202 protein-coding genes, 2 tRNA genes and 1 riboswitch (2 of these 205 running past the window's edge) are annotated in these 226,053 nt (G+C 68.0%); of the genes, 90 read left to right on the top strand and 114 right to left on the bottom strand.

The features are described from left to right. The 4 genes in view from FB547_RS08910 to FB547_RS08895 are tightly spaced (at most 10 nt apart) and all read right to left on the bottom strand, a layout consistent with a single transcriptional unit that may run on beyond the window. A protein-coding gene (locus FB547_RS08910) for a S49 family peptidase (protein ID WP_145741424.1) crosses the window boundary here: on the bottom strand, positions 1–1,039 show its 5' portion. Its footprint begins 5 nt before the window's first position; the window shows 1,039 of its 1,044 coding nt (coding positions 1–1,039); it begins with the start codon at positions 1,037–1,039; the stop codon falls past the left edge of the window. A 2-nt stretch (positions 1,040–1,041) separates the two neighbouring features. Continuing rightward, the gene (locus FB547_RS08905; RefSeq protein ID WP_145741423.1) at positions 1,042–1,413 is read right to left on the bottom strand and encodes a Rieske (2Fe-2S) protein; all 372 of its coding nucleotides are present in this window, start codon (positions 1,411–1,413) and stop codon (positions 1,042–1,044) included. A 10-nt stretch (positions 1,414–1,423) separates the two neighbouring features. Beyond that, entirely contained in the window at positions 1,424–2,095 is a 672-nt protein-coding gene (locus FB547_RS08900; protein ID WP_145741421.1) for an HAD family hydrolase, read from the bottom strand. Next, the gene (locus tag FB547_RS08895; RefSeq protein WP_145741419.1) at positions 2,088–3,200 is read right to left on the bottom strand and encodes an RluA family pseudouridine synthase; all 1,113 of its coding nucleotides are present in this window, start codon (positions 3,198–3,200) and stop codon (positions 2,088–2,090) included. Before FB547_RS08895 ends, FB547_RS08900 begins: the two co-directional genes overlap by 8 nt. Before the next feature lie 559 nt (positions 3,201–3,759). Here FB547_RS08895 and FB547_RS08890 point away from each other — a divergent pair. Next, positions 3,760–6,990, top strand: coding sequence for an Rne/Rng family ribonuclease (locus tag FB547_RS08890; RefSeq protein ID WP_145741417.1), 3,231 nt, complete (start codon positions 3,760–3,762; stop codon positions 6,988–6,990). Between the two features lie 111 nt (positions 6,991–7,101). On the opposite strand, the gene FB547_RS08885 is transcribed toward FB547_RS08890, so the two are convergent. The 4 genes from FB547_RS08885 to hemC form a co-directional block, all read right to left on the bottom strand. Then, positions 7,102–8,385 (bottom strand): heme biosynthesis HemY N-terminal domain-containing protein, encoded by a 1,284-nt coding sequence (locus FB547_RS08885; RefSeq protein ID WP_145741415.1) that lies wholly within the window; start codon positions 8,383–8,385, stop codon positions 7,102–7,104. 87 nt (positions 8,386–8,472) lie between these two features. Beyond that, a complete protein-coding gene (locus tag FB547_RS08880) occupies positions 8,473–9,564 on the bottom strand; it encodes a uroporphyrinogen-III C-methyltransferase (protein WP_145741413.1) in 1,092 nt (363 codons plus the stop codon). Continuing rightward, entirely contained in the window at positions 9,561–10,334 is a 774-nt protein-coding gene (locus FB547_RS08875) for a uroporphyrinogen-III synthase (RefSeq protein WP_145741411.1), read from the bottom strand. The genes FB547_RS08880 and FB547_RS08875 overlap by 4 nt, the downstream gene beginning before the upstream one ends. Before the next feature lie 17 nt (positions 10,335–10,351). Beyond that, the gene (gene hemC, locus FB547_RS08870) at positions 10,352–11,278 is read right to left on the bottom strand and encodes a hydroxymethylbilane synthase (protein ID WP_145741410.1); all 927 of its coding nucleotides are present in this window, start codon (positions 11,276–11,278) and stop codon (positions 10,352–10,354) included. Positions 11,279–11,361: 83 nt separating this feature from the next. Between hemC and ppc the strand changes: the two genes are divergently transcribed. The 5 genes from ppc to FB547_RS08845 all read left to right on the top strand — a co-directional run bounded on the left by ppc (position 11,362) and on the right by FB547_RS08845 (position 24,867). After that, the gene (gene ppc, locus FB547_RS08865; protein ID WP_145741408.1) at positions 11,362–14,205 is read left to right on the top strand and encodes a phosphoenolpyruvate carboxylase; all 2,844 of its coding nucleotides are present in this window, start codon (positions 11,362–11,364) and stop codon (positions 14,203–14,205) included. A gap of 183 nt (positions 14,206–14,388) precedes the next feature. Then, positions 14,389–14,607, top strand: coding sequence for a hypothetical protein (locus tag FB547_RS08860; protein WP_145741406.1), 219 nt, complete (start codon positions 14,389–14,391; stop codon positions 14,605–14,607). 94 nt (positions 14,608–14,701) lie between these two features. After that, complete coding sequence (locus FB547_RS08855) at positions 14,702–22,891, top strand: GH36-type glycosyl hydrolase domain-containing protein (RefSeq protein ID WP_145741404.1); 8,190 nt, start codon at positions 14,702–14,704, stop codon at positions 22,889–22,891. A 30-nt stretch (positions 22,892–22,921) separates the two neighbouring features. Continuing rightward, on the top strand, positions 22,922–23,461 hold the full coding sequence (locus tag FB547_RS08850) for a hypothetical protein (protein ID WP_145741402.1): 540 nt from the start codon (positions 22,922–22,924) through the stop codon (positions 23,459–23,461). Between the two features lie 167 nt (positions 23,462–23,628). Continuing rightward, entirely contained in the window at positions 23,629–24,867 is a 1,239-nt protein-coding gene (locus tag FB547_RS08845) for an MFS transporter (RefSeq protein WP_145741400.1), read from the top strand. Here FB547_RS08845 and FB547_RS08840 read toward each other — a convergent pair. Continuing rightward, positions 24,848–25,792: a LysR family transcriptional regulator gene (locus FB547_RS08840; RefSeq protein ID WP_145741398.1), complete on the bottom strand. Its 945-nt coding sequence runs from the start codon at positions 25,790–25,792 to the stop codon at positions 24,848–24,850. The two genes, FB547_RS08845 and FB547_RS08840, sit on opposite strands and share 20 nt — an antisense overlap. A gap of 49 nt (positions 25,793–25,841) precedes the next feature. Between FB547_RS08840 and FB547_RS08835 the strand changes: the two genes are divergently transcribed. Together FB547_RS08835 and FB547_RS08830 are read left to right on the top strand one after the other, a co-directional pair. Next, a complete protein-coding gene (locus tag FB547_RS08835) occupies positions 25,842–26,366 on the top strand; it encodes a GNAT family N-acetyltransferase (protein WP_145741396.1) in 525 nt (174 codons plus the stop codon). Next, positions 26,353–27,606 carry an MFS transporter gene (locus tag FB547_RS08830; RefSeq protein WP_145741394.1) on the top strand — a complete coding sequence of 418 codons (1,254 nt, stop codon included), beginning with the start codon at positions 26,353–26,355 and terminating at the stop codon, positions 27,604–27,606. Before FB547_RS08835 ends, FB547_RS08830 begins: the two co-directional genes overlap by 14 nt. 4 nt (positions 27,607–27,610) lie before the next feature. On the opposite strand, the gene FB547_RS08825 is transcribed toward FB547_RS08830, so the two are convergent. The 3 genes from FB547_RS08825 to FB547_RS08815 are packed head-to-tail and all read right to left on the bottom strand — an operon-like array spanning position 27,611 to position 30,677. Beyond that, on the bottom strand, positions 27,611–28,864 hold the full coding sequence (locus tag FB547_RS08825; RefSeq protein WP_145741392.1) for an AI-2E family transporter: 1,254 nt from the start codon (positions 28,862–28,864) through the stop codon (positions 27,611–27,613). Next, positions 28,861–29,607, bottom strand: coding sequence for a LytR/AlgR family response regulator transcription factor (locus FB547_RS08820; RefSeq protein WP_145741390.1), 747 nt, complete (start codon positions 29,605–29,607; stop codon positions 28,861–28,863). The genes FB547_RS08825 and FB547_RS08820 overlap by 4 nt, the downstream gene beginning before the upstream one ends. Continuing rightward, entirely contained in the window at positions 29,604–30,677 is a 1,074-nt protein-coding gene (locus tag FB547_RS08815) for a sensor histidine kinase (RefSeq protein WP_410000797.1), read from the bottom strand. The genes FB547_RS08820 and FB547_RS08815 overlap by 4 nt, the downstream gene beginning before the upstream one ends. 49 nt (positions 30,678–30,726) lie before the next feature. On the opposite strand from FB547_RS08815, the gene argH reads away from it, so the two are divergent. Next, entirely contained in the window at positions 30,727–32,124 is a 1,398-nt protein-coding gene (gene argH / locus FB547_RS08810) for an argininosuccinate lyase (protein WP_145741388.1), read from the top strand. Between the two features lie 131 nt (positions 32,125–32,255). Then, positions 32,256–33,734 (top strand): rhomboid family protein, encoded by a 1,479-nt coding sequence (locus FB547_RS08805; protein WP_145741386.1) that lies wholly within the window; start codon positions 32,256–32,258, stop codon positions 33,732–33,734. 13 nt (positions 33,735–33,747) lie between these two features. Here the strand turns inward: FB547_RS08805 and FB547_RS08800 are convergent, their stop codons facing one another. Together FB547_RS08800 and FB547_RS08795 are read right to left on the bottom strand one after the other, a co-directional pair. Beyond that, complete coding sequence (locus FB547_RS08800) at positions 33,748–35,049, bottom strand: tetratricopeptide repeat protein (protein WP_145741384.1); 1,302 nt, start codon at positions 35,047–35,049, stop codon at positions 33,748–33,750. 17 nt (positions 35,050–35,066) lie between these two features. Then, positions 35,067–35,603 carry a hypothetical protein gene (locus FB547_RS08795; protein WP_145741382.1) on the bottom strand — a complete coding sequence of 179 codons (537 nt, stop codon included), beginning with the start codon at positions 35,601–35,603 and terminating at the stop codon, positions 35,067–35,069. A 182-nt stretch (positions 35,604–35,785) separates the two neighbouring features. Between FB547_RS08795 and FB547_RS08790 the strand changes: the two genes are divergently transcribed. Next, positions 35,786–36,571, top strand: coding sequence for an SGNH/GDSL hydrolase family protein (locus FB547_RS08790; protein WP_145742008.1), 786 nt, complete (start codon positions 35,786–35,788; stop codon positions 36,569–36,571). A 19-nt stretch (positions 36,572–36,590) separates the two neighbouring features. On the opposite strand, the gene opgC is transcribed toward FB547_RS08790, so the two are convergent. Continuing rightward, positions 36,591–37,733, bottom strand: coding sequence for an OpgC domain-containing protein (opgC, locus tag FB547_RS08785; protein WP_145741380.1), 1,143 nt, complete (start codon positions 37,731–37,733; stop codon positions 36,591–36,593). 152 nt (positions 37,734–37,885) lie between these two features. Here opgC and FB547_RS08780 point away from each other — a divergent pair, with 152 nt between their 5' ends. Continuing rightward, positions 37,886–43,915: an alpha-2-macroglobulin family protein gene (locus FB547_RS08780; RefSeq protein ID WP_145741378.1), complete on the top strand. Its 6,030-nt coding sequence runs from the start codon at positions 37,886–37,888 to the stop codon at positions 43,913–43,915. Between the two features lie 19 nt (positions 43,916–43,934). Here FB547_RS08780 and FB547_RS08775 read toward each other — a convergent pair whose 3' ends face one another. The 4 genes from FB547_RS08775 to FB547_RS33280 all read right to left on the bottom strand — a co-directional run bounded on the left by FB547_RS08775 (position 43,935) and on the right by FB547_RS33280 (position 45,781). After that, positions 43,935–44,456, bottom strand: a complete 522-nt coding sequence (locus tag FB547_RS08775) for an O-acetyl-ADP-ribose deacetylase (protein WP_145741376.1) — start codon at positions 44,454–44,456, stop codon at positions 43,935–43,937. A gap of 90 nt (positions 44,457–44,546) precedes the next feature. Continuing rightward, positions 44,547–44,795 (bottom strand): DUF3297 family protein, encoded by a 249-nt coding sequence (locus FB547_RS08770; RefSeq protein ID WP_062362845.1) that lies wholly within the window; start codon positions 44,793–44,795, stop codon positions 44,547–44,549. Positions 44,796–44,838: 43 nt separating this feature from the next. Further along, positions 44,839–45,288, bottom strand: coding sequence for a ribonuclease HI family protein (locus FB547_RS08765; protein WP_145741375.1), 450 nt, complete (start codon positions 45,286–45,288; stop codon positions 44,839–44,841). Positions 45,289–45,301: 13 nt separating this feature from the next. Next, complete coding sequence (locus tag FB547_RS33280; RefSeq protein ID WP_186454131.1) at positions 45,302–45,781, bottom strand: DUF4124 domain-containing protein; 480 nt, start codon at positions 45,779–45,781, stop codon at positions 45,302–45,304. A gap of 199 nt (positions 45,782–45,980) precedes the next feature. On the opposite strand from FB547_RS33280, the gene mnmH reads away from it, so the two are divergent. Genes mnmH through FB547_RS08735 form a run of 5 tightly spaced genes read left to right on the top strand, consistent with a single transcriptional unit; the run spans position 45,981 to position 48,964 of the window. Then, positions 45,981–47,054, top strand: coding sequence for a tRNA 2-selenouridine(34) synthase MnmH (mnmH, locus tag FB547_RS08755; RefSeq protein ID WP_145741371.1), 1,074 nt, complete (start codon positions 45,981–45,983; stop codon positions 47,052–47,054). Positions 47,055–47,089: 35 nt separating this feature from the next. After that, positions 47,090–47,515, top strand: a complete 426-nt coding sequence (locus tag FB547_RS08750) for a GNAT family N-acetyltransferase (RefSeq protein ID WP_145741369.1) — start codon at positions 47,090–47,092, stop codon at positions 47,513–47,515. After that, positions 47,512–48,006: a GNAT family N-acetyltransferase gene (locus tag FB547_RS08745; protein WP_145741367.1), complete on the top strand. Its 495-nt coding sequence runs from the start codon at positions 47,512–47,514 to the stop codon at positions 48,004–48,006. Before FB547_RS08750 ends, FB547_RS08745 begins: the two co-directional genes overlap by 4 nt. Positions 48,007–48,039: 33 nt before the next feature. Continuing rightward, a complete protein-coding gene (locus tag FB547_RS08740) occupies positions 48,040–48,309 on the top strand; it encodes a DUF2277 domain-containing protein (protein WP_018903218.1) in 270 nt (89 codons plus the stop codon). A gap of 28 nt (positions 48,310–48,337) precedes the next feature. Then, positions 48,338–48,964, top strand: a complete 627-nt coding sequence (locus tag FB547_RS08735) for a LysE family translocator (protein WP_145741364.1) — start codon at positions 48,338–48,340, stop codon at positions 48,962–48,964. An 18-nt stretch (positions 48,965–48,982) separates the two neighbouring features. On the opposite strand, the gene FB547_RS08730 is transcribed toward FB547_RS08735, so the two are convergent. Beyond that, on the bottom strand, positions 48,983–49,192 hold the full coding sequence (locus tag FB547_RS08730; RefSeq protein WP_145741362.1) for a hypothetical protein: 210 nt from the start codon (positions 49,190–49,192) through the stop codon (positions 48,983–48,985). Between the two features lie 263 nt (positions 49,193–49,455). On the opposite strand from FB547_RS08730, the gene pbpC reads away from it, so the two are divergent. From pbpC to FB547_RS08715, 3 genes are all read left to right on the top strand, one after another. After that, positions 49,456–51,711 (top strand): penicillin-binding protein 1C, encoded by a 2,256-nt coding sequence (gene pbpC / locus FB547_RS08725; RefSeq protein ID WP_145741360.1) that lies wholly within the window; start codon positions 49,456–49,458, stop codon positions 51,709–51,711. Positions 51,712–51,823: 112 nt separating this feature from the next. Then, positions 51,824–52,513: a FadR/GntR family transcriptional regulator gene (locus tag FB547_RS08720; protein ID WP_145741358.1), complete on the top strand. Its 690-nt coding sequence runs from the start codon at positions 51,824–51,826 to the stop codon at positions 52,511–52,513. A 61-nt stretch (positions 52,514–52,574) separates the two neighbouring features. Further along, positions 52,575–53,855: a CynX/NimT family MFS transporter gene (locus FB547_RS08715; RefSeq protein WP_145741356.1), complete on the top strand. Its 1,281-nt coding sequence runs from the start codon at positions 52,575–52,577 to the stop codon at positions 53,853–53,855. Between the two features lie 25 nt (positions 53,856–53,880). On the opposite strand, the gene FB547_RS08710 is transcribed toward FB547_RS08715, so the two are convergent. The 7 genes from FB547_RS08710 to FB547_RS08680 all read right to left on the bottom strand — a co-directional run bounded on the left by FB547_RS08710 (position 53,881) and on the right by FB547_RS08680 (position 62,970). Then, entirely contained in the window at positions 53,881–55,065 is a 1,185-nt protein-coding gene (locus tag FB547_RS08710) for a M20 aminoacylase family protein (protein WP_145741355.1), read from the bottom strand. Between the two features lie 46 nt (positions 55,066–55,111). Beyond that, positions 55,112–56,614, bottom strand: a complete 1,503-nt coding sequence (locus FB547_RS08705) for a M81 family metallopeptidase (RefSeq protein ID WP_145741353.1) — start codon at positions 56,612–56,614, stop codon at positions 55,112–55,114. A gap of 37 nt (positions 56,615–56,651) precedes the next feature. Continuing rightward, positions 56,652–58,268: a dipeptide ABC transporter ATP-binding protein gene (locus FB547_RS08700; RefSeq protein ID WP_186454130.1), complete on the bottom strand. Its 1,617-nt coding sequence runs from the start codon at positions 58,266–58,268 to the stop codon at positions 56,652–56,654. A 2-nt stretch (positions 58,269–58,270) separates the two neighbouring features. Beyond that, positions 58,271–59,218 carry an ABC transporter permease gene (locus FB547_RS08695; protein ID WP_186454129.1) on the bottom strand — a complete coding sequence of 316 codons (948 nt, stop codon included), beginning with the start codon at positions 59,216–59,218 and terminating at the stop codon, positions 58,271–58,273. 18 nt (positions 59,219–59,236) lie between these two features. After that, the gene (locus tag FB547_RS08690) at positions 59,237–60,178 is read right to left on the bottom strand and encodes an ABC transporter permease (protein ID WP_145741352.1); all 942 of its coding nucleotides are present in this window, start codon (positions 60,176–60,178) and stop codon (positions 59,237–59,239) included. A 21-nt stretch (positions 60,179–60,199) separates the two neighbouring features. Continuing rightward, positions 60,200–61,786, bottom strand: a complete 1,587-nt coding sequence (locus FB547_RS08685) for an ABC transporter substrate-binding protein (RefSeq protein WP_145741351.1) — start codon at positions 61,784–61,786, stop codon at positions 60,200–60,202. Between the two features lie 123 nt (positions 61,787–61,909). Continuing rightward, positions 61,910–62,040, bottom strand: a riboswitch (glycine riboswitch). A 141-nt stretch (positions 62,041–62,181) separates the two neighbouring features. After that, positions 62,182–62,970, bottom strand: coding sequence for a hypothetical protein (locus FB547_RS08680; protein WP_145741350.1), 789 nt, complete (start codon positions 62,968–62,970; stop codon positions 62,182–62,184). 112 nt (positions 62,971–63,082) lie between these two features. Here FB547_RS08680 and FB547_RS08675 point away from each other — a divergent pair, with 112 nt between their 5' ends. Then, on the top strand, positions 63,083–63,673 hold the full coding sequence (locus FB547_RS08675; RefSeq protein ID WP_145741348.1) for an NADPH-dependent FMN reductase: 591 nt from the start codon (positions 63,083–63,085) through the stop codon (positions 63,671–63,673). 6 nt (positions 63,674–63,679) lie between these two features. Here the strand turns inward: FB547_RS08675 and FB547_RS08670 are convergent, their stop codons facing one another. Continuing rightward, entirely contained in the window at positions 63,680–64,813 is a 1,134-nt protein-coding gene (locus tag FB547_RS08670) for a pyridoxal phosphate-dependent aminotransferase (protein WP_145741347.1), read from the bottom strand. A 134-nt stretch (positions 64,814–64,947) separates the two neighbouring features. Between FB547_RS08670 and FB547_RS08665 the strand changes: the two genes are divergently transcribed. Beyond that, positions 64,948–66,399, top strand: a complete 1,452-nt coding sequence (locus tag FB547_RS08665; RefSeq protein WP_145741346.1) for a PLP-dependent aminotransferase family protein — start codon at positions 64,948–64,950, stop codon at positions 66,397–66,399. A gap of 148 nt (positions 66,400–66,547) precedes the next feature. Then, positions 66,548–67,300 carry an SDR family oxidoreductase gene (locus tag FB547_RS08660; RefSeq protein ID WP_145741345.1) on the top strand — a complete coding sequence of 251 codons (753 nt, stop codon included), beginning with the start codon at positions 66,548–66,550 and terminating at the stop codon, positions 67,298–67,300. A gap of 9 nt (positions 67,301–67,309) precedes the next feature. Here FB547_RS08660 and cynS read toward each other — a convergent pair whose 3' ends face one another. The 7 genes from cynS to FB547_RS08625 form a co-directional block, all read right to left on the bottom strand. Next, complete coding sequence (gene cynS / locus FB547_RS08655) at positions 67,310–67,753, bottom strand: cyanase (RefSeq protein ID WP_145741344.1); 444 nt, start codon at positions 67,751–67,753, stop codon at positions 67,310–67,312. A 46-nt stretch (positions 67,754–67,799) separates the two neighbouring features. Then, entirely contained in the window at positions 67,800–68,627 is an 828-nt protein-coding gene (locus FB547_RS08650) for an ABC transporter ATP-binding protein (protein WP_145741342.1), read from the bottom strand. Positions 68,628–68,649: 22 nt separating this feature from the next. Next, a complete protein-coding gene (gene ntrB / locus FB547_RS08645) occupies positions 68,650–69,519 on the bottom strand; it encodes a nitrate ABC transporter permease (protein WP_145741340.1) in 870 nt (289 codons plus the stop codon). A gap of 3 nt (positions 69,520–69,522) precedes the next feature. Beyond that, positions 69,523–70,878 (bottom strand): CmpA/NrtA family ABC transporter substrate-binding protein, encoded by a 1,356-nt coding sequence (locus FB547_RS08640; RefSeq protein ID WP_145741338.1) that lies wholly within the window; start codon positions 70,876–70,878, stop codon positions 69,523–69,525. 149 nt (positions 70,879–71,027) lie between these two features. Beyond that, positions 71,028–71,696 (bottom strand): response regulator transcription factor, encoded by a 669-nt coding sequence (locus FB547_RS08635; RefSeq protein WP_145741336.1) that lies wholly within the window; start codon positions 71,694–71,696, stop codon positions 71,028–71,030. Positions 71,697–72,076: 380 nt separating this feature from the next. After that, positions 72,077–73,264: a PAS domain-containing sensor histidine kinase gene (locus tag FB547_RS08630; RefSeq protein WP_145741334.1), complete on the bottom strand. Its 1,188-nt coding sequence runs from the start codon at positions 73,262–73,264 to the stop codon at positions 72,077–72,079. A 76-nt stretch (positions 73,265–73,340) separates the two neighbouring features. Beyond that, positions 73,341–73,763, bottom strand: a complete 423-nt coding sequence (locus tag FB547_RS08625; RefSeq protein WP_145741332.1) for a DUF1348 family protein — start codon at positions 73,761–73,763, stop codon at positions 73,341–73,343. A 93-nt stretch (positions 73,764–73,856) separates the two neighbouring features. On the opposite strand from FB547_RS08625, the gene FB547_RS08620 reads away from it, so the two are divergent. From FB547_RS08620 to FB547_RS08605, 4 genes are all read left to right on the top strand, one after another. Then, positions 73,857–74,447, top strand: coding sequence for a TetR/AcrR family transcriptional regulator (locus FB547_RS08620; protein ID WP_145741330.1), 591 nt, complete (start codon positions 73,857–73,859; stop codon positions 74,445–74,447). A gap of 22 nt (positions 74,448–74,469) precedes the next feature. Then, positions 74,470–75,354: a LysR substrate-binding domain-containing protein gene (locus tag FB547_RS08615; protein WP_145741328.1), complete on the top strand. Its 885-nt coding sequence runs from the start codon at positions 74,470–74,472 to the stop codon at positions 75,352–75,354. A 144-nt stretch (positions 75,355–75,498) separates the two neighbouring features. Beyond that, positions 75,499–76,656, top strand: coding sequence for an alpha-hydroxy acid oxidase (locus FB547_RS08610; RefSeq protein ID WP_145741325.1), 1,158 nt, complete (start codon positions 75,499–75,501; stop codon positions 76,654–76,656). Between the two features lie 106 nt (positions 76,657–76,762). Then, positions 76,763–78,103, top strand: a complete 1,341-nt coding sequence (locus FB547_RS08605; protein ID WP_145741323.1) for an MFS family transporter — start codon at positions 76,763–76,765, stop codon at positions 78,101–78,103. A gap of 24 nt (positions 78,104–78,127) precedes the next feature. Here FB547_RS08605 and FB547_RS08600 read toward each other — a convergent pair whose 3' ends face one another. The 3 genes from FB547_RS08600 to FB547_RS08590 are packed head-to-tail and all read right to left on the bottom strand — an operon-like array spanning position 78,128 to position 83,220. Then, positions 78,128–79,102, bottom strand: a complete 975-nt coding sequence (locus FB547_RS08600) for a tripartite tricarboxylate transporter substrate-binding protein (RefSeq protein WP_145741321.1) — start codon at positions 79,100–79,102, stop codon at positions 78,128–78,130. A 27-nt stretch (positions 79,103–79,129) separates the two neighbouring features. Then, positions 79,130–80,482: a hypothetical protein gene (locus FB547_RS08595; RefSeq protein WP_145741319.1), complete on the bottom strand. Its 1,353-nt coding sequence runs from the start codon at positions 80,480–80,482 to the stop codon at positions 79,130–79,132. Then, on the bottom strand, positions 80,482–83,220 hold the full coding sequence (locus FB547_RS08590) for a tannase/feruloyl esterase family alpha/beta hydrolase (RefSeq protein WP_145741317.1): 2,739 nt from the start codon (positions 83,218–83,220) through the stop codon (positions 80,482–80,484). Before FB547_RS08590 ends, FB547_RS08595 begins: the two co-directional genes overlap by 1 nt. Before the next feature lie 120 nt (positions 83,221–83,340). Between FB547_RS08590 and FB547_RS08585 the strand changes: the two genes are divergently transcribed. Then, positions 83,341–84,261 (top strand): LysR substrate-binding domain-containing protein, encoded by a 921-nt coding sequence (locus FB547_RS08585; protein ID WP_145741316.1) that lies wholly within the window; start codon positions 83,341–83,343, stop codon positions 84,259–84,261. Beyond that, the gene (locus tag FB547_RS08580) at positions 84,258–85,262 is read left to right on the top strand and encodes a Bug family tripartite tricarboxylate transporter substrate binding protein (protein ID WP_145741314.1); all 1,005 of its coding nucleotides are present in this window, start codon (positions 84,258–84,260) and stop codon (positions 85,260–85,262) included. Before FB547_RS08585 ends, FB547_RS08580 begins: the two co-directional genes overlap by 4 nt. A gap of 11 nt (positions 85,263–85,273) precedes the next feature. Here FB547_RS08580 and FB547_RS08575 read toward each other — a convergent pair whose 3' ends face one another. Next, on the bottom strand, positions 85,274–85,837 hold the full coding sequence (locus FB547_RS08575) for a putative glycolipid-binding domain-containing protein (RefSeq protein ID WP_145741313.1): 564 nt from the start codon (positions 85,835–85,837) through the stop codon (positions 85,274–85,276). A 125-nt stretch (positions 85,838–85,962) separates the two neighbouring features. Here FB547_RS08575 and FB547_RS08570 point away from each other — a divergent pair, with 125 nt between their 5' ends. Beyond that, positions 85,963–86,583, top strand: a complete 621-nt coding sequence (locus FB547_RS08570; RefSeq protein WP_145741311.1) for a hypothetical protein — start codon at positions 85,963–85,965, stop codon at positions 86,581–86,583. 21 nt (positions 86,584–86,604) lie between these two features. Here FB547_RS08570 and FB547_RS08565 read toward each other — a convergent pair whose 3' ends face one another. Continuing rightward, positions 86,605–87,444 (bottom strand): RNase A-like domain-containing protein, encoded by an 840-nt coding sequence (locus FB547_RS08565; protein WP_145741309.1) that lies wholly within the window; start codon positions 87,442–87,444, stop codon positions 86,605–86,607. 119 nt (positions 87,445–87,563) lie between these two features. On the opposite strand from FB547_RS08565, the gene dinB reads away from it, so the two are divergent. Both dinB and FB547_RS08555 read left to right on the top strand, forming a co-directional pair. Beyond that, positions 87,564–88,814, top strand: coding sequence for a DNA polymerase IV (gene dinB / locus FB547_RS08560; protein WP_145741307.1), 1,251 nt, complete (start codon positions 87,564–87,566; stop codon positions 88,812–88,814). 13 nt (positions 88,815–88,827) lie between these two features. After that, positions 88,828–89,508 carry a TIGR02117 family protein gene (locus FB547_RS08555; protein ID WP_145741305.1) on the top strand — a complete coding sequence of 227 codons (681 nt, stop codon included), beginning with the start codon at positions 88,828–88,830 and terminating at the stop codon, positions 89,506–89,508. 6 nt (positions 89,509–89,514) lie between these two features. On the opposite strand, the gene FB547_RS08550 is transcribed toward FB547_RS08555, so the two are convergent. Continuing rightward, positions 89,515–90,579, bottom strand: a complete 1,065-nt coding sequence (locus FB547_RS08550; protein ID WP_145741303.1) for a purine-nucleoside phosphorylase — start codon at positions 90,577–90,579, stop codon at positions 89,515–89,517. 122 nt (positions 90,580–90,701) lie between these two features. Here FB547_RS08550 and FB547_RS08545 point away from each other — a divergent pair, with 122 nt between their 5' ends. Next, positions 90,702–91,943, top strand: a complete 1,242-nt coding sequence (locus FB547_RS08545) for a DNA topoisomerase IB (protein ID WP_145741301.1) — start codon at positions 90,702–90,704, stop codon at positions 91,941–91,943. Here FB547_RS08545 and FB547_RS08540 read toward each other — a convergent pair. The 5 genes from FB547_RS08540 to FB547_RS08520 form a co-directional block, all read right to left on the bottom strand. After that, entirely contained in the window at positions 91,889–92,566 is a 678-nt protein-coding gene (locus tag FB547_RS08540; RefSeq protein ID WP_145741299.1) for a hypothetical protein, read from the bottom strand. The genes FB547_RS08545 and FB547_RS08540 overlap by 55 nt on opposite strands. A 181-nt stretch (positions 92,567–92,747) precedes the next feature. Then, positions 92,748–92,927, bottom strand: a complete 180-nt coding sequence (locus FB547_RS08535) for a DUF3606 domain-containing protein (protein WP_145741297.1) — start codon at positions 92,925–92,927, stop codon at positions 92,748–92,750. 136 nt (positions 92,928–93,063) lie between these two features. After that, positions 93,064–94,575, bottom strand: coding sequence for a class I adenylate-forming enzyme family protein (locus FB547_RS08530; protein WP_145741296.1), 1,512 nt, complete (start codon positions 94,573–94,575; stop codon positions 93,064–93,066). A 3-nt stretch (positions 94,576–94,578) separates the two neighbouring features. Further along, a complete protein-coding gene (locus tag FB547_RS08525; protein ID WP_145741294.1) occupies positions 94,579–95,565 on the bottom strand; it encodes a Bug family tripartite tricarboxylate transporter substrate binding protein in 987 nt (328 codons plus the stop codon). Positions 95,566–95,609: 44 nt separating this feature from the next. Continuing rightward, positions 95,610–97,937 carry an acyl-CoA dehydrogenase gene (locus FB547_RS08520; protein WP_145741292.1) on the bottom strand — a complete coding sequence of 776 codons (2,328 nt, stop codon included), beginning with the start codon at positions 97,935–97,937 and terminating at the stop codon, positions 95,610–95,612. Between the two features lie 106 nt (positions 97,938–98,043). Between FB547_RS08520 and FB547_RS08515 the strand changes: the two genes are divergently transcribed. From FB547_RS08515 to FB547_RS08505, 3 genes are read left to right on the top strand one after another with little or no spacing between them, the layout of a single operon-like run. Beyond that, positions 98,044–98,832 carry a citryl-CoA lyase gene (locus tag FB547_RS08515; RefSeq protein WP_145741290.1) on the top strand — a complete coding sequence of 263 codons (789 nt, stop codon included), beginning with the start codon at positions 98,044–98,046 and terminating at the stop codon, positions 98,830–98,832. A gap of 5 nt (positions 98,833–98,837) precedes the next feature. After that, positions 98,838–100,001 (top strand): acyl-CoA dehydrogenase family protein, encoded by a 1,164-nt coding sequence (locus tag FB547_RS08510; protein WP_145741289.1) that lies wholly within the window; start codon positions 98,838–98,840, stop codon positions 99,999–100,001. A 9-nt stretch (positions 100,002–100,010) separates the two neighbouring features. Beyond that, a complete protein-coding gene (locus tag FB547_RS08505) occupies positions 100,011–101,372 on the top strand; it encodes an MmgE/PrpD family protein (RefSeq protein WP_145741287.1) in 1,362 nt (453 codons plus the stop codon). A 6-nt stretch (positions 101,373–101,378) separates the two neighbouring features. Here FB547_RS08505 and FB547_RS08500 read toward each other — a convergent pair whose 3' ends face one another. The 10 genes from FB547_RS08500 to yaaA all read right to left on the bottom strand — a co-directional run bounded on the left by FB547_RS08500 (position 101,379) and on the right by yaaA (position 110,807). Continuing rightward, the gene (locus FB547_RS08500; RefSeq protein WP_145741285.1) at positions 101,379–102,086 is read right to left on the bottom strand and encodes an aspartate/glutamate racemase family protein; all 708 of its coding nucleotides are present in this window, start codon (positions 102,084–102,086) and stop codon (positions 101,379–101,381) included. Then, a complete protein-coding gene (locus FB547_RS08495) occupies positions 102,087–103,094 on the bottom strand; it encodes a Bug family tripartite tricarboxylate transporter substrate binding protein (protein ID WP_225613327.1) in 1,008 nt (335 codons plus the stop codon). Between the two features lie 136 nt (positions 103,095–103,230). Continuing rightward, complete coding sequence (locus FB547_RS08490) at positions 103,231–104,385, bottom strand: mandelate racemase/muconate lactonizing enzyme family protein (RefSeq protein WP_145741284.1); 1,155 nt, start codon at positions 104,383–104,385, stop codon at positions 103,231–103,233. Between the two features lie 111 nt (positions 104,386–104,496). After that, entirely contained in the window at positions 104,497–105,384 is an 888-nt protein-coding gene (locus FB547_RS08485; RefSeq protein WP_145741282.1) for a LysR family transcriptional regulator, read from the bottom strand. 16 nt (positions 105,385–105,400) lie between these two features. Further along, positions 105,401–106,291: a LysR substrate-binding domain-containing protein gene (locus FB547_RS08480; protein WP_145741281.1), complete on the bottom strand. Its 891-nt coding sequence runs from the start codon at positions 106,289–106,291 to the stop codon at positions 105,401–105,403. 87 nt (positions 106,292–106,378) lie between these two features. Next, the gene (locus FB547_RS08475) at positions 106,379–107,284 is read right to left on the bottom strand and encodes an SDR family NAD(P)-dependent oxidoreductase (RefSeq protein ID WP_145741279.1); all 906 of its coding nucleotides are present in this window, start codon (positions 107,282–107,284) and stop codon (positions 106,379–106,381) included. A 114-nt stretch (positions 107,285–107,398) separates the two neighbouring features. Continuing rightward, on the bottom strand, positions 107,399–108,277 hold the full coding sequence (gene queF, locus FB547_RS08470) for an NADPH-dependent 7-cyano-7-deazaguanine reductase QueF (RefSeq protein WP_145741277.1): 879 nt from the start codon (positions 108,275–108,277) through the stop codon (positions 107,399–107,401). After that, positions 108,274–109,173: an alpha/beta fold hydrolase gene (locus FB547_RS08465; RefSeq protein WP_145741276.1), complete on the bottom strand. Its 900-nt coding sequence runs from the start codon at positions 109,171–109,173 to the stop codon at positions 108,274–108,276. The genes queF and FB547_RS08465 overlap by 4 nt, the downstream gene beginning before the upstream one ends. 10 nt (positions 109,174–109,183) lie before the next feature. Then, on the bottom strand, positions 109,184–110,023 hold the full coding sequence (locus tag FB547_RS08460; protein WP_145741274.1) for a 2OG-Fe(II) oxygenase: 840 nt from the start codon (positions 110,021–110,023) through the stop codon (positions 109,184–109,186). 1 nt (position 110,024) lies between these two features. Then, positions 110,025–110,807, bottom strand: a complete 783-nt coding sequence (yaaA, locus tag FB547_RS08455; protein WP_145741273.1) for a peroxide stress protein YaaA — start codon at positions 110,805–110,807, stop codon at positions 110,025–110,027. Between the two features lie 107 nt (positions 110,808–110,914). On the opposite strand from yaaA, the gene FB547_RS08450 reads away from it, so the two are divergent. Further along, positions 110,915–113,794, top strand: coding sequence for a valine--tRNA ligase (locus FB547_RS08450; RefSeq protein WP_145741271.1), 2,880 nt, complete (start codon positions 110,915–110,917; stop codon positions 113,792–113,794). A gap of 109 nt (positions 113,795–113,903) precedes the next feature. Next, complete coding sequence (galU, locus tag FB547_RS08445; RefSeq protein WP_145741270.1) at positions 113,904–114,794, top strand: UTP--glucose-1-phosphate uridylyltransferase GalU; 891 nt, start codon at positions 113,904–113,906, stop codon at positions 114,792–114,794. Positions 114,795–114,834: 40 nt separating this feature from the next. Here the strand turns inward: galU and FB547_RS08440 are convergent, their stop codons facing one another. The 3 genes from FB547_RS08440 to cysM are packed head-to-tail and all read right to left on the bottom strand — an operon-like array spanning position 114,835 to position 116,541. Next, on the bottom strand, positions 114,835–115,062 hold the full coding sequence (locus tag FB547_RS08440; protein ID WP_145741268.1) for a sulfurtransferase TusA family protein: 228 nt from the start codon (positions 115,060–115,062) through the stop codon (positions 114,835–114,837). Further along, positions 115,052–115,630: an NUDIX hydrolase gene (locus FB547_RS08435; RefSeq protein WP_145741266.1), complete on the bottom strand. Its 579-nt coding sequence runs from the start codon at positions 115,628–115,630 to the stop codon at positions 115,052–115,054. The genes FB547_RS08440 and FB547_RS08435 overlap by 11 nt, the downstream gene beginning before the upstream one ends. 8 nt (positions 115,631–115,638) lie before the next feature. Further along, complete coding sequence (gene cysM / locus FB547_RS08430) at positions 115,639–116,541, bottom strand: cysteine synthase CysM (RefSeq protein ID WP_145741265.1); 903 nt, start codon at positions 116,539–116,541, stop codon at positions 115,639–115,641. Between the two features lie 129 nt (positions 116,542–116,670). Here cysM and FB547_RS08425 point away from each other — a divergent pair. Together FB547_RS08425 and FB547_RS08420 are read left to right on the top strand one after the other, a co-directional pair. Further along, positions 116,671–116,755, top strand: a tRNA-Leu gene (locus FB547_RS08425). Positions 116,756–117,139: 384 nt separating this feature from the next. Then, complete coding sequence (locus FB547_RS08420; RefSeq protein WP_145741263.1) at positions 117,140–117,592, top strand: hypothetical protein; 453 nt, start codon at positions 117,140–117,142, stop codon at positions 117,590–117,592. Between the two features lie 17 nt (positions 117,593–117,609). Here the strand turns inward: FB547_RS08420 and FB547_RS08415 are convergent, their stop codons facing one another. Further along, positions 117,610–118,548: an SDR family oxidoreductase gene (locus tag FB547_RS08415; RefSeq protein WP_145741261.1), complete on the bottom strand. Its 939-nt coding sequence runs from the start codon at positions 118,546–118,548 to the stop codon at positions 117,610–117,612. A gap of 53 nt (positions 118,549–118,601) precedes the next feature. Between FB547_RS08415 and FB547_RS08410 the strand changes: the two genes are divergently transcribed. After that, positions 118,602–119,666 (top strand): CDP-6-deoxy-delta-3,4-glucoseen reductase, encoded by a 1,065-nt coding sequence (locus FB547_RS08410; protein ID WP_145741260.1) that lies wholly within the window; start codon positions 118,602–118,604, stop codon positions 119,664–119,666. Between the two features lie 32 nt (positions 119,667–119,698). Next, complete coding sequence (locus FB547_RS08405) at positions 119,699–120,673, top strand: Bug family tripartite tricarboxylate transporter substrate binding protein (protein ID WP_145741258.1); 975 nt, start codon at positions 119,699–119,701, stop codon at positions 120,671–120,673. A gap of 9 nt (positions 120,674–120,682) precedes the next feature. Here FB547_RS08405 and FB547_RS08400 read toward each other — a convergent pair whose 3' ends face one another. The 8 genes from FB547_RS08400 to FB547_RS08365 form a co-directional block, all read right to left on the bottom strand. Continuing rightward, positions 120,683–121,468, bottom strand: coding sequence for an ABC transporter ATP-binding protein (locus tag FB547_RS08400; RefSeq protein ID WP_145742000.1), 786 nt, complete (start codon positions 121,466–121,468; stop codon positions 120,683–120,685). Positions 121,469–121,484: 16 nt separating this feature from the next. Then, the gene (locus FB547_RS08395) at positions 121,485–122,258 is read right to left on the bottom strand and encodes an ABC transporter ATP-binding protein (protein WP_124957304.1); all 774 of its coding nucleotides are present in this window, start codon (positions 122,256–122,258) and stop codon (positions 121,485–121,487) included. Positions 122,259–122,277: 19 nt separating this feature from the next. Next, entirely contained in the window at positions 122,278–123,474 is a 1,197-nt protein-coding gene (locus FB547_RS08390) for an ABC transporter permease subunit (protein ID WP_145741256.1), read from the bottom strand. 13 nt (positions 123,475–123,487) lie between these two features. Further along, positions 123,488–124,417 (bottom strand): branched-chain amino acid ABC transporter permease, encoded by a 930-nt coding sequence (locus tag FB547_RS08385; RefSeq protein WP_145741254.1) that lies wholly within the window; start codon positions 124,415–124,417, stop codon positions 123,488–123,490. A gap of 239 nt (positions 124,418–124,656) precedes the next feature. Continuing rightward, positions 124,657–125,949: a replication-associated recombination protein A gene (locus FB547_RS08380; RefSeq protein ID WP_145741252.1), complete on the bottom strand. Its 1,293-nt coding sequence runs from the start codon at positions 125,947–125,949 to the stop codon at positions 124,657–124,659. A 23-nt stretch (positions 125,950–125,972) separates the two neighbouring features. Beyond that, positions 125,973–126,605, bottom strand: a complete 633-nt coding sequence (gene lolA / locus FB547_RS08375; protein ID WP_145741250.1) for an outer membrane lipoprotein chaperone LolA — start codon at positions 126,603–126,605, stop codon at positions 125,973–125,975. A 153-nt stretch (positions 126,606–126,758) separates the two neighbouring features. Continuing rightward, positions 126,759–129,158 carry a DNA translocase FtsK gene (locus tag FB547_RS08370; RefSeq protein WP_145741248.1) on the bottom strand — a complete coding sequence of 800 codons (2,400 nt, stop codon included), beginning with the start codon at positions 129,156–129,158 and terminating at the stop codon, positions 126,759–126,761. Between the two features lie 94 nt (positions 129,159–129,252). After that, positions 129,253–129,927 (bottom strand): Crp/Fnr family transcriptional regulator, encoded by a 675-nt coding sequence (locus tag FB547_RS08365; RefSeq protein WP_018903175.1) that lies wholly within the window; start codon positions 129,925–129,927, stop codon positions 129,253–129,255. A gap of 182 nt (positions 129,928–130,109) precedes the next feature. Here FB547_RS08365 and trxB point away from each other — a divergent pair, with 182 nt between their 5' ends. From trxB to rpmG, 3 genes are all read left to right on the top strand, one after another. After that, complete coding sequence (gene trxB, locus FB547_RS08360; RefSeq protein WP_012746430.1) at positions 130,110–131,069, top strand: thioredoxin-disulfide reductase; 960 nt, start codon at positions 130,110–130,112, stop codon at positions 131,067–131,069. A 180-nt stretch (positions 131,070–131,249) separates the two neighbouring features. Next, positions 131,250–131,483: a 50S ribosomal protein L28 gene (gene rpmB, locus FB547_RS08355; protein ID WP_007830293.1), complete on the top strand. Its 234-nt coding sequence runs from the start codon at positions 131,250–131,252 to the stop codon at positions 131,481–131,483. A gap of 11 nt (positions 131,484–131,494) precedes the next feature. Then, entirely contained in the window at positions 131,495–131,668 is a 174-nt protein-coding gene (gene rpmG / locus FB547_RS08350) for a 50S ribosomal protein L33 (RefSeq protein WP_007830291.1), read from the top strand. A 144-nt stretch (positions 131,669–131,812) separates the two neighbouring features. Here the strand turns inward: rpmG and FB547_RS08345 are convergent, their stop codons facing one another. The 3 genes from FB547_RS08345 to FB547_RS08335 all read right to left on the bottom strand — a co-directional run bounded on the left by FB547_RS08345 (position 131,813) and on the right by FB547_RS08335 (position 136,314). Next, a complete protein-coding gene (locus tag FB547_RS08345) occupies positions 131,813–133,027 on the bottom strand; it encodes a fatty acid desaturase (protein WP_145741246.1) in 1,215 nt (404 codons plus the stop codon). A gap of 133 nt (positions 133,028–133,160) precedes the next feature. Beyond that, positions 133,161–134,432: an RsmB/NOP family class I SAM-dependent RNA methyltransferase gene (locus FB547_RS08340; protein ID WP_145741244.1), complete on the bottom strand. Its 1,272-nt coding sequence runs from the start codon at positions 134,430–134,432 to the stop codon at positions 133,161–133,163. A gap of 28 nt (positions 134,433–134,460) precedes the next feature. Next, the gene (locus FB547_RS08335) at positions 134,461–136,314 is read right to left on the bottom strand and encodes a M48 family metalloprotease (protein ID WP_145741242.1); all 1,854 of its coding nucleotides are present in this window, start codon (positions 136,312–136,314) and stop codon (positions 134,461–134,463) included. Positions 136,315–136,361: 47 nt separating this feature from the next. Here FB547_RS08335 and FB547_RS08330 point away from each other — a divergent pair, with 47 nt between their 5' ends. After that, entirely contained in the window at positions 136,362–136,610 is a 249-nt protein-coding gene (locus tag FB547_RS08330) for a DUF1653 domain-containing protein (RefSeq protein ID WP_145741241.1), read from the top strand. Positions 136,611–136,635: 25 nt separating this feature from the next. Here FB547_RS08330 and FB547_RS08325 read toward each other — a convergent pair whose 3' ends face one another. After that, positions 136,636–136,956 (bottom strand): I78 family peptidase inhibitor, encoded by a 321-nt coding sequence (locus FB547_RS08325; RefSeq protein ID WP_145741239.1) that lies wholly within the window; start codon positions 136,954–136,956, stop codon positions 136,636–136,638. Between the two features lie 35 nt (positions 136,957–136,991). Continuing rightward, positions 136,992–137,588: a phosphoribosylglycinamide formyltransferase gene (purN, locus tag FB547_RS08320; protein WP_145741238.1), complete on the bottom strand. Its 597-nt coding sequence runs from the start codon at positions 137,586–137,588 to the stop codon at positions 136,992–136,994. A gap of 138 nt (positions 137,589–137,726) precedes the next feature. Between purN and FB547_RS08315 the strand changes: the two genes are divergently transcribed. The 4 genes from FB547_RS08315 to FB547_RS08300 all read left to right on the top strand — a co-directional run bounded on the left by FB547_RS08315 (position 137,727) and on the right by FB547_RS08300 (position 142,284). After that, positions 137,727–138,908: an acyl-CoA dehydrogenase family protein gene (locus FB547_RS08315; RefSeq protein ID WP_145741236.1), complete on the top strand. Its 1,182-nt coding sequence runs from the start codon at positions 137,727–137,729 to the stop codon at positions 138,906–138,908. A gap of 12 nt (positions 138,909–138,920) precedes the next feature. After that, the gene (locus FB547_RS08310) at positions 138,921–140,036 is read left to right on the top strand and encodes an acyl-CoA dehydrogenase family protein (protein WP_145741235.1); all 1,116 of its coding nucleotides are present in this window, start codon (positions 138,921–138,923) and stop codon (positions 140,034–140,036) included. Positions 140,037–140,120: 84 nt separating this feature from the next. Continuing rightward, positions 140,121–141,473, top strand: coding sequence for an alpha/beta fold hydrolase (locus FB547_RS08305; RefSeq protein WP_145741233.1), 1,353 nt, complete (start codon positions 140,121–140,123; stop codon positions 141,471–141,473). Positions 141,474–141,495: 22 nt separating this feature from the next. Further along, a complete protein-coding gene (locus FB547_RS08300; RefSeq protein WP_145741232.1) occupies positions 141,496–142,284 on the top strand; it encodes an enoyl-CoA hydratase in 789 nt (262 codons plus the stop codon). Here FB547_RS08300 and FB547_RS08295 read toward each other — a convergent pair. Beyond that, positions 142,281–142,841: an HNH endonuclease gene (locus FB547_RS08295; protein ID WP_012746419.1), complete on the bottom strand. Its 561-nt coding sequence runs from the start codon at positions 142,839–142,841 to the stop codon at positions 142,281–142,283. The genes FB547_RS08300 and FB547_RS08295 overlap by 4 nt on opposite strands. Positions 142,842–143,007: 166 nt before the next feature. Here FB547_RS08295 and FB547_RS08290 point away from each other — a divergent pair, with 166 nt between their 5' ends. The 10 genes from FB547_RS08290 (at position 143,008) to FB547_RS08245 (ending at position 155,062) form a co-directional block, all read left to right on the top strand. Then, on the top strand, positions 143,008–144,045 hold the full coding sequence (locus FB547_RS08290) for a bifunctional riboflavin kinase/FAD synthetase (protein WP_145741230.1): 1,038 nt from the start codon (positions 143,008–143,010) through the stop codon (positions 144,043–144,045). A gap of 122 nt (positions 144,046–144,167) precedes the next feature. Then, the gene (gene ileS / locus FB547_RS08285; RefSeq protein ID WP_145741228.1) at positions 144,168–147,017 is read left to right on the top strand and encodes an isoleucine--tRNA ligase; all 2,850 of its coding nucleotides are present in this window, start codon (positions 144,168–144,170) and stop codon (positions 147,015–147,017) included. Further along, positions 147,017–147,529: a signal peptidase II gene (lspA, locus tag FB547_RS08280; protein ID WP_145741227.1), complete on the top strand. Its 513-nt coding sequence runs from the start codon at positions 147,017–147,019 to the stop codon at positions 147,527–147,529. The genes ileS and lspA overlap by 1 nt, the downstream gene beginning before the upstream one ends. 172 nt (positions 147,530–147,701) lie before the next feature. Further along, the gene (locus tag FB547_RS08275; RefSeq protein ID WP_145741225.1) at positions 147,702–148,712 is read left to right on the top strand and encodes a LacI family DNA-binding transcriptional regulator; all 1,011 of its coding nucleotides are present in this window, start codon (positions 147,702–147,704) and stop codon (positions 148,710–148,712) included. 44 nt (positions 148,713–148,756) lie between these two features. Beyond that, complete coding sequence (locus FB547_RS08270; protein ID WP_370878937.1) at positions 148,757–149,773, top strand: ABC transporter substrate-binding protein; 1,017 nt, start codon at positions 148,757–148,759, stop codon at positions 149,771–149,773. Between the two features lie 13 nt (positions 149,774–149,786). Next, on the top strand, positions 149,787–150,614 hold the full coding sequence (locus tag FB547_RS08265) for an ABC transporter permease (protein ID WP_145741223.1): 828 nt from the start codon (positions 149,787–149,789) through the stop codon (positions 150,612–150,614). 16 nt (positions 150,615–150,630) lie between these two features. Next, complete coding sequence (locus FB547_RS08260; RefSeq protein WP_021005985.1) at positions 150,631–151,431, top strand: ABC transporter permease; 801 nt, start codon at positions 150,631–150,633, stop codon at positions 151,429–151,431. After that, complete coding sequence (locus tag FB547_RS08255) at positions 151,421–152,482, top strand: ABC transporter ATP-binding protein (protein ID WP_145741221.1); 1,062 nt, start codon at positions 151,421–151,423, stop codon at positions 152,480–152,482. Before FB547_RS08260 ends, FB547_RS08255 begins: the two co-directional genes overlap by 11 nt. Then, positions 152,479–153,336, top strand: coding sequence for a phosphodiesterase (locus tag FB547_RS08250; protein ID WP_145741219.1), 858 nt, complete (start codon positions 152,479–152,481; stop codon positions 153,334–153,336). Before FB547_RS08255 ends, FB547_RS08250 begins: the two co-directional genes overlap by 4 nt. Before the next feature lie 64 nt (positions 153,337–153,400). After that, on the top strand, positions 153,401–155,062 hold the full coding sequence (locus FB547_RS08245; protein WP_145741218.1) for a Na/Pi cotransporter family protein: 1,662 nt from the start codon (positions 153,401–153,403) through the stop codon (positions 155,060–155,062). Between the two features lie 15 nt (positions 155,063–155,077). Here FB547_RS08245 and FB547_RS08240 read toward each other — a convergent pair whose 3' ends face one another. Then, a complete protein-coding gene (locus FB547_RS08240) occupies positions 155,078–155,488 on the bottom strand; it encodes a response regulator (RefSeq protein ID WP_145741216.1) in 411 nt (136 codons plus the stop codon). Between the two features lie 122 nt (positions 155,489–155,610). Then, entirely contained in the window at positions 155,611–156,594 is a 984-nt protein-coding gene (locus FB547_RS08235; RefSeq protein ID WP_145741215.1) for a quinone oxidoreductase family protein, read from the bottom strand. Between the two features lie 101 nt (positions 156,595–156,695). On the opposite strand from FB547_RS08235, the gene FB547_RS08230 reads away from it, so the two are divergent. After that, a complete protein-coding gene (locus FB547_RS08230; RefSeq protein ID WP_145741214.1) occupies positions 156,696–157,604 on the top strand; it encodes a DMT family transporter in 909 nt (302 codons plus the stop codon). Between the two features lie 37 nt (positions 157,605–157,641). Here the strand turns inward: FB547_RS08230 and FB547_RS08225 are convergent, their stop codons facing one another. Genes FB547_RS08225 through FB547_RS08210 form a run of 4 tightly spaced genes read right to left on the bottom strand, consistent with a single transcriptional unit; the run spans position 157,642 to position 162,035 of the window. Continuing rightward, positions 157,642–158,436 carry an SDR family oxidoreductase gene (locus FB547_RS08225; protein ID WP_145741212.1) on the bottom strand — a complete coding sequence of 265 codons (795 nt, stop codon included), beginning with the start codon at positions 158,434–158,436 and terminating at the stop codon, positions 157,642–157,644. Positions 158,437–158,462: 26 nt separating this feature from the next. After that, positions 158,463–159,413, bottom strand: a complete 951-nt coding sequence (locus FB547_RS08220; protein WP_145741210.1) for a DMT family transporter — start codon at positions 159,411–159,413, stop codon at positions 158,463–158,465. 21 nt (positions 159,414–159,434) lie between these two features. Beyond that, entirely contained in the window at positions 159,435–161,048 is a 1,614-nt protein-coding gene (locus tag FB547_RS08215; RefSeq protein ID WP_145741208.1) for a gamma-glutamyltransferase family protein, read from the bottom strand. Positions 161,049–161,060: 12 nt separating this feature from the next. Next, positions 161,061–162,035 (bottom strand): Bug family tripartite tricarboxylate transporter substrate binding protein, encoded by a 975-nt coding sequence (locus FB547_RS08210; protein WP_145741206.1) that lies wholly within the window; start codon positions 162,033–162,035, stop codon positions 161,061–161,063. Between the two features lie 97 nt (positions 162,036–162,132). Between FB547_RS08210 and FB547_RS08205 the strand changes: the two genes are divergently transcribed. Next, the gene (locus tag FB547_RS08205) at positions 162,133–163,062 is read left to right on the top strand and encodes a LysR family transcriptional regulator (RefSeq protein ID WP_145741204.1); all 930 of its coding nucleotides are present in this window, start codon (positions 162,133–162,135) and stop codon (positions 163,060–163,062) included. Positions 163,063–163,113: 51 nt separating this feature from the next. Here the strand turns inward: FB547_RS08205 and FB547_RS08200 are convergent, their stop codons facing one another. From FB547_RS08200 to FB547_RS08170, 7 genes are all read right to left on the bottom strand, one after another. Next, complete coding sequence (locus FB547_RS08200) at positions 163,114–164,628, bottom strand: tripartite tricarboxylate transporter permease (protein ID WP_145741202.1); 1,515 nt, start codon at positions 164,626–164,628, stop codon at positions 163,114–163,116. A gap of 15 nt (positions 164,629–164,643) precedes the next feature. After that, complete coding sequence (locus FB547_RS08195) at positions 164,644–165,132, bottom strand: tripartite tricarboxylate transporter TctB family protein (RefSeq protein ID WP_145741200.1); 489 nt, start codon at positions 165,130–165,132, stop codon at positions 164,644–164,646. A 117-nt stretch (positions 165,133–165,249) separates the two neighbouring features. Beyond that, positions 165,250–167,037 (bottom strand): GspE/PulE family protein, encoded by a 1,788-nt coding sequence (locus tag FB547_RS08190; protein ID WP_145741198.1) that lies wholly within the window; start codon positions 167,035–167,037, stop codon positions 165,250–165,252. Beyond that, the gene (locus FB547_RS08185; protein WP_145741197.1) at positions 167,034–167,816 is read right to left on the bottom strand and encodes a spermidine synthase; all 783 of its coding nucleotides are present in this window, start codon (positions 167,814–167,816) and stop codon (positions 167,034–167,036) included. Before FB547_RS08185 ends, FB547_RS08190 begins: the two co-directional genes overlap by 4 nt. Next, positions 167,816–168,343: a DNA-deoxyinosine glycosylase gene (locus FB547_RS08180; RefSeq protein WP_145741195.1), complete on the bottom strand. Its 528-nt coding sequence runs from the start codon at positions 168,341–168,343 to the stop codon at positions 167,816–167,818. Before FB547_RS08180 ends, FB547_RS08185 begins: the two co-directional genes overlap by 1 nt. A gap of 78 nt (positions 168,344–168,421) precedes the next feature. Continuing rightward, positions 168,422–168,835: a hypothetical protein gene (locus FB547_RS08175; protein WP_145741193.1), complete on the bottom strand. Its 414-nt coding sequence runs from the start codon at positions 168,833–168,835 to the stop codon at positions 168,422–168,424. Positions 168,836–168,968: 133 nt separating this feature from the next. Further along, a complete protein-coding gene (locus tag FB547_RS08170) occupies positions 168,969–169,829 on the bottom strand; it encodes a TatD family hydrolase (RefSeq protein WP_145741191.1) in 861 nt (286 codons plus the stop codon). A gap of 91 nt (positions 169,830–169,920) precedes the next feature. On the opposite strand from FB547_RS08170, the gene FB547_RS08165 reads away from it, so the two are divergent. The 4 genes from FB547_RS08165 (at position 169,921) to FB547_RS08150 (ending at position 174,108) form a co-directional block, all read left to right on the top strand. Beyond that, positions 169,921–170,913 carry a S1C family serine protease gene (locus FB547_RS08165; RefSeq protein WP_145741189.1) on the top strand — a complete coding sequence of 331 codons (993 nt, stop codon included), beginning with the start codon at positions 169,921–169,923 and terminating at the stop codon, positions 170,911–170,913. A gap of 48 nt (positions 170,914–170,961) precedes the next feature. Next, positions 170,962–171,975: an AAA family ATPase gene (locus tag FB547_RS08160; RefSeq protein WP_145741187.1), complete on the top strand. Its 1,014-nt coding sequence runs from the start codon at positions 170,962–170,964 to the stop codon at positions 171,973–171,975. A gap of 109 nt (positions 171,976–172,084) precedes the next feature. Next, complete coding sequence (locus FB547_RS08155; protein ID WP_145741185.1) at positions 172,085–173,074, top strand: DUF58 domain-containing protein; 990 nt, start codon at positions 172,085–172,087, stop codon at positions 173,072–173,074. After that, positions 173,071–174,108 carry a VWA domain-containing protein gene (locus FB547_RS08150; RefSeq protein WP_025569678.1) on the top strand — a complete coding sequence of 346 codons (1,038 nt, stop codon included), beginning with the start codon at positions 173,071–173,073 and terminating at the stop codon, positions 174,106–174,108. Before FB547_RS08155 ends, FB547_RS08150 begins: the two co-directional genes overlap by 4 nt. Here the strand turns inward: FB547_RS08150 and FB547_RS08145 are convergent. Both FB547_RS08145 and FB547_RS08140 read right to left on the bottom strand, forming a co-directional pair. Next, positions 174,092–174,733, bottom strand: a complete 642-nt coding sequence (locus FB547_RS08145; RefSeq protein ID WP_025569679.1) for a TetR/AcrR family transcriptional regulator — start codon at positions 174,731–174,733, stop codon at positions 174,092–174,094. The genes FB547_RS08150 and FB547_RS08145 overlap by 17 nt on opposite strands. 59 nt (positions 174,734–174,792) lie before the next feature. Beyond that, entirely contained in the window at positions 174,793–175,395 is a 603-nt protein-coding gene (locus tag FB547_RS08140) for a phenylacetic acid degradation protein PaaY (protein WP_145741183.1), read from the bottom strand. A 152-nt stretch (positions 175,396–175,547) separates the two neighbouring features. Between FB547_RS08140 and FB547_RS08135 the strand changes: the two genes are divergently transcribed. From FB547_RS08135 to FB547_RS08060, 16 genes are all read left to right on the top strand, one after another. Then, complete coding sequence (locus FB547_RS08135; RefSeq protein ID WP_145741181.1) at positions 175,548–176,351, top strand: enoyl-CoA hydratase-related protein; 804 nt, start codon at positions 175,548–175,550, stop codon at positions 176,349–176,351. A gap of 3 nt (positions 176,352–176,354) precedes the next feature. After that, positions 176,355–176,798, top strand: coding sequence for a hydroxyphenylacetyl-CoA thioesterase PaaI (gene paaI, locus FB547_RS08130; RefSeq protein ID WP_145741179.1), 444 nt, complete (start codon positions 176,355–176,357; stop codon positions 176,796–176,798). Positions 176,799–176,812: 14 nt separating this feature from the next. Next, on the top strand, positions 176,813–178,129 hold the full coding sequence (paaK, locus tag FB547_RS08125) for a phenylacetate--CoA ligase PaaK (protein WP_145741177.1): 1,317 nt from the start codon (positions 176,813–176,815) through the stop codon (positions 178,127–178,129). 37 nt (positions 178,130–178,166) lie between these two features. Further along, entirely contained in the window at positions 178,167–179,177 is a 1,011-nt protein-coding gene (gene paaA, locus FB547_RS08120) for a 1,2-phenylacetyl-CoA epoxidase subunit PaaA (protein WP_145741175.1), read from the top strand. Then, a complete protein-coding gene (paaB, locus tag FB547_RS08115; protein ID WP_025569821.1) occupies positions 179,174–179,470 on the top strand; it encodes a 1,2-phenylacetyl-CoA epoxidase subunit PaaB in 297 nt (98 codons plus the stop codon). The genes paaA and paaB overlap by 4 nt, the downstream gene beginning before the upstream one ends. Positions 179,471–179,480: 10 nt before the next feature. Next, on the top strand, positions 179,481–180,260 hold the full coding sequence (gene paaC / locus FB547_RS08110; RefSeq protein WP_145741173.1) for a 1,2-phenylacetyl-CoA epoxidase subunit PaaC: 780 nt from the start codon (positions 179,481–179,483) through the stop codon (positions 180,258–180,260). Continuing rightward, the gene (gene paaD / locus FB547_RS08105) at positions 180,254–180,787 is read left to right on the top strand and encodes a 1,2-phenylacetyl-CoA epoxidase subunit PaaD (RefSeq protein ID WP_145741171.1); all 534 of its coding nucleotides are present in this window, start codon (positions 180,254–180,256) and stop codon (positions 180,785–180,787) included. The genes paaC and paaD overlap by 7 nt, the downstream gene beginning before the upstream one ends. Before the next feature lie 3 nt (positions 180,788–180,790). Further along, positions 180,791–181,885, top strand: coding sequence for a 1,2-phenylacetyl-CoA epoxidase subunit PaaE (gene paaE, locus FB547_RS08100; RefSeq protein ID WP_145741169.1), 1,095 nt, complete (start codon positions 180,791–180,793; stop codon positions 181,883–181,885). A gap of 37 nt (positions 181,886–181,922) precedes the next feature. Continuing rightward, a complete protein-coding gene (locus tag FB547_RS08095; RefSeq protein WP_145741167.1) occupies positions 181,923–183,071 on the top strand; it encodes an ABC transporter substrate-binding protein in 1,149 nt (382 codons plus the stop codon). A gap of 140 nt (positions 183,072–183,211) precedes the next feature. Beyond that, entirely contained in the window at positions 183,212–184,240 is a 1,029-nt protein-coding gene (locus tag FB547_RS08090; protein ID WP_145741165.1) for a branched-chain amino acid ABC transporter permease, read from the top strand. Beyond that, a complete protein-coding gene (locus tag FB547_RS08085; protein ID WP_145741163.1) occupies positions 184,237–186,135 on the top strand; it encodes an ABC transporter permease subunit in 1,899 nt (632 codons plus the stop codon). The genes FB547_RS08090 and FB547_RS08085 overlap by 4 nt, the downstream gene beginning before the upstream one ends. After that, positions 186,132–186,863: an ABC transporter ATP-binding protein gene (locus tag FB547_RS08080; protein WP_145741161.1), complete on the top strand. Its 732-nt coding sequence runs from the start codon at positions 186,132–186,134 to the stop codon at positions 186,861–186,863. The genes FB547_RS08085 and FB547_RS08080 overlap by 4 nt, the downstream gene beginning before the upstream one ends. Positions 186,864–187,005: 142 nt before the next feature. Beyond that, positions 187,006–189,060 carry a phenylacetic acid degradation bifunctional protein PaaZ gene (paaZ, locus tag FB547_RS08075; RefSeq protein ID WP_145741159.1) on the top strand — a complete coding sequence of 685 codons (2,055 nt, stop codon included), beginning with the start codon at positions 187,006–187,008 and terminating at the stop codon, positions 189,058–189,060. Next, on the top strand, positions 189,060–189,818 hold the full coding sequence (locus tag FB547_RS08070) for an SDR family NAD(P)-dependent oxidoreductase (protein ID WP_145741157.1): 759 nt from the start codon (positions 189,060–189,062) through the stop codon (positions 189,816–189,818). Before paaZ ends, FB547_RS08070 begins: the two co-directional genes overlap by 1 nt. Before the next feature lie 30 nt (positions 189,819–189,848). Next, the gene (locus FB547_RS08065; RefSeq protein WP_145741155.1) at positions 189,849–190,409 is read left to right on the top strand and encodes a methyltransferase family protein; all 561 of its coding nucleotides are present in this window, start codon (positions 189,849–189,851) and stop codon (positions 190,407–190,409) included. A gap of 6 nt (positions 190,410–190,415) precedes the next feature. Next, on the top strand, positions 190,416–191,219 hold the full coding sequence (locus FB547_RS08060) for a CPBP family intramembrane glutamic endopeptidase (RefSeq protein WP_145741153.1): 804 nt from the start codon (positions 190,416–190,418) through the stop codon (positions 191,217–191,219). A 27-nt stretch (positions 191,220–191,246) separates the two neighbouring features. Here the strand turns inward: FB547_RS08060 and FB547_RS08055 are convergent, their stop codons facing one another. From FB547_RS08055 to FB547_RS08015, 9 genes are all read right to left on the bottom strand, one after another. Next, positions 191,247–191,855: a flavin reductase family protein gene (locus FB547_RS08055; RefSeq protein ID WP_145741151.1), complete on the bottom strand. Its 609-nt coding sequence runs from the start codon at positions 191,853–191,855 to the stop codon at positions 191,247–191,249. A gap of 36 nt (positions 191,856–191,891) precedes the next feature. Beyond that, a complete protein-coding gene (locus FB547_RS08050; protein ID WP_145741149.1) occupies positions 191,892–193,367 on the bottom strand; it encodes an N-acyl-D-amino-acid deacylase family protein in 1,476 nt (491 codons plus the stop codon). Then, entirely contained in the window at positions 193,364–194,275 is a 912-nt protein-coding gene (locus FB547_RS08045; protein WP_145741147.1) for a MurR/RpiR family transcriptional regulator, read from the bottom strand. Before FB547_RS08045 ends, FB547_RS08050 begins: the two co-directional genes overlap by 4 nt. Positions 194,276–194,285: 10 nt before the next feature. Continuing rightward, positions 194,286–195,596, bottom strand: coding sequence for an amino acid deaminase (locus FB547_RS08040; RefSeq protein ID WP_186454140.1), 1,311 nt, complete (start codon positions 195,594–195,596; stop codon positions 194,286–194,288). Positions 195,597–195,598: 2 nt separating this feature from the next. Next, complete coding sequence (locus FB547_RS08035) at positions 195,599–196,576, bottom strand: ABC transporter ATP-binding protein (RefSeq protein WP_145741143.1); 978 nt, start codon at positions 196,574–196,576, stop codon at positions 195,599–195,601. A 148-nt stretch (positions 196,577–196,724) separates the two neighbouring features. Further along, positions 196,725–197,759, bottom strand: a complete 1,035-nt coding sequence (locus FB547_RS08030; protein ID WP_145741141.1) for an ABC transporter ATP-binding protein — start codon at positions 197,757–197,759, stop codon at positions 196,725–196,727. Continuing rightward, positions 197,759–198,598 carry an ABC transporter permease gene (locus tag FB547_RS08025; RefSeq protein WP_145741139.1) on the bottom strand — a complete coding sequence of 280 codons (840 nt, stop codon included), beginning with the start codon at positions 198,596–198,598 and terminating at the stop codon, positions 197,759–197,761. The genes FB547_RS08030 and FB547_RS08025 overlap by 1 nt, the downstream gene beginning before the upstream one ends. 4 nt (positions 198,599–198,602) lie before the next feature. After that, complete coding sequence (locus FB547_RS08020) at positions 198,603–199,544, bottom strand: ABC transporter permease (protein WP_124957374.1); 942 nt, start codon at positions 199,542–199,544, stop codon at positions 198,603–198,605. 21 nt (positions 199,545–199,565) lie between these two features. Continuing rightward, positions 199,566–201,140 (bottom strand): ABC transporter substrate-binding protein, encoded by a 1,575-nt coding sequence (locus FB547_RS08015; protein ID WP_145741138.1) that lies wholly within the window; start codon positions 201,138–201,140, stop codon positions 199,566–199,568. A 183-nt stretch (positions 201,141–201,323) separates the two neighbouring features. Between FB547_RS08015 and FB547_RS08010 the strand changes: the two genes are divergently transcribed. Then, on the top strand, positions 201,324–201,713 hold the full coding sequence (locus FB547_RS08010) for a RidA family protein (protein ID WP_145741136.1): 390 nt from the start codon (positions 201,324–201,326) through the stop codon (positions 201,711–201,713). Here FB547_RS08010 and FB547_RS08005 read toward each other — a convergent pair whose 3' ends face one another. The 3 genes from FB547_RS08005 to FB547_RS07995 form a co-directional block, all read right to left on the bottom strand. After that, entirely contained in the window at positions 201,714–202,310 is a 597-nt protein-coding gene (locus FB547_RS08005; protein WP_124957377.1) for an ATP-dependent Clp protease proteolytic subunit, read from the bottom strand. 94 nt (positions 202,311–202,404) lie between these two features. Then, the gene (gene lolD, locus FB547_RS08000) at positions 202,405–203,112 is read right to left on the bottom strand and encodes a lipoprotein-releasing ABC transporter ATP-binding protein LolD (protein WP_145741135.1); all 708 of its coding nucleotides are present in this window, start codon (positions 203,110–203,112) and stop codon (positions 202,405–202,407) included. Continuing rightward, positions 203,105–204,361 carry a lipoprotein-releasing ABC transporter permease subunit gene (locus FB547_RS07995; protein WP_021005926.1) on the bottom strand — a complete coding sequence of 419 codons (1,257 nt, stop codon included), beginning with the start codon at positions 204,359–204,361 and terminating at the stop codon, positions 203,105–203,107. The genes lolD and FB547_RS07995 overlap by 8 nt, the downstream gene beginning before the upstream one ends. Before the next feature lie 74 nt (positions 204,362–204,435). On the opposite strand from FB547_RS07995, the gene FB547_RS07990 reads away from it, so the two are divergent. The 3 genes from FB547_RS07990 (at position 204,436) to FB547_RS07980 (ending at position 208,260) form a co-directional block, all read left to right on the top strand. Beyond that, positions 204,436–205,404, top strand: coding sequence for a hypothetical protein (locus FB547_RS07990; RefSeq protein ID WP_145741133.1), 969 nt, complete (start codon positions 204,436–204,438; stop codon positions 205,402–205,404). Further along, complete coding sequence (recJ, locus tag FB547_RS07985; RefSeq protein ID WP_145741131.1) at positions 205,401–207,122, top strand: single-stranded-DNA-specific exonuclease RecJ; 1,722 nt, start codon at positions 205,401–205,403, stop codon at positions 207,120–207,122. Before FB547_RS07990 ends, recJ begins: the two co-directional genes overlap by 4 nt. A gap of 124 nt (positions 207,123–207,246) precedes the next feature. Further along, a complete protein-coding gene (locus FB547_RS07980; protein WP_145741129.1) occupies positions 207,247–208,260 on the top strand; it encodes an SDR family oxidoreductase in 1,014 nt (337 codons plus the stop codon). On the opposite strand, the gene FB547_RS07975 is transcribed toward FB547_RS07980, so the two are convergent. After that, on the bottom strand, positions 208,235–209,023 hold the full coding sequence (locus FB547_RS07975; RefSeq protein ID WP_145741127.1) for a YoaK family protein: 789 nt from the start codon (positions 209,021–209,023) through the stop codon (positions 208,235–208,237). The genes FB547_RS07980 and FB547_RS07975 overlap by 26 nt on opposite strands. A 160-nt stretch (positions 209,024–209,183) precedes the next feature. Here FB547_RS07975 and FB547_RS07970 point away from each other — a divergent pair, with 160 nt between their 5' ends. Continuing rightward, positions 209,184–209,585 (top strand): YXWGXW repeat-containing protein, encoded by a 402-nt coding sequence (locus FB547_RS07970; RefSeq protein ID WP_145741125.1) that lies wholly within the window; start codon positions 209,184–209,186, stop codon positions 209,583–209,585. A gap of 86 nt (positions 209,586–209,671) precedes the next feature. On the opposite strand, the gene FB547_RS07965 is transcribed toward FB547_RS07970, so the two are convergent. From FB547_RS07965 to petA, 6 genes are all read right to left on the bottom strand, one after another. Further along, positions 209,672–209,747, bottom strand: a tRNA-Thr gene (locus FB547_RS07965). Between the two features lie 80 nt (positions 209,748–209,827). After that, positions 209,828–210,421: a ClpXP protease specificity-enhancing factor gene (locus FB547_RS07960; protein ID WP_145741123.1), complete on the bottom strand. Its 594-nt coding sequence runs from the start codon at positions 210,419–210,421 to the stop codon at positions 209,828–209,830. A 30-nt stretch (positions 210,422–210,451) separates the two neighbouring features. After that, positions 210,452–211,063 (bottom strand): glutathione S-transferase N-terminal domain-containing protein, encoded by a 612-nt coding sequence (locus FB547_RS07955; protein WP_012746352.1) that lies wholly within the window; start codon positions 211,061–211,063, stop codon positions 210,452–210,454. Between the two features lie 95 nt (positions 211,064–211,158). After that, positions 211,159–211,932: a cytochrome c1 gene (locus FB547_RS07950; RefSeq protein ID WP_021005919.1), complete on the bottom strand. Its 774-nt coding sequence runs from the start codon at positions 211,930–211,932 to the stop codon at positions 211,159–211,161. 29 nt (positions 211,933–211,961) lie between these two features. Further along, positions 211,962–213,398 (bottom strand): cytochrome b, encoded by a 1,437-nt coding sequence (locus tag FB547_RS07945; protein ID WP_145741122.1) that lies wholly within the window; start codon positions 213,396–213,398, stop codon positions 211,962–211,964. Between the two features lie 14 nt (positions 213,399–213,412). Continuing rightward, on the bottom strand, positions 213,413–214,030 hold the full coding sequence (gene petA / locus FB547_RS07940; RefSeq protein WP_145741120.1) for a ubiquinol-cytochrome c reductase iron-sulfur subunit: 618 nt from the start codon (positions 214,028–214,030) through the stop codon (positions 213,413–213,415). A 283-nt stretch (positions 214,031–214,313) separates the two neighbouring features. Between petA and FB547_RS07935 the strand changes: the two genes are divergently transcribed. The 3 genes from FB547_RS07935 (at position 214,314) to FB547_RS07925 (ending at position 218,448) form a co-directional block, all read left to right on the top strand. Continuing rightward, complete coding sequence (locus tag FB547_RS07935) at positions 214,314–214,607, top strand: hypothetical protein (RefSeq protein WP_145741118.1); 294 nt, start codon at positions 214,314–214,316, stop codon at positions 214,605–214,607. A 134-nt stretch (positions 214,608–214,741) separates the two neighbouring features. Beyond that, positions 214,742–215,362, top strand: a complete 621-nt coding sequence (locus tag FB547_RS07930; protein ID WP_186454128.1) for a YjbF family lipoprotein — start codon at positions 214,742–214,744, stop codon at positions 215,360–215,362. Continuing rightward, entirely contained in the window at positions 215,359–218,448 is a 3,090-nt protein-coding gene (locus tag FB547_RS07925) for a YjbH domain-containing protein (protein WP_145741108.1), read from the top strand. Before FB547_RS07930 ends, FB547_RS07925 begins: the two co-directional genes overlap by 4 nt. A gap of 148 nt (positions 218,449–218,596) precedes the next feature. Here the strand turns inward: FB547_RS07925 and FB547_RS07920 are convergent, their stop codons facing one another. From FB547_RS07920 to FB547_RS07895, 6 genes are all read right to left on the bottom strand, one after another. After that, positions 218,597–219,826: a lipopolysaccharide biosynthesis protein gene (locus FB547_RS07920; RefSeq protein ID WP_145741106.1), complete on the bottom strand. Its 1,230-nt coding sequence runs from the start codon at positions 219,824–219,826 to the stop codon at positions 218,597–218,599. 16 nt (positions 219,827–219,842) lie between these two features. Further along, complete coding sequence (locus tag FB547_RS07915) at positions 219,843–221,120, bottom strand: hypothetical protein (protein ID WP_225612778.1); 1,278 nt, start codon at positions 221,118–221,120, stop codon at positions 219,843–219,845. Continuing rightward, positions 221,120–222,187 (bottom strand): glycosyltransferase family 4 protein, encoded by a 1,068-nt coding sequence (locus tag FB547_RS07910; protein ID WP_145741102.1) that lies wholly within the window; start codon positions 222,185–222,187, stop codon positions 221,120–221,122. Before FB547_RS07910 ends, FB547_RS07915 begins: the two co-directional genes overlap by 1 nt. An 11-nt stretch (positions 222,188–222,198) precedes the next feature. Continuing rightward, on the bottom strand, positions 222,199–223,347 hold the full coding sequence (locus tag FB547_RS07905) for a polysaccharide pyruvyl transferase family protein (RefSeq protein WP_145741100.1): 1,149 nt from the start codon (positions 223,345–223,347) through the stop codon (positions 222,199–222,201). A gap of 39 nt (positions 223,348–223,386) precedes the next feature. After that, a complete protein-coding gene (locus FB547_RS07900; RefSeq protein WP_145741098.1) occupies positions 223,387–224,100 on the bottom strand; it encodes a sugar transferase in 714 nt (237 codons plus the stop codon). Positions 224,101–224,442: 342 nt separating this feature from the next. After that, positions 224,443–226,053: the 3' portion of a polysaccharide biosynthesis tyrosine autokinase gene (locus FB547_RS07895; RefSeq protein ID WP_145741096.1), read on the bottom strand. 642 nt of this gene lie beyond the right edge of the window; the window shows 1,611 of its 2,253 coding nt (coding positions 643–2,253); its start codon lies beyond the right edge, outside the window; its stop codon occupies positions 224,443–224,445.

Below are 226,053 nucleotides of genomic sequence, written 5' to 3'. Positions count from 1 at the left end.
GCAGCGCCGGCGTGGCGGACTGCAGCGAGCGGACGGTGGCCGCGCCCATGGCGGCGCCGAATTTCTTCGCAAGTTTCTCGGCCACGTTGTCGCGCCGGGTGTAGTCGGTGACCTCTTCGGCCTTGATGACTTCGCGCGCTACGAAGTCGACATTGCCCAGCTGGTCGGCCAAGCCGAATTCGACGGCCTGTTCGCCGCTCCAGAAGAGGCCGCTGAAAAGCCCCGGGGTGTCGAGCTTGAGCCGGTCGCCGCGCCCGCTTTTCACCACGTTGATGAACTGCGCGTGGATCTGGTTCAGCATGGCCTGGGCATGGGCGCGCTGCGCGTCGCTCATCGGGCTGAACGGGTCGAGGAAGCCCTTGTTCTCGCCGGCCGTCAGCAACCGGCGCTCGACGCCGACCTTTTCCATCACGCCGGTGAAGCCGAAGCCGTCCATCAGCACGCCGATGCTGCCGACGATGCTGGCCTTGTCGACGAAGATCTTGTCGGTGGCGGCCGCGATGTAGTACGCGGCCGAGGCGCAGGTTTCCTCGACCACCGCGTAGATCGGCTTCTTGTGCTTGGCCTTCAGGCGCTTGATCTCGTCGCTGATGATGCCCGCCTGCACGGGGCTTCCGCCGGGCGAATTGATGAGCAGCACGATGCCCTTGGCGCCCTCGTCCTCGAAGGCCGTCTTCATGGCCGCCACCACGAATTCCGCGCTGGCGTCGCCGCCGTTGGCGATCTCGCCCTTGATCTCGACCACCGCCGTGTGGGCCGTGGTCTTGGCGGCGCTCGGCGCGTTGCGCGACATCGCGAGCCAAACCAGGAAGATGAAGAAGGCGAGCCACGACAGGCGCGTGAAGGTCTTCCAGCGGCGCGCCGCCTTCTGCTCGTTGAGCGAAGCGAAGGCGAGCTTCTCGAGCGTTGCGCGCTCCCATCCGGGACGCTGCGTGGGGTCTTTGGCCATGTTTCTCGGCGCGCCCTGCGAGGACGCAATGGGGGTGGCCGGCTCAAAAGGATCAAAACCTTCGGGTTCCGTGCGGTTCGGGTCGGTCATTGTCAAAAAATCAGGGGATGGAGGTTCCAGGCAGTATGCCAGTGCACCACGCCGTCACGTTCGCTGAGGGCGATCTTCACGAGCCCGCCGCGGCATGGGCCGCCGGCGCATTCGCCGGTGTCCGGCCGGTAGACCGCACCGTGGGTGGCGCAGAGCAGCCACTGGCCGCTGTCGTCGAAGAAGCGGTCGGGCTGGAAATCCAGCTCCATGGCCACGTGGCTGCATCGGTTGAGGTAGGCATGCGGCTGCCCTTCGAAGCGCACAGCGAAGGCCCGGCAGGTCTCGCCGCCATAGACCACATCGAAAGGGACGGCCCGGCCGCCTTCGACCAGCTCCGCGGCATTGCACAGGGGAATGCGCTGTTCTTCGCTCATGCCGCGATTTTCAGGCGTTGTCCAGAAGCCATGCCTCCAGGCTGGCCACCGAGTGGGCGACGAACAGCGGCTTCAGTTCGTCGAAGCTCTCGGGCTCGTGCGCGCCATAGCTCACGCCCACGCTCGCGCAGCCGGCATTGAGCGCCAGCTGCAGGTCGTGCGTGGTGTCGCCGATCATCAGGGTGCGCTCGGGCGGCACCTCGAGCTCCTCCATGAGTTCGAGCAGCATGCGCGGGTGCGGCTTGCCGAAGGTTTCGTCGGCGGTGCGCGAGGCGTCGAAGCGGTCGCGCAGCGCGACCGACTTCAGCGCCTCGTTCAAGCCGCGACGCGACTTGCCCGTGGCCACGGCGAGCTTGTGGCCGCGCGCGCGCAGGGCGTCGATCATCTGCAGCACGCCGTCGAACAGCACGAGGTCGTCCTGGTGCTGCAGGTAGTGGTAGCGGTAGCGCGCACCGAGCTCGGCGTATTTTTCCTTCGGCACATCGGGCGCGGCGCGCGCCAGGGCCTCGGCCAGGCCCAGGCCGATCACCCATGCGGCGTCGTTCTCGCTCGGCTTGGCGCCGCCGACGTCGATCACGGCCGCCTGGATGCAGCGCACGATGAGCCGCGTGGAGTCGTAGAGCGTGCCGTCCCAATCGAAGGCGATCAGGTCGAAGCGCAGGGGTCTGGAGGAATCAGTCATTGGCCGTGGGAGTGGGATGTTGGGCAAGCGCTTCGATCGCCTGGGGCGGCATCAACGCTTGCAGCTCGGGCGGCAGGCCGGCCTGCAGCGCCACGCGCTCGCCCGTGGCGGGGTGGGTGAACTGCAGTCGCCAGGCATGCAGGAACATGCGCTTGAGGCCGAGCTTTTGCAACACGCGCTGGCGCTCGAAGTTGCCGTATTTGTCGTCGCCCGCGATGGCATGGCCGGCCGATGCAAGGTGCACGCGGATCTGGTGGGTACGGCCGGTCTTGATGGTGACCGCCAGCAGCGACAGCGGCGCGGCATCGCCCGGCAGCGTGAGCCGCGCGAGCACGCGCACCAGCGTCACGGCCCGCATGGCATCGGGATGGTCCTTGGCGACCACCCGCACGCGGCGTTCGCCGGCGCCCGCGCCGTCGCCCGGCAGCAGGTACTTGGCGAGCGGCGCATCGAGCACCTTCTTGTTGGCAGGCCAGGCGCCCTCGACCAGCGCGAGGTAGGTCTTGCCGGTCTCGCGTTCGCGGAACTGGTCTTGCAGCGCCACGAGCGCGCTGCGCTTCTTGGCCACCAGCAGGATGCCCGAGGTCTCGCGGTCGAGCCGGTGCACCAGTTCGAGGAACTTGGCGCCCGGGCGCGCCGTCCGCAGCTGCTCGATCACGCCAAAGCTCACGCCGCTGCCGCCGTGCACGGCCACGCCGGCGGGCTTGTCGATGGCCAGCACCGCGTCGTCCTCCAGCAGCACCGGGAATTCGCGCGCCGGCGCGGGCGGCGCAGCGCCCTCTTCGGCCCGCGGTGATATCCGTATGGGAGGCAGCCGCAGCACGTCGCCGGCTTCGATGCGGGTCTCGGCCTGCACCCGCCCCTTGTTGATGCGCACCTCGCCCGACCGGATGATCCGGTAGACATGCGTCTTGGGCACGCCCTTCAGGTGGCGGAACAGGAAGTTGTCGAGCCGCTGGCCCGCGGATTCCGCATCGACGGTGATGAACCTGATGGCCGCATGCGGCGCGCCGGCGTCCGCCGCAGCCTTTGGGACTGCGGGATCTGGAACTGCGGGATTTGGAGCGGCCGCGGGGCTTCGCTTCGCACCTATAATGTTTTTCACCAGCGCGGTCGTGTAAGTGCTTGATTAGACAGAAGTTTAGATCACTGCAGTCAAACGCCCAGGACCATGCTGCGAGGTCGATGCCGCTTTGGCGCCGAACCTGCAAACCCCGCGCAATTGCGCAAAGTGGCAGGCGTGGCGCCCAAGTCAAGCCGACACCCACGAAACACCGATACGGAATACCCAGCCTGCAGCTTCCAAGCTGCCGGCGGATCGAAGCGAGTCCCTTGTGTTGATGCTGCTGATTCAAATGTGCCTGCGCTGGCCCACCTGGCTTCTGCCAGCGGCCTCAGGCATTGAGTCATCCGCACCGCGCGCCACCATTGCGCAACCAGCTATCAATAAGATAGCTGCTCAACACCGAACCTGGCTCGCGCCCATCCACGCGCCCCCACCCCGGTTGTCTTCCTGAGCTGACGCTCAAGAGGCCTGTCCGCGCTCGGCGCGGCAGCGACAACATCCGGGGCCAAGCGGCAATTCCCCTCGTTTCGCGGGCGTCGTCCGTGCATCGTTGGCCCGTCATGGGCCGGTAGAACGATACATATAAGGACAACGCATCATGAAGCGGATGCTGATCAATGCCACGCAGGCCGAAGAACGCCGCCTGGCCATCGTCGACGGGCAAAAGCTCCTCGACTACGAAATCGAGATCGAAGGGCGCGAACAGCGCAAGGGCAACATCTACAAGGCCGTCGTGACGCGCGTCGAGCCTTCGCTCGAAGCCTGTTTCGTCGACTACGGCGAAGACCGCCACGGCTTCCTGCCGTTCAAGGAAATCTCCAAGCAATACTTCGCCGAAGGCGTTTCCGCCAACCAGGCGCGCATCCAGGACGTCATCAAGGAAGGCCAGGAGCTGGTCGTCCAGGTCGAGAAGGAAGAGCGCGGCAACAAGGGCGCGGCCCTCACCACCTTCATCTCGCTGGCCGGCCGCTACGTGGTGCTGATGCCCAACAACCCGCGCGGCGGCGGCGTGAGCCGGCGCATCGAGGGCGACGACCGCGCCGAACTCAAGGAGGCGATGGATCAGCTCGAGTACCCCAAGGGCATGAGCATCATCGCGCGCACCGCCGGCATCGGCCGCTCGGCGCCCGAACTCCAGTGGGACCTGAACTACCTGCTCAAGCTCTGGAGCGCCATCGACGGCGCGGCCAAGGGCGGCAAGGGCGCCTTCCTGATCTACCAGGAATCCTCGCTCGTCATCCGCGCCATCCGTGATTACTTCAATCACGACATCGGCGACATCCTGATCGACACCGACGACATCTACGAGCAGGCGCAGCAGTTCATGGCGCACGTCATGCCCGAGCATGCCGCCCGCGTGAAGCGCTACCGCGACGACGCGGCGCTGTTCAGCCGCTTCCAGATCGAGCACCAGATCGAATCCGCCTATGCGCGCACCGTGCAGTTGCCCTCGGGCGGCGCCATCGTGATCGACCACACCGAGGCGCTGGTCTCGGTCGACGTGAACTCGGCGCGCGCCATCAAGGGCGGCGACATCGAGGAAACCGCCACGCGCACCAACCTCGAAGCCGCCGACGAAGTGGCCCGCCAGATGCGCCTGCGCGACCTGGGCGGCCTGATCGTCATCGACTTCATCGACATGGACGAGTCGAAGAACCGCCGCGAAGTCGAAAGCCGCCTGCGCGACGCGCTGCGGCAAGACCGCGCCCGCGTGCAGTTCGGCTCGATCAGCAAGTTCGGCCTGATGGAAATGAGCCGCCAGCGCCTGAAGCCGGCGCTCAGCGAAGGCTCGTCGATCCCCTGCCCGCGCTGCGGCGGCTCGGGCCACATCCGCGACACCGAATCGAGCGCGCTGCAGATCCTGCGCATCATCCAGGAAGAGTGCCTGAAGGACAACACGGCTGCCGTGCACGTGCAGGTGCCGGTCGAAGTGGCCTCGTTCCTGCTGAACGAAAAGCGCCCCGAGATCGCCAAGATCGAACTCAAGCAGCGCGTCACCGTGCTGATGGTGCCGAACAAGACGCTCGAAACGCCGAACTACAAGCTCGAGCGCCTGAAGCACGACGATCCGCGCCTGGACCACATCGAAGCCAGCTACAAGATGGCCGACGAGATCGAGGACCCGACCTCGGTCACGCGCCGCTCGCAGGAGCCCACCAACAAGCAGACGCCGGTCATCAAGGGCGTTCTGCCCGATGCGCCCGCGCCCGTGGTGCCGCCCCGGCCCGAACCGGCGCGTGCCCCGGCCGCCGTGGCCCCGGCACCGGTTGCGCCCCCCGTCGCAAGCGCACCGGCACCGGCCGAGACCGGCTTCTTCGCCCGCATCAAGAGCTGGTTCGGCGGCACGCCGGCACCGGCGCCCGCGCCGGCCGTGATCCCGGTCGAGCCTCCGAAGCCCACGCGCCGTGATGGCGGCCGCCCGGGCCGCGACGGCGAAGCGCGCGGCGCCCGCGATGGCGAACAGCGCCGCGGTGGCCGCGGCGGCGAAGGCCGCGGTGAAAACGGCAGCCGCTCCGGTGGCCGCGACGGCGAACGCCGCGGTGGCCGCGGAGGCGAGCGCCGTGAAGGACGCGGCAGCGAGATCCGCAGCGAAGCCGCCCAGCCGCGCGAACCCCGCGAACAACGCGAGCCGCGCGAGCTCCGCGAACCTCGCGAGCCCCGTGAAGCACGCGGCCCGCGCGACGGCGAACAGCGCCGCGGTGGCCGCGGCGAGCGCCGCGAAGGCGAAGGCCGCGAGGCACGGCCGGCATCGGCCGAACTGATCGACGGCAACCTCGAAGCCCAGCAACCGGTATCGGGCGCACCCGCTGGCGATGAAGGCAATGCGCCGGCAGAACGCGCGCCGCGCGCACGCGGCGAACGCCGGGAACGCGGTGAACGTGGCGAGCGGGCCGAGCGGGCCGAGCGCGGCGAGCGCGGCGAGCGCAATGGCAACGATGCACCGCGCGACGCATCCGGCGGCGACAACGTCGCCCCGCAGGACGGCGCGCAAGCCGAACGTGCGCCGCGCGGCGGCCGCGAAGAACGCGCACCGCGAGGCGAGCGCAACGACGGCCGCCGCGAGCGCCGCAGCGAAGGCCAGCCGCGTTTCGCCAACGGCGAGGCCCCCGCCAATCTCGACGAAGCGGACATCCGCATTGCCGAAGCCGCCGAAATGGCACCGGCCAATGAAGGCGAAGCCGGTACCGGCGAGCAGCAGACACCGCGCCGCGAAGGCGAAGAGCGCCGCGGCCGTTCGCGCGACCGCTACGGCCGGGATCGCCGCGAGCGCGGTCCGCGCGACGACAGCGAAACCGGCGTGGCCGGCGCATCGGCCGACAGCGCGGAGGCCGGCGAAGCACCGGCACGCCAGCCGGCCCAGCCGCTCGCAACGGCCGAACGCACCGCAGTGCCCGAAGCAGAAGCACGCGAACCGGCACCGCGGAGCTACTTCGATCGCCCGGCCGCAGCAGCTCCTGCCGCTCCCGCAACTCCCGCGGTCGCGGTCGCTGCAGCCGCGGCGGCGCCTGTCGCCGTCGAGAGCAGCAGCAAGCCCGCAGCCAATGGCCGTGCACTGCCGAAGGTGCAACCCTTCGAGCTGCCGCTGACCGAACTCGCGCAGATCGCCGAGAGCTCGGGCCTGCAATGGGTGAACTCGGACGCCGAGCGCATTGCACAGGCCCGCGCAGCGATCGCGGCTGAGCCGAAGCCGGTGCATGTGCCGCGCGAGCGCCCGCCCGCGATCGTGCTCGACGATGGTCCGCTGGTGCTGGTTGAAACCCGCCGCGAGCTCGGTGCGATGACGCTGCCCTTCGAAAAGGCGCCTTCCGATGCGCAAGGCGTGAACTGAAGAAGCCCGGGCCCGAGGGCTCGGGGACAATGAAGAACGGCGCCACATCGGCGCCGTTTTTTTTGGGGAATGCAAGAGCGGCAAGCGCCGCAGCGCGGGACCGATTGCCGGTCAGACCTTCTCGGTCTGCGCCGCGCGCTTCCAGGCCGCTGCGGCCTGCTCTTCGTCGCCGCGCGTTTCGGCCAGTTCGGCCAGTGCCAGCCAGGCGCGCCGGTAAAGCTCCGTGTCCTGCAGGCCCAGGCCGGCCTGCATCAGCAGTTGCTGGGCCTTGCCCCAGAGCTGGCGCTTCATGCAGGCCATGCCCGCGAGGTACTGCAGGTTGGGGTCGCGCGGGTTGTTGCGCTGCGCCGTTTCGATGCGGGCCAGCCAGTCGGCATCCACCGAATCGAGCCCCGCCTCGAGCGCGCGCGCCATCTTGACGCGCAGCATATCGCCCAGGCCCCGGGGCTGCGACACCATGCGCTCCCAAGCCGGCAGCAGCCAGCCGCGCGCCAGCGACAGATCGCCGCGCAGCGCCACCATGCGTTGGGCGGCGTGAATCGCGACCTCGGGCATTTCACGCTCGGCGTCGTCGAGCTCGGCCCAGGCGCGAAGCAGCTGTGCCGGGTCATGCGCACCCGACAGCAGCTCGGTGGCGAGGCCGCGCACGATGCTCTGCGCTGCGCCCTCGGAAAAGGCCCGGTGCTTGGCCAGCAGGCGCGCCGTTTCCAGTGCTTCGAGCGTGCGCCCATCCTGGCGCGCAGCCTTCAGGCGGATGCGCAGCGCGAGCGTGCGCCGCTGCACGCCTTGGGGAAGCTCCTCGAGCCGAGCCAGGGCGCCCGCGGGATCGCGGTCTTCGAGCGCCCAGCGCGCCGCGCGCAGCTGCACGCCTTCGCGCGTTTCGGGACTGGCCAGCACGATGCGGTCGACGCTTTCGTTGAGCGCCTGCTGCAGGTGCGCGTCGCGCGCGGCCCGGTCCTGCAGGGCCTGAGCGCTCTCGGCAGCCAGCAGGTGCGACAGCACGCGGACCTGCTGGGCCTGCGGCAGGCTCGCGCCGAGCGCGGCCAGCGTTTTTTCCTGCACCAGCGCGGCTTGCGCGGCCTTGCGCGCGCGCGAGAAGCGGCCCGAGAGCAACTGCACCATGGCATCGAGCAGGGCCGAGTGCAGCATGCGTTCCTTTTGCTGCAGCCGCCATTGGCGCGCCTGGGTCGGAAGCGAGAACAGCGCCGCCAGGCCGCGCAATGCAAGATGGAGCAGCACGAACGCGGCCAGCAGGATGACCAGCACCAGGTTCAGCGACAGGTCGACGCGCCAGGGTGGCCAGAACACGGTGATCGTGCCCTGGTTGTTGCCCGCGAACAGCGCCACCGCCGCCGCAACGGCGAACAGCGCGAGGAGCCACAGTGCGGCTCTCACGTCAGGCCCCTCGCCGGGCCGCCCCAAGGGAGGCCTGCGCCCCCTTTGGGCAGCAAATACACGAAGTGATGAGCGTGGGGGCTCATGTCAGCGCCCCGCTGCCGCCGTGGCCAGCGCCGACAGCGTGTCGTCGATGCGCGGGGGTTCGGAGGTCTTCACGAGCGCCTGCAGCTGCTGCAGCTGCGTCGCGGCGGCCTGCGTGCGCCGCGATGCGGGATCGAAATAGCGGTTCAGCGATGCGGCCACCGTGGCGAGTTCGCTGCGCGCGGCGTCCACCTGCCGAGACAGCAGCGAGAGCCGCGCATTGAGCAGCTTGAGCTTGAGGTTCTCGCGCAGGAAATAGGTCTGGTCGGGTGCCAGCAGCACCGCCTCGGGACGTTCGATGCGCCCGACCCGCACCAGCGACCGCGCTTCGGCGCGCACCGTCAGCAGCAGTTTTTCCCACCAGGCCGCATCGGCCGGAATGGGCTCGGGCTGCCAGGCATTGAGGCCCGAGCCGCGCATGGCCACGGCGTTGAGCGGCGGCAGGTCGTCCACGCTGCGCATCAGCTCGTCGAGCTTTTGCAGCGCTTCGCCGCTGTCGGCGCTGGCGCTGCTGCGCAGGCGGTCGGCGTCGCGCTGCATGGCGCGCTGCAGCGGCGCCAGCCGGGGCTGCGCGGCGCGCGCGATGCGCAGGTCGCCGGACTTGAGGGCGGCCAGCAGGGGCTCCACGCTGCCCGTGACCTGCGCCTGCTGCAGCGCCAGGCGCACGGCCGATTCGATGTCGACCACCAGGTTCTCGTCGCGCGAGCGCGAGAGGCTTTGCATCAGTTCTTCGAGCTGCGAGCGCTGCAGTGCGACCTCGGCAACCCGGGTTTCGGTGAGCGCAGCGCGGGCTGCGGTCTCGCGTACCGTGTCGATGGCCTGGCGCGCGAGCGTGCGCGCCTCGAGCGACTGGGCCAGCGCATCGGCGCTCTGGCGCGCCAGCTGCTCCTGCATGCCGCTGACCTTCTGCCACAGGGAGATGGCCGTCACCAGGGCCGCCAGCGCCACGATGGCCAGCAGGCCGAAGCCGATGCGCGAGAGCATCGTTGCGGCGGCCGCCTGCGACTCCGGCGACTGCGCCATCGCCAGCGTGGCGGGCACCGGCGCGGCGGAAGATGGGGGGGAGAAGTCGTCGGACGGGGACGCGGCACTCATGTGAAGGATTCTATCGACGCGACCAGGGCTTCCCGCAGCGGCGGGCACACGCGCACCGAACCGAATCCCGCGGCCCGCGCGGCTTCGCCGATGCGCGCATGGGTCGCCACCGCAACGGCCGCATGCCAGTCGGTGCCCGGCATGGCATCGCACAGGTTGGCAATGGCCTCCGAGCTGCTGAACAGCCAGACCGCGCGCCCCGCGGCGCCATCGAGCGCCAGCGCACGCGCCGCGTCGTCGAAGGATGGCGGCAGGCGCCGGTAGGCGACCACGGTGTCGCGCAGCCCCTGGGCGGCGTCGATCTCGTGGGCGAGCCAGTCGCGTCCGCTCGGGTGGCCGGCCGCATCGCCGCCGCGCACGATCAGCACGCGCACACCCTGGCCGACCTGCCCTTTCACGCGCTCCCACAGGGCCTCGGAATCGAAGCGGGCGGCGTCGGAAGGCGGTGCGTCGATGGCGCCTTGCGGCACGCCGGCACGCAAGAGTGCGCGTGCCGTGCCGGGCCCCGTGGCCCAGAAGCGCGGGCCGGTTGCGCGTTGCCCTTCTTCCGCATGCAGGAAGAAATGCTCGACCGCGGTGGCGCTCACGAACATCAGCGCCGCGTAGTCCGCAAGCCGCTTCCACGCTGCGCGCAGCGGCTCCACGTCGATGGCGGGCTCGATGGCGATCAGCGGCAGCACCGCGGCATCCAGCCCCGCGGCCCGGAACTCGTCCGCCCATTGCGCGGCCTCGCGCGCCGGCCGCGTGACGATGACGGGCTTGGCAGCCATCGTTGTTTGAAAAATCTTCAGTGCGCGCCGGCGTCGCGCAGCAGCGAGGCGGCGCGTTCGCCGAGCGCGCCGGCCTGCGCGAAGTCGGCGGCCGGGGCTTGCGCGTGAACCCGCACCAGCGCGGCATTGCCCTCGGGGTCGCCCCAGGCCGCATCGATGCGCAGCGCTCCATCGGCCTGCCAGCGCGCATGGGCTGCCAGCGGCATGGAACAGCTGCCGCCCATCGACCGGCTCACCGCGCGCTCGGCGGCGGTGGCCAGCCAATCGCGCGGATGCGCCAGCGTGGCCAGCAGCGCGATCAGCTCGGTGCGGTCGGCCCGCACCTCGATGCCGAGCGCGCCCTGCCCCGCAGCCGGCAGCATGGTGTCGGGATCGAACGCGACCCGGATGCGGTGTTCGAGCCCGAGCCGCTTGAGCCCGGCCGCCGCGAGCACGATGGCGTCGTACTGGCCTTCGTCGAGCTTGCGCAGGCGGGTGTCGAGGTTGCCGCGCAGCGGCTCGATGCGAAGGTCGGGCCGCAGGGCGCGCAGCAGCACCACGCGCCGCAGGCTGGAGGTGCCGACGACGGCGCCCTGCGGCAGCTCGTCGAGCGAGGCATGGCGCGGCGACACCAGCGCATCGCGCGGGTCTTCGCGCTCCAGCACGCAGGCCAGCACGAAACCCTCGGGCAGGTCCATCGGCACGTCTTTCAGCGAATGCACCGCGATGTCGGCGCGGCCTTCCTCGAGCGCGAGTTCGAGCTCCTTCACGAACAGGCCCTTGCCGCCCACCTTGCTGAGCGACTTGTCGAGGATCTGGTCGCCGCGCGTGGTCATGCCCAGCAGGCTGACCGCGTGGCCTCTTTCCTGCAGCAGCGCCTGCACGTGCTCGGCCTGCCACAGGGCGAGCCGGCTTTCGCGCGTGGCGATCACGATATTGCTCAAGGCCGCTCCCAAAAAGTACATGTTGAAGACCTCCGGAATGCTAGCATGTTGCGCCGCAACAACGCAGGCGGCGCATTCTTTTCTAGACCAGGAAAAACATCGAAATGAAAGCCAGCAAGACTCCTGCGCCGCCCAGGCGCCGGCAAGCCGAAGACCAGCCGCTGATCGACGACATCCGGCTCCTGGGCCGCATCCTCGGCGACGTGATCCGCGAACAGGAGGGCGAGGAAAGTTATGCGCTGGTCGAGAAGATCCGCACGCTGTCGGTGGCTTTCCGCCGCGATGCCGACCAGGCGGCCGACCGCGCGCTCAAGAACCTGCTCAAGGGCCTGAGCGCGGCCGAGACGGTGCGCGTGATCCGCGCCTTCACCTATTTCAGCCACCTGGCCAACCTGGCCGAAGACCGCCACCAAATCCGCCGCCGCACCGAGGCCGAGCGCGCCGGCGAAAACGCCGACGGCGATCTGCAGACCGCGCTCGCGCGTATCCGCAAGGCCGGCGTCAAGCCCGACGAAGTGGTGGCCTCGCTGGCACGCAGCTATGTCTCGCCGGTGCTCACCGCGCATCCGACCGAGGTGCAGCGCAAGAGCATCCTCGATGCCGAGCGCGCCATTGCGCAGCTGCTCACCACGCGCGACGAGATCAAGCTGCGCCAGAGCGCCTACGCCGGCGCCAAGGACGCGCTCACGCCGCTCGAGTTTGCCGAGAACGAAACGCAGATGCGCATCCGCGTCACGCAGATCTGGCAGACGCGGCTGCTGCGCTTTTCCAAGCTCACCGTGGCCGACGAGATCGAGAATGCGCTGAGCTACTACGAAGCCACCTTCCTGCGCGAGATTCCGCGCGTCTATGCCGACCTCGAAAAGGCGCTGGGCCAGGGCGGTGTGGTGCCTTCGGTCGCGCCTTTCCTGCGCATGGGCCAGTGGATCGGCGGCGACCGCGACGGCAATCCCAACGTGACGGCCGAAACGCTCGAATACGCGCTGCGCCGCCAGGCCGAGCTGGCGCTGCGCCACTATCTCACCGAAGTGCACTACCTGGGCGGCGAGCTCTCGCTGTCCGCCACGCTGGTGGACGTGTCGGTCGAGATGCAGGCGCTGGCCGAGCGCTCGCCCGACACCAGCGAGCACCGCAAGGATGAGCCCTACCGGCGCGCGCTCACCGGCGTGTATGCGCGGCTGGCGGCCACGCTGCGCGAGCTCACCGGCGGCGAAGCCGCGCGCCACGCCGTGCCGCCGCAAAACCCCTACACGAAGGCCGAGGAATTCCTGGCCGACCTGCACACGGTGGAAGAGTCGCTCGTCGAGAAGCACGGCAGCGTGCTGGCGGCGCCGCGCCTGCGGCCGCTGATCCGCGCGGTCGAGGTGTTCGGCTTCCACCTGGCCACGGTCGACCTGCGCCAGAGCTCGGACAAGCACGAGGCCGTGATCGCCGAGCTGCTGGCCACCGCGCGCATCGAGCCCGCCTATGCCTCGCTGGCCGAGGAGGCCAAGCAGACGCTGCTGCTCAAGCTGCTCGACGACGCGCGCCCGCTGCGCGTGCCCGATGCCGAATATTCGCCGCTCGCGCAGAGCGAGCTCGCGATCTTCGCGGCAGCGCGCACCGCGCGTGCGCGCTACGGTGCGGCCGCCATCCGCCACTACATCATCAGCCACACCGAGACGGTGAGCGACCTGCTCGAGGCGCTGCTGCTGCAAAAGGAAGTGGGCCTGCTGCGCGGCAAGATGGACGGCAACGCCACCTGCGACCTGATCGTGGTGCCGCTGTTCGAAACCATCGAGGACCTGCGCAATGCCGCCCCCATCGTGCGTGCCTTCTATGCGCTGCCGAACATCCAGGCGCTGATCGAGCGCTCGGGCGCCGAGCAGGACGTGATGCTCGGCTACAGCGACAGCAACAAGGACGGCGGCATCTTCACGAGCAACTGGGAGCTCTACCGCGCAGGCATTGCGCTGGTCGCACTGTTCGACGAGCTCAACAAGAAAAAGGCCCATCCGATTCGCCTGCGCATGTTCCATGGCCGCGGCGGCACGGTGGGACGCGGCGGCGGACCGAGCTACCAGGCGATCCTCGCGCAGCCGCCCGGCACGGTGCGCGGCCAGATCCGCCTCACCGAACAGGGCGAGGTGATCGGCTCGAAGTACGCCAACCGCGAGATCGGCCGGCGCAATCTCGAGACGCTGGTGGCCGCCACGCTCGAAGCCACGCTGCTGCCGCAGGCCAAGTCGGCGCCCGCCACCTTCCTGTCGGCGGCCGGGGAGCTGTCGGCCGCGAGCATGTCGGCCTACCGCAAGCTGGTCTACGAAACCCCGGGCTTCGGCGACTACTTCTTCGGCTCCACGCCGATCCGCGAGATTGCCGAGCTCAACATCGGCTCGCGTCCCGCCTCGCGCAACCCGAGCCACAAGATCGACGACCTGCGCGCCGTGCCGTGGAGCTTCAGCTGGGGCCAGTGCCGGCTCACCATTCCCGGCTGGTTCGGTTTCGGCTCGGGCGTGGAGCAGTTCCTGGCCTCGGCCCCAACGCCGGCCGCGCGCAAGGAGCGCACCGCGCTGCTGCGCCGCATGTATGCGCAGTGGCCGTTCTTTCGCACGCTGCTCTCCAACATGGACATGGTGCTGGCCAAGAGCGACCTTGCGCTGGCGTCGCGCTATGCCGAACTGGTGACCGACCGCAAGCTGCGCCAGAAGGTGTTCTCGATGATCGATACCGAGTGGCACCGCACTTCCGACGCGCTCACGCTCATCACCGGCGCCAAGCAGAGGCTCGAAGGCAACGCCGAGATGCAGCGCTCGGTGCGCCACCGTTTTCCGTACATCGATCCGCTGCATCACCTGCAGGTCGAGCTGATGCGCCGCTACCGCGCGGGCGAAGGCGGCGAGCGGCTGCAGCGCGGCATCCACATCTCGATCAACGGGGTGGCGGCCGGCCTGCGCAACACGGGTTGAGCAGATCTCCGGATCGATCGAGCAAGCCAGGAAAGGGCGTTTTGTGCGCCCTTTCCTACGCAAGGAACGCGGGATAGCAACCCGTAAGGTCAATTAAGAGAGTAGGGTCGGGGGACGTTCAAAGTTTCTCGCTATCTCTCGCAATCGCGCGGCAGCTCGAGTCGTATTCAGGAGCCCGTTGCAATGTCTACCCCGCAGTCGCTGACTCATTCGCAGATCGATTTCGTCCATCACGATTTCGAAGCGCTGGCCTCTCACATGCGCCATTGCGCACGCGCCCACGGGCGATGGTTCTCGGTGCGAAGCCACATGCAGCGGGTGCGCGCGCTCGCTGCGGGCCGGATCGTCACGATGGCTTTCGTTGCGGTCGCTTTCGGTATCGGGCTGTTCGCCGTCGCTTGAGGGTGGCAGACCCTGAAGCGACACGGGCTGCAATTTCCCCCGAGAGGGGGCAAATAGTCGGCCCCCTCCTCGAACTCCAGACAAAGGCGGCGCCATGAGCGCCGCCTTTGTCGTTGACCGGCTCGCAGATCTCAGTGCGTACGCGCGCGCGCTGCTCCTTGCGCCCCACGACCCGGTGGCGCTGCCGATCCGCGCCGAGCTCTTCGGAGCCCAGCGCTTCGAACAGCACGGCCACAGCCTGGCCCGGGCCCAGGTGGTCGAACTCGACCCGCGCCGCGCGCGCGAGGGAGCGCCCTTTTTCCCGCGCGTGGACGAAAACCTCGAATCGCTGCGCAATGCTTTCGACTACATCGCACTGATCTCGCAGAGCGGGCGCTATGTATCTCCCGCAGCCGAATGGCTGCTCGACAACTTCCACCTTGTGGAGGCGCAGCTCCAGCAGATCCACGACGGCGTGCCGCGCAGCTACTACGCGCGGCTGCCCAAGCTCGCCACGCCGCCGCTCGCGGGCCTGCCGCGCGTCTACGGCATTGCCTGGGCCTACGTGGCCCATACCGACAGCGTGCTCAACAAGACGCTGTTCACCGCCTTTCTGAACGCCTACCAGGACATCGACGAGCTCACGCTCGGCGAACTCTGGGCGCTGCCCACCACCCTGCGCGTGGTGCTGCTCGAAAACCTGCGCCGCGTGGCCGAGAGCATTGCGGAGAACAAGGTGGCGCGCGAAATAGCGCACGCGGTCTGGGACGCGGCACCGCATCTGTCGACGCAGGACCTCGACACGTTGTACCGCGCATTGCAAAGCCACAACCTGCAGGATGCGTACCTCACGCAGCTCTGGCAGCGCCTGCCGGTGGAGCACGGAGAGAACACGCCGGCGCTGGTGCGCTGGACCGAGCAGCACTGCCCCAACGGGCCGGCGCTGATCGGCGAGGCGCAGAACGCGCAGGCCGCGGCCAACCTCACGGTCGGCAACATCATCACCACGCTGCGCATGATCGGGCAGGTCGAGTGGAGCGGCCTGATCGAACCCGTCAGCCGCTCGCTGCGCGCGCTGCACGAGCTGCCCAGCTTCGCCGATGAAAGCGAGCTCACGCGCCAGCAGATCACGCATGCGATGGAGCGGATCGCGCGCGACTGCGGCCGATCCGAACGCGAAGTGGCCCAGGCCGTGGTGCGGCTCGCGGCCGCTGCGCCGGCCGGCCGTGACAGCGCCGGCACCGATCGCGCCGACAGCACCGCCGGCTACCACCTGTTCGGCCAAGGGCGCGATGCGCTGGTCGCGGCGCTGCAGTCCGATGCGCCGGCGGGCCGTGCCGGCCGGCCGGCGAGGGCCCGGCGGCTGCATGGCCGCCGCGGCTGGCGCCTGCTCGCCTATGTGCTGTCCATCGTCCTGGGCACGGTGTGGCTGCTCGCGACCGTCGCGCACGGCCTGCCTCCGCCGCGCGGCTGGACCGCCATCGCAGCGATGGCACTGCTCGCATGGCCGCTTTCGGAGGCGTTGATCGCCCTGGCGCAGCGCATCGTGGCCGAGTCGGTGCGGGTGCAGGCATTGCCTCGCCTCGACTTCGCGGCCGGCATTCCCGAACGGCATCGCACGCTGGTCGTCATTCCCACGCTGCTGAGCTCACCCGCGAACACCGCGCAGCTCGCGCACCGGCTCGAACTGCACTGGCTCGCCAATCGTGAGGCGCACGCCCAGTTCGCGCTGCTGACCGACTGGGCCGATGCCCCGCAAGCCTCGCTGCCGGAAGACGCGCCGCTGCTCGACGATGCCGTTGCGCGCATCGCCGCGCTCAACGCCAGATATCCGGCGCCCGCCGGCGCGGCCCCGCGCTTCCTGCTGCTGCACCGGCCGCGCAGCTGGAGCGGTACCGAAGAACGCTGGATGGGCTGGGAGCGCAAGCGCGGCAAGCTCGAAATGCTGATGCGCCTGCTGGCAAGCGGCGACGCCAGCGGCTTCCTGCCGCTTGCGCCGGGCCAGCAGCTGGCCCCGGGACGAACGCCCTATGTGCTGACCCTCGACAGCGACACGGGCCTGCCGCCGGGCGCGCTGCGCGACCTGGTGTCGATCGCCGCCCATCCGCTCAATGCCCCCGAGATCGACGCACAAGGGCGGCGCGTGGTCGCGGGCTTCGGCATCCTCCAGCCGCGCATCGTGACGCCGTTTCCGATGCGCAGCGAGCGCTCCTTCTTCCACTGGATGTTTGCCGGGCAGTGCGGGCTCGACCCCTACGGCAGCGGCGCATCCGACATCTACCAGGACGTGTTCGGCAGCGGCTCCTTCACCGGCAAGGGCCTGCTGAACGTGCGCGCGGTGCATGCCGCACTCGACGGGCGCCTGCCCGAAGGCGCGGTGCTGAGCCATGACCTGCTCGAAGGCACGGTCGCGCGCTGCGCGATGGTGAGCGACGTGGTGCTGATCGAGGACCACCCGCACCACTCCGGCGTGGCCGCATCGCGCGTGCACCGCTGGGTGCGCGGCGACTGGCAGCTGCTGCCACTGCTGTGGCGCGCCAGGCACTTCGGCATCGATGCGCTCGGGCTCTGGAAGATGGGCGACAACCTGCGCCGCTCGCTGGTGGTGCCCGCCTCCTTCGCGCTGCTGGTGCTCGTGGTCTTCACGCAGGCCATGCCGCTCGGATGGGCGCTGGCCGCGGTCGCCGCGGCGCTCATGCTCGGACCGCTGCTCGGCGCCCTGGCGGGACTGGTGCCGACGCGCCGCGCCATCGAGCTGCGCCACTTCTTCGACGTCGGTGCGGTGGAACTGCTGCGGGCCATGGCCGGCGCAGCCTGGCAGTTCGTGCAGCTGGCGGCACAGGCGCGCCTGCTGCTCGATGCGATGTTCCTGGCGACATGGCGGCTGACCGTCAGCCGCAGGCACCTGCTTCAATGGACCACGACCGCCCAGGCCCAGGCCCAGTCCAGCCAGCAGCTGTTGCCCTTCCTGCGCAACGCGGCCCTCAGCAGCGCGCTCTGCCTGGCGCTGGCCGTGGTGGCGGCGTGCTGGAGCGCCTACCCGGTGGCCGGGCCGCTGTTGTTCCTGACCTGGGCGCTGGCGCCGTTCGCGGCGTGGTGGAGCAGTCGCGTCGATGCGCAGGTGCCCGATCCTTTGAGCGCCGAACAACGCGGCTACCTGGAGAAACTGGCGCACGACACCTGGCGCTTCTTCGAGCACGTGGTCGGCCCGCAAGACAACCACCTGCCGCCCGACAACCTGCAGCTCGAGCCGCGGCCGACCATCGCCCACCGCACCTCGCCGACCAACATCGGCATGTACCTGCTGGCCACCTGCTGCGCGCGCGAGTTCCGCTGGATCGACACCGCGGCGCTGCTCGCGCGCATCACGGCCACGCTCGACACCGTGGACCGCATGCAGAAGCACCAGGGCCATCTCTTCAACTGGTACGACACGCAGACGCTTCAGTTGCTGCCGCCCGCCTACGTATCCAGCGTGGACAGCGGCAACCTCGCGGGCCACCTGGTGGCCGTGGCCCAGGCCTGCCGCGCCTTTGCTGCCGAGGGCTGCCAGCGCCACGAGGAACCCGCGCTGGAGGCGCTGGCTCAGCGCTGCGATGCGCTGCACGCCGGCATGGATTTCAGCGGCCTCTACGACCCCAAGCGGCACCTGTTCCACATCGGCCTGCGTGTCGAGGAGAACGTGCTCGATGCCAGCTACTACGACCTGCTGGCCTCCGAGTCGCGCTTGTTGAGCTTCCTGGCGATTGCGAAGGGGGATGTACCTCGCCGCCACTGGATGGCGCTGGGCCGGCCGTTCCTGCTGGTGGGTTTCCAGCCCGGCCTCAAGTCGTGGTCCGGTTCGATGTTCGAGTACCTGATGCCCGCGCTCGTGATGCCGGAGCCTGCCGACGGCCTGCTGCAGGTGGCCAACGCCGCGGCCATCGCCGAGCAGCAGGCCTTCGGCCGTTCGCTGGGCCTGCCATGGGGCATTTCGGAATCGGCCTACTTCGCGCAGGACCACTCGCTGGCCTATCAGTATTCGCCGTTCGGTGTGCCACGCCTCGCGCTGCGCCGCACGCCGCCCACCGACCGCGTGGTGGCGCCCTACGCGAGCGCCATGGCCGCCGTGCTCGAACCGGCCGCGGCGGTGGCCAACCTGGAGCTGCTCGAATCGCTCGGCGCGCGCGGGGAATTCGGCTTTCACGACGCGGTGGATTTCACCACCTCGCGCCAGGCCGAGGGACAGGACTTCACCGTGGTGCGCAACTTCATGGCGCACCATCAGGGCATGTCTCTGGTGGCGCTGTGCCATGTGCTGCGTACCGAGGCGCCGCGCCGCTGGTTCGGCAGTGCCGCGCTGGTGCAAGCGCACGAATCGCTGCTGCACGAGCGCACGCCGCGGCAGATCATCGGCAGCGCCGATCCGCGTACGCCGCCCGAGCCCAGCCTGAGCGAACTTGCGCCCCTGTTCCAGCCCCGCGCGGTGGACCCGACGGCGTCCCGCTTCCAGCCCACCCACCTGCTGTCGAACGGGCGCTACACGGTGGCCCTGCGCGCCAACGGCGCGGGCGTCAGCCGGTGGCACGCATTCAACGTGACCCGCTGGCGCGACGATCCGCTGCGCGACAGCCACGGGACCTTCTTCTACCTGCGCGATACCAAAAAAGATGGAGGCCGGCAGGAGCCCGTTTCGCTCACGGCCCTGCCCGCGCCCGGCGCCGGCTGGACCTACCGCACCCGCTTCCTCGCCGAGCAGGTGCAGTTCGATGCGGCCGGCGACGGCCTGCAAGCGCGCACCACGGTGCTGATCAGCCCGGAGGACGACACCGAGCTGCGCAACATCACGCTGCACAACAGCGGCGGAGAGACCCGCACGCTCGAACTCGTCTCCTACTTCGAGCCGGTGCTGTCGAATCCCAAGGCCGACGAGGCGCATCCGGCCTTCGCCAACCTGTTCGTCGAGTCGCGCTGGGAACCCGCATGGCGTGCGCTGCTGATGGCGCGCAAGCCGCGCCTGCACGGCGACCCGGTGGTGGCCGCCGCGCACTTCCTTGCCTCGGTCGATGCCCATGTGCTTTCCATCGACTGCATGACCGACCGGCGCGCCTTCATCGGCCGCAACCGCTCGCTCGCGAACCCCGCGCTCGATGCGCAGCCGCTGGCGGCCGACGGCACGCCGGTGAACGGGCTCGATCCCATCGCATGCCTGCGCGTGCGCCTGTCGATCGCGCCGGGGGCCACCGCGCGGCTGAGCTTCGCCACCGCCGCCGACGCAAGCATCGAGGCGCTGATGCCCAGCATCGACCGCTACCTGGAGCCGATGCACGTCGAACGCGCCACGCGCATGGCTGCCACGCTGGCGCAGGTGCGGCTGCGCGACTTGAGCATCGCACCCGCGCAGACCTTTGCGCTGCAGGACCTGACGACCATCCTCACCTACACCACGCCGCGCGTGATGAAGGACCGCGGACTGGTCGACCTGCGGCAGATCTGGCGCTTCGGCATCTCGGGCGACAAGCCCATCGTGCTGGTCGCGATCCATTCGATGGACGGCATGGGGCTCATCAACGCATTGCTGCGTGCGCAGCCGTGGTGGGGCTTCGGCGGCGTGGCCTGCGACCTGGTGGTGCTCAACGGCGAGCCGAACTCCTACCTGATGCCGCTGCAGCGCGAGATCGAGGCGCTGCGCCTGCGCGTTGCGCACCAGACGCAGAACAGCTTTCCACGCAACGACACGGCAGGCTTCTACCTGCTGCGCGACCACGAGGTGGCGGCCTCGGAGAAGGCGGCGCTTTCGAAGCTGGCGCGCGTGGTGTTCACCGCCGACGGGCGCCCCCTCGAGACGCAGGTGGCGGCTCTGCACGAGGCGCGGGTCGATGCCGGCACGGACGCCGAGGCCCAGGCCGCATCGTCGCGTGCCGCGTTGCTGGTCCGGCCCGCGGCGACACCGTCCACGACAGCGCCTGCTGGAAGCTTCGATGCCGACAGCGGCGAGTTCCGCTTCGAGGTCGGCGCCGGCCACCGCACGCCGCGCCCCTGGATCAACGTGATCGCCAACGCCGGCTTCGGCTTCCAGGTGTCCGAATGGGGCACCGGCTTCACCTGGGCCGGCAACAGCCGCATGCACCAGCTCACGCCATGGTCGAACGATCCGGTGCAGGATCCGGCCTTCGAACACTACCTGCTGCAGGACCTCGCCTCGGGCGTGCTGTTGCCGCTCACGCCGGCGGGCCAGGGTGCGGGCGATGGCGGCGAAGTGCGGCATCGCGTGCGGCATGGCCAGGGCTACACGGTCTTCGAGGGCCGGCAGCGGGAGCTCGCCATCAAGACCACCTTCTTCGCGGACCGGGACGACGCCGTCAAGCTGGTGCATGTGCGCGTGCACAACCAGGGCTCCGGCCAGCGGCGCCTGCGCGCGCTCGGCATGGCCGAGTGGCAGCTCGGCGCCGCGCGCGGAGACCGGCGCACCGTTCATTGCTGGAAGCCCGAAGACCAGCCTGCGGTGTTCGGCCAGCAGCGTGAATCGAGCACGGGCTTTGGCGGCAGCACGGCTTTCCTGCTGCTGGCAGGTTTGCCGGGTGCCACGCAATGGACCTGCGACCGCAACGAGTTCTTCGCGGGGCGCGGCATCGTCGAAGTGCCCGACACGCTGGCGCGCCGGGCCGGCAGCGGGCTCGATGCCTGCGCGGCGGTCGGCGGCGAACTGGTCGTCGGCGCCGGCCAGAGCGTCGGCTTCACCTTCGTGCTGGGCCACGCCGACGACGCCGATGCGGCGCTCGCCCTCGCCCGCCGCTGGCGCGAACGCGATGTGCCCGAAGCGCTGGCGCAGGTGCGCGGCTTCTGGGACGAGCTGCTGGGCCGCCTGCAGGTGCGCACGCCCGACCCGCTGTTCGATGCCATGGCCAACCGCTGGCTCGTCTACCAGACGCTGGCCTGCCGGCTCTGGTCGAAGGCCGGCTTCTACCAGGCCGGAGGCGCCTTCGGATTTCGCGACCAGCTGCAGGATGCGATGGCCTTCGCGCTCACCGATCCTTCGCGGCTGCGCGAGCAGATCATCGTCAACGCGGCGCGCCAGTTCCCCGAGGGCGACGTGCAGCACTGGTGGCACATGCCCGGCGGCGCCGGCGTGCGCACGCATTTTTCGGACGACCTGCTGTGGCTGCCCTTTGCGACGGCGCACTACGTCGAGGTGAGCGGCGATGCCGCGCTGCTCGACCACGTGGTCGGATTCATCGAAGGCCCCGCGATTCCCGCGGGCGCCGAGGACGCCTACTACGCGCCGCAGCACAGCGGCCGCACGGCCACGGTGTTCGAGCACGGCGCGCTGACCATCGACCGCAGCCTGAAGACCGGCGTGCACGGCCTGCCGCTGATGGGCACCGGCGACTGGAACGACGGCATGAACCGGGTCGGCCATGAAGGCCGCGGCGAATCGGTCTGGCTGGCATGGTTCCTGTGCAGCGTGGTCGAGCAATACGCGCCGATCGCCCAGGCGCGCGGCGAGCACGCCAGGGCCGCGCGCTGGAACGAGGCGCGGCGAGGCTGGATCGCCGCGCTGCACGATGCCGGCTGGGACGGCGCCTGGTTCCGCCGCGCCTTCTTCGACAACAGCGCGCCGCTCGGTTCGTCGGCCAATGACGAGTGCCGCATCGACCTGATCGCGCAAGCGTGGTCAGTGCTCTCGGGCGCATCGGACGACGCCCGCACCGGCCCGGCGATGGCCGCCGTCAAGACGCATCTGCACGACGGGCCGGCCGGCCTGCTGCGCCTGCTGGCGCCGCCCTTCGCCCACTCGGCCAACAATCCGGGCTACATCCAGGCCTACCCGCCCGGCGTGCGCGAGAACGGCGGGCAGTATTCGCACGGCGCGGTGTGGGCGCTGATGGCGCAGGCAATCCAGGGCGACCATGAAGCGGCATGGCGCAGCTTCGAGGGCCTGAGCCCCGCGCACCGCGCGATGCATCCCGAGCGCGGACCCGCCTACGAACTGGAGCCCTACGTGATGGCCGGCGACATCTACAGCGCCGCGCCGTATGTCGGGCGCGGCGGCTGGAGCTGGTACACCGGCTCGGCCGCATGGCTGCACCGCGCCGCCGTCGAAACGCTGCTGGGCCTGCGCGTGAAGGGCCGCATGCTCGCGCTGACGCCGCGCGTACCCGCGCACTGGCCGGGGTTCGAGATTGCGCTGCGGCTCGGGCAGCGGCGTCTGACGCTGCAATGGGGAACGCCCGATGCCGCCGGAACGCCCACGCACCATGCCGCCATCGGCGAATGGATCGACTGGCAGGCGCTGCCGGCGGATGCGGTGCTGCGGGTGAGTTAAGGTCCGCGGGCCGATTCCATTTCCCTGTCCATGACCACCATCCAGTCCCGCCGCAAGCTCATCGTCTTCATCCTGCTGTGCGTGGCGGTCGCGGGCGCGATCGTGCGGCACTACGCCGAGCGCGGCACGACCACGCGCGACATCGGCACGCTGCTGATGGTGCTGTGGGTGCCGATCATCGGCAACGTCATTGCCTGGCTCATCGGCAAGCTGCCGCGTCGCGCGCCGCCGGCCGAGCCCGCGACCTTCGATGCGACGCGCGCGTTCGCGCCCCACTTCCTGGCCGAGCTCACGCTGCGCCCGCCGGCGCTGCCTTCGCACGACGTACCGCTGGCCGCGGGCGAATACCGCTGCGCGCTGGTGGTCGGCAGCGAAGGCTTCTCCGCGCGCTGGTTCGTGCCGCAGGGAGAAGTGCTCGCAAGGGGAAAGCCGCATGCGCTCGACATCGAGCTTCTGTCGCCGGAAACCGCAGCGGCGCGGTTTCCCGCAGGTGCGGCCTTTCGCGTGCTGGTGGGCGATTCGTTCATTGCCGATGGGCGGGTGCTGGAGCTTCGCGCATCGCACGTCTAGCGGAACCGGGAAGGCGGCGAACGGCAAAAGGGTCGATTGTTCTCCGCCGGGAAACTGACTACTGCCGGCAGGCCCCTTTGTCGCGGACCCGTCCGCTCCGACACTGGGCAGCCTTTCGCAACAACGTGTCGGTATGCGCTTGCCGACGCGGCCCAGGACCTCTTCCCATGACGAATTCACCCAGCAGCAACCCCTGCATCGATGATCTTGCGCCCGAACCCGCCAGGACCGCCCGCTCCGCCTGGCTTGCGGTCGGCTCGATCGCCGTCGGCACCTTTGCCATGGTCTCGACCGAGTTCATGCCCATCGGCCTTTTGACCGACATCGCCCGCGGGCTGAACGTGTCCGACGGCACGGCCGGCCTGATGATCACCATGCCCGGCGTGCTGGCCGCCTTTGCCGGCCCCGCGCTGATCGTGGCCTCGGGCCGGCTCGACCGGCGCACCGTGCTGATCGCGCTCACCACCCTGCTGATCGCCTCGAACCTGCTGGCCGCCTTTGCGCCCAACTTCGCGACCATGCTGGTCGCACGCCTGATGCTCGGCCTGTGCGTGGGCGGCTTCTGGACCTTCGCGCCGGCCGCCGCCACGCAGCTGGTGCCGGACGCCTCCAAGGCGCGCGCCATGTCGCTGGTGCTGGCGGGCGTGTCCGCCGCCACCGTGCTCGGCGTGCCTGCCGGCTCGTTCCTGGGCACGCAGTTCGGCTGGCGCGCCTCGTTCGCCGCGCCCGGCGCGCTCGCAGCCGCGGTGCTGCTGGTGCAGCTGTGGCTGCTGCCCGCGATACCGCCGGTGCGCGCCATCGGTGCGCGCGACCTGCTCACGCCGCTGACGCGCCGCATGGCGCAGGTCGGGCTGCTCGCGGTGCTGTTCTTCATTGCCGGCCACTTCGCGGCCTACACCTACCTGAAGCCGCTGCTGCAGCAGGTGTTCGGGCTCGCGCCCAACTCGGTCTCGACACTGCTGCTGGTCTATGGCGCGGTGGGCTTCGTCGGCACCTTCCTCGGCGGCAGCCTGGTGGCGCGCAGCGTGCGCGGCACCACCCTGCTGGCGGCGCTGATGCTGGCCACGGCACTCTTGCTTTCGACCGTGATCGGCTCCGGCTTCGTGCCCGGCGCGGTGGTGGTCGTGATCTGGGGCGTGGCCTTCGGCCTGATCCCTGTCGCGCTCACGGGCTGGATGATGGAGGCCGTGCCCGACGCTCCCGAAGCCGGCCAGGCCCTGCTCGTGAGCGGCTTCCAGGTGGCGATCGCTTCCGGCGCGCTGATCGGCGGCGTGACGGTCGACAACCACGGCATCTCCAGCGCGATGGTGCTCAGCGGCGTGCTGGTGCTGATTGCGGCGCTCATCGTCGGCACGCTGGGCCGGGCGCGCGGCGGCGCCGCGCTGGCTACTTCTTCGGCCGAGTAGCAGCGCGGCCGGCCTCTGCGCCCGCCGCCAGGATCGCATCGAGCACCACGCGCAGGGCCTTGTTGACCGGCTTGTCGCGCCGGATCACCACGGCGAGCGTGCGGTGCATGCGGGGGTCCAGCCGGCTGATCTTCAGGCCGGGGTGCGCGCCGCGGCCCGTCATCGCCATGCGCGGCACGATGCCGTAGCCCAGCCCCGCAGCCACCATTTCCTTCATGGCCTCGACGCTGCCCAGCTCCATGACAGGCTGCGGCTGCAGGCCTTCGGCCGCGAACCAGCGGTCGACCAGCTTGCGCGTGTTGGCCGCGGGCTCGAACAGCACCAGCGGCAGCGCAGCCAGATCGGCGGGCGCCACGCGCGCCTTCAGCGGCGCGAGATCGCTGCGACCGATGGCGATGAACTCGTCGTCGAGCACCGGCACGACGCTCAGTGACCGGCCCGCGGCCGGCAGCGTCACCAGCGCAAGGTCGCTGCTGTTCTCCTCCACCTTGCGGACATGGTCGTCGGTGTTGCCGGTGCTCACCACGATGCCGAGCGCCGGAAACTGTTCGCGCAGGCTGCGCAGCACGGCCGGCAAGAAATACAGGCAGGCGGTGGCGCCGGTGCCCAGCCGCACGCGGCCCGTGATGCCGCTCGCGTGGTCCGCCAGCGCGTCGATGGCGTTCTCCACCGCGGTCTCGATGTGGTGGCTGTGCCGCAGCAGCTCCGCGCCGGCCGGCGTGGCCCTGGCGCGCTTGCCGACGCGCTCGACCAGGCGCACCGCGAGCCTGCGCTCCAGCTGGCGGATCTGCAGGCTCACCGCAGGCTGCGTGAGGCCGAGCCGGTCGGCCGCGGCCGAGAAGCTGCCAGTTTCGATCACCAGGCCGAAAGACCGGAGCTGATCGAGGTTCAGTGTCTTGTCCAAAGTATTTCTTATGCCTTGCATCAGTAAGCGAAGCTTCACTTATCGTCAGTGCAGCGTCAAGATCCGCGCCATGCCTCCGCCAACCCAAGCACTCGCTGCCATTGAAATCCTCGACGCCGGGGCGCACCACATGCCATCGGTACAGGCCATCTACAGCCGCTACGTGCTGCACGACCTGTGCTCCTTCGAGGAAGAGGTGCCCAGCGTCGAAGAGATGCAGGCGCGCCGCGCCGGCGTGCTTGCGCGCGGCCTCCCCTACCTTGTTGCGGTGAAGGACGGCGAGGTGGCCGGCTACGCCTATGCGAGCCCCTACCGCAGCCGCTCCGCCTACCGCTACACGGTCGAAGACTCGATCTATGTCGCAGAGGGCATGCAGGGCCATGGCATCGGCCGCGCGCTGCTCCAGGAGCTGATCCGGCGCTGCACCGGCAGCGGCTTCGCGCAGATGGTGGCGGTGATCGGCAACAGTGCCAACGCGGGCTCGCAGCGCGTGCACCTGGGCCTGGGCTTCGAAACGGTGGGCGTGCTGCGCAACGTGGGGTTCAAGTTCGGGCAGTGGGTCGACACCGTGCTCATGCAACGTGCGCTGCGCTGAACCGGCCCCCGCTCGCGGATGGCTCGCGCTGCTGTGCGCGAGCCGGCTGCTGCAGGCCATGGTGGTCACAGCCTATTCCGGGGTGCTGCCTTTCATGATGGCCGACTGGCGCATGACAGCCGCGCAGGCCGGCTCGATCCAGAGCGCATGGCACGTCGGCTACATGAGCTCGCTGTTTGCCGTGGGCCTGCTGGCCGACCGCTACGGCCCGCACCGCGTCTTCTTCATCGGCAGCGCGGTCAGCGCATGCTCGGCACTGACTTTTGCCGCCTTCGCGCACGACCATCTTTCGGCGCTGCTGCTCTACGGCCTGGCCGGGCTGTGCGCGGGCGCCTCGTACACGCCGGGCCTGCAGCTGCTCGCGCGCAACGCCGAGCCCGCCGTGCGCGGCCGGGCGATGGGGCTCTTCCTTGGGTCGGCGTCGATGGGCTACGCCTTGTCGCTGGCGGTGGTGGCGGCCTTCAGCCATGCCCTGCACTGGCGGTTCGGCCTGCTGGCGGCGGCGGGCTGCACCTTCGCGGGTGCGCTGCTGACGGTGCCGGCACTGCGGCGCATGCGGCCGCCCGCACCGCCTGCCGGCACGGGAACGCCGCGCGAAGGCACCTGGCATGCGCTGGCCGAGACGGTGCGCGACAAGCCCGCCATGGCCGGCAACTGGGCCTATGCCTTCCACTGCTGGGAGCTGATGGCCCTGTGGGCCTGGCTGCCGGCCTACCTGGTCGCCTCGGCCGGCGGTGCCGCGCCATGGCAGGGCGCGGGCATTGCGCTGGCGGCGCTCGCGCACCTGGTGAGCGTGTTCGGCAGCATCGGGGGCGGTGCCGCGTCCGACCGCTTCGGCCGCGCACGCATCATGATGGCCGCCACGCTCATGAGCCTGTGCATGTCCTTCGCGTTCGGCTGGATGTGGACCTGGCCGCTGTGGCTGCTGGCCGCGATGGCCGCCATCTACAACCTGCTCGCGATCGCGGACTCTTCCGTCTATTCGACCGCGCTGGCCGACGTGGTGGCGCCGCACCGGCTGGGCGTGGCGTACTCGGTGCGCTCGGTGATGGGCTTCGGCGCCGGCGCGCTGAGTCCGTGGGTGTTCGGCCTTGCGCTGGACTGGGGGCAGACGCGCTTCGGCCTCGGCAGCACGTACAGCTGGGTGGCGGCATGGAGTTCGGTCGGACTCGGCGCGCTGCTGGGGCCGTGGATGATCGTGCGCTTCGGCCGGCTGGAGCGCGGCCGGCGTGCCGGATGAGCCCCTACTCCCCGAGCAGCTCCCCGATCGGCTGCAGATCCTCGACCCGGTCGCAGATCGACTTGATCACCATGGTGATCGGAATGCCCAGCAGCAGCCCCCACACGCCCCAGAGCCAGCCCCAGAAGATCACGCCCACGAAAACGGCCACCGGATTCATGCGGCTGGTGCGGCTGGTGAGCCAGGGCATCAGCAGGTTGCCGACCAGCGTGTGGATGGCGAGCGACACGCCGCCCACCAGGACGCCCATCTCCAGGCTGTTGAACTGCAGGAAGGCCACCAGCCCCGCGGCCACCATCACGATCACCGAGCCGACGTAGGGAATGAGGTTGGTCACGCCCGCGATGATTCCCCACACGGCCGCGTTCTCCACCCCGATGGCCCAGAAGGCGAGGCCGGTCGTCACACCCACCAGCGCGCTGATGAGGATCTGCACCAGCAGGTAGCGCTCGATGTTGCGGGTGATGTCGTCGAGCACATGAACGGTGACCTTCTTCTTCTGCAGGCTCGGGCCGGTGATCTTGATCAGCTTGCGCCGGAAGGTGTCTCCCGAGCACAGTGCGAAGTAGGTCAGGAAGGCGACCAGCGTGAGCTGCCCGATCGCCTCGAGCAGGCCGACGGTGCCGCTCAGCAGGTAGTCGCGCACGTTGAAGGACGGCCGCTCGATCACGACGCGCGCGACGCCCTTGCGGGCCGCGACGCGCGCGGAGTTTTCCTCGGCCGCCTTCTCGAGCTGCGCGGCCGCCTGCTGCACGCTGTCGAGCGGCGTGGCGCTGGCGCCCCTGCTCCTGCGCATGGCCTGCCCCAGTTTCTGGGCCGCGACGGGCAGCGATTCGGCCAGTTGCGTGGCATTGCCCGAAAGCGAGTAGCCGGTCCAGCCCAGGCCGCCGAACAGGCCGACGAGAATCAGCGCCGCAGCGATCCAGCGCGGCAGACGCAGGCGGTGCAGCTGCTCGACCAGCGGCGACAGCGCGTAGGTCAGCATCAGGCTCAGCATCAGCGGGATGAACACGGCCTGGCCCCATCGCAGCGCGAAAACGCTGCCCAGCACGGCGAGCACCACCAGCGAGGCGCTGCGCACGTCGACCGGCATGTGCAGCAGCAGGCGCTCGGGCTCCGCCGCCAGTTCCGGCGGCACCGCTTCGGGCGGGGACTCCAGCACGGGCTCCGGCGGCACCTCGGGCGGCGCGTCCGCGGGCGGTGGCGTGGGCTGCGGCGTTGCCGGTGTCTCTCCGGCCGTTTTCTTGTCGTCGGTCATCGCGCTTCCTTCAGCACTTCGCGCACTGCAGCCAATTGTCGCCGCGACACCGCGACCGGTTCGGGAATCGCGTCGAGCCGCAGGGCCCAGCCTTCGGCGTCTTCCCCGTCATCGTATTTCTCGAGCGCGCGGATGGCCGAGCGCGCCACCAGCGCATTGCGGTGCACGCGCAGGAAGCGCGTGGGATAGCGCTCCTCGAATTCGTTCAGCGAGCCGTCCAGGATGTGGCTGCGGGTGGCGGTGCGCACCGTGAGGTACTTGTATTCGGACTTCAGGTAGAGCACCTCCGACAGCGGCACCCGCTCGGCACGGCCGCGGTCCTGGATGAGCACGCTTTCCTGCAGCGCGTCGGCCTGCAGCGCGCGCCGCTCCTTCAGGAAGCGCTCGGCCTTCTGCAGCGCCTGCTGAAGGCGCTCGGCGCGCACCGGCTTGGTCAGGTAGTCGACCGCATCGAGGTCGAAGGCCGTCACGGCATGGGCCGCATGGGCCGTGACGAACACCACGGCCGGCGCATCGGCCCGCCCGCGCAGGGCGCGCGCCACCTCGATGCCGTCGATGCCGGGCATGTGGACGTCGAGCAGCACCAGGTCCAGCGCCATGCCCGCGAGATGCTGCTGCGCCTCGGCGCCCTGGGCGGCCTCGGCCACCACCTCGGCGGCGGGCGAGCCGCAGTCGCGCAGCAGCGTGCGCAGGCGCGAGCGGGCCAGGGCTTCGTCGTCAACGATCAAGGTCTTGAGGGTCATGATTCGGCGGGAATGGCAATGCGCACGCGGTAGTTCTTCTGGTCCATGCCGGCGCTGAACTGCATCTGCATGTCGTGCAGGAGCCGCAGCCGGTCACGCACGTTGGCCAAGGCGATGCCATGGCCGCGCGGCAGGGGCTCGTCGGCCCAGCGCAGCGGCGGCAGGCTGTTGACGACCTCGATCACCACCACGCTGCCGCGGCGTTCGGTGCGGATGCGCAGCTTGGCGCCCTCGGGGCTGGGCTCCACGCCGTGCTTGATGGCATTTTCGACCAACGGCTGCAGCAGCAGCGGCGGCAGCCTGGCGCTGCTGGCCGCGGCATCGAGGTCCCAGCGGATGCGCAACCGGTCGCCGAAGCGCACCTGCTCGATGGCCAGGTAGCGCTCGGCCAGCGCAATCTCGTCGGCCAGCGTGCCCGATTCGCCCGGATCGGCCAGCGCCTGGCGGAACAGCTCGGCCAGGTCTTCGAGCATGGTCTCGGCCTTGGCGGGTTCTTCCCGCACCAGCGCAATGGCGCTGTTGAGCGTGTTGAACAAGAAGTGGGGGCGGATGCGCGACTGCAGTTCCTCCAGCCGGGCCGTCATGGCGGCTGGCGTCCGGCCGCGCGCGCGCAGCACCATCGCCGCCATCACCATGCCCGCAATGAACGCGCCCGCCACCGCGCTCGCGAGCCACGGCGCCGTGCCCAGCACGCCGGTCAGCCGCAAGAGGCCGCAACCGTAGAGCGAGGAAACGGCGCCCAGCGCGGCACCGGCCGCGTACTGCGCCTGTCGCGGCAGGCGGCCCAGCGGCTTCTTGAGCCCGCAGGCCGCCACCAGCCACAGCAGCGTCGCAGGCAGCGCGCCGCCCGTGACGGTGGCGGTCTGCACCAGCCATTCCCCAGGGGAGGACGACACGAACAGCGTCGCGGTCGCCACCAGCGCCTCCACGAACAGCACCGCGCGCAGCACCACCCCGATCTGGCAGGCGTCGAACAGCCCCGGGCTGCCGCGCACGGGCAAACGCCCTCTTTCCGGCGGGGCCGCAGGCGTGGAGGTGGAGGTGGCCGATAAAATCGACGGGTTGCGCATTACAGATACATTGGGTAACCAACCCATTATTGCCTCTAGCACGGCTCCCATGACTCAAAACCAACTCGACAAGAAATCCGAAGCCTGGTCGGCCCTGTTCTCCGAACCCATGAGCGACCTCGTGAAGCGCTACACCGCGAGCGTGTTCTTCGACAAGCGCCTGTGGCAGGCCGACATCGAGGGTTCCCTGGCGCATGCCGGCATGCTGGCCGCGCAGGGCATCATCGGCAAGCAGGACCACGCCGAGATCGAGCGTGGGATGGCGCAGATCCGCGCTGAAATCGAATCGGGCGCCTTCGAGTGGAAACTCGACCTGGAAGACGTGCACCTGAACATCGAGGCCCGGCTGACCCAGCTCGTGGGCGACGCCGGCAAGCGCCTGCACACCGGCCGCAGCCGCAACGACCAGGTCGCCACCGACGTGCGCCTGTGGCTGCGCGGCGAAATCGACCTGATTGCCGAGCTGCTGGTGGCGCTGCAGCTTTCGCTGGTGGACATCGCCGAGAAGAACGTCGAGGTCATCCTGCCCGGCTTCACGCACCTGCAGGTGGCGCAGCCGGTGAGCTTTGGCCACCACATGCTGGCCTACGTCGAAATGTTCAGCCGCGATGCCGAGCGCCTGCAAGACGTGCGCAAGCGCGTCAACCGGCTGCCGCTGGGCGCCGCTGCGCTGGCCGGCACCAGCTATCCGCTCGACCGCGAACTGGTCGCCAAAACGCTGAACATGGACGGCGTGTGCCAGAACAGCCTGGACGCCGTGAGCGACCGCGACTTTGCCATCGAGTTCACCGCGGCCGCGAGCCTGTGCATGGTGCACATCAGCCGCATGAGCGAGGAGCTCATTCTCTGGATGAGCCAGAACTTCGGCTTCATCCAGATTGCCGACCGCTTCACGACCGGCTCTTCGATCATGCCGCAGAAGAAGAACCCCGACGTGCCCGAGCTGGCCCGCGGCAAGACCGGCCGCGTGGTCGGCCACCTGATGGCGCTCATCACGCTCATGAAGGGCCAGCCGCTGGCCTACAACAAGGACAACCAGGAAGACAAGGAGCCGCTGTTCGACACCGTCGACACGCTCAAGGACACGCTGCGCATCTTCGCCGAGATGATCGGCGGCATCACCGTGAAGCCCGAGGCCATGGAAGCCGCCGCCCTGCGCGGCTACGCCACCGCCACCGACCTGGCCGACTACCTCGTGAAAAAGGGCCTGCCCTTCCGCGATGCGCACGAAACCGTGGCCCATGCGGTGAAGGCCGCCACCTCGCACAAGGTCGACCTCGCGGAACTGCCTCTGGCCGTGCTGCAGCAGTTCAACCCGAAGATCGAGAAGGACGTCTACGACGTGCTGAGCCTGCGCGGCTCGCTCAACGCGCGCAACATCCTCGGCGGCACCGCGCCGGCGCAAGTGAAGGCGCAGATTGCGCGCCATCGCGCAAGATTGGGATGACCCCCCGAAGCGCCTGCGGCGCCTCTCCCCACCGGGGGGCGCACCCTGCGGCCCGGCAAAGCCGGTTCCGCGGGTGCACTGGCATGGCCTGCTCCGCGGCCGTTCGAACCAACTGACATTCAAGGCCGCATTTGTTCTACGCCATCCCGCTCGAGAACCGACCGAGCTGGCGCAATCCGCCGTGGATGACGGTGCTGCTGATCCTCGTGAACATGATCGTGTTCTGGGGGCCGCAGCGCAGCGAGGAAAAGGCCGACGAGCGCGCGGCCCACTACTACGTGAACAGCGTGCTGCCCGAGCTGGAGCTGCCGCCTTTCGTGGAGTGGCTAGAAAAGACGGACCCCCAGCGCGGCAAGCCGGCGCGGCGCATGCTGCCGCACGAGGAAGCCCATCCGCAGCTGCTGGACGCTCTGCAGAACGACAGCAAGTTCCTGCACAAGCTGCAGGCCGACGAGGTCATCACGCCCGCGAACCCGCGCTACGCCGAATGGAAGCGCGACCGCCGGCAGTACGAGGCGATGCGGCCTGTGCCGTTCACCACGCGCTGGGCGCAGGACTACACCAAGGACGCGGAGTTCAAGCCCTGGACGTGGGTCACCGCCGCCTTCCTGCACGGCAGCACCGGCCACCTGCTGGGCAACATGCTGTTCCTCTTCCTGTTCGGCTTTTCGGTCGAGCTGGCGCTGGGCCGCGGCACCTACCTGGGCTTCTACATCCTGGGCGCAGCAGGTGCCTCGATGCTGGCCGGCTGGGCCTACGCAGGCAAGGGCAGCTACGGCCTGGGCGCCTCGGGCGCGGTGTCGGCGCTGATGGGCATGTACGCGGTGATGTACCGGCTGCGGCGCATCCGGTTCTTCTACCAGCTGTTCTTCTATTTCAACTACGTCACGGCGCCAGCGCTGCTGCTGCTGCCGGCCTGGATTGCCAACGAGCTGCTGCAGCACGCGGTGGGCGGCCAGGGCATCGCCTACATGGCGCACCTGGGCGGACTCTTGACCGGCGCGGCCCTGATGGCCAGCGCCATGGCGCTCAACAAGGTGAAGACGCCGGAGGCCGTGGTCTCGGAACAATCGAACGGCGATGAGGAATTCAACCGCCACGTGGCCGCGGCACGCCGGCTGGGCGCCGCCATGAAGTTCGAGGCGGCCACAGCCGAATGGCGCGCCGCCGCCGCCCTGCGCCCCGGCGACGCCGACACGCTGCGCGCCTGGTTCAACACCGCGCGGCTGCAGCCCGCGAGCGAAGATTTCCACCAGGCTGCGCGCCGCATCTTCCGCCTGCCCGCCACCGACCCCGACACCCTGGCGCTGCAGCACGCCAGCTACACCACCTACCTCGACCAGGCCAAGCCGGGCGCGCGCCTCAAGCCCGACGACATGGCCCGCCTGGCGCGCCGCTTCACGCGCGTGCGCCAGTTCCAGGATGCCGACAAGCTGTGCCGCGTGCTGCTGAAGACCGCGCCCGACCATCCGGAGCTGGCCGACACGCTGTCGGTCTGCGCCAACGGCCTGCTGCACGCCGGCGAGCGCGACATGGCTGTCAGCTGGCTGCCGCACCTGCTGCGGATCGCGCCCAACGACATGGTGACGCGCGCCCTCGAGCGCGCCTGACTGCGGCTGAAGATCAGGCCGCGGGCCGCAGCAGCCAGCGCACTTCCTGCGTCTGCTCGCTGTCCGGAAAGCGCGATTCGAGCGTGGCCAGGATCGGTTGCGCCATGTCGGCGCGGCCAAGCCCCTGCACCAGCACCCGGGCCGCCAGTTCGTAGGCCTGCGGAATGGCCGCATGGCCGCGAAAGCGCCGGTCGAAGCCCGACAGCAGCGCGAGCGCCGCGTGCGCGTCGCCATTGCGCCATTCGGCCCTGGCCAGCGTCATCACCGCGGGGGCGTCGTCGAGCACGAAGCTCTTGTCCTTTTCGCGGCAGGCCTTGAAGACCTTGAGCGCCTCGGACGCCAGGTCGCGCCGCAGCAGCAGCGGAATGAAGCGCCGCGCCTGGTCGAGCAGCGTGGACGCCTTGTCGGGCGCGAGCAGCAGCACGCGGTGGTAGCAGCGCTGCGCCGCCAGGTCGTCGGCCGGTGCCACGCGCTGTGCCTCGTAGGCGATGCCAAGTGCGCCGGCCACGTCGCCGTCGGTGATCAGCTGCGCCACTTCGGCATCGGTGCGCTGCGCGGCGATCTGCTCGGGCGTGCGGCGGTCCACCGGCGCGCCGTCGTCCACGCCGCCGCCGGGCAGGAGGTCGATGCCGAAGGCGTCGTGGTGCTGGTACATCACGTAGCCCAGCAGGCTCGACATCACCCAGCCGAAGTAGATGAAGGCGAAATTGGCGATCGGCAGCACGATCAGGCCGTCGATCATCGGCAGCAGCATGCCGATGGCGATCTGCGCGCCCGCGCTCAGCAGGAACAGGAAGAAGCACAGCAGCGCATAGGGCCAGCCGATGATGCGCATCGCATCCATCACGTGGCCGGGGTTCATGGCCTGGAAGAAGCTGCCCGACTGCACCAGCACGATCATCGCGGCCGGAAAGGTGAACGACACCACGAACACCGCGACGGTGCCCAGCACCGGTTGGTACCAGGCCAGCCAGCCGACCAGGGCGCCCTGCACCACCGAAATGGCGAACAGCTTCCAGGGCAGGTTGACCCAGTCTTCATTCAGCTCGCGCGGAAAATCGGCCGAGCGCCAGATGCCGCGCGAACCGAGCGCGGTGACCTTGAAGCCGTAGCGGCTGGCCGCCAACACGATGCCCAACTCGATCACGACCAGCGACAGGCCGGGATGCAGAAAAGGAATGGCCTCGAACAGCAGGCTGCAGAACGCGAGCGCCAGGCCATACATCAACGGCCGCAGCTGGAGCGGAAACGCGAAGAAGCTGTTGAGGCGGTGCCAGAAAGGCGGCGGGGGCGGAAGCGATTCCTTGATGAGCATGATGGCGCGGCCTGCGGCTACTTGAAGAAATCGCTCTGGCTCATGGCGCCGCGCCCGCCCAGGCGCACCACCGTGACGTCGTCGCCGCGCACGAGCCGCATCTGGCCCAGTTCGCGCTCCAGACGCTGCGTGAAGCTGCTCTTGAACTGCATGGCCGCCTCGCCCATCTTGAGCACGCTGGTGCCTTCGACGGTGGCGCTCTTGCGGTCGCTCGCCACTTCGATGCTGTCGATGTGGTACTCGTATTCGATGGTGAGGATGCCGCCCATGCGCTCACCCACCGACTCGAACATCTTGAAGGTCTTGCGCGCGGCCTCGCAGGCCTGCTCGCGGTCGCTGGTGGTCTCCTGCGTGCGGCCCATCATGATCGTCTTGCTCTGGATCACGGCCTTCTTGCTGAGCTGCTTGCACAGCTTCTCCGCGTCACGCGAGTAGATGGCGTGCGCCTCGTTCTCGTAGTACTTGCGCACCATGGCCTCGTCGAGCTTGCGCCCGCCGATGAAAAAGTACCACGCGCCCACGCAGAGCGCGACAACGATCGCAATTTGCTTCATTCCCCGCCCGCACGCCGTGCGCCCCGCTCCGATTTTTCGAGGCAGTATACGTTGCGGAATGTTTCTTGAGGGCGCTTCGGGCGGGTCCGGACGGCGTGGCGCAGCCGCATCCGGGCTGGCGCTTCATGCCCCACAATCCGCGGATACGATCCGATCAGCGTTCTGCCTTTCCGATGCCTTCGATGAAAACCGCGCTGGCCGCCGCGCTGCTGCTGACAACCGCACTCGCCTCCCAGGCCCAGAACCACAACGCCGTCCTGCCCTACGAGTCGCTGGACAGCACGGCGGCCGATGCGGCCGCCTCCTCCGAATACCTCGCGGCCAAGGCGCGCTGGCACAACGAGCTGGCCGCCTTCTTCCGGGCCGACCAGCAGCAGTTCCCGGCGCCCGGCGGCGTGGTGTTCGTGGGCAGTTCCACCGTGCGCATGTGGAAGAACCTGGGCCAGGATTTCCGCCAGGTGCCCGGCGCCATCGTCAACCGCGGCTTCGGCGGCTCGACCCTGGCCGACTGCAGCCTGTTCGCGCGCGACCTGGTGGTGCGCTACAGGCCGCGGCAGGTGCTGGTGTATGCCGGCGACAACGACCTGGCCGAAGGCCGCACGCCGCTGCAGGTGCTCGAGAGCTTTGCGCGCTTTGCCAACGCGGTGCGCGCCGAGCTGCCCAATACGCGCATCAGCTTCATCTCGATCAAGCCGAGCCCCTCGCGCGAACACCTGATGCCGAAGATCCGCGAAACCAACAACGTGATCTCGGCCTACCTCAACCGGCTGCCCGACAGTGAATACATCGACATCTTCACGCCCATGCTCGGCGCCGATGGCCGCCCGCGGCCGGAATTGTTCAGGAACGACCGGCTGCACATGACCGACGAAGGCTACCGGCTCTGGCAGTCGGTCATTGCGGGGCACTTGCCGGGGGCCGTGGCGGCACCCGTGCCGGTCGCGGCGCCGGCGTCTGCCCTGCCCTGAGCGGCGCTCCCGGCCGGCCTCAAGCCCGCGCGGCCTCCGCCGGCACGTCTTCCGCCGGCGGCGGCAGGTCGGCCCCGCGCGTGAAGCGCGCCACCGCGTACATGCCCGCGAACACCGTGAGCAGCAGCAGGCCGTCGCCCCACCAGGGCCGCGCGGTCTGGCTGTCGCCGTAGAAGGCCAGCACCAGCAGCACCGCCACCAGGTGCGCGCAGAATACCGGCAGCGAGGCCGCACCCATGGCCTCGAGCCAGTGCAGGCGCGGAATCCGGCGCATGAGCCCGGGCCCGAAGCGCACCGCCAGGATGCCCAGCGCCACCAGGTTCACGAGGCGCAGCGGCCCGAGCTGCCACTTGTCGAACAGCAGGTTCAGTTCCACGTCGCCGCCGAACGGCGCCTGGCCGTTGATGCCGTGGTGGCGCCACCAGAAGCCGTAGAGCGCAATGGCCAGCGCGGGCATCCACAGCCAGGCTGGAAAGCGCAGCGGCCGCGCGCCGGGGAGGTTGCGGCTGGCGCCGAGGCACAGGCCCGCAAACCACAGGAACTGCCAGGCGTAGCTGTTGAAGGCGCCCATCTCGTGGAACGGAACCGGCAGGCCGAGGTAGTGCACCGCCAGCCCGTAGATCCATTCGCTCAGGTCGAACTGCGCGAGCGCCCACAGGGTGACGCTGGCGGCCATCACCAGCGTCCAGCCGTGGCGCATCGCAAAGGCCAGCACCCACGGGCTCATCAGCATGAAGAAGATGTACATCGGCAGGATGTCGAGCAGCGCGGGCTCGTAGATCAGCAGCAGCCCGAACAGGAACCCGTCGCGCGGCTCGGCCAAGTAGTAGGACACCAGGTTCTTCACCGCCGGCTGGTCGATGTGCAGCCCGAGCGCCGCAATGACGGTGAACAGGAACAGCAGGATCGCCGCCTGGCACAGGTACACCTTGAGCACGCGCCGCCAGAAGGCCTGGCGCATCGGGTCGACGCCGCGCACATAGCCGATGCGGCTGTAGACCAGCCCGGCCACGAAGGCCGACAGCAGCACGAAGCCTTCGGCGGCCGAGACGAAGCCGAAGGGCTGGCCCAGCGGGTCGGTCAGGCGGGTGGGCAGATGGGTGACGGTCATCAGCACGAGCATCAGCCCGCGCAAGGCGTCTATTTCCCAGTAGCGTTTCATCGGTCGGCGGCGAGGTCTTGGTGGCGGTCCGCGCGGCGCACGCACGACAGGGCCGATTGTATGAAGAGCGGCCGAGGCATATGACGTCCGGCACTGCCGGAGCGACATTCAAATCGGCTACGCTGCGCGCTGCTTTCAGGTGGAGAAAAAAATTGAAAAGAACCATTCCAGCGCTGCTTCTGGCCGGCAGCGCATTGTTCGCCGTCCCGGCGCTCGCCCTCCAGATCACCAGCCTGACGCCGCAGGGCGAGGTGGCGCGCGTGCGCCAGGTGGTCGCCAAGTTCGACCAACCCGCCGTCAACTTCGGCGATCCGAAGGCGCCCGCGCCGCTTGCCGTGAGCTGCACCGACGCGCAGGCCGGCAAGGGCACCGGCCGCTGGACCGATGCGAAGGCCTGGGTCTGGGATTTCGAGAACGACCTGCCGCCCGGCGTGCGCTGCACCGTCACCCGGATTCCCGGCTTCAAGTCCGGTTCGGGCGGCGAGCTGACCGGGCCGGAGCGCTACCAATTCAATAGCGGCGGACCGTTCGTGCGCAACTTCATGCCCGGCAGCTATGGCCGGATCGACGAGCAGCAGATGTTCGTGCTCGAGCTCAACGGCGCCGCCACCGTGGAGAGCGTGCGCCAGAACGTCTGGTGCGCGGCCGACGGCATCGGCGAGCGCATTCCCGTGCGGCTGCTCGAAGGCGAGCAGCGCACCGGGCTCTTGAAGGCCTTCGGCCGCGAGAAGGAAGCCGCCAAGGACCCGCTGCGCTTCATTGCACTGCAATGCAACCGCACGCTCACGCCGGGCAGCAAGGTGCAGATCGTCTACGGCAAGGGCGTGGCCACCCCCTCGGGCGTGGCCAACAACGTGGAGCGCCGCCTGAGCTTCCAGGTGCGCGAACCCTTTGCGGTGTCCTTCAGCTGCGAGCGCGAGAACGCCCAGGCCGCCTGCCTGCCGCTGCGGCCGATGCAGCTGCAGTTCAACGCGCCGGTCACGCGCAAGATGGCTGGGCAGATCCAGCTCAAGGGCGGCGGCAAGTCGATCGCCGCCACGCTCGAGAACGACGGCGGCACGCCCAGCGAAGACGACGTGGTCAGCGCCGCGAGCTTCAGCCCGCCATTCGCCGAAGACACCAAGTTCACCATCGAACTGCCCGCCAAGTTCGAAGACGCCTCGGGCCGGCCGCTGGCTTCGCCCGGCAGTTTTCCGCTGAAGGTGGCCACCGGCGCGATGCCGCCGCTGGCCAAGTTCGCGGCCTCGCCCTTCGGCGTGGTCGAGCGGCTGGCCGAACCCGGCACGCCGGCCATGATGCCGGTGACCGTGCGGCGCGTGGAGCCCGCGCTGATGGTGCAGGCGCTGACGCCCGGCAAGGTCAGCGACATGAACCCGAAGACCGACGCCGAGATCATCGCGTGGTTCCGCAAGGTGCGCCGCTACGACGAATACACCGTGAGCCGCGAACAGGCGCGCAAGGACGTGAAGGGCGCACTGCCCGCCGTCATCGAGACCGGCGAACGCACGCGTGTGCAAAGCCGCATGCTGTCCCTGCTCGCGGGCCAGCCGGGCGTGAAGGCGCTCGACATGCCCAAGGCCGAGAGCGGCGATCCGCGCCCGTTCGAGGTCATCGGCATTCCGCTGACGCCGGGCTTCCACGTGCTCGAGATCGCTTCGCAAAAACTCGGCGATGCGCTGCTCGACGAGCGCTACGGCGCCAGCCGCACGATGTACGTGCGCACCACCGCGCTGGCCACCAACCTGGCGGTGCACTTCAAGCTCGGCCGCGAGAACTCGATGGCCTGGGTCACCACGCTCGACAAGGGCAAAGTGGTGCCGAACGCCGAGGTGCGCGTGTCCGACTGCCGCGGCGTTGCCGTCGCATCGGGCACCACCGACGCCAACGGCATCGTCACGCTGGCAGGCATCGCGCCCGACGCGCCCAACTGCAACGGGCCGGACGAATACAACGCGGGTGCCTGGTTCGTCAGCGCCCGCGCCAAGGACGACAAGGGCGTAGAGGACCTGGCCTTCACCTGGAGCGACTGGCAGCGCGGCATCGAGCCCTGGCGCTTCAACGTGCCCACCAGCCTGCAGGCCGAGCCCGACCGCGTGGCCCACACCATCTTCGACCGTACCCTGCTGCGCGCCGGCGAAACGGTGTCGATGAAGCACCTGATCCGCACCCAGACCAGCAAGGGCTTCGGCCTGCCCGAGAACCGGCCCGACACGCTGGTCATCACCCATACCGGCAGCGGCCAACGCTTCACGCAGCCGCTGGCCTGGCGCAAGACGCCGACCGGCGGCCTGAGCGCGGAGAATACCTTTGCCATTCCGCCGGCCGCCAAGCTCGGCCTGTACGAAGTGATGCTGCGCAGCGGCAAGGGCAAGGACGCCAACAGCGGCGACTCCGAAGAAGAAGGCGACGACGGCGGCTACGGCCGCAGCTTCTCCACCGGCCAGTTCCGCGTAGAAGAATTCCGCCTGCCCGTGCTCGAGGGCCGCATCGCCCCCGCCGACAAGAAGCCGCTGGTGAGCGTGGCCTCGGTGCCCACCGACGTGCAGATCAACTACGTGGCCGGCGGCGGCGCCGCCAACCTGCCGGTGCGCGTGTCGGCGATGGTGCGCGGCAAGAGCCTGAGCTTTGCCGACCACGAGGCCTTCAGCTTCACCCCGCCGCGCGCGCAGGCCGAGAGCTCGCAAGCGCCCGCCGCGGCGGCCGCCGACACCGCAGGCGCCGAGGAAGACATCAACAGCGCCAGCGACACCCGCGTGATCGCCGACAAGCTGCCGCTCACGCTCAACAAGGACGGCGCCGGCAAGGTCACGATCGACAAGGTGCCCAAGGTCAAGGCCGCGCGCGAGCTGCTGCTGGAAGCCACCTATGCCGACCCGAACGGCGAGGTTCAGACCATCCGCAGCACGCAGACGCTGTGGCCCGCCTCGGTGATTGCCGGCATCAAGACCGAAGGCTGGGTCTCGACCAGCCAGAAGCTCAAGTACCAGGCGCTCGCGCTCGACCTCTCGGGCAAGCCGCAGGCCGGCGTCACGCTCAACGTGCGCGCCGTCGCGCGCATCACCACCACCAGCCGCAAGCGCATGGTGGGCGGCTTCTACACCTACGACAACAAGACCGAGACCAAGGACATCGGCACCGTCTGCAGCGGCAAGAGCGATGCGCGCGGCCTGCTGCTGTGCGAGTCCGAGCTCAAGGAAGCCGGCGAGGTCGAGCTGGTGGCCAGCGCCACCGACAGCGAAGGCCGCGACAGCCGCGCCGCCAGCTCGGTGTACGTGACCAAGCAGGGCGAACTCTGGTTCGGCGGCGAGGACAACGACCGCATCGACGTGCTGCCCGAGAAGAAGAGCTACCAGCCCGGCGAGGTTGCCAAGTTCCAGGTGAGGAGCCCCTTCCGCTTTGCCACCGCGCTGGTGTCGGTGGAACGCGAGGGCATCATCGAGACCCATGTGGTGCAGCTCGACGGCAAGGACCCGACCGTGAGCCTGCAGGTCAAGCCCGAATGGGGGCCAAATGCCTACGTGAGCGTGCTCGCGCTGCGCGGGCGGCTGCGCGAAGTGCCGTGGTACAGCTTCTTCACCTGGGGCTTCAAGGCACCGCGCGAGTGGTGGACCGCGTTCTGGTACGAAGGCAAGGAATACGTCGCGCCCACCGCGATGGTCGACCTCAGCAAGCCCGCCTACCGCCTGGGCATGGCCGAGATCCGCGTCGGCACGCGCGCACACCAGATCGACGTGACCGTCACCAGCGACAAGCCCAGCTACCCGGTGCGCAGCAAGGCGCAGATCACCATCTCCGCCAAGCTGCCCGACGGCAGGCCCGCGGCCGGCGCCGAAGTGGCGCTGGCCGCGGTCGACCAGGCGCTGTTGGAGCTGATGCCCAACGACAGCTGGAACCTGCTCAACGCGATGCTGCAGCGGCGCAGCTGGGGCGTCTCCACCTCGACCGCGCAGATGGAGATCGTCGGCCGGCGCCACTACGGGCGCAAGGCCGTGCCCGCGGGTGGCGGCGGCGGCAAGGGCCAGACGCGCGAGCTGCTCGACACCCTGCTGCTGTGGAACCCGAAAGTGGTGCTCGACGCCAACGGCCAGGCCGTGGTGACGGTGCCGCTCAACGACGCGCTCACCACCTTCAGGATCGTGGCCGTGGCCGATTCGGGCACCAGCCTGTTCGGCACCGGCCAGGCCAGCATCCAGGCCACGCAGGACCTGCAGATCATCAGCGGGCTGCCGCCGCTGGTGCGCGAGGACGACCAGTTCCGCGCCCAGATCACCTTGCGCAACACCACGCAGAAGCCGATGAAGGTGGAGGCCGCGCCGCGCGCCACGCTGCTCACGCTCGAGCCGCAGACGGTGGACATCCCGGCCGGCGAGGCGCGCGAAGTGGCCTGGACCGTGACCGCGCCCGCGCAGCTCGCGCAGACGCGCGCCGAAGCCATCCTGTGGGAGATCGAGGCCAAGGACACCCTCGGCGGCGCACGCGATGCGCTCAAGGTGCGCCAGCGCATCATTCCTTCAGTGCCGCTCACGGTGCAGCAGGCCACGCTGGTGCAGCTCGACGGGCCATTCACCATCGACGTGGCACCGCCTGCCGATGCCCTGCCCGGCCGCGGCGGCCTGAAGCTCGCGTTGCAGCCCAGGCTGGCCGAGGGCCTGCCGGGCGTGCGCGACTGGTTCGCCAACTACCCGTTCATCTGCCTCGAGCAGAAGACCAGCAAGTCGGTCGGCCTGCGCGACGCGAAGATGTGGCAGGGCGTGCTGGCCCAGCTGCCGACCTACCTCGACAGCGACGGCCTGGCCAGCTACTTTCCGCCGCGCGATGGCGAATCGAACCACGGCAGCGACATCCTCACCTCGTACCTGCTGGCGGCCACCCACGAGGCGGCGGCGCTGAACCCCGCCTTCGCGCTGCCCGACGCGGCGCGCGCACCGATGGAGTCGGGCCTCATCGCCTTCGTCGAGGGCCGCATCCAGCGCGAGTTCTGGAGCCCGCGCAAGGACCTGGACGTGCGCAAGCTCGCCGCGCTCGAGGCGCTGTCGCGCTACGGCACGGCCAAGGGCAGCATGCTCGGCAGCATCACCATCGCGCCCAACCAGTGGCCCACCAGCGCCGTGATCGACTGGCTCAACATCTTGAAGCGCGTGCCGGACGTGCCGCAGCGCCAGCAGCGGCTCGATGAAGCCAGCAACGTGCTCAAGGCGCGCCTGTCCTACCAAGGCACCAAGCTGGTCTTCAGCACCGAGCAGGACGACTACTGGTGGTGGCTCATGACCAACGGCGACGTCAACACCGCGCGCCTTCTGCTCAGCGTGATGGACGATCCGGCCTGGAAGGACGACATCGGAAAACTCGCCAACGGCTTCATCGGCCGCCAGCAGAACGGCGCCTGGCACACCACCACCGCCAACCTGTGGGGCGGACTGGCGCTCGAGAAGTTCTCCAAGGTGTTCGAAAGCACGCCGGTGGCCGGCGTCACGGCCGCCACGCTCGGCGCCGTGAAGGCGCAGGTCGACTGGCGCAGCGTCGAGCGCGTGAAGACCACCGACGCGGCCGGTGCGCCCAACCAGAGCACCTTCTTCGGCGCACCCGCATCGCCGGGCAACCTGAAGAACAACAACATGTTCCTGCCCTGGGCCGCTTCGCCTTCCGGCGCGCCGGTGCGCGACACGCTGCTGGTCACCCAGCAAGGCAGCGGCAAGCCCTGGCTCACGATGCAGTCGATTGCCGCGGTGCAGTTGAAGGCGCCGTTTGCTGCCGGCTACGCCATCAAGAAGACCATCACGCCGGTCGAGCAGGCCACCGCGGGCAAGTACACGCGCGGCGACGTGCTGCGCGTGGCCATCGAGGTGAACGCCAGCGCCGACATGACCTGGGTCGTGGTGAGCGACCCGATCCCGGGCGGCGCCACCATCCTGGGCACGGGCCTGGGCCGCGACTCTCAGATCGCCACGCAGGGCGAGCGCAAGTCGGGCGCCGGCTGGCTGGCCTTCGAGGAACGCAGCTTCGAGGCCTTCCGCAGCTACTACGAGTACCTGCCCAAGGGCGTCGTGAAGATCGAATACACCGTGCGCCTCAACAACGTGGGCGACTTCGCACTGCCGCCGAGCCGCGTCGAAGCCATGTACGCGCCCGAGATGTTCGGCGAGACGCCGAATGCGCGCGTGAAGGTGGAGGCGGCGAAGTAAGGCGCGGCGGGGTCGGTCCCTATTCCGCCCCCGCTGCCGCAAGCGCTGCTTCGTACACCGCAAGGTCCGCGTCCGAGAAGCAGCAGAACGTCGCTTCCTGCACGCTGGCACTCGCAGCCAGCGCCGATCGGACCGTGGCCACCGCGATGGGTGCCGCGCGTTCGATCGGGTAACCGTAGATGCCCGTGCTGATCGAGGGAAACGCGATGCTGCGAACGCCGTGCTGCCCGGCGATTTCCATCGACTTCCGGTAGCACGAGGCCAGCAGTTCCGGCTCGCCGCTCGCACCGCCGCGCCAGACCGGCCCGACGGTGTGAATGACGAAGCGGGCCGGCAGCCGGTAGCCCTTGGTCAACTTGGCATCGCCCGTCTTGCAGCCCGAGAGCAGCCGGCACTCGTGCAGGAACTCGGGCCCCGCGGCGCGGTGGATGGCGCCATCGACGCCGCCTCCGCCAAGCAGCGATGAATTGGCCGCGTTGACGATGGCATCGACCTGCAGCGTGGTGATGTCGCCGCGCACAGCGCGAAGAGCTTTCTGCATGGCTTGATCTGCGTCGAATGGAATGGTTGGCAGGTTACTCCCGGCGCCAGGCCCATGTCGAATGCCCGGCCGCTCGCGCGGTGGGTTCTGTTACCGGTAGAACGCCTCGACCCTGCCCTTCAGCTTGAGCAGCAGCGGCTTGCCCTTGCGGTCCACGGTCTTGCCCGCGGGCACCTTGATCCAGCCTTCGCTGATGCAGTATTCCTCCACGTCGAGGCGTTCCTTGTCGTTGAAGCGGATGCCGATGTCGTGCTCGAAGACAGCCGCCACGTGGTGGGGGCTGCGCGGGTCGGTGGACAGGTGGTCGGGAAGAGGGGGGAGAGAATTGGCTTCGGTCATGACGCGGATGATATGGCCTCTGTCCCGGGCCTCCTGGCCGCAGCTAGCGCCGCTTCTTCTTCCTCGCCGTCCGGGCCGCCGGCTTGGGCGCAAAGCCCAGCGAGGCGCGCGCGAGCGCGTCGGCCTCGTGATTGCGATGCCGCGGCACCCAGCGCAGGCTCGCCTCCTCGAACGAGCCGAGCAGTGCGCGGGCGTCGTCGAACAAACCGGCCATGCGCGCGATCGGCCGGGCGCCGGGCGTGCCGAGCTGCTCGACGAGGATGCTGTTGTCGGTATAGGCCCGCACCGCGGTCGCGCCCCTGGCCTTGAGGTCCTCGAGCGCGAGGGTCAGCGCCCTGAGTTCGGCTTCGTTGTTGCAGCCCGTCGCATGGCTCGCCAGCGACAGGGTGTGGCGGGTGCCGTCGGGCTCGGTGATGACCGCGCCGGCGCCCATGCGGCCGGGGTTCGGCATCGCGCTGCCGTCGCAGTACACGGTCCAGTGGGAAAGTTGCATCGGTCCCGTCGATTCAGCAGTTGTTGCGCTTGATGCCCGCGAGGTTCTGGCACGGCCGCTGGCCGGGAGGCGGCCCCGGATCCTGCGGGCGCGGAGGCCGTGGCGGGCGAACAATCGGACGGCCGGGGTCGTAGTACGGATCCGGCCCCCAGGTATAGACCGGCGGCGACTCGGGCGCGGGGCGCTGCGGCTCGTCCACGTTGCGCGGAATGATGGCCGGGCCCTGCGGCGCGTTGCTGATCGGGGGCGGCGGTGGTGGCGGCGGCGCATATGCCGGCCGGCGCGCTTCTTCGGGGGAAGCGGGCGGGGTCACCGTCAGCGGTTCGGTGAGGGGCACCTGGCGCGAGAGCCGGCTGCCGGCGGGGCATGGGCCGTCGGTGTAGACGATGCCTCCGCTCGCATCGGTGCAGCGCACCACCTCGGCCGCCTGCGCGCCCATGGCTGCGGCCGCCGCGCCCAAAAAGACCGGAATGAACAGAACCGATGTGCGCATCATGCGACCTCCGCCGTTGGCAGCCGAAGACGACAGTGTCTCCCCTGCCCTGCATTCTGGCCGGGTTTCTACAATCGAAGGTTGTCCGCTCCTTCCTCCAACCGCACCCAGGCCATGACCGTATCGATTGCAATGTTCGCCCTGGCCGCCGGTGCCGGCCCGGCAAGCGGCCGGCTGCGGCGCCACCAGGGGCAAACCCATGCGTGAGCACGACAACCCGCGCCACCAGCCCACGCGCGTGGCCGACCTGCACCGCTTCGACACCCTCATCGACGCGCGCTCGCCCTCCGAATTCGCGCTCGACCACATTCCCGGCGCCATCAACTGCCCGGTGCTCGACGACGAGGAGCGCCGCATCGTCGGCACCATCTACAAGCAGACCGGCGCCTTCGAGGCGCGGCGCGTGGGCGGTGCCATGGTGGCGGCCAACCTCGCGCGACACCTGCGCGAACGCTTTGCCGAACAGCCCGCCAACTGGCGCCCGCTCGTGTATTGCTGGCGCGGGGGCTTGCGCAGCGGCTCGATGGTGACCTGGCTGCGCCTGGTCGGCTGGGACGCGCAGCAGCTCGCCGGCGGCTACAAGAGCTATCGCCAGCACGTGCTGGCGCAGATCGAGGCCACGGTGCCCAAGCTCCGGCTCAAGGTGATCTGCGGCGCCACCGGCAGCGCCAAGACGCGCGTCCTGCAGGCGCTGGCCGCGCGCGGCGAACAGGTGCTCGACCTGGAGCATTGCGCGAGCCACAAGGGCTCGCTGCTGGGCGCCCTGCCCGGCGTGCCGCAGCCCTCGCAAAAACAGTTCGAGACGCGCATCGCCACCTCCTTCGACGCGCTCGACGTCTCGCGCACGCTCTACGTCGAAGGCGAGAGCGCGCGCATCGGCCGGCTCTCGGTGCCCATTGCGCTGGTCGCGCACATGCGCGCCGCCGACTGCATCGAGGTCCAGGCCGACGCGGCCGCACGGCTCGACTACCTGCTGCGCGACTACGCCTACCTGGGCGACGACCGCGCCGCGCTGGCGGCCCAGCTCGACAGGCTCAAGGAAATGCAGGGCAAGGCGGTGGTGCAGCGCTGGCAGGAATGGGCGCTCGCGGGCGAACTGCCGCAGCTCTTTGCCGAACTGATGTCGCTTCACTACGATCCGCATTACGAACGCTCGCAGGCGCGCCATTTCGAGAAGTGGCCGCTGCGCCAGCAGGTGGCGGCACCCGACCTGACGGACGCGGGCATCGACGCGGTGGCGGATGCCATCCTCCGGTTGAACGCCGCGGGGTAGCGGGCGCATCCACGGCAACAACCAAGGCAGGCTCCATGACACTCGAATGGCGTGATTCGCTCGAAGGCCTCGACTGGGACGAACTCTCTCGGCTCTACCAGGCCGCACCACTGGGCAACAAGCAGCCCGACGGCCTGAAGCTCGTGTTCGGCAACAGCATGTTCAAGTGCCTGGTGTTCGACGCGGGCCGCCTCGTCGGCGCGGGCCGCGCCATGGCCGACGGGCTCGACTGCTCCTACATCTGCGACGTGGCAGTGCACCCGAGCCATCAGGGCATCGGACTTGGCAGGCAGATCGTCTCGCGGCTGGTGGAACTCTCGCGCGGGCACCGCAAGATCATTCTCTATGCGGTGGCCGGCAAGGAGCCCTTCTACGGGAAGCTCGGCTTCAGGCGCATGAAGACCGCGATGGCGATCTTCGAGAACCAGGCGCAGGCGCTCGAGCGCGGCCTGGTCGAATGAACCATTGCGTCGTCTCCACCGAAGAGCGCCACTTCGAAAGCCTGCACAAGGCGCTCGACGCGGTGGCGCGCGAACAGAAGTACCTGGCGCTGACGCAGGCGCCGCCATGGGAACAATCGCTGGCCTTCTACCGCAACGTGCTGGCAGCGGGCTTTCCCCATTTCGTGGCGGTCGATGGCAGCGGCAAGGTCGTGGGCTGGTGCGACGTATCGCCGGTCTTCGGCCACTCGAGGGCCCACATCGGCGTGCTCGGCATCGCGCTGCTGCCAGAGGCACGCGGGCGCGGACTCGGCGCGCAGCTGCTGCAGGCGGCCATCGACAAATCATGGGCGCGCGGACTGACCCGCCTCGAGCTCTCCGTTCGCGCGGACAACCCGAAGGCGAAGGCGCTGTACGAGCGATTCGGCTTCGAGCACGAAGGCCTGCTGCGCCATGCGAGCCTGATCGACGGCATCTACCACGACGCCCACGCGATGGCGCTGCTTCGCTAGACTGGAGCGTCCGTTGCCCCCCGGAGCGCGCCCATGTGCAGAAGCATCAAGACCCTCTACAACTTCGAGCCTCCCGCCACCGAGCAGGAGATCCGCGCCGCCGCGCTGCAGTTCGTGCGCAAGCTCAGCGGCTTCAGCGTGCCGTCCAAGGCCAACCAGGAAGCCTTCGAACGCGCGGTCGACGAGATGTCCGCGAGTGCCGCACGGCTGATCGGCTCGCTGGTCACCACGGCCGAGCCGCGCGACCGCGCCATCGAGGCCGAGCGCGCAAAGGCCAGGTCGGCCGCGCGCTTCGGCACCTGACAGCCAACCGTTATTTTCTGGAGAACCCATGCCGATCGAACTCTGGCTCGCCTTCGTCGCCGCATCGTCCGTGCTGCTGGTCATTCCGGGGCCGACCATCCTCACGGTGATCAGCTATTCCATGTCGCACGGCCGGCGCGCGAACGTGCCGCTGGTGGCCGCGGTGGCGCTCGGCGATTCCACCGCGCTGGTGGTGTCGCTGCTCGGCCTGGGCGCGCTGCTGGCCGCATCGGCGTTCTGGTTCACGGTGGTGAAGTGGGCGGGCGGGCTGTATCTGCTCTACCTCGGCATCAAGCTGCTGCGCGCGGGCATCGGCGGCGCCGAGATCGCGGCGCCTGCCGCCCCTGATTCGCGCTGGCGGCTGTTCGCCAACACCTACCTGGTGACGGCGCTCAACCCCAAGGGCATCGTGTTCTTCGTGGCGTTCCTGCCGCAGTTCCTGAGCCCCGCGGCCGACGTGACCCGCCAGCTCTGGGTGCTGGCGGTCACCTTCGTGGCGATGGCGGCGCTCAATGCCACGCTCTACGCCGTGTTCGCGGGATCGGCCCGCAAGCTGCTTTCCTCGCCGCGCGCGCAGCGGCGCTTCAATCTGGCGGGCGGCTCGCTGCTGAGCGCAGCGGGCGTGTGGGCGCTGCTCGCGCGCCGCCCCGCTTGAGGCGCGCGACGGCCAAGGTCAGCGGTAAGGATTGTTCGGGTTGCGGTCGTAGCGGTTCGGTATGCCGTCGCCGTCGCGATCGCGGTCGTAGCGGTTGGGCACGCCGTCGCGGTCGCGGTCTCCGTACCCATAGTGCGGACGCGGTGCCGGACGGTCATAGGGTGCAACGACGCAGCCGGCCAGCGCGGCCGATGCGGCAAGCAGAACGGCCAATGTCTTGATCATCATTCGGTTTCTCCTTGGAGTTCTAGAAAGACGGCTTGCCTCCGCAAGCCGGCATCTGCATTGAAGGCCAGCTCCGTCTCGGCTGCGTATCCGCCATGAGGCCGGGGCGTGAAGTTCGTTACCGGATGTGGAACGTGCTGCAAACTTTGGCGCTAAGTTCCTGCCGTGGCAGGCGGCGGCGCACCCGTTCGCAAGTAGGTGCACTTCCCGTGGCCGCTTCGCCGAGAATGGCGCCGCCGCGCCGCCGACTCCCGTTTTCCACCGCCATGCCCCGCCTGACCTTCCCCGCCAGCCGCAGCTGCCTTGCCGCAGCGCTGGCGGTCATCGCCTGCGCGCTGCCGGTTGTTGCCGGCGCCGTGAGCTTCGAAGAGGTGAAGCGCGAGTTCCGCCCGTCCGACACCGCCGTGCTCGACCGCAACGGCGAGCTGCTGCAGCGCATGCGCACCGATGCCAGCGTGCGGCGCGGCCAGTGGGTGACGCTGGCCGATGTTTCGCCCGCGCTGCGCATGGCCATGGTGCTGAGCGAAGACCGACGCTTCTACGAGCACAGCGGCATCGACTGGCGCGCCGTGTCGTCCGCCGCCTGGGGCAACCTGTGGAACACCCGCACGCGCGGCGCATCGACCATCACGATGCAGCTGTCGGGCCTGCTCGACGACGACCTGCGCCGCGCCAACAGCGGGCGCAGCTTCACGCAGAAGATCGGCCAGACCATGGCGGCCGCGCAGTTGGAGCGCAGCTGGCGCAAGGACCAGATCCTGGAGGCCTACCTCAACACCGTGCCGTTCCGCGGCGAGATCGTGGGCATCGACGCGCTCTCGCGCACGCTGTTCGGCAAGGCGCCCAGCGGCCTGGACGCGCGCGAGGCCAGCGTGGCCGCGGCGCTGGTGCGCGCGCCCAATGCCAAGCCGGCGCTGGTGGCGCAGCGCGCCTGCGAGGTGATGCGCGCGATGGAGCCGGGGCAGAAGATCGATTGCGATGCGCTGGACATGTTCACGAGCGCGGCGGTGCAGCGGCGTGCCTTCGATGCGACCGAAGGCATTGCGCCGCATGCGGCGCGGCGTGCGCTGAAGGAGTTGCGCGAGGCCGGCGAAACGGCCGCACCCACTTCCCGCCAGGCAGCAGCCGGCAGGGAGGCCGCCGTGCGGACCACGCTGCGCGCACCGCTGCAGCGCTTTGCGCTGGCCACGCTGCAGCGCCACCTGAAAGAGTTGCGCGGCCGCCACGTGGAAGACGGCGCGCTCGTGGTGCTCGACAACGCGAGCGGCGAAGTGCTTGCCTGGGTCGGCTCGTCGGGCCCGCTGAGCCAGGCGGCCGAGGTCGATGCGGTCACCGCGCTGCGCCAGCCCGGCTCCACGCTCAAGCCGCTGCTCTATGCGCAGGCGATCGCCGAGCGGCGGCTCACCGCGGCCTCGCTGATCGACGATTCGTCGGCGCAGATCAGCACCGCGAGCGGGCTCTACATTCCGCAGAACTACGACCGCCAGTTCAAGGGTCCGGTGTCGGTGCGCACCGCACTCGCCGCCTCGCTCAACGTCCCTGCCGTGCGCACGCTGGTGATGGTGTCGCCCGAATCCTTCGCGCGCCAGCTGCGTGCGGCCGGACTGCCGCTGCGCGAAAGCGGCGACTACTATGGCTACAGCCTCGCGCTCGGCAGCGCCGAGGTGTCGCTGCTGTCGCTCACCAATGCCTATCGCATGCTGGCCAACGGCGGGCGCTACGGGCAGCCCACGCTGACTGCGCGGGCTCTGGCAGCGAAAGCCGGGGCCGGCGACGACGCCGCGCCCATCGTCGATCCGCGCGCGGCCTTCATCGTGGGCGACATCCTGTCCGACGCGAACGCACGCACGCGCACCTTCGGTCTCGACAGCATTCTTTCCACGCGCTTCTGGACCGCGGTGAAGACCGGCACCAGCAAGGACATGCGCGACAACTGGGCCGTGGGCTGGTCGCAGCGCTACACCGTCGGCGTGTGGGTCGGCAACGCGAGCGGCGCATCGATGTGGGACGTGAGCGGCACCAGCGGCGCGGCGCCGGTGTGGGCCGAGGTGATGCGCTTCCTGCACGCGCGCGAGCCGAGCCGCGCGCCCAGGCCGCCGGCCGGCCTGGTCGAGGCGCCGGTGGCGTTCGGTCCGGGCGCCGACGGCAATCCGCTCGAGGCGGCGCGCAGCGAATGGTTCCTGCAGGGCACGGAGCAGCCGCTCTTCGCGCTCGACAACGCCGGCGCAGGCACCCCGGCAGGCGCGGCGGCCGCGCGCATCACCGCGCCGGCCGACGGCACCATCATCGCGCTGGACCCCGATATCCCGCCCCTGCACCAGCGCGTGCGCTTCGAGGCCGAAGGCCGCGGCGTGCAATGGCGCATCGACGGCAAGCACTTTGCGCGCGGCACCAGCGCGCAGTGGCTGCCATGGCCCGGGCGCCACGTGATCGAACTCGTCGACGCCGGCGGCAAGGTCGTCGACCAGCGCAAGCTCGAAGTGCGCGGCGCGGGCGTGGTCGCGAAAAGCGCGCGCCGATGAGTGCGGCGGCCGCCACCGGCCCCTAGTCGCAATCCCCCTTCTTTCGACTGCGGCATTGCAGTCGCGCGAGAATTCATCCAATGATTCAATGAATTAGGTCTTTCTTATTCATATGCTCCTCCAAGCTCCCCGAACCTCCCTGGCCGACAGTGCCGCCAACAGCATCCGCGCCGAGATCGCGGCCGGCCGCTGGACCGTCGGATCGCGCATTCCGATCGAGCCGCAGCTCGCGCAATTGCTCGGCGTGAGCCGCGGCACGGTGCGCGAAGCCGTGAAGACGCTGGTGTCGCGCGGCCTGCTCGAAGTGCGGCAGGGCTCGGGCACCTATGTGCGCTCGGGCTTCGATCCTTCGGCCAGCCTGCAGAAGATGCGGCGCGCGAGCCTGCGCGACCAGTTCGAGGTGCGCCGCGCGCTCGAGGTCGAGGCCGCGCGGCTGGCCGCCGCGCGCCACACCGCCAAGGATCTGCGCAACCTGAAGACCCTGCTCGAGAAACGCGGCGTGCCCGACCCAGGCGACGGCGGCGCAGGCTTCATCGAACGCGACCTGGCCTTTCACCTGGCCATCGTCGACATCTCGGGCAACCTTGCGCTGGCGGAGACCTGCCGTTTCATTGCCGGCTACATCAAGGAAACCATCGCGAGCACGATGGGCACCAGCCTGCCCGAACCCGACACAGCCGCGCACACCGCCATCGTCGAGGCCATTGCAAGCCGCGACCCGGACCGCGCCGCCGAGGCGGTGCGCGCCTTCATGTCGCCCATGATCGACGCGCTGGTACAAGACGCAGAGCTTGTCCGATGAGCCCACGCCCGGCCGCTCCGAAGGGGGCTCGCACCGCAGTGCGAAGCACGGAGGTTGCCTTATGAGCGCGGTGGCGTTCCGGGCGGCCCGTGTCGCCGACGAACTGCTGATCGACGCCGAGGCCGACAGCACGCCCGCGCCGCGCCCCACGCCCGCGGCCGGCCTGGGCCGCCGCATCCTGCTGGGCGCGAGCGTGGTGCTGATTGCCTTCAACCTGCGGCCGGTGTTCGCCAGCCTGTCGGTGGTGCTGCCGGAGATCATCGCGGCCACCGGGCTCTCGGCCACCGCCGCGAGCCTGCTGACCACGCTGCCCATCGTCTGCCTCGGCGTGTTCGCGCCGCTGGCACCGGGACTGGGCCGGCGCTTCGGCACCGAGCGCACGCTGCTCGCCTGCATGGTGCTCATCCTCGTGGGCACGCTGCTGCGCGGCACCGGCAGCATCCCGCTGCTGTTCGTGGCCTCGGCCATCGCGGGCAGCGGCATCGCGGTGTCGAACGTGCTGCTCTCGGGCCTCGTGAAGCGCGACTTCGCCAAGCAGGCGGCGCTGATGATGGGCTTCTACACCATGGCGGTGTGCGGCGGCGCGGCCAGCGCGGCGGGCCTCACGGTGCCGCTCGAGCATGCGCTGGGAGGCGGCTGGACCTATGCGCTCGCGATGTGGGCGGTGCCGGCCCTGCTGGTCACGCTCATCTGGGCGCCGCAGGCCCTGCCGCTGAAGCCGGTGGCCAGCGAATCGGGCTTCACCGTGCGCAGGCTGTGGCGCGACCGGCTGGCCTGGCAGGTCACCTTCTTCATGGGCCTGCAATCGGCACTGGCCTACACCGTGATGGGCTGGCTCGCGCCCATCCTGCGCGAACGCGGGCTCGGCAGCGAGACCGCCGGCTACGTCGTGTCGCTGTCGGTCATGACGCAGGTGGTGACCTGCCTCGTGGTTCCGGCCGTGGCGGTGAAGCTGCGCAACCAGCGCGGGCTGGCGGTGGTGCTGGCCATGTTCACCGTGGCCGCCATGCTGGCGATGCTGTTCGCGCCGCTCGGCGGCGTGTGGCTGTGGGCCGTGCTGCTGGGCATTGCGCAGGGCGGCACCTTCGCGCTCGCGCTCACCTTCATGGTGCTGCGTTCGCCCGATTCGCACGTGGCGGCGCACCTCTCGGGCATGGCGCAGGGCGTGGGCTATGTGGTGGCCGCCTGCGGGCCGCTGATTGCCGGCCTGCTGCACGGCTGGACCGGCAGCTTCCGCGCGTCGTCATGGCTCTTCATCGGGCTGGGCATTGCGCTGGTGGTGGCGGGCCTTGGCGCGGGGCGCACGATGCACGTGGGCGCGGTGACGGTTCCGCGGCGCTGAGGAAACAGGCCCGGCAACCTGCCTGCTACTGCAGGTAGCTCTCGGCCAGCAGCGCCCAGTAGGCCGCGCCGATCGGCAGGTTGCTGTCGTTGAAGTCGTAGCCCGGGTTGTGCACCATGCAGCCGCCGTGCTCGCCGGGCGCGCCGTTGCCGATGAACAGGTAGCAGCCGGGCTTCTTCTCGAGCATGAACGCGAAGTCTTCGCTGCCGGTCACGGCCGGGCCTTGCGGCTCGACGTGCGCGGCGCCCACCAGTTCATAGCCGATGCGCCGCGCAAACTCGGTTTCCTCGGGCGTGTTCACCAGCACGGCGTAGCCCTTGCGGTAGTCGATGTGCGCCTTCACGCCAAAGCTCTCGGCCTGCGCCGTGACGATGGCCTTCAGGCGCTTTTCGAGCAGCTCGCGCACCTCGCGGTCGAGCGAGCGCACGCTGATCTCCAGCACCGCGGTCTCGGGGATCACGTTGTTGGCCTTGCCCGAGTGGATCGCGCCCACGGTGACGATCGACATCTCCTGCGGATCGGCGTTGCGCGAGACGATGGTCTGCAGCGCCATCACGATGCTGGACGCGGCGACGATCGGATCGGCCGTGCGGTGCGGCATGGCACCGTGGCCGCCCACGCCGGTGAGCGTCACGGTGGCGTAGTCCGACGAGGCCATGGCCGCGCCTTCGCGGAACATCAGGTCGCCCTGGCGGCGGCCCGGCGAGTTGTGCATGGCATAGACCGCATCGCAGGGGTATTTTTCGAACAGGCCGTCTTCCATCATCTTCACGGCACCGCCCATGCCCTCTTCGGCCGGCTGGAAGATGAGGTTCAGCGTGCCCGAGAACTCGCCGTGCTGGGCCAGGTACTTGGCGGCACCGAGCAGCATCGCGGTGTGGCCGTCATGGCCGCAGGCGTGCATGATCCCGGGCCGGCCGCTGCGGTAGGCGAGCCCTGTTTTCTCCTCGATGGGCAGCGCGTCCATGTCGGCGCGGATGCCGATGGCGCGCGTTCCGCTGCCGCGCCTGAGCCGCCCCACGAGGCCGGTCACGCCCAGGCCGCGCTCCACCTCGTAGCCCCAGCCGGCCAGGCGCTCGGCCACCAGGTCGCTGGTGCCGAATTCCTCGAAGCCGAGCTCGGGGTTCTGGTGGATCTGCTGGCGCACCGTGACGAATTCGGCGGCATGCCTTCTCATGTACTCGAGGTAGTGCTGGGCGCTTTGCGGCATCGTGGTCTCGTGTTCCGGATGGATGGATGAATGATGCAAGGGCTGCTCAGGGCTGCAGCGCCATCGTGGCGGGCAAGCGGGTCCATGGCAGGTCGGCCGGGTCGGCGGCCATCGGGCCCGGCGCCTTGGCCACGAGGATGTGGCTCGCAATGGGCGCGAAGTCGGCGCGGAAGTGCACCGAACTCTTGTTGACCAGCAGCTTCATGGCCTCGGGCTCGATGCCCAGGTAGCGGAAGAACTCGCGGTCGAGCATCTGGCTCTTGCCGCTGGCCACGGCAATGCGCACGCCGTCGATCTCCAGGCAGGCGCTCGGGCCGAGCGACACCACGCCGCCGCGCGACATCGGCCCCTTGCCGTGCACCTGCCCGTCGCTGAGCGCGCGCACGGTGAAGAGCCCTTGCACGGGCGCATCGCTGAAACGGCCGCCCCACGTCGGCACCGAGGTTCCGAGCGCGATGCGGATCTGCGCGCCGACGCCGGCCTCGTGCGCCGCCGCGGCCGCAGCGGGATCGAACATCAGCCCCAGCGCGACCTGCCCGGGATAGCGCTTGCCCGCGCCCTCGGCCAGCAGCGCATGCAGCATGCCGGTGGTGTTGCTGTCGGCGCCCGCGCCGGGGTTGTCCTGCGTGTCGGCGATGACCACCGGCTTGCTTGCATCCGCTGCCAGCGCCATGGCTCGCGCCACCGCCTCGCGCGGCTCCAGCACGTCGAGCCGCCATTGCGAGCGCGGCTGGTCGATGCGCTCGTACAGCGTGGCCACGGCCGCGCCGGCATCGTCGCCATAGCCCCACACCACCGGGCCGCACTCGGCGATGTCGGCGGCGGGAAAGCCGGTGGCAAAGCTCAGCACCGCATGGTGCTTCACGTCGAGTTCACCGAGCAGCCGGTACACGGATGCGGCCGGCTCGATCATGGTCGACTGCACGTTGAGCGGCAGCAAAAAGCCGAGTCGCCGCGCATGCAGCGGCTCGCGCGAACCGCGTGCGATGCGGCGTGCCAGCAGCTTCGCGGCGAGCCGGCCCGTGTCGGCCATGTCGACGTGCGGATAGGTGCGGTAGGTGGCGAGCGCATCGGCCTCGGCCAGCATGCGGCCCGTGATGTTGCCGTGCAGGTCCAGGCTCGCGACGATCGGCACGTCCGGCCCTACGAGAAGGCGGATGCGCGCGATCAGTTCGCCTTCGGGGTCTTCGAGTTGCTCGGCGACGGCCGCGCCGTGCAGGTCGAGATAGACCGCGTCGATGCCGCCGTCGGCCAGCGCGGCCGCCAGGTCTTCGGTGATGGCGGCAGAGATGCGCTCGAATGCGTCCTCGGTGACGTGGGCCGAGGGTGTGGCGCCGGCCCAGGCCGAGGGCACCAGCGACCAGCCCTTCTCGCGCGCGGCGTCGATGAAGCCGCCGACGGGAATGTTCCTGCCCGCGTAGGCCTCGACGATCGCCGCGCCGCGCCGGTATGGCGGGAAGCTCGATCCCGCGTTGAACGCGGCCCAGTCCGCCTTGCTCGGCGCGAAGGTATTGGTTTCGTGCTGGAAACCGGCGATGAAGACTTTCATGGCATCCTTTTTTCTTGATCGTGGGAACGAAGAGGTTTCAGCTGCGCGCAAAGGCAAAGTCGCGCCCGGGCGCCGCAGCCAGCAGTTTGCGCGTGTAGTCGTGGCGGGGCGCGAAGAACACGTCGCGCACCGAGCCGCGCTCCACGATCTCGCCCTGGCTCATGACCAGCACGCTGTCGCAGATCTGGCTGGCCACGCGCAGGTCGTGCGTGATGAAGAGAATGCCGATCTTCAGCCGCTGCTGGATTTCGTCGAGCAGGTGAAGGATCTGCGCCTGCACCGAGACGTCGAGCGCCGACACGGCCTCGTCGGCGATCAGCACCTTGGGGTCGCAGGCCAGCGCACGCGCAATCGAGATGCGCTGGCGCTGCCCGCCCGAGAACTCGCTGGGATAGCGGCGCAGCGCATCGGGCGACAGGCGCACCAGCCGCATCAGTTCTTCGGCGCGCGCCCAGGCCTGGTCGTGCGGCATGCCGAAGTTGACCGGCCCCTCGATGATCGAGGCGCCCACCGTCTGGCGCGGATTCAGCGAGCGGTACGGGTCCTGGAAAACCACCTGCACCGTGCGCCGGAATGGCGACAGCGCGCGGCCCCTCACATGCGCCACCGAACGGCCATCGGCAAAGATGTCGCCCGAGCTCGGGTCGATCAGCCGCGCGATGCAGCGCGCCACCGTCGACTTGCCCGAACCCGACTCGCCCACGATGCCCACGGTTTCGCCGGGCCGCACTTCGAGCGACACATTGCGCGCCGCATTCACGGTGCGGCGCTTGCCGGGCCAGCTGCCCGTGATGTAGGTCTTGCAGATGTTCACCGCATTGAGCAGCGGATAGGTGTCGGGCACCGGCGGGCGCCGGGGCGGCGAAAGCTCGGGCACCGCGTCGAGCAGCATCCTCGTGTAGGGCTCGCGCGGCGCCGTGAGCACCGCCATCTTGCCACCCTTCTCGATCATGGCGCCCAGCTCCAGCACCACCACTTCGTCGGCAATCTCGGCCACCACGCCGAAGTCGTGCGTGATGAAGAGCACGGCCGTACCGTTCTCGGTCTGCAGCTCGAGGATGAGGCGCAGTATCTCGGCCTGCGTGGTCACGTCGAGCGCGGTGGTCGGCTCGTCGCAGATCAGCAGCACGGGCTTCAGGATGAGCGCCATCGCGATCACGATGCGCTGGCGCTGCCCGCCCGACAGCTGGTGCGGATAGGAAGCGAAGATGCGCTCGGGCTCGGGCAGCCGCACGCGCTCCATGATGGCCAGGATCTTCTGTCGCCGCTCGGCCGCGCCCATCTGCACATGCTGCGCAAGCATTTCGTCGATCTGCGCGCCGCAGGTCATCACGGGGTTGAGCGCGGTCATGGGTTCCTGGAACACCATGGCCATCGAGGGCCCGCGCAGCTGGCGCAGGCGGGAAGGCGCTGCGGCCAGCAGGTTCTCGCCCTGCAGCTCGATGGTGCCGCGCACCGGCACGAGGCCCGCAGGCAGCAGCCCCATCACCGCATTGGCGATGACCGACTTGCCCGAGCCCGACTCGCCGAGCAGGCAGACGATCTTGCCGGGCGGCACGTCGAAGGAGATCTTGTCGACCGCATGCGGCCGGTCGCCGCCGCGCGGCAATGCAATGGCCAGGTCGCGCACGGAAAGAACAGGTGCTTGCGTCATGTTCAGCCCCCGCGCTTGTTGAACTTGGGGTCGAGCGTGTCGCGCAGCCCGTCGCCGAGGATGTTCACCGCGAGCACCGTCAGCGCCAGGAAGATGCCGGGGAACAGCACGTTGTGCGGGAACTGGTTGAACTGCGCCCGGCCCTCGGCCATGATGTTGCCCCAGGTCGCCATGTCGGCCGGCAGCCCCACGCCGAGGAACGACAGGATGGCCTCGACCAGGATGGCCGAGGCGCACACGTAGGTCGCCTGGATGATCAGCGGCGCAATCGCATTCGGCAGGATGTGGCGCACAAGGATCTTCCATGTCGGCGTGTCCAGCGCAATGGCGGCTTCCACATAGGGCTCCTCGCGCACCGTGAGCACCACCGAGCGCACGAGGCGCGCCACGCGCGGAATCTCGGGCACCGCAATGGCCACCACCACCGTGAGCAGCTTGCCGCCGAACAGCGCCACCAGGCTGATCGCGAACAGGATGCCGGGGATGGCCATCACGCCGTCCATCAGCCGCATGATGGCGCTGTCGAGCCGGCGGAAATAGCCGCCCAAGAGGCCAACGAGCATGCCGAACACCACCGCCAGCGCGGCCACCGCCACGCCCACGGTCAGCGACACGCGCGCGCCGTAGAGCGTGCGGCTCCAGATGTCGCGCCCAAGGCTGTCGGTGCCCATGACGAACAGGTGCTCGAAGGTGTCACCCGCCAGGCTGTTGAACTCGCCGCGCGTGCCCGGCATGAGGTTGCCGCTGCCGGGATCGATGGCGGTCGGGTCGATGGTGCCGAGCCATGGCGCTGCCAGCGACACGAGCACCAGCAACAGCAGCACGCCCCCGCCCGCGCGCACCGACCAGTCGGCCAGGATGCGCTTGAATAGCGAGCGCCGCCGGGGCGGCGGCAGCGGCTCGGCGACGGCTTCAACAGGAATCATCGGCGTGGCGAGCGAATCGGTCATCGTGTTTTCCTTTACGCCTCAATAGCGGATGCGGGGATCGAACACCAGGTAGCTCAGGTCGATCAGCAGGTTGATGAGCACGTAGACGACGGAAAAGAACAGCGTGATGCCCTGTATCAGCGGAAAGTCTCGCGACAGCACCGCATCGACCGTGAGCTGCCCGAGGCCCGGAATCGCAAACACGGTTTCGGTGACGACCACGCCGCCGATCAGGAGCGCAATGCCGATGCCGATCACCGTGACGATCGGAATCGCCGCATTGGCCAGCGCATGCCGCATCAGCACCCGTTTTTCCGAAATGCCCTTGGCGCGCGCGGTGCGGATGTAGTCTTCGGTCATGGCCTCGGCCACGGCCGCGCGCGTGACGCGTGCAATCAGCGCCACGTAGATGATCGACAGCGTGATGGACGGCAGGATCAGGTGCTTGATCCAGAGCCAGGGCCCCTGGCTCAGCCGCGAGTAGCCCTGCACCGGCAGCAGCTGCAGGTGCAGCGCAAAGATCCAGATGAGCACATAGCCGATCACGAAGGCCGGTATCGAAAAGCCCATGACCGAAAAGCCCATGAGCATGCGGTCGAGCCAGCCCCCATGGCGCCACGCGGCCACCACGCCCAGCGGCACCGCGATCAGGATGGTGACCACCAGCGTCACCGCCGCAAGCGAAACCGTCGGCTCGATGCGCTGCCCGATCAGTTCCACCACCGTCTTCTTCATGAAGTAGGACTCGCCCAGGTTGCCCTGCAGCAACTGCCCGCTCCAGCGCACGAACTGCGTGGGCAGCGAATCGTCCAACCCCAGCTGGCTGCGCACCTTGGCGATGTTCTCGCTGGTGCCGCTGTCGCCCACGATGGCGGCGGCCGGATCGCCGGGCGCCAGCCGGAGCATGAGGAACACGATCAACGCGACGATGACGAGCACCGGCACGGTCGACAGGATGCGGCGCACAAGAAAGATCTGCATGGGTATGGCGACGCAGCGCGCTCAGCTCTTCCTGATGTTCCAGAACACATTGACCGGCGAGCGCACCACGCCGCTCACCACACCCTTGCGATAAGCCGTGAGCGGCTTGTATTCGCCGATCGGCGCGTAGATGCCGGTGTCGTACACGCGCTGCTGGATGGCCGTGGCCAATTCCTTGCGCCTGGCCTCGTCCGCGCTCGCGAGGAAGTCGAACTTCAGCTGTTCGAGCTTGTCGTCGGTGGCCCAGCCGAACCAGCCCTTCTCGCCGTTGCCCGTGAGAGGCGCGTAGAACATCGGGTTCATGTTGTCGGCAATGCCCCAGCCGGTGATGAAGAGGTTCCAGCCGCCCTTGTCGACCGGGTCCTTCTTGGCGCGGCGCGTGACCAGCGTGGGCCAGTCCATCGACTGCATGTCGACGTTGAAGCCGGCCTGCTTCAGCAGCTGCGCCATCACCGGCGGAAACTTGTTGAGCAGCGCGAAGTCGGCTGGATACATCAGCACGACCGGCTTGCCGTCGTAGCCCGCTTCCTTGAGCAGCGCCTTGGCTTTCTCGAACTGCGGCTTGCCGGTGAAGTAGCCGGTCTTGTCGTTCGAGAACATCGTGCCGCACGGGTAGACCGAGGCGCAGCTGTTGTAGAGCTCCTTGTGCACCATCTGGGCGCGCATCAGCGCCTCCTGATTGATGGCCATGATGGCGGCCTGCGCGATCTTCGGATTGTCGAAGGGCGGGATGACGTGGTTCAGGTGCAGCGCGAACGAGCCCTTTGGGATCGGGTTGTCGACGGTGATGGCGGAGTTGTTCTTGAGTGCCGTGTACTGCTCCGGCGGCAGCCATTCGATCATGTCGACCTCGCCGTTGGCGAGCGCATTGGCCTGCGTCTGGGCGTCTTTCAGGATGATCCATTCCATGCGGTCGACGTACACGTTCTTGCCACCCGCCGTGCCCGAAGCTGCCTCGGTGCGCGGCACGTACCTGGTGTTCTTCAGGTAGACCACCTTCTCGCCAGGGCGGTACTCTTCCTTCTTGAAGATGTAGGGACCCGAGCCCGTGGCGTCGTCGATCTGCTTGTCGGCCGGCGTGGCGGCCACGCGCGCCGGCATGATGAAGGGCGGATTCGACGAGGGCTTGCTCAGCGCATCGAGCACCATGCCGAAGCTGTCCTTGAACACCAGCCTGAAGGTGCTGGCATCGACCGCCTCGGCCTTGTCGAGCGCGGCGTACATCTTCTGGCCCAGCCCGTCGCGCTGGCCCCACCGCTTGAGCGACGCCAGCACGTCTTCCGAGGTGACCGGCTTGCCGTCATGAAACTCCAGGCTCTTGCGCAGCGTGAAGGTCCATGTCTTGCCGTCGGCGCCGGTGGTGTACTTGTCGACCATCTGCGGCTTGACCTTGCCCTGTTCGTCCACGCCGAAGAGCGTGTCGTACACGGCATAGCCGTGGTTGCGCGTGACGAACGCAGTGGTCCAGATCGGGTCGAGAATCTTCAGGTCCGACTGCGGCACCAGGCGCAGCACCTTGCCCGCATCCTGTGCGAACGCGCTTGTTGCAGCGGCGGCGGCAAGCATGGCGCCCGCGACAACGGCTTTCAGGTTTCGTTTCGACAGCATCTTCGGTTCTCCGGTTGAAAAATCGTGAGGAACGGGTTTCGATTCAGGCGCGGTGCGCTCGAACAGAAGTCATGAAGAAGAAGCCTCCGGAAGCGCGCAAAGGCCACCCCGCGCACTGCGCGAGATGCCCCTGCTGTCCTTTGGCCTGAGAGATTCACCATGCACGCTCATCGCGCAAGGCTTGCCCCTTCGGCGGCCGCCCTCGGAGTCCTTTGTATTCAGAACCCCGGGCAGCGCTCTCCAGCGTTGGTCAAGTTGTCCAGTCTTGGGACCTGAGCGTTATGGGCTGTCGCCTTCGGTAATGCACTAACTCGAAGCATCGAGCCGGCATTTCTCCTGGACGTTTTCTTCCAAGCAGAATGCGTGCCACTCGGGCACCCACTCGAACGCGTGTGCTACTGCGGCCCGCCGCAGAAGCTCACCCTTTCGGTGGTCCTGGCGGTGAAGTGAAGGCGCGTGGTGGTGGTGTCGCTGGCTGGCGTGTTCTGCGGCCATTCGCTCTGCAGCCACGTGTACTGCCAGCTGTAGGCCTCGCCTGGCCTGGCGGGTTCGCCGTAGGTGATGCGGAGGCTGCCGCTGCTCTCGTCGTGGCAATGCTTCGACCGCTTGTATTCCTTTTCGCTGAAGCAGGCGCGGATCATCTTCGAGCATGAAAAAGGAATGCCTTCGTATACGGCCCTGGTTGCGTCCTCGAGCGGCACGAAGTCGGCCTTGCTGAACGAAGCGCCGCCGCCCGAATACATCTCCGACACCGTCTGGAGCACGGCCGCGGCCCACCGCCCTTCTGCCAGCGGGTAGAGCGCCGGCGCGAGGGAAATGCGCGCGTCCGCCATGCCGGGGTCCGCTGCTTTCCTCATCAACGCGGCCGCATAGCTGCTGAAGTCGTGCAGGCGGCTGAGCTGCCACGTGCCTGCAATGCGCCTGATGCGCGCCATGGCCAGCGGCTCGCCCGAGAACACCGCGTAGTCCCCTGCCGCCGCGCCGCGCGGCCGGTACAGGCCCAGCGCCTGCGGATCGCAGGGCTGCGGCAACAGCGCGCACAAGCGCGCGCGCCAATCCGCATCCAGCGATTCCGGCTTCTTCACTGCATCGAACAACTGCGCCGACGGCGCGGCGCCCACGTGCCCCGCGAGCAGCAGGACGAGCATCGAGGCGGTGGTGCGAAGAATGGGCAGCAGGTTCATGGACCGGCATGGTAGCCAGCCCGCCCGCAAGTTGCTGCAACCAATTGCGGCGCGGGCGAGCCGATGTTGTAGCCTTCGCCCCACGGCCATCCCGGCCTCGAACGGAGCGAAGATGGCAGACAGGATTCTGGTGTTCTATGGCTCGTACCGGTCGGACCGCATGGGCATTCGCCTGGCGGACTACCTGGTGGCGGGCCTCAACGCGCGAGGCGCCGATGCCGAGCTGATCGACGCCAAGGCCGTCGACCTGCCCATGCTCGACCGCATGTACAAGGAATACCCCCAGGGCACCGCGCCCGCGGCCATGGAAGCGCTGGCGCAGAAGATACGCGGCGCGGACGCCTTCGTCTTCGTGACCGGCGAATACAACTGGGGCCCGCAGCCCGGCTTGAAGAACCTGACCGACCACTTCCTCGAGGAATGGTTCTGGCGCCCGGCCGCCGTGGCCAGCTATTCGGCCGGCCGGTTCTCCGGCGTGCGCTCCGGCACCGTGTGGCACTCGATCCTGTCGGAGATGGGAATGGTCGTCGTGTCGAGCACATTGACCGTCGGGCCCATTTCGCAAACGCTCGATGCGAACGGCAGGCCCACCGGCAGCGCGGGCGAATCGCTCGATCGCTCCTTCGGAAGGTTCGCCGACGACCTGGCCTGGTGGACCGAAGCGGCGCGCGCGCAGCGGGCGCGCAAGGCACCGCCGTATTGACTGGCCTTAGCTATCGAGCCGCGCGGCTTCCGTCAGCGCAACCGACACGCACTCCAGCGCAATCGCCAGCTGCGTGAGCGTCGGCAATCCGAACCCCAGGCGGAACACCAGCGGGTCGTCCCCGAACCATGGGCCGGGCGCGACGCGCGTGCTGTACCTGGCCAGCGCCGCATAGAAGCGCTCGACGGCCGCGGCATCGAAGAGCTCGCGCCTGAGCCGCATGCAGCACAGCGCCCCGGCATCCGGACGCACCCACTCGATGTGGCCCGAGTGGCGCGACACCCAGCTTTCGGTGAACTGCAGGTTTTGCGCGAGGAGCTGTCGCCGCTCGCCGATGATCCGGTCGCGCTGCCTGAAGACAGCCAGCGCAAGCGCCTCGTCGACCGGCGAGCAGGAGATCACCGTGCTGAACTTCGCCGTGACCAGCGCCTGGCGCAGCGCCGTGTCGCGCGTGATGGCCCAGCCGATGCGCAGGCCCGCCGAGCCATGGCACTTGGACAGCGAGGACACCGAGACCACCCTGCCGCCCAAGTTGACGGCGCCCGGCGCCGCGGCATCGTCGCCATAGGCCGCCTCGCGGTAGGTCTCGTCGATCACGAGCCAGGCCTTCGGCGCATGTTCGGCCAGCATCGCCACGATCTCGCGCAAGGTCTGGGCCGGAATCGCGACGCCCGAAGGGTTCTGCGGCGAGGCGAGGCTCACCACTTTGGTTTTCGAGGAGAGCAGCTGGCGCAGCGCATCCAGGTCGATGCGGTAGCCGGTGTCGAAGCCCAGCGGCAGCACGCGCGTGGTGGCGCCGACGGCAGTCAGCGCGTTGCGCGCCAACGGGAACACCGGCTCGGCCACGACGGCTTCGTCGCCCGCCTGGCACAGCGTGAAGGCGATGAGAAAAAGGGCGTGGGCACCGCCGACCGTGACCACCACGTCGTCGGCGTCGACGCCATGTTCGTTCGCGATTTCCTGGCGCAGGCCCGGGCTGCCCGCCGCCGTACCGTAGTCCAGCGCAAAGTCGGCATCGTCGCCGAAGGCCATGTCGACCAGTTCCGACAGCCGCACGCTCGGCCCCACGCTTTCGGCAAGGTCGAAGCGCGGCGCCTTGCTGACGAGGGAAATGATTTCGTTGTCTGGAAACCGTGCCATGTGCTGCCGCTTGATCCATTGCTGTCGATGGCTCCGATGTTGCAGTTTCATGACTGTCGATAACAGCCACACTTTTATGAAATTCGATGCAGTACAGTTGCGTACAGTGCCATCCACGCCAGCAGGAGTGATCCGTGTCGCAGCCCCCCCGGTTCCGCTATGAAGAAATTGCCGATTTCGTGGCCGGCCTGGCCGGCCGCGGCACGCTGAAGCCCGGTGCGCGCGCGCCCTCGCTGCGCGAGATCAGCACGCAGCAGCGCACCAGCCTGAGCACCGCGGTGCAGGCCTACCGCCTGCTCGAAGACCGCGGCATTCTCGAAGTACGGCCGCAATCGGGCTATTACGTCGCCAAGGCGCCGCCCGCCCTGCCCGTGCCCACCACCGCGCGCCATTCGATCCGGCCGGCCAAGGTGGAACTCTCGGGCCTCATGCTCGACCTGCTGAAGCACGCGTCGGACGAAGCCTTCGTGCCGCTCGGCTGCGCCATTCCCAACCAGCGGCTGCTGTCTTCCTCCAGGCTCGACCTCGTGCTGGCCCGCACGGCCCGCGTGAAGGGCAGCCAGTGCAACACCTACTCGCCGCCGCACGGCGAGATGTCGCTGCGCCTGGAGATTGCGCGCCGCGCGCTGCGCTTCGGGCAGGCGCTGGCGCCCGACGACATCGCCATCACCTGCGGCTGCACCGAGGCGCTGGCGCTCGCGCTCGACGCGGTCACGGAGCCCGGCGACACCGTCGCCATCGAATCACCGACCTACTTCGGGCTGCTGCAGGTGCTGCGCGCAAAAAGGCTCAAGGTGGTCGAGCTGCCGACCGATGCCGACACCGGCGTCTCGGTCGATGCGCTGCGCGAAGTCGTGGCCTCGGGCAAGGTGCGCGCCTGCGTGCTGGCGTCGAGCTTCAGCAATCCGCTCGGCTGCACCATGCCCGAAGAAAACAAGCGCGCCGTGCTGCGCCTCCTGGCCAAACACGGCGTGCCGCTGATCGAGGACGACGTGTACGGCGACGTCCATTTCGGCGAGGAGCGGCCCCTGCCCTTCAGCGCGCTCGACACGCACGACAACGTCATCTATTGCGGCTCGTTCTCCAAGACGCTCGCGCCCGGCTACCGCATCGGCTGGATCGCCACGCGCCGCCACATGGCCCGGGTGCTCGAAACCAAGTTCGCCACCAGCCTCGCCACGCCGGTGCTGACGCAGGTGGCGCTCGCCACCTTCCTGTCGAACGGCGACTACGACCGCCACCTGCGCCGGGTCCGGCGCGAGTTCGCCGACACGCTGGAGCGCATGACGCGGGTGATCGAGCAGGCGTTCCCGCCGGGCACCAAGGTGTCGAGGCCGGCGGGCAACTTCGTGCTGTGGGTCGAGCTGCCCGAGCCCGCGGACACGCGGCTGCTGTTTGCGCAGGCGCTGGAGAAACGCATCTGCTTTGCGCCCGGCGTGGTGTTCTCGGCCAGCGGCAAGTACGCCCACTGCCTGCGCCTGAGCGGCGGCCACGGCTGGGACGCGCGCATCGAGAAGGGCCTGCGCACGCTTGGCGCCATGGCAAGCAAGGAGCTTCGCCGGCCGGCCGCCGCGGCAGGCAGCTGAGCGCCAGCCAGGACCTCAGGTCTTGCAGGATCAGGCAAGAAGCCCGTTCGATCCGGATAACGCCCGCGGCCCCATCCGCGAGAGACTTGCCTCCATGCCCGGCGCAGCGTTGCGCCATGGTCCACACCCATCGCACGAGGAGAGTCTCATGAGCGCAATCCAGGAAAAAGTCGTCCTTATCACGGGCGCAAGTGGTGGCATCGGCGCGGCGGCCGCGCGGCTCCTGGCGCGGCGCGGCGCCAAGGTGGTGCTTGGCGCGCGCCGCACCGACCGGCTCGAAGCGCTGGCCGAAGAAATCACCGCCGCCGGCGGCACCGCGAGCTTCCAGCGGCTGGACGTCACGTACCGGCCCGACGTGGAAGCATTTGCCGAATTCGCACTCGAAACGCACGACCGCATCGACGTGCTGGTGAACGCCGCGGGCGTGATGCCGCTGTCGCCGCTGTGGACGCGCAAGGTCGACGAATGGGAGCTGATGCTCGACGTGAACCTGCGCGGCGTGCTGCTGGGCATTGCAGCGGTGCTGCCGACCATGCAGGAACAGGGCTGGGGCCACATCGTCAACGTGGCGCCGGTGCCCGCGCAGGGCGTGTCGCCGAACTCGGCCGTGTATTGCGGCACGCAGTACGCGGTGGACGCCATCTCCGAAGGCCTGCGGCAGGAGCACGCAGGGAAGGTGCGCGTGACGGTGGTTCGCCCCGACGTGAGCGAGGCGGACCGCACGCTGGCCGACCGCATCGCAGCCTGCAGCAGCTTCGAGCGCATGGTCACGCGGCGGCGCATCGCGGTGCCCGCGGAAGCCGTGGCCCGCTCGATCGCTGGCGCCATCGAGGGCGGCAGCATCTCGGCCCCGCGCCGCCCCGCATGGCGGCCGAGGCCGGCCGAGCACGCGGCGTTCTGAGGGGGCGCGTCAGTAGGTCTTGTAGGGCAGGAACTTGCCCGAGAGCACCACGTTGACGCGGTCGCCCTTGGGATCGGTCTGGCGCTGGATGTCCATGCTGAAGTCGATGGCGCTCATGATGCCGTCGCCGAATTCTTCATGGATCAGTTCCTTGATCGTGGTGCCGTATACGCTCACCACCTCGTACCAGCGGTAGATGAGCGGATCGGTCGGCACGGGCGTGGGCAGCGAGCCCTTGTAGGGCACCACCTGGAGCCACTTCTGCTCTTCCACGGTCAGGCCGAAGATCTTGCCGATGACCTTGGCCTGCTTGTCGTCGAGCGTCATCTGCCCGAGGCAGGCGGCGGTGGTCCACTCTTTCGAAAGGCCGACCTTCTTCGCCACGTCGGCCCACTGGATGCCCTTGGACACCTTCACGGTGATGATCTTCTCGGTGACGTCGTTGCGGTTCATGCGGGTTTGCTCCTGATTGAAATGAAGAATGAGAACGAAGGAAAAGTCACGACGCCTTGGCGCGCGTGACGAGGAAATCGACGATGTGGTTGCGCAGCGCGTAGTAGCCATCGAGGTGGTGCAGCGAGGCGCGCGTGCGCTCGCGCGGCAGCGGGTTGACCACGGTCTCGGCGATGTTGCCGGCGCGCCAGGCGCCGCCCGGCTGGTCGGCGCCGTTGGTCATCAGCAGGATGCGGTCGGCCAGCAGGATCGCCTCGTCCACGTCGTGCGTGATCATGAAGACGGTCTGCTGCGTCTGGCGCACGATGGCCATGAGCTCGTCCTGGATGGTGCCGCGCGTGAGCGCATCCAGCGCGCCGAAGGGCTCGTCGAGCAGCAGCATCTTGGGCTGGATGGCAAAGGCGCGCGCAATGCCCACGCGCTGCTTCATGCCGCCCGAAAGCTGCGCGGGCTTCTTGTCGATGGCGGCCTCGAGGCCCACCATGGCCACGAAGCGCTCCACCTGCGTGTTGACCTGCGCGGCCGGCCAGCCGGGCCAGCGCGAAGCCACCGCGAAGGCGATGTTCCTGCGCACCGTGAGCCACGGCATCAACGCATGGCTCTGGAACACCACGCCGCGCTCCAGGCTCGGGCCGGCCACCTCGCGGCCGTCCATGAACACATGGCCGGCGCTTGCCTGGTCCAGGCCCGCCAGCACGTTGAGGATGGTGGTCTTGCCGCAGCCCGAGTGGCCGATGATGCAGACGAACTCGCCACGGTCGAGCGTGAACGACACGTCCGCGAACACCGGCCGCGCCGGCACGAAGGCCTTGGCCAGGCCCTCGATGCGCAGGAAGCCGCTGGTGGCGGGCCGTGGGGCGGGAACAGGTGTCATGAGGGCGCCTTGTGCCGATCGATCACTCCACATAGGTCACCTTTCGCTGCAGGCCCGCGAAGGCCTGGTCGAGCAGCATGCCGACGATGCCGATCACCAGGATCGCGAAGATCACGTTGGTGAGCGAGAGGTTGTTCCATTCGTTCCAGACGAAGTAGCCGATGCCCGTGCCGCCCACCAGCATCTCGGCCGCCACGATGACGAGCCAGGCGATGCTCATGCTGATGCGCATGCCGGTCAGGATGGTCGGTGCCGCGGCCGGCAATATCACGCGGAACGCGCGGCGCAGCGGCTTCACCTCCAGCGTGCTCGCCACGTTGAGCCATTCGCGCTTGACCGAGGCCACGCCAAAGGCGGTGTTGAGCAGCATCGGCCACACCGAGCAGATGAAGATCACGAAGATGCCGCTGACCGACGAGTCCTTGATGGTGTAGAGCGCAAGCGGCATCCACGCCAGCGGAGAAATGGGCTTGAGCACCTGGATGAACGGATCGAAGGCCTTGTGCAGCAGCGGCGACATGCCGATCACGAAGCCGAGCGGCACCGCCACCACGCAGGCCAGCAGGAAACCCAGCCCCACGCGGGCCAGCGAGTACGCCAGCTGGATGGCAATGCCCTTGTCGTTGGGCCCGTTGTCGTAGAAGGGGTTCGAGAGATGCTTCCAGGCCGTGACGGCCATTTCCGCCGGCGTGGGAAAGCCCGAGCTCTTGACCTGCCCGCCCGGATCCTTGCCGAGCATCTTCTGGTATTCGATCTGCTCGGCGGTCATGCCCGCAGCGGCACCGGTGCCGGCCGCGGGCAGGGTGGCCAGCTGCCACGCGCCGACCAGCAGCAGGAACATGAGAAGCGACACCAGCGCCGCCTTCAGCGAAAGGGTTTTCTTGCCGCGCATGGTTCAGGCCATCTTGCCGATGGCAAAGCTCTTGACGTAGTCGTCGGGCTTCGCGGGGTCGAACACCTTGCCCATGATGGTGAACTTGGGGTACGCACCTTCGGGCGCGGCCTGGCCGAGCTCCTTCATGCGCTTCTTCGCATCGGTCAGCAGGAACACCTTCTCTGCAATCTGCCTGTAGTTGACGTCGCCCTTCACGTAGCCCCAGCGCTTCATCTGCGTGAGCATCCACACCGCCATCGATTGCCATGGAATCGGATCGAAGTCGGCGCGGTCGGGCACGGTGCGGATGTTGCCCAGGCCGTCGGCAAACTTGCCCGTGAGCACCTGCGTCAGCACGGTCTCGGGCTGGTTCAGGTACTGCGCGGGCGCGATCACCTTGGCGATGAGCTCGCGGTTCTTCGGGTCGCGCGCCATGGCCGATGCGGTGAGCACCGAGCGCACCAGCGCGGCAAAGGTGTTGGGATTCTTCTCGATGAATTCGGTCGAGGTGCCGAACGCGCAGCAGGGATGGCCGTTCCACAGGTCGCGCGTCAGCAGATGCAGGAAGCCGATTTCCTCGAACACGGCGCGCTGGTTGAAGGGGTCGGGGCCCAGGTAGCCGTCGATGTTGCCTGCGCGCAGGTTGGCCACCATCTCGGGCGGCGGCACCACGCGGATCTGGATGTCGGTGTCGGGGTTCAGGCCCGCCTCGGCCACGTAGTAGCGCAGCAGGAAGTTGTGCATGCTGTACTCGAAGGGAACGGCAAACTTCATGCCCTTCCACATCTTCGGGTCGCGCTTGTCCTTGTGCTTGTTGGCCAGCGTGATGGCCTGGCCGTTGGTGTTCTGGATGGTGGCGACGTTCATCGCCACCTGGTTGGAGCCCGCGCCCATCGAAATGGCGAGCGGCATGGGCGACAGGAAATGCGTGGCGTCGTATTCCTTGTTGAGCATCTTGTCGCGGATGAGAGCCCATCCCGCCGTCTTGACCACCTCGACGTTGAGCCCCTGCTTCTGATAGAAGCCCAGCGGGTGCGCCATGATGAGCGGCGTGGCGCAGGTGATCGGAATGAAGCCGATCTTGAGGTTGGTCTTTTCGAGCGGGGCCTTGTCCTGCGCCATGGCCTGCAGTGCGCCGAGCGGCAATACCGAGGCAATGGCCGCACGCGCGGTGTTGGCGCCCACCGCGCGCAGGAAGCCGCGGCGCACGCTGTCCACCGGGAACAGCGCCTTCATGAGGCTGGCTTCGAGCTTGTCGTCGGGGCCGACGCCGATCTCCGGACCACGGCCATGGTTGCGGCCGCAGGCGCAGCGCATGTTCAGTGGCCGGTCGGCGTCGTAGAGATCGCAGGCGGTCGAATCGGATGGGCTGGACATGGTGGATGCACCTCGGTGAAAAGATGCCTGCCACGATGCAAGCCCCGGGCCGGAAGCGAGGCCCAAGGGCCCAGGGGCCGCAGATCGTGCCGCGCTTGTCGAGGCCTTGTAGGGCTGGCACTACAAGGCAGTGCCCGCCGGCTTCGTTTTCAGGCCGCGGGGGCGGCCTTGCCGTGGCGCTCGGCATACAGCGCGAGCTCGACGTCGTTCTTGGTGCCGGTCTTTTCGAGGATGCGCGCGCGGTAGGTGCTCACCGTGTTGGACGCGAGGCCGAGCTGCGCACCAATTTCGCTCACGCTGTGCCCGGTACTGAGCAGGCGGTACACCTGGTGCTCGCGATGCGAGAGCTGCTCGGGGCCTTGTCCCACGTTGCGGCCCACGGCGACAGCCAGTGCTTCTGCCGTGGCCGCCGATACATAGAGGCCGCCGGCCGCCACCTTGCGCACTGCGCCCACCATGTCGTCGGCATCGGCACTCTTGTTGAGATAGCCTGAGGCGCCGAGCTTGATGCAGCGCACGGCGTACTGCTTCTCCGGGTAGGTGCTGAGCATCAGCACCGGGAGCGAGGGCCAGTCCTTTCGCAATGCCTGCAGTACGTCGAGGCCGTCGCGTCCCGGCAGCGCGATGTCGAGCAGCACCACGTCGAGGCCTGCGGAGCCGCCGAGTTCCTGTACAGCGCTCAGCACCTCGGGGCCGGTCTGCGCTTCGGCGCGTACGGTCATCGAGGGCAGGCCGTTGGAGAGGTCGCCGAGCATCTGCTTCAGGCCCTCTCGCACGATGCGGTGGTCGTCGCCAATGAGTACGCGGATGTCGTTCATTTCAAATGACGCGATGAGGGGTGGGTGGCGGATTGTCTGTGTTCTTGGTGCTCTTGTTCTTGGTGCTTTTGTTCAGGGCGTGTGCACAGGCCACCGGGTACTCCCCTCCGCGAATGTCCCCCGGCCTGCGGCCTCCTCCTTTATTTCGCTGCGGGGAGCACCCGATGCCCTGTGCACCTGGGCACGCTGCTATTGATCTGGCGATCAACCACCACTCTGAATAACGCTCCCGTCGATGGGGTGCCTTGCGCAGCGAAATCAAGGGGGAGGCCGAAGGCCGGAGGACATTCGCTTCGCCGTGTACCCCGTCGGCGGGAGCGCGCCCTGAACAGCAGCGCACGTCAACCCCGAAACGACGCAAAGAAAAACTAGCCTTCACCTCAAGCATTCCCCAACAGCGGCAGATGCAGGCAAAAGGTACAGCCCTCGCCCACACGGCTGTCGATATCGATGCGCCCGCCGAAGTGGCGCGCGCGCTCCCGCATGCCGAGCACCCCATAGGAGGTGGTGGCCTCGAAGGCCTGAACCGGCGCGCCCACGCCATCGTCGCGCACGCTGATGCTCAGTTGCGTGTCTTCGACGCCGATGCGGATGCCGAGGCTGCGCGCCTTCGCATGGCGCCCGACGTTGCTGAGCATCTCCTGGAAGATCCGGAACACCGCGATGGCCGCAGGCTCGGGCAGCTCCACGCCCGCGGGCACGTCGAAGTGCCATTGCAGCGCCAGCTCGGCCGACTGCACGAACTCGTGCGCCTGCCATTCGAGCGCCGCCCACAGGCCCTGGTGGTCGAGGATGCTGGGGCGCAGGTCGGTGATGATGCGGCCCACGTTGTCGACCGCGCGCTCGATCAGCTGGCTCATGTTGCCGCACTTGCCGCGCATCTGGTCGCGCATGGCCTGCGCCGCATCGGGCGTGCGCTCCTGCTGCTCGCCCAGGCGCTTGCCGATCCAGTTGACGTCCATCTTGAGCGCCACCAGCAGGCTGCCGAGCTCGTCGTGCACTTCGCGGGCGATGCGCGTGCGCTCATCTTCGCGTACCTTGTCGAGCCAGGCCGAGAGCTCGCGCAGCTGCACCAGCGCATCGCTCAGCTCGCGCGTGCGCTCCTGCACGCGCAGGCCGAGCTCGTCCTTGGCCTGCTGCAGCGCCTCGGCCTGGCGGCGGCGCTCGGTGATGTCGACAAAGGTGATGACGGCGCCGCGCACCTGCGCGCCGTCCATGATCGGATGGCTCGAATACTCCACCGCGAAGGCGCTGCCGTCGCGACGCCAGAACACCTCGGTGTCGATGCGGCACGGCAGGCCGCGGCGAAAGGCGTTGAAGATGGGACAGTCCGTGTCGGCGTAGTGCGAGCCGTCGGGATGCGAATGGTGCGTGAGCTCGTGCATGTTGCTGCCGATCACGTCGCGCGCCTCATGCCCCAGCATCTGCGCGCCGGCCCGGTTGATGAACATGCAATGGCCGTCGAGGTCGATGCCGAAGATGCCTTCGCCGGTCGACTCGAGCAGCAACCCCAATTGGTGCTGCCAGAGCGGGTGGCTGGCGGTGGGGTTCAGTACGGGTGTCTCCATGCACCAAAAGCAAGCAACAAACGTTCCTGGTTCCTTGCTCCCTCTCCCCTCGGGGAGAGGGTTGGGGTGAGGGTGCTCAGCGCTCCCAACGGAACTTGCGCTCCGATTCGGCAATGGGCTGGTCGTTGATGCTCGCGAAGCGCCGCTGCATCAGCCCGTTCTCGGCGAATTCCCAGTTCTCGTTGCCGTGGCTGCGGAACCACTGCCCGGCCGCGTCGTGCCATTCGTACTCGAAGCGCACCGCGATGCGGTTGTCCATGAAGGCCCAGAGCGACTTCTTCAGGCGGTAATCGTGCTCGCGCTCCCACTTGCGGGTGAGGAATTCCACCACCTGCTCGCGGCCGTTGACGAAGTCGGCGCGGTTGCGCCACTCGGTGTCGGGCGTGTAGGCCAGGCTCACGCGAACCGGGTCGCGCGTGTTCCAGGCGTCTTCGGCGGCCTGGACTTTCTTCAGGGCGGTCTCGAGGGTGAAGGGCGGCAGCGGAGGACGTGATTCCATGGTGGTCTTTCGTTGAAGGTGAAGTGAGGAAATGGCGAAGGCCCGCAATGTGCCACATGTAGACAGACCTGTCTACATGCCTACAATAGCGCCATGGACATCTCCGCACTGCCCGCACGCGAACGCATCCTGCTCACGGCGCACGAGCTCTTCTATGCCGATGGGATCCGCGCCACCGGCATCGACCGCGTCATTGCCGCATCGGGCGTCACCAAGGTCACCTTCTATCGGCACTTCCCGTCGAAGGACGACCTGGTGCGCGCCTTTCTCGATCACCGGCATGCGCGATGGATGGCATGGTTCGTCGATGCACTGGGACGCCGCGGCGCGCACGAACGCGCCGGCGATGCCGGGGCCCTGCTGCTGCTCGCCGACGTGATGGCCGAATGGTTCGCCGACCCGGCCTTTCGCGGCTGCGCCTTCATCAACGCGGTGGCCGAGGTGGGCGGCAGCGTGGAGGGCGCCGCCGAGCGCGCGCGCGAACACAAGCGCGAGATGGTGGAGGTCATTGCCGGCCTGCTGCCCGCGGCCTTGCCCGCACGCATGGCGCTCGCCCAGACCGCGGCGCTGGGCGTGGACGGCGCCATCGTCAAGGCGCAGATGGGCGGCGCGGCCCTGGCGCGCGAAGCGGTGGACGATCTGCGGCGCCTGCTCGAGGCACTGGCCGCCATGCTGCATCGATAAGATCGCTCCCGGAAAACACCCCATGGCATCGACGCGACTTCCCTCCACGCAGGGCCTGCAGGCCTTCGAGGCCGTGGCGCGTCTGCGCAGCGTGAACCTCGCGGCGGAAGAGCTCAGCGTCACGCCCAGCGCGGTGAGCCACCGCATCCGGCAGCTCGAGACGCTGCTCGAACTCAAGCTTTTCACAGGCAACGACTTCGGCCTGAGCGCCGATGGCGTGGCTTACCTGGCCCGCGTGCGCGAGGCCATTGCGGCACTGCAGCAGGTGCCCGGCCGCGAGCCCGCATCGCAGGTGCGGCGGCTGCGGGTGGCCGTCACGCCCACGTTCTCCCGCCAGATGCTGCTGCCCCGGCTCGCACGCTTTCGCGATGCCTATCCGAACATCGAGCTGATGCTGCAGGTGACCATGCCGGTGCGCAACATGACGGCCGAAGAGGCCGACCTGGAACTGCGCTTCGGCACCGGGCCTTTTCACGACCGCGAGTTCTGCCAATTGCTGGCCGACGACGTAGCGCCCGCCTGCAGCCCGGCGTACCTGCAGCGCCACGGGCCGTTCGACGGCTTTGCGACCGATGCCGAGGTCTCGCGCGTGCAGCTGCTGCGCACGCCGCTCGAGTCGTGGCGCACCTGGTTCAAGGCCCGTGGCATCGGCCTGCCGGAGCCGGCCACAGGCCACCAGTTCAACGACCTGGGGCTGGCGCTCGACGCGGCGGCCGAAGACTTCGGCGTGGTGCTGATGCACCTGAAGCTCGGCAGCGCCTGGCTGGAGAACGGGCGCCTCGTGCGGCTTTCGGCAGAGAGCGCGCCCTCGCCCAACGCCTACTTCCTGTGCTGGCGGCCGGGGGCGATGGAGCGCTGGGAGTGCGCGACCTTCGTCGAATGGCTGCGCCAGGCGCTGCGCGACTGAGCTGAATTCTTTTCAGGTACGGGCCGAGTAAATTTCAGCCCCGCCGGCGCCGGGCGAATCACACTCGGGCCGCCGCAGGCCTGCCCATAATGGCGGGCCTTTCGCAAGAACGAACAACAGAACACCCCAACAGGAGACCGCCTCGTGCCCGACCTTTCCAAGATCACCTGCATCGAAGACCTGCGGGTGATCGCCAAGCGGCGTGTGCCGAAGATGTTCTACGACTACGCCGATTCCGGCGCGTGGACCGAAAGCACCTACCGCGCCAACGAGAGCGACTTCCAGAAAATCAAGCTGCGCCAGCGCGTGGCCGTGAACATGGAGGGCCGCTCCACGCGCTCCACCATGATCGGGCAGGACGTTGCCATGCCGGTGGCCATTGCGCCCACCGGCCTCACGGGCATGCAGCATGCCGACGGCGAGATCCTGGGCGCGCGCGCGGCCAAGGCCTTCGGCATTCCGTTCACGCTCTCGACCATGAGCATCTGTTCGCTCGAGGACATTGCCGAGCACACCGGGCGGCATCCGTTCTGGTTCCAGCTCTACGTGATGAAGGACCGCGACTTCATCGAGCGCCTGATCGAGCGCGCCCGCGCCGCGAACGTGTCGGCGCTGCAGCTCACGCTCGACCTGCAGATCCTCGGCCAGCGCCACAAGGACATCAAGAATGGCCTGTCGACGCCGCCCAAGCCGACCATCGCCAACATGATCAACCTGGCGACCAAGCCGCACTGGTGCCTGGGCATGCTCGGCACCAAACGCCGCACCTTCGGCAACATCGCGGGCCACGCCAAAGGCGTGAAGGACCTGTCGTCGCTGTCGTCCTGGACCGCCGAGCAGTTCGACCCGGCGCTCAGCTGGGCCGACGTGGAATGGATCAAGAAGCGCTGGGGCGGCAAGCTGATCCTCAAGGGCATCATGGACGCCGAAGACGCGCGCCTCGCCGTCGCGAGCGGCGCCGACGCGCTCATCGTCTCCAACCACGGCGGCCGCCAGCTCGACGGCGCGCCCTCTTCCATCGCGGCGCTGCCGGCCATCGTCGATGCCGTGGGCCGCGAGATCGAGGTGTGGATGGACGGCGGCATCCGCAGCGGGCAGGACGTGCTCAAGGCCCGCGCGCTCGGCGCCCGCGGCACGCTGATCGGCCGCAGCTTTCTCTACGGCCTGGGCGCCTACGGCCAGGCCGGCGTGACGCGCGCGCTGCAGATCATCCACAAGGAACTCGACATCACCATGGCCTTTTGCGGGCGCACGAATATCGAGAACGTGGATTCGGGCATCCTGCTGCCGGGGACCTTCTAGCCCCTTCGGGCGGCAGGCTTGCGGCGCTGGCTGACAGCGCGCAAATGCGTGCGTGCAGAAAATGTTGCTTCCAACAACATCGCCTGCACGGGCGGCACAACGCATCATGAGCGCAGCCACTTCCATTTCCGGGAGCTCTTCGGCCCCCGCATCGCCTCCCCCACCGCCCCACTACACCGCAGAAGAAAAACGCCACCGCGTCTTCTCGATCATGGCCGCCTCCTCGGGCAACCTGGTCGAGTGGTTCGACTTCTACGTGTATGCCTTCTCGGCGCTGTATTTCGCGTCGTCCTTCTTTCCCAAGTCGGACCCGACGGTGCAGCTCCTGAACACCGCCGGCGTGTTCGCGGCGGGCTTCCTGATGCGGCCGATCGGCGGCTGGCTGTTCGGGCGCATCGCCGACAAGGTCGGGCGCAAGACCTCGCTGCTGATCTCGGTCTCGATGATGTGCGGCGGCTCGCTGGTGATTGCCTTCCTGCCCACCTATGCGCAGATCGGCGCCTGGGCGCCTTTCCTGCTGCTGGTCTGCCGGCTGTTCCAGGGCCTGTCGGTGGGCGGCGAATACGGCACCACCGCCACCTACATGAGCGAGGTCGCGCTGCGCGGGCAGCGCGGCTTCTACTCGTCGTTCCAGTACGTCACGCTCATCGGCGGGCAGCTGCTGGCGGTGCTGGTGATCGTGGTGCTCGAGCAGCTGCTCACCGAAGCCGAGCTCAAGGCCTGGGGCTGGCGCATCCCGTTCGTCATCGGCGCCGTGGCCGCCGTGGTGGCGCTGCTGCTGCGGCGCACGCTGCACGAAACGCAAAGCGCCGAGGCCAAGGCCAACAAGGAGGCCGGCACGATGACCGGACTCTTCAAGCACCACATGCCGGCCTTCCTGACGGTGCTGGGCTTCACGGCCGGCGGTTCGCTGATCTTCTACACCTTCACCACCTACATGCAGAAGTACCTGGTGAACACGGTGCACCTGCCGATCAAGACCGCCAGCTACGTGATGACCGGCGCGCTCTTCCTCTACATGTGCATGCAGCCGTTGTTCGGCGCGCTGTCGGACCGCATCGGGCGGCGCAACAACATGCTGCTGTTCGGCGGGCTCGGCGCGCTGGCCACGGTGCCGATCCTCACGGCGCTGCAGCACACCACCAACGCGGTGGCGGCCTTTGCGCTGATCATCGCGGCGCTGGCCATCGTGAGCTTCTACACCTCGATCAGCGGCATCGTGAAGGCCGAGATGTTTCCGCCCGAGGTACGCGCGCTGGGCGTGGGCCTGGCCTACGCCGTGGCCAACGCGATCTTCGGCGGCTCGGCCGAATACGTGGCGCTGGGGCTCAAGTCGCTGGGCCACGAGTCGGCCTTCTTCTGGTATGTGACCGCGATGATGGTGATCGCCTTCCTCGTGAGCCTGCGGCTGCCGCGGCAGGCAAGCTACCTGCACCACGACCACTGAGGCCGCGCGCGCATCGCGTCTTCGTCAGTCCGCGTAGACGCCCGCGGCCTTGATGATGGGGCTCCACTTGGCGATCTCGGCCGCCACGAACTTCCTGTGGCCCTCGGGCTCGATGCGGCCATCGGCGGCCACCACGGCACCCAGGCCTTCTTCGCGCTTGATGAAGTCAGGGTCCTTCAACGCCACCTTCAGTGCATCGTTGAGCTTCTTCAGCACCGGCGCCGGCGTTCCCTTGGGCGCGTACAGGCCATGCCAGATGGTGACCTGGAAGTTCTTCAGCCCGGCCTCGTCGAGCGTGGGCAGGTCCTTCAGCAGCGGCATCGCGAGGCGCCTGGGCGTGGTGACCGCATAGGCCTTGACCTTCTTCGCCTCGATCTGCGGGGAGGTGTTGGTGGTCTGGTCGCACAGCAGGTCGATCTGTCCGCCGATCAGGTCGGTGATGGCCGGTGCGGTGCCCTTGTAGGGCACGGGCGTCATCTCGGTCTTGGTCGCGCTCTGGAAGAGCAGCCCGCACAGGTGCGAGGCCGATCCGATGCCCGCGTTGCCGATGTTGATCCGGCCCTTGTTGGCGGCGATCCAGCCGGCAAGCTCCGCGTAGTTGCCGGCCGGAAGGCTCGGCTTGGCGATCAGCGTCATCGGCACGTCGTTGACGATACCGAGGTATTCGAAGTCGCTCTCGACCTTGAACGGCAGGTTGCGCACCAGCGTGGGCGCGGTGGCCATCGCGATGTGGTTCAAGAGCAGCGTGTAGCCGTCGGGCGCGGCGCGCGCCACCTTGGCCGCACCGATGGAGCTGCCGGCACCGGGCACGTTGTCGATGATCACGCTGGCGCCGCCCAGGGGCTTGCGCAATGCCTCGGCCAGGTCGCGCGCCACGCGGTCGGTCGGGCCGCCCGCGGCAAAGGGCACGACGATGGTCACGGGCCTGCCCGCGGGAAAGTCCTGCGCATGCGCGCCGGCGGCCAGGACGATTGCCGCAAGGGCGAACAGTTTCTTCATGGGGGTCTCCATCGAGTCGATAAAAAATCAGGGTGCCCGCGCAGGCACGCGGGTTTCGAGCGCCGGTGCCTGCCACTCGGGCTTGATGTGGCAGCCGTTCTTGCCGTCGGTGTCGTAGCGCGGCATCAGCGCCGCGCAGCGCTGCGCCAGGCTCGCGGGCGTGGGCTTCTCGCCCTTGTCGATCCAGTCCATCAAGGCTTCGAAGAGCGCCGGGTATTCCGAATCGCTCAGGTAGCTGTGCTCGCGCTCGGCGCTGAAGCTCTGCACCAGTTTGTCGCCCGTGCCGGCGGCATCGCGGATGCGCCGGTAGGCGTCTTCGAGCTCGACGAAAGCCGTGGGGTCGTCGATGGCATGCAGGGCCACGGTGGGCAGCGCGGTGCGGCCTGAAGGCTGGCTGTCGGCGGCGAGCGCGCCCCTGGCCTGCGGGTCGGCCGCATAGCGCGCCACGCCGGCATTCAGCGCCGCATCGTCGGACGAGCCCTGGTAGGCCACGCCGATGTTGCCGAACGGGTTGCTTCCGCCCAGGCGCTGTTGCACCAGGTCCTGGAACAGCCAGGTGGCCCAGTTCAGGTGGCCCACCAGCGAGCGCTCCTGGATCTTCACGACCGACAGGATGGTCTTGAGCCGCGCGGCCTGCTCGGGCGTGCGCTGCGCCGCGGGCAGGCCGACGCCGGTGCATTCCCGGACGCGCGCGGCCAGCTCGGCGCGCGTGAGCTTCGAATCCATCGGCAGGCCCTGCCACAGCGGGTATTGCGGCTCGTCGGGCTTCGGGTGGTTGCGGCACACGTACTGGTAGACCACGCGCAGGTCGAGCCGGAAGTCGTAGGCGCTGTTGCCGCCGCCGAGCACGCCGCTGGTGAGCAGCAGTCCGTCGTATGGGCTCTTGGCATCGCCGGCCGGTGCGTAGAGTTCGGCGGCCTTCGCGGCCACGCCCGCGCCATAGCTCTGGCCATGCAGCAGCGTGCGGCGCGGCGGACCGAAGCGCTGCACGAAGATGCGGCGCAGGCGCTCGGTGTCCTCGGCGGCCATGGTCACGCCGTAGCCGCCGCGGCGGTAGGTGGAGCCGGCCCAGGCGTAGCCGGCCTTCACGGTGACGGCCCAGCGCTTGAGGTCTTCCTCGCTGCGCTCGAGCCGGGGCGGGCCGGTCTCGGGGCCGCCATGGGCATGCATCACGAGCACGCGGTTCCATGCCTGCGGTATGGCGATCCAGTAGAGCGCGCCGGCGCCATCGGCGCCGGTGTAGCAGCGCGTTTGCGCGGTCACCGGCGCCGGGCAGGCCGTGGGTTTGGGGCCCCAGGCGGCGGCCTCGGCCGCCAGCGCGGCGAGGGTGCCGAGCAGCGCGAAAGCGAAGTTGCGAAGAAGCGGTTTGCTGTCGTTCATCAATGCCGTGCTCCGAGTTCCAGCGCCGCGGCCGTTCCCGATGCGGAGACGAAGCCGAGAACGCCGTGGGTGAAGATGAAATTGCCGGGCCGGCCCGCGTCGGCCTGCACCACCCCGGGCACCGGCGTGTCGTAGCTCAGCACCGCGGCGGCGCCGCCCAGGTTGAAGGCGCTGCCTGCCACCGTGGCCTCGCGGCTTTCGCCTTGCACGCTGGCCATGGCGTAGCTGCCGTCGGCCGCGCCCGCCAGCAGGCTCTGCTGCGGCGCCAGCAGCCGCAGCCCGGTGCTGGCGGCGGATTCGCGCACCAGGTGCAGCGGCACCGCGCTGCCGTTGACCAGGCCGATCACCATCGAGCCGGTGAGCGTGCCGCCCGTCGTGGTGGCGCCGCCCGTCGGCGAGGTGGTGCGCAGGTCGAAGGCGTTGCGTGCAGCGTTGTAGCTGATGTAGCCCTTCTCGGTCTGCGTGCAGCTGGGGTCGTAGGCCATGAAGCTGCCGCTGGCCGCGTCGCGGCAGTACTGGAAGGTGCCCGCGTTGCGCAGCCGCGCCGACGAGGCATGCGCCACCGCGACGCCGCTGCCCTGCTGCACGCCCACCGCATTGAAGATGTTCGCCACCGGGTTGAACACCGTGGGCGTGGCCGCATTCTCGAAGGTGGCCTGGAAAGCCAGCAGCGGCGTGAAGCCGCCGCCGGCCGGCGCGTTCACGCCGCCGAGCAGCACGCCACCCGGCGAGAAGCTGAAGACCGCGCCGCTCTCCGCGCTGGCGTAGCTGCACTGGCCCTGCGCCACCAGCGTGCCGCTGCGCTGCGTGCCGGCGGCGCGCTGCAGGCTGGCGTCGATGGTCACGGTGTAGGCCATGGTGGCGGGGTCGACCAGCACGCTGAGCTCTTCGCCGAAGCCGTTGCCACCCTTGTAGGTCGTGGCGGCCGCGGGCAGGTTCGGGCAGGCCAGCGGATCGCCCACCTCGGTCACGCAGCTGTAGTTGACCGCCGCGTCGAGGCTGCCGCTGCCGCGGTACCTGGGCCACGACGGAAAGCGGCACAGCGGGCGCGTGCGGCCATAGGTGCCGGCCACGGCGTCCACCGCCACGCCGGTGGCGGGCGCCAGGCCCTCCTCCACCCAGGCTTCGAGCGCCGCGAGCGAATCCCAGTTGGGAATGAACACTCCCGTGCCATGGCCCATGCCGGGCACGGTGTAGAAGCGCACGCTCTCGTCCACCGCGGCCTGTCCCAGCGTGGCGACGAGCTGCCGGTAGTAGTCGATGGTGGAGTTGGGGCTGATCACTTCGTCGGCCAGGCCATGCAGCATGATGATGCGCCCGCCGTGCGCGAAGAAGGGTGCGAGGTCCGGATTGGTGGCATCGGTGAGCTTCGACACCTCCACGACGCGCGCCGTGTAGCCGGCCGGGTCCAGCGGATCGAAGCCGAGCGTGTCGAAGCCCTCGATGCGCGTGACGAAGTACTTCACCCACTGGTCGCCCGTGACGTACATGTTGGCATCGGCCGAGGTGGCCGGATTGGCCGGCACCTTGCGCGTGCCGAGGTCGCGCGTGGTGTACGGCCCGGCCACGAGCGCACCCTCGAGCAGGTTGTAGCCGCCCGCGCGGCGCACGCCGTTGGCGAGCGCGTAGCGGGTGAGTTCGAGCGGCGACTCGATGGTGCGCACGGTGGCGATCTGCGCGTCCGACAGGCAGGTGTCGCCGGTGTCCAGCCCGCCGCTGCAGCGCAGCGATGCAAGGATGGGCGCATTGAGCTGGCGGCAGCTTTCCACGTTGCTCACGATGTTGTCGGCCGCGCCGTCGAGCTTGTCGCAGGCCTGCATCGCGGCCTTCTGCACCAGCAGCGTCTTGGCCACGTTCATCCAGCCGGCACCGCCGTTGCCGTAGAGCGCACGCCCCGCCGCCACGTTCGACAGCCGCGTGCCCGTGTAGTTGAGCGCGGGCTCGTTGGCGATGATGCCGTCGTAGTCGAGCGGCCAGCGCTGCACGTAGCCGAGCGCATCGCGCCCGCCGGTGGAGGTGCCGAGGAAGTAGGCCTTCTTCGGCTTCACGCCGTAGTGCGCGAGCACCAGCGCCTGCGCCACGTCGCGGGTCTTCTTGAGCGACAGGCCGCCGTAGTTGGCCAGCTGCTCGTCGTTCGCCGCGAAGCGGCCGTCGGTGATGCTGCTCGCCTGGTGGCCCGAATCATCGCCGTAGGTGGCATAGCCGAGCGCGAGCGGCGCGGGCTTGCCGGCCGGGCCGAAGCGGATGGTCTCGGTGCCGTCGATGAGCACGCCGTCGAAACCGCCGCCGCCGAAGTGGATGGTCTTCCGGTTCCACTTCTCGGGCAGGTTGAGCGCGAAGTTGATCGCCTGGGAGGCAGGGTCGACGGGCTGGATGGTGCCGCGCACGCGGCAGTAGTCGCCCATCAGGTTGCCGGCGTCGCCCGCGGCCACCGGTGTGGCGCTGGTGACGGTGGCGCCCTGCGTGGGCAGGCCGATCGCCGAGGCGTCCAGGCTCTTGCCGGCCAGCTCCGCGCACGAGAGCACCGGCACCACGGGCGCGGGCGGCGGGTTGTCCGGCGGATCGGCGTCGGGCGGGCTGGTGGCTGCGGGCGGCGGCGGGAAGAAGAGGCCGCCGCTTCCTTCCCCACCGCCACCGCCGCACGCGGCCATGAGCAGGGACATGCCGATCGCGGCGCCGAGTGGGCGGCAGCGGTGCAGGGCGTTGCGAATCATCGATGAGGGGCGCGGTGTGCGCATGGACTTGTCTCCGGCATGCGGCCTCGGAGGACCGCTTTTTTGAACAGGCGGCCGGACGATAGGTGCACGGGTGACCTGGGGTCAAATAAAATAACAAGGCACTTTCAATACAAAAAACATATGGACATCCGAGCGCTGCGCTACTTCACGGCCGTGGCCGGCACCGGCCACATGACGCGCGCCGCCGAGCAGCTGGGCATCCAGCAGCCGCCGCTGAGCCTGCAGATCAAGGCGCTGGAGCGCGAGCTCGGCGTGCTGCTGTTCAGGCGCCATCCGCGCGGCGTGGCGCTCACCGATGCGGGGCGGCTGTTCCAGGCCGAGGCGCTGCGCATGCTGCAGGACATGGAAGCCATGAAGCAGCGCATGGCGCGCGTGGCCAAGGGGCAGGCCGGCACGCTGGCGGTGGGCTTCACGAGCTCGGCCGCGGCGCACCGCTTCATGCCCGAGGCCCTGCGCGCCTTCCGCCGCGCGCATCCGGACGTGGAGCTGCAGCTGCGCGAGGACAACGCCGCCGAGCTCACCGAGGCGCTGGCCGCCGGCCGCCTGCACTGCGGCCTGCTGCGCGTGCCGGTGGCGCGGCCTGAAGGCCTGGTGTTCGAAACGCTGCTGCGCGAGCCGGTGCTGGTGGCCATGCCCATCGACCATCGGCTTGCCCTCGCGCGCAGCAAGGCCTCGCGCGCGCTGCCGCTCGCCAGGCTGTGCGAGGAAGGCATCATCCTGGTGCGGCGCCCCGGCGCGCCCGGCCTCTATGCCGAGCTGCTCGCGCTGTGCCACGCCAAGGGCCTGCGCCCGCGCGTGGTGGCTGAAGTCGATCGCATGATGACCAACCTGAACCTCGTGGCGGCGGGGGTCGGCCTCTCGGTGGTGCCGGCCTCGATGGGCGGCGTGCATGCGCATGCCATCGCCTATGCGCGGCTCGCCGACGGCGGGCAGCTCGACGCGCCGCTCACGCTGGTGCTGCGCGCCGAGGAAGACAACCTGCCCGCGCAGCACTTTGCGGCGCTGCTGCGCCGGCTCGCGGGCGAGCACCCGCGCTCATGAGCACGCGCATGCCGTTGCAGCGCCGCCGCTTCGTGCGCCGCATGGGCGCGCTGCTCGCGGCCTCGTGCGCGATGCCGCGCCTGCTGCACGCCGCCGCGCCGCCCTGGCCGCAGCGGCCGGTGCGGCTGATCGTGGTGTATCCGCCCGGCGGCGTGAGCGACGGCATGGCGCGCGCGCTGGCCGAACCGCTCGCGCAGGCGCTGGGCGTGCCGGTGCTGGTCGAGAACCGCGCCGGCGCCGGCGGCAGCGTCGGCATGGACGTGCTCGCGCGGGCCGCGCCCGACGGCTGCACGCTCGCCTTCTCGGCCATCAGCCCGCTCACGCTGCAGCCGCTGCTCGCGCGCGTGGCCTACGACCCGCTGCGCGCTTTCGCACCCGTGGCCAGCGTCATGCGAACGCCGGTGCTGGTGGTCGGCACGCCGGCCTTCGCGGGCCGCAGCTTCGCCGACCTGGTCGCCATGGCGCGCAGCCGGCCGGGCGCGCTGCGCTGGGCCAGCTCGGGCGTGGCCACCATCGGGCACATGGTGCTGGCGCAGGTGCGCATGCAAAGCCGCACCGACATCACGCACATCCCGTATCAGGGCGGCGGGCCGCAGCTCAACGACGCACTCAGCGGTCAGTTCGAGCTGCTGTCGACCAACGTCGCGGCGCAGCAGCTGCAATACATCGAAAGCGGCCGCCTGCGCGCGCTGGCCGTGGGCGCGCCGGCGCGCATCGAGGCGCTGCCGTCCGTGCCCACGCTTGCGGAGCTGGGCTTCGAGAAGGCCAACCGCGATTCGCTGTTCGGCATCTTCGCGCCGGCACGTACGCCCGTCGCCGTGGTGCAGCGCCTCAATGCGGAAATCAACCGCCTGCTGCGCGCGGAGCCTCTGCACAGCCGGCTGCGCGACGCGCACAACATTCCGGCCGGCGGCCCCAGCGAAGACTTCGCGCGCGAGATTGCCATCGACCGGCGGCGCAACCGCGAACTGGTGGCCGGGGACCGCTCGCAATTCGACTGACCGGCCCTTGCCTAGGCTTCGGCGCTCCAGAGGCCGGGATAGTCGCGCACGAAGCCGTCCTGCGCGACGCGCAGGGTCGCCGCGTAGTCGAAACGCTTGGCCTCGTAGGCGTAGGCGTCGTCCGCGGTGCGCTCGTAGCGCTGCATCAGCTCGCTGAGCACGCCGCCGCCGTCCAGGTCGACCCAGGCGGCCGGCGCGTCGGCGCCCTCGCCCTTTGCCAGGTTGAGCCGGCGCAACTGCAGCAGGTTGGTGGCGGGCGTGAAGCCCAGGTCGAGATCGGTGCAATGCGACAGGTCGGGCACGGCCTCGTCGTTGAGCTTCCAGTTTCCGCGCGCATCGCGGGCAATGGCCAGGTCGATGGCGCTGCCGCCGAGCCAGCCGCGCACCGTGCCCCACTGCGCGTGCCAGTGCAGGTCGCAGCGCACGCGGTAATGCAGCTGGCCGATGCGGCCGTCCTCGAGGCGGAACACGGCGGCGCCGTCGAGCTGCCAAGCGGTGGCGTTGCGCTCGAGACGACAGGCGTCATGGCCCGGTGCATCGAGCCTGCGCCACAGGATGGAAGCGACGGTTTGCATGGCGCGGATGATGGCCCCAGCGGGCGCAACAGGCAAGCCTTGTCACCGCGGGCGAGTCGGTTCAGCCATGCCGCGCCTCGACCCGGGCTAATATCGATCGCTCGACCATTCAGAGGAGCGCGCAAGTGGAACCCTGGTTCGCAGACGCCAAGCCGATCAACTCGCTGGAGCCCGAGATCGCGTTTCACTTGTGGGACGAGTTCCAGCCTGTGCGGGACCGGCCGGCCGAGCCGCTCGCGCTGCCGGCATTCCCGCGTGCCGAGCGCCTGCGGGTGTGCACCCTGGAGGCCATCGGGCACGAGCCGGAGCTTGCAGCGTACTACGGCCGCGTGGCCGCGCTGGCCCGGCAGCAGGGGCTGAAACTCCACCAGGTGCGCCAGTACTTCTGGCTGGACCTGCGGCTCGACAACGAGGACGCGGACGTGCATCTGTCCTTTCCCTGGTACGACACCTTCGCCACCATGGACCACTTCCTCGCCGCCGTAGCCGGAGACGACCAGGGCATGGTCTACGACGATCAGGACCAGGGTTGGGCGGTGGAAGCCTGGGCCCGCAACGGCACGCTCTACATCCGCGAGAGCGACCCCGATTCCGATGAGCTCGGCCTGGCCGTTGCGCTGCCCCGGGCCGGCCTGCAGGCCCGCATTGCCCCGCTGCGCGAGCGCACCTCGAAACTCCTGGCCCGCCTTGCCGAGGAGCTCGGTGCCGACGTGTGGACCACGGGCGAGGCCCCTTCCTTCCTGTAGGCGCCCGAGGCGCCGCACGGCTCAGATCGGATAGGCCGTGAGGATGTAGAACGGCTTGCCGTTGTAGCTTTCCATCTTGAGGATGATCCGCACGCCGGAGAGGTCATTGACGGCCGTGCTGCCGAACTGCACGCCCCGCCCCACCACGTAGCCCAGCACGTGCTCCAGCTCCGGCGACTTGCTGCCCGCGGCCGCGCCGCGCGACCATGCGCGCACCGCGGCGGCGTTGGCACGCAGCGTCTCGGTGATCGCGCGTTCCGCGGTGGCCAGGTCGGCAAAGGTGGACACCGCCCGGGGGCCCGGCCGGGTGGCGGTCCGCACCCTGGCCAGCAGCTGGGCATCGGTCTGCCCGACGTGGCGCGCCATGGTGTGGCCGCCCAGCCTCGATCCCGCTGCAGCCTCGTGCTCCACCAGCCGGATACGGCCGCCGCGCATCACGGCGACGATGCGTGCGGCTCCCAGCCCCGAAGCCACGACCAGCGGCACTGCCACGTCCACCGCAAGCCCGATGCCATCGGCCGTTTCGCGCGAAGCGCCCAGCGCCTCGGCCGCCGAGCTGGCGGTGACGGAGGTCGCCGTACGCTGCGGGGTGCCGGTCCAGACCTGGCGGCCCGAGGTCGCCAGGGTGTCGAAGCCGTGCACGCCCAGCACCACGCAGCCGGCCTTGGTCACCATGGTCGGCTCGGGCGCAATGCAAAGCACGCCGGCGCCGACCAGTTCCACGACGCCGCCCACCAGCCCCACCGTGCCCCAGAGCCGGTTGCTCAGGCTCGCGGATTCGGGCACGTCCTGCCCGTCCAGCACCGCCGCCATCTGCACCGGCGTCAGCGCAATGGTCATGCCTTCGACTTCGTCATCCATGCCAGATCCCCTTCCTTCCCATGCCTTGAGTCATCGGACGGTCAAAAACCGCAGTCGGCGCATTCTGGCATGCGTGCGCCGCGCGGCAGACACGGGCCGGCCGCGAGACAATCCATGCCGTGAGCTCCCCGACCGTTCCAGCATCCCCGATCCGCCGCATCGCCCACCTCGACATGGACGCCTTCTACGCGTCGGTCGAGCTGTTGCGCTATCCGCAGCTCAAGGGCCTGCCGGTGGTGATCGGCGGCGGACGGCGCAGCGTCGATGAGGCGATCCGCCACGTGCCCGAGGGCGGCACGCTGGCCGACATTCCGATCGCGGCCTTTCCGCGGCTGAAGGACTACGCGGGCCGCGGCGTGATCACCACCGCCACCTACCCGGCGCGGCAGTTCGGCGTGGGTTCGGCCATGGGACTCATGAAGGCCGCCAAGCTGTGTCCGCAGGCCATCATCCTGCCGGTGGACTTCGACGAGATCCGCAAGTACTCGCGCACCTTCAAGCAGGTCATCCGGGAGATCGCGCCGCTGATGGAAGACCGCGGCGTGGACGAGGTCTACATCGACTTCACCGACGTGCCGGGCGGCCAGCGCGATGGCGGGCGCGTGCTTGCGCGGCTCATCCAGAAGGCCATCTTCGACGCCACCGGACTGACCTGCTCGATCGGCGTGGCGCCCAACAAGCTCATCGCCAAGATGGCGAGCGAGTTCAACAAGCCCAACGGCATCTCGGTGGTCTACGAAGACGACCTGCAGACGCGCATCTGGCCGCTGCCCTGCCGCAAGGTGAACGGCATCGGGCCCAAGGCCGACGAGAAGCTCAAGCGCTTCGGCATCGAGACGGTGGGCCAGCTCGCGGCGCGCGAGCGCGACTGGCTCATCCAGAACTTCGGCAAGTCCACGGGCGCGTGGATGCACGAGGTGGCCTGGGGCCGCGACAACCGGCCGGTGGTGACCGAGAGCGAGCCCGTGTCGATGAGCCGCGAGACCACCTTCGACCGCGACCTGCATGCGGTGCGCGACCGCGCCGAGCTGGGCGCGATCTTCACCCACCTGTGCGAGAAGGTGGCCGAAGACCTGCAGCGCAAGGGCTACGTGGGCAAGACCATCGGCATCAAGCTGCGCTACGACGACTTCAAGATCGCCACGCGCGACCAGACCATCGAGCGCCACACCGCCGACGGCAAGACCATCCGCCAGATCGGCGGGCTGTGCCTGAAGCGCGTGCCGCTGGAGCGGCCGCTGCGCCTGCTGGGCGTGCGCGTGGGCGCGCTTGCCAAGGCGGGCAGCCCCGAGGCCATGGCAGCGGCCGCGGGCAGCACGGCCGCGCGCGCCTCCGCGGATGCGGCCTCGGCCACCGCATCGCTCTTCTGAAACGCCCGGCGCCGTGATCAGACGCTGGCTCCGGCGCATCGCATTCACGCTGCTGGGGTTCACGCTGGCCGTGGGACTGTATGTGGGCGCGGCCTGCGCGCTGATGCTCTGGCCGGCCAATGCACAAACGCCTGCGCAGCCGCCCGCCGTCCAGGCCTGGGTGCTGAGCAACGGCATCCACACCGACCTGGTGTTCCCGATCCGTTCGGCCACCATCGACTGGCCGCAGCTCTTTCCGTTCGCGCACTTCAGGGCCGTGCCGCCCGATGCCGAGTTCATCGCCATCGGCTGGGGCGACCGCGAGTTCTACCTGCACACGCCCACCTGGGCCGACCTCACGGCCTCGCGCGCCTTCGGTGCCCTGCTCGGCGGCAACCGCGCGCTGCTGCATGTGACCTACCTCCGCCGCGCCTCGTTGCGCAAGAACGCCTTCCACCTGCCGCTCTCGCAGGCGCAGTACGCGCAGCTCGCAGGCTACGTGCGCGCGACCCTGCCTTCAGGCCGCGCAACACCCGTTGCCGGTGCCCACTACGGCAACGACGATGCCTTCTACGAGGCCGAAGGCGGCTACCACCTGTTCGAAACCTGCAACACCTGGACCGGCCGCGGCCTGCGGCAAGCGGGCGTCACGGTGAGCCGCTGGACTCCTTTCGATTTCAACGTGACCTGGCACCTGCAGCCGGTGCGGCCCTGAACCTGCTCAGGGCTTCGGCACGCCGGCCTGCCACTGCGGCCAGTGGGCCACGATGTGGTCCACCACGCGCGTGCCCACCAGCGCGATGTTCTCCACCGTCTCGGCAAAGCCGCCCGCCGTCTCGCCCGGGGCCGGGTCCAGGTGCTGCAGCGTGCTTTCCTTCGGGTTGCCCTGGTCGAAGTTGACGGCGCCGCGCAGGCTCATCACGCGGTCGGTGCCGTGGGTGCGCTTGATCACGAGCGTGACGGCGGCGGCTTCCATTTCGGTGATCACGTAGTCGTCGGCACCGTAGAGCCTGGCGATGTACTGCGCCTGCTTCGACATGCCGGGTCCATGGAAGAAGGTGTCGCCGGTCATGTGGGTGCCGGTGCCCACGAAGGGCGCGCGCCGCGCCGCCGCATCGGGGTAGCGCAGGCGGTACTTGCGCGCGCTGTCCGAATCCTTCAGCGGCGTGTCGGCCGAGAGCTTCATGGCCCAGCCCACGAGGTCGGGGTTGAGCTTGAAGCGGCGGTATTCCTCGTAGCCCTTGCGCGGCATGAAGGTGGGTTCGCCGGGCTTGTTCTCCTCCGGCGCCCAGCGGTGGCCGAGGTCGTAGTCCACGAGCCAGGTGGCCCAGCTCACCTCGCCGATGGTGCCGCGCGCCGGGGGCGTGCCGGCCACGCCGGAAATCACGTAGTAGGCCTGCGAGAAATCGAACTGCGGGTTCAGCAGGATGGCCTGCATCGACGACGAGGAGTTGACCTTGCCCATGCCGAGCACTGCGCCGCACACGCCGTCGGCATTGCAGTACACCGGCTGCAATGCGCCGGGCACCGCCAGCGGCGCGGCGCCCTTCCAGTAGCGCTCGTACCAGTGCTGGAACTCGCCGGCCCGGTCGCCGGTGTTCTGGCCGATCTCGAACATGGCCGCGACGAAGACCTTCACCTTGATGGGCGCGGCAGTGGCGGCCGCTGCGCGCGCAACCGGCACCGGCGAAGTTGGCGACGCACAAGCCGCGACGAGCAGCGCCGCGCCGCAAGCCGAGAGCCAGCGCGCGCAGGAAGACGGGAACGGCCGATGGAAAAACATCATTTCTTTGGGACTCCAGGAAAAGAACAACGCGCCTCCATCGCACCAGCGGCGATTGCGGCGTCCTACAGGCGGCGATTGTCGGTGCAGGCACAAGCGCGGGGTACCGTCACCACGCAAACCCCATGCCGGCACGCTCCAGATCGACCGCTCCGCCCTCCAGACCCTCGCCGACGGCCGCGCCCATGGCCAATGGCCTGGTCTACGTGAACCCCGACATGCCGGGCATCCGGCGCCTGAAGCACGGCGAGCATTTCCGCTACCGCGATGCCGAAGGACGCTGGGTGCGCGATGCGGAAGAGCTCTCGCGCATCCGCATGCTGGCGATTCCGCCGGCCTACACGCAGGTGTGGATCTGCCCGCTGCCCAACGGCCATCTCCAGGCCACCGGCATCGATGCGCGCGGACGCAAGCAGTACCGCTACCACCCCGACTGGCGGCTTTTCAAGGACGAGACCAAGTTCGAGCGCCTCGAGGCCTTCGGGCTCGCGCTGCCGCGCATCCGCGCCCGCGTCGCGCGCGACCTGCAGGAAGGCGCGGCAACGGCCAAGGCGCCCGGGCGCCAGCAGGTGCTGGCGGCCCTGGTGCGGCTGCTCGACACCACGCTGCTGCGCGTGGGCAACGAGGAATACGCGAACAGCAACGGCTCCTACGGGCTCACCACGCTGCGCAACCGGCATGCGGCCGTGCAGGGTGCGGCGCTGCGGCTGCGCTTCAGGGGCAAGAGCGGCGTGATGCACGAAGCCCGGCTCGACGATCCGCGCGTGGCCAAGGTGGTGCGGCAATGCCAGCAGCTGCCCGGCCAGGCGCTGTTCCAGTACCAGGAGGAAGACGGCGAACTGCGCAGCGTGTCGTCCACCGATGTGAACGACTACCTTGCCGAGGCCTCGCCGGGCGAACGCTTCACCGCGAAGGACTTCCGCACCTGGCACGGCACGGTGCAGGCGCTGGAGCTCACGCGGCTGGCCTGCGAGCCGGGCCGCACGGCCGCCGACGGCACGCGCTACAGCGCCAAGGAAATACTGGCCGCCGTGGCGAAGCAGCTGGGCAACACGCCCGCCGTCTGCAAGAAGGCCTACGTGCACCCGGCCGTGCTCGCGCTGGGCAGCGCGCTCGCGGGCGACGAGGAAGACCCCGCGGCCGAGCTGCTGCGAAGGATGTCGGCCCGCACCGCGGCGCGCAAGACGCGCGGGCTCCACGCCGCCGAACAGCGGCTGCTCGCCTTCCTGCGGATGCATCGGCAAAGCCAGGCGCGCGAACGGCGCGAAGCGCGCAGCGCCAATGGCCGGCGCAAGGCCGGAGAACGAAGGCCTCAGCCCGGCGCGAGCGGAAAGCGCACGCTGTCGCGCTCGAGCGCGACGGTGTAGCCCAGGTCCTCCGCCAGGCTCTGGAGCGCAATCGCGTCGATGGCCAGCGCACGCGGGGCGCGGTGCGCGTCGAGCACGGGACTGGCACCGGCGGATTCGCGCGGCAAGGCGCTGAGGCGAAGCGCATTGCCACCGTCGGCCTCGATGCGGATCGCACCGGCCTCGGACGCGCCGTCGTGCAGGTACCCGAGGCCGCCAAGCACCAGGTAGCGCAGCGCCGCACCCTGGGGCCAGCGCGTTTCGCCCTCGCGCGGCTCGAGCGCCGCATCGACAGCCAGCTCGACGCCGTGCATGTCGAAGGCCGCGCGCATCAGGCCCACGCATTGGGCCACCAGCGCGCTGCGCGTGATGCCGTCATCGGTGGTGGCCAGCTCCCAGTCGCGCAGCGAGCGGATGCCTTCCACGAGTTCGGACACCTGGTTGTCGATCAGCGCCACGCGCTCCTCGCAGACCGGTGCGTCGATGACCGGCGCGCCGATCTGGCGCTTGAGCATGAGCAGCGCCATGCGGATCACCGACACCGGCGCCACCATGTCGTGGCGCAGCGCCGGCAAGGCGCGGGTGAGCAGTTCGTGGCGTACGCCGGCGGCGATCCAGCTTCGGGCTCCGGGCGAGGCCTTCATTGGGCGCGGGGAGCCGAAGGCTTCGCCTCGGTGAGGGGGTGGCAGGCCCGCGGACCACTGCGGGTGCGGAGTTCGGCAATCGGCTCGTTCACTTTGCGCGTCCTGAAGCGAAGGAAAGCCAAAGTATCGTTCCCGCCCTCCGCAGCGGGTGTAGGAGCGTGCCTACGCTTTCGCCACCCGCCTAGGGTTTGCCGAGGTAGACCCGCACGTCCTTCACCTCGACACCCGCGGCGGCCACGGCCGAACGCAGCTGCGCCTCGGTCACGCCCAGCGTCTGGGTCCAGTAGCGCACCTCGTGCGGCTCGTTGACATTGATGCGGGTCCGGTCCTGCGGGCCGCGCTTGTTCGGGTCGTCTGGCATGGCGTGCTTCCTGTGTTCGTGTGTCGATGCAAAGGACGATGCGCGCCCTTGCTGCGCAGCACTGGCGGACGGCGGCGCGGCTCCTTGCAGGAAATGTCCGAAACCGGCGTGCGGATGCCGTGCCCCCGGGCCTTGGCTAGCCGACGGGCCTGGCGGCGCGCGCCTGCAGCTCGCGCTTGAGCACCTTGCCGTTGGCCGTGGTCGGCATGGCGTCGATGGCCTCGATGCGCGCGGGCCGCTTGTAGGGCGACAGGTGCTCCGCAAGGTACGTGCGCAGCGCCGGTTCGTCGAGCGCAGCGCCGGGCTTCATCTCGACGAAGGCGACGATGCGCTCGTTGCCGTCGGCCTCGGGCGCGCCCACCACCGCGCACATGTGCACCCCGGCGAAGCGGCCTATCACCGCCTCGATCTCCGCGGGATACACGTTGAAGCCCGAGCGGATGATCATTTCCTTGAGCCGGCCGACCACGAACAGCGCACCGCCCGCATCGAAGCGCCCGAGGTCGCCGCTCGCATACCAGCCGCCCGGGCGCATGACCTGCGCCGTGGCCGCCGCGTCGCGGAAGTAGCCCAGCATGAGGCCGGGCCCGCGCAGCCAGATCTCGCCGGTCTCGCCCGGCGCCAGGTCCTGGCCACCGGGGCCCACGATGCGCGCCTCGCCGCCCTCGACCACATGGCCCGCGGCCGTGTCCGCGCGTGGTGCCTCGACGCGCGTGAGGAACACCGAGCCCGCGTACTCCGAGAGGCCATAGCCATAATGCAGCGGCTGGCCGAACAGCGCCTCGACGCGCTGCTTGAGTCCCAGGTCGAGCGGCGCCGAACCGGTGTAGACATAGCGAAGCGCCGGAAAGCGCGGCGTGCCGTGCCCGGCCTCGATGTGCGCCAGCAGCCGCGCGTACATCGTGGGCGGCCCCAGCAGGTTCGACACCTGCTCATGCGCCAGCGCATGCAGCATGTCGGCCGGCGAGAAGCTCGCACGCAGCACCAGCGCGGCCCCGCCCGTGAGCGCGGCCATGAGCACCGTGCCAATGCCGAAGATGTGCGTCATCGGCAGGAAGGCGTAGACCCGGTCGCGCTCGCCCAGCGAGCGCACGCTGGCCGACACGCGGCCGAAATGCAGCAGGCCGCGGTGCGACACCATCACGCCCTTCGGCGTACCCGAGGTGCCCGAAGTGAAGATGATGGCCGCGGTGTCCGCGAGCGCCGGGTCGTCCTCCGGCCTGGCCTCGGCGCGCACGGCCGAGCGCATCACGCCGGACAGCGCCGAGGGCACCGCGCCGGCGCGCTGTGCATGCTGGCAAGCAGCCTCCGAGGCATCGGTGGTGAAGCAGCACAGGCGCGCATCGGCACGCTCGGCAATGGCCGCGATCTCGCCGGGCGACATGCGCGCGTTGACCCCGCACGACCATGCGCCGATGCGGCTGCACGCCATGATCAGCGCGACGTGCGCGGCGCAGTTCTCGGCCACGAGCAACACGCGGTCGGTCGGCCGCACGCCGGCGGCACGCAGGTCTTGCGCGGCCGTCTCGGCCATGGCCTGCAGCGCGCCGTACGAGACGGTGCCCGATGGTTCGAAGAGAAAGGCGTCGCCTGGCGATTGCAAGGCGCGCGCTTGGAGCAGTTCGTGGATCCGCGTGGGTGCCGGCATCGCTTATTCCGCCTCGATGCCCTGGGACGCCGTGGCCCAGAGCCTGCGGTCGGCCTGGCCCTTGGCCGCGAGCAGTTCCGCGCCGCCGCTCCAGACCTCGTAGCCCTGTTCGCGCAGCCGATGGGCGATGTCCTCGCGCGCCAGCGCCTTGTGCGCGGCGGCATTCAGGCGCGCGACAAGCGCCGGGTCCATGCGCGCGGGGCCGTAGAGGCCGAACCAGCCGCCCACGTCATAACCGGCCACGCCCGACTCGATCATGGTCGGCACCTCGGGCAGCATGCGGTTGCGCTGGCGCGAAGTGACGGCCAGCGCGCGGATCTTTCCCGACTGGATGAAGGGCCGCGAGGTGGCGATGATGTCGAACATCATGGTCACGGTGCCGCCCATCACGTCGGCCAGCGCAGGTGCGCTGCCCTTGTACGGCACGTGCGTGAGCTGCACGCCCGTCATCTTCTCGAGCAGCGCGCCGCTCAGGTGGTTCGAGGCGCCCACGCCGGCCGAGCCGTAGAACACCTTGCCCGGCCGCGCCTTCGCATAGGCCAGCAGCTCGGCCACGCTGTGCACCGGCAGGTCCTTGTTGACCACCAGCACGTTGGTGTAGTCGACCAGCGGCGCGACGGGCGTCAGGTCCTTCATCGGATCGAAGGGCATCCTGCGCTGGATGTTCGGATTGATGGTGATGGTCGGGCTCGCGCCGAAGAAGAGCGTGGCGCCGTCGGGCGCGGCCTTGGCCACCGCGTCGCCGCCTAGCGAGCCGCTGGCACCGGGGCGGTTGTCCACGATGACCTGCGTGCCGAGTTCCTGGCTCAGCGCGGGCGCGAGCAGGCGCGCCGCGCCGTCCACCGGGCCGCCGGCCGAATAACCGACCACGAGCTTGATGAGAGCTGGCAGCTGTTGCTGTGCCAAGGCGCGTGAAGGCAGTGCAGCCAGCAATGCGCTGCCTGCCAGCGCGGCCATGGCATGGCGCCGTGTGAAGTCGAGGGATTCCATGAGCGTTGTCTCCTGTTGTGTATTTCTTCGGCGGCTCGCATTGCTCAGGCCGGCAGGTCGAGCACCTGCCGCGCGAGGATGTTGCGCTGGATCTCGTTGGTGCCGCCGTAGATCATTGCGGCGGTGGAGCCGATGAGCGGCGACAGCACGTTGAAGCTCTGCCCGTCGAGCACCTGGTCGCCCGCGACGGCGCCCTGCTCTTCGCCGGCCTCGACCAGCAGCGCGCCGATGCGGTGATAGGTTTCGCTGGCCCATATCTTCAGCAGCGACACCGACGCAGGCAGCGGCTGGCCCGCGCGCACGATGTCGGCAAAGCCCGTGTATGCGGCCGACAGGTCGAGCACGTCGAGCCGCAATGCAGCGAAGCGCTGTGCGAACACCGGGTCCGCAAAAAGGCGCCGCGCCTCGGCCAGGCGCGCGAGCTGGCCCAGCGCGTACTGCGACTGCTTGGGGCTGCCGAGGAAGATGCGCTCGAAGCCCAGCAACGCCTTGGCAATCGTCCAGCCGCCATGCAGCTTGCCCACCAGGTTTTCAGCCGGCACCCGCACGTTGTCGAAGAACACTTCGCAGAACTCGGGCTCGCCCGAGAGCGTGTGGATCGGCCGCACCGTGATGCCCGGCGTGCGCAGGTCGCACAGCAGGAAGCTGATGCCCTCCTGCTTGCGCGCGGCCTTGTCGGTGCGCACGAGCATGAAGATGTGGTTGGCATCCTGCGCGAGCGTGGTCCAGATCTTCTGCCCATTGACGATGAAGTGGTCGCCCTCGGTGTCGCGCCCCGCCACGGCCTCGGTGCGCAGCCCGGCCAGGTCGGAGCCCGCGTTGGGCTCCGAATAGCCCTGGCACCACACATGCTCGCCGCTCAGGATGCGCGGCAGGAAGCGCTGCTGCTGCTCGGGCGTGCCATGCTGGATCAGCAGCGGGCCGATCATCACGATGCCCTGGTCCGGCGCGCGCGCCACGCCGTACTGCTCGAGTTCCTCGATCCATGCAATGAGCTTGTCGGCCGGCAGCCCCATGCCGCCATGCGACTGCGGCCAGGCCGGCGCGATCCAGCCCTGTGCCGACAGCGTGAGATACCACTCGCGGATCTCGCTCCAGCGCGCGCGGTGCGACAGGTAGCGCAGCGGCTGCGGATAGCGCTGCTGCAGGAAGGCGCGCACCATGCGCCGGAACTCGGCCTCGGGCATCGCATGCCAGTCGGCACTGCGCGGGAACTCGCCTTCCCACACCGCGGAGCCCGCTCGCGTCTCGCCGCCATCGGCCAGAACGGCATGCCGGCGCTGGTGCGCGGCCACGTTGCCGAGCCACGCCGAAAGGCACAGCGTGCGCTTGTAGTAGAGGCTCAGGTCGCACTCCTGCGTATAGCCGATGGCGCCGTGCATCTGCACCGCCGTGCGCGAGGCCTGCAGCGCCGCGGCGGTGCAGCGGGCATTGACGCGGCTGGCTTCGGCTTCGAGCCGTTCTGCCGGGAGCCCCTGGTCCGCCAGTGCCAGCACTTCGGCGAGGGCTGCCTGCGCCACTTCGAGATGAATGAACATGTCCACGCAGCGGTGCTGCAGCGCCTGGAAGCTGCCGATGGGCTTGCCGAACTGCGAACGGGTGCGCAGGTAGGCCAGCGTCTGCGCGAGCATCGCCTGGCCCACGCCCAGCAGTTCGGCCGCCTGCAGGACCTGGCCGGCCGCGAGCGCATGGCGCAGCACGTCCTGCGCGGCCGGGCCTTCGGCCAGCACCGCGTCCGCCGGCAGCGCCACCTGCTCGAAGCGCAGGCTCGCGGCCTGGCTGCCATCCACCAGCGGCACCAGGGTTTCGCTCACGCCAGTGGTGCCGCGCGGCACCCAAAGCAGCACCGCATCGTCGCTGCCGCGCGCCGACACCAGCCAGCCGCTGGCAGCCGCGCCGGGCAGCACCATGAGCTTCTCGCCCTGCAGCAGCACGCCGCCCGCATGCCCCGCGCGCGGCTCGCAGCCGCAGGCCAGCGGCACGGCGCTCAGGTCGCCGGCGCTCTCCTGCCAGGCCAGCGCCGGCAGGCTGCGGCCCGCGACCAGTTCCGCCAGCAGCGACTGCGCGGCCGGTGCGTCGAGCCGCGCGAGCAGCATCGCGCTCAAGCCCGCCACCGCCAGCAGCGGCTCGGGCGCCACATGCTCGCCCGCGGCCCGCAGGATCTGCGCGGCGCCCGCGAGATCCAGCCCCAGGCCGCCCGCGGATTCGGGTGCCAGCATGCCGGTCCAGCCCAGTTCGGCAATGGCGCTCCAGCCCTGCGCCTCATCGGCATCGGGCCGTTCCATGCGCTCGCGCCGCCGCTGGATGGAACGGCTGCGAACGAAGTAGTCGAGCGCGGCATCGCGCATGGCGGAAAGTGATTCGGTGTCCATCGCCGCAGCGTGACAGAACGGCCCGCCGCGCGGCATTTGCATTTGCCGAAGGGAGGGTTTCGCATTCACAGACCCGCCTCGTGCGAGGGCGGCATAGATTCGGCGCATGACCACCACAAAGATCAAGAAATCCCTGCACACCGCGCTCGGCCACAGCACCCCCGACAGGATCACTGTGCGCGGGCGCGACCTGCCCTCCGAGATCCTGGGCCACCTGAACCTCGGCGACATGGCCTTCCTGGAGCTCACGGGCCGCATCCCGACGCCGCAGGAATCGGTCACCTTCAATGCCATCGTCGTCACGCTGGTCGAGCATGGCGTCACGCCGAGCGCGCTGGCCGCGCGCCTGACCTATGCGGGCGCGCCCGAGGCGCTGCAGGCCGCCGTGGCCGCGGGCCTGTGCGGGCTGGGCACGGTGTTCGTGGGCAGCACCGAGGGCGCGGCGAAGATGCTCTACGAGGCCATTCCCTTCGGCGAGAAGCCGGGGCGGCCGCTCGCCGACATGGCGAAGGACATCGTGGCCGACCACCGCGCGCGCCAGCAGATCGTGCCGGGCCTGGGCCATCCGCTGCACAAGCCGATCGACCCGCGCACGCCGCGCCTGTTCCAGATCGCCGAGGAGAACGGCCTCTCGGGCCACTACGTGGCGCTGATGCAGGCGGTTCAGCAGGAGGCCGAGCGCGTCTCGGGCAAGTCGCTGCCCATCAACGCGACGGGCGCCATCGGCGCGATTGCGGCCGAGTTCGGCTTTCCGTGGAAGATCATCCGCGGCCTGGGTGTGATGGCGCGCGCCATCGGGCTCGTGGGGCACCTCCTCGAGGAGATCGACGACCCGATGACCATCGAGATCTGGCAACGCGTGGAAAAGGAAGCCGGCGGCCCGCGCCAGGATTGAACGAGATGAACAACAGCAACGACACCCGCTTTCCCGACATCCGAGATGCCGTGCGCGACCTGTGCGCGCAGTTTCCCAACGAGTACTTCCGCAAGATCGACGAGGCCCGCGGCTACCCCGCCGAGTTCGTCGAGGCGCTCACCAAGGCCGGCTGGATGGCCGCGCTCATTCCGCAGGAGTACGGCGGCTCGGGCCTCGGGCTCACCGAAGCCTCGGTGATCATGGAAGAGATCAACCGCTGCGGCGGCAACTCGGGCGCCTGCCACGGCCAGATGTACAACATGGGCACGCTGCTGCGCCACGGCAGCGAAGCGCAGAAGCGCGCCTACCTGCCGCGCATCGCCACCGGCGAGCTGCGCCTGCAGTCGATGGGCGTGACCGAGCCCAGCACCGGCACCGACACCACGAAGATCAAGACCACGGCCGTGAAGAAGGGCGACCGCTACGTCGTCAACGGCCAGAAGGTCTGGATCTCGCGCATCCAGCATTCGGACCTGATGATCCTGCTGGCGCGCACCACGCCGCTGGCGGACGTGAAGAAGAAATCCGAGGGCATGTCGATCTTCATCGTCGACCTGCGCGAGGCCATCGGCAAAGGCATGACGGTGCGGCCCATCCTGAACATGGTGAACCATGAGACCAACGAGCTGTTCTTCGAGAACCTCGAGATCCCGGCCGAGAACCTGATCGGCGAAGAGGGCCAGGGCTTCAAGTACATCCTCGACGGCCTCAATGCCGAGCGCACGCTGATCGCGGCCGAATGCATCGGCGACGGCTACTGGTTCATCGACAAGGTCACGGCGTACACCAAGGAGCGCGTGGTGTTCGGCCGGCCCATCGGGCAGAACCAGGGCGTGCAGTTTCCGATTGCCGAGGCCTTCATCGAGATCGAAGCCGCCAACCTCATGCGCTATGAAGCCTGCCGCCTGTTCGATGCGCGCGAGCCCTGCGGTGCACAGGCCAACATGGCGAAGTACCTGGCGGCCAAGGCCAGCTGGGAGGCCGCCAATGCCTGCCTGCAGTTCCATGGCGGCTTCGGCTTTGCCTGCGAATACGACATCGAGCGCAAGTTCCGCGAGACGCGGCTCTACCAGGTGGCGCCGATCTCGACCAACCTCATCCTGAGCTATGTCGCCGAACACATGCTCGGCTTGCCGCGTTCGTTCTGAAGGCACTCCATGACCTCATCGAATCATCCCAGCCGAGAGCTCGCCACCTTCGCCGCCGAACTTCGCTTCGCCGACATTCCGGCCCCCGTGCTGCGCCGCACCGAGGACCTGATGCTCGACTGGCTGGGCTCCGTGCTCGCGGCGCGTGCGGCGCGGCCGGTGCGCAGCATCGAGCGCTTCGCGCAGGTGATGGGGCCGGCCGACGGGCCGAGCGAAATGCTCACGTCGCGCCGCACCACCTCGCCAGTGTTCGCGGCACTGGTCAACGCGGCGGCCTCGCACTATGTGGAGCAGGACGACGTGCACAACGGCTCGGTGTTCCATCCCGCGGCCGTGGTCATCGCGCCCGCGCTGGCCGTGGCGCAGAGCCTTGGCGCCAGCGGTGCGCAACTGCTGACCGCGGTGGTGGCGGGCTACGAGGTCGGCATCCGTGTCGGCGAGTTCCTGGGCCGCTCGCACTACAAGACCTTCCACACCACCGCGACGGCGGGTACGCTGGCTGCGGCTGCCGCCGTGGGCCGCCTGCTCGAGCTCGCGCCGCCGCAGATGCTGCACGCCTTCGGTTCGGCCGGCACGCAGTCGGCGGGCGTATGGGAGTTCCTGCGTGATGCGGCCGACTCCAAGCAGCTGCACTGCGCGCATGCGGCCGCCAGCGGGCTGATGTCGGCCTACCTCGCGCAGGACGGCTTCACGGGCGCGGCAAAGGTGCTCGAGGGTGCGCAGGGCCTGGGCGTGGGCATGTCGAGCGATGCCGATCCGGCACGGCTCACCGACCGCCTCGGCACGCGCTGGGCACTGGCCGAAACCTCGTTCAAGTACCACGCGTCCTGCCGCCACACGCATCCCGCGGCCGATGCGCTGCTGCAGGTGATGGCCGAACACAAGCTCGCGCATGGCGACGTGGCCCGCGTGACCGCGCATGTGCACCAGGGCGCCATCGATGTGCTGGGCCGCGTGACGGTGCCGGCCACCGTGCACCAGGGCAAGTTCTCGATGGGCACGGTGCTGGGCCTGATCGCGGTGCACGGCCGCGCCGGGCTCGGCGAGTTCGATCGCGACTTTCTCGCGCCCGAGGTGGCCGCGTTCCGCGACAAGGTGGAAATGGAACTCGATGCCGAGGTCGACAGCGCCTACCCCGCGCGCTGGATCGGCAAGGTCAGCGTGCGCACCAACGACGGCCGCATACTGGCCGGCCGCGTCGACGAACCCAAGGGCGACCCGGGCAACAGCCTGAGCCGCGCCGAGATCGAGGACAAGATGCAGCGCCTCGCGCACTACGGCGAAGGCGCCACCGCCGACGAGGCGAAGGCGCTGTGCCAGCGCATCTGGCAGCTGGAATCTGCGCCGCGCGTGGGCCGCTGGCTCGGCTGAGGCCGTTCAGGCGAACAGCCGGCCCTGCCCGGTCGAGCGCGCATCAAGGCGCGCGGTGCGCACGAGGTCCCAGAACCCCGCAGGCGAACTCGACACCACGGGCAGCTGCAGCCGCGCTTCCACTTCGCGCACGGCATCGAGCGTGACCAGCCCGCCGCATGAAATGAGGATGCCGTCCGCGCCGGGCTGCGCATCGAACACCCTGAGGCACAGGTCGACCAGCACCTGTGTGGGCACCCGGCCCACGGCCTGCACGTCGGAGATGGCCAGCCCCTCGAGCGCCAGCGGCTCGAAGCCGCTCTGTTCGAGGTAGCGCCGCAGATGGGCGTTGACCTCGTCGATGTAGGCCGTGGCCACCGCCACGCGCCGCACGCCCAGATGGCGCAGCGCGCCGACGATGGCGTTGCTCATGGTCGTGCAGGGCAGTCCGGTGGCGCGCGCCATCTCGACTTCGAGCTGCCGGTTGAACGCGGCGCCGCGGAAGAAGCTCAGCGAGGTGCCCATGAGCGAGACCGCGGCAGCGCCCTCGGCCTTGAGCGCCACCGCCTTCTCGACCACCGAGTCGATCACCTCGGCGTACCCGCGCGTGGAAATTTCGCCAAGGCCCAGGCCCAGCGCGCTGAAGCGGATGCGCTCTCCGTAGAGCAGCGGGCCGTCCACCGGCACCGCGCCGGCGGCCGGCGGCACGATCAGGCCCAGGTGCGGCAGCGCCATCTACTTGCCCTCCGCCACGATGTTCTGCTCGGCAATGATGCGTTGCCAGCGCTTGGTCTCCTCGGCCATGTCCTTGCCGAGCTGCGCCGGCGTGGCGTAGGCGCGCAGCGTGCCCTGCGCGGCCGCCGCGGCGCCGGCCTCGGGCGCATCGAGCACGGTCTTCACCGCGGCCGAGAGCTTGCCGACGATCTCGTCGGGCGTGCCGGCCGGTGCGAGCACGAAGATGCGCGGCGCCACGTCGAAGCCCGGCAGCGCATCGGCCAGCGGCGGCACGCTCTCGGCGCCTTCGAGCCGCGCGGTGTTCATCAGCGCGATCGCGCGCAGCTTGCCGGCCTTGGCCTGCGCCATGCCGGCCGTGGCGCTGACCACGCCGATCGGCACCTGCCCGCCGACCACGTCGGGCACGATCTGCGCGGCGCCCCGGTAGGGCACGTGCACCACGGTGCTGCCGGTCGATTGCTTCAGCATCTCGAAGCCCAGGTGCTGCACCGTGCCGACGCCCGAGGTGGCGAAGGAATAGCGCGCCGGGTTCGCCTTGAGCTCCTTCACCAGCTCGGCCGGCGTCCGGGCCGGAAAGTCGTTGCCGGTGACGATCATCAGCGGCGAGACGAAAGCCCCCGCCACCGGCTTGAAGCTGGTGAGCGGATCGAGGCCGATCTTCGGCTGCAGCAGCTTGGCGATCAGCAGCGCGCTGTCACCCATCATGAGCGTGTAGCCGTCGGGCGCGGCCTTGGCGACGAACTCGGCCGCGATCAGGCCGGCGGCGCCGGTGCGGTTGTCGACCATCACCTGCTGGCCGAGCACCGCCGACAGGCGCGTGCCCAGCAGGCGCGCGACCGCGTCGACGCCGCCGCCGGCCGAATAGCCGACCACGAGTCGGATCGGCTTGTCGGGGTACTTCTGGGCCCAGGCGGCAGGCGCGGCGAGCGCGCCAGCAAGGCCCAGGGCCATGGCAGCACGCAGCGCCTGGCGGCGTGCAGGGCGAACAAGGTCTGTAGCTTTTTTCATCGTGTCTCCAATGGTCATCGATCAGCGGCCGTCTGCGCGGCTTCTTCAAGTGCACCCGCGGGACCGGCTTTGCCGGGCCGCCGGGTGCGCCCCCCAGTGGGGGGAGCGCCAAAGGCGCTTCGGGGGGCGTCCATTCCTAGGCTTTGCCCTTGCCACGCGAAGTGGGCAGCTTCGCGAGCTCGCGCACGCGATCCGCATTGGGCGCGAAGCCCAGGCCCGGCGTCTCGGGCAGCTGCAGCCAGCCGTCCTGCGGCACCGGCAGGCCGTCGAAGACCTGCTTGAGCATCTGCACGGCCACGTAGTGGTATTCGGCCATGCCGCCGTTCGACACGCCCGCATGCAGGTGCATGTTGTGGAAGGGCCAGGCGCCGCCGTTGTCGATCGGCACGTTGAAGGCCTGCGCCATGCCCGCGATCTTCAGGCACTGCGTGTAGCCGCCCGAGATGGTCACGTTGGGCTGCAGCACGTCGGCCGCCTGGTTCACCAGCAGGTCGCGGAAGCGGAAGGCCAGCCCTTCGTTCTGCCCGCAGGCCAGCGGAATGCTGGTGCGTGCGCGCAGCTGGGCCATCTGCCGCACGTCGTTCTGCGTGAGCGGCTCCTCGAAGAAGCTGATGCCGTAGGGCTCGATGCGGCGCGCGAGCTCGGTCGCATGGAACAGGTCGAGGCCGCAGTTGGCGTCGACATACAGCTTCACGTCGGGGCCGACCGCCTCGCGCACGGCAGCCACGCGGCGCACGTCCTCGGCAATGACCTCGTCGATGGGCCGCGGCTCGTCTCGCCGCGCGAGCGCATGGCCGCCGACGGTCATCTTCAGGCGCCGGAAGCCCTGCGAGACCCAGAGCCTGGCGGCGGCGGCGAGCTGGTCGCGCTCGAAGAAGCCGAAGCCGAAGGTCGCATACACCGGCACCTTCGAGCGCGCACCGCCCAGCAGGCGCCACAGCGGCTGGCCGAGTGCTTTGCCCTTGAGGTCCCACAGCGCGATGTCGAGCGCCGCGATGGCGTGGCTCGCGTAGCCGGTCTGGCCGCGCGGCGAGAGCAGCCAGTAGAGCTTCTCCCACAGGCGCTCGGTGGCCATCGGGTCTTCGCCGATCAATGCCGGGCCGGCCACCTCGCGCACGGCAGCGGCGATGATTTCTTCTTCGGTGATGGCCGTCATGCCATGGCCGACAAGGCCGGTGTCGGTCTCGATCTCGGTCAGGCAGAGCGAGAGCGAGGTCTGCTGGTTGAGCCCCAGCACATCGATGGTGACGGGAATGTTCAGCGGCGTGGCGCTGACGCGGATGATCTTCAAGAATGTCTCCTTTTTGCCTTGCTTCGGCTGCACGATTCTTGGTGCGCAGGCCGTGGAGAACAATTCGTTTTTGGCGGGCGCGAGGCTTCGCGCGGCGCGAAGGCTCAGGGATCAGTCCGGCCGGCCGAGATGCTCCAGCACGGAGCGCGCGGCCGCGGTCAGGTCCTGCTGCCGCCGCACGCACAGCAGGTGCCGGCGCACCGCCCACGGCGCATCGAGCTTGAGGCAGCGCAGCTTCAGTATCTGCAGCTGCGGCAGGATGGCCGCGTAGGGCAGCACGCCGATGCCCACGCCCTGCTCCACCATGCGGCACACCATGTCGAAGCTGCCCACCTGCATGCGCACCTTGAGCGGCAGCTGCGCCTCCAGCGCCGCGTTCAGCAGCACGCGGTGCAGCGCCGTGCCTTCGCGCACCACGATATGGTCGTGCCGAAGCACCTCGTCCACGCCGATGCGCTTGCGCCTGGCCAGCGGGTGGTCGCGCGCCACCACCACCGCCAGTTCATCGCTGCGGTAGGGCAGGCATTCGAGCATTTCGGCGGGCGTGTGGCCCTCGATCACGCCGATGTCGGCCAGACCGGCCTGCACAGCCTTCACGACCTCGGTGCTGGCGCGCTCCTGCAGGTCGATCTTGAGCACCGGATGCAGCCGCAGGAAGGAGCCGATCTGCGCGGGCAGGAACTGCGCGATGGTGGACGCGTTGGCCGTGATGCTGACCACGCCCGCCACACCGTTCTGGAAATCGTCGAGCTCGGCGCCCAGCCGGTCCATGGCCGAGAGCACGGCGCGCGCATGCAGCAGCAGGCCATGGCCCGCCGAAGTGAGCGTGACGCCGCGCGCATGGCGCACCAGCAGCGGCAGCCGCGCGCGGGCTTCCAGGTCGGAGATGCGCTTGCTCGCGGCCGCAAGTGCGATGTGGCAGCGCTTGGCGCCTTCGCTGATGCTGCCGTGGTCGGCCACGGCCACGAACAGGCGCAGCGACTTCAGGTCGGCGGACATGGCCTGCGCGCCTTCTTCAGGGCGCAACGAGATGGTCGAACAGCTCGCGCGCCGAGGCCGGCAGCTGCTCGCGGCTGCGCGCGATCAGCTTGAGCTCGCGCTCCGCCCAGGCATCGCTGAGCGCCACGGTCGCGATGCGCATCGCCAGCGACAGCCGCTGCGCCGACGAGGCCGGCAGCACGCCGACGCCCACGCCCGCCTCGATCATCAGGCAGATCGCCTCGAAGCTGCTGACCTGGATGCGCGGGTTGAAGCCGCGGCCGGCCAGCTCGGCCCGGCGCTGCAGGAAGCGGTGGATGGCGCTGCCGTGGTGCAGGCCCACGTGCTGCTCGTCGAGCGTGTCGGCAAAGGCCACCGAGGGCGCACCCGCCAGGTGGTGCGCGGCGGGCACCACCAGCACCAACTGGTTGCGGCCGAAGGGGCGCGCATCGAGCTCGCCGGTGTGCACGTCGCCGGCCAGGATGCCGATGTCGGCCTCGCCATCGGCCACGGCGCGCACGATTTCCTCGCTCAGGTATTCGCGCAGGTCCACCTGCACCGCCGGATGCTGCGTCAGAAAACCGGCCAGCTTCTGCGGCAGGTATTCAGTGATGGAGGTGGTGTTGGCGAACACGCGCACATGGCCCTTGATGCCCTTGCCGAAGTCCTGCATGTCGCAGCGCAGGTGCTCCATCTGCTGCATCACGCGCTTGGCGTGGTAGAGCACCGCCTGCCCCGCGGCCGTGAGGCTCACGCCCTGCGCGCTGCGGTGCAGCAGCTTGCCGCCCACGGCTTCTTCCATCTGCTTGATGCGCGTGGATGCGGCCGCCAGCGAGATGCAGGCCTTCTCGGCGCCGCGCGTGAGGCTGCGCGCGTCCGCCACGTAGACGAACAGTTTCAGGTCGAACAGGTCGAAATGCAGGTTCACCGGGCGTGCGCACCAAAGAGGAAGGAAACGCGCATTGTCCGGCGAATGGCGTCCTGCGTACTCTCTTTCGGGTTTGTCCCCAGGCCCTCAGACCGGATCCCAGCTGAACACGTCGGCCGAACGGTCCAGCGGATGGAAGCTCGCGCGCATGGCGGGCATGGCGTGCTCGGCGATGCTCTCGGGCGTCCAGCCTTCGGAGCGGTGGATGGAGCGCACCGGCCGCGGCTGGCTGATGAGCGAGATCTCGTTGTTGCGCACCGAGAAGATCTGGCCGTTGACCGCGCCGGCCGCATCGCTTGCCAGGTACACCGCGAGCGGCGCCACCTTGGCCGGCGTCATCTGCTTGATCTTGTCGACGCGGGCGCGCTGCTCGTCGGTGTCGGTGGGAATGGCGCCGATCATGCGGCTCCAGGCGAAGGGCGCGATGCAGTTGGAGCGCACGTTGAACTTGAGCATGTCGAGCGCGGTCGACTTCGACAGCGCCACGATGCCGAGCTTGGCCGCCGCATAGTTGGCTTGGCCGTAGTTGCCGATGAGGCCCGAGGTCGAGGTCATGTGCACCATCGCGCCCGAGTTCTGTTCCTTGAAATGCGTGGCGGCCGCGCGGCTCACGTAGAAGGCGCCGTACAGGTGCACCTTGATCACGGCGTCCCATTCGTCGACCGACATCTTGTGGAAGAAGCGGTCGCGCAGGATGCCGGCGTTGTTGACCACCGCATCGATGCGCCCGAAGCTCTCGACCGCGCATTCGACGATGCGCGCCGCGCTGGCCGCATCGGCCACGCTGTCGGTGTTGGGCACGGCCTGGCCGCCCGCGGCGCGGATCTCGTCGACCACCTGCTGCGCAGGGCCGGCGCTGCCGCCCGCGCCGTCGAGCGCGGCGCCGATGTCGTTCACCACCACCTTGGCGCCATGGCTCGCCATGGCCAGCGCGATGTCGCGCCCGATGCCGCCGCCCGCGCCGGTGACGACGACTACTTTTCCTTCAACCATGTGTGTCTGCTCCGGATAGCCGCCCGCAGTGTCGCGGGCAGTTCCAGAATGCCACAGGGGCCGGGCTGCGGGTTCCGGATTTCCGAAGAGGGGCTTCGGCGGCGCCCTCGTCCCTTATTGCCGCGCAGTGCGGATGTTCGGCGGCAGCGCCTGCGGCCAGCTGGTGCGGAACGGGTTGATGTCGAGCCCGCCGCGCCGCGTGTAGCGCGCATACACCGCGAGCTTGTTGGGCTGGCAGCGGCGCCAGATGTCGGTGAACATGCGCTCCACGCAGGGTTCGTGGAACTCGTTGTGGTTGCGAAAGCTCACGATGTACGCGAGCAGGCCGGCCTGGTCGATGGCCGGGCCGCTGTAGCGGATCTGCACGCTGCCCCAGTCGGGCTGGCCGGTGACGAGGCAGTTGCTCTTGAGCAGGCGGCTGGTGAGCGTCTCGTTCACCGGCGGCTGGGTGCTGTCGCTGGACAGCAGTTCGGGCGCAGGCTGGTAGTGGGTGCACTCGATGTCGAGCCGGTCGAGGTCCAGGCCGTCGAGCTCGTGCACCGGCTCGCGGTCGAACAGGTCGGGCGCCAGCAGCTTCACGCCGATGCCGGCCGATTGGTCGCTGCCGCGCCAGAGCGCCTCGGACAGGTCGGCGCGCAGGCGCTCGCGCACAGCCTCAACGCTCGCGAAGGCGCTGCTGTTGAAGCTGTTGAGGTACAGCTTGAACGACTTGCTCTCGATGATGTTGGGCGTTTCGCAGGGAATGGTGAAGTGCGCGATGGCCAGCTGGGGCTTGCCGCGCAGGTTGAGCCAGCTCACCTCGAACGCGGTCCAGAGATCGGCGCCGAAGAAGGGCAGCGCGCCGGCGGCGATGCCCATGGCTTCGCGCTGGGTGCTGCGCGCAATCGGAAAGAGCAAGGAAGGGTCGTACCGGTCGGCATAGGCCGAGGCGCGGCCCAGCTGCGACTGCTCGGGCGTGTTGGGGTTGCCGGGGGGGATGTTGTCGAGGCTCATGGCTTGTGGTGTTCTTCGGCCGCGTGCAGGAACGGCGCGATGTGGTGGGCGAGGATGGCGCAGACCTCGGGCGGCAGGTCATGGCCCATGCCGGGAATGCTGACGAACTTCGCGCCCGGAATGCGCTTGGCGGTGTCCAGCCCGCAGGCCATCGGCACCAGCGCGTCGGCTTCGCCGTGCAGCACCAGCGTCGGGCACTTGATGCGCGGCAGCACTTCGGGGCGGCGCGCGTCGGCGCCAATCGCGAGCATCTGGCGGAACATGCCGGCCGGGCGGTAGGCGCGGCGCATGCTGAAGGTGAGGCGCTCGGCCAAGGCCTCGGTGCTCTGCGGATAGGCGGGGCTCTGGATCAGCCTGAGCAGCCGGACGCTGTGCGCCACCAGCTCGGCCTCGCCGCCGCCCAGGGGCCGGCGCAGCAGCATGGCGGCAACGTCGCTGCGCGGTCCGGGCAGACCCCGCGCACCGCTGGAACTCATGATGCTCACGAGGCTGGTCACGCGCTCGGGCGCTTCGGCGGCCAGGTGCTGCGCGATCATGCCGCCCATCGAGGCGCCGATGATGTGCGCCTGCCTGATGCCCAGCGCGTCGAGCACGCCCAGCGAATCGCGCGCCATGTCCTGCAGGGTGTAGGCCGAACGCACCTGCAGGCCCAGGCGCTGGCGGATGCTCTCCCACACGATGTTGCCGGTGCCCGCATGGTCGAAGCCCTGGCTCAGGCCGATGTCGCGGTTGTCGTGGCGCACCACGCGAAAGCCCGCATCGACCAGCGCCTGCACGAAGTCCTGCGGCCAGCCGACCAGCTGCATGCCCAGGCCCATGATGAGCAGGGCCACGGGGCGGCCTTCGCCGCCGGTGTCGTCGACCTCGATCTGCAATCCGTTGGCCAGCAGCTTCATCGCGCCCTTGTCATTTGAATTCGCGTTCGCGCAGCCATTTGGTGGCCACCCACTTCTCGCCCGCGAGCACGGGCGCGCCGCCATGCAGCGTGCGGGTGGCGGGGTCGGGTTCCTCGTAGCTGAAGAACACGCCGGTGCCGCGCACGGGCGCCACTTCCAGGCCGACGTCGGGGAAGGTGGTGGCACCGCCCTGCCCCGGCTCCTGCAGGTACATCACGAGCGTGGCCACGCGCTGGCCGCCGCGCTTGAGGATGGTGGGCGTGCCGGGCTCGCCGGGATCGAAGTAGTCGTAGTGCGGGCGGTACTGGGCGCCGGGCGCATAGCGCAGGATCTGCAGGCCTTCGCCAAACTCCACCGGCCAGCGCAGCAGCGCGGCAATGCGCTGCTCGAGGCGCGAGACGATCTCGTTCTCGCCGCGCTCGAAGAACATGCCTTCGCTGGTGCGGTCGACGTTGAGCACCTCTCCGCCGGTGCGCGTCTCGACCGTGAGCGAGCGTGCCAGCCGCACCCGCGCCGCGGCGATCAGCCCTTCGCACTCCTCGGGCGACACCAGGTTGCCGAACACGACCACGCGCGGATGCCGCATGGTCTGCAGCACCTGCACGCGGCGGTCGCCCGCGTCAATGTAGAGCGGCGCGCCTTCGAGGTCGGGGCCGGGCATCTCGGTGCGCCGCGGCCTGGCCACCTCCACGTGCGGAAAGCCGGCCTCGAGCTGCGCCAGCGCGAGGTCGGTGGCCGCGTCCTGCCAGCCGGCCGCGCGCATCGAGGCGCGCAGCGCGGGCACCGAATGCCCTGCCGCGAGCTGCGACACCAGCCATTCCCGGAGCTCCGGGCTGATCGGTTGCGACATATCAAGTCTTCCTTCTGAACACCAGCCTTTCGGCGTTGGACACCGTGGCGTCGAAACCATAACCCTCGAGATCGAATTTTTCCAGCGCCTTGGGCGTGGCGGCCTTGTGCAGCGCCGCCCAGCGCGCGAGCAGGCCGCGGGCGCGCTTGGCATAGAAGCTCACGATCTTGTACCTGTCGCCCTTCCATTCCTCGAACACGCATTCGACCACGCGCGCCTTGAGCGCCTTCCGGTCCACCGACTTGAAGTACTCCTGCGAGGCCACATTGACCACGACCGGCGTGCGGTCGGCCGCCAGGCGCTGGTTCAGGTGCTCCGCAATGCGCGAGCCCCAGAAGGCATACAGGTCCTTGCCATGGCGATTGGCAAGCGGCGTGCCCATCTCGAGCCGGTAGGGCTGCAGCAGGTCGAGCGGGCGCAAGAGGCCGTAGAGGCCGCTCAGGATGCACACGTGCTCCTGCGCCCAGGCCAGTTGCGCGGGCGTGAGCGAGCGCGCGTCCAGGCCCCCGTAGACGTCGCCGTCGAACGCGAAGGCGGCCTGGCGGGCGTTCCTGGGCGTGCTCTTGCCGGACCAGGCCTGGTAGCGCGCCACGTTGAGCGCAGAGAGCTTGTCGGACAGGTGCATGAGCTCCGAGATCTGCTGCGGCGACTTCTCGCGCAGCAGCCTGATCAGTTCGGCCGAGGGGCCGCGAGGGGCTTCGAAATGGGGTTGGGTGGCGGGGATTTCGGCGGGAACGGGGGTGTCGTAGTCGAGCGATTTCGCAGGGGAGAGCAGGAAGAGCATCCCGGAATTATGTGGGGTGGGGCTGCCCCGGGGCGGCCCCGGTAAAATCGCCGGCTATCCCATCTTGTCCCCACGGCACCCCCGAAGGCGCCGCTTCTGCATTTCCCATGAGCGAACCCACCACCCCTTCCGCCCAGCCTGGACTGGAGAGCCTCTCCAAGTCGTTCGAACCCGCCGCCATCGAGGCGCACTGGGGCCCCGAATGGGAGCAGCGCGGCTACGCCAAGGCCGGTTTCCGCGGCACGCAGCAGCCCAAGGAAGGCGCCGATTCGTTCGCGATCCAGCTGCCGCCGCCCAACGTGACGGGCACGCTGCACATGGGCCATGCCTTCAACCAGACCATCATGGACAGCCTGGCACGCTACCACCGCATGAAGGGCGACAACACGCTGTGGGTGCCGGGCACCGACCATGCGGGCATCGCAACGCAGATCGTGGTGGAGCGCCAGCTGCAGGAGCAGAAGATCAGCCGCCATGACCTGGGCCGCAAGAATTTCGTGGCACGCGTGTGGGAATGGAAGGAAAAATCGGGCAACACCATCACCGAGCAGATGCGCCGCATGGGCGACACGGTCGACTGGAGCCGCGAATACTTCACGATGGACGACGACCTCTCGAAGGTGGTCACGCAGACTTTTGTCTCGCTCTACGAGGAAGGCCTGATCTACCGCGGCAAGCGCCTGGGCAACTGGGACCCGGTGCTCAAGACCTCGGTGAGCGACCTCGAAGTGGAAAGCGAAGAGGAAGACGGCTCGCTCTGGCACATTGCCTACCCCCTCGAAGACGGCAGCGGCACACTGACCGTGGCCACCACGCGGCCCGAGACCATGCTCGGCGACACCGCCGTGATGGTCCACCCCGAAGACGAGCGCTACAGGCACCTGATCGGCCAGCGCGTGAAGCTGCCGCTCGTGGATCGGCTGATTCCCATCATTGCCGACGACTACGTCGACAAGGAATTCGGCACCGGCGTGGTCAAGGTCACGCCCGCGCACGACTACAACGACTATGCCGTCGGCCAGCGCCACAAGCTCGAGCTGATCGGCATCCTCGCGCTCGACGCCACCATCAACGACAACGCGCCCGAGAAATACCGCGGCATGGACCGCTTCGTGGCGCGCAAGGCCATCGTGGCCGACCTCGAGGCGCTCGGCCTGCTGGTCGAGGTGAAGAAGCACAAGCTGATGGTGCCGCGCTGCGCGCGCTCCGGCGCCATCGTCGAGCCGATGCTCACCGACCAGTGGTACGTGGCCATGACGCGCCCCGGCGCCGACGGCCAGTCGATCGCGCAGAAGGCCATCGACGTGGTGAAGACCGGCGAGGTGCGCTTCGTGCCCGAGAACTGGGTCAACACCTACAACCACTGGATGGAGAACATCCAGGACTGGACCATCTCGCGCCAGCTCTGGTGGGGCCACCAGATCCCCGCCTGGTACGACGAAGACGGCAAGGTGTACGTCGCGCACGACGAGGCCGAGGCGCAGGCCAAGGCACCGGGCAAGACGCTTCGCCGCGACGAGGACGTGCTCGACACCTGGTATTCGTCGGCGCTGGTGCCCTTCTCCTCGCTCGGCTGGCCCGCGAAGACTGAAGACCTCGCGCTGTACCTGCCCTCCACGGTGCTCGTGACGGGCTACGACATCATCTTCTTCTGGGTCGCCCGGATGATCATGATGACCAAGCACTTCACCGGCAAGGTGCCGTTCAAGGACGTGTACATCCACGGCCTGGTGCGCGATGCGCAGGGCAAGAAGATGAGCAAGTCCGAAGGCAACGTGCTCGACCCGGTCGACCTGATCGACGGCATCGCACTGCCCGAGCTGCTCGACAAGCGCACGCAGGGTTTGCGCAAGCCCGAGACCGCGCCCGCGGTGCGCAAGAACACGCAGAAGGAATTTCCCGAAGGCATTCCGGCCTTCGGCGCCGATGCGCTGCGCTTCACCTTCGCATCGCTCGCCTCGCTCGGCCGCAGCATCAACTTCGACAGCAAGCGCTGCGAGGGCTACCGCAACTTCTGCAACAAGCTCTGGAACGCCACGCGCTTCGTGCTGATGAACTGCGAAGGACAGGACTGTGGCCTGCGCGAGCACACGAAGGAAGAATGCAAGGTCGGCGGACCGGCGCACGGCTACCTGAAGTTCAGCCGCGCCGATTTCTGGATCGCCTCGCAGCTGCAGCGCGTCGAGGCCGAAGTGGCCAAGGGCTTCGAGGAATACCGGCTCGACAACGTGGCCAACGCCATCTACCAGTTCGCCTGGGACGAGTTCTGCGACTGGTACCTGGAAATCGCGAAGGTGCAGATCCAGACCGGCGACGATGCGCAGAAACGCGCCACGCGCCGCACGCTGATCCGCACGCTCGAGGCCTTGCTGCGCCTCGCGCATCCGGTGATTCCGTTCATCACCGAGGAGCTCTGGCAGAAGGTGGCGCCCGTCGCCGGACGCGAGGGCGAATCGATCATGATCGCGGCCTACCCCAAGAGCCAGCCCGAGAAGATCGACGAAGCGGCCGAAGCGCATGTGGCGCGCCTGAAGGCGCTGGTCGATGCCTGCCGCACGCTGCGCGGCGAAATGAACGTGTCGCCCGCGGTGCGCCTGCCGCTCTATGCTGTGGCCGACGATGCCGAGGGCGCGGCCTTCCTGCGCGATGCGGCGCCGGTGCTGCAGGCCCTCGCCAAGCTCAAGGAAGTGAAGGTCTTCGACGACGAGGCTTCGTGGTCGGCGGCGGCCGAAGCGGCGCCCGTGGCCGTGGTCGGCACGGCGCGCCTGTGCCTGCACATGGAGATCGACAAGGCCGCCGAGCGCGCGCGCATCGGCAAGGAAATTGCTCGCATCGAGGGCGAGATCCTCAAGGTGAACGGCAAGCTTGGAAACGAAGCCTTTGTGGCTAAGGCACCGCCGGCCGTGATCGAACAGGAGCGCAAGCGCCTGGCCGATTTCAGCACCACGCTGGAGCGTCTTCGCGACCAGCTTGTGCGTCTCGGCTGACACACGTGGGTCTGGGCAAGGTTTAGCATGGCAACGACGGCATTTCCATGCCGCCGTTGAGCCATCAAACCTTCTTCTTCAACTGAACGAACAGACGCCCAAATTGTCCATGCCCACTCCCTCGACACGCATCCGCAAGGCCGTATTTCCTGTTGCAGGTTTCGGCACCCGCTTTCTGCCCGCCACCAAGGCGCAGCCCAAGGAAATGCTGCCGGTTGTCGACAAGCCACTCATCCAGTACGCGGTTGAGGAAGCCTACGCGGCGGGCATTCGCGACATGATTTTCGTAACTGGTCGAAACAAACGTGCCATCGAAGACCACTACGACACCGCCTACGAACTCGAAAGCCAACTCGAGGCCAGCGGCAAGCTCGAACTGCTCAACATCGCGCGCTCGGTCATGCCCGACGACATGACCTGCTCCTACGTGCGCCAGCCGCGCATGCTCGGGCTCGGCCATGCGGTGCTGTGCGCCGAACACCTCGTGGGCAACGAGCCCTTCGCCGTGCTGCTGGCCGACGACCTGATGGTCGGCCCCGTGGGCGGCGCACCTGTGCTCGCGCAGATGACGGCCGCCTTCGGCAAGCTCGGTGCTTCAGTGCTCGCGGTGCAGGAAGTGCCGCTCGAACACGTCAAGCGCTACGGCATCGTGGCGGGCGAATCCATCGGCGACGATCTCGTGAAGGTCGATCGCATGATCGAGAAGCCTTCGCCGGACAAGGCTCCCTCGCGCCTCGGCGTGGCGGGCCGCTACATCCTCACGCCCGGTGTGTTCGACGAGATCCGCAACCAGCCCAAGGGCGCGGGCGGCGAGATCCAGCTCACCGACGGCATCGCGGCGCTGATGAAGAAGGAATCGGTCTACGCCTATGCCTACAAGGGCATCCGCTACGATTGCGGCAGCAAGGAAGGCTTCCTGCAAGCGTCGGTGGAGCTTGCACTCGCGCACCCCGAGGTCGGTGCGCAGTTCCGCGAATACCTCAAAAGCCTGGAGCTCTGAAGAAAAAGGGCCCCGACGGGGCCCTATTCTTTTGTTCCGGTCAGCGCCTCTTCAGCACATGGATGAAGTCGCTGCCGATCGTCTGCTGCTCGACCAGCTCGTTGCCGGTCTGGCGCGCAAAGGCCTGGAAGTCGCGCACCGACCCTGGGTCGGTCGACACCACCTTCAGCAGCTGGCCGCTCGCCATGTCGTTGAGCGATTTCTTGGCCTTGAGAATGGGCAGCGGGCAGTTCAGGCCCCGCGTGTCGAGTTCGCGATCAACCTGCATTCTTCGGCTCCTCGGGCGGCAGGTTCAAGCCGCGCCGCCGCTCCTCGTTTTCCGCCGCGGTAAAGAACACCGGCTCGTGCCCCCGGGTGCGCAGCCAGTCGGCCAGCGCATAGCCGGTGCCCGCGGGCCAGCACTTGAGGTCGGGCAGGTCGTAGAGGCGGTAGTCCAGCAGCTCGGGCGAAAGCTTCACCTCGCCATCGGCCACCACGTGGTAGGCGATGATGATCTGGTTCATGCGCTGGAAGTCGTACGCGCCGACCAGCTTGGCCGCGCTCACGTCGAGGTTGGTTTCTTCCTTGACCTCGCGCGCAATGCCTTCCTCGGGCGTTTCGCCGGCTTCCATGAAGCCGGTGATCAGCGCGTACATCTTCACGGGCCATGCGGCGTTTCGCGCCAGCAGCACCTTGCCTCGGTATTCGACGATGGCCGCGAGCACGGGCGTGGGATTGTTCCAGTGCGTGTGGCCGCAGGAGGGGCAGCGCAGGCGCTCCTTGGGACCGCCGTCTTCCATCAGCGCGATCCATTCGAGCGGCGTGGCACAGGCCTGGCAGAACTTGGGATGGGCCATGGCTTCGATCAGGCAGGAAACACGCCGGTCGACAGATAGCGGTCGCCGCGGTCGCAGACCACGAACACGATGGTCGCGTTCTCGACCGTCTTGGCAACCTCGAGCGCCACCCAGAGCGCGCCGGCCGCGGAGATGCCGCCGAAGATGCCCTCTTCGCGCGCGAGGCGCCGGCACATTTCCTCGGCATTGTCCTGGCTCACGCTGATCTCCTCGTCGACGCGGCTCGGTTCGTAGATCTTGGGCAGGTATTCGGCCGGCCACTTGCGGATGCCCGGAATGCGCGAACCTTCGGCCGGCTGCGCGCCGATGATGCGCACCGCGGGGTTCTTTTCCTTCAGGAAGCGCGAGACGCCGGTGATGGTGCCGGTGGTGCCCATGGCGCTCACGAAATGCGTGATCTTGCCCTTGGTGTCGGCCCAGATCTCGGGGCCGGTGGTCTCGTAGTGGATGCGCGGGTTGTCGGCGTTGGCGAACTGGTCAAGCACCCGGCCCTTGCCCTGCGCCACCATCTGCTCGGCCAGGTCGCGCGCGTATTCCATGCCGCCGCTCTTGGGCGTGAGCACCAGTTCGGCGCCGAAGGCCTTCATGGTCTGGGCGCGCTCGACGGACAGGTCCTCCGGCATGATCAGCACCATGCGGTAGCCCTTGATGGCCGCAGCCATGGCCAGCGCGATGCCGGTGTTGCCCGAGGTGGCTTCGATCAGCGTGTCGCCGGGCTTGATTTCGCCGCGCTCCTCGGCGCGCTTGATCATCGAGAGCGCGGGGCGGTCCTTCACCGAGCCCGCGGGATTGTTGCCTTCCAGCTTGCCCAGGATGACATTGCCGCGCCTGGCGTTCTCGGCCGCATCGATGCGTTGCAGTGCCACCAGGGGGGTCTTGCCGATGGCGTCTTCGATCGTCGGATAATTCATGGCAACGCCCGCATGGCCGCCCAAAGGGCGTTGAGCGCCCCCTCGGGGGGCAGCGAATACACGAAGTGATGAGCGTGGGGGCAATTCATATTGCCACTGTGCCATAATTTTGGGCTTCCTTCCGGATGTGCCCGGGTGGTGAAATTGGTAGACGCAGGGGACTCAAAATCCCCCACCGAAAGGTGTGCCGGTTCGATTCCGGCCCCGGGCACCACGTCGACACGGCGTATTTGGCGATAGTTTTTTCGCCAGCATTGCTCCAACCGTCCCGCATCTGTTTCGCGACGTGTTCCGCAAATTGAAAACCTCCCGCAGGGGTTGATCGATTCGCCGCTTCGACCGCCGCCACGATCGTCTCTCTCTCTTTTTTAGTCCGGCCGCCCTTCTCTTGCCCCACTCACGCCACCGGTGCGTTGGAGCCGGCCCGGTCGTGAGCAAGTCAGTGGTCGCGGGTTCAACGTCCCGATTTCCGCTGGATGCCGGCCCGCGCACACGCCACCCCAGGTCCTACATCCGGGCTCGCTTTGGCAGAGCAGAACTTTGATGCCCGGCGCTGACTCGCGCACCGCGACAGTCAAGCTCGGCAAGGAGAATCGAAATGAACCACACAAGACGCCTTCTGACCACCGGCCTCGCCCTTTCCGGCGTATTCGGCTTTATCGATGCGAGCTTCGCCAAGGGAAAGCATCACCAGCACAATGGCGCGAAATTGGTGGGCGACAAGCTCAAGAGCAACGGCCAGCACGTCATCGACAAGAGCGGGCCGCACACGGTCTCCGTGGACATCAAAGACGCAAAGATTGCTGCGTTCCACGTCAAGCATGCAAACAAGGGCGATCTGCCGGTCAAGAAATACAAGACGAACAAGAAGCTGGCCCGGGCGGACGGAATGCAATACGCCACCTTCATCCAGGTTCAAGACACATACCTGGGAATGACATACATCGGGTACAGCTATGTCGACGACTACGGCGACGAGCAGATCTACTGGTATCCCTATGACATGATCCTGGATGGGGACACCGGTGCGGTCGAGTACGTTGCTGTCTGAACCCGACGCGCACGCCTTCAGGCGGTTGCTTCTTCGCGCAAACCGGTGTGCACCGTCGGATGCGCGAGCCGCACGCGCAGCTCGCGCTTGAGCCGCGTGTTGTCGAGCCGGCGCGATTCGCCCATGAAGCTCAGCAGCTGCAACGGCAGCTGGCGCTGGGCTTCCTCGCGCGCCACGCGCGGCGGGCGCGGCATGCCGTAAAGATCGGCCGCGAGGTCGATGTAGTCGCCCATGCGCAGCTCGGTGTCGTCCGAGACATGCACGATGCGCTGCGGCCGGCCGCGGAACAGCGCCGCCACGCAGGCTCTTGCAAGATCGTCGGCATGGATGTGGCTGGTGAACACGTCGTCCTCGCGCCGCAGCACCGGCGTGCCGCGCGCGAGCCGCTGGCGCGGCGTGCCGCCCTCGCGGTCGGGCGCGTAGATGCCCGGAATGCGCAGGATGCTGGCGCGCACGCCCGCGCTGCGTCCGAGCCAGCGCACGGCGCGCTCGGCGTCCACGCGGCGGTGGGCGCGGGGCGTGTCAGGCCGCACGGGGCGCGTTTCGCTCACCCGCGCGCCGCCGCAGTCGCCATAGACGCCGCTGGTGGAGCCGTAGACGAACGCAAGCGGCACGGAGCGCAGCCGCAGCGCGCGCGCCAGCGCGGTGGTGCGCTGGTCCCGCCACCAGGCGGCGCCGCCGTCGCGCGCCGGCGGCGCCAAGTGCAGCACGCGGGTGGCCACGCCGGCCAGGCGGCGCAGCGTGGCCGGATCGTCCAGGTTGCCCACGAGCGGACGGATGCCGGCCGCCCGCAGGGCCGGCACCCGTTCGCCCGATGAAGTGAGCGCCACCAGCTGCAGGCGGCCGCGCAGGCTGCGCGCCACGCGCTGGCCGACGTCCCCGCAACCCACGATCAGCAGGCGTTCGCGGCGAAAGCGCGCCGGCAGCGCGCCGGAAGGGCTATTGATTGAAGGCAAAATCCGAGTTCCTTTCCCTTTTCAGCCAGGCTGAAACAAGCCGAAGAATACCGATGACTGTTGCAGCGCCGCATGAAGCGGGCTTTTCCATCACCGTCGAGCCCAGCGGGCGTCATTTCGTGGTGCATGGCGACGAAACCATTCTCGCGGCCGGCATCCGCCAGGGCATCGGCCTTCCCTATGGCTGCAAGGACGGCGCCTGCGGCTCGTGCAAGTGCAGGAAGCTCTCGGGCGAGGTCGAGCTCGGGCCGCACCAGAGCAAGGCGTTGAGCGCCGAAGAACAACTCGCGGGCTTCGTCCTGACCTGCTGCGCCCATGCCAAGAGCGACGTGGTGCTCGAGTCGCGCCAGGTCACCGAGGCCGGCGCCCTGCCGATCCGCAAGATGCCGGTGCGGGTGCTGGCGCTCACGCGGCTGTCGCACGACGTGATGAAGCTGCGCCTGCAGCTGCCGGCCGGCGAGCCGCTGCAGTTCCATGCGGGCCAGTACGTGGAATTCATCCTGCGCGACGGCGCGCGCCGCAGCTATTCGATGGCCAATGCGCCGCACACGCTGGCCGAGCCGGGCACGGGCATCGAGCTGCACCTGCGGCATCTGCCGGGCGGCAAGTTCACCGACCATGTGTTCGGCGCGATGAAGGAAAAGGAAATCCTTCGCATCGAAGGCCCCTACGGCAGCTTCTTCCTGCGCGAGGATTCCGCCAAGCCGATGATCCTGCTGGCCTCGGGCACTGGCTTCGCTCCCATCAAGGCGCTGCTCGAGCACATGAAGTTCAAGCGCATCGACCGGCCTGCCACGCTCTACTGGGGCGGCCGCCGGCCCGAAGACCTCTACATGGACGCCTGGGTGCGCGATCAGCTGAAGGAAATGCCGAACCTGCGCTACGTGCCGGTGGTTTCCAACGCCACGCCGGAGGACAACTGGACCGGCCGCACGGGCTTCGTGCATCGCGCAGTGCTGGAAGACTTTGCCGATCTTTCGGGCCACCAGGTGTATGCCTGCGGCGCGCCGATCGTGGTCGACTCGGCCCGTCACGATTACGTGGCGCTGGCCGGCCTGCCCGAAGAAGAATTCTTTGCCGACGCGTTCACCACCGAGGCCGACAAGGCGCTGCCCTGATTCCGCTTTCCCTTCCCCCGAGACACAAAAGAATGAAGACGAGACACTTCCTCCTCGCGCTGCTCGCCAGCGCCACGCTGCTGGCCACCGGCCAGGCCGCGGCCCAGCAGCAGCGCCCGATCCGCCTCGTGGTGCCCTATGCCGCGGGCGGTCCGATCGACGTCACGGCCCGCATGCTGGCCGAACGCGCAAAGGACACCCTGGGCCCGATCATCATCGACAACAAGCCCGGTGCGGGCGGCAACATCGGCGCCGACATCGTGGCCAAGGCCGCGCCCGACGGCCTCACCATCGGCATTGCGGCCACCGCCACCCATGCGGTGAATCCATGGCTCTACAGCAAGATCCCGTTCAACGCGGCGACCGACTTCGCGCCCATCACGCAGATGGTGCGCGTGCCGAACGTGCTGGTAATGAACGCGGAAACCGCGCAGCGCCTGAAGATCAACACCGTGGCCGACCTGATCCGCTACGCCAAGGCCAACCCTGCCAAGCTCAACTACGGCAGCGGCGGCAACGGCAGCGCCGGGCACCTCGCGGGCGAGCTGTTCAAGAAGCAGGCCGGCATCTTCGCGCTGCACATCCCGTACAACGGCGGCAATCCGGCGCAGCTGGCGCTGCTGTCGGGCCAGGTCGACTTCAACTTCGACAACCTTGCCACGGCGGCGCCGAACATCCGCTCGGGCAAGCTCAAGGCGATTGCGGTCACGACCTTGCAGCGCAGCAGCGCCATGCCCGAACTGCCGCCGGTGGCCGACACGCTCAAGGGCTTCTCGATCGATACCTGGTGGGGCCTGGTGGCACCGGCCGGCACGCCGCACGACGTGGTCATGAAGCTCAACCAGGCCTTCGTGGCGGCGCTGAACGCACCGGAAACGAAGACCCGTTTTGCCACGCTGCTGGCCGAGCCCGTGCCCAGTTCGCCCGAGCAGTTCGGCGCGTTCATGAAGAGCGAGCTCTCCAAGTACGAAGCCGTCGTGAAGGCGACCGGCGCCCGGGTCGACTGACCTGCGCGATTATTCGCCCAGGTAGGCGGCCCGCACGCGCGGGTCGCTCAGCAGATCCTTGGCATCGCCCGTCATCGTGATGAGGCCCGACTCCATCACGTAGCCGCGGTCGGCCAGCTGCAGCGCGCGGTTGGCGTTCTGCTCCACCAGCAGGATGGTCACGCCCTGCGCGGCCACGGTCTGGACCACCTCGAAGATCTTGTCGCACATGATCGGCGACAGGCCCATGGTGGGTTCGTCGAGCAGCAGCACCTTGGGGCGCGCCATGAGCGCACGGCCCATGGCCAGCATCTGCTGCTCGCCGCCCGACATGGTGCCCGCGAGCTGGTCCTTGCGCTCGCGCAGGCGCGGGAAGGTCACGAACACGCGCTCCATGTCGCTGGCGATCTCGGCCTTGTCCTTGCGGATGTAGGCGCCGATCTGCAGGTTCTCGGTGATCGTCATGCGCGTGAAGACGCCGCGGCCCTCGGGCACCATCACGAGGCCCTCGCCCACCAGGTCCCAGGCACCGCGGCCCTTGATGTTGCGGCCCAGGAATTCGATGGTGCCCGCGCCCGCCGGCAGCGTGCCGGTGATCGCCTTCATGGTGGTGGTCTTGCCGGCGCCATTGGAGCCGATCAGCGACACCAGCTCGCCTTCGTGGACCTCGAAGTCCACCCCCTTCACCGCCTGGATGCCGCCGTAGCCGACCCGCAGGCCGCTGACCTTGAGCAGCGTCTTGCCGGTGGCGTTGGCCGCAGTCTTCCGCGGAGTTGCAGTTGCCGTTGCCGTCGTTGTGTCTTCTGCGCTCGTCATTGTCGTCGTCGCCATTTCAGTGTCCTCCGGTGCCGAGGTAGGCCTCGATCACCTTCTCGTTCTTCTGCACGTCGTAGGGCGTGCCTTCGGCGATCTGCTTGCCGTAGTCGAGCACGGTGACGCGGTCGCACAGGCCCATGATGAGCTTGACGTCGTGTTCGATGATGAGGATGGTCCGGTCGTCCTTGCGGATGCGGTCGATCAGTTCGCGCAGCAGCACCTTCTCGGTCGAGTTCATGCCGGCGGCGGGCTCGTCGAGCGCGATGAGCTGCGGGTCGGTGGCCAGCGCGCGCGCAATCTCGAGCCGGCGCTGGTCGCCGTAGGACAGCGTGCGCGCCTTGTAGTCGGCGAACTTGCCGATGCCCACATAGTCGAGCAGTTCCTGCGCGCGGTCGGCAATGGCCTTTTCCTCGGCCTTGAACGAACGCGTGCGCAGCATGGCGCCGAACACGCCCGAATGGGTGCGGATGTGCCGCCCCACCATGACGTTCTCGAGCGCGGTCATTTCGGAGAACAGGCGGATGTTCTGGAAGGTGCGCGCAATGCCGGCCTTGGCCACTTCATGCACGGCCGTCGGTTGGTAGGGCTTGCCGGCCAGCTCGAAGCTGCCGCTGTCGGGCGTGTAGAGCCCGGTGATCACGTTGAAGAAGGTGGTCTTGCCGGCGCCGTTGGGGCCGATCAGGCCATAGACCTGGCCGCGCTTGATGGTGATGCCGACGTCGGAAAGGGCCTGCAGGCCGCCGAAGCGCTTGGAGATTCCGCGAACGTCGAGGATGGTGTCTGTCGTCATGTGGATGGCTTCCTTCGGCTCACGGATTGATCGACATGGGACGCGAGGCCGCACCCGGCAGTTCGTCGGCGGGCGTCTCGATGCCCGGCGCGTGGGTCTGCAGCGAACCCGGCGCCACCGGTGCATCGGAAGCCACGCCCTTGCGCTGCAAGGTCTTGCCATGCTCGGGCGAAGGCCAGAGACCGCGCGGACGCACCAGCATGATCACGATCATGGCCAGCGCGATGAAGAGCTGGCGCAGGATGGACGCGTCGAGGCGGCCGTCGGTCATGGCCTGCAGCGGGCCGGCCACGTAGCGCAGCACCTCGGGCAAGGCGGCCAGCAGCACGGCGCCGAGAATCACGCCCGGCAGGTGCCCGATGCCACCCAGCACCACCATGGCAACGATCATCACCGACTCCATGAGGCTGAACGATTCGGGCGAGACGAAGCCCTGGAAGGCCGCGAACATGGCGCCCGACACGCCGCCAAAACTGGCGCCCATGCCGAAGGCCAGCAGCTTCATGTTGCGGGTGTTGATGCCCATGGCCTTGGCGGCGATCTCGTCTTCGCGGATGGCCATCCAGGCGCGCCCGATGCGCGACATCTGCAGGCGGTGCGAAATGATGATGGTGGCCACCACCAGCGCAAGGAACAGGTAGTAGTAGAGCGTGACCGACGAGATCGTGAAGCCGTCGAACTTCCACGCCTTGCCGAGGTCGAGCCCCCAGAACTTGATGGAGTCGATGGCTGTGATGCCCTTCGGCCCGTTGGTGATGTTGATCGGCTGGTCGAGGTTGTTCAGGAACACCCGGATGATTTCGCCGAAGCCCAGCGTCACGATGGCCAGGTAGTCGCCGCGCAGCTTGAGCGTGGGCGCACCGAGCAGCACGCCCAGCATGCCGGCCACCACGAGCGCCAGCGGTATCACGATGAGCAGCGAGGTGTGCAGCCCGTTCGGAAACATGGCCTTGAACCACGGAAAGGTTTCCGACAGGTGCGACGAGCCCATCAGCGCGAACAGGTAGGCCCCGATCGCAAAGAAGGCCACATAGCCCAGGTCGAGCAGGCCGGCGTAGCCCACGACGATGTTCAGGCCGAGCGAGAGCATCACGTAGAGCAATGCGATGTCGGCGATGCGCACCCAGGCGTTGCCCTGGCTCTGCAGGAAGATCGGCAGTGCGAGCACCGCGACGACGCCCAGGATGTAGAGCGCGAGGTTCTTGCTGTTTTTCATGGCGTGCTGCTCCTCAGGCCCGATCCGCCACACGCTCGCCGAGCAGGCCCGAGGGCCGCAGCGTGAGCATGACGATCAGCACGATGAACGCGAAGATGTCGCTGTAGTTGCTGCCCAGCACGCCACCCGTGAGGGCGCCGATGTAGCCGGAGCCGATGGCCTCGATCAGCCCGAGCAGGATGCCGCCGACCACCGCGCCGGCCAGGTTGCCGATGCCGCCGAACACCGCCGCGGTGAAGGCCTTGAGGCCGGGCAGGAAGCCCATCGCGTGCTGCGCGATGCCGTAGTTGGAGGCGTACATGACGCCCGCGATGGCCGCGAGCACGGCACCGATGATGAAGGTGGCCGAAATGACCATGTCGGGCCGGATGCCCATGAGCGCCGCGACGCGCGGGTTCTCGGCGGTGGCGCGCATCGCGCGGCCGAGCTTGGTGTAGTTGACCAGCCACATCAGCACCACCAGCGAGAACGCCGTGACGCTCAGGATCATGACCTGCGTGGGCGAGATCACCGCGCCGCCCACCTCGATGGGCGTGGTCGACAGCAGGTTCGGGTACGCCTTGTTGGTGGGCTTCCAGATGATCATGGCCAGCGTCTGCAGCAGGATCGACATGCCGATGGCCGTGATGAGCGGCGCGAGCTTGGGGCTGTTGCGAAGCGGCCGGTAGGCGACCTTCTCGATGACGAAGTTGAGCGTGGCCGCAACGATGCAAGCAATGATCAGCGCGATGATGAGGACCAGCCAGCCAGGCGTGCCGGGCATCGACTCCTTCATGAGCCCGATGATGGTCCAGCTCGTGAGCGCCCCCACCATCAGCACTTCACCGTGCGCAAAGTTGATCAGATTGATGATGCCGTACACCATGGTGTAGCCCAAGGCTATCAAGGCATACATGCTGCCCAGGACCAGACCGTTGATGATCTGCTGCAGCAATATTTCCATAACGCGTTCCCTATTTGTTGCACCGTTGCGGGGTGCTGTTCACCCACCTTGGCACCGGTTTGGCACCTCGGCTTGATAAGCAAAAAACCAGCCAACATGTGCCGCCGGCTGATTTGTGGGCGGGATTGTAAGCACCCACCAGCGCCGATTTGGTGCGCCTTGCCCGGGGTTTACCCGCTCATGCCATGCTGTATGCGAGTGAAGTCATGCATGGGGTACGCGCATGGTGAAAAGGCGTATCACTCCTCGCGCTGGCCGTTCAGGCGGCGCAGTTCGCGCAGTTTTTCCGCGATGCGGATTTCGAGCCCGCGCTCGACGGGCTGGTAGAAGACCTGGCCCTCCAGGCCATCGGGCAGGTAGCGCTCGCCCGCGGCAAAGCCGCCCTCCTCGTCATGCGCGTACCGGTACCCCTTGCCGTAGTCGAGGTCCTTCATGAGCTTGGTGGGCGCGTTGCGCAAGTGCATCGGCACGGGACGCGTGCTGTCCTTCTTGATGAGCGCGCGCACGGCGTTGTAGGCGGTGTAGACCGCGTTCGACTTGGGCGCCATCGCCAGGTAGACCACGCACTCGGCCAGCGCGAGTTCGCCCTCGGGCGTACCCAGGCGTTCGTACACCTCGGCGGCGTCGAGCGCGAGCCGCAGCGCACGCGGATCGGCCAGTCCGATGTCCTCGCTGGCCATGCGCACCAGCCGGCGCGCCATGTAGCGCGGATCGGCGCCGCCGTCGAGCATGCGCACGAACCAGTAGAGCGAGGCGTCGGGGTCGCTGCCGCGCACCGACTTGTGCAGCGCGCTGATGGTGTCGTAGAACTGCTCGCCGCCCTTGTCGTAGCGCCGCATGCGCTCGCCGAGCACGCGCAGCAGCCACTCGTCGGTGATGTGGCCGAGCTTTTCGGCGCGGGCCGCCACGGCCAGCGTCTCGAGCGTGTTGAGCAGGCGCCGCGCATCGCCGTCGGCATAGGCGACGAGCCGGTCGATGGCCGTGTCCTCGATGCCCGGCACCGCCTGGATGGCCTGCGCCTTGGCCACGATCTGCTTGAGGTCGGCCTCGGTGAGCGGCTGCAGCACGTACACGGCCGCACGCGAAAGCAGGGCCGAGTTGACCTCGAAAGAGGGGTTCTCGGTGGTGGCGCCGATGAAGGTGAACAGGCCCGACTCCACATGCGGCAGGAACGCATCCTGCTGGCTCTTGTTGAACCGGTGCACCTCGTCGACGAAGACGATCGTGCGCTGCTGCTCCAGGCCGTCGCGCGCGGCCGTGGCGCGCTCGACCGCATCGCGGATGTCCTTGACGCCGCCGAGCACGGCGCTGATGCTGAGGAACTGCGCATCGAAGGCATCGGCCATCAGCCGCGCAATGGTCGTCTTGCCGGTGCCGGGCGGTCCCCAGAGGATGCAGGAATGCGGCTGCCCCGATTCGAAGGCAATGCGCAGCGGCATGCCCGGCCCCAGCAGGTGCTGCTGGCCGATGACCTCGCCGAGCGTCTTCGGACGCAGGCGCTCGGCAAGGGGTTGATGCGAACTGGTGGCCAAACCTGCGGTGCGCCCGATGGCTGCTATTGCTTGATGACGTCGGCGCCGGCGGGCGCCTTGAATTCGAACACGCTGGCAGGCAGCGCCGGATTCACCTCGACCTTGCTGAACTTGAGCACCGAGCGCTGCCCGAAGCTGTCAAGAATTTCGAGCGCCGCCAGCGCATCGCCCTGGAAGCCGACCTGCACATTCTGCAGCTGGCCGTCCTTGTTCTTCGGCGTGGCCTTGACCCACTGCAGGCCGTCGCGCTCGGGCGCGGCCTCGAGCGTGAAGTCGGCCTGCAGCGCGCGCAGGTCGGGTGCCGCGGCAATCAGCGCAGCGGGCGTCGAGCCCAGCGCCTGCGACTGGGCACGCTGCGTGACCTGGTTCAGGTCGGCGTCGTAGAGCCACAGCGTCTTGCCGTCGGCCACGATGCTCTGGGCGAAGGGCTTCTGGTAGTCGAACTTGAACTTGCCGGGCCGCTGGAATTCGAAGGTGCCGGTGGAGGTCTTGGTGCGGCCGGCCTGCCCGTCGCGCGGCGGCGCCGTCACGGTCTGGGTGAACTCGGCACGGCCCGACTTGACGGTCTTCACGAAGGCCTCGAGGCTTTCAAGGCCGCCGGCCCAGGCGTTGGCGGAACACAGGAGGCCGATCAACAGCCAATGGCGAATTTTCAATTGGGGTTCCTCGGAAAAGCGATGGCGTCGGCACGACCATACCCCGCTGCGCGTTGCGCCATGCGCGGGGCTTCATGAAGTTTTGCAACGTTATTGCAGCTTTTGCAAAGTGGCTGTCAGTGGGTAACGCCCAGGTGCGCAGGCATGGGCCGGCTATTCGGCGCGCGCCGGCACCAGGATCTCGCGCTGGCCGCTGCCGCTCATGGCGCTGACCAGGCCGGCCTTCTCCATGTCTTCCACCAGCCGGGCCGCACGGTTGTAGCCGATCTTCAAGTGGCGCTGCACCAGCGAGATGCTGGCCTTGCGGTTCTTCAGCACCACCTCGACCGCCTGGTCGTACATCGGGTCCTTCTCGGCATCGCCGCCCTCGCCCAGCATGTCGCCGTCGCCGTCGACCGTGCCGCCTTCGAGCACGCCTTCGATGTAGTCGGGCTCGCCCTGGCTCTTGAGGTAGGCCACCACGCGGTGCACTTCCTCGTCGCTCACGAACGCGCCGTGCACGCGGATCGGAAGGCCCGTGCCGCTCGGCATGTAGAGCATGTCGCCCATGCCCAGCAGCGCCTCGGCGCCCATCTGGTCGAGGATGGTGCGGCTGTCGATCTTGCTCGACACCTGGAATGCGATGCGCGTGGGAATGTTCGCCTTGATGAGGCCGGTGATCACGTCGACGCTGGGCCGCTGCGTGGCAAGGATCAGGTGGATGCCGGCCGCGCGCGCCTTCTGCGCGAGGCGGGCGATCAGCTCTTCGATCTTCTTGCCCACTACCATCATCAGGTCGGCCAACTCGTCGATCACCACCACGATGTGCGGCTCGCGCTTGAGCGGCTCGGGATCGTCGGGCGTGAGGCTGAAGGGGTTGTAGATGAACTCCTCGCGCGCCTTGGCTTCGTCGATCTTGGTGTTGTAGCCGGCCAGGTTGCGCACGCCCAGCTTGCTCATGAGCTTGTAGCGGCGCTCCATCTCGGCCACGCACCAGTTCAGGCCGTGCGCGGCCTGCCGCATGTCGGTGACCACCGGTGCCAGCAGGTGCGGAATGCCTTCGTAGACCGACATTTCGAGCATCTTCGGGTCGATCATGAGCAGGCGGACGTCGCGTGCCTCGGCCTTGTAGAGCAGCGAGAGGATCATCGCGTTGATGCCCACCGACTTGCCCGAACCGGTGGTACCGGCCACCAGCACGTGCGGCATCTTCGCAAGGTCGGCCACCACCGGGTTGCCGATGATGTCCTTGCCCAGGCCCATCGTGAGGAAGGACTTGCCTTCGTTGTAGACCTGCGAGCCGAGGATTTCACTGAGCTTGATCGACTGGCGCTTGGCATTCGGCAGCTCGAGCGCCATGTAGTTCTTGCCCGGAATGGTTTCCACCACGCGGATCGACACCAGCGAAAGCGAACGCGCCAGGTCCTTGGCCAGGCCGACGATCTGCGAGCCCTTGACGCCGGTGGCCGGCTCGATCTCGTAGCGCGTGATCACCGGGCCCGGCGACGCCAGCACGACGTGCACCTCGACGCCGAAGTCCTTGAGCTTCTTCTCGATCATGCGCGAGGTCATCTCGAGCGTGTCGGCCGAGACCGTTTCCTGGCGCGCCTGCGCGGCGTCGAGCAGGTCGACCTGCGGCAGCTTGCTGTCGGGCAGTTCCTTGAAGAGCGGCTTCTGGCGCTCCTTGACCACGCGGTCGCTGCGGGGCACCTCGGTCATCGCGGGCTCGATCTGCACCGGCGGCGACGCCGCGCGGCGCTTCGGGCGCGGCTCGATGCGCAGTTCTTCGTCGCCGTCGGCATCCATCGGCTCACCGCCGGCCGCTGCGCGCGAGAACGGCAGGTCTTCTGCCTCGGCGCGCTCGCGCGCGGCCTGCTTGCCCATGGCGATGTCGGCCGCCATCTCGCGCTTTTCGCGGCGCGACTCGAACAGCGAGTAGGCCCGCGCGCCGATGCGTTCGGCGATCTGGCTCCAGGAGAAGCGGAACACCAGCGCCGAGCCGATCACGCCGGCGGCGATGGCCACCAGCGCCGAGCCGGTAAAGCCCAACCAGCGCACGCTGGCGGGCCCCACCAGGTAGCCCAGCACGCCGCCGCCCGAGCCCGGCAGGTGGGACTCGAGCCGATACAGGCGCGACCATTCGAGCACCGCGCTCGCGCACAGCAGCAGCACCAGGCCGAACCAGAAAGCCAGGCGGCTGCGGTTGAAGCGCCCGCGCACCGGCTGCTCGGCCGGCGCAGCCTCGCCGCCGCGCAGCCAGTTGGCCAGCGACGAGAGCCATGCCCGCAGGCCCGCCGCCAGGCACCACCAGACCGAATAGCCCGCCAGAAAATAGCTGCCGTCGGCCAGCCAGGCGCCGATGCGGCCACCCCAGTTCTTGATCTCGCCGCCGGTGCCGGAGGTCGACCACGCCGCATCGGAGGGCGTGAAGCTCAGCATGGCCAGCAGCCAGAACAGGAGCCCCGCAAAGCCCGCCACCAGCGTGATCTCGTGGGCGAAGCGCATGGCGCGCACGCGCACCGGTTGCCCCTCGGCGGCAGAAGAAGATTGAAGTGTATTGAGCGAATAGGTCATGAAAAACGCGGCACCCAATCCTTCGAAACGGCGGCTGGATGCCTGAACACTACAACAAAAGGGTGCGGCCGCCTGAAGCGCCGGACCCGGCGGCTCAAGCCAGGGACAAGAGCCGGTCCTTGACGATCATGGAGCCGTCGTCCTGGGTCTGGACAAATCCGCGCTCCTCGAGATCCTTCATCACGCGGCTCACCATTTCGCGCGAGGCGCCCACCATTTTCGCGAGATCCTGGCGCGAGATCTTGTCGCGCACCTTCAGGTTGCCTGCCCCATCGTCGATCGCGAACTCGAGCAGCGAACGCGCCACGCGCCCATAGACGTCCATCAGCGCGAGCGACTCGATCTTGCGGTCGGCATGGCGCAGGCGCTGCACCAGGCCGCGCATGATGTTGTAGGCCATCGAGGAGTTCTCGGGCAGGCAGCGCGCGAACGCGTCCCGGTCCAGCATGAGGACGTCGCATTGGATCTCCGTGCGCACCGTGGCCGAATGGGGCTCGTCGTCGATCAGGCTCATCTCGCCGATGTAGTCGCCGGGATGCAGCGTGGCAAGGATCACCTCACGCCCGCGGTTGTCGGCGCTCGTCACGCGCGCGCGTCCGGTCAGGATGATGTAGAGCGCGTCGGATTTCTTGCCCTGCTCGACAACGACCTCGGCCCGCTTGAAGCGCTTCTTGATGATCGCATCCGCAATGCTTGCAGACTGCGAGGACGTGAGCGAGGCAAACAGCGGAACGCGCCGCAGCAACTCAAGATTGGACAGCATCGACATTTATCAATCCCTGATACGGCGTGCGCAAGCTCGTCCATGGTCGGGCCCGATGGATTACTACAATCGCGCGCATTGAAAACACCGTGCACCCGGTGTTGAACCGAGCGGTGATACTCCACATATATCGCTACCACCCTGAAAATGTACACGCTGAAGCAGCGCAAATCCTAGGTTTTCCACTCATGTCCGCTCCCCAACACGCCAAGGTCTTGATTCTGGGCTCCGGCCCGGCCGGCTACACCGCCGCCGTCTATGCAGCCCGCGCAAACCTCCAGCCGCTGCTCATCACGGGCATTGCCCAGGGCGGCCAGTTGATGACGACCACCGAGGTCGACAACTGGCCCGCGGACGTGCACGGCGTGCAGGGCCCCGAGCTGATGCAGCGTTTTCTCGAGCACGCGGAGCGCTTCAAGACGCAGATCGTCTTCGACCACATCAACAAGGTCGACCTCGGCAAGCGCCCGTTCACGCTCACCGGCGACAGCGGCACCTACACCTGCGATTCGCTGATCATCGCCACCGGCGCTTCCGCCAAGTACCTCGGGATCGACTCGGAACAGAAGTTCATGGGCCGCGGCGTCTCGGCCTGCGCCACCTGCGACGGCTTCTTCTACCGCGAGCAGGAAGTGTGCGTGATCGGCGGCGGCAACACCGCCGTCGAGGAAGCCCTGTACCTAGCCAACATCGCGAACAAGGTCACGCTGGTGCATCGCCGCGACAAGTTCCGCGCCGAGCCCATCCTGATCGACAAGCTCATGGAAAAGGTCGCCGAGGGCAAGATCGTCCTGAAGCTGCACAACGAACTCGACCAGGTGTTGGGCGACGACACGGGCGTGACGGGCATCCGGATCAAGAACACGCAGAGCGGCGCCACCGAGCAGATCGACCTCAAGGGCTGCTTCATCGCCATCGGCCATCACCCCAACACCGACATCTTCCAGGGCCAGCTGGAAATGAAGGACAACTACATCCTGACCCGCTCGGGCCTGCAGGGCTTTGCCACGATGACCAGCATTCCGGGCGTCTTTGCCGCCGGCGACGTGCAGGACAACGTGTACCGCCAGGCCATCACGAGCGCCGGCACCGGCTGCATGGCCGCGCTGGACGCCCAGCGCTTCCTCGAGCAGGACGGTACGCTTTAGGCGGGTGGCCCCAAAAGGGCTATAATCCGAGGCTTTGCCGAAATAGCCCCTTTCACGAGGGGCCGAGCATCCGGGCAAAGCCGGGGTACCGCCACCCGTTTTCTGGCGAGGTCAAGCTGCAAAACACCTGCAATCCGCCACGATTGCATCGGTGCCAGCTGTTCAAGAAAGAGTGTCCTCATGGCACGCGTATGCGACGTAACGGGCAAAGGCCCGATGGTCGGAAACAACGTTTCCCACGCCAACAACAAAACCAAGCGCCGGTTCCTGCCGAACCTGCAATACCGCCGTTTCTGGGTCGAGACCGAAAACCGCTGGGTTCGCCTGCGTGTTTCGAGCGCCGCACTGCGCCTGATCGACAAGAACGGCATCGACGCCGTGCTCGCAGACCTGCGTGCACGCGGCCAAGCTTAAGGAGCTGAATCATGGCAACGAGCAAAGGCGGACGCGAAAAGATCAAGCTGGAATCCACCGCGGGTACCGGCCACTTCTACACGACCAGCAAGAACAAAAAGACGATGCCTGAAAAGATGTCGATCATGAAGTTCGACCCCAAGGCACGCAAGCACGTCGAATACAAGGAAATCAAGCTGAAGTAATTCGGCCCGATTTCCCCAGCAAAAAACCCGCTGCTCACCCAGCGGGTTTTTTGTTGCCTGTCGAATGCCACATGCGGCAGGCACACAAAAGCCGACCCCGAGGTCGGCTTTTTGATGGGCGAAGAGGGCTTGCTGCCTGCTCGCTCAGGCGCGTGCAGCGCGCAGGCGGGTCGAGAATTCGCGCAGGCCGGCGATGCCGCTGGCCTCCGCGCGATGGCACCAGGCCGCCAGATCGGCCGCCAACTGCTCGCGCGACTGCGAAGTGTTGAGCCAGAGCTGGCGCAGCTCTTCGCGCATGGTGACCATCTTGTCGATCACCGGGTGGGCAGCGCGCGCCTGCACGAGGTGCGAGCGGGCCGATGCCGGCACCTTGTCGTCGTCGCGATGCAGCCAGTTCTTGGCCGCCTTGAGCACCGAGATGTCGCCGCCCTTGGTCTTGAGCGCAGCCAGTTCGGCCTTGGTGACACGGCGCATCTCGCGGGCATAGCCGGCCATGACTTCATAGCGGTTGGCAATGACAGCCTCGAGCGTCTTCTCGTTGGCCACGGGCTGGATGTCGCCCATCTGCATCTTCGGCGGCACCTTCTTGACCTTGGCCCAGCCGATCTTCTGCATCATCTGGATGTAGACCCAGCCGATGTCGAATTCGTACTTCTTGACCGAGAACTTGGCCGAGGTGGGGTACGTGTGGTGGTTGTTGTGCAGCTCTTCACCACCAATGATCAGGCCCCAGGGCGAGACATTGCGGCTGGCGTCCGGCGCCTCGAAGTTGCGGTAGCCCCAGTAGTGGCCGATGCCATTGATGATGCCGGCCGCGGTGATCGGGATCCACAGCATCTGCACGGCCCAGACCGTCAGGCCGAGCGCGCCGAACAGCGCCAGGTTGATGACCAGCATCAGGCCCACGCCTTGCCAGCTGTAGCGGGTGTACAGGTTGCGTTCGAGCCAGTCGTCGGGCGTGCCGTGGCCGTAGCGCTCCATCGTTTCCTTGTTCTTCGACTCGGCGCGATACAGCTCGGCGCCGCGCCACAGGACTTCGTCGATGCCCTTGACCTGCGGGCTGTGCGGATCTTCTTCGGTTTCGCACTTGGCGTGGTGCTTGCGGTGGATGGCCACCCATTCCTTGGTCACCATGCCGGTGCCGAGCCACAGCCAGAAGCGGAAGAAATGCGAAGGAATCGGGCCCAGATCCATGGCCCGGTGCGTCTGCGTGCGGTGCAGGAAGATCGTGACCGCAGCGATCGTGATGTGCGTGGTGACGAGCGTGTACAGCACGACTTGCCACCATGTGAGGTCCCACAAGCCGTTGCCGAGCCAGTCGATGGCCGCGCTCAAAACGGCAGAGTCAGGAATCAACATTGAATTAGGTGCTCCATGGCCACACGAAGGTGCAGCCTTTCAGTTAACCCGCGATTTTAAGGTGGCAGGGCCAAAAAGAGGCCTTTTGCCCTTTCACAATTGCGCAGATTTACCCTAGTTTGGAGTGCCGTGCCTATTTGCGGTTCCACACCGCCGCAAAGAAACCGTCCGTGGCGTGGCGGTGCGGCCACAGCCGCAAATAGCGGCGCCCGTCCGTTCCGCCCGCGCAGAGCGCCTCGAAACCCTCCACCTTGAGGCCCTGCAGCAGTTCCGCGGCGTCCTGGGGCACGAAATCGGGGTTGGCGGCGCTGAAAGCCTCGGCAATGGCCTCGTTTTCCTCGGGCAGCACGCTGCAGGTGGCGTAGACCAGCCGTCCGCCCGATTTCAGCAGGCGTGCCGCGCTTTGCAGGATGGCGGCCTGCTTGACCGTCAATTCCTCGACCGATTGGGGCGACTGGCGCCATTTCAGGTCCGGATTGCGGCGCAGCGTGCCCAGGCCCGAGCACGGCGCATCCACCAGCACCCGGTCGATCTTGCCGGCAAGGCGCTTGATGCGGTCGTCCCGCTCGTGCGCAATGGCAGCCGGATGAACGTTCGACAGCTTGCTGCGCGCGAGCCGTGGCTTGAGCGCGTCGAGCCGGTGGGCCGAGGTATCGAAGGCGTAGAGCCGGCCGGTGTTGCGCATGGTCGCGCCGATGGCCAGAGTCTTGCCGCCGGCGCCGGCGCAAAAATCGACCACCATCTCGCCCCGCTTGGCATCCAGCAGCAGCGCGAGCAATTGGGAGCCCTCGTCCTGCACCTCGACGGCGCCGCGGGCGAAGGCGTCCAGCTTGGTCAGCGCGGGCTTGCCCTCGATGCGCAAGCCCCAGGGCGAGAACGGCGTTGCTTCCGATTTGATAGCAGCTTTCGCAAGCTCCGCCTTCACCTCGGCGCGCTTGTCGGTCAGGGCGTTGACGCGAAGATCGAGCGGCGCGGGCTGCTGCAGGCTTTCGACCAGGGCCCAGAAACCGTCGCCCAGCTGGGCCTTGAGCGGCCCCACCAGCCATTCGGGCAGGTTGTGGCGATGGCGTTCGAGCAGATCGTCCGGCTTGACGGCATCGCAATTGTCGAGCCAGCGCTTTTCGCTGTCGCTGAGGGCGCTCTTCAGAAAGTCGCGCGGGCCATGAAAGCCCAGGATCGCCATGCGGCGCTCCTTCGAACCACTGCCCGAGGGCGAGAGATGGTCGAACAGCAGCTTCTTGCGCAAGACGGTGTAGACGGTCTCGGCAAGCGTGGCGCGCTCGCGCGGGCCGAACTCGCGGTGGTCGCGGAAAAAGCGCGAAACGACCTGGTCGGCCGGGTGATCGAATTTCAGGACAAGGCCGACCAGATCGGCGGTGGCCTCCAACAGGGCTTTGGGGTGCATGCCCCGATTGTCTCAGCCGGGCGGCCTGCTACGCCGTGCGCGTCCAGATCGCCCCGAAAGCCTGCCGCTCGATTTCGGCCAGGGTGGGCGAATGGCCGGCCCAGAGCACCAGCGCCGCGCCCGGCAGGCTCACCGTCTGTTCGAGTTGGCGGCAAAGCTGCCAGCGGTCGCCGTCGTCCAGCCCCGGCAGTTCGACGAACACGACATAGGCCCGGCGCCACGGAAACTCGCGCAGGTTCTTGCGCACCAGCCAGGCCCGCGAAATGGGCAGGCAGCGCGCGAGGTCGGCCCGCAGTTCGCCCAGCTCGTGGTCGCTCAGGTCGTGCCGGGCGATCTGGCTGAAGAAGGGCGTCTCGGTGATCTCTTCCCAGGCGCGGGCTTCGGCTTCCTCGGCCTCCTTCAGGCGGCCGCGCCACAGCTTGAGCGCTTCCTCGTCGTGCATTCCTGCATCGGGGTCCTCGAGCGCGGCCACGGCATTTTTTGCGGCCCACCACCGGCTCGCCGCGCTGGCGCCGTACAGGCGCTCGAGCACGGCCAGGCGCGCCGCGCGGTCGCGCAGGGGCAGCATCTGGGCCAGCCCGCGCAGCGCGCCGGAGTGCTCGGGCGCGACCTGGAGCGCGCGCTCATAGCGGGCACGCACCGGGGCGGCCGGATCGAGCCGGCGTTCGGCATCCGCCCACTCCACCAGCTCGTCGGGCGTGTTGCGCTCTCCCCGCGCCGCGAGCAGCTCGACGCGCTCGCGGAGGCGCGAACGATGCGCGTGGTGCTGCTTCCAGTCGCCGGCATGGGCGCGGCGCCATTGGTTGTCGAAATGCGCGATCCACCTGGCGCTGTCGGCCAGCATGCCCAATGCCGGCTCGGCCGACCACGGCGGCACCACGGCCTTCTGGCCGAGCGCCTCGAGCCGGTCGCGCAGCACCGGATGAGTGTCGTCCAGATCGCTGACGCGCCGCATGGCGTCGCGCAGGGCCTGGCGCGCGAATTCGGCGTCCGGCGGCGTGGCGGCACGCTCCCTCAGGGCTTCGAAGGGACCGGGCGGCTGCGGCTCGCGTTCGGCGCGCGCCCAGTGCGAGGCCCAGAACTCATCGGCATACCAGCTGGCCTTGATGGCTATTTCGGTCAAGGCGGCCGCGGCCACGGGCGTGCCCAGCAGGCGGCCGGAGATGCGGTCGGCTTCGTATTCGTCCTGCCGCGCGAGCGCGAAGGTCCGGGCTGCGAAGCGCGGAAAGTACCAGCGGAAGAACGCCTGCGACACCAGCGCCATCACGCCTTCGTCGCGCTGCAGGCTCGCGTCCAGCTTCAGCCACGAAAGGCGCGTGCGGTAGATCCAGGCGCTGAGCTTGCCGTGGTTGCCGCGCAGGTGCCCATACTCGTGCGCGAGCACCGACAGCAGCCGCCGCCGGTCCAGCATCATGAGCAGCGGCAGCCCGATGCTGAGGGAATTGACCGCCCCGCCGAAGAGCCCGAAACGCGGCACCTGCCGGATGCTGGCATTGAACTCGTCGTCGAGATAGACGCGATGGACCGGCGGCCCCTTGATCTTCTTGCGGATGCGCTCGAGCGCCTCGAACAGCGCCGGCGCATCCGCACGAGAAAGCTCGCGCCCTTCGGGTTCGTCGAACCGGACCCAGAGCGCGCGCAGCGTGGCCCAGAGCAGGCCCAGGGCGAACAGCAGCAGCCAGCCGCGCGTGAAGCTGAAACGCCCGCGTCCGGCAGCCAGCGCGACCCAGGCGATGATGCCGACGGAAAGCGCAAGGCAGGCCAGCACCCAGAGATAGCCGAGGGCGGCAAAGGCCGCGACGCCGCGCCGGTAGCGCGCGCTGTGGTCCGCGCTGGCATGCTCGCTCAGCCTGACGAGGTGAACAAAATCAGCGCGATCCATCCGACTCTCCTCCCTCCGACCCTACCGTTTGAAAGGCACGCTAGACCGTGAACGACGACAACGACCTGCCACCCCTGATCGAGACACCGCCCGGCCGCTACCGGCACTACAAGGGCGGCGAATACGAGGTACTGGGCACCGTGCGCCACAGCGAAACGCTGGAACCGATGACGCTGTACCGCGCGCTCTATGGCGCGAAGGGGCTGTGGGTCCGGCCGGCCGCGATGTTCGAGGGCACCGTGGACATCGATGGCGTTCGCCATCGGCGCTTCGCGCCGGTACGCAACGCTACATAGCCGACGGCACCGGCCCCGACGCGCCTCAGCCGCAGCGAACGTCCGTCACGCGGCCGCGTGCGTCCACATCGAGGTTCAGTCGCCCGCCGTTGAGTTCCATCGTCACCGCCTCCCCGGGCTTCAGCGCGCGCACCGTGCCCGCACCGGCGCGCACGCGGGCGGCGGCCTCGAGCTGGGGCGACAGCGGCTGGCCAACGGCGAAACGCGCGCCGTCCGCATTGCACTGGAACACCGGCTCGGGTGGTGCAGCGGATGCGGATGCAGGGGTTGGTGCAGGGGCTGGCGCGGCGCAGGCCGACAGCAGGATGGCGCCGGCGACCGCGGACAGTAGCGATTGGGTTTTCAATTCATGCTCCCGAAAACCCGCGAATATAAACAAATTTAAGACGTGTGACTTGATGTATCTGCAAGCCACGCAGCAATGGCGCGTGGATACAACTGATGCTCTTGCGCGAGCACCCGGCCGGCCAGCGTGGCGGCCGTGTCATCCGGCAGCACCGGCACCACCGCCTGGTCCAGGATCGGGCCATGGTCGAGTTCCGTCGTGACTTGGTGCACCGTGACGCCGGCCACCTTGCAGCCCGCGTCGATCGCCCGCTGGTGCGTGTTCAGCCCCGGAAAGGCCGGCAGCAAGGAAGGATGAATGTTGACCAGCCGGCCTGCGTAGCGCCCGACGAAGCCCGGCGTCAGGATGCGCATGAAGCCCGCCAGCACCACCAGCGCCGGCGAATGCGCGTCGACCGCCTTCGCCAGCGCCTCGTCGAAAGCCTCGCGCGTCGCGAACTCCTTGTGTGGGACTACGGCGGTTGCGATGCCGTGCGTTCTGGCGACCGCGAGCCCGCCCGCTTCGGCCTTGTTGCTGACGACCGCGGCAATGCGGGCGCCGAAGCGCTCGGACCAGCGGTCGCGCTCGGCGGCGCGCACGATGGCCGCCATGTTGGAGCCGCCGCCGGAAATCAGGATCACGATGTTCTTCATGGGAGGCCGGGATTATCTGTGCTCCGCCCGCGTTGTCGCCGCGCGGACACCGATTCACAGCACGACCGTGCTAAAACTCGAAGCTCCGGAGACACGCCGCGCCGTTTGCGGCGGCACGATCAACACAGCGAGGCACGCATGGATTTGAGCTTCACGCCCGAAGAACAGAAGTTCCGCGAAGAAATTCGCGCCTGGGTCAGGGAAAACCTTCCCCAAGAGATTTCGCACAAGGTGCACAACGCGCTCGAACTGACGCGCGACGATCTGCAGGGCTGGGCCAGGATCCTCGGCAAGAAGGGCTGGCTCGGCTACGGCTGGCCGAAGGAATTCGGCGGCCCGGGCTGGACCGCCATCCAGCGCCACCTGTTCGAGGAAGAAACCGCGCTGGCCGGCGCGCCGCGCATCATCCCCTTCGGCCCGGTGATGGTCGCCCCGGTGATCATGGCCTTCGGCAATGCCGAGCAGCAGAAGCGCTTCCTGCCCGGCATCGCGAGCGGCGAGGTCTGGTGGAGCCAGGGTTACAGCGAACCGGGCTCGGGTTCCGACCTCGCCTCGGTCAAGACCCGTGCCGAACGCAAGGGCGACAAGTACATCGTCAACGGCCAGAAGACCTGGACCACGCTCGGCCAGTACGGCGACTGGATGTTCAACCTCGTGCGCACCAGCAACGAGGGCAAGCCGCAGACCGGCATCAGCTTTTTGCTGCTCGACATGAAGTCGCCCGGCGTCACGGTGCGGCCGATCAAGCTGCTGGACGGCAGCCATGAAGTGAACGAGGTGTTCTTCGACAACGTCGAGGTGCCGGCCGAGAACCTGATCGGCGAGGAGAACAAGGGCTGGACCTACGCCAAGCACCTGCTCTCGCACGAGCGCACCAACATCGCCGACGTGAACCGCGCCAAGCGCGAGCTCGAGCGCCTGAAGCGCATCGCGAAGAGCGAAGGCGTCTATGAAGACCAGCGTTTCCGCGACGAGATCGCCAAGCTCGAGGTCGACATCGTCGCGCTCGAGATGATGGTGCTGCGCGTGCTCTCGGCCGCCACCTCGGGCAAGAACTCGCTCGACGTCGCGGGCCTGCTCAAGATCCGCGGCAGCGAGATCCAGCAGCGCTACAGCGAACTGATGATGCTGGCGGGCGGTGCCTATTCGCTGCCGCTCATCCGCGAAGCGATGGAAGCCGGCTGGCAGGGCAACTTTCCGGGCGGCAACCCTGCCCTTGCGCCGCTCGCATCGACCTTCTTCAACATGCGCAAGACCACCATCTACGGCGGCTCGAACGAAGTGCAACGCAACATCGTCGCTCAGACGGTGCTGGGCTGAGGAGACAAGAACATGGATTTCAATTTCACCGACGACCAGGAACAGCTGCGCGACGCCGTTCGCAAGTGGGTCGACAAGGGCTACGACTTCGAACGCCGCCGCGGCATCGAGGCCCACGGCGGCTTCTCGCGCGAGGCCTGGGACGAACTGGCCGAACTCGGCCTGGGCGGCCTCTACATCGCCGAGGACGACGGCGGCCTGGGCATGGGCCCGGTGGCTGGCATGGTGGTGATGGAAGAGCTGGGCCGCGGCATCGTGCTGGAGCCCTTTGCGCAGACGCTGATCGCCGGCGCCGTGCTCAGCGGCTATGCCGGTGCCGACACCAAGGACAACTGGCTGCCGCGCATTGCCGGCGGCCAGGCCATCGTGGTGCTGGCCTACCAGGAACGCAGGTCGCGCTACCGGCTCGACCTGTGCGACGCCAAGGCCGTGAAGGCCGGCGACGGCTGGTCGCTGACGGGCGCCAAGAGCGTGGTGCCCGTGGGCGACGAAGCCGATGCCTACCTGGTGCCGGCCAAGGCCGACGGCAAGATCGCCCTCTTCCTGGTCGAACGCAGCGCGAGCGGCGTCGAGGCCCGCGGCTACGGCACGCAGGACGGCAGCCGCGCGGCCGAGGTGGTGTTCGACAAGGCAGACGCCACGCTGGTCACGGCCGACGGCCTGGCCGCGCTCGAATATGCGGTGGACGTCGGCATTGCCGCCACCTGCGCCGAAGCAGTGGGTGTGATGGACAAGACCGTGGCCCTCACCGTCGACTACATGAACCAGCGCAAGCAGTTCGGCGTGGCCATCTCCACCTTCCAGGCGCTGCGCCACCGCGTGGCCGACATGAAGATGCAGCTCGAGCTCGCGCGCTCGATGAGCTACTACGCCACGCTCAAGCTCAATGCGCCGGCTGAGGAGCGGCGCCAGGCACTGGCGCGCGCCAAGTACCAGCTCGGCGTGTCGATGCGTTTTGTCGCCGCGAATTCGGTGCAGCTGCATGGCGGCATCGGCGTGACCGACGAATACATCGGCAGCCACTATTTCCGCAAGCTCACGCAGCTCGAAATGACCTTCGGCGACACGCTGCACCACCTGGGCGAAGTGTCGGCGCGCATGCAGGACACGGCCGGCGTCTTCGCCTGACGCTGTTTTTCCCATAGCATCCAACGCCCGCCCGCCTTGCGCCGGCGGGCGTTCTTACTGGAACCTGCCAGGAACACACCTCACATGCCATCACGCCGCACCCTACTGGCCCTCGGGCTCGCATCGACCGCCATGCTGACCGCCTGCGCCACCGCTCCCTCGCCTTCGTACACCGAACGCCCCCCGATCGTCTTCATGCACGGCAACGGCGATTCGGCCGCACTGTGGCTGACCACCATCTGGCGCTTCGAATCGAACGGCTGGCCGCGCGACCGGCTCTTCGCGCTCGACCAGCCCTATCCGCTGGCGCGCGACGACGATGCCGTGGCGCAGCCGGGCCGCAGCTCGACCACCGATTCGGCCGTGTTCCTGAAGGCCGAGGTCGACAAGGTGCTGAAGGCCACGGGCGCCGGCAAGGTGGTGCTGATCGGCAATTCGCGCGGCGGCAACACGATCCGCAACTACGTGCAGAACGGCGGCGGCGCAGCCGTCGTGAGCCACGTGGTGCTGGGCGGCAATCCGGCGCACGGCATCTGGGCGGTGAAGGGCTTCCGCGAGAACAACGAGTTCTCGGGGCTCTCGGGCTTCATGCAGCAGCTCAATGCGCCGAAGGGGCCGAACGGCGAGGAAGTCACGCCGGGCGTGAAGTGGCTCACGCTGCGCTCCGACAACAACGACAAGTACGCCCAGCCCGACGGCGTGTGGATCGGCGTGCCGGGCCAGCCGACGAACATCGGCTTCGACGGCCCCGCGCTCAAGGGCGCGACCAACGTGGTGCTGCCGCGCGTGGACCACCGGGAAACCTCGTTCTCGCCCGCCGCGTTCGCGGCGACCTGGCAGTTCCTGACCGGCGAAGCGCCGCGCAGCACGGCGGTGGCACCCGAGGCGAGCGTCGTGCTCGACGGCCGTGCATTGGGCGCGGAGAACCTTTCGCTCAATGGCGGGCAGGTCACCGTGTATGCCATCGATCCGGCCACGGGCGCACGGCGCGGCGATGCGGTGCACAGCAAGAGCATCGGCGCCGATGGCCGCTGGGGTCCGTTCAATGCGCGCGGCGACACGGCCTACGAGTTCGTGCTCAGCGCACCCGGCTACGGCATCACGCACATCTACCGCAGCCCGTTTCCGCGCAGCAGCCGCGTCGTGAACCTGCGCCCCGAACGCCTCGCGCCGGCCGATGGCAGCGCCCAGGTGGTCGTCGTCTTCACGCGGCCCCGCGGCTACTTCGATGCAGAGCGCGACACCATGCGCTTCGACGGCCAGAGCCCGCCGCCCGGCGTGCCGCCCAGGGGCTCCGGCGTGTCGAGTTCGCGGTTGCGCCTGGCCGCCGCGCAACCGCAGCGCGCCGTGACCGGTGAATTCAACGCGGAGCGCATCACCGGCCTGACCTGGCCTGCGGCGCAGCAGCACGTGACGGTGCTCGAATTGACCTACTGACTGATCGACGAGGGCCAAGGACATGAACGACACGACTTCTCCCTTCGTGCTGGCGGCACGCGATGCGCGCGGCGTGGCCACGCTGACGCTGAACCGCCCGGCCTCGTTCAATGCCCTCTCCGAAGGCATGCTCGGCGCACTCGAACAGGCGCTCGCTGACATTGCGGCCGACGACACGGTGCGCGCCGTCGTCATCGCGGCGGCGGGCAAGGCCTTCTGCGCGGGCCATGACCTGAAGGAAATGCGCGCCGAACCCTCCCTCGGCTACTACCAGCGGCTCTTCGAGCGCTGCGGCGCCATGATGCTGTCGATCCAGCGCCTGCCCGTGCCGGTGATCGCGCGCGTGCACGGCATTGCGACGGCCGCGGGCTGCCAGCTGGTCGCGGTGTGCGATCTGGCGGTGGCCGCGACCGAGGCGCGCTTCGCGGTCAGCGGCGTGAACGTGGGACTGTTCTGTGCCACCCCGAGCGTCACGCTGTCGCGCAACCTCGGCCGCAAGCAGGCCTTCGAGATGCTGGTGACCGGCGAATTCATCGGCGCGGAGGAAGCCCGCGAGAAGGGCCTGGTCAACCGGGTGGCGCCACCCGGCCAGCTTGACGCCGCGGTGGAGGCGCTGGTGGCGAGCATCGTCGCCAAACCGCGCCAGGCGCTCGCGCTCGGCAAGGCGCTGTTCTACCGGCAGCTCGAAACCGACATCGAGGCCGCGCTGGCCGACGCCAGCCAGACCATGGCCTGCAACATGATGGACGAGAGTGCGCTCGAAGGCGTCCAGGCCTTCATCGAGAAGCGTCCGCCCGACTGGAAGCGCTAGGTGTCGTGCAGCCGCGAACTCTGCGGCAGGTGCGCCATCAGGAATTCCATCTGGTCCGCCAGGATGCGGCGATTCCGCAAAATGAAATCTTCCCAGAGGCTGGGCACGTAGGGCGCGTACAGCAGCGGCATGTTGGCCTGCTCGGGCGTGCGGCTGCTCTTGCGGTGGTTGCAGGGCCGGCAGGCCGTGACCACGTTCATCCAGGTGTCGATGCCGTTCTGCGCGAACGGAATGATGTGCTCGCGGGTGAGTTCGTCTTCGTGGAAATGCCCGCCGCAGTAAGCACAAATGTTGCGGTCGCGCGAGAACAGCTTGCTGTTGGTGAGCCCCGGGCGCTGGGTGAAGGGATTGATGCGCGGCACACCCTTGGTGCCGATGATGCTGTTGATCGCGATCTGCGATTGCTGGCCGGTGATGGCATTGTGGCCGCCACGGAACACGGCCACCTGCGCGCCCACCTCCCAGCGGACTTCGTCCGCTGCATAGTGGATGACCGCCTGTTCGAGCGATATCCATGACTGGGGCAGCCCTTGGGCCGACAGCTTCAAGACCTTCACCACACGCCTCCTCAAAAAGGGAAGAATCACGGAAAGACCAGGGACACGCAGCGCGCCGGAGACCCCTTCGGGCGACGCACTGAGTCACAATATACCGGCTTTGTGACAAAACGGCCTGATGTGCCCATTCGACGGGCAAAAGGCGCTATCAAAAAGATACCCACCCATGCAGGTTTTCCGCGGCTTCCGGCACCCGGGCGTGGCTCCGGCCTGCGCCCTCACCATTGGCAATTTCGACGGCGTGCACCGTGGCCACCAGGCCATGCTGGCGCTGCTGCAGACCGAGGCACGCCATCGCGGGCTGCCCAGTTGCGTGCTCACCTTCGAGCCGCACCCGCGCGACTATTTCGCCGCCGTCACCAGGAAACCCGACCTGGCACCCGCGCGCATCGGCACGCTGCGCGACAAGCTCACCGAGCTCGCGGCCTGCGGCGTGGCGCAGACGGTCGTGCTGCCCTTCGACGGCCGGCTGGCCTCCCAGTCGCCCGAAGCCTTCATCCAGAACGTGCTGATCGACGGCCTGGGCGCGCGCTACGTGCTGGTGGGAGACGACTTCCGCTTTGGCGCCAGGCGGGCCGGCGACTACGCCATGCTCGACGCGGCCGGCGATGCGCACGGCTTCGACGTGGCGCGCATGAACAGCTACGAGGTCCACGGCCTGCGCGTTTCCAGTTCGGCCGTGCGCGAGGCGCTGGCCGAGGGCCGCATGGCCGATGCCCAGCATCTGCTCGGCCGGCCCTACACGATCTCGGGCCACGTGGTCCATGGCCGCAAGCTCGGCCGCGCGCTGGGCGCCTCGGCGCCCGGCAAGGACGACGGGTTCCGCACCCTCAACCTGCGCTTCAAGCACTGGAAGCCGGCGGCCAGCGGCATCTTCGCGGTGCTGGTGCACGGGCTGGCCGACCAGCCGCTGCCCGGCGTGGCGAACCTCGGCGTTCGGCCGTCGCTCGATGCCAACGACGTCAACGCGGGCCGCGTGCTGCTGGAGACGCATTGCCTGGAGTGGCCCTCGCATCTGGGTGCCGAAGGGGCCTACGGTAAAATCGTCCGCGTGGAACTCCTGCACAAACTGCACGACGAATTGCGCTACACCAGCCTCGAGGCCCTGACTGCGGGCATCGCGAAGGATGGGCGCGACGCGCGCGCGTTCTTTGCGTCGACCCACGCCGAAACCCACCGCCAGACCACGCGCGATCGAATTTAGCCCTGCACGCACCGTGCTGCCGCCCTTCGACAAGCTCAGGGCGAACGGCTTTTCTTCCGCACCGACCGCTCAAATGCAGTTCGGGCTGAGCCTGTCGAAGCCCCTCTGTTTCGCACCCCAACATGTCTGACGCCGCTTCCCCCACCGATTACCGTTCCACGCTGAACCTGCCCGACACCCCCTTCCCGATGCGCGGCGACCTGCCCAAGCGCGAACCGAGCTGGGTCAAGGAATGGAACGAAGAAGGCCGCTACCACCGCCTGCGCGACGCCCGCCACGGCGCGCCCAAGTTCATCCTGCACGACGGCCCGCCGTACGCCAACGGCCAGATCCACATGGGCCACGCGGTGAACAAGATCCTCAAGGACATGATCACCAAGGCGCGCCAGCTCGAAGGCTACGACGCGCTCTACGTGCCCGGCTGGGACTGCCACGGCCTGCCGATCGAGAACGCCATCGAAAAGCAGTACGGCCGCAACCTGAGCCGCGACGAGATGCAGGCCAAGAGCCGCGCCTACGCCACGGAACAGATCGCGCAGCAGATGGCCGACTTCCAGCGCCTGGGCGTGCTGGGCGAATGGGACCACCCCTACAAGACGATGGACTTCGCCAACGAAGCCGGCGAGCTGCGCGCGTTCAAGCGCGTGATCGAGCGCGGCTTCGTCTACCGCGGCCTGAAGCCCGTGTACTGGTGCTTCGACTGCGGCTCGTCGCTGGCCGAGTTCGAGATCGAATACGCGGACAAGAAGAGCCAGACCCTCGACGTGGCCTTCAAGGCGCATGACCGCGAGAAGGTGCTCAAGGCCTTCGGGACCGACCACACGATCCTCGGCGACATCTTTGCCGTGATCTGGACCACCACCGCGTGGACCATCCCGGCCAACCAGGCGATCAACCTGAATCCGGAGATCGAATACTCGCTGGTCGACACCGAGCGCGGCCTGCTGATCCTCGCCAACTCGCTGGTCGAGATGTGCATGACGCGCTATGCGCTCGACGGCAAGGTGCTGGCCACGGTCAAGGGCGAGGCACTCGGCGGGCTCGAATTCGAGCATCCGCTGTACGACGTGGACGCGGGCTATCGGCGCCTGTCGCCCATCTACCTGGCCGACTACGCCACCGCCACCGACGGCACCGGCCTCGTGCACTCGTCGCCGGCCTACGGCGTGGACGACTTCAACTCCTGCATCGCCCACGGCGTGGCCTACGACGACATCCTGAACCCGGTGCAGGGCAACGGCAGCTACGCGCCCGACTTCCCGCTGTTCGGCGGGCAGAACATCTGGAAGGCGGTACCGGTGATCATCGCCGCGCTGCGCGACGCCAACCGGCTGCTGACCACCGAGACCATCTCCCACAGCTACCCGCACTGCTGGCGGCACAAGACGCCGGTGATCTACCGCGCCGCGGCGCAGTGGTTCATCCGCATGGACGAGGGCGAAGGCGTGTTCACCAAGGACAAGGCGCCCAAGACGCTGCGCCAGACCGCGCTCGACGCCATCGAACAGACCAGCTTCTACCCGGAGAACGGCAAGGCGCGCCTGCACGACATGATCGCCGGGCGGCCCGACTGGTGCATCAGCCGCCAGCGCAGCTGGGGCGTGCCGATCCCGTTCTTCCTGCACAAGGATTCGGGCGAGCTGCATCCGCGCACGATGGAGATCCTCGACCAGGCCGCCGACATCGTCGAGAAGGGCGGCATCGAGGCCTGGAGCCGCGTCACCGTCGAAGACATCCTGGGCGCCGAAGATGCACCGAGCTATACCAAGAGCACCGACATCCTCGAGGTGTGGTTCGACTCGGGCTCGACCTTCTATCACGTGCTGCGCGGCACGCACCCCAACGTGCACCACGAGAGCGGCCCCGAAGCCGACCTGTACCTCGAAGGCCATGACCAGCACCGCGGCTGGTTCCATTCGTCGCTGCTGATCGCCTGCGCGCTGGAAGACCGCGCACCGTACCGCGGCCTGCTTACGCACGGCTTCACGGTGGATGCCAAGGGCATCAAGATGAGCAAGTCGCTCAAGAACGGCATCGACCCGCAGGAGATCAGCAACAAGCTGGGCTCGGAAATCATCCGCCTGTGGGTGGCCGCAAGCGACTATTCGGGCGACATTGCGGGCGACGACAAGATCCTCGCGCGCGTGGTCGATGCCTACCGCCGCATTCGCAACACGCTGCGCTTCCTGCTGGCGAACACGAGCGACTTCGACATCGCGAAAGATGCGGTGCCGCTTGAGGAGCTGTTCGAGATCGACCGCTATGCGCTGTCGCGCGCGGCGCAGTTCCAGGCCGAGATCCTTGCGCACTACAAGGTGTACGAGTTCCATCCGGTGGTGGCCAAGCTGCAGATCTACTGCTCGGAAGACCTGGGCGGCTTCTACCTCGACATCCTGAAGGACCGGCTCTACACGACCGCGCCGGGCTCGCGGGCGCGCCGCAGCGCGCAGACGGCGCTCTGGCACATCTCGCAGGCGATGCTGCGCTGGATGGCACCGTTCCTGAGCTTCACGGCCGAAGAGGCGTGGAAGTTCGTGAGCACGGGCAAGCCGGGCGAGTCGATCTTTGCGCAGACGTACAGCCAATTCGACGCGCCCGACGAAGCACTGCTTGCCAAGTGGGGCCGCATCCGCGAAATCCGCGACGTGGTCAACAAGGACATCGAGGCCGTGCGCGCCGAAGGCAAGCTCGGCTCGTCGCTGCAGGCCAACCTGCGGCTCAGCGCAGCGGCCGGCGACTTCGCGCTGCTGGAGTCGCTGGGCGACGACCTGAAGTTCGTCTTCATCACCTCCGCCATCGAACTGGCGGCGGGCGAGGCGCTGTCTTCGGTGGTGACGCCGAGCAGCGCGCAGAAGTGCGATCGCTGCTGGCACTACCGCGACGACGTGGGCCACGACCCGGCGCATCCGACGATCTGCGGCCGTTGCACGAGCAACCTGTTCGGTGCCGGCGAGCCGCGGAGCTTTGCCTGATGGCGGCCGCACGTTCCATGTCGGCATCGCGCTCGCGCAGCGGCAGCATCTGGCCGTGGCTCGGGCTGGCGGCGATCATCCTGATCATCGACCAGTTCACCAAGACGCTGATCCTGGGCTACTACAAGCTCGGTGACGCAACCTACGTCACGAGCTTCTTCAACGTGGTTCGCGCGCACAACACGGGCGCCGCGTTCTCGTTCCTGGCCGACCACTCGGGCTGGCAGCGCTGGTTCTTCACGGCCATTGGCGTGGCGGCCGCGGTGTTCATCGTCTGGATGCTGAAGTCGCATGCGGGGCAGAAGCTGTTTTCGTTCTCGATGGCCTGCATCCTGGGCGGCGCGATCGGCAATGTGATCGACCGGATGATGCACGGCTACGTGGTGGACTTTCTAAGCTTCCACGTCGGTGACTGGTACTTCCCGGCCTTCAATGCGGCGGACAGTGCGATCACGCTGGGAGCGATCTGCCTGGTCCTGGATGAGATACGGCGGGTTCGGCGCGGGAAGTAGGTTCGGCGTCCTTTAGAGGCCGTCCGCCCTCACCCCAAACCTCTCCCGGAGGGGGAGAGGGGGCAAGACGGGCCTCCAACACAACGCGAGGGTTTCTCCCCACTTTCACGGCCTGTCATAGCGGGGTCATACTGCCGCGGTGAAATGTAATCGATTACATGACACCGCACGAATGAGCATCCAAGCCGTTGCAGCCAAAGCCGGGGTTTCCGTGGCCACCGTGTCGCGGGCCTTCAACTTCCCCGACAAGGTGACCCGCTCCACGCGGGAGCTGGTGGAGCGCGTCGCGCGTGAACTCGACTACGTGCCGAATGCCAGCGCGCGCACCTTGCGCACCCAGCGCAGCCGTGCATTGGGCGTGGTGCTGCCGACCCTGCTGAATCCGACCTTTGCCGAATGCCTGCAGGGCATTGCGCGGGCAGCCATTGCCGGCGGCTACGCGATCATTCCCGTCACCACGGGCTACCAGCTCGACGAGGAAGAACGCGCGGTCCACCTGCTTCTGGCCGGCAATGTCGACGGGCTGATCCTCGTGGTCTCCAATCCGTCCACGTCGGCCGCGCTCGCTCGGCTGCGCGGCACCGGCACGCCCTACGTGCTGGCCTACAACAGGCACCCCGAGCATCCCTGCGTGACCGTCGATGGCGAGGCGGCCGTGGCCGATGCGGTGGCGCGGCTGGTGCTGCTGGGACATCGCCGCATCGCGATGGTCAGCGGCACGCTCGCCGCGTCCGACCGCGCGCAGCAGCGCTATCGCGGCTACCGCAAGGGCATGGCCGATGCCGGGCTCAAGGCGCCGCCGCTGATCGAGGTGCCTTTTGTCGAAAGCGCGGTCGATGCGCTCGCCGGCGTGCTGCAGGCGCCCGGCCGGCCCACCGCACTGGTCTGCTCGAACGACCTGCTCGCCATCCGCAGCATCCGCGCCGCGCACCTGGACGGCCTTGGTGTGCCGGACGACCTCAGCGTCATCGGCTTCGACGGCATCGCGATCGGCGAAGACCTGACGCCGGCGCTCACAACCATCGCCCAGCCCAACGACGACATCGGCCGCCGCAGCGTCGAACTGCTGATCCAGGCCATGGCCGGCGGCACCGCGCTGCAGGCCGATGCGAGCCTGCTGCTGCCGTACTTCTTCCGGGACGGCGAGTCGTGCGCGGCCGCGCGCGACACCGCCGCCGACTGATCACTCAACCCGCTACCGCCTCTCACCCTCCAAGGAGCTCCTTCATGCTGACTTCCCGCTTCTCGCGCATGGCCCGCCTGGGCCTGCTGGCTGCCGCGCTCGCCGCCGGCAGCACGGCCATGGCCCAGACCGCCATTTGCTACAACTGCCCCACCGAGTGGGCCGACTGGGGCACGCAGCTCAAGGCCATCAAGGCAAAAACAGGCATCACCGTGCCGGCCGACAACAAGAATTCGGGTCAGTCGCTTGCGCAGCTGGTGGCCGAGAAGGCGAGCCCCGTGGCCGACGTCACCTACCTGGGCGTGACCTTCGCAGTGCAGGCACAGAAGGAAGGCGTGGTCGAGCCCTACAAGCCGGCTGCGTGGAAAGACATTCCCGACGGCCTGAAGGACCCGGCCGGCAACTGGTTCACCATCCATTCGGGCACGCTCGGCTTCATGGTCAACGTCGATGCGCTCAAGGGCAAGCCGGTTCCGAAGTCGTGGGCCGACCTGCTCAAGCCCGAATACAAAGGCCTGATCGGCTACCTCGATCCCGCCTCGGCCTTCGTGGGCTATGTCGGCGCAGTGGCCGTGAACGAGGCGCGCGGCGGCACGCTCGACAACTTCGCGCCGGCCATCGACTACTTCAAGGCGCTGCAGAAGAACGAGCCCATCGTGCCCAAGCAGACCTCCTACGCGCGCGTGCTGTCGGGCGAGATCGCGATCCTGCTGGACTACGACTTCAACGCCTACCGCGCCAAGTACAAGGACAAGGCCAACGTCGCCTTCGTCATCCCGAGCGAAGGCACGCTGGCCGTGCCCTACGTGATGAGCCTGGTTGCCAAGGCACCGCATGCCGCGGAAGGCAAGAAGGTGCTCGACTTCGTGCTGTCGGACGAAGGCCAGGCGATCTGGGCCAAGGCCTACCTGCGGCCGGTGCGCACGAGCGCAATGCCCAAGGACATCGAGGCGCAGTTCCTGCCGGCCAGCGAATACGCACGCGCCAAGAGCGTGGACTACGCGCGCATGGCGGAGGCGCAGCGGGCGTTCTCCGACCGCTATCTCAAGGAAGTACGCTGAAGAAGCCCGCGCCATGAAGTCGTCGTCGGCCAACGCCTGGAACCCACGCTGGCGCCTGCTCGCTTGCGCAGCTCCTGCCGCCGTGTTCTTCGCGGCCTTCTGGCTGCTGCCGGTGGTGCGCCTGCTCACGCTGCCGGCGAGCAAGGGCTGGGCCACCTACTTCGCTGTGCTGACCGACTCGCGCTACCTGCAGAGCATGGCCAACACCGTGGCACTGTCGGTGGCGGTGACCTTGGCAACGCTGGTGCTGGGCGCCGCCGTGGGCATCTACCTTGCGCGGCACACCTTCGCAGGCAAGCGCATGCTGCTGTCGCTGCTCACGCTGCCGCTGTCCTTTCCGGGCGTGATCATCGGTTTCTTCGTGATCCTGCTCGGCGGGCGGCAAGGGCTGGTGGCGGACCTCGGCGACAGCCTGTTCGGCGAACGCATCACCTTCGCCTATGGCCTGCTCGGCCTGTTCCTGGCCTACCTCTACTTCTCGTTGCCGCGCGCCATTGCCACCTATGCCGCCGCGGCCGAGGCCATGAACATGCAGCTCGAAGAAGCCGCGCGTTCGCTCGGCGCCTCGCGCCTGCGGGTAGCACGCGACGTGTGGCTGCCAGAGCTCGCGCCCACCACGCTCGCATGCGGCGCGATCCTGTTCGCCACCTCGATGGGCGCCTTCGGCACCGCCTTCACGCTGGCCAGCAAGTTCGAGGTGATCCCCATCACCATCTACAACGAGTTCACCAACTACGCCAACTTCGCGCTCGCCGCATCGCTGTCGATCGCGCTGGGCCTCGTGACCTGGCTGGTGCTGTTCGCCGCGCGGCGCTTCGGCGCCAACCCGGTCGCACGCTGATCGAAGGAATTGCCTCATGCGCAAGAACACGCAACCCAGGGCGCCCTTCCTGCTGGCCATCACCGTGCTTGTGAGCCTCTTCATGATCGCGCCGATGCTGCTGTCGGTGATGGCGGGGCTGGTCAACAACTACAGCGCCGGCCTGAAGAGCGGCCTCACGCTGCGCTGGCTCGGCGAGGTGTGGGAGAACTACGGCGGCACCGTCGGCTGGTCGCTCGCGCTGGCGCTGGCCTGCGTGGTGGGCACCGTGCTGCTGGGCGTGCCCTGCGCCTATGCGCTGGCACGCAGCCGCTCGCGCGCGGCGCACATCTTCGAGGAACTGCTCACGCTGCCGGTGGCGGTGCCGGGCCTGGCCACCGCGCTGGCGCTGATCCTCGCCTACGGCCAGCTCACGGCCTTCCGCCAGAGCTTCGCCTTCATCCTCGTGGGCCACATGGTGTTCACGCTGCCGTTCATGGTGCGCACCGTGAGCTCGGCCTTCCAGCGCGACGACCTGCTCGCGCTCGAAGAGGCGGCGCGCTCGCTGGGCGCCAACTTCCGCCAGCGCTTCATGGGCATCCTCGTGCCCGCCGTGTTCCCCGCGATCGTCGCCGGCAGCCTGATGGTGTTCACGCTCTCGGTGGGCGAGTTCAACCTCACGTGGATGCTGCACACGCCGCTCACGCGCACCCTGCCCGTGGGCCTGGCCGACAGCTATGCCTCGATGCGCATCGAGATCGGATCGGCCTACACGCTGGTCTTCTTCGCCGTGATCCTTCCGGTGCTGTGGGGCCTTCAATACCTTGCCAACCTGATGCAGAAACGCCATGGAACTTGAACGCGTCCCCATCGACATCGCGAATTGCGCGAAAACCTACGCCGACGGCACGCGCGGCCTGCTGCCGACCGACCTGCATGTGGAGGCGGGCGAAGTGCTCGCGCTGCTCGGGCCCTCGGGCTGCGGGAAGACCACGCTGCTGCGGCTGATCGCGGGGCTCGAAGCGCCCGACGAAGGCAGCCGCATCGTGTTCGGCGGGCAGGACGTCACCGGGCGGCCGGTGGAGCATCGCGGCGTCGGCATGGTGTTCCAGAGCTATGCGCTTTTCCCGCAGATGACGGTGGCGGCCAACATCGGCTATGGGCTGCGCATCCGCGGCGTGGCGCCGGCAGAGGAAAGGCGCGCAGTGGGCGAGCTGGTCGAGCTGACGCGCCTGGGCGGGCTGGAGAACAAGCGCCCTGCCGAACTCTCGGGCGGCCAGCGGCAGCGCGTGGCGCTGGCGCGCGCCGTGGCCGTGCGTCCGCGCGTGCTGCTGCTGGACGAGCCGCTGGCCGCGCTCGATGCCAAGCTCAAGGAGTCGCTGCGCGACGAGCTCGCCGAACTGCTGCGCCGCCTGCACATCACGGCCATCCACGTCACGCACGACCAGCAGGAGGCGATGGCCATTGCCGACCGCCTGGCGGTGATGAGCGCCGGGCGCATCGTGCAGATCGGCCGCGGCGAAGAGCTGTACCGCGCGCCGGCGCATCCCTTCGTGGCGGAGTTCCTGGGCCGCGTCAACCGCCTCGCGCGCGAGGCCGACGCCATTGCGCAAGGCGTTGTCCGACTCGGCGGAAGCACCCTGCCTTGCCCGCCCGCCTGGCGCAGCCATGCGATGCTGCTGGTGCGGCCGGAAGACGTCGAAGTGGGTGCGCCGCGGCCCGACTGGGGCGCCGCCACGGTCGAGCGCCGCACCTTCCTCGGCGACCGCGTGCAGCTGCAGTTGCGCATGCAGGACCAGCCCCTGCTCGTGGCCGATGTGGGCCGCGACACGCCTTTCGGCCCCGGCGATCCGGTGGGCCTGCGCATCCTGCCCGACCGCCTGATGACCTCGCAGGAGACCAGCGCATGACGACAACGACACAAGACACCACTTTCCTGGTCCAGCTGACCGACCTGCACATCCGCGAACCGGGACGCCTGGCCTATGGCCGCATCGACACCGCGCCCTACCTGGAGCGCGCGGTGCAGTCGGTGCTGCGGCTGCCGCAGCAGCCCGACGCCGTCGTGATCACGGGCGACCTCAGCGACTTCGGCCGCGCGGCCGAATACGAGCACCTGGCGCGCCTGCTGGCGCCGCTCGCGATGCCGGTCTACCTGATGCCCGGCAACCATGACGAGCGCGGCCAGCTGCGCCGCAGCTTCCCCGGCCATGCCCATCTGGCGGCGGGCGTGGGCTCGGCCGGCTTCGTGCAGTATTCGGTGCGCGTGGGCGCGTTGCGCCTGCTCACGCTGGACACCTGCGTGCCGGGCGCGAGCCACGGCGAACTCTGCGGCGAACGCCTGGCCTGGCTCGAGGAACAGCTCGACGCCTGCCGCGGCGAACCGGTGGTGATTGCCATGCACCACCCGCCCTTCCGCACGCTGATCGGCCACATGGACGAGATCGGCCTGCTGCAGGGCGCCGAGGCGCTCGAAGCACTGGTTGCGCGGCATGGCAACGTGGAGCGCGTGATCTGCGGCCACCTGCACCGCGCCATCGACGTGCGCTTCGGCGGCACCATCGCATCGACTTCGCCGGCGCCGGCGCACCAGGTCTGCCTGGACCTGTCGCCCGATGCGGCCTCGGCCTGGACGCTGGAGCCGCCGGGCTTCAGGGTCCATGCCTGGTCGGCCCGGGACGGCCGGCTCGTGACCCATCTGGCGGCTTCCGGTACCTTCGAAGGCCCTTTTCCCTTCCATGACAACGGAGCGTTGATCGACTGAGGCCATACATGTGGAAAATGGGGCCGCAAACGAACAAAAACGAAAAGGATAGAAACCGGCATCCATGAAGCACCTCCTGAACCTGCTCGCCGCCGTCGCCCTCCTGGTGTGGGGCACGCACCTCGTGCGCACGGGCGTGCTGCGCGTGTTCGGCGCCAACCTGCGCAAGATCCTGGTGCAAAGCATGCGCAACCGCTTCACGGCCGCGCTCTCGGGCATCGGCGTCACGGCCCTCGTGCAGTCGAGCACCGCCACTTCGCTGATGACTTCCTCCTTCGTGGGGCAGGGCCTGGTCACGCTGCCGGCGGCGCTGGCGGTGATGCGCGGAGCGGACATCGGCACGGCGCTCATCTCGGTGCTGTTCTCGGCCGACCTGTCCTGGCTGTCGCCGATGTTCATCTTCGTGGGGGTGGTGCTGTTCATTTCCCGCTCGGCCAGCGTGGCGGGCCGCGTGGGGCGGGTGCTGATCGGCCTGGGGCTGATGCTGCTGGCGCTGCAGCTGGTGGTGGAGGCGACGGAGCCGCTCTTTTCAGCGCCGGCCGTGCGCGTGCTGCTGGCCTCGCTCAACAGCGACGTGCTGCTCGAGATCACCATCGGCGCCGCGCTGGCGATCGTGGCCTATTCGAGCCTGGCCGTGGTGCTGCTGGTGGCGGCCATGGCCAGCTCCAACGTGGTGCCGCTGGACGTCGCGCTCGGGCTGGTACTGGGCGCCAACCTCGGCAGCGGCCTGCTGGCGGTGCTGACCACGGCCAAGTCCGCCGTGCCGGTGCGCCAGGTCACGGTGGGCAACCTGTTGTTCAAGGCGCTGGGGGTGGCCATCCTCGCGCCCTTCGTCGGGCTCTGGCTGCGCCATGTGCAGCCGCACGTGCCGAATGCGACCCACGGCGTGGTGCTGTTCCACCTGGCGTTCAACGTGATCATCAGCGTGGGCTTCATCGGCCTCACGCAGTGGGTCGCCACGCTGGTCACCAAGGTGCTGCCGGTGCCGCCGCTGCCGGCCAGCTCGACGCGGCCGCACCACCTCGACCCGTCGGCCCTTTCGACGCCCTCGCTCGCCATTTCGAACGCGGCGCGCGAGGCGCTGCACCAGGCCGACGTGGTGGAGACCATGCTCATCGGCACGCTCGACGTGATCCGCCACAACGACCTGCGCCTGGCGCAGGAACTGCGGCAGCTGGACGACACGGTGGACGAGCTCTACTCGGCCATCAAGTACTACATGACGCGGATCTCGCGCGAGGCGCTGGGCGAGGAAGAAAGCCGGCGCTGGACCGACATCATCAGCTTCACCATCAACATGGAGCAGATCGGCGACATCATCGAGCGCGTGATCATCGACATCGAGGACAAGAAGATCAAGCCGCAGCGCAATTTCTCCGAGGCGGGCATGGCGGAAATCGTGGAGCTGCACGGACGGCTGGTCGCCAACCTGCGCCTGAGCATGAGCGTCTTCCTGAATGGCAACGTGCGCGACGCGCAGCGGCTGCTCCAGGAGAAAGCCCGCTTCCGCGACCTCGAGCGGGCCTATGCCACCACCCACCTCGACCGGCTCTCCGACCGCACCACGCTGAGCATGGAGACCAGCTCGCTGCACATCGACCTGATCAGCGACCTGAAGCGGATCAACTCGCACATCTGCTCCATTGCCTATCCGATCCTGGAATCGGCGGGCGCGCTGGCGCCGAGCCGCCTGCGCGAATCGCGGCTCGGGAAGATCGAGGGCTGATCCGGCGCGCAGCGGTCAGTGCGCCGTCGGCAACCGCGGCGCCATCAACTGCTCCTGCCGGCGGCGCAGGCAGAAATCGATCAGGTCGTCGAGTTCGGTGGCCTTGTCGAACACCGCGTCGGCGCCCAGCTGCGCGCACTTGCGGCGCATCTCCGGGGTCAGGTAGTTGCTGAGCACCACCATCTTCTGGTTCGGATCGCGGTTGCGGCAGGCTTCGAGCACGCCGAAGCCGGTGCCATCCTTGAGGAACAGGTCGACGATGGCCAAGTCCCACTGCGAGAGGTTGCCTGCGAGCCAGCGCGCGCCCTCGTCCTGCGTTTCGGCCTGGCCCACCGGATCGATCCGCGCCACCTCGCGCAGGGTTCCGGCCAGGTTCTCGCGGATGGCGGGGTTGTCCTCGACGATGAAGGTTCTGACAGTGTCCATGGCGCTGGCCTTCGCTGGCTTTGCTGAAGGCTACAAAGTGCACCTTGCACAAGACGCAGGCATGACACCCCACCCCGGGTAGGACAGGGCTGGCCCTGCAGCGGGCCCGCCACGGCCCGGACTCAGAGCGTGAGAATGGTGCAGCCGGTGGTCTTGCGCGCTTCCAGGTCGCGGTGGGCCTGCTGCACGTCGGCCAGTGCATAGCGCTGGTCGATCGGGATCTTCACGGCGCCGCTCTGCACCACGGCGAACAGGTCGTCCGCCATTGCCTGCGTGCTCTCGCGCGTGGCCATGTGCGTGAACAGCGTCGGCCGCGTCACGTAGAGCGAGCCCTTGGACGCGAGCGTGCCCAGGCTGATCGGCGGCACCGGGCCCGAGCCGTTGCCGAACACGGCCAAAAGGCCGAAGGGGCGCAGGCAGTCGATGGAACCTTCCCAGGTGTCCTTGCCGACCGAGTCGTACACCACCTTCACGCCCTTGCCGCCGGTGATCTCCTTCACCCGGGCTGCGAAGTTCTCGGTGCTGTAGTTGATCGCATGCGCCGCGCCGTGCGCCAGGGCCAGCTTGCACTTGGCATCGCTGCCCGCGGTGCCGATCAGCTGCAGGCCCAGGGCCTTGGCCCACTGGCAGGCGATCAGGCCGACGCCGCCGGCCGCCGCGTGGAACACGATGAAGTCGCCGGGCTGCAGGCCCTCCACCGGCAGCGTCTTCTTCAGCAGGTATTGCGTCGTGAGGCCCTTGAGCATCATGGCCGCGCCGGTCTCGAACGAGATCGCATCGGGCAGCTTGCACACGTTCTTGGCCGGCATCACGCGCAGCTCGCTGTAGGCGCCGGGCGGCTGGCTCGCGTACGCGGCGCGGTCGCCGGCTTTCAGGTGCGCCACGCCTTCGCCCACCGCCTCGACCACGCCCGAGGCTTCCATGCCCAGCTGCAGCGGCATCTGGAACGGATAGAGCCCGCTGCGCTGGTAGGTGTCGATGAAGTTCAGGCCTACGGCCTTGTGGCGGATGCGGATCTCGCCGGGGCCGGGCTCGCCCACCTCCACGTCGACGATCTTCAGTTCCTCGGGACCGCCATGGCGGTCGATACGGACGGCTTTGCTCATCATCTTTGCAGTCTCCAGTGGCACAAAAAAGAAGAGGCGCATCGTGCCACGTTTGGCCTTCGCGCGGCGGGGGCGGGTGATGCCCGGTAGAGTCGGCGGCCATGCAGATCCAGCAGCGCCTCACGCCGTCCACCGTCTTCCTGCTCACCGTGCCGCCGCTGCTGTGGGCGAGCAATGCGGTGGTCGGCCGCCTGGTGCGCGACCTGGTGTCGCCGCTCACGCTGAACTTCGTGCGCTGGGTCATCGCGTTCGTGCTGCTGCTGCCGCTCGCGTGGCCGGTGCTGCGCCGCGACAGCCCGATGTGGCCGCACTGGAAGCGCTACGCGGTGCTGGGGCTGCTGGGCATCGGCTGCTACAACGCGTTCCAGTACCTGGCGCTGCAGACCTCCGCGCCGATCAACGTCACGCTGGTGGGCTCCAGCCTGCCGCTGTGGATGCTGGCGGTGGGCGGCATTTTCTTCGGCGCCCGTGTCAGCGGTCGCGAGATCGGCGGCTCGCTGCTCTCGATGCTGGGCGTGCTGCTGGTGCTGAGCCGCGGCGAATGGCGGCAGCTGCTCGCGCTGCGGCTGGTGCCGGGCGATCTCTACATGATCCTGGGCACCATCGCCTGGGCGTTCTACAGCTGGTTCCTCGCGCGCACGCGGGAGCCGCAGGGCGTGCGGCAGGACTGGGCCGCGTTCCTGATGGCGCAGCTGGTGTTCGGCCTCGCATGGTCGGGGCTGTTCGCGGCCGGAGAATGGATGCTGACCGATGCGCGCATGGAACTCGGATGGCCGCTGCTGGCGGCGCTGGCCTTCATCGGCATCGGCCCGGCCGTGCTGGCCTACCGCTGCTGGGGCAGCGGCGTGCAGCATGCGGGGCCGCAGGCGGCGAGCTTCTTCATGAACCTCACGCCGCTGTTCGCCGCGCTGCTGTCCGCGGCCTTCCTGCGCGAGCCGCCGCACTGGTACCACGGTGCGGCCTTCGCGCTGATCGTGGGCGGGATCGTGGTGTCCTCACGGCGCCGATAGGCGCGCGACGCGACGTGCGCGAAGCCTGGGGGCGAGCTCAGTACGTGCCAGGGTAGGCGCCGCCGTCAGCAAGGACGTTCTGCCCCGTCATGTAGCCTGCCTGCATGCTGCAGAGAAAGGCGCAGATCGCGCCGAACTCGGCCGGCGTGCCGAAGCGCCTGGCCGGGATGTTCTTCTTGCGGGCTTCCCACACGGTGTCGAAGTCCTGGCCGGTCTTCTGGGCCGTGCCTGCCATCGTGCCCTTGAGGCGGTCGGTGTCGAAGGAGCCGGGCAGCAGGTTGTTGATGGTCACGCCCTGCGCGGCGATGGGAGTGCGCGCCACGCCGGCCACGAAGCCCGTGAGGCCGCTGCGCGCACCGTTGGAGAGGCCCAGGATGTCGATGGGCGACTTCACCGAGCTCGAGGTGATGTTGACGATGCGGCCGAAGCCGCGCTTGGCCATGCCGTCGACCGTGGCCTTGATGAGCTCGATGGGCGTCAGCATGTTGGCGTCGACGGCCTTGATCCAGGCCTCGCGGTCCCAGTTGCGGAAGTCGCCCGGGGGCGGGCCGCCGGCGTTGGTGACGACGATGTCGAAGTCGTGGCCCAGCGCGAACACCGCGGCGCGGCCGGCCTCCGTCGTGATGTCGGCGGCCACGTGCTTGACGAAAGGCGCCGGCGAGCCGGCTGCCGCTGCGGCCAGCTTCGCAGCCGCCGCTTCCAGCGCCTCGGCGCCGCGCGCCACGATGACCACGTTCACGCCCTCGCGCACCAGTGCCTCGGCGCAGCCGTAGCCGAGTCCCTTGCTCGCGCCGCACACCAGCGCGGTCTTGCCTGCAATGCCCAAATCCATGTTGTTGCTCCTTGACTGCAGGGACGCTAGCGCCCCATGCGTGTGAAAACGAAGATGCCCGCAATCACGAGCACCGTGCCGGCCGCGATCCACGCGGTGAACGGCTCGCCGAGTATGACCACACCCATGAGGATGGTCGACAGCGGCCCGATCATGCCGGTTTGCGCGGCCATGGCCGGGCCGATGCGCTCGATGGCCATCATGACCATGAGGACAGGCACCGCCGTGCACAGCGTGGCGTTGAGCACCGACAGCCAGATGACCTCGGGTGCCACCTGCAATGCGGCGCTCATCGGCCGCATCAGCACGAACTGCAGGATGCACAGCAGGCAGGCCACGGTGGTGGCCAGCCCCACAAGCCGCAGCGAGCCCAGGCGCTTGACGAATTCGCCGCTGTAGACAAGGTAGCCCGCATAGCTCACGGCGCTCAGGAACACGAGGAAGGTGCCCCAGGCCGCCGCCCCGCCACCCTTGCCGCCACCGCCGATCCAAAGCTCATGCCCGAACACGAGCAGCACGCCGGCATAGCTCACGATCATGCCGAGCACCTGCGGCCGCGTGGCGCGCCGCCGGTACAAAAGCCAGCCGAACAGCAGCACCAACGTGGGGTTGAGATAAAGGATGAGCCGCTCGAAGCTGGCCGAGATGTAGGCGAGCCCCGCAAAGTCGAGAAAGCTCGCAAGGTAATAGCCCGAGAAGCCGAGCCCCACCACGCCGAACCAGTCGCGCCCCGTGAGCGCGGGCTTGCCGCGGCCGGCCCACCACGCCATCAGCGCAAAGAGCGGCAGCGCGAACAGCATGCGCAGCATGATCAGCGTGATCGCATCCACGCCGTAGCGGTAGGCCAGCTTGACGATGATGGCCTTGCCGCTGAACGCGACCGCGCCCAGCGAGGCGAGGATGAGGCCGGGCGCAATGCTCCTTGCGCCGCTTGCGGAAGAAGGGGGAATGCCGGTCTGTACGGCGGACTTGGTCATTCCCCGATCATCGCGTAGCTGTCAAAAGCCTGCAGCTAGGCCGTCGCGGCGCGGATCGCTGGCGGCCACGTAGCCTTCGACCGATGGATCGCCTGCGCGCCAGATGAATTGGCCGGCGCCAAAGTCCTGGTAGGAGTCGTCGATCACGTCGAGGTGGTGGCCGAGCTCGCGCAGGCCCTGAACCGTGGCCGGATTCATCGCGGCCTCGACGTTGATCTCGAGCCCCGCGTTGAAGCGCCAGCGCGGCGCATCGCAGGCGGCCTGCGGGTTCTGCTTGTAGTCGAGCATGCGCACCAGCGTCTGCATGTGGCCTTGCGGCTGCATGTTGCCGCCCATCACGCCGAAGCTCATCACCGGCTGGCCGTCCTTGGTGAGGAAGGCCGGAATGATGGTGTGGAACGGCCGCTTGCCCGGCGCCACGACGTTCGGGCTCTCGGCCTTGAGGCTGAAGCCATGGCCGCGGTTCTGCAGGCTGATGCCGAACTCGGGCTCCACGCAGCCCGAGCCGAAGCCCATGTAGTTGCTCTGGATGAAGCTCACCATCATGCCGCTCTCGTCGGCCGCCGTGAGGTAGATGGTGCCGCCCTTGACGGGGTTGCCGGCCTTGAAGTCCTGTGCCTTTTTCACGTCGATGAGTCTCGCACGCGATGCCAGGTAGGAGTCATCGAGCATTTGCGCGGGTGTCACCGTCATCGACGATGGCTCCGACACGTAACGGTAGACGTCGGCGAAGGCGAGCTTCATCGCCTCGATCTGCAGGTGCTGCGAAGCCACCGAGTCGACCGGCAGCGAGGCGATGTCGAACTTCTCGAGGATGCCGAGCGCGATCAGCGCCGCAATGCCCTGCCCGTTGGGCGGAATCTCGTGCAGCGTGTGGCCGCGGTAGTCGCGCGAGATCGGCTGGACCCATTCGGGCTGGTAGGCCGAGAGGTCGGCCACCGTGAGCGAGCCGCCCTGCTCTTTCGAAAACCTGGCGAGCGCCTCGGCGATCTCGCCGCTGTAGTAGGCCTCGCCCTTGGTGCGGGCAATGGCCTTGAGCGCGCGCGCGGCGGCCGTGAAGCGGAACAGCTCGCCCACTTCGGGCGCCCGGCCCCAGGGCATGAAGGTCTGCGCGAAGCCCGCCACCGAGGCCAGCACCGGCACCGCGGCGGCCCATTTCTGCTGCACGACCGGCGGCACCAGGTAGCCGCGCTCGGCAATGTCGATGGCCGGCGCCAGCAGGTCGGCAAAAGGCAGCTTGCCGAAGCGCTCGCTCAGCGCCACCCAGCCTCGCACCGCGCCCGGCACGGTGACCGAATCGATGCCGCGCATCGGCGGCGTGGCGGCATCGGCGCCGTACTTGGCCTTGAAGTAGTCGGGCGTCCAGGCTTTGGGCGCACGGCCCGAGGCGTTGAGGCCGTGCAGTTCCTTGCCATCCCACAGGATGCAGAAGGCGTCGCTGCCCAGGCCGTTGCTCACGGGCTCGACCAGCGTCATCACGGCCGCCGTGGCAATGGCCGCATCGACGGCATTGCCGCCCTGCTGCAGCATGCGCAGCCCCGCCTGCGAGGCGAGCGGATGCGACGTGGACACCACGTTGCGCGCAAAGATCGGAATGCGGGTGGAGAGATAGGGGTTGCTGAAGTCGAAGTTCATGGGATGTGCTCGCTATTCGTTGCTGATCTTGCGCTCGACCACGATTTTTTTCCACTTGGCGGCGTCGGCCGCCACCATCCTGGCGAACTGCTCGGGCGTTCCGGCAGCAGCAGGCTCGATGCCCAGGCGCGAAAGCTTTTCCTTCACCTCGGGATCGGCCAGCGCCTCGTTCGCGGCCTTGTTGACGCGCGCCACGATGTCCGTCGGCAGGCCCTTGGGGCCGTAGAAGCCGAACCAGGTGTTCGACTCGAAGCCCGGCAGCGTGTCGGCGATCGGCGGCAGCTCGGGCGCGAGCGGGCTGCGCTTCAGCGTGGTAACGCCCAGCGCGCGCAACCGGCCGTCGCGCACGTGCGGCATGCCGGTGGGCAGCGAGTCGAACAGCACGTCGACCTTGCCGCTGATCAGGTCGGGAATGGCCAGCGCCGTGCCCTTGTAGGGAATGTGCGTCACGAACACGCCGGCCTGCGCCTTGAACAGCTCCGCCGTGAGCTGCACGATGGTGCCGTTGCCGCTGGAGGCGTAGTTGAGCTTGCCGGGATTCTTTTGTGCGTAGGCTATCCATTCGCGCACGGTCTTCGCGGGCGAATTGACCGGCACCAGCATGATGCTCGGCGCATCGCCCACGTGCGCGATGGGCGTGAAGTCGCGCACCGTGTCGTAGGGCAGCTTGCTGGTGATGGCCGGCCCGATGGAGTGGGTGCTGGTGGTGGCCAGCAGCAGCGTGTAGCCGTCGGCCGGCGCCTTCGCGGCCATGTCCGAGCCGATGGCGCCGCCTGCGCCCGGCTTGTTGTCGATGACCAGCGTGGTGCCGAGCTTTTCGCCCATCTTCTGCCCGAGCGTGCGGGCAAAGAGGTCGGTCGCGCCGGCCGCCGGGAACGGCACGATGAGCCGCACCGGCTTGTTCGGGTAGCCCTGGGCCAGGCCGGGCGTCGACGCAGCCACGCAAAGCGCCGCTGCGGCCGCTTGGAGGAACTGGATTCTTTTCATGGTGCTGATTCTGGCCCGGTGGAGAAAAGCTCGCATGCTATGCAGCGCACCGGCATCAAGCCAGATAATTCGAGTTATTCAACTATGAGTTCGGTTTATGGCAAGGAACGCGGCGGAAGAAGTCTCCCTGCAGCAGCTGCGCGCGCTGGCGGCGGTGGCCGAATCGGGCAGCTTCACGCTCGCGGCGGAAGCCCTTCAGCTGACGCAGCCCGCGATCAGCCACCTGGTCAAGCGCATGGAGGAAGAACTCGGGCAGCCGCTGGTGGTGCGGGGCCGCCGCATCCAGCTGACGGGCGCGGGCCAGATGATGGTCGAGACCGCCGTGCGCGCGTTGCGGCTGATCGATGAATCGGTGGACGCCTGCCGCTCGCAGTCGCAGCTGCGCGAAGGACGCGTGGTGCTGGCGGTGGGCCACCTCACGGCGGGCGCCCTGCTGCCACCGATGCTCGGCCGGTTCTCGCAGAAGCACCCCACGCTGGCAACCACGCTGCTCGACAGCACCGCGGAGCAGATGATCTCGCGCATCCTCTCGCAGGAGGCCGACCTGGGCTTCGGTTCCGATATCGGGCAGAAACACTCCGAACTCGCGACCGAGCCGCTGTTCACCGAGCGCATGGCACTGTTCGTGCGCGACGACCATCCGCTGGCACAGCGCGTGGTGGTCGATGCCCGGCAGCTCGAGGCGCTGCCCTTCATCCATGTGAACCCCGACGCCAACGTGTGGCGCGCCGTGAGCCGCCAGCTTTCGAGCATGGCCAATGTGTATCCGCGCGTGGTCCACCACGTGTCGATGCTGTCGACGGCTTTCGGCCTGATCCAGGCGGGCGCAGGCGTGGCGCTCCTGCCGCGCTATGTGGAGGTGCTGATGCCCGGCAACCTGCGCGCGGTGGCCGTCACGCGCCCGGTGCTCGAGTACCCGGTCGTCGCCATCCGCCTCGCCAAGCATCCGCTCAGTCCCGCAGCCATGGCCTTCCTCACCATGGCGCGCCAGCACATGAAGCCGCCAAGAGCAGCCAGCAGGCCCTGAAAAAGAAAAAGGCGCCCGAAGGCGCCTCTTGGGTCGCTGTCAATCGAGCCCTCAGTCAACCTCGACGAAGGCTTCTTCGCGCTTCGATTTGACGGCCGGCAGCAGCACGATCACCAGCAGCAGCGCCGCGGCGGCCAGCAGGCTGGCGGAGATCGGGCGCGTGACGAACACGCTCCAGTCGCCGCGCGACAGCAGCAGCGAGCGCCGCAGGTTCTCTTCCATCATCGGCCCGAGGATGAAGCCCAGCAGCAGCGGGGCAGGCTCGCAACCCAGCTTGAAGAAGGTGTAGCCCACCAGGCCGAAGATGCCCACCATCCAGATGTCGAAGGTGTTGTTGTTGGTCGAGTACACGCCAATCGCGCAGAACAGCACGATCGCCGGGAACAGGAACTTGTAGGGCACCGACAGGAGCTTGATCCACATGCCGATCAGCGGCAGGTTCAGGATGATCAGCATCGCATTGCCCAGCCACATCGAGGCGATCAGGCCCCAGAACAGCTCGGGGTTGCTGGTCATCACCTGCGGGCCGGGCTGGATGTTGTGGATGGTCATCGCGCCCACCATCAGCGCCATCACCGCGTTGGGCGGAATGCCCAGCGTCAGGAGCGGGATGAAGGAGGTCTGCGCGCCGGCGTTGTTGGCCGACTCGGGCGCCGCCACGCCGCGGATGTTGCCCTTGCCGAACGGCACTTCGCCAGGCTGCAGCTTGGTCTTCTTCTCGATGGTGTAGGCCGCGAAGGCCGCCAGCAGCGCGCCGCCGCCCGGCAGGATGCCGAGCGCCGAACCCAGCGCCGTGCCGCGCAGCACCGCGGGGATCATGCGCTTGAAGTCTTCCTTGGTCGGGAACAGGCCCGAGACCTTGGCGGTGAACACTTCGCGCTCGTCGTCGGGACGCGAAAGGTTGGCAATGATTTCGCCGTAGCCGAACACGCCCATGGCAATGGCCACGAAGCCGATGCCGTCGGTGAGTTCCGGAATGTCGAAGCTGTAGCGCGCCACGCCCGAATTCACGTCGGTGCCCACCAGGCCCATCAGGAGGCCCAGCACGATCATGGCGATGGCCTTGAGCAGCGAGCCCGAGGCCAGCACCACCGCGCCGATCAGGCCCAGGATCATCAGCGAGAAATACTCGGCCGGACCGAACTTGAAGGCCAGCTCGGTCAGCGGCGGCGCGAAGGCCGCGAGGATCAGCGTGCCGACGCAGCCGGCAAAGAACGAGCCCAGGCCCGCAGCGGCCAGCGCCGGACCCGCACGGCCCTTGCGCGCCATCTGGTAGCCGTCGATCACGGTCACCACGGAGGAGGATTCGCCCGGCAGGTTCACCAGGATGGCGGTGGTCGAGCCGCCGTACTGCGCGCCGTAGTAGATGCCGGCCAGCATGATCAGCGCCGACACGGGCGGCAGTGCGTAGGTGGCGGGCAGCAGCATCGCGATGGTCGCGACCGGACCGATGCCCGGCAGCACGCCGATCAAGGTGCCCAGGATGCAGCCGACCAGGCAGTACAGCAGATTGGTGAAGGTAAAGGCAACGCCAAAACCCATCGAGAGGTGTTCAAACAATTCCATTTGCGCGCTTTCTTCTCAACCGGTGATGAAGGTCGGCCAGACCTGGATCTGCAGCTTGAGCGCCCAGATGAAGGCGACATAGCTGCCGACGGCCAGCACGGTGGCCAGGATCAGCACGCTGGGGAGCTTGAACTCATGGCCCGCCAGGCTCGAGATGATCACGAGCGCGTAGATGGCGATGATCATTCCCATGGCCGGCACGCCGATGCTCGGCAGGCCGCCCAGCAGGATGCCGAACGCGAGATTGGCGCCCAGGATGAACACGACCTGCTTCCAGGCCCACTTGCCGATCTTTTCGCCGTCGGTGGTTTCGACGGTCAGGCCGCTGAACATGATGCCCAGGCCGATGACGGCCATCAGGATGCCCAGCATCAACGGGAAGTAACCCGGCCCCATGCGGGCGCCGCTGCCTACGCTGTAGGTGGTGGCGCCCCATGCGAACGCCACGCCCACGACCGTAAACATCAGTCCCGAGAAAAAGTCTTTCTGACTCTTGATTTTCACGAACAGTCTCCTCGAACAAATTTCGATGCGAGATTGTCGAGTCAGCTGGCGGTCAGCCCGATGTGGATTCCACTAACCGAAAGCCTAGGGATAACCCCTGGGCCTCGCCGCTGCCGTTCACTCCAGCGGCGGCGTCGCGCTCAGCACTTCCTCAATGGTGGTGACGCCTTCGGCGATGCGCAGCGCCCCGGCCAGGCGCAGCGGGCGCATGCCGTCGATCACGGCCTGCCGGCGCAGCCCGGCCAGGTTGGGCTCCTTGGTGACCTGGGCCTTGAAGTCTTCGCTGATGCTCAGCAGCTCGTACAGGCCCATGCGGCCCATGTAGCCGGTCATGCGGCAGTCGACGCAGCCCACGGGCTTGTAGGCGCGCACCGAACCGGTGATCTGCCAGGGCTTGACGATGGTCTCGAGCTTCTCGCGCGTGACCGTGTCGTCGGGCTGCTTGCAGTTGGGGCACAGCGTGCGCACCAGCCGCTGGGCCAGCACGCCGAGCATCACGGCGTTGATCAGGTAGGAAGGCACGCCGAGCTCCATCAGCCGGGTGATGGCGCTCGGTGCATCGTTGGTGTGCAGGGTGCTGAACACCAGGTGGCCGGTGAGCGCGGCCTGCACCGCCATCTCGGCCGTGGCCAGGTCGCGGATCTCGCCGACCATGATGATGTCCGGGTCTTGCCGCATCAGCGCGCGCAGGCCTTCGGTAAAACCGAAATCGAGCTGCGGCTGCACCTGCGTCTGGTTGAACGAAGGCTCGATCATCTCGATCGGGTCTTCGACCGTGCTCACGTTGACCTCTTCGGTGGCCACGCGCTTGAGCGTGGAGTACAGCGTGGTGGTCTTGCCCGAGCCGGTGGGCCCGGTCACCAGGATGATGCCGTTGGGCCGCGTGACGAGCTGCTCCCAGCGCTGCGCGTCGTGCTGCGCGAAGCCCAGCGCGTCGAGGTCCTTCACCGCGGTGTCGGGGTCGAAGATGCGCATCACCATCTTCTCGCCGAAGGCGGTCGGCAGGGTGGACAGGCGCATTTCGACTTCGTCGCCGCGCATGTTGCGCGTCTTGATGCGGCCGTCGAGCGGGCGGCGCTTCTCGACCACGTCCATGCGGCCCAGCAGCTTGATGCGCGACACCATGGCGTTCATCACGCCCATGGGCATCTGGTAGGCCGGATGCAGGATGCCGTCGATGCGAAAGCGGATCACGCCCTGCTCACGGCGCGGCTCCAGGTGGATGTCGCTCGCGCGCTGGTCGAAGGCGTATTGCCAGAGCCAATCGACCACCTGCACCACGCTCTGGTCGTTGGCGTCGAGCTGCTTGGTGCTCTTGCCCAGCTCCACCAGCTGCTCGAAGCTCGCGCCGCCGGTGTTGCCGCCGGCTTTCTGCGCGGCGCGCACCGACTTGGCGAGCGCGAAGAACTCGGCCGTGTAGCGCTGGATGTCGGTGGGGTTGGCCACCACGCGGCGCACCGTGCGGCGCGACTGGCGCTCCACCTCGGCGATCCAGTCGGTCAGGAAGGGCTCGGCCGTGGCCACCACCACTTCATTGGGCAGCACCTGTACCGGCAGCACCTTGTGGCGCTCGGCATAGGCCGCGCTCATGGTGTCGGCAACCTTGCCCACGTCGACCTTGAGCGGATCGATGCGCAGGTAGGCCAGCCCCGCGCGGCCGGAGAGCCACTGCGTGAGCATTTCGAGATCGAGCGGCTTGCCGTCGCTTTCGCGCGTCATGGCCACGTTGGCCAGCCGCACCAGCGGCGCCTGCCGGCTCTCGGCCTGGGCACAGCGCGCGATGGTGCGCTTGGCTTCCACCGGAGAAATCATGCCGTCGGCGGCAAGCCATTCGATCAGGCGGCGCAGGTCGAGCGGGCCTTCGTGGCGGGCGGCCGGGGATGCGGTAGCAGAAACAGCGCTCATGGGCCGGTTGGTCGGGTGAGGGTGGGATTCAGCGGTTTGAACACGCGCAGCCATTTGGGCGCGGGCAGGCCCCATCGAGTCTGGATCGTTTGGGCGCGCTCGGCAAGGGCTTCGCGCTTGGGCCGGCTGGGTGCTCGCTGCGCCAGCACCACCGTGTTGCCTTCGCGCGTCGGCTTGAAGGCCCAGACCGCGTCGGCGCCGAATGCACCGGCGATCTTCTCGAGGCTGCGTTCGTAGCTCGACGAGCGGCCGAAGAGATTGACCGTCATGCAGCCGTCCTCGGTGAGCAGCGCGCGGCAATCGGCGTAGAAGTCTTCGCTGTCGAGCACCGGCGCGGCGGCCTCATGGTCGTACAGGTCGACCTGCAGTGCATCGACCGTGCCCTGCCATTCGGGCTTGCGGATCTCCTGCGCGGCATCGGCAATGACCACGCGCAGCTTCGGGTCGTCGGCCGGCAGCTTGAACCAGCCGCGGCAGGCCGACACCACCTGCGGATTCAGCTCCACCGCGGTGGTGCGCATGCGCAGGGTCTTGCGGCAGAACTTGGTGAGCGTGGCCGCACCGAGGCCCAGCTGCATCGCATGGCGGCCGGCCAGGCTCTTCGGGTCGGCGAACAGCAGCCAGGCCATCATGCGCTGCACGTATTCGAGCTCGATCTCGAACGGCGCGTCGAGCTTCATCGAGCCCTGGACCCATTCGGTGCCCAGGTGCAGGTAGCGGATGTCGCCCCAGTCGGAAAAGTTGACTTCGGGAAGAACGGGAGTTTTGCTCGTGGCCATCAAAGAAGGTGGTGGGCGTCAAAGACCTCGCGCCAGGCTGCGAGCTTGCGCTCGAAGCTCCACGACGCGTTGGCGGGGCTGGTGGAAGGCAGCTGGTAGACCGGCACCCCGAGGGTGCGCGTGTGGCGCGCATGCTTGAAGCTCTCGCCGCCGTTGTGCGCAATGGCCGCCAGCCGGGGCAGGTGCAGGCCCGCGATGTCATTGGCCACCGGCGCGCGGATGGCGGAGTCGAGGCTGCCCTCGCGCTCGCAGGCCGCATACACGTCCCATACGCCCAGGCCGCGCTCGAGCAGCCACTTTTTCTTCCCGGGATAGCTGTCTTCGCCCACGGGGAGCGGATGGTGGGGCCAAACGGCTTGCAAGATTTTCCAGAACTGATTTTGCGGATGCGCATAGTACTGCTGCAGTTCGAGCGACCGCACGCCCGGGAAGCTGCCCAGGATCAGTACGACGGTGGCGGGCGAGACGATGGGGGCCAGGCCCGTGAGCACGGGGCTGCGGGTGTCGGATGCGGCGGGTAGGTTCATGGATGGGCTCTATCTTGGCACTGTCGCCCGCCCATGAAAAAACCCGCCGAAGCGGGTTTTTCCGAAAGCGAATTCCGATTACTTCTTGGCGGCTTCGTTCTCGGCGGTGCCGGGCACCTTCTCGCCGATCGCCTTGCCGGCGCTGCGCATGCCGTCGGCCGTCTTGTGGCCGGCGGTCTCCACGGCGTCGCCGGTCTTGGCGGCCACGCTCTTGGTGGCGTTGGTGGCTTTCTTGGTGGTGCGCTTGGTCGCGTTCCAGGCCTTCTTGGTGCCGCGCTCGGTGGCGTTCACGGCCTTCTTGGTCGTGCGCTTGGTGGCATCGACGGCGTCCTTGCCGGCTTCCTTCACCTTTTCGGTGGTGCTGGGTTCCGCGGTGGCCGGAGCCGGCGTGGCGGTGGCCGGCGCAGTGGTCTGGGCCACGGCGGACACGCCGATGGAGGCGAGCGCGAGGGCGAGCACGACGGGCACGGTGCGAATGAAAGAGGTGGTCATGTGTAAAGACTCCTTGTTGGATGAAGAGTTGGAGTGACAGACTTGCCACTGAACAAGCAACGCCAGTTCGAACGCCAAGGATGACAGTAAAAATGCGCGCCTCGCTTGCGCAAGCGCAAGACGGGGTATCGGCCTACGCGCGGTGCGGCCGGGCTTCCGACAAGGGGAGAAGACTTTCGAGCCGAGGCAGGGCTCTGAGCGCATTCCGAGTCGTGGCCTCGGCCAGTTCATCGATACCGATGCCGCGCAATTGCGCCACCACTTCTGCGATGCGCGGCAGTTCGCCGGGTTCGTTGCGGCCCTGCGATTCACCGGCCGCACGCTGCGCCTGCGTGCGATAGATCCAGTGCGGCTGGATGTCCGGCGCATCGGTTTCCATCACCATCGATTCGAGCGGCAGCGTGGCCGCCAGCCGCCGCAGCTGCAATGCGCGGTCGAAGGTCACGGCACCGCCAAAGCCCAGCTTCAGGCCGATCTCGATGCAGGCCCTGGCCTGCTGCTCGCTGCCATTGAACGCATGGGCAATGCCCTGCCACGGCCGGCCGGCCGCGGTCTGCCGCAGGTGCTTGAGCACCTTGTCGACCGAGCGGCGCACGTGGATGAGCACCGGCAGATCGTGGTTGCGCGCGAGTTGCAACTGAGTGTGAAAAAAGTGCTGTTGCTTGTCGCTGTCCAGCCCTTCCACGAAGTAGTCGAGGCCGATCTCGCCGACCGCGACCAGCCGTGGATCGCCGCGGCGCGCGGCAAGCTCGGCATCGAGTGTCTCCAGGTCGGCCTCCTCTGCATTGCCGGTGCACAGCGGATGGATTCCGAGCGCATAGGCATCGCCCTGCACCTGCGCCAGTTCGCGCACGGTCGCGAAATTGAAGACCGCCACGGCGGGAATCACGCACAGCGCGACGCCGCGTTCGGCCGCCCGCGCACGGATGAGCGGCATTTCCGCACCGAATTCGGGCGCGTCGAGGTGGCAGTGGGTATCGACAAAAACAGCCATGGCGAGATGATGCCCGAAGGGATGCAAGGCAGAAGAAAGCGTGCTACTGTGACTCCCTACTGACCCGTCATCCCTTGCCGGAGGTGCCCCGATGCGCAGGCCCGCTTTCTACAGCCGTTCGCCCCGCACGCTGCCTCAAGCGGCCGATCCCGCGGCCGATGAGGCGGCCGTGCCGTCGCCCGAGGGCGCAGCGGGCAACGGCGCGCCACCCCCGCCGCACGCCAAGGCCGGCTGGCAGCCGGGCCGGCGCAGTTTCGCGTTCCTCCTCGTGCTGTGCACCGCGCTCGTTGCGGGTGGTGCCACGTGGTGGCCCCGGCAGGGCAAGGCGTTGACGCAGAAGGACATCGATTCGGCCGTGCTGCGCACGCTGCAGACCCACACACTCCCCTCGCCCGCCGCCAAGGCCGCCGAGATCGTGCGGCCCTCGGTGGTGCGGGTGGTCGGCTACGGCCCCGAGAAGGCCACGCCCGAGGCCAGGATCCAGAAGCGCGGCCGCAACATGGCCAAGGGCAAGCCGCCCGAAGCCGATGCGCCCCCGGGCGAGGTCGAGCGCGGCGTGGGCACCGGGGTGGTCATCGTCGACAAGGGCGTGATCCTCACCAACCTGCACGTGGTTGCCGGCGCCGAAACCATCAAGGTCACCTTCTCCGACGGGCTCGAGGCCGTGGCCACCATCACCGGCGTGCAGCCCGAGAACGACCTCGCGGTGCTGCAGGCCCAGAAGATCCCCGACGACCTGATTCCCGCCGCCATGCGCTCGACCGCAGACCTGCAGCCCGGCGACCAGGTGGCCGCGGTCGGTTTTCCGTTCGGCATCGGCCCCTCGGTGTCGGCCGGCGTGGTGTCGGGCCTGAAGCGCTCGTTCCGCTCGCCCGAGGGCAAGCAGGAACTGGGCAACCTGATCCAGTTCGACGCGGCCGCCAACCCCGGCAACTCGGGCGGCCCGCTGATCAACATGGACGGCGAGGTGCTCGGCATCGTCACCGCCATCCTCAATCCCACGCAGCAGCGCACCTTCATCGGCATCGGGTTTGCGGTGCCCATCGAGAACGCGGCCTCGGCCGCCGGTTCGCCGCCGTTCTAGGCCCGCAGGAACGCGCCCAGTTTCGATCGTTCAACAAGAGGTCCCCGCATGAGCACAGAGAACCCCTTTTCCACCTCTCCCGCCACGGCCGAGCTGATGGAGCAGATCCTCTACGAGGTCAAGCGCGTGGTGGTGGGCCAGGACCGCTTCCTGGAGCGCGTGATGGTGGCCATGCTCGCGGGCGGGCACCTGCTGGTCGAGGGCGTGCCGGGCCTTGCGAAGACGCTCACCGTCAAGACGCTGGCCGATACCGTGCGCGGCCAGTTCAAGCGCATCCAGTTCACGCCCGACCTGGTGCCGGCCGACCTGGTGGGCACGCGCATCTACAACCAGAAGACCGGCGAGTTCAGCACCTCGCTCGGCCCGGTGTTCGCCAACCTGCTGCTGGCCGACGAAATCAACCGTGCGCCGGCCAAGGTGCAGAGCGCACTGCTCGAAGTGATGCAGGAGCGCCAGGTCACCATCGCCGGCGAGACGCACAAGGTGCCGCGCCCCTTCCTGGTGATGGCCACGCAGAACCCGATCGAGACCGAAGGCACCTATCCGCTGCCCGAGGCGCAGGTCGACCGCTTCATGATGAAGGTGCTGGTCGACTACCCGAGCGACGAGGAAGAGTTCGTCATCGTCCAGCGCGTGATCGGCTCGCTGGTCGAGGTCAATCCGGTGGCAACCACCGAACAGCTCGCCACCCTGCAGGCGGAGGCGCGGCGCGTGTACGTCGACCCTTCGCTCATCCAGTATGCGGTCAAGCTGGTGTCGGCCACGCGCACGCCCGACAAGCACGGGCTGAAGGACATGCGCCGCTTCATCACCTTCGGCGCGAGCCCGCGCGCGAGCATCAGCCTGACCGAAGGCGCGCGCGCTCTCGCGCTGCTGCGCGGCCGCAGCTATGCCCTGCCCGAGGACATGACCGCGCTGGTGCCCGACGTGCTGCGCCATCGCGTGACGCTTTCCTACGAGGGCCTGTCCGAAGGCCTCACACCCGACAGCCTGATCGAGAAGATCATGAGGGCCGTTCCCGCTCCTCCCAAACCCCTGGAACATGAAAAGCTGGTGGCCTGAATGAAACCCACCCCCGTCCCTCGCTCACTTCGTGTAGCTCGACTCCCCCCTCAAGGGGGCAACACCAGCGGCCCGGCAAAGCCGGTTCCGCGGTGTTCCCTTGCTCCATATGAAAAGCTGGTGGCGTAAGGCCCCTGCGGCCGCGAACGACGAACGGCTCATCGCCGAGGCCGGTGGGGCCGAACGCGCGCTGCGCCGGCTCGAATGGACCGTGATCCGCCGTCTCGACGGCCTGCTGCAGGGCGACTACCGCACGCTGATGCGCGGCACCGGGCTCGACCTGGCCGACCTGCGCGAATACCAGCACCACGATGACGTGCGCCACATCGACTGGAACGTCACCGCCCGCCTGCAGACGCCGCATGTGCGCGTCTTCACCGAAGACCGCGAGATGGCGGCCTGGTTCGTGCTCGACCTGAGCCGCTCGGTCGATTTCGGCTCGGGCCTCAAGGCCAAGCGCGAAATCTCGGCCGGCTTCGTCGGCGTGCTCGCGCGGCTGCTCACGCGCCACGGCAACCGGGTGGGCGCACTGGTCTACGGCACCGACCTCGAAGCGGTGATTCCGCCGCGCAGCGGCCGCCGCCACGTGCTGCACCTGCTGCATGCGATGGAGCGGCGCGCTGGCAAGGCCGAGGCCGCGCCCGCGCAAAAGGGCATGACGCGCCTGGCCGACCTGCTGAAATCGGCGGCCATGCTGATGCCGCGCCGCTCCACCGTGTTCGTGGTGTCCGACTTCCTGAGCGAGCCCGGCTGGGAACGCCCGCTCGGCCAGCTGGTGCAGCGGCATGAAGTCATTGCCGTGCGCCTGTTCGACCCGCTCGAACTCGAGCTGCCCGACCTCGGCCTGGTGCCGCTGCGCGACGCGGAAACCGGCGAGCAGCTCTGGGTCGACACGCACGACGCCGGCTTTCGCAAGCGCTTTGCACGCCTGGCGGCCGAGCGCGAGGCCACGCTGCGCGCTGCGCTCGCGAAAGCGGGTGTCGACGCACTCGAGCTTTCGACCAGCGACGACCTGGTGGAAGCCATCGTTCGTTTCGCCGACCTGCGCAAGCGCCGCATGCGCATCGGCCCGGGCAGCATGAAGGCGGTGGCAGCATGACATTTCTCTGGCCTCAATTCCTCTGGTTGCTGGCGGCCTTGCCGCTGCTGGTGTTGCTCTACATCTGGCTGATCCGCCGCAAGAAGAAGCTCGCGGTGCGCTATGCGAGCCTGTCGATCGTGCGCGAGGCCATGGGCGCCGGCCAGAGCGTGCGCCGGCACATTCCGCCCTTCCTGTTCCTGCTGGCCATGGCCGCCATGCTGGTGGCCGCCGCGCGGCCGATGGCGGTGGTGATGCTGCCGTCCAACCAGCAGACCATCATCCTGGCGATGGACGTGTCGGGCAGCATGCGCGCGGCCGACGTGCTGCCCAACCGGCTGGTCGCGGCGCAGGAAGCGGCCAAGAGCTTCATCAAGGATCTGCCGCGCCACGTCAAGGTGGGCATCGTGGCCTTCGCGGGCAGCGCGCAGGTGGCGCAGCTGCCCACCACCAACCATGACGACCTGATCACCGCGATCGACAGCTTCCAGTTGCAGCGCGCCACCGCCACGGGCAACGCGATCGTGGTGTCGCTCGCCACCCTGTTCCCCGACGCGGGCATCGACGTCTCCCAGTTCAGCGCGCCCAGCCGCCAGCGCGGCACGCCGATCGACCAGGCGGAAAAGCAGGCCAAGGAGTTCACCCCGGTGGCGCCGGGCTCCTACACCTCCGCCGCCATCATCATGCTGACCGACGGGCAGCGCACCACGGGGGTCGATCCGCTCGATGCCGCCAAGGCCGCGGCGGATCGCGGCGTGCGCATCTACACGGTGGGCGTGGGCACGGTCGACGGCGAGACCATCGGCTTCGAAGGCTGGTCGATGCGCGTGCGGCTCGACGAGGAAACGCTCAAGGCCGTGGCTAACAAGACCCAGGCCGAATACTTCTACGCCGGAACCGCCGCCGACCTGAAGAAGGTCTACGAAACGCTGAGCTCGCGGCTCACGGTCGAGAAGAAGGAAACCGAGATCTCGGCGCTCTTTGCACTCGGCGCGGCCATCCTCACGCTGCTGTCGGCGGGGCTGTCGCTGCTCTGGTTCAACCGGATTCTTTGACGGAAGCGCCGGGCCGTGAAACGGCAGGCGGCGACTTCACCGCCCCGATGCCGCCCAGGAACAGGTCGGCCACGATCGGCGCAATGGACGCATGGTCGAGCCGGCCGCCGGGCTTCATCCAGGTAAACATCCAGTTGATCATGCCGAACAGCAGCATGGTCAGCGGCTTGGCGAGGTCGTCGCTCGGCGCGCCCGGCCGCAATGCCGACACGGCACGTGCAAAGCCCGCCACCACCTCGCGCTCCTGGTTCAGCACGCGCTCGCGGTCTTCTTCTTCCAGAAAGCGCACGTCGTCGGTCAGCACGCGGTGCGCGTCCTGCGCGCCGGCGTATTCCTCGACGATGCGGTAGATGAAGCGGCGCAGGCGCTCCTCGTCGGTGTGCGTCGACGCCTCTTCCTCGGCCACCAGCGCCGCGAGCTTGGACACGTGCGTCTCGGCAATGCTGATCAAGAGGCTGCTCTTGTCCTTGTAGTAGTGGTAGAGCGTGGCCTTCGAGAGATTGCAGGCCTCGGCCACCTGGTTCATCGAAGTGGCGGGATAGCCGCGGCGCGCGAACAGCTGGGCGGCCTGCGCCAGGATGAACTCGCGCTGGTCGTCATAGGTGGCGGATCTTCCACGCGGCATCGGGTCTTCTTTCTTCCTTGATTGCAGTGCTTGCGGACAGGCCGTGATCTTGCACGAAGCTAGCCGCGCCTCGTCGCGATCAGCGAACGCACCTCGGAAGCGGGCAGCCGCGGGCGGCCGGGCTCCATCTGCTGCAGCGGCGCGACCTCGCGCAGGCTGGCCAGGCTGCGCACGGTGAGCGCCTGGTAGGTCTGCGTGCCTTCGAGCTTCCAGGCGATTTCTTCCTCGCTCAGCATCTTCTTCACCTTGGCCGGAATGCCCGCCACCAGCGAGCGCGCCGGCACCTTCATGCCGGCCGGCACGAAGGCGCAGGCCGCGACGATGGCCTGCTCGCCGATCTCGGCCTCGTCCATCACCACCGCATTCATGCCCACCAGCGCATCGCGCCGCACGATGCAGCTGTGCAGGATCGCGCCGTGGCCGATGTGGCCGTTGACCTCGACCACCGTGTCCTGGTCGGGAAAGCCGTGGATGCAGCAATGGTCCTGCACGTTGGAGCCTTCCTGCAGCACGATGCGGCCGAAATCGCCGCGCAGGCTGGCGCAGGGGCCGACGTAGCAGCCGGGGCCGACGATCACGTCGCCTATCAGCACGGCGCTGGGGTGCACGTAGGCCGTCGGGTCGACGACGGGAATCACGCCGTCGATGGCGTAGCTGGGCATTCGATCGGTCTCCTTTGTTGTGGCAGGCTCAGGGTTTGCCCTGAATCCATCCGCTTGTGCTGGCATCGGGCTCGATCTTAAAATCTACCGGACGGTCGGTCAATAGTGTTTGCACGCCGATTCGATTCCCACAGACAAGAGAGACAAGCCCGATGCCAGAACCTTTAGTTCTCACCAGCAATGCCGGTGCGGTTCGCACGCTGAGCCTCAACCGGCCCGCGGCGCTCAACAGCTTCACGACCGAAATGCACGGCGAACTGATGGCGGCGCTGGACCTCGCAGCCGACGACCCGGAGGTGCGCTGCGTGGTGCTCACGGGTGCGGGGCGCGCCTTCTGCGCCGGGCAGGACCTGGCCGATCCGGCGGTGGCCCCCGACCTTTCGCCCGGCGCCGCACCCAAGGACCTGGGCCGGGTCATCACCACCTGGTACGCCCCGCTCGTCGCGCGGCTGCGCTCGATGCCGGTGCCCGTGGTTGCCGCCGTCAATGGCGTGGCCGCCGGCGCGGGCGCCAACATCGCACTGTGCTGCGACCTCGTCGTGGCGGCGCGTTCGGCCAGCTTCATCCAGGCCTTCGCCAAGATCGGCCTGGTGCCTGACACCGGCGGCACCTGGCTGCTGCCGCGGCTCGTGGGCTCGGCACGCGCGCTGGGCATGGCGATGCTGGGCGACAAGCTGCCGGCCGAGGAAGCCGCGCGCATCGGACTGATCTGGCAGTGCGTGGACGACGCGGCGCTGCCCGAGACGGCCGCCGCGCTCGCCTCGAAGCTGGCCGCCATGCCCACCCGTGCCCTGGTCGCCACGCGCCAGGCCATGGCCGCGGCGCAGGACATGGACCTGGAAACGGCACTGGCCGAAGAAGCACGCATCCAGCGAGAGATGGGCAATGCCGGCGATTACCGCGAAGGTGTCGAAGCCTTCCGCGCCAAGCGCGCGCCGCAATTCAAGGACCGCTAGGCCATGGCAGACACGACCCGCACCCCCCAGCAAACCGCCGAGCACGTCCGCGACGGCATGTTCGCGAACGACAACGCCAGCAAGGGCCTGGGCATGCGCATCGTCGAGGTCGGCCCCGGCCAGGCCACGCTCGAAATGCGCGTGCGCACCGACATGCTCAACGGCCATGCCATCTGCCACGGCGGCTTCATGGCCACGCTGGCCGATTCCACCTTTGCCTTCGCCTGCAACTCGTACAACGAGCTGACCGTGGCCTCGGGCTTTTCCATCGACTTCATCGCACCGGCGCGTGAAGGCGACGTGCTTACCGCGCGCTGCTTCGAAGTGTCGAAGGCCGGCCGCACCGGCGTGTACGACACCGAAATCACCAACCAGCGCGGCGAGCGCGTCGCCATCTTCCGCGGCCGTTCATACACCGCCAAGGGCCGCCCCGCCGTTGCCGCCTGAGGAGACACAAGCCCATGACAGCCAGACACCCTGCCCCCGGCGAGCTCGAGCCCATCGAAACCGCGAGCCGCGACGAGATCACCGCGCTGCAGATCCAGCGCCTGCGCGCCACGCTGCAGCGGGCGTACGACAACGTGCCGCACTACCGCAAGGCCTTCGATGCCAAGGGCGTGCACCCCGACGACCTGAAATCGCTCGCCGACCTGTCGAAGTTTCCATTCACGGTGAAGGCCGACCTGCGCGATAACTACCCCTTCGGCATGTTCGCCGTGCCGCGTGCGCAGGTGGCGCGCATCCATGCGTCGTCGGGCACCACCGGCAAGCCGACCGTGGTGGGCTACACGCTCAAGGACATCGACACCTGGGCCGACCTGGTCGCGCGCTCGATCCGCGCGGCGGGCGGCCGTGCCGGCGACATGGTGCACGTGTCGTACGGCTACGGCCTCTTCACCGGCGGCCTGGGCGCGCACTACGGCGCCGAGCGCGCGGGCTGCACCGTCATCCCGATGTCGGGCGGCCAGACCGAGAAGCAGGTGCAGCTGATCCAGGACTTCAAGCCCGACATCATCATGGTCACGCCCAGCTACATGCAGGTGATCATCGAGCAGTTCGAGCGAATGGGCCTCGATGCAAAGGACAGCTCGCTCAAAATCGGCATCTTCGGCGCCGAGCCGTGGACCGAGGCCATGCGCCGCGACATCGAAGGCAAGGCCGGCCTCGATGCGGTCGACATCTACGGCCTGTCCGAGGTGATGGGCCCGGGCGTGGCCAGCGAATGCGTCGAGAGCAAGGACGGCCCCGTGATCTGGGAAGACCACTTCTACCCCGAGATCATCGACCCCGACACCGGCGAGCCGAAGGCCGACGGCGAAGAAGGCGAACTGGTCTTCACCTCGCTCAGCAAGGAGGCCATGCCGATCGTGCGCTACCGCACGCGCGACCTCACGCGCCTGTTGCCGCCCACCTCGCGTTCGTTCCGCCGCATGGGCAAGATCGTCGGGCGCAGCGACGACATGATGATCATCCGCGGCGTCAACGTCTTTCCCACGCAGGTGGAAGAGATCGTGCTCGCGCACGAGCGGCTCTCGGGCCTCTACCAGGTGCACGTGCGCCGCGAGGGCCTGCTCGACGAGGTCGAGGTGCATTGTGAGCTCGAGCACCGCCACGCCGGCATCGACGAGGCCGAGCGCAGGGCCATCGCGGCCTGGGTGCAGGACCGCGTGAAGACGCTGGTCGGCATCTCGACCACGGTGCGCGTGTTCGACCCCGATTCCATCGAACGCACGCAGACCGGCAAGGCCCGGCGCGTGATCGACACGCGCCCGCGCTGAGCGCGGCGTTTCAACCCCTTTTGCGAAGGACACCCACATGTACACCCAGGCCATGGACACCGCGGGCAAGGATGCAGGCGACGGCAAGCAGAAGGCCGTGCGCTCCGCCGAGGAGATGCGGCTCGAGGAGCGCTTCGACGCGCACATCGACGCTGGCGACTTCATCGAGGCGAAGGACTGGATGCCCGAGCACTACCGCAAGACGCTGGTGCGCCAGATCAGCCAGCATGCGCATTCGGAGATCGTCGGCATGCTGCCCGAAGGAAACTGGATCGGCCGCGCGCCCACGTTGAAGCGCAAGGCCATCCTGCTGGCCAAGGTGCAGGACGAAGGCGGCCACGGCCTCTACCTGTATGCCGCCGCCGAAACGCTGGGCACCTCGCGCGACCAGATGTTCGATGCGCTGCACAGCGGCCGCGCCAAGTACAGCTCGATCTTCAACTACCCGACGCTCACCTGGGCCGACATGGGCACCATCGGCTGGCTGGTGGACGGCGCGGCCATCATGAACCAGGTGCCGATCTGCCGCTGCTCGTATGCGCCCTACGCGCGCGCCATGATCCGCATCTGCCGCGAGGAAAGCTTCCACCAGCGCCAGGGCTACGAAGCGCTGCTGACCATGATGACCCACGGCACCGAGGCGCAGAAGGCGATGGTGCAGGACGCGGTCAACCGCTGGTGGTGGCCCTCGGTCATGATGTTCGGCCCGCCGGACGACCAATCCCCCAACAGCGCGCAATCGATGCGCTGGGGCATCAAGCGCTTCAGCAACGACGAGCTGCGCCAGAAGTTCATCGACGCCACGGTCGAGCAGGCGCGCATCCTCGGCGTGACCCTGCCCGATCCCGACCTGAAGTGGAACGAGGAGCGCCAGGCGCACGACTTCGGCGCCATCGACTGGAGCGAGTTCTGGCGCGTGATCGGCGGCGACGGCCCCTGCAACCGCGAGCGGCTGCAGGCCCGCGTCGACGCCTGGGAAGACGGCGCATGGGTGCGCGAAGCCGCGCTGGCCCACACCAACAAACAACCTATGAAGGAGGCGGCATGACCGTCGAACAGAAGCAAGAGTGGCCCCTGTGGGAAGTGTTCGTGCGCAGCAAGGCCGGCCTCGACCACAAGCACTGCGGCAGCCTGCACGCCGCCGACCCGAAGATGGCGATCCAGATGGCGCGCGACGTCTACACGCGCCGCCAGGAAGGCAGCAGCATCTGGGTGGTGCGCTCGGACCAGATCGTGGCCAGCGACCCGGGGGACAAGGACATGTTCTTCGATCCCGCGGAAGACAAGGTGTACCGGCATCCCACCTTCTACAAGTTGCCCAAGTCCGTGGACCACATGTGAGCGGCGCGCCATGCAAGCATCGATCGAACTGAACCGCACGCCTGCCGTGCAATACCTGCTGCGCATCGGCGACACCTGCCTCGTTCTGGCGCAGCGCCTCGGCGAATGGTGCGGCCATGCGCCCGTGCTGGAAGAAGACATCGCGATGGCCAACATCGCGCTCGACCTCGTGGGCCAGGCGCGCGCACTGCTCACGCACGCCGGCAAGCTCGAAGGCGCCGGCCATGAGCACGACGAAGACCAGCTCGCCTACCTGCGCGACGAACGCGACTACTTCAACCTCACGATGGTCGAGCTGCCGCGCGGCGACTTCGCCTTTGCGGTGGTGCGCAACACGATGGTCGCCACGCTGCTCAAGCTGCTGTGGCAGCGCCTCGCCGCGTCGTGCGATGCCGAAGTGGCCGCCATCGCCGGCAAGGCCGTGAAGGAAGCGCGCTACCACCAGCAGCATTCGGGTGACTGGGTCGTGCGGCTCGGCGACGGCACCGATGAATCTCGCCGCCGCACGGAAAAGGCGCTGAGGCAGCTCTGGCTCTACATGCCCGAGCTGTTCGAGAGCGATGCGGTCGATGCGCAGGCCAGCGCGAGCGGCCTCGGCCCCGCATGGAGCGAGCTGCGCGAACCGTGGCTTGCCGAGATGCAGCAGGTGCTCGACGCCGCCGGGCTCGCGATGCCGCAGGAGACTGCCTTCCGCAGCACCGGCAAGCAGGGCGTGCACAGCGAGCACATGGGCTACATCCTGGCCGAGATGCAGTATCTCCAGCGCAGCTATCCCGGAGGCGTATGGTGAACACCGCCCTCGCATCGCGCGTCGACGCGGCCTGGGCCGTGCTGCACACCGTCCTCGACCCCGAGGTGCCGGCCGTGTCGGTCTGCGACCTGGGCATCGTGCGCGAGGTGATCGAACACGGCGACGGGCTGGAGATCGTGCTCACGCCGACCTACTCGGGCTGCCCCGCGACCGAAGCCATCGAGCACGACGTGCTGGCCGCCATCGAAAAGGCAGGCCTCGGCCGCGCACGCGCCACCTTGCGGCGCGCGCCCGCCTGGAGCAGCGACTGGATCAGCGAGGAAGGCCGCGCCAAGCTCAAGGCCTATGGCATCGCGCCGCCGGCCCACCTCACGCCAGAAGCTGCGGCCGGCACCGCCGTGCCCATCCGCCTCTTCGGCCGCATCGCCGGCGGCGAACGCATTGCCTGCCCGCGCTGCGCGAGCGAGCGCACCGAGCGCCTCTCCGCCTTCGGCTCCACCGCATGCAAGGCGCTCTACCGCTGCCTTGCCTGCCGCGAACCCTTCGAACACTTCAAGCCGATCTGAGCGATGAGCACCCTCTTCCATCCCCTGCGCGTGAAGGCTGTCGAACCCGACACTTCGGAAGCCGTCATCGTCTCGTTCGAAGTGCCGCCCGAGCTGCAGCAGGTCTTCGGCTTCACCCAGGGCCAGTACCTCACGCTGCGCCGCGACATCGACGGCCAGGACCTGCGCCGCTCCTATTCGATCTGCGCCGGCCTGGACGACGGCGAGCTGCGCGTGGGCGTGCGCAAGGTGCAGGGCGGCGTGTTCTCCAACTGGATCAACGCGCACCTGCAGCCCGGCGACACGGTGCAGGTGATGGCGCCGCAGGGCCGCTTCTTCGTGCCGATCGAGCCGGGCTCCGCGCGGCATCATGTCGGCATTGCGGGCGGCAGCGGCATCACGCCGATCCTCTCGATCATGAAGACGGTGCTCGCGCGCGAGCCGCTGAGCCGCTTCACGCTGATCTACGGCAACCGGCAGCTGCAGTCCACGATGTTCAAGGAAGAGATCGAGGACCTGAAGAACCGCTACATGACGCGGCTCGCGCTGCAGCTGGTGTTCTCCGACGAGCACACCGACTCCCCGCTGGGCTCCGGCGTGATGAACCGCGAGAAGATCGGCGAGTTCCTGAACACGCTGGTGCCGGCCGCCGGCATCGACCACGCCTACATCTGCGGCCCGTTCCAGATGAACGACGAGGCCGAAGCCGCGCTGCTGGCCGCCGGCGTGCCCGAGGAGCGTATCCACATCGAGCGCTTTGGCGTTGCGCTGCCCTCGGCAGCATCGGCAGGCCAGGTGGGTGCGGTGGTGCACGAAGCCCTGCCCGGCGATGCCAAGCAGGCGCGCATCACCATCGTGCGCGACGGGCTGCAGCGCGAGATCACCTTCACCGAAGGGCAGCCGAGCATCCTCGATGCGGCTTCGGCCGCCGGCCTCGAAGTGCCGTTCTCCTGCACCTCCGGCGTGTGCGGCACCTGCCGCGCGAAGCTGGTGGAGGGGGAAGTCCGCATGGAAAGAAACTTCGCGCTCGACAAGAATGAAGTAGCCGCGGGATTCGTGCTGACCTGCCAGGCCCACCCTCTCACTGAACGTGTCACCTTGTCCTTCGACGAGCGTTGACGCCACAACGATTTTTCAACCCGGAGACAAGTCCAAAATGAAATTCTTCTTCAAGCCCCTGCTGATCGCCGCGCTGTGCGCCACCGCCGCCGCGGCCTGGGCCGACGTCAATGTCGGCGTGACGCTGTCGGCCACCGGCCCTGCCGCTTCGCTGGGCATTCCCGAGAAGAACACCATTGCGCTGATGCCCAAGACCATCGGCGGCCAGAAGATCAACTACATCGTGCTGGACGACGCTTCCGACACCACGGCTGCCGTGGCCAACACGCGCAAGCTCATCGCCGAGAACAAGGTCGACATCGTGCTGGGCTCGACCACCACGCCCAACTCGCTCGCCATGATCGACGTGGTGAGCGAAGCCAAGACGCCGATGATCTCCATTGCCGCGTCGGCCCGCATCGTCGAGCCGATGGACGCCAAGAAGCAGTGGGTCTTCAAGACGCCGCAGAACGACATCATGATGTCGCTCGCGATTGCCGAGCACATGGCCGCCAGCGGCGTGAAGACGGTGGCCTTCATCGGCTTCTCCGATGCGTACGGCGAAGGCTGGTCGCAGGAATTCGCCAAGGCGGCAGAACTGAAGAAGCTCAAGATCGTGGCCAACGAGCGCTACGCGCGCACCGACACCTCGGTGACCGGCCAGGCCCTGAAGATCATGGCCGCCAAGGCCGACGCGGTGCTGGTCGCGGGCTCGGGCACGCCGGCCGCGCTGCCGCAGAAGACGCTCAAGGAGCGCGGCTACACCGGCAAGATGTACCAGACGCACGGCGTGGCCAATGCCGACTTCCTGCGCGTCGGCGGCAAGGACGTGGAAGGCACCTTCCTGCCTGCCGGCCCGGTGCTGGTGGCCGAGCAGCTGCCCGCGAGCCATCCGGTGAAGAAGTCGGCCCTGGCCTATGTCACGGCCTACGAGGCCGCGAACGGCAAGAGCTCGGTGTCGACCTTCGGCGCGCACGCCTGGGATGCGGGCCTCCTGATGACCTCGGCCGTGCCGGTCGCACTCAAGAAGGCGCAGCCCGGCACGCCCGAATTCCGCGCCGCGCTGCGCGACGCGCTCGAGCAGGTCAAGGAAGTGTCGGGCGCGCACGGCGTGTTCAACATGACCGCCAACGACCACCTGGGCCTGGACCAGCGTGCCCGGGTCATGGTCAAGATCGAGAACGGCGCCTGGAAATACCAGCCCTGAAACTCGGCTCGCCCCCAGGCTTCGCGCACTTCGTGTCGCTTCTCCCACCCCCTACCGGGGGCAACACCAGAGGCCCGGCAAAGCCGGTTCCTCGGTGTTCCTGACCTGACTCACGGGCGCTGCCCGAAGGCTGTAGTTATATGGATCTGCAGATCGCCCTGTTGCTGGGGCAGGACGGCATCGTGAACGGTGCCGTCTACGGATTGATGGCGCTCGCGCTGGTGCTGGTGTTCTCGGTCACGCGCGTCATCTTCATTCCCCAGGGCGAGTTCGTCGCCTTCGGGGCGCTGTCGATGGCGGTGCTGCAGGCCGGCCGCGTGCCGGCCACGCTGTGGCTGCTGCTCGCGCTGGCAGCGATGGTGCTGGTGGTCGAGTTCTGGCGCTGGAAGCGCGGTGTGGTGGTCGACTGGGCCTCCGCGCTCGCATGGTGCGTGGTGCTGCCGCTGGCCGCCGCCGCGCTGGTGCTGCTGCTCAAGCCCACGTCGATGGCAGGCCAGACGCTCGCCACGCTGCTGCTCATCATGCCGCTCGGGCCGCTGCTCTATCGCCTGGCGTACCGGCCATTGGCCAGCGCCAACGTGCTGATGCTCTTGATCGTTTCCGTCGCGCTGCATGGCGTGCTGGTGGGGCTGGGCCTGCTCTTCTTCGGCGCCGAGGGCTATCGCACCACGGCGTTCTCCGAAGAGCGTTTCGACATCGGCGGCATTCCCGTCAGCGGGCAGTCGCTGGTGGTGGTCGGCGTCACGCTGCTGCTGGTGCTCGCGATGTTTCTTTTCTTCGGCCGCTCGATGATCGGCAAGGCGCTGCGCGCCACCGCCATCAACCGCGTGGGCGCGCGGCTGTCGGGCATCCCGACCGAGCTCTCGGGCGACCTGAGCTTTGCGCTCGCTGCGCTGATCGGGGCGGTCTCGGGTCTGTTGATCGCGCCGCTCACCACGGTCTACTACGACACCGGCTTCCTGATCGGCCTGAAGGGCTTCGTCGCCGCCATCGTGGGCGGACTGGCGAGCTATCCGCTGGCGCTCGCGGGCGCGCTGCTGGTCGGGCAGCTCGAGGCCTTTGCCTCGTTCTGGGCCAGCCCCTTCAAGGAAGTGCTGGTCTTCACGCTGATCATTCCGGTGCTGTGGTGGCGTTCGCTGCACAGCCATCATGTGGAGGACGAGGAATGAACAACACCCCGTCCAGCAACACTGCAGCCGCCGCACCGGCACCGGCCGGCCGCGCGCTGGCCACGCCGCGGCAGCTGACGCTCGCCTGCGTGGCGGCGCTGGCGCTCGCCTGGGGCTTCCTGCCCGAGTTCACGGTCTCCGTCCTCAGCAACATCGGCCTCTATGCGCTGGTCGCGGCCGGGCTCGTGATGCTCACCGGCGTGGGCGGCATGACCTCCTTCGGCCAGGCCGCGTTCGTCGGCATGGGCGCCTACGCCACCGCGTGGATCTGCACCTCGCCCGCGGCCGCCGCATGGATGGGCGGCGCCGTGAGCCCTGCGCTGCTGCCATGGGCCGGGCTCCTGCTCGGCCTCGCCTTCACCTTCGCGCTCGCCTGGGCGCTGGGCGCGGTCACGCTCAAGCTGCAGGGCCACTACCTGCCGCTGTGCACCATCGCCTGGGGCCTGAGCCTGTACTACCTGCTCGGCAACATGGATTTCCTTGGCGGGCAGACGGGCATCACCGGCGTGCCGCCGTTGGTGATTGCCGGCTACTCTCTGGCCACGCCGCGCGCGCTGGGCATGGTGATCTGGGCCGTGCTGCTGCTCGCGCTGTGGGCCATGCACAACCTGCTCGATTCGCGCGAAGGCCGGGCCATCCGCGCGCTCAAGGGCGGCCGGCTGATGGCCGAATCGATGGGCGTGGACACGGCCCGGCACCGCGTGAAGCTGTTCGTGCTGGCTGCGCTGCTGGCGGCCGTCTCGGGCTGGCTCTATGCGCACCTGCAGCGCTTCGTGAACCCGACGCCCTTCAATCTCAACATCGGCATCGAGCTGCTGTTCATGGCGGTGGTGGGCGGCGCGGGGCACCTGTGGGGTGCGGTGCTGGGCGCCACGCTCATCACGCTGCTGAAGGAAAAGCTGCAGGACCTGCTGCCCGCGCTGCTGGGCAGCAGTGGCAACTTCGAAGTGATCGTGTTCGGCCTGCTCATGCTCTTTGTGCTGCAGCGCTTTGCGGACGGCCTGTGGCCCACGCTGGCGCGCCTCGCGGGGCGCTGGGTGCGTCCGCATGCCACGGCCGCGAGCAATGCCGCGCCGGCCGTGCAGCTCGCGCACCGCAACCTGCCCGCCAGGGGCGAGGTGCTGTTGCAGGCCACCAAGGTCAGCAAGCGCTTCGGCGGCCTGGTGGCCAACAACGACATCTCGATGACGCTGAAGGCCGGCGAGATCCACGCACTGATCGGACCGAACGGCGCGGGCAAAAGCACCTTCTTCAACATGGTCTCGGGCGTGGACGACCCGAGCTCCGGCGAAGTGCGGCTTGCGGGCCAGCCGATGGCGGCCAAGCCATCGCGCGTGTTCGCCGCACTCGGCCTGGGCCGCACCTTCCAGCACGTGCGCCTGCTCGGTGCGCGCAGCGTGGCCGAGAACGTGGCGCTCGGTGCCCACCTGCGCGCCAGGCGCGGCTGGCTCGCCGCGATGCTGCGGCTGGACCGCGCCGAGGAAGCCGCGCTGATGGCCGAGGCGCGCCGCCAGATCGAACGCTGCGGCCTCGGCGCGCATGCCGACACGCCGGCCGCATCGCTCTCGCTCGGCCAGCAGCGCGTGGTCGAGATCGCGCGCGCGCTGGCCGGCCAGCCTTCGGTGCTGCTGCTCGACGAACCCGCCGCGGGCCTGCGCCACCTGGAGAAGCGCGCCCTTTCCGTGCTGCTGAGCCAGCTGCGCGCCGAAGGCCTGGGCATCCTCGTGGTGGAACATGACATGGAATTCGTGATGAACCTGGCCGACCGCATCACGGTGCTCGAATTCGGCACCGTCATCGCCACTGGCACGCCAGCCGAAGTGCAGGCCAATCCGCGCGTGCTCGAAGCCTATCTGGGCGGCGCCGACGACGAACTCCTGGGAGACGCACGATGAGCGCGCCGATCCTTCAACTCGACGGCTTCTGCGTCGCCTACCGCAGCGTCGAGGCGGTGCACAGCGTGCAGCTGCTTGTGAACGAAGGCGAGATCGTCACCGTGATCGGCCCCAACGGCGCGGGCAAGACCACGCTGCTGTGCGCGGCGATGGGCCTCTTGCCCTCCACCGGCAGCCTCGCGCTGCATGGCGAGCGCATCGCGCGCCCGGGCGTCGAGACCATGGTCGCGCGCGGCGTGGCGCTGGTGCCCGAGCGGCGCGAGCTGTTCGGCGAGATGTCGGTCGAAGACAACCTGCTGCTCGGCGGCTTCTACCAGTGGCGCAAAGGCAAACGCGACCAGCGCGCGCGCATGGAAGAAGTGTTCGAGATCTTCCCGCGGCTGCGCGAGCGCAAGCCGCAGCTGGCCTCGACGCTCTCGGGCGGCGAACGCCAGATGCTGGCCATCGGCCGCGCGCTGATGGCACGCCCGCGGCTGCTGATGCTCGACGAACCCTCGCTGGGCCTGGCGCCGCTGGTGGTGCGCGAGGTGCTGCGCGTGGTCTCGCAGCTGCGAAGCCATGGCGTCTCGGTGCTGCTGGTGGAGCAGAACGCACGCGCCGCATTGCAGGTGGCCGACCGGGCCTATGTGCTCGAGATGGGCGCCATCGCGCTCGAAGGCAAGGCGCGCGACCTGCTGCATGACCAACGGATCATCGATACCTACCTCGGTATCGGCAAGAAGGAATGACCCGCTTTTCTCCCTCCCCTTCCGGGGGAGGGCGGGGGTGGGGGCACGCGGCCTCCAGCTCCACACGGCTTGAATTCGGGGACAGCCCCCATCCCAGCCTTCCCCCAGCGGGGGAAGGAGCAACACGGAAAGGACATTGCCCATGACCACCACCCTCCAAAGCTACATTGCCGGCCGCTGGATCGGCCAGCAGGCCGCGCAGCAGCTGCGCAGCGCCGTCAACGGCACTCCCGTGGCCGCCACCCACGCCGAGGCCATCGACTTTGCCGAAGCGCTGGCCCATGCGCGCCGTGTCGGCCTGCCCGCGCTGATGGCGCTCGACTTCCAGCAGCGCTCCGAACGGCTGAAGGCGCTGGCCAAGTACCTCGCAGCCCACAAGGAAACGCTCTACGCGATCTCGGCCCACACGGGCGCGACCCGCGCCGACAGCTGGATCGACATCGAAGGCGGTGCCGGCACGCTGAGCGCCTATGCCGGCATCGGCAGCAACGAGCTGCCCTCGGGCAACCTCGTGCACGAAGGCCCGGCCTTTGCGCTCGGCAAGAAGGGTGGCTTCGCGGGCACGCACATCCTGGTGCCGCGCGGCGGCGTGGCGGTGCACATCAACGCCTTCAATTTTCCGGTGTGGGGCCTGCTCGAGAAGTTCGCGCCCAGCTTTCTTGCGGGCATGCCCTGCATCGGCAAGCCGGCCACGGCCACCAGCTACCTCACTGAGGCGCTGGTGCGGCTCATCGTGCAGTCGGGCATCCTGCCCGAAGGCAGCCTGCAGCTGGTGATCGGCGGCACCGGCGACCTGCTCGACCGGCTCGAAGGCGCCGACGTGGTCACCTTCACCGGCTCGGCCGACACCGCGGCCAGGCTGCGCGTGCATCCGAACCTGGTGCGCCAGTCGATCCCGTTCAATGCCGAGGCCGACTCGCTCAACTGCGCGATCCTTGCACCCGACGTGACGCCCGACGACGAGGAGTTCGACCTCTTCGTGAAGGAGGTGGCGCGGGAGATGACGGTCAAAGCCGGCCAGAAGTGCACCGCGATCCGCCGCGCGATCGTGCCGCGGCAGCACCTCGATGCCGTGGCCGAGCGGCTGCGCGCGCGGCTTGCCAAGACCGTCGTCGGCGATCCCTCGCGCGAAGAGGTGCGCATGGGCGCCCTGGCCTCGCGCGCGCAGCAGGCCGACGTGGCCGAGTGCGTGGCCGCACTGCTGCAGGGCGCCGAGCTGGTCTACGGCGAGCGCGACGGCTTCTCGCCCGTAGGCGACGGCGTGGCCGAAGGTGCTTTCTTCGCGCCCACGCTGCTCCTGAGCCGCAAGCCGCTCGAACACGATGCCGCACACGACGTCGAAGCCTTCGGCCCCGTCAGCACGCTGATGCCCTATGACGGCATCGACGAGGCGCTGGCGCTGGCCGCGCGCGGCCGCGGCAGCCTCGTCGGCACGCTGGTCACGCGCGACCCGGCCATCGCGGCCAGGGCCATTCCGGTGGCGGCCGCCTGGCACGGCCGCCTGCTGGTGCTCGACCGCGAGGCCGCCGCCGAATCGACCGGCCACGGCTCGCCGCTGCCGCAGCTCAAGCATGGTGGTCCGGGCCGCGCGGGCGGCGGCGAAGAACTCGGTGGCCTGCGCGCGGTGAAGCACTACCTGCAGCGCGCCGCGGTGCAGGGCTCGCCCACGATGCTGGCGGCCATCACCGGCGAACACGTGCGCGGCGCGGCCGTGCGCGAGAGCGAGGTGCACCCGTTCCGCCGCCACTTCGAGGACCTGCGCATCGGCGACTCGCTGCTCACGCACCGCCGCACCGTCGGCGAGGCCGACATCGTCGCCTTCGGCGGCATCTCGGGCGACTATTTCTACATGCACTTCGACGAGGTGGCGGCCAGGGAATCGCCGTTCGGCAAGCGCATCGCGCACGGCTACTTCGTGCTGTCGGCCGCGGCCGGACTGTTCGTCTCGCCCGCGCCGGGGCCGGTGCTTGCCAACTATGGCCTCGACACGCTGCGCTTCGTGAAGCCCGTGGGCATCGGCGACACCATCCGTGCGCGCCTGACCTGCAAGCGCAAGATCGACCGCAACAGGAAGGACGCGAGCGGCCAGGGCCAGGGCGTGGTGGCCTGGGACGTGGAGGTGACCAACCAGGACGGCGAACTGGTCGCGAGCTACGATATCCTGACCCTCGTCTCCAAGAAACCAGAAACCACCTGATGTTCGATCTCACGGGAAAAGCAGCGCTCGTCACCGGCGGCAACGGCGGCATCGGCCTGGGCATGGCCCAGGGGCTGGCCAGGGCCGGCGCGCGCGTCGTCATTGCCGCGCGCAACGCGCAGAAGTCGGCCGCCGCGGTCGAGGCGCTCAGGGCCCTCGGTAGCGACAGCTTCGCGCTCGAAGTCGACGTGGCCGACGAAGCCTCGGTGCAGAAGGCGGTCGACGAAGCGGCCGCGCGCTGCGGCCGCCTCGACATCCTCGTCAACAACGCCGGCACCACCGTGCGCAAGCCCGTCGACCAGCTCGCGCTGGACGAATGGCGCCTGGTGCTGGACACCAACCTGACCAGCGCCTTTCTCTGCAGCCGCGCCGCGCACCCGCACCTGAAGGCGGCCGGTGGCGGCAAGATCATCAACATCGGTTCGATGATGTCGATCTTCGGCGCGCCCTACGCGCCGGCCTATGCCGCGAGCAAGGCGGGCATCGTGCAGCTCACCAAGTCGACCGCGCTTTCATGGGCGGCCGACAACATCCAGGTCAACGCGATCCTGCCGGGCTGGTTCGAGACCGAGCTGACCGACGGCGCCCGCAGCCAGATTCCGGGCCTCTACGACCGGGTGGTGGCCCGCGCCGCCGCCGGCCGCTGGGGCCAGCCGGCCGACATCGCCGGCACCGCGGTGTTCCTCGCGAGCCCCGCCTCCGACTACGTGACCGGCACCGCGATTCCGGTCGACGGCGGATTCTCCATCTCTGGCTGAAGCCCGGCGGCCCGTGTAAATTCGGCCGCCATGCTTCTCTGGTTCCAGATCCTTCTCTTCGTTGCCGGCACGGCCGCGCTGCTGTACGTCTCGCGCGGACCGCTGCGCCAGCCCGGCTCGCACGGCTTCTACCGCTTCTTCGCGTGGGAATGCATGCTGGTGCTGATCATCGTGAACCTGCCGGTGTGGCACGTCGATCCGCTGTCCTTCACCCAGCTGCTTTCCTGCGTCTTCCTCGCGCTGTCGATCTGGCTGCCGATCCATGCGGTGAAGCTGCTCAAGGCCCACGGCAAGCCGACCGAGGCGCGCAGCGACGACCCGGCGCTCTACGGCTTCGAGAAGACCTCGTCCATCGTCAGCACGGGCGCCTTCCGCTATATCCGCCACCCGATGTACACCGCGCTGATGCTGCTGGCCTGGGGCGCCTTCCTGAAGCAGTTCACCTGGTTCACCCTGGCGCTGGTGCTGGCCGCCACGGTGCTGCTGTTTCTCACGGCCCTGAGCGACGAGAAGGAATGCATCGCGCACTTCGGCGACGACTACCGCGAATACATGCGCAGCACGCGGCGCTTCATTCCGTTCGTGCTGTAGCAGCCCATGCCCTCCACCAAGAGCACGGCCTTTCCCTCTGCCACGCAGGCCGCGCTGCTGTTCCTGGCGGTGTTTATCTGCGAATTCGTCATCGATGTTGCGCTGCGCGATGCCAATCGCTGGCTCGGCCTGAACGGGATGCAGCTCGGCGTGTTGTCCACAGTGCTGGGCAACGGCTGCGTGTTCGCCGTGGTCATGCACCACCAGAAGCTCACCTACCGCGAACTCTTCCACCAATCACCCGCTTCCGCCCGGGCCACCCTCATGCTGGTCGTGCCGCCCGTGCTGCTGCTCGTGCCGGGCCTGATGGTGGTGATGACCGCCGTGCTCAACCTGCTGGTTTTCGTCGCGCCGCTTTCGGCCTGGGAAGAGTCGATGTTCAGCCGCATGGCCGACGGCAGCATCGCGGCCACGCTGGCCGTGTGCCTCATGGCGCCGCTGCTCGAGGAAATGCTGTTCCGCGGCATCGTGCTGCGCGGGTTCCTGCTGCGCTATTCGCGGTGGCAGGCCATCGTGGGCTCGGCGCTGCTCTTCGGCGCCGCGCATCTGAACATCTACCAGTTTGTCGTGGGCCTGGTGATGGGTACCGTGCTCGGATGGCTCTATGAGCGCAGCCGCTCGCTGATCCCGTGCATCGCGCTGCACGCGGCCTACAACAGCGGCACGATCTTCATCGGCGACTGGCCGGATGGCACCTCGACGGCGGACATGGCGTGGGCCTTGCTGCTGGCCGCGATCGCAGGCCTGTGCGGCATGCTGGCATTGCGCCGCATGCTGGTGCTACCGGTCGCGCGCAACCCCGTTCCCTGAAACCCGAAGCGGCCACGCGCGAAAAGACTAGCGGCGCACGGGCGCCAGCGGCCGCGCATCGACGGCCTCGCCGTCGACGATGAAATGCCCGCCCGCCACGTGATGCAGCGTGCGCAACTCGTCGTGCCCGGTGAAGTTCCATCGCCCATCGGCGAACACGCGCGCATCGGCCTGCGCCGCGGTCACCTCGCCCAGGAACAGGTCGTAGCGTTGCTGGATCGGCGGCTCGGGCAGCAGCCGGCATTCGAGCCAGGCCGCGCAGCCTTCCAGCAGCGGCGCATTGGTTGCCACGCCCGCGAAGGTCTGAAGGCCGTACGCCGCGAACTTGTCGTGACCCGCCCGCTCAACGATCTCGCGGCCCGAGCTGTTGCCCAGCGCATCGGTCAGGTCGAGCTGCGCGCGCGTGGGCACCTGCAGCGCGAAGCTGCCCGAGGCTTCGAGCAGCACGCGCGTCCAGGTGCTCTTGTCGAGCACCACGGCCACCTTGGGCGGGTCGAAGTCCAGCGGCATCGCCCAGGCCGCGGTCATGATGTTGCGCTGGCCGCCGTGGGCGGCACTCACGAGAACGGTGGGGCCGTGATTGAGCAGGCGGTAGGCCTTGGCGAGCGGAACGGGCTTGCGGTGAATGGCGTTCATGCACCCCATCGTACCGGCCGCGCCGCCAAGCACCTGCTATTCGCCGCGCGTCAGCATCCGCCCCGCGCGCGCGAGCACGCGGGGCGATCCGCCGTGGCCGCCTCGATACGCCAGCACCCCGTTCACGAACACCCGCTCCACGCCCAGGCTCACGCCGTGCGGCTTGTCGTAGGTCGCGGTGTCGGCGATGGTTTCGGGGTCGAACACCACCACGTCGGCCATCGCACCCACACGCAGCAATCCGCGGTCTGCAATGCGCAGGTTGCGCGCGGTCATGCCTGTCATCTTGTGCACGGCCTGCTCGAGCGTGAACAGGCGGCGCTCGCGCCAGTAGCGCGCGAACACGCGCGGGAACGCGCCCCACAGCCGCGGATGCGGATGGCGGTCGTGCGGCAGGCCGTCGCTGCCGATCATGGTGAGCGGGTGCGCGATGACGCGCTCCACGTCTTCCTCCTGCATCTGGAAGTAGCAGGCGCCGCCGGGCTTGAGGCGCAGGCAGGCCTCCCGCTCGGTGGTGCCCCACTCGCGCGCGATCTCGGAAACCAGGCGGCCGGTCATCTCGGGGTGCGGGTCGGACCAGGTCAACAGCACGTCGATGACGCCATCGACCAGGTCTTCGCGCAGCACGGTGGAACCGGCCACGTAGGGGTACACATCCATCGAGATCTTCTGGCGCTGGGCAAGCGCTTCGATCAACGGCAGCGTTTCCTTCGTGCGGCCCCAGTTGGCGGGGCCAGCGCACTTGTGGTGCGAGATGACCAGCGGCACGCCCGCGCTGAACGCCGTGTCGCCCGCCTCGTGCAGCGCCTCGATGATCTGCTGCATTTCGCTGCGCAGGTGCGTCGCGTAGACGCCGCCGTGCCTTGCCACGACGCGCGCGAGCGCTGTCACTTCTTCGGCCGGCGCGGCAAACGCTTCTTCGTAGAACAGTCCCGACGAGAGGCCATGCGCGCCTTCGGCCATGCAGCCGTCGAGCAGTGCCTCCATGCGCGCCAACTCCTCACCGCTCGCGGGCCGGTTGAGCGCCTCCATGGCCGCGAAGCGCAGGGTGGTATGCCCCACGAGCGCCGCCACGTTGAGCGCAGGCTGCACGGCATCGACGGCCGCACGGTACTCGGCCATGGTGGCATGCTGGAACGATTCCGCGCCCAGCAGCGTGAGCGGCGGCTTCGATTGCGGCGTGCGGTACGGCGCAAGCGAGATGCCGCAGTTGCCCGTCACCACGGTGGTGATGCCCTGCGACACCTTCGGCAGGCACAGCGGGTCGCCCAGCACGATGGCATCGTCGTGCGTGTGCGCATCGATGAAGCCGGGTGCGATCACTTTCGTGCGGCAGTCGACGACCTCGACCTCTTCGAGCGCCAGGCCTTCGGGCAGCCGCCCGCGCAGGCCTTCGCCGAGCGCGAGGATGCGGTCGCCCTGCAGCAGCACGTCGCCGGGCCACGAGGGACCGCCCGAGCCGTCGACCACGAGTCCGGCCTCGAGCAGGATGGCTTTCGATCGATCGCTCACGATGCGCGGCCTCCGGTGTTGATGCCACCGCCGTCCCAGCTTTGCAAGGGATGCGTGGTGGCGTCGATGCCGTGGCGCTGGAAGGCCTCGCGTGCGCGCTGAAGGCGCTGCACCGCAGGCTCGCCACGCCGCTGCGCCACCAGCACCGTGAGGATCTCGATGGCGGTGAGGTGCGTCAGGTAGGCATCGATGCCCACGTGCATCACGGCGTCGTCGGGCACCGAGAGGCCCAGCAGGAAATCGGCCTTGGCCGCCAGCGCCGTGCCGGGCCGCGTGAGCGCGACCACCTTGGCGCCCTGCCCGCGCGCGATGTCCACCGCGTCGAGCAGCGAAGGCATGCCGCCCACGTGCGAGATGGCGATGACCACGCCGCCCGGGCGCTGCGCCGCACCGGCCACCTGCTGCAGGTGGTAGTCGGCCCAGGCATTGGCCGAGAGGCCGAGCCTGAAGAGCCGCGCCTGCAGGTCGTTGGCCATGAACCACGAGGTGGCGCCCGCGCCGTACAGGTCGACGTGCGGCGCGGCCGCGATGGCGGCCACGGCCCCCTCGAGCACCTGCATGTCGAGCTGCCCGCGCACGCCCGACACCGAGGCCGCCGCGCTGCGCGCGATCTTGCCGACGACTTCATCGGCCGCATCCTCGATGTTCACGCGCCGGTGCAGCGGCGAGCCGCCGAGCGCCAGCTCCTGCGCGAGCGCGAGCTTGAATTCGCGCAGCCCGGCAAAGCCGAGGTCGCGGCAGGTGCGCATGATGGTGGGCACCGAGCTGCGCGAGCGCTCGGCCAGCTGCTCGAAACTCTCTTCGAGCGCGCGGTCGGGGTCTTCGAGGATCAGGTCGAGAATCGCGCGCCGCGTGGCGGGCGCGCTGCTGCGGGCCTGCGCGATCTTCTGAAGCAGGGAAGGAGTCATCGCGGCAGGTTCAGAAATGCATGGCGACGGCGTCGCTCACGCGGTAGTTCTCCTCGACCACCGGCATCCAGTGCCATTTGTCGAAGGTGGTGCAGGGGTGCGAGATGCCGAGGCCGACGCGGTCGCCGACCACGGGGGCTTGCGCTTCTTCGGCGGCGTCCCAGCGCAGGTAGGCGTGCTGGTCGTTGAGCGCGGTGATCTTCCAGCCGGCGGGCACGGCTTGCGCTTCGAGCATGCCGCGTGCGGCGCGCGCGATCGGCACCGGCATCGACAGGTCGAAGGAGATGTCGCGCTTGCCCACGGCCAGGATCGCCAGGCCCGGCTCGGGACGCGACTGCACCGTGGCCCACACTTCCATCGCGGGGCGCAGGCTCTCGCCGCAATCGCAACCCAGGCGCTCGTCCACCGCACTCACCATGCGTTTGTAGAAGCCGTGGTCGTGCGTCACATAGCAGCCCGAGCGCAGCAGACCGCGCACCGGCGAACCGAGCGCGGGCTTCAGGCGTCCGGCCACGAGGTCGAAGATGGCGGAGCCGCCGGCCGAGACCAGCACCTCGTCGGTCTCGAACAGCTGCTGCGCATCGCAGTGGCGCGCGATGGCTTCCACGCGGTCCATCAGCGCAGTGGCGTAGGCCGTGTCGGGCTCGCTGGCACCCGTGGCGCCCTGCCCTTCGTAGGTCTCGATGCCCACGAGCTTGACCGCATCGCTGGCGCGCAGCCTCGTGGCGAGCGCCACCGCTTCCTCCTGCGTGCGGCAGCCCGTGCGGGCACCCTCGACGCCGATTTCCAGCATCACCTCGAAAGGCACGCTCTCGGGATGGCGCTTCGACCAGTCCTCGATCAGTGCGAGCTGGGCCAGCGAGTCGACCAGGAACACCACGCGCAGGTCGGCATGCGCCTGCAGCAGCAGCTGGATGCCGGCCAGGTCCTCGTCGCTCACCACCTGGTTGGCGATGAGCGTGCGGCGCGCGCCGGCCGCCACGCCCACGCCAAGCTGCGTGACGGTGGCGAAGGTGAGCCCCCAGGCACCGGCGTCGAGCTGGCGCTGGAAGAGCTGCGGCGACATGGTGGTCTTGCCGTGCGGCGCCAGGTCGATGCCCCATTCGCGCACGCGCGACTGCATCCATGCCAGGTTGTGCTCGAGCGCCTCGCGCTTGAGCACGGCCAGCGGCAGCGGCAGGTCGCCCGCCAGCACGTTCCAGCCCGCGGCACCCACCTCGCTGCGCCGGCGCGGCGGCTGGGTGCGCGGGTAGCCCTTGAAGCTGTTGCCCAGCAGGGGGTCGTTGAAGTCCTTGTCGGCGGTGGCAGCGGTGTCGGTCATGGTCATGCGGCAATGTTGGAAAGCAGTTCCTTGCGGATGCAGGCGCTGTAGTGTCCGGGAGAAATCTCGTCGAGCGGCGGCACCGTCTGCGCGCAGGCCTCGATCGCGTGCGGACAGCGGGTGCGGAACACGCAGCCCGAAGGCGGCGAGATCGGGCTCGGGATGTCGCCCTTGAGCGCGATGCGCTCGGTGGCGAGCGTGGGGTCGGGCTTCGGGCTCGCGGCCAGCAGCGCCTGCGTGTAGGGATGCGATGGCCGCGCGAACAGTTCGTCGGTGGTGGCCACTTCCATCACCTTGCCGAGGTACAGCACCACCACGCGGTCGCACAGGTACTCGACCACATCGAGATCGTGAGAGATGAAGAGCATGGTGAGGCCGAGCCGCTCGCGCAGGTCGGCCAGCAGGTTGATGACCTGCGACTGGATCGACACGTCGAGCGCCGACAGCGGCTCGTCGGCCACGATGAACTCGGGCTCGACCGCAAGCGCGCGCGCCACGCCGATGCGCTGGCGCTGGCCGCCCGAGAACTCGTGCGGAAAGCGGCTCGCATGCTCGGCGCGCAGGCCCACGGTTTCGAGCAGCTCGGCAATGCGCCTGTCGCGTGCCGCGGCGCCCTTGTGCAGGCCGTGCGTGGACAGGGCCTCGCCGAGGATCGCGCTGATGCGCATCTTCGGATTCAGGCTTGCGTACGGGTCCTGGAAGATGATCTGCAGCTTGCTGCGCAGGCGCCGCATGCGTTCGCCCGACAGCGCGCCGATGTCGTCGCCCCGGTAGAGCACCTGGCCCTCAGTGCGTTCGACCAGGCGCAGCACGGTACGCCCGATGGTGCTCTTGCCCGAGCCCGATTCGCCGACGAGGCCCAGCGTCTCGCCGGGCTGGATGGCAAAGGACACATCGTCGACCGCGCGCACCGGGCGGTCGCTGCTGCCGAAGTATTTCTTGAGTCCGCGGACTTCGATGAGGGGAGCGGCGGTGGTCATGGAAGGCTTTCTCCCTCCCCTTCCGGGGGAGGGCTGGGGTGGGGGCTCCGGGCGGTGGAGACCGTCGCAATGATGGAGCGGCCGCGTGCCCCCACCCCAGCCCTCCCCCGGGAGGGGAGGGAGCAAGACGGGGGCAGCAGCGAGCGCCTCATGCGGCCCTCGCGATTTGGGCATCGGGCTGCACGCGAATGCAGCGCGCCTGGCGGTCCTGGCGGATATCGATCAGCGGCGGAATTGCGGCGCTGCAGCCCGCCAGCGCGAGGTCGCAGCGCGGCTCGAAGGCACAGCCCGGCGGCGGTGCTAACGGGCTGGACACCTGTCCGCGAATGGCGAACAAGCGCTTGGGCTTCGGTTGCCCCGGCAATCTCGCCTTGCCCGGCAGGCAGGCCAGAAGGCCCTGCGTGTACGGATGCTCGGGCTGCGCGAACAGCGGCCGCACGGGTGCGCTCTCGACCACGCGGCCCGCATAGAGCACCACCACGTCGTCTGCATGGTGCGCAACCACGCCGAGGTTGTGGGTGATGAAGAGAATGCTCATGCCGGTCTCGGCCTGCAGCCGGCGCATGAGCTCGAGGATCTGCGCCTGGATGGTCACGTCGAGCGCGGTGGTCGGTTCGTCGGCGATCAAGAGCGTGGGGTCGCAGGCCATCGCCAGCGCGATCATCACGCGCTGGCGCATGCCGCCCGAGAGTTGATGCGGATACTCGTGAATGCGCTGCGCCGCCGCCGGAATCTCGACCAGCTCGAGCATGCGCAGCGCATGGGCCATGGCCGCCTTGCGGTCCAGTCCCTTGTGCAGCCGCACGCTCTCGGCAATCTGCTCGCCGATGGTGAAGACCGGGTTCAGGCTGGTCATCGGTTCCTGGAAGATCATCGACAGCTGGTTGCCGCGCAGGCTGCGCATCTCGCGCCCGCCGATCTGCAGCAGGTCGAGCGTCTTGCCTTCGCGGGTCACGAAAGAGGCTTGTCCACTGACCTGCGCATTGGCGGTCTTGGGCAACAGCCGCATCAGCGTGAGGCTGGTGACCGACTTGCCCGAGCCCGATTCGCCGACCAGCGCGGTCGTCTTGCCAGGCTGGATCGAGAAGCTCACATCGGCCACCGAACGGACCAGGCCGTCTTCGGTGGGGAAGCTGGTGCTCAGGTTGCTGACAGAAAGACGTGGGGTGTTCGTGGTCGTCATCACAGCGTCTTCTTCAGTTTGGGGTCGAGCAGGTCCCGCACGCCGTCGCCCAGCAACTGCAGCGAGAGCGCGGTGAAGATGATCGCGAGCCCCGGGAACAGCACCACCCAGAAGGCCTGGTGCGCGTACTGCTGGCTGCCGGCGACCATGGTGCCCCAGGTCGGGATCTCGGGCGGGACGCCGACGCCGAGGAACGACAGCCCCGCCTCGGCCAGGATCGCGTAGGCGAAGATGAACGACACCTGCACGAGGATCGGCGACATCAGGTTGGGCAGGATGTGGCGCCACAGGATGCGCGAGGTGCGCACGCCCAGCGCACGCACCGCCTCGACGAACAGCAGCTCGCGCACCACCAGCGTCGAGGCCCGCACCACCCGTGCCACGCGCGGCGTGTAGACCAGCACCAGCGCCAGCACGGTGTTGATCAGCGAAGGTCCCAGGATGGCCACCAGCGCGATGGCCAGCAGGATGTCAGGAAACGACATCATCGCGTCGACCACGCGCATCAGCGGCGCGTCGAGCCGGCGGAAGAAGCCCGCCATGAGGCCCAGCACCGTGCCCGCGACCACCGCGCCCAGCGCGGTAAGCGCCGCGATGGCCAGCGAATAGCGCGCGCCATGCACGATGCGCGAATACATGTCGCGGCCGAGCTCGTCGGTGCCCAGCAGATGCTCGGCGCTCGGTCCCTTCAGGCGCTGCAGCACGGCGGTGTCGTTGGGGTCGATGGAGGCAAACAGCGGCGCGCCGATGGCGAGCACTGCAATGGCCAGCAGCACCAGCGCCGAGACCATCACGATGCGGCGATGCATCAGCTGGCGGAGCATTCGGGGCATTTGCATTTTTTCAAACCTTCACGCGCGGATCGACGACGGCATAGAGCAGGTCGATGGAGAAATTGATCAGCACGTAGATCGCCGCAATCACGAGCAGCGCGCCCTGGATCACCGGATAGTCGCGCCGCAGCACCGCACTCACCACGAGATTGCCGACGCCCGGCAGGCCGAACACGGTCTCGGTGATCACGGCGCCGCCGATCATCAGCGCGACCGTGAGGCCGATCACCGTGACGATCGGCACCAGCGCATTGCGCAGGGCGTGCTTGAGCACGACGGTGCTTTCGCTCAGGCCCTTGGAGCGCGCGGTGCGCACGTAGTCTTCGCCGAGCACGTCGAGCATCGAGGCGCGCGTGAAGCGGATGATGAGCGCCGAGTTCAAGAGGCCCAACACTGTGGCCGGCAGCACCAGCGCATGCAGCCGCTCGGCCAAGGGCGCATCGGGCGCGCCGTAGCCCGAGACAGGAAACCACCCGAAGGACACGGCAAAGATCTGGATCAGCACGATGCCGAGCCAGAAGCTCGGAATGCTCGCGCCGAGCATCGCGATGCCGGTGAAGAGCTGGTCGACCACGCGCCCGCGGAACACCGCCGAGACGATGCCGCAGGGCACGCCGATCAGCGCCGCAATGGCCACCGCCATCAGCGCGAGCAATGTGGTGGGCTCGGCACGCTCCCACAGCGCCTGCGTCACCGGCCGCTGCAGGAAGATCGAGGTGCCGAGGTTGCCCTGCAGCACTTCGCGCAGCCAGTAGCCGAACTGCAGGGGCAGCGGCTTGTCGAGGCCGTACTCCTTCTGCACGCGGGCGATGTCGGCCGCGGTGGCCTGGTCGCCCAGCAGCACCGAGACCGGATCGCCCGAGGCCGCGCGCGTGAGCACGAACACGAGCACCGCCACGATCGCGAGCACGACGAGCATGCCGGCGGCACGGGAAGCAAGGTAGCGAAACATGGGGGGATGGCGCCGCGGGGTTTACTTGATTTTTGCGTTCCAGAAGAACGGCCAGGTTGCGGGCTGGTAATTGTCCAGCGCCGGGCTCTTCGCCGAGAGGCCGTTGAACTTGCCGACGTTGATGTACGGCACTTCTTCATAGACCACCTGCTGCACCTTGCCCCACAGCGCGCCGCGCTTGGCCGGATCGCTCTCGACATTGAAGGCCTGCAGTGCAGACTTCTTGGCGGGCGTGTCCCACCAGCCCGGCGCGCCGTCGCCCAGTTGCGGCGGCGAGAGCATCGGCTCGGGGAACTGGCCCGAGTGGGTCACGTAGATGTCCCACAGCTTCGGGTCGTTGCGGCGTTGCACCAGCGTGGCCCAGTCGACCACGTTCAGGTCGACCTTGAAGCCGGCGCGCTTGAGCTGCTCGGCCATCAGGAGCGACATGTTGTAGTGGAAGTCGTATTGGCGGCTGGTGAGCACGCGGATCGGCTCGCCCTTGTAGCCGGCCTTGGCCGCGGCCTCCTTGGCCTTGGACGCATTGCGCTCGTTGTAGAGCGTGGTGCCCGCAGTCGAATAGAACGGCGAGCCCTTGGGAAAGTGGTTGCCTTCGGCCACGAAGAAGCGCGTGTCGCCAAAGCCGGCCGCGAGCATCTCGCCTTCGCCGAGCGCCGACTGGATCGCCTGGCGCACGGCCTGGTTCGAAGCCACGCCCTCCTTGGTGTTGAGCACGAGGTACGGGAAACCGAACGAAGGCGTCATGATCGGCACGGTCTTGCCGCCCGACTTCTCCAGGCGCGGCAGGGCCTCGACCGGCAGCAGGTCGGCAAAGTCGTACTGGCCCGCCAGGGCGCCTTCGACGCGCGTGCTGGCATTGGGCACCGGCACGAAGCGCAGCTCCTCGATGGCCGCCTCGCGCTTGCCACCATAGCCGCTCGCGGGTTCCTTGCGCGCCGTGTACTTGTCGAAGCGCGTGAGCAGCACGAACTGGTCGGGGCGGCGCTCCTTGAACTTGTAGGGGCCGGTGCCGACGAACTCCTTCAGCGGCGAAGCGATGGAATCCTTGGCCATGATCGCGGCCATGCCGCTGGGCAGCGCGAGCTGCGAGAGCAGCGGCGCATACGGCGCCTTCAGCACGATCTCCACGCCCAGCGGTCCCTTGGCCTTGAGGCTCTCGATTTCCTTGCCCACGGCCTTGCCGCGCGGCGACTGGTCCATCCAGCGCTGCAGGCTGGCCACCACGTCGTCGGCGTTGAGTTCGCGGCCGTTGTGCAGCATCACGCCCTTGCGCAGCGTGATCGCGTAGGTCTTGCCGTCGGCCGAGATCTTGGGGCTGCTCTCGGCCAGCATCGGCACCACGTTCCACTTGGCGTCGAAGGTGTAGAGCGTCTCGTACACGTGCTGCATGATGGTTCCGACCAGGTCGGCCGTGGAGGCCATCGGGTCGAGCGTCTGCGGTTCGGCCACCATCGCCAGCGTGGCGAAGTTGCGCGGCCCCTGGGCATGCGCTGGCTGTTGAGGCAGCGCGGCACACAGCACCGCGAGCAGGGAGGCGCCCAGCAGGCTGCGCTTCGACAGCTTCGGCAGGCGCTGGACAAGACCGGCATGAGACATGGGAACTCCTTCGTGGGGGCAGGCAAATTGTGAAAGAAATTTTCTTTTCGGCCCGCACTTTGAAGCACTATCCATGCCAAATCATCCGTGTTAACCCTTGTTTGTGGGTTTTTCTGAAACAAATTTTCAGATTGGATCGATACTTGCGATCCGCCTTTTTTCATTCTTTTCAGGAGTCTTCCCATGCCGCTCGAATACCTCGGCGCCCCGCCCGTCGCCTCGGACCGCCAGGCCCGCCCCTTCTCCCCGGCCGTGCGCGCCGGCGATTTCATCTACGTGTCGGGCCAGGTGCCTGCCAATGCCGAAGGCGAGATCGTGGTGGGCGGCATCGAGGCGCAGACGCGCCAGGTGATGGAAAACCTGGAGAAAGTGCTGGCGCTGGCGGGCGCCACGCTCGACGACGTCTGCAAGAGCACCGTCTGGCTGCAGGACGCGCGCGACTTTGGTGCCTTCAACCGCATCTACATGGGCTACTTCGGTGAAAACAAGCCGGCGCGCTCGACCACCGAGGCGCGGCTGATGGTCGACGCCAGGGTCGAGATCGACGTGGTGGCCTACAAGCCCAAGGCCTGATCAGGCATGCAGCTCGGTCTTGCGCTGGATGATGCGCGAGACCAGGCCGTATTCGACCGCCTCGGCAGCCGAGAGCCAGCGGTCGCGCTCGATGTCGGCCAGCACCACGTCGATCGGCTTGCCGGTCTCGCGCGCGATCTCGTGCGCAATGCGGTGCCGGGCCTTGATGATTTCCTGCGCCTGGATCGCGATGTCGGTCGCCTGCCCGCCGGCGCCGCCGCTGGGCTGGTGGATCAGGAAGCGCGTGTTGGGCAGGCACACGCGCCGCTCGCGCGGCACCGCCAGGTACAGGTGCGTGGCGGCGCTGCCCACCCATCCGGTGCCGATCATGTTCACCGGCGCGGAGATGAAGCGCACGATGTCATGGATGGCATCGCCCGACTCCAGGTGGCCGCCGGGCGAGCTCACCAGGATGTCGATGGGTTTGTCCGCGCTGTCGGCGTCGAGCGCGATGAGCCTGCGCGTCACGTCGGCGGCCACGGAGTCGGTGATGCTGCCGAAGATCAGCAGCGTGCGCGACTTGAAGGCTTTTTCTTCGAGGTACGAATTGCGCGGCTCGGCGGTGGCCGCGGGCGGGGTGTCGTCGTCGGTTTCCATGATGAAGAAGCGCTCCTGTGATTGCACGGCCTCGTGCCGCGCAGACGGACAGTTTCGCGACATTGCATGCGCCGTGGCAAGCGGCATCGGCAATTCAGCCCGCCAACCGCCCCGCCACCAGCTGCAGCACGCGGTCGCAGCGCTTGGCGAGCTCCTGGTCGTGCGTGACCATCACGAAGGCCGTGCGGTGCTTGTGCGCGAGTTCGATCATCAGCGCGAACACCGTGTCGGCCGTGCTGCGGTCGAGGTTGCCCGTGGGCTCGTCGGCCAGCACGCAGGCCGGCTGCGTGACCAGCGCGCGCGCAATGGCCACGCGCTGGCGCTCGCCGCCCGAGAGCTCGGCCGGCCGATGGTGCAGGCGTTCGCCCAGGCCCACGCTTTCGAGGATCTTCGTGGCCGCGGCCGCCGCCTGTGCGGAATCCATGCGCCGGATCTTGAGCGGCATCGCCACGTTGTCGAGCGCGCTGAACTCGGGCAGCAGGTGGTGGAACTGGTAGACGAAGCCCAGGTGCTTGTTGCGCAGCCGCCCCTGCTCGGCCGCATCGGCATGCGCGATGTCCTTGCCGAGCAGCTCGACCTTGCCGGCCGTGGGTGCATCGAGCCCACCCATCAGGTGCAGCAGCGTGCTCTTGCCCGAACCCGAAGCGCCGACGATGGCCAGCGTTTCCCCGGCGCGCACGTCCAGGTCGACGCCGTGCAGCACCGTGAGGTCGATGCGCCCTTCGTGAAAGCGCTTGGTGAGGCCGCGCGCCTTCAGCACCACGCCATTGCCTGGCGCGGCGGTCTCTTGTCGTTCACTCATAGCGCAGGGCCTCGGCGGGATTGACGCGGCTCGCGCGCCAGCTGGGATACAGCGTTGCAAGAAAAGCCAGCACCAGCGAAATGATCGCGATCGGCATGATGTCGCTGCGCTGCGGATCGCTCGGCATCTTGCTGATCAGGTAGATGTCCTTGGGCAGGAAGCTCGCATGGAACAGCTGCTCGAGCGCCGGCACGATCACGTCGATGTTGTAGGCAATGCCCAGCCCCAGCAGCAGCCCGGCCACCGTGCCGATCACGCCGACCATCGCCCCCTGCACCACGAAGATGCCCATGATGCTGCGCGGCGAACTGCCCAGCGTGCGCAAAATGGCGATGTCCGCGCGCTTGTCGGTCACGGTCATGACCAGCGTGGACACCAGGTTGAAGGCCGCCACCGCCACGATGAGCGTGAGGATGATGAACATCATGCGTTTCTCGACCTGCACGGCCGCGAACCAGGTCTTGTTCTGGCGCGTCCAGTCGCGGATGAGGAACTGGCCCGGCAGCGTGACGGCCATCTGGTCGGCCACCTCGCGTGCCTCGTTCAGGTCCTTGAGCTTGATGCGGATGCCGGTCGGGCCTTCGAGCCGGAACACGCGCTGCGCGTCTTCCGCATGGATCATGGCCAGCGCCGAGTCGTATTCGTAGTGGCCCGAATCGAAGGTGCCCACCACGGTGAACTGCTTGAGCCGCGGCACCACGCCGGCCGGCGTGACCTGGCCGCCCGGCGCCACCAGCGTGACCTGGTCGCCCGGCTGCACGAAGAGCGAACGTGCCAGTTCGCCGCCGAGCACGATGCCGAACTCGCCCGGCACCAGCTTGTCGAGCGTGCCCTTCTGCGCCGTGGTGGCGATGTCGGTCACCTCGGGTTCGAGCTTGGGCACGATGCCGCGCACCAGCGTGCCCTTCATGTCCTCGCCGCGCGCGATGAGCGCCTGCGTGGCAATGAAGGGCGCGGCGCCGATCACCTCGGGGTTCTTGCGGGCGGCAGCCGTGATGGCATCGATGTCGGGCAGCGCCTGTCCGTCGCGCGACAAAATTTCGATGTGCGACACCACGCCGAGCATGCGGTCGCGCACTTCCTTCTGGAAGCCGTTCATCACACTGAGCACGATGATCAGCGCCGCCACCCCCAATGCGATGCCGAGCATCGACACGCCGGAGATGAAGGAGATGAAGCCGTTGCGCCGCGTCGCCCGGCCTGCGCGCGTGTAGCGCCAGCCGAGCTTCAGTTCATAAGGAAGTCGCATATTTTTCAGTTATTCCCAACGCGCTTCGGGCGGCGTTTCATGCCGGGATTGTGGCATCCCGGACAATAGGGGGAATGGCCGAACCTTCCCCCCGTCACTTGTTGATCCCCTTTGCCGGCCGCGGTTCCCCGGCGTGCCGCGCGGCACTGCCCACGCTTCGGCTGCCCAATCTCGAAGCGCTGCTCTCCCGGCTCTCGCTCGCCGAGGCCGATACGCAGGACGAAAGCACGCGCTCGCCGCCCCATGAACGGGCGCTGGCCCGGGCGCTGGGCATTTCCGCACCCGACGGCTGCATTCCCTGGGCCGCGCTGGAAGCCCGGCAGGCCGGCATCGCCGAACCCGGCGACCGCGAGGGCTGGGGCCTGGTCTCGCTGTGCAACTGGCAGGTGGGCATCGACGACGTGGTGCTGGGCGACCCGTCCGCGATCGAGATCGACGCCGCCGAATCGGCCGCGCTGCTGGCCGCCGCCCATCCCTTCTTCGAGGAAGACGGCATCGCGCTGCACCCTTCCCCCGCGCCCGGCCGCTGGCTCGCGCGCGCGCACATCTTCGAGGGCCTGGCCACGGCCTCCATCGACCGCGCGGTGGGCCATCCGATCTCGCAGTGGTCGCCACTGGCCGAAGCCGCGCGGCCGCTGCGCCGTCTCCAGAACGAAATGCAGATGCTGCTCTACACCCAGCGCGTGAACGACGACCGCGCCGCGCGCGGCGTGCCGCCGATCAACTCCTTCTGGCTCAGCGGCACCGGCGCCCTCGAGGCCGGCGTCCCCTCGCCCGGCACCCTTCCACCGACCGTGAGCGACGCGCTGCGCGTGGCCGCGCTGCGCGATGACGGCCTGGGCTGGGCCACGGCATGGCAGGCACTGGACGCAGGCCCCATCGCCGGCCTGCTGGCCGACTGCACCGCCGGCGCCGACGTCACGCTCACGCTGTGCGGCGACCGCGCCGCGCAGCGCTATGCGGTGCAGCAGCGCGGGCTGGTGGGCTGGGCCAGGAGCCTGTTCGACCGGCCGCGCGCCGCCAGCGTGCTGGAGGCCCTGTGAAGATCATCGCCCGCGAAATTCCGCCCCGCACGGTCTGGGCGCTCGAACAGGCCGGCGTGCATCCGTTGCTGGCCCGCCTGTTCGCCGCGCGCGGCGTGCTGGCCAAGGACGAGCTCGACGACGGCCTGGCGCGCCTGCTGCCGCCCGACACACTGCACGGCACGCGCGAGGCCGCGGTGCTGCTGGCCGACGCCATGGCGCAGGACAAGCGCCTGTGCATCGTGGCCGACTACGACTGCGACGGCGCCACCGCCTGCGCCGTCGCGGTGCGCGGCCTGCGCCTGCTCGGCGCAAGAAACGTGAGCTACCTGGTGCCCGACCGCGTGGTCGACGGCTACGGCCTCACGCCGCCGATTGCCGAGCGCGTGGCCGCGACCGGCGCCGACATGCTGATCACCGTCGACAACGGCATCGCCAGCGTCGAGGGCGTGGCCGCCGCCAAGGCGCGCGGCCTGCAGGTGCTGGTTACCGACCACCACCTGCCCGGCCCCGAGCTGCCGGCCGCCGACGTGCTGGTGAATCCCAACCAGCCCGGCTGCGGCTTCGAGAGCAAGAGCATCGCCGGGGTCGGCGTGATGTTCTACGTGCTGCTGGCGCTGCGTTCCGAGCTGCGGCTGCGCGGCATCTTCACGGCGGCCACGCAACCCAAGCTCGACGTGCTGCTGCCGCTGGTCGCGCTCGGCACCGTGGCCGACGTGGTGAAGCTCGACGCCAACAACCGCCGCCTGGTGGCGCAAGGCCTGCGGCGCATCCGCGCCGGTGCACTGCCCGCGGGCATCGCGGCGCTGTTCAAGGCCGCGGGGCGCAACGCCGCGGTGGCCACCACCTTCGACTTCGGTTTTGCGCTCGGTCCGCGCATCAACGCGGCCGGCCGGCTCGCCGACATGACGCTGGGCATCGAGTGCCTGCTGACCGACGATGCGGGCCGCGCCGACGAACTCGCGCGCATGCTCGACGGCATCAACCGCGAGCGCCGCGACATCGAGGGCGGCATGCGCGACCAGGCGCTGCTGCTGGCCGAATCGCTGTTCGGCGCCACCGCCGACGGCAGCGAGGCGCCGCCCGCCGCCATCAGCGTGTTCGATGCCGACTTCCACGAAGGCGTGGTCGGCATCGTGGCCTCGCGCATCAAGGACCGCTTCCACCGCCCGACCTTCGTCTTCGCCGCCAGCGGCGCGCCCGGCAAGGAGCACGAGCTCAAGGGCTCGGGCCGGTCGATTCCGGGCTTCCATCTGCGCGATGCGCTCGACCTCGTGGCCAAGCGCCATCCGGGCGTGCTGCTGCGCTTCGGTGGCCATGCCATGGCGGCCGGCTGCACCGTGGCACGAGAGAAGTTTGAGGTGTTCGAGCGCGCGCTGGCCGAGGTCGCGCACGAATGGCTGGCCGCCTCCGCGCTCACACGCCAGATCGAAACGGATGGGCCGATCGCACGCGAGTACATGCGCATCGACCTCGTGGACACGCTGCACCGCGAAGTGTGGGGCCAGGGCTTCGCCCCGCCCACCTTCAGCGAAGAGGTCGAAGTGGTGTCGCAACGCCTCGTGGGCGAGAAGCACCTGGCGCTCAAGCTGCGGCACCAGGGGCAGCCGGTCGACGGCATCTGGTTCGGCCACACCGAGCCGCTGCCCGCGCGCGTGAAGCTCGCCTTCCGGCTCGATGCCGACGAATGGCAGGGCGTGCGCCGGGTGCGCTTCCTGGTCGAGGGCGCTGAAATTTAGTCCACCTCAAGCGGCTCGGAACGCCCGGGGTCAGCCTCGGTGGGCGTGCTTTCGGGACGGATTCCTACGCAGGCCGCGCACCGGCGTTCTACGGTGGTCTTTCATACGCAGGAGCCCATGCAACATGAAATCGACCACCGCATCACCCGCGAAATCCGCCAAGTCCCGGGGACCCGCCCACACCGCCAGCAGGCAGCGGGCCGTTCAGCACACGCAGGACGCGAAGGACAACGCCAAACCCGCCGCCAAGAAAACCAGCCCGCCCGCACAGGCGGGGCCGCGCTCCCAGCCGGCCAACCCGATGCCGGCACAGCACTTGCGCAAGCCCGGGCTCGAAGCCGACATGACGCTGCGCCCGCGCTTCGAAGCGCCGCACTACAAGGGCAGTGGCAAGCTCGAAGGCATGGCGGCGCTGGTCACGGGCGGTGATTCCGGCATCGGCCGCGCCGTGGCGCTGCTCTATGCCCGTGAAGGCGCCGACGTCGCCATCGCCTACCTCGACGAAGACGAGGACGCCGAGGAAACCCGGCGCCACGTGGAGGCCGAAGGCGCACGCTGCATCCTCATCAAAGGCGACGTCTGCGATCCGGCGTTCTGCCGCGACGCGGTCGACCAGACGATCGAGGCCTTCGGCAAGCTCGACATCCTGGTGAACAACGCGGCCTTCCAGCTGCATGCGGCGTCCATCGAGGACATCACCGACGAGCGCTTCGAACTCACGCTCAGGACCAATGTCTTCGGCTACTTCCAGATGGCGCGCGCCGCAGTTCCACACCTGGGCCAAGGCGCCTCGATCATCAATACCGGCTCGGTCACCGGGCTGGAGGGCAGCGCGCACCTGCTCGACTATTCCACCACCAAGGGCGCGATCCATGCCTTCACCAAGTCGCTGGCCAGCAACCTGCTGCCCAAGGGCATCCGCGTGAATGCGGTGGCGCCCGGGCCGGTGTGGACGCCCCTGAACCCCGCCGACAGCCCGCCCGAGAAGGTGAAGGATTTCGGCAAGAACACCGACCTGCAAAGGCCCGCGCAGCCGGAAGAACTCTCGCCTGCCTACGTGTTCCTGGCCGCGCCGAGCTGCGCCAGCTACATCACCGGCATCGTGCTGCCGGTCACGGGCAGCGTGGGCGCCGTCTGAAGGCCGCCAGCAGCTTCTGCAGCGGCCTGGAGCGCGGCACGTCCTCCAGGAGCGGCGGAATGGAGACGGCCAGCAGCAGCGCCGCGAGCGGCACCACGCAGACGAAGCCGATGTAATTGAAACCCAGCGCGCCGACGATGCCGCCCAGCACGAACATGCCGATCAGTCCCCCCGCCATCTGCATCCGGCGGCGGTTGTGGCGCACCATCGCGTGGGCCGGCGTCGAATGCCGGTTCCAGTAGAACAGCTTGCCCAGCTCCATTCCCACATCGGTGATGTTGCCTGTCATGTGGGTGGTGCGGACGCTGCCGCCGGAGGTCTTGGAGCCGACGGCGTTCTGCAGCCCCATGATGAAAGACAGCAGCAGCACCGTGAGCGGAACGGCAAAGGGCGTTGGCCAGGTCAGCGTGATGGCGCCCATCAACCCGAACGGGAACATGAGCGCCGCCTCCAGCAGCAGCGGCACCGCATAGACGCTGCGCAGCTGGTGCTGGCGGCCCCAGTTCACGAGAATCGCGCAGACCGCCGCACCCGCCAGAAAGGCAAGGAGGGCGCCCAGCGCATTGAGCAGCAGCCTGGTGTTGCCCAGCACCAGCCCGTCCGCGAACTGCGAAGCGAAGCCCGTCATGTGCGAGGTGTACATGTGCAGCACCAGGAACCCGCCCGCATTCACGGCGCCGGCGTTGAAGGCCAGCAGCAGGCCAAGCAGCCGGTTCGTGGAGGGCGCCCGGTGACGGTGGGTGAGAAAGCGTAGTCTGCGCATCGGCGTGCAACTTGCACTTCGACTCTAGCATCCGAAACCGGCGGACGGGCGCGCACCGGCGGCCACGGCTGCGCTGCCGGCCCCACCCCAGGGAATGTGCTGATTACACTTTCCCGCCGGTCTGCGTTGTGCAGACCTGTCCACATGTTCAAGGGTTTCAATGAAAGTCTCAGCTCTTCTGGCCGCGGCCGCGCTGGCCGTGTCCGCACTGCCCGCCGCGGCGCAGGTTTCGGTTCACATCAACGTGCCCGGCCTGATCCAGGTGGCGCCTCCTGCACCGCGCTACGAACCCATGCCAGGGCCGCGGCCCGGCCAGGTGTGGGTGCCCGGCCACTGGCAATGGAACGAACGCGCCTACGTCTGGCGCTCCGGCTACTGGCAGGCCGCGCGGCCCGACTACGCCTATGCGCCGGGCCGATGGGTACAGGCCGACGGCGGATGGCGCTGGATGGAGGGCGACTGGCGACGCGCAGAGCCGCAACACCGCCATGCCGACGAGCATCCTGGCGGCGGCGGTGGATACCACTGCCCGCCGGGACAGGCCAAGAAGGGCCGCTGCTGATCTTCGGCCAAGAGATGGAAAAGAGCGGGCAGATCGCCGCTTCTTTCTTGCCCGGTCAGCGCGAGTGCTTTCCGGTATGTTCGATATGGTGCCGCTTGTCGGAATCGAACTGACGACCTTCCGCTTACAAGGCGGGTGCTCTACCAACTGAGCTAAAGCGGCACGGATTCTCCTGCGGGATTTTAGCGGGGCGACAACAGCGCCGACCGCCCGGACCCGCTTGTGCGTTGACTGACGGCCGGCTACTTCACACGCTTGAGCGACGGACGGCTTCCGCCTCCTGCCGGCGGGCGCGGCGGCTCGTCGGTGGGGTCAGTGGGCGAGCCGGCGTCGTCGCCGACATCGACCATTTCATCCGCGTCTTCACCCGTCACCAGGTGAACGATCTTGCCGGCATCGCCTTCGGTGCCGCGCGACGCGTCGCGCAGCGGCATGCGCGCAGGCCCCTGGGGCGAGGAAGGCGCGCCGGCCGCCAGAGATGGCCCCCCGCCCTCGGCGCCGCTGCCGCCAGGTACCGGCGCGGGAAACGCCATGCCCTGCCCGTTCTCGCGCGCGTAGATCGCGATCACGCGGCCCACCGGCACGACGATTTCGCGCGCACTGCCTGCGAAGCGGGCCTTGAACTCGATGAAATCGTTGCCAAGCTTGAGCGAGCTGGTCGCGTCGAAGCTGATGTTCAGCACGATCTCGCCGTTCTTCACGTACTCGCGCGGCACCTGGACGGTGTCGTCGACCTGCACCGCGACATAGGGCGTAAACCCGTTGTCGGTGCACCATTCGTACAGCGCCCGTATGAGGTACGGGCGGGTGGAGGACGACTCGAGCGCGTTGATCATGAAAGACGGCGAAGAACGATTGACGCAGTTTTACTTGCGCATGACCTTTTCGGACGGGGTGAGCGCTTCGATGTAGGCCGGGCGCGAGAAGATGCGCTCAGCGTACTTCAGAAGCGGCGCCGCGTTCTTGCTGAGGTCAATGCCGTAGTAGTCGAGGCGCCAGAGCAACGGCGCAATCGCCACGTCGAGCATCGAGAAATTGTCGCCCAGCATGTACTTGTTCTTGAGGAACACGGGCGCCAGCTGCGTCAGGCGGTCGCGGATGTGCGAGCGCGCCTTTTCGAGCGCCTTCTCGTTGCCCTTGGCGGTGCGGTTCTCGAGCGCAGCCACGTGCACGAACAGTTCCTTCTCGAAGTTGAGCAGGAACAGCCGCACGCGCGCACGGTCGACCGGGTCGCCGGGCATCAGCTGCGGATGCGGGAAGCGCTCGTCGATGTACTCGTTGATGATGTTCGACTCATACAGGATGAGGTCGCGCTCGACCAGGATCGGCACCTGGCCATACGGGTTCATCACGCTGATGTCTTCAGGCTTGTTGTAGAGATCGACGTCGCGGATCTCGAAGTCCATGCCCTTTTCGAACAACACGAAACGGCAGCGGTGGGAAAAGGGGCAGGTCGTTCCTGAATACAAGACCATCATGGCGAGAGACTCCTAAAAATCAAAAAGAGTGGGTCGCGTTGGCAACCCACTCTGTGGGACCGCACGCACCAGGCGCGCGGTCGGCGTGGACGGAACTACTTGACGTCTTTCCAGTACGAGGCGTTCAGTCGCCACACGAAGACCAACGACATGACGAGGAACAGCAGCACCCACACACCGATGCGGATGCGCGTGTTCTGTGCGGGCTCGGCCATCCATTGCAGGTAGCTCACCAGGTCGCCGACCGCCGTGTCGAACTGCAGCGGCGTCATGGTGCCGGGGGTCACCTGCTCCCAGCCCTTGAACACTTCGGTCTCGTGGCCATGCTGCGACACCTTGGTGTAGACGGGACGGCGTTCGCCCTGCAGCTCCCACAGCGGGTTGGGCATGGCAACGCTCGGGAACAGTAGATTGTTCCAGCCGGTGGCCTTGGTGTCGTCGCGGTAGTAGGTGCGCAGGTAGGTGTACAGGTAGTCCGCACCCGTGCCGCCATGGCCGGCGCGCGAGCGGGCAACCAGGGTCAGGTCGGGCGGCGTCGTGCCGAACCATTCCTTGGCCTGGCGCGCGTCGATGTTGGCCTTCATGGTTTCGCCGACCTTGTCGGTCGCGAACAGGAGGTTGTCCTTGATCTGCTGCTCGGTAATGCCGATGTCCTGCAGACGGTTGTAGCGCATGAACGCCGCGGAGTGGCAGTTCAGGCAGTAGTTGACGAACAGCTTGGCGCCGTTCTGCAGGGAGGCGACGTCGGTGGTCTTGTTGGGCGCCTTGTCCCAGGCCATGCCACCGGACTCGGCCGATGCGGCGGCGGAAAAGGTCAGGCCCAAGGCCAGGCCCACAACCGCGAGCCAGCCAGAAATGCTTTTCTTCATCGTGTTTCTCTCGAGCTCTCTTGGGCTTCTCAATGGGCGGCGAAGGTCACGCGCTCAGGCACGGGCTTGAACTCGCCCTTGCTGCTCCACCAGGGCATGAGCAGGAAGAAACCGAAGTAGAAAAGCGTGCCGATCTGGGAAATGGTCTGCGCGATGTCGAGCGCGAACGAACCGATGACCAGGCTGCCCCAGACGCCAGGCGCCTGGATGCCCAGGTAGCCCAGGATCAGGAAGAAGAACACGAAGACGCCGTAGACATACTTGTGCCAGCCCGGACGATAGCGGATCGACTTGACTTCGCTCTTGTCGAGCCATGGCAGGAAGAACAGGATGATGACCGAGCCACCCATCACGAGCACGCCCCAGAACTTGGCGTCGAAGGCCTTGAGCAGGAAGATGGCCACGGCCGCCACGACGACGAGCGCGATCTTCAGGGCCGTGCTCGACTTGCCCTTGATGAAGTTCAGGACGGCGGCCGCGGCGATGATCAGCGCGAACACGTTGACCATGTCGTCGGTGGTCGCACGCAGCATCGAATAGAACGGCGTGAAGTACCAGACCGGCGCAATGTGGTTCGGCGTCTTGAGCGAATCGGCCGGGATGAAGTTGTTGTACTCAAGGAAGTACCCGCCCGCTTCCGGCGCGAAGAAGATCACGGCCGAGAAGATCGTGAGGAACACCACCACGCCGAAGATGTCGTGCACCGTGTAGTACGGATGCGACGGAATGCCGTCCAGCGGATGGCCGTCGGGACCGCGCTTGGCCTTGATCTCGATGCCGTCGGGGTTGTTGGAACCCACTTCGTGCAGCGCGATCAGGTGGGCCACCACCAGGCCGAGCAGCACGAGCGGCACGGCGATCACGTGGAAGCTGAAGAAGCGGTTCAGCGTGGCGTCGCTCACCACGTAGTCGCCGCGGATCAGCAGCGCGAGGTCAGGACCGACGAACGGAATGGCCGCGAACAGGTTCACGATCACCTGGGCGCCCCAGTAGCTCATCTGGCCCCATGGCAGCAGGTAGCCCATGAAGGCCTCGGCCATCAGGCACAGGAAGATCGCGCAGCCGAAGACCCAGATCAGCTCGCGCGGCTTGCGATAGCTGCCGTACATGAGGCCGCGGAACATGTGCAGGTACACCACGATGAAGAACGCCGAGGCGCCCGTCGAGTGGATGTAGCGGATGAGCCAGCCCCAGGGCACATCGCGCATGATGTACTCGACCGATGCGAACGCCTGGTTCGCATCGGGCTTGTAGTGCATCACGAGGAAGATGCCGGTCACGATCTGGATCACGAGGACCAGCATCGCGAGCGAGCCGAAGATGTACCAGAAGTTGAAGTTCTTCGGCGCGTAGTACTTGCCCCACTGGTCGTTCCAGAGCTTGCTCAGCGGGAAGCGGTTGTCGACCCAGTTGAGCAGCTTCTCGCCCGCGGGCGCGTTGGGGGAAATTTCGTGGAATTCAGCCATGTTGTTCTTCTGCCTCAGGCCTTCTTGGAGTCTTCACCGATCAGGAGCTTGGTGTCCGACAGGTACATGTGCGGGGGCACAGGCAGGTTGTCGGGCGCGGGCTTGTTCTTGAAGACGCGGCCTGCCAGGTCGAACGTGGAACCGTGGCAAGGGCAGAGGAAGCCGCCTTCCCAGTCGCTCGGCAGCGAAGGCTGCGGGCCGGCCTGGAGGCGGTCGACCGGCGAGCAGCCGAGGTGGGTGCAGATGCCCACCACCACCAGCACGTCGGGCTTGATCGAACGGTGTTCGTTCTGCGCGTACTTGGGGGTGAATTCGTCGGGGTGCCGCTTGGAGAGCGGATCGGCCAGCTGGCCGTCGAGCTTGGGGAGCTCGGCAACCTGCTCGGGAGAGCGCTTGAGGATCCAGACGGGCTTGCCGCGCCACTCGACGGTGATCTTCTCGCCGACCTTGAGGCCTGCGATGTCCACTTCGACGGCAGCGCCCGCGGCCTTGGCCTTTTCGGAGGGCTGGAACGTACTCACAAAGGGAATCGCGGTGGCCACGCCTCCCGCTACGCCGGCACAGCTGGATGCGATTAACCACGTCCGCTTGCTTGTGTCGATCCGGGGGGAGCCGGAGGTCATGTCACTCATGGGGATCCTCTAAGTCTTCTTCGCTGGAGCAGGGTCAACCGGCGATTGTAGCGGGCTGTTGCGCGCATATTCAACGGGGCCGGCCGGGAGCCGCGCGAATGGGCATTCCCAACCATGCGAAAGAGGCAATTAATAACAATGAATTAATCCTGATTTACAAGACATTTCGACACAACGATTTGCACGCGTAAAAGATGTCTCAATGGCTAAATTAGTTGCGGCACACTTCGCCAACTGCTAATCTTCTCCCAACTGTTAACTGCTAATTGAGAGGATATTTGCCATGCGAATCGCCCCCCTGATTTCCGCCACTTTCATTGCTGCGCTGGGCATTTCTTCGGCCCTGGCCCAAACCCCCCCTCCGGTCCAGACGCCTGGTCCTCAGCCGGCCAGCGCCACCGGCGCAACCAATTCCGCATTCGGCCGCATCACGGCCGGCCAGGCCGGCGGCATCGCGGCCAGCGTCGGCCTGGCAGCTGCCGTCGCCAGCGGCAACGGCGGCAACAGCGGTGGTGGCAGCGGCACGGGCGGCACCGGCGGCACAGGCACGGGTACAGGCACGACCGGCACGAATTAAACGTGCGGGCCCTCTTCGCGGGAGGGCAGTCGCTGAGGGCTCCGCGCGTTGGTCTGGCCACGCGACTTATTGAATGCTGCCTTTTGTCGGCATTTCTTTTGGGCGTTGGCGGCTGTTCTTCCGGATCCTCGGCCATGCTGGTCACGGCGCGGCATATCTATGGCGGCAGCGCCGCGGCGCCCCAGCCCACTTTCAACCCGAATTACCGCTATTTGCGGGTCGCCGTCGGCGAGCAGACGGTCTACATGGTGCTCGGTTACATCGACAAGCGCCCTGAAGGTGCCGTCGAGGTCTGGTACAGCGGCAACGGCGAGGTCGTGAGGCTGCTCGACGGGCGCCTCGTGGGAACCACCGGCCTCGGCACCGACTGGCGCGAGGTGCGCTTTTCCAGCCTGCCCGCGTGGACCGGCGATGCGGACGGCGCGGCGCAAAAGACCTACCAGCGCGAGCGCGACATGATGCCGGGCTACCGGTTCGGCATTCGCGACGAGATCGTGCGGACGCCCATTGCTGCGCCGCAGCAGACCGCGCTCGCCGGCACGGCTGCCGCGTCGCTGCGCTGGTACGAGGAGCGCAGCGTTTCGCATCCGGCGAGCGCCTCGCTGCCTCCGGCGCGCTTTGGCGTTTCGCACGCGGGCGGCGCGCCTCGGGTCGTCTATTCCGAGCAATGTATTTCCAATGATCTGTGTATGAGCTTCGAGCAGTGGACGCCTCCCCCCCCAGCACCCGTCGCAGCGGCGAGCGCTGGTACATGAGCAGTTCGCTCCTGCGTGGCTTCGGCAGACATCCCTGGCCTCTTCGCGCGGCGGTGGCCTGCGCACTGGCGGCGGGTTGCGCCGCCGGCGCACAGCCTTTGGGCAACAGCCCCGTCGACAACAAATCACCCGCCGACGACGCAGACATCCGTCCCGGCGAGCGGCTGAGCGCCTGGCTGCTGCGCCAGCCGGCGGAAACGGCTTCCCCGGGATTGGCATGGCGCATCCCGCAAGAGCGCCTGGCGCAGCAGTTCCTGAAGAACACCCTGCTGCTGCGACTCGATGCCGCCAGCCGGCGCGTGCCGCGCGAAGAGCAGGGCCGGCGCAAGCAGCTGATGGCCTGGCTGCAGGGCCTGCCGGTGACCGGCCGCGTCGCGCTCGGCATCGTCGATCCGCGCTGGCTCCAGGCGCATCCGGAAGAGGATCCGGTGCTGACGGCCGGCCAGCAACTCGTTGCGCCGCCGCCCGTGCTGAAGACCATTTCGGTGCTGCAGCCCGATGGGCAGCTTTGCCAGGTGGCCCACGAACCCGGCCGCACGGCGTGGGACTACGTTGCCGCCTGCAGCCCCGAGGGCAGGCACGACTGGGCCTGGGTCGCCCAGCCCGACGGACGCACGGCCCGCGTGGGCGTGGCGCACTGGAATGCGCATCCCTCGAACGAGCCGGCGCCGGGCGCATGGATCTGGGCCGCGCCGCGCGGCATGGACGACCTGGAGGCGATCTCCGAGGGCATCATCAAGTTTCTGGCCACGCAAGGGCCTTCGCCGCAAGGCGGCGCGATCCTGCAGCCTTCGGCTGGTGCGGCCGTACCGGCCGCCGCCATCACCGCACCCGCTGCACCCGCCCTGCCGGCCTTGCCCGACGTACCGCCGGCCCCCGCCGCGCCGGCGCCGTCGACCGCCATTTCCGTGCGCCCCGAGGCGGCACCGCAATACCGCGCGCTCCAGACGAGCGGCAACGACTGGGGCGAAACCGGCCTGCTGCAGACGCCCACGGCCCGCATGGGCCAGGCCGGCGACATGCGGACCTCGCTCACGCATGTCTCGCCCTACACGCGGCTGAACGTCATGTTCCAGCCGCTGGATTGGCTGGAAGCGGGCTTTCGCTACACCTCCATCAGCAACCGGATCTACGGCATCGGCCTCAGCAACCAGGGCTACAAGGACAAGAGCATCGACCTGAAGGCGCGGCTGTGGAAGGAGTCGGCCTACCTGCCCGAGGTGGCCCTGGGCTTTCGCGACATCGGCGGCACCGGCCTCTTTTCGTCCGAGTACCTGGTGGCAAGCAAGCGCCACGGCGACCTGGATTTCAGCCTCGGCATCGGCTGGGGCTACCTGGGGAGCAGCGGCAACATCAGCAACCCTTTCGGCTTGCTGAGCAGCCGCTTCAAGACCCGCGTGAGCGAGACGACCTGGGGCGGTGCCAACTTCGGCCGGCTCTTTCGCGGACCCGCCGCGCTCTTTGGCGGCGTCCAATGGCGCACGCCCTGGGATCCGCTGACGCTCAAGCTCGAATACGACGGCAACGACTACAAGAACGAGCCGCTCGAGAACCCCCAGCGGCAGCGCTCCCCGTTCAACATCGGCCTGGAGTACCGCTACTCGCCCGGCGTGACTTTCTCGGCCGGTTTCGAACGCGGCAACAAGGTGATGCTGGGCGTCACGCTGCAGACCAACCTGGCCACGATGCAGATGCCCAAGGCGGCAGACCCGCCGGCGCCGAGCTTTTCGCCGGACCCGCCCGCCGCTTCGCCGGGCTGGGCAGCCACCGCGGCCGACATCGAAAGCCGCACCGACTGGACCATCCAGCGCATCGCGCCGCAAGGCCAGATGCTGCATGTGTGGATCACCGAAAGCGCCACCGTCTACCGGGATGTGCGGGTCGAGAAGATCATTGCCGTGCTGCATCGCGATGCCCCGGCCTCGATCAAGAACTTCGTGCTCCACTATTCGGAGCGGGGCCTGCCGATGCACGCGCAAGTGGTCAACCGCAACGAATGGGTGACGGCGCACTACCAGGCGCAGACGCCCGGCGAGGTTCGCGCGGCCAGCCAGCGCGACTATGCGCCCCCGCCCGTGGGCTCGGGCGATCCGGCCACCTTCGTTCCACCGGGCAGCAGCGCCAACATTGCGGCCGCATCCGCAGCCTCCTCCTCCGCCACGGCTGACAACAAGGCCCTTGGCCCGTGGGAGCGCCGCAGCGACAAGTTCAGCATCGGCCTCACGCCCAGCCTCGGCCAGATCCTCGGCGGGCCCAACGCATTCCTGCTCTACCAGATCGGCGTGCAGGCGGTGGCGGAATACCGCTTCACGCCCAGCACCTGGGTCAACGGCGCGCTGAACCTGCGCCTGGTCGACAACTTCGACAAGTTCACCTACACGGCGGGCAGCAACCTGCCCCGCGTGCGAACCCTCCAGCGCGAGTACGTCACGGCCAAGCGGCTGACCATGCCGGTGCTCCAGCTGACGCACGTGGGCAGGCTTTCCGACAACCAGTACTACAGCGTGTACGGCGGTGCACTGGAAGCCATGTATGCGGGCGTCGGCGCGGAGTGGCTCTACCGGCCATGGCGCAGCCGGATCGCCTTCGGCGTCGACTTCAACCACGTGCGCCAGCGCGACTTCGAACAGGACTTCGGCCTGCGCGACTACAAGGTGAACACCGGCCACGCCACGCTCTACTGGGACACCGGCTGGAACGGCGTGCTGGCCAAGATCAGCGCGGGCCAGTACCTGGCGGGCGACCGCGGCGTCACCATCGACATCAGCCGCCGCTTCGACAACGGCGTGGTGCTCGGCGCCTATGCCACCAAGACCAACGTTTCGGCCAGGCAGTTCGGCGAAGGCAGCTTCGACAAGGGCATCTATCTTTCCGTGCCCTTCGACGCGCTGCTGCCGCGTTCGAACAAGTTCACCGCCAACTTCGCCTGGGCGCCGCTGGTGCGCGACGGCGGTGCGCGGCTCGGCCGGATCCACCCGCTCTACGAGATGACCTCGGCCCGCGACCCGAGCGCCTACAAGTTCGCACCGCCGGACAGCGGCACGCCGCGCACGGGCGACAACATCCTGAACTTCGAGCGGCGGTAGGACCCACCCCCGCCCCTCGCTCGCTTCGTGTCGCTCGACTCCCCCCTCAAGGGGGCCACACCAGCGGCCCGGCAGAGCCGGTTCCGCGGTGTTTCCGAACCAGGGCTGAGCCTGAACTAGTGCTGAACCGTTTTCATGCGTTGCCGGCTCAGCGGGCCGGCGCCGCAGCGGCGCCGCGCATGATGAAGAACAGCCAGGCCATCATCATGGCCGCCATGCAGGCAAAGCCCAGCGTCATGGCGTTGATGGTCTGGATGTAGGAAATCGGCGGCCTGGCCGCGAGCATGGCCGCAGCGAACACCAGCGCACCGAAGATCGAGCACCACAGAAGCGCACCAGGCCGGCCGGCGGCCCTGAAACCCGTGCGCAGGCACATCGTCAGGCCGAAGATGGCGGGCGCGTAGAAGAACGGCGAAAAATCCATTCCGCCGTAGTTCTTGCCGAAGGCCAGGACCACGAGGTACGGGCCCAGCAGGCCCAGGAGGACTCCGCCGATCTCGGCCACCACGAAACCGAAGACGACGAACTTGACGAACAGGCGAAAGGCGTCCCTGCGCCGATCGGATGTCCAGCTGGCCGCCAGCCTTGGCAGGATGTAGTAGCCCAGCGCAAGCAGCACGTACTGCATCGGCAGCAGGAAGGTGATGTAGATCTTCAGCAGCCCGCCCTGCGCCGAGTCCGCGGAGGAACCCAGCAGCAGGATGGCGCCTCCCGTCATGATCCAGCTCATGAGCTGCGAAAGGCTGGCCTTCCAGCCGTAGCTGGCGGCTTCCCCGAGCGTCAGGGCCTGGGCGTTGGCCGCGGCCGGCAGCGGCGCCACCACATGGCGCAGGCTCATCGCCACCAGGAAGGCAAAGGGCAGCTGGATGACGGCAATCCACAGCAGCGCCTGCGTCCATGAGGCAGGCTTCAGGCCGATCAGGACCCCCACGTATCCAATGCAGATCAGCACGCCGGATGCACAGAGCACCAGGTAGCGGCGTCCCACGAGCAGGATGCTCCGGGAAATCCAGAATATTTCATAGCCCGCAATCAGGGCCACGCCGGCCCAGCTCAGCGGGCCCGGAAAACTCGTGAACTGCCAGGCCAGGAAGCCGGCAATGGAGACCGCCAACACGAGCGCCCAGCTCCACCAGGCGGCGGATCGGCCCGCGTAATAGCGCTTGATCAGCAGCGGCTCGTGCACCACTGCGGTATGCACGATGTACTGGAAGCTGACGATCGCCAGGAACGCCGAGGCAATGCCGAAATCGGAGGGCGACAGCGCCCGCGCCAGCGCGAAGCTCAGCAGCAGCTGGCTCGCGCTGTAGATGCACTGGTCTGCAACTGCATAGATCGGACCTGCGAGGCGCTTTCGAATTCCGGACAGGGACGCCATCCTGGGCCTGTTCACCCTAATCCGAAATGGAAAGCAGGACCGGATAGTCGGTGGCCTTGGCAGCAAAGCCCCCATCGACGGGGCTGCCGCAGCTTCCGCGGCGCACCTGCGGGAAGAAGTCGACCCGCGTGCACTTCTTCCCCTTCTCGGCCGGAACCAGCACGTTCTGCTCGCCGCTTTGCGTCCACACCACGTGCAGCAAGGAATTCCCGCGGCTCAGCACCAGCTTGTTCAGGCCAGCATTGCTCTGATATGAAACTTTCTTCGAATTCCGGGCGATCCTGAGGAATTCGGTGAGGCTCGAAAAGGCCTCCTTCTTCTCGCCGCCCTTCGACTTGAGACCGAAATTGTCCTCCCTCGAAATGACGGAGGTTCCCCGGTCCTGCCAGGCATAGAGATTCAGCAGCTTGATGCCCGCGGCCACGTTGGTCAGGTATTCCCGCAGGATCAGCGAAGCCTGGGTGTTGCGATCCCGGACCGGCAGGTAGGACGCATAGCCCCATTCGGAAGCGACGATTCCGATCTTTCCGAGCTGCTGCTGGTCGAGCTTCGCGCGCAGCTTTCCATAGTCCGCAATGGCGGTTTCCGGAATGGAGCGGTAGGGATGGATCGATATGTCCGTCAGGCAGTCGGCCTTGGCCGCCGACACGAAGGCATTCTCGAGCTGCGGCGGAACCTGGCCCGGGCTGAAAGGGAGCTTCGCAAAGCCGAATCCCATGACGATCTTCGGCGGCGTCTTCATTTGCGCGATGCTGCGGCAGAACTCGGCGGTCGCGGTTTCAAAGCTCGAAAAAAGCGCCGGGTTCAGGAAGGTCTTGTGATCGGGCTCGTTCCACAATTCCCAGACGGCGACATCGGCCGCGTGCGCGCTCATGAACTCGAGCGCGAACTTGGCAAACAGTTTTTCGCGCTGCCCCTCGCCCGCTTCCGCCGGACTCTGCCCCCAGATCTCGCGGCCCCCGAACAAGGTCACGATCGCCTGGAGCCTGGCGTTTTTCACGCGCTTGATCAGGTCCGAATAGTCGACCGATGCCGGGTTGACGCTCTTCAGCGGCGGCCGCGCGCCGAATCTCACGAATTCGAAGCCCGATGCCCTGATCTCGTTCAAGTCCTCGTTCGAGATGGTGGCCGGGTCGATCTGCACGCTCAGCGCGACCGGATATTCCGTGCCCAGTTCGGCAATGCCGCGCGCCTGCGCCGGGCAGGCCACGGCCGCCAGCGCCGCCGACGCGCACAGCAGCCTGAAAGCACTCAGCAAACGCCCTGCCGCCGAAGAAAAAGATGAAGGCTTCATCACTGTACCGACTCCTTGTACAAGTCCAGGATGGCGGCGTTCATTCGGTCGGCGGTGTATTTCTCCTCGAAAATCTCACGCCCGGCACGTCCCATCCGTTGCAATTCCTCATCGGAGATCCGGTCGATCTCGCGCAGCACGTCGTCCAGTGCGTCGAGCGAAAACAGCCGTCCGTTCCTGTTGTCTTCGACGATATCGACGAGACCGCCCACGGCGGACGCAAAAACCGGCTTGCTCCGGGCCATCGCCTCGACCGCGACGAGGCCGAAGCCTTCCCACCGGGAGGGAACGATGACGGCGTCGCACGACCTGTAGGCTTCTTCGAGTTCGTCCTTCTCGAGCCATCCGGCGAACTCGATCTCGCTCGAGCGTGCAAGGGAAAGATCGTTTCTGACGGCTCCGCCCACGATCACGAGCTTGAAGCCGGGCTGGACGCGGGCATAGGCGTCGAGCAAGGCGTCGATGCCCTTCTGCCGGTCGAGCCGCCCCACGAAAAGAACCCTCCGGGGCCGTGCCGGGACCTTGGGAGCCACCGTGTTTTCCGAAATGGGAGCGATGGGCTGAATTCCGTTCGGAATGCACTTGCACCGCTTGATGCCGAATTTCTCGGCAACACGGAACTCGTGGCCGCTGATGCAGATGATCGCGTCGCTCCAATGGGAAAGCAGCCATTCGATCCATCGATAGATCGACTTCTTGTACGCGGGCCCGACCTGGTCGAAAGCCCAGCCGTGCGAGCAATAGACAATCTTTGTCTCGGCCGGCACCTGGCCGAGCAGCGCCAAGGCGCGAACGATCCCGCCCGGAATCGAGCTGTGCAGGTGAAGAACCGCGGGGCGCTCCGAACGGATGATTTTCTTGATCTCGGCGGCGTAGCTCGCAAGGGCAAGAGGACTGCGGGCCGTGGGAACCACATGCGTGTCCTGGGAATTCAGCCACTCCACCGGGCCGGGCAATATGAACTTGGCCTGGCTGATCACCGGAGAGTTCTGCTGAAAACCCGAAACCAGCCGAAGATAGGTTTCGAGCCCGCCCTTGAGCGTTTCGGCAACGTGCAATATCTTCATAGAGGTGCCCATCAGATCAATGCATGGATACCGGCCACCACCTGGCTTCTCAATGCGTCGAGCGCTTTCCGGTCCGGGTGCCGGTCATCGAGCAGGCCCAGCACCGAGGTACCGAGCTTTTCGACCCGGGGCGACAAGTCGAAGAGGTAGCGCTTTCTGCCGGTCAGTTCGAAAAACGACTCCACCTTCTTGTCCCAATTCATTCCTATGGACGGAATGTTCAAACCGTAGGCCACGATATTCGCGTGCAGCCGGTGGGCCACGATGCACGAGCACGCGCTGATCAAGGCAACGAGTTCGTCCGGGTGCCGGGGAACGAGAAAAATCGATTTCGGCGCATCGGAGGTCGAAGAAATTTCTTCCAGGACCTTGTTGTCTTCGGAGGCGCCGTTCGTGAAATAAAGCACCCGCTTTCCCTCGGCCCGCAATGATTCGGCCAGGGCGGCAAAAAACTTGGCTGACTGCGTTGAATTGGAGCCTTCGTATTCGGAATTCATGACCAGGGCATCGAGGCTGCTGACGCAAATTCCGATGTCCCAGTTTTTTTCCGGCGAAAGCTCTTCCGAAAAAGCGTCGGCACAAATGAGCGCCGGGTCCGGCACGACCTGTATGTCGCTTCTCGGAATTCGGAAGTAATTGTGCAGGTTGCTGGCCGATTCCTGGTCGCGCGTGGCATAGAAGGCGGGCCTCGCATTTTTCAGGAATCGCCCGACGAGAAAGCGCCCGAGAAAAGACCATTTCGCCGTCACCCCAACCGACAGGACCACCACCTTCTTTCCACGCAGCAGCCTGCTCAGGAGAAACAGCTTTGCCGGAAAATTGAGCGCCACGTCGCAAAACAGCTGACCGCCGCCAATGACGATCAGGTCCGCGTCGTCCACCGCGGCCTTCCAGTTTTTCCGCCAGCCGAGAAAATAGCCTTTGAGGCAATACAGGAACACGATCACCGACCTGATGAACGAAGGCAGCTTCGCAAAGAGCCGGAATGCGCCGCCGCCACGCAGGTTTTCTTCCTCGAAGCCGAGCCGGCCGGCAATGTCCAGGAATTCGACCCTGGCCTGCGGATACTTCAGGCCCGCAATATGAGCCAGGGAAGCCGCGATGACTCCGTCGCCCAGGTTGTCGCTGAAGGGCACGGCGCAGATAAGGATCTTTTTCATCTGTGAATCAAAGCTCGATTGCCTTCGAAGCCAGGCCGCTCATCGCGAGCCGTGGCCCACGGCGACCACCCAGATGGTCCTGATGAAGATGCCGATGTCCCGGCCGACCGAGAGCGTCTCGACGTAGGCGACATCCAGCGCCACGCGTTTCTTGTAGCTCAGCTGGTTGCGCCCGCTGACCTGCCACAGGCCCGTGATGCCGGGCCGGACGGCGCAATAGAACGACCAGTCCGCCCCGTACAGGACCTTCTGGTCGAGCATGCACGGCCGGGGTCCGACCAGGCTCATGTCGCCCACGAGCACATTCCAGAACTGCGGCAGCTCGTCCAGGCTGGTCTTGCGGATGAACTTGCCGAAGCGCGTGATGCGTGGGTCGTTTTCGAGCTTTTGATAGTCGTCCCACTGCTGGCGCGCGACCGGGTCGTTCCGCAAATGCTCCTCGAGGATCTGGGCGGAGTTCGGCAGCATCGAGCGGAACTTGTAGAACTTGAACACGCGCCCTCCCCGCCCGAAGCGCGGCTGGGAATACAGGACAGGCGCTCCGGAAGTGATGAACACGCCCAGGGCGATCAGGACGTAAAGCCAGCCGAAGGCGCAGAAAAAGAACAGCGCAGCGGCAACGTCCACCGCTCTTTTCCCGGCGCGCAGCATCGCGGGATGCTGCACCCTCGTCCATGCGACGTCATTCGCAATGGCGCCGATCGCTTCGTCGCCTGCGGGTGCCATCGACTCTTCATGGCGGAAATTCGTCATAGGAATGCGCCCTTCTCACATTGGAAGCGGAGGCAAATTTGCAGCTTGAGAACTCTCATTGCAGGAGAACCTTTCGTCTTACAAGCAGGTGCTTGTCCCTTTCGGGTTCAGTGATACGTGGCGGCTCGGTTTTCAGGCCAATACGGCCTTGCACGGAAGCCGTGAAGGTTGCAGCGCAGAAAAATCAATGCGCAGGCCGAGCGATCCAAATACGTAATACAAAAGAGCGACACACTTGTCTCTAGTCCTTTGTTATTAGCGTTTGATTGAAGGCACCGATTTAGTGCGTGATGTGATAATTATCACAATGTCACTTAATTTTCTCAGAAACCATCGGCCAGACTAGGTGGTATCCCTGTTGTTTTTGTATTTATAGTGTGTGTAACGGTAACCGCCGTATTTGTAGCTGCTGCTTCCCGCATGGCGCCGGGATAAGTCCATAGCATTCAAAATTACGCCATTGGCCGAGCAGCCCGCGTGCGCCAGCCTTCTGACGCTTTCGTTCAATTCGCCCAGGTGCGTCTTTTCCGCCCGGGCCACGAGGAGAAGAGAGCCCGCAAGCGGGGCCACTGATGCGGTGTCCGCTGCCACCAGCACTGGCGCCGTATCAATAATCACAAGGTCGTAATCCGGCGAAAGCTTTTCCAGGATCTGGGAAAAAGAATCGCTCATGAGCAATTCCGCCGGATTGGGCGGCAGCACCCCGGTCGTCATGACGTCCAGGTTCGGCAGGATCGACGAGCGAATGGCTTTTTCCGTGTCCAGCGTGCCGGCAATCAATTCCGAAAGGCCCGACGAGCGGGAAAGGGAGAAGAATTGATTGACCCGGCCCTTGCGCAGGTCGGCGTCGATCAGCAGGACCTTCTTTCCCGAGGCCGCGGTGATGGCCGCGAAATTGACCGAGACAAAGGTCTTCCCGACTCCCGGCGTCGCGCCGGAAATGAGCAGGCGGTTGTTGGGCGCTTCCAGCATGGCAAACTGCAATGCGGTCCGCAGGCTGCGCAGGCTTTCGACCGCGGGATCCTCCGATTGCTGGAGGGCAAGAACGTGCATCCCCGGCGCCTTGGTCTCGATGTTCTTGTCGATCGTCCGCTGGGCCGGGCTCAACGGAATGCTGCTGTACACGTTGAGGCCCGTGTGCATCTCGATCTCGCTCGGATTGCGGATGCCGCCGAACAGCGAGTTCTTGGCAATCGCGAGCACGACGCCGGCCCCCAGGCCTAGCAGCAGGGCCAGGGCGATGACCAGCGGCCGCTTGGGCCAGACCGGCTCCTCGGGGAGGATGGCATCGTCCAGCAGGCGCACGTTGCCGACCTTGCCCTCCTTGGCCAGCCGCATCTGCAGCGAGCTGTTCAGGAGCGACACGTAGAGGTCGGTGTTGACCTTGATGTCGCGCTGCATCTGAACGGTGTTCTGCTGCAGCAGCGGCATCTTCCGGATGCGCGAATCGACCGCCGAGATCTGGCTGCGCCAGGCCGAAATCTGCGCGTCCAGCGTCTGGAGATTCGGGTGCTTGTCGGTGAAGCGTGCCGAAAGTTCCCGCCGCTTCTGTTCGGCTTCGAGCAGCTTGGATTGCAGGTCGACCGTCTGGGCCAGCGCGTTCTTGGCCTCGTCATCGAGGCTGACGGTGCCGTTCTCGTTTCGATAGCGGTTGTAGAGGTCTTCGGACTGCTCGAGCTGCTTCTTGAATTGCGGCAGCGCGGTGTCCAGGAAGCCCAGGGTCTTTTCGGCCTCGGCAGCCTTGCGCTCGATGTTCTGGCGGACATAGAGCCGCCCGATTTCATTGAGCAGCTGCGTCAGCTTTTCCGGATTCGGGCTTTTCAGGCTGACGTCGAGAACGCCGGACTGCTTGCCTTTTTCGACGACCTTGAGGTTGTCCTGTAGCGACAGCAGCGCCAGTTGCCTGGAATTGCGGACCAGTTGGAACTGCGCGCCGGGCTTGGCGCTGACGGA

This window comes from Variovorax beijingensis (genome assembly GCF_007828835.1).
Lineage (GTDB): Bacteria > Pseudomonadota > Gammaproteobacteria > Burkholderiales > Burkholderiaceae_C > Variovorax > Variovorax beijingensis_A.
Note: the sequence above shows the minus strand (reverse complement) of the source record. Positions and strands in the feature narration are given on the sequence as shown.

Bases quoted from the DNA above. Each gene is read 5' to 3' on its own strand.
- FB547_RS08575 (WP_145741313.1), bottom strand. From the start codon at position 85,837: ATGCAAACCGTCGCTTCCATCCTGTGGCGCAGGCTCGATGCACCGGGC.
- FB547_RS08060 (WP_145741153.1), top strand. From the start codon at position 190,416: ATGCCCTCCACCAAGAGCACGGCCTTTCCCTCTGCCACGCAGGCCGCG.
- FB547_RS08180 (WP_145741195.1), bottom strand. From the start codon at position 168,343: ATGAACCTACCCGCCGCATCCGACACCCGCAGCCCCGTGCTCACGGGC.
- FB547_RS08770 (WP_062362845.1), bottom strand. From the start codon at position 44,795: ATGACCGAAGCCAATTCTCTCCCCCCTCTTCCCGACCACCTGTCCACC.
- FB547_RS08090 (WP_145741165.1), top strand. From the start codon at position 183,212: ATGGATCTGCAGATCGCCCTGTTGCTGGGGCAGGACGGCATCGTGAAC.
- paaC (WP_145741173.1), top strand. From the start codon at position 179,481: ATGCAAGCATCGATCGAACTGAACCGCACGCCTGCCGTGCAATACCTG.
- FB547_RS08020 (WP_124957374.1), bottom strand. From the start codon at position 199,544: ATGTTTCGCTACCTTGCTTCCCGTGCCGCCGGCATGCTCGTCGTGCTC.
- FB547_RS08385 (WP_145741254.1), bottom strand. From the start codon at position 124,417: ATGGAAATATTGCTGCAGCAGATCATCAACGGTCTGGTCCTGGGCAGC.
- yaaA (WP_145741273.1), bottom strand. From the start codon at position 110,807: ATGCTCTTCCTGCTCTCCCCTGCGAAATCGCTCGACTACGACACCCCC.
- FB547_RS08250 (WP_145741219.1), top strand. From the start codon at position 152,479: ATGACGACAACGACACAAGACACCACTTTCCTGGTCCAGCTGACCGAC.
- FB547_RS07980 (WP_145741129.1), top strand. From the start codon at position 207,247: ATGAAATCGACCACCGCATCACCCGCGAAATCCGCCAAGTCCCGGGGA.
- FB547_RS08625 (WP_145741332.1), bottom strand. From the start codon at position 73,763: ATGGAATCACGTCCTCCGCTGCCGCCCTTCACCCTCGAGACCGCCCTG.
- rpmB (WP_007830293.1), top strand. From the start codon at position 131,250: ATGGCACGCGTATGCGACGTAACGGGCAAAGGCCCGATGGTCGGAAAC.
- FB547_RS08485 (WP_145741282.1), bottom strand. From the start codon at position 105,384: ATGTCCGCCGACCTGAAGTCGCTGCGCCTGTTCGTGGCCGTGGCCGAC.
- FB547_RS08795 (WP_145741382.1), bottom strand. From the start codon at position 35,603: ATGAAGCAAATTGCGATCGTTGTCGCGCTCTGCGTGGGCGCGTGGTAC.
- FB547_RS08745 (WP_145741367.1), top strand. From the start codon at position 47,512: ATGAACCATTGCGTCGTCTCCACCGAAGAGCGCCACTTCGAAAGCCTG.
- FB547_RS08405 (WP_145741258.1), top strand. From the start codon at position 119,699: ATGAAGACGAGACACTTCCTCCTCGCGCTGCTCGCCAGCGCCACGCTG.
- FB547_RS08160 (WP_145741187.1), top strand. From the start codon at position 170,962: ATGAGCACAGAGAACCCCTTTTCCACCTCTCCCGCCACGGCCGAGCTG.
- ntrB (WP_145741340.1), bottom strand. From the start codon at position 69,519: ATGCGCGGCAAGAAAACCCTTTCGCTGAAGGCGGCGCTGGTGTCGCTT.
- FB547_RS08525 (WP_145741294.1), bottom strand. From the start codon at position 95,565: ATGGAATCCCTCGACTTCACACGGCGCCATGCCATGGCCGCGCTGGCA.
- FB547_RS08210 (WP_145741206.1), bottom strand. From the start codon at position 162,035: ATGAAAAGAATCCAGTTCCTCCAAGCGGCCGCAGCGGCGCTTTGCGTG.
- FB547_RS08715 (WP_145741356.1), top strand. From the start codon at position 52,575: ATGAGCGCGGTGGCGTTCCGGGCGGCCCGTGTCGCCGACGAACTGCTG.
- FB547_RS08275 (WP_145741225.1), top strand. From the start codon at position 147,702: ATGAGCATCCAAGCCGTTGCAGCCAAAGCCGGGGTTTCCGTGGCCACC.
- FB547_RS08165 (WP_145741189.1), top strand. From the start codon at position 169,921: ATGCGCAGGCCCGCTTTCTACAGCCGTTCGCCCCGCACGCTGCCTCAA.
- FB547_RS08290 (WP_145741230.1), top strand. From the start codon at position 143,008: ATGCAGGTTTTCCGCGGCTTCCGGCACCCGGGCGTGGCTCCGGCCTGC.
- FB547_RS08545 (WP_145741301.1), top strand. From the start codon at position 90,702: ATGCCGGCACGCTCCAGATCGACCGCTCCGCCCTCCAGACCCTCGCCG.
- FB547_RS08035 (WP_145741143.1), bottom strand. From the start codon at position 196,576: ATGACCACCGCCGCTCCCCTCATCGAAGTCCGCGGACTCAAGAAATAC.
- FB547_RS08080 (WP_145741161.1), top strand. From the start codon at position 186,132: ATGAGCGCGCCGATCCTTCAACTCGACGGCTTCTGCGTCGCCTACCGC.
- FB547_RS08215 (WP_145741208.1), bottom strand. From the start codon at position 161,048: ATGAACTTCGACTTCAGCAACCCCTATCTCTCCACCCGCATTCCGATC.
- FB547_RS08300 (WP_145741232.1), top strand. From the start codon at position 141,496: ATGAACGACACGACTTCTCCCTTCGTGCTGGCGGCACGCGATGCGCGC.
- FB547_RS07970 (WP_145741125.1), top strand. From the start codon at position 209,184: ATGAAAGTCTCAGCTCTTCTGGCCGCGGCCGCGCTGGCCGTGTCCGCA.
- FB547_RS08010 (WP_145741136.1), top strand. From the start codon at position 201,324: ATGCCGCTCGAATACCTCGGCGCCCCGCCCGTCGCCTCGGACCGCCAG.
- FB547_RS08235 (WP_145741215.1), bottom strand. From the start codon at position 156,594: ATGAGCAAAGCCGTCCGTATCGACCGCCATGGCGGTCCCGAGGAACTG.
- FB547_RS07900 (WP_145741098.1), bottom strand. From the start codon at position 224,100: ATGACGAATTTCCGCCATGAAGAGTCGATGGCACCCGCAGGCGACGAA.
- FB547_RS08735 (WP_145741364.1), top strand. From the start codon at position 48,338: ATGCCGATCGAACTCTGGCTCGCCTTCGTCGCCGCATCGTCCGTGCTG.
- FB547_RS07960 (WP_145741123.1), bottom strand. From the start codon at position 210,421: ATGATCAACGCGCTCGAGTCGTCCTCCACCCGCCCGTACCTCATACGG.
- hemC (WP_145741410.1), bottom strand. From the start codon at position 11,278: ATGTACTTTTTGGGAGCGGCCTTGAGCAATATCGTGATCGCCACGCGC.
- FB547_RS08690 (WP_145741352.1), bottom strand. From the start codon at position 60,178: ATGCAGATCTTTCTTGTGCGCCGCATCCTGTCGACCGTGCCGGTGCTC.
- paaE (WP_145741169.1), top strand. From the start codon at position 180,791: ATGAGCACCCTCTTCCATCCCCTGCGCGTGAAGGCTGTCGAACCCGAC.
- FB547_RS08065 (WP_145741155.1), top strand. From the start codon at position 189,849: ATGCTTCTCTGGTTCCAGATCCTTCTCTTCGTTGCCGGCACGGCCGCG.
- FB547_RS08500 (WP_145741285.1), bottom strand. From the start codon at position 102,086: ATGGCGCTGCCGCACCTGGGCCTGATCGTGCCGCCGGCCGCCGGCGCG.
- FB547_RS08825 (WP_145741392.1), bottom strand. From the start codon at position 28,864: ATGACCGACGACAAGAAAACGGCCGGAGAGACACCGGCAACGCCGCAG.
- petA (WP_145741120.1), bottom strand. From the start codon at position 214,030: ATGAGTGACATGACCTCCGGCTCCCCCCGGATCGACACAAGCAAGCGG.
- FB547_RS08505 (WP_145741287.1), top strand. From the start codon at position 100,011: ATGACCTCATCGAATCATCCCAGCCGAGAGCTCGCCACCTTCGCCGCC.
- FB547_RS08070 (WP_145741157.1), top strand. From the start codon at position 189,060: ATGTTCGATCTCACGGGAAAAGCAGCGCTCGTCACCGGCGGCAACGGC.
- FB547_RS08605 (WP_145741323.1), top strand. From the start codon at position 76,763: ATGAGCGCAGCCACTTCCATTTCCGGGAGCTCTTCGGCCCCCGCATCG.
- FB547_RS08305 (WP_145741233.1), top strand. From the start codon at position 140,121: ATGCCATCACGCCGCACCCTACTGGCCCTCGGGCTCGCATCGACCGCC.
- FB547_RS08840 (WP_145741398.1), bottom strand. From the start codon at position 25,792: ATGCAAGGCATAAGAAATACTTTGGACAAGACACTGAACCTCGATCAG.
- FB547_RS08225 (WP_145741212.1), bottom strand. From the start codon at position 158,436: ATGGATTTGGGCATTGCAGGCAAGACCGCGCTGGTGTGCGGCGCGAGC.
- FB547_RS08580 (WP_145741314.1), top strand. From the start codon at position 84,258: ATGAGCACGCGCATGCCGTTGCAGCGCCGCCGCTTCGTGCGCCGCATG.
- FB547_RS08860 (WP_145741406.1), top strand. From the start codon at position 14,389: ATGTCTACCCCGCAGTCGCTGACTCATTCGCAGATCGATTTCGTCCAT.
- FB547_RS08025 (WP_145741139.1), bottom strand. From the start codon at position 198,598: ATGCAAATGCCCCGAATGCTCCGCCAGCTGATGCATCGCCGCATCGTG.
- FB547_RS08905 (WP_145741423.1), bottom strand. From the start codon at position 1,413: ATGAGCGAAGAACAGCGCATTCCCCTGTGCAATGCCGCGGAGCTGGTC.
- FB547_RS08255 (WP_145741221.1), top strand. From the start codon at position 151,421: ATGGAACTTGAACGCGTCCCCATCGACATCGCGAATTGCGCGAAAACC.
- FB547_RS08530 (WP_145741296.1), bottom strand. From the start codon at position 94,575: ATGCCGGCACCCACGCGGATCCACGAACTGCTCCAAGCGCGCGCCTTG.
- FB547_RS08370 (WP_145741248.1), bottom strand. From the start codon at position 129,158: ATGACCTATTCGCTCAATACACTTCAATCTTCTTCTGCCGCCGAGGGG.
- FB547_RS08230 (WP_145741214.1), top strand. From the start codon at position 156,696: ATGCAGATCCAGCAGCGCCTCACGCCGTCCACCGTCTTCCTGCTCACC.
- FB547_RS08315 (WP_145741236.1), top strand. From the start codon at position 137,727: ATGGATTTGAGCTTCACGCCCGAAGAACAGAAGTTCCGCGAAGAAATT.
- FB547_RS08850 (WP_145741402.1), top strand. From the start codon at position 22,922: ATGACCACCATCCAGTCCCGCCGCAAGCTCATCGTCTTCATCCTGCTG.
- opgC (WP_145741380.1), bottom strand. From the start codon at position 37,733: ATGAAACGCTACTGGGAAATAGACGCCTTGCGCGGGCTGATGCTCGTG.
- FB547_RS07990 (WP_145741133.1), top strand. From the start codon at position 204,436: ATGGCCGAACCTTCCCCCCGTCACTTGTTGATCCCCTTTGCCGGCCGC.
- FB547_RS08720 (WP_145741358.1), top strand. From the start codon at position 51,824: ATGCTCCTCCAAGCTCCCCGAACCTCCCTGGCCGACAGTGCCGCCAAC.
- FB547_RS08765 (WP_145741375.1), bottom strand. From the start codon at position 45,288: ATGCAACTTTCCCACTGGACCGTGTACTGCGACGGCAGCGCGATGCCG.
- FB547_RS08440 (WP_145741268.1), bottom strand. From the start codon at position 115,062: ATGCAGGTTGATCGCGAACTCGACACGCGGGGCCTGAACTGCCCGCTG.
- FB547_RS08340 (WP_145741244.1), bottom strand. From the start codon at position 134,432: ATGCACCCCAAAGCCCTGTTGGAGGCCACCGCCGATCTGGTCGGCCTT.
- FB547_RS08630 (WP_145741334.1), bottom strand. From the start codon at position 73,264: ATGGAGACACCCGTACTGAACCCCACCGCCAGCCACCCGCTCTGGCAG.
- FB547_RS08515 (WP_145741290.1), top strand. From the start codon at position 98,044: ATGACCACCACAAAGATCAAGAAATCCCTGCACACCGCGCTCGGCCAC.
- FB547_RS08140 (WP_145741183.1), bottom strand. From the start codon at position 175,395: ATGCCCAGCTACGCCATCGACGGCGTGATTCCCGTCGTCGACCCGACG.
- FB547_RS07920 (WP_145741106.1), bottom strand. From the start codon at position 219,826: ATGGCGTCCCTGTCCGGAATTCGAAAGCGCCTCGCAGGTCCGATCTAT.
- FB547_RS08495 (WP_225613327.1), bottom strand. From the start codon at position 103,094: ATGAAAAAAGCTACAGACCTTGTTCGCCCTGCACGCCGCCAGGCGCTG.
- purN (WP_145741238.1), bottom strand. From the start codon at position 137,588: ATGAAGAACATCGTGATCCTGATTTCCGGCGGCGGCTCCAACATGGCG.
- queF (WP_145741277.1), bottom strand. From the start codon at position 108,277: ATGAGCCTCGACAACATCCCCCCCGGCAACCCCAACACGCCCGAGCAG.
- FB547_RS08675 (WP_145741348.1), top strand. From the start codon at position 63,083: ATGGCAGACAGGATTCTGGTGTTCTATGGCTCGTACCGGTCGGACCGC.
- FB547_RS08820 (WP_145741390.1), bottom strand. From the start codon at position 29,607: ATGACCCTCAAGACCTTGATCGTTGACGACGAAGCCCTGGCCCGCTCG.
- FB547_RS08695 (WP_186454129.1), bottom strand. From the start codon at position 59,218: ATGACCGATTCGCTCGCCACGCCGATGATTCCTGTTGAAGCCGTCGCC.
- FB547_RS08270 (WP_370878937.1), top strand. From the start codon at position 148,757: ATGCTGACTTCCCGCTTCTCGCGCATGGCCCGCCTGGGCCTGCTGGCT.
- FB547_RS08145 (WP_025569679.1), bottom strand. From the start codon at position 174,733: ATGCCGCGTGGAAGATCCGCCACCTATGACGACCAGCGCGAGTTCATC.
- FB547_RS08615 (WP_145741328.1), top strand. From the start codon at position 74,470: ATGGCATCGACGCGACTTCCCTCCACGCAGGGCCTGCAGGCCTTCGAG.
- FB547_RS08260 (WP_021005985.1), top strand. From the start codon at position 150,631: ATGCGCAAGAACACGCAACCCAGGGCGCCCTTCCTGCTGGCCATCACC.
- FB547_RS08435 (WP_145741266.1), bottom strand. From the start codon at position 115,630: ATGGCCCATCCCAAGTTCTGCCAGGCCTGTGCCACGCCGCTCGAATGG.
- FB547_RS08420 (WP_145741263.1), top strand. From the start codon at position 117,140: ATGAACCACACAAGACGCCTTCTGACCACCGGCCTCGCCCTTTCCGGC.
- FB547_RS08685 (WP_145741351.1), bottom strand. From the start codon at position 61,786: ATGCTGTCGAAACGAAACCTGAAAGCCGTTGTCGCGGGCGCCATGCTT.
- FB547_RS08395 (WP_124957304.1), bottom strand. From the start codon at position 122,258: ATGACGACAGACACCATCCTCGACGTTCGCGGAATCTCCAAGCGCTTC.
- paaB (WP_025569821.1), top strand. From the start codon at position 179,174: ATGACCGTCGAACAGAAGCAAGAGTGGCCCCTGTGGGAAGTGTTCGTG.
- FB547_RS08190 (WP_145741198.1), bottom strand. From the start codon at position 167,037: ATGAGCGCTGTTTCTGCTACCGCATCCCCGGCCGCCCGCCACGAAGGC.
- ppc (WP_145741408.1), top strand. From the start codon at position 11,362: ATGAAAGCCAGCAAGACTCCTGCGCCGCCCAGGCGCCGGCAAGCCGAA.
- FB547_RS08390 (WP_145741256.1), bottom strand. From the start codon at position 123,474: ATGAAAAACAGCAAGAACCTCGCGCTCTACATCCTGGGCGTCGTCGCG.
- paaI (WP_145741179.1), top strand. From the start codon at position 176,355: ATGGCAGACACGACCCGCACCCCCCAGCAAACCGCCGAGCACGTCCGC.
- FB547_RS08185 (WP_145741197.1), bottom strand. From the start codon at position 167,816: ATGGCCACGAGCAAAACTCCCGTTCTTCCCGAAGTCAACTTTTCCGAC.
- FB547_RS08015 (WP_145741138.1), bottom strand. From the start codon at position 201,140: ATGTCTCATGCCGGTCTTGTCCAGCGCCTGCCGAAGCTGTCGAAGCGC.
- FB547_RS08535 (WP_145741297.1), bottom strand. From the start codon at position 92,927: ATGCCAGACGACCCGAACAAGCGCGGCCCGCAGGACCGGACCCGCATC.
- FB547_RS08170 (WP_145741191.1), bottom strand. From the start codon at position 169,829: ATGGCTGTTTTTGTCGATACCCACTGCCACCTCGACGCGCCCGAATTC.
- FB547_RS08510 (WP_145741289.1), top strand. From the start codon at position 98,838: ATGAACAACAGCAACGACACCCGCTTTCCCGACATCCGAGATGCCGTG.
- FB547_RS08590 (WP_145741317.1), bottom strand. From the start codon at position 83,220: ATGCGCACACCGCGCCCCTCATCGATGATTCGCAACGCCCTGCACCGC.
- FB547_RS08155 (WP_145741185.1), top strand. From the start codon at position 172,085: ATGAAAAGCTGGTGGCGTAAGGCCCCTGCGGCCGCGAACGACGAACGG.
- trxB (WP_012746430.1), top strand. From the start codon at position 130,110: ATGTCCGCTCCCCAACACGCCAAGGTCTTGATTCTGGGCTCCGGCCCG.
- FB547_RS08620 (WP_145741330.1), top strand. From the start codon at position 73,857: ATGGACATCTCCGCACTGCCCGCACGCGAACGCATCCTGCTCACGGCG.
- FB547_RS08150 (WP_025569678.1), top strand. From the start codon at position 173,071: ATGACATTTCTCTGGCCTCAATTCCTCTGGTTGCTGGCGGCCTTGCCG.
- lolD (WP_145741135.1), bottom strand. From the start codon at position 203,112: ATGAGTGAACGACAAGAGACCGCCGCGCCAGGCAATGGCGTGGTGCTG.
- lspA (WP_145741227.1), top strand. From the start codon at position 147,017: ATGGCGGCCGCACGTTCCATGTCGGCATCGCGCTCGCGCAGCGGCAGC.
- FB547_RS08845 (WP_145741400.1), top strand. From the start codon at position 23,629: ATGACGAATTCACCCAGCAGCAACCCCTGCATCGATGATCTTGCGCCC.
- cynS (WP_145741344.1), bottom strand. From the start codon at position 67,753: ATGAACCGCAACGACGTCACCGAGAAGATCATCACCGTGAAGGTGTCC.
- FB547_RS08520 (WP_145741292.1), bottom strand. From the start codon at position 97,937: ATGGACACCGAATCACTTTCCGCCATGCGCGATGCCGCGCTCGACTAC.
- FB547_RS08680 (WP_145741350.1), bottom strand. From the start codon at position 62,970: ATGAACCTGCTGCCCATTCTTCGCACCACCGCCTCGATGCTCGTCCTG.
- FB547_RS08740 (WP_018903218.1), top strand. From the start codon at position 48,040: ATGTGCAGAAGCATCAAGACCCTCTACAACTTCGAGCCTCCCGCCACC.
- FB547_RS08465 (WP_145741276.1), bottom strand. From the start codon at position 109,173: ATGAAGCTGCTGGCCAACGGATTGCAGATCGAGGTCGACGACACCGGC.
- FB547_RS07930 (WP_186454128.1), top strand. From the start codon at position 214,742: ATGCTGGTCACGGCGCGGCATATCTATGGCGGCAGCGCCGCGGCGCCC.
- paaD (WP_145741171.1), top strand. From the start codon at position 180,254: ATGGTGAACACCGCCCTCGCATCGCGCGTCGACGCGGCCTGGGCCGTG.
- FB547_RS08450 (WP_145741271.1), top strand. From the start codon at position 110,915: ATGAGCGAACCCACCACCCCTTCCGCCCAGCCTGGACTGGAGAGCCTC.
- argH (WP_145741388.1), top strand. From the start codon at position 30,727: ATGACTCAAAACCAACTCGACAAGAAATCCGAAGCCTGGTCGGCCCTG.
- FB547_RS08540 (WP_145741299.1), bottom strand. From the start codon at position 92,566: ATGAAGGCCTCGCCCGGAGCCCGAAGCTGGATCGCCGCCGGCGTACGC.
- FB547_RS08040 (WP_186454140.1), bottom strand. From the start codon at position 195,596: ATGACCGACACCGCTGCCACCGCCGACAAGGACTTCAACGACCCCCTG.
- FB547_RS08835 (WP_145741396.1), top strand. From the start codon at position 25,842: ATGCCTCCGCCAACCCAAGCACTCGCTGCCATTGAAATCCTCGACGCC.
- FB547_RS08595 (WP_145741319.1), bottom strand. From the start codon at position 80,482: ATGAACGACAGCAAACCGCTTCTTCGCAACTTCGCTTTCGCGCTGCTC.
- FB547_RS08400 (WP_145742000.1), bottom strand. From the start codon at position 121,468: ATGACGAGCGCAGAAGACACAACGACGGCAACGGCAACTGCAACTCCG.
- FB547_RS07955 (WP_012746352.1), bottom strand. From the start codon at position 211,063: ATGATGGTCTTGTATTCAGGAACGACCTGCCCCTTTTCCCACCGCTGC.
- FB547_RS08660 (WP_145741345.1), top strand. From the start codon at position 66,548: ATGAGCGCAATCCAGGAAAAAGTCGTCCTTATCACGGGCGCAAGTGGT.
- rpmG (WP_007830291.1), top strand. From the start codon at position 131,495: ATGGCAACGAGCAAAGGCGGACGCGAAAAGATCAAGCTGGAATCCACC.
- FB547_RS08880 (WP_145741413.1), bottom strand. From the start codon at position 9,564: ATGAGTGCCGCGTCCCCGTCCGACGACTTCTCCCCCCCATCTTCCGCC.
- FB547_RS08310 (WP_145741235.1), top strand. From the start codon at position 138,921: ATGGATTTCAATTTCACCGACGACCAGGAACAGCTGCGCGACGCCGTT.
- FB547_RS08365 (WP_018903175.1), bottom strand. From the start codon at position 129,927: ATGTCGATGCTGTCCAATCTTGAGTTGCTGCGGCGCGTTCCGCTGTTT.
- FB547_RS08670 (WP_145741347.1), bottom strand. From the start codon at position 64,813: ATGGCACGGTTTCCAGACAACGAAATCATTTCCCTCGTCAGCAAGGCG.
- FB547_RS08565 (WP_145741309.1), bottom strand. From the start codon at position 87,444: ATGGATGACGAAGTCGAAGGCATGACCATTGCGCTGACGCCGGTGCAG.
- FB547_RS08700 (WP_186454130.1), bottom strand. From the start codon at position 58,268: ATGACGCAAGCACCTGTTCTTTCCGTGCGCGACCTGGCCATTGCATTG.
- FB547_RS07950 (WP_021005919.1), bottom strand. From the start codon at position 211,932: ATGAAGAAAAGCATTTCTGGCTGGCTCGCGGTTGTGGGCCTGGCCTTG.
- FB547_RS08875 (WP_145741411.1), bottom strand. From the start codon at position 10,334: ATGGCTGCCAAGCCCGTCATCGTCACGCGGCCGGCGCGCGAGGCCGCG.
- FB547_RS07935 (WP_145741118.1), top strand. From the start codon at position 214,314: ATGCGAATCGCCCCCCTGATTTCCGCCACTTTCATTGCTGCGCTGGGC.
- FB547_RS08900 (WP_145741421.1), bottom strand. From the start codon at position 2,095: ATGACTGATTCCTCCAGACCCCTGCGCTTCGACCTGATCGCCTTCGAT.
- FB547_RS08055 (WP_145741151.1), bottom strand. From the start codon at position 191,855: ATGAACGCCATTCACCGCAAGCCCGTTCCGCTCGCCAAGGCCTACCGC.
- FB547_RS08345 (WP_145741246.1), bottom strand. From the start codon at position 133,027: ATGTTGATTCCTGACTCTGCCGTTTTGAGCGCGGCCATCGACTGGCTC.
- FB547_RS08245 (WP_145741218.1), top strand. From the start codon at position 153,401: ATGAAGCACCTCCTGAACCTGCTCGCCGCCGTCGCCCTCCTGGTGTGG.
- FB547_RS08775 (WP_145741376.1), bottom strand. From the start codon at position 44,456: ATGCAGAAAGCTCTTCGCGCTGTGCGCGGCGACATCACCACGCTGCAG.
- FB547_RS08265 (WP_145741223.1), top strand. From the start codon at position 149,787: ATGAAGTCGTCGTCGGCCAACGCCTGGAACCCACGCTGGCGCCTGCTC.
- pbpC (WP_145741360.1), top strand. From the start codon at position 49,456: ATGCCCCGCCTGACCTTCCCCGCCAGCCGCAGCTGCCTTGCCGCAGCG.
- FB547_RS08205 (WP_145741204.1), top strand. From the start codon at position 162,133: ATGGCAAGGAACGCGGCGGAAGAAGTCTCCCTGCAGCAGCTGCGCGCG.
- FB547_RS08710 (WP_145741355.1), bottom strand. From the start codon at position 55,065: ATGCCGCAAAGCGCCCAGCACTACCTCGAGTACATGAGAAGGCATGCC.
- paaK (WP_145741177.1), top strand. From the start codon at position 176,813: ATGACAGCCAGACACCCTGCCCCCGGCGAGCTCGAGCCCATCGAAACC.
- FB547_RS08800 (WP_145741384.1), bottom strand. From the start codon at position 35,049: ATGCTCATCAAGGAATCGCTTCCGCCCCCGCCGCCTTTCTGGCACCGC.
- FB547_RS08005 (WP_124957377.1), bottom strand. From the start codon at position 202,310: ATGGAAACCGACGACGACACCCCGCCCGCGGCCACCGCCGAGCCGCGC.
- FB547_RS08600 (WP_145741321.1), bottom strand. From the start codon at position 79,102: ATGAAGAAACTGTTCGCCCTTGCGGCAATCGTCCTGGCCGCCGGCGCG.
- paaA (WP_145741175.1), top strand. From the start codon at position 178,167: ATGTACACCCAGGCCATGGACACCGCGGGCAAGGATGCAGGCGACGGC.
- cysM (WP_145741265.1), bottom strand. From the start codon at position 116,541: ATGAATTATCCGACGATCGAAGACGCCATCGGCAAGACCCCCCTGGTG.
- FB547_RS08790 (WP_145742008.1), top strand. From the start codon at position 35,786: ATGAAAACCGCGCTGGCCGCCGCGCTGCTGCTGACAACCGCACTCGCC.
- FB547_RS08650 (WP_145741342.1), bottom strand. From the start codon at position 68,627: ATGACACCTGTTCCCGCCCCACGGCCCGCCACCAGCGGCTTCCTGCGC.
- FB547_RS08635 (WP_145741336.1), bottom strand. From the start codon at position 71,696: ATGAACGACATCCGCGTACTCATTGGCGACGACCACCGCATCGTGCGA.
- FB547_RS08200 (WP_145741202.1), bottom strand. From the start codon at position 164,628: ATGGAATTGTTTGAACACCTCTCGATGGGTTTTGGCGTTGCCTTTACC.
- ileS (WP_145741228.1), top strand. From the start codon at position 144,168: ATGTCTGACGCCGCTTCCCCCACCGATTACCGTTCCACGCTGAACCTG.
- FB547_RS08550 (WP_145741303.1), bottom strand. From the start codon at position 90,579: ATGATGTTTTTCCATCGGCCGTTCCCGTCTTCCTGCGCGCGCTGGCTC.
- FB547_RS08220 (WP_145741210.1), bottom strand. From the start codon at position 159,413: ATGACCAAGTCCGCCGTACAGACCGGCATTCCCCCTTCTTCCGCAAGC.
- paaZ (WP_145741159.1), top strand. From the start codon at position 187,006: ATGACCACCACCCTCCAAAGCTACATTGCCGGCCGCTGGATCGGCCAG.
- FB547_RS08175 (WP_145741193.1), bottom strand. From the start codon at position 168,835: ATGACCACCTCTTTCATTCGCACCGTGCCCGTCGTGCTCGCCCTCGCG.
- FB547_RS33280 (WP_186454131.1), bottom strand. From the start codon at position 45,781: ATGCGCACATCGGTTCTGTTCATTCCGGTCTTTTTGGGCGCGGCGGCC.
- FB547_RS07945 (WP_145741122.1), bottom strand. From the start codon at position 213,398: ATGGCTGAATTCCACGAAATTTCCCCCAACGCGCCCGCGGGCGAGAAG.
- FB547_RS08045 (WP_145741147.1), bottom strand. From the start codon at position 194,275: ATGACTCCTTCCCTGCTTCAGAAGATCGCGCAGGCCCGCAGCAGCGCG.
- FB547_RS08095 (WP_145741167.1), top strand. From the start codon at position 181,923: ATGAAATTCTTCTTCAAGCCCCTGCTGATCGCCGCGCTGTGCGCCACC.
- FB547_RS08475 (WP_145741279.1), bottom strand. From the start codon at position 107,284: ATGGTTGAAGGAAAAGTAGTCGTCGTCACCGGCGCGGGCGGCGGCATC.
- FB547_RS08730 (WP_145741362.1), bottom strand. From the start codon at position 49,192: ATGATGATCAAGACATTGGCCGTTCTGCTTGCCGCATCGGCCGCGCTG.
- FB547_RS07905 (WP_145741100.1), bottom strand. From the start codon at position 223,347: ATGAAAAAGATCCTTATCTGCGCCGTGCCCTTCAGCGACAACCTGGGC.
- FB547_RS08750 (WP_145741369.1), top strand. From the start codon at position 47,090: ATGACACTCGAATGGCGTGATTCGCTCGAAGGCCTCGACTGGGACGAA.
- FB547_RS08335 (WP_145741242.1), bottom strand. From the start codon at position 136,314: ATGGATCGCGCTGATTTTGTTCACCTCGTCAGGCTGAGCGAGCATGCC.
- FB547_RS07925 (WP_145741108.1), top strand. From the start codon at position 215,359: ATGAGCAGTTCGCTCCTGCGTGGCTTCGGCAGACATCCCTGGCCTCTT.
- FB547_RS08640 (WP_145741338.1), bottom strand. From the start codon at position 70,878: ATGTCCAGCCCATCCGATTCGACCGCCTGCGATCTCTACGACGCCGAC.
- FB547_RS08705 (WP_145741353.1), bottom strand. From the start codon at position 56,614: ATGAAAGTCTTCATCGCCGGTTTCCAGCACGAAACCAATACCTTCGCG.
- FB547_RS08085 (WP_145741163.1), top strand. From the start codon at position 184,237: ATGAACAACACCCCGTCCAGCAACACTGCAGCCGCCGCACCGGCACCG.
- FB547_RS08460 (WP_145741274.1), bottom strand. From the start codon at position 110,023: ATGTCGCAACCGATCAGCCCGGAGCTCCGGGAATGGCTGGTGTCGCAG.
- FB547_RS07975 (WP_145741127.1), bottom strand. From the start codon at position 209,023: ATGCGCAGACTACGCTTTCTCACCCACCGTCACCGGGCGCCCTCCACG.
- FB547_RS08855 (WP_145741404.1), top strand. From the start codon at position 14,702: ATGAGCGCCGCCTTTGTCGTTGACCGGCTCGCAGATCTCAGTGCGTAC.
- FB547_RS08585 (WP_145741316.1), top strand. From the start codon at position 83,341: ATGGACATCCGAGCGCTGCGCTACTTCACGGCCGTGGCCGGCACCGGC.
- FB547_RS08135 (WP_145741181.1), top strand. From the start codon at position 175,548: ATGCCAGAACCTTTAGTTCTCACCAGCAATGCCGGTGCGGTTCGCACG.
- mnmH (WP_145741371.1), top strand. From the start codon at position 45,981: ATGCGTGAGCACGACAACCCGCGCCACCAGCCCACGCGCGTGGCCGAC.
- FB547_RS08815 (WP_410000797.1), bottom strand. From the start codon at position 30,677: ATGCGCAACCCGTCGATTTTATCGGCCACCTCCACCTCCACGCCTGCG.
- FB547_RS08240 (WP_145741216.1), bottom strand. From the start codon at position 155,488: ATGGACACTGTCAGAACCTTCATCGTCGAGGACAACCCCGCCATCCGC.
- galU (WP_145741270.1), top strand. From the start codon at position 113,904: ATGCCCACTCCCTCGACACGCATCCGCAAGGCCGTATTTCCTGTTGCA.
- FB547_RS07995 (WP_021005926.1), bottom strand. From the start codon at position 204,361: ATGCGACTTCCTTATGAACTGAAGCTCGGCTGGCGCTACACGCGCGCA.
- FB547_RS08890 (WP_145741417.1), top strand. From the start codon at position 3,760: ATGAAGCGGATGCTGATCAATGCCACGCAGGCCGAAGAACGCCGCCTG.
- FB547_RS07910 (WP_145741102.1), bottom strand. From the start codon at position 222,187: ATGAAGATATTGCACGTTGCCGAAACGCTCAAGGGCGGGCTCGAAACC.
- FB547_RS08410 (WP_145741260.1), top strand. From the start codon at position 118,602: ATGACTGTTGCAGCGCCGCATGAAGCGGGCTTTTCCATCACCGTCGAG.
- FB547_RS08030 (WP_145741141.1), bottom strand. From the start codon at position 197,759: ATGACGACCACGAACACCCCACGTCTTTCTGTCAGCAACCTGAGCACC.
- FB547_RS07915 (WP_225612778.1), bottom strand. From the start codon at position 221,120: ATGAAGCCTTCATCTTTTTCTTCGGCGGCAGGGCGTTTGCTGAGTGCT.